This window comes from Streptomyces sp. NPDC028308 (assembly GCF_055565855.1).
The window spans coordinates 161256-390209 of record NZ_JBVHTO010000003.1 but is presented as its reverse complement, the minus strand read 5'-3'; the positions used below and the strand labels follow the sequence as shown (position 1 = coordinate 390209).

Genomic DNA, 228954 nt, shown 5'->3' with positions numbered 1-228954 from the left:
GCGATGTTCCGCGCCGCGTTCCCCGACTGGCACAGCGACACCGGGCTCCTGATCGGCGAGGGCGATCTGGTGGTCGAGCAGTTCACCGCCAGTGGCACGCAGCGGGGCGAGATACTCGGGGTGGCTCCCACCGGGCGGACGCTGAGCCTCCCCGGCATCAACATCTTCCGGCTCCGGGACGGCCGCGTCGTGGAGCGCTGGGGCCGCCTCGACGAACTGGGCCTGCTGCGCGGGCTCGGTCTCGTCCGGGCGCCCTGAGCGGGTGCGCGCGGCCCGCCGGAGCCCCGGCGCCCGTCCGGTGCGCACGGCGGGCACGGGGAGTAGCGTCGTACACATGGTCGCGACTGCGACGGCACGCCGGGCCGAGGTCCTGATCGACCGGTGCCACGCGGGCCTGGACGTCACGAGTCTGCGCACGGAGGCGCTGCGCCGGATCCGGCGTCTGGTGTCCGTGGACGCGGCCTTCTTCGCGACCGTCGACCCCGCGACGCTGCTGTTCACCTCGGCGGTCGCCGAGGAACCCCTGGCCGAGGCGCGGACGCTGTTCCTGGACAACGAGTTCGGCCGGTCCGACGTCAACAAGTTCGCGGCGCTCGCGGGGGCCGCCGACCCGGTCGGCTCGCTGGACCGCGCCACCCTCGGCGAGCGGTCCGCCAGCGCCCGCTACCGCGAGATCATGGCGCCGCTCGGACTCGGCGACGAGCTGCGCGCGGCGCTCATCAGCGGCACCGGCTGCTGGGGCGTGCTGTGCCTGCACCGGGAGGACGCCTCCGCCGGCTTCGACTCCCGTGACCTGGCCCTGGTCCGGCGCCTCGCACCGCACCTGGCGGAGGGCCTGCGCCGGGCCGTGACCGTCGAGTCCACCGCGGCCGGCGCCCCGGCTCCGGCGGCCCCGGGCATCATCGTGCTCGACGCCGGCCTGACCGTCGTGTCCATGAACCCGGAGGCGCACGCCTGGCTGGCGGAGACCGAGGACGCGGGGCGTGCGGGCCCCGGCGGACTGCCGCTGGCCGTGCAGGCGGCGGCCGCCCGGCTGAGCACCCTGGAGGAGGCCGCCCCCGCGCTGCCGGCCTCGGCCACCGTGCGGCTGCGCGGCCGGTCGGGACGGTGGTTCACGCTGCACGCGACCCGCCTGCACGGGCCGAGCGAACCCCAGATCGGCATCGTGATCGAACCGGCCTCCCCCGCCGAGACCGGCTCGCTGCTGCTGAGCGCGTACGGCCTCACCGAGGCGCAGACCCGCGTCGCCGCCCTGGTCGTCCGGGGATGCTCCACCCGCCAGATCGTGCGGGAGCTGCACATCTCCGCCAACACCGTGCAGGAGCACCTGACGGCGGTCTTCGACCGGGTCGGCGTACGCAGTCGCCGTGAACTCGTCGCGACGGTGCTCGCGGACCGCGGCCGCTCCTGACCGGCGGCCGGCATCCGTACGGGGCACCTCTCTCGGACAGGGACTGGTTCCCGCCCGGGGACAGGGACTGGTTCCCGCCCGGGGACAGGGACTGGTTCCCGCCCGGGGACATCACGGGCGGCGGACGCCTCCGGAGCGGCGCAGGCGGCGTACGGCCGCGAGCGGTGCCGTGCCCCGCAGGGGCGGACGCGGCCCGGGTTCCGGTGCCGGGGCCGCCGCCGCGCGCGCGGACTCCGCCTGCCAGAGCCGCATCTCGTGGTCGCGCGGGCCGTGCAGCAGCCCCGGCTCGGTGCCGAACATCCGCACCGGGTGCGAGGCGTCCCAGGCGGGCCAGCCCGGGTCGCCGTCCACCGCGAAGCGCACCCACGCCGCGTGCATCACGTCGGCGAGCTCCTGCGGCGCGCCGGGTCCCGCCAGTTTCGCCGACTCGGGCACGTCGGCGGTGTCGAAGACGAAGCCCAGCTCCAGGGCGTGGCAGGCGCCGAGCCCCGGCACGTTGGACGGCCAGGCGAACTCGTAGACGTAGGCGGGCGCGTGGCCGGTGCGGGCGTCGGCGAGCCGGTGCAGGGGCACCCGCAGCAGGTGGTCGGTGACCAGCTGGCCGACCAGTTCGGCGGTGCCCGCGTCGGGGTGGGCGGCGCGGTAGCCGCGGGGCACCTCGGGTCCGCAGTGGCAGCGGGCCATCGCGCCGGCCAGGGCCACCGGGCCGAGCCGGTCGATGCGTTCGAGCAGTCCGGTGGGCGCGAGCCACAGCCGGTACTCCTCACTGGTCCAGCCGAGCAGCAGGCCGATGTCCGGGGCGGCTCCATCGAGCAGCGCGGCCAGTGGGTCGCGCGGCACCAGGTCGCCGTCGACGACGATGCCGAAGGCCGGTCCGCCGAGGACCGGGCTGGCGCGCCGGCCGACCTCGGCCTGCACCTCGGCCAGCAGGGTCCGGTCGACGGCGGCGAAGGCGGTGGCGGTCGCCGGGATCTTCAGCCGCGCCGCCATCCGGCGCACCAGGCGGCGCACCTTCTCCCGGTCCGTGGCCTCCGGGGGCCCGCTCTGCAGGACCGCCCGCCGGAAGAGGCCGGCGGCGCGCGGACTGGCGAGCAGCGCGCCGATGCTGATGGCGCCCGCGGACTCGCCGAACAGCGTGACCCGGTCCGGATCGCCGCCGAAGCCGGTGACGGCGTCGCGCACCCACTCCAGGGCGGCGAGCTGGTCCCGCAGCCCCAGGTTCGGCGGCGCGTCCGGGAAGAGGCCGTAACCCTCCACTCCCAGGCGGTAGTTGAGGGAGACGAAGACGACGCCGTCGCGGGCGAAGGCGCTGCCGTCGTACACGGGGACGGCGGACGAGCCCCGGGTGAGGGCGCCGCCGTGGATCCACACCATGACCGGGAGCCGGGCCGCCGGGTCGGGGTCCGGGGTCCACACGTTCAGGTTCAGGCAGTCGTCGCCGGGGATCACCGGGTCGGACAGCAGCCGGGCGAACGCCTCGGAGTACGCCGGTTTCGGCGGGGTCGGCCCGAACGCGCCCGCGTCACGCACGCCGTCCCACGGCTCGGGCGGGACGGGGGGACGGAAGCGGTGCGGGCCGAACGGGGGTGCGGCGAAGGGGATGCCGCGGAAGACGGCGGCGCCCTTCTCGTACCGGCCGCGCACGGCTCCGTACGGGGTGGTGACCACCGGGTCCTCGGACTTGCCGGCCGTACGTCCCATACATCCCTCTCCTCACCGTGGTGCGGGGCTGCGGTTTCACCGCATCACATCACCCGGCGCCCCCGCAGCCCGGACGTGCCGGGACCGGACTCCAGCGTGTCCCTCCCCGGTTGCGCGCCGGTGGGGTCCGGGTCGCGAGCGCGGCGGCCGCGAGGAAGCCTCGCCGCTCGTCGGGGCGGACGGCGGGCACGGCCGGTGTGGTTCCCGTCCGGCGCACCCGGTCGCGGGGCCGGTGGAGGACGCCGGGGCATTGAACGGAACGCGCCGAACAGCCGTACGGAGTAGCGGCGGGCGCGGGAGTCCCGGCCGCCGACTGGTCCGCGGTGCCGTCAGCGGCTCTGCACGGAAGGAACACCGGGTTGTCCCGTTTCACGCGTTCACGGCGGTCTCCGCACCCGGACGGGGCGACCGGGCGGGAGCAGCCGCTCACTGACGACACCGCCACCGAGACCGACGCCGCCTCCTCCGACCCGGCCGCGGCCCCGCCGGGCGCCGACCACCGGGACCCCGGTGACCCCCGTGACTCCGAGGAGCCGAGCGCGGGCGGGCGGGACGGCGGTCCTCGGAGTGGCCGGGTCGCCGGGGGCGTCCGGCGGCTCCGGGCGGCACGGGGCGTCGGCCGGGCCGTCGACGTGCTGGCGTTCGTGCTCGTCGCTGGTGCGCTCGTGCTGCCGAACAGGCTCGCCGACCTCCGTCCCGCCGGGTTCGCGCGCCTTCCCGTCGAGGCGATCCTCGGTGCCGCCGTGCTGATCGTCCTGCCGCGCCGGCCGCGGACCGTCGTGGCCGCGGTGGCGGGGCTGGGCCTCGGCGCGCTCACCGTGCTGAACCTCCTCGACCTCGGCTTCGAGGAGTTCCTGGGCCGGGGCTTCAACCTCGTCCTCGACTGGACGCTCCTCGGCGACGCCCACGCGTACCTGAAGGACTCGGCGGGGCCGACGGGCGCGACCGCGGCCCTGGTCGCGGCGGTGGTCCTCGTCCTCGCCGTGCTGGTCCTCACCGCGCACGCGGTGGTGCGGCTCGCCGGGGTCCTGGCCCGGCACGGCTCCGCCGCGACGCGCTCGACGCTGGCCCTCGGCACGGCCTGGGTGCTGTGCACCGCGACCGGTGTCCAGGTCGCGGGCGTGCCCGTCGCCGCCGAGCACACCGCCGCGAGCGTCCAGGACCGGGTGCAGCGGGTGCGGGCGACCCTGCGGGACGAGGCCGCGTTCGCGAAGGTGGCCCGGCAGGACGCCTTCGGCGACACCCCGCCGGACCGGCTGCTGACCGGTCTGCGCGGCAAGGACGTGATGATCACGTTCATCGAGAGCTACGGCCGCAGCGCGATCGAGGACCCGGCCACGGCGCCGGGAGTGGACGCGACGCTCGCCGCCGCGACCGAGCGGCTGGACAGGGCCGGGTATGCCGCGAAGAGCGGGTGGCTCACCTCGGCGACGTACGGCGGCAGCAGCTGGCTGGGCCACTCCACGTTCCTGACGGGCCTGTGGATCGACAGCCAGCAGCGCTACCGCACCGTCACCGCGGGCGACCACCTCACCCTCACCGGCGCCTTCCGGAAGACGGGGGCCTGGCGGACGGTCGGGATCATGCCGGGCGTGCAGAAGGCCTGGCCGGAGGCGAAGTTCTACGGTCTCGACCACGTCTACGACTCACGGGACCTCGGCTACCGGGGCCCGAAGTTCAGCTGGTCGACCATGCCGGACCAGTACACCCTCACCGCCTTCGAGCGCCTCGAACACGGCCGGAAGCACGACAAGCCCCTGATGTCGGAGATCATCCTGACCTCCAGCCACCAGCCCTGGGCCCCCATCCCGAAGACGATCCCCCAGGACCGGGTGGGCGACGGCTCGGTCTACGAGGACATCCAGCGGGCCGGCAGGAAGCCGGCGGACGTCTTCTACGACTCGGCCGAGGTGAAGCGCGAGTACGGCAAATCCGTCCAGTACTCGGTGAACAGCCTCGTCGACCACCTGGCCCGGTACGGCGGCAAGGACACCGTCCTCGTCTTCCTGGGCGACCACCAGCCCATGGCCCGGGTCAGCGGCGCCGACGCGAGCCGGGACGTGCCGTGCACGATCGTCGCCCACGACCCCGAGGTGCTGAAGAAGATCGCCGACTGGGGCTGGACGGACGGACTGCGGCCCGCGCACGACGCCCCGGTCTGGAAGATGAGCTCGTTCCGCGACCGCTTCCTCACCGCGTACGGCTCGACCCCGTCATCCTGAGACGCCGGCCGCCCAGCCGATGCCGCCGAGCAGATGGGCGCGGAAGGCGGGGTCCGCGTAGGCCTGCGAGGCGTGTCCGAGCGCGGTGTAGAAGACCCGGCCCGCGCCCTGCTCCCGGCACCACGCCAGCGGGTGGTCCGCCCCCATCCCGCCGCCCTCGTAGGACGTCTCGTCGGCGCGGACCAGGACGCGCGCCGAACTCCGGGGATTCGCGCGGAAGTCGTACCACTCGTCCGTGAACTCCCAGACGGGCGGCAGGTGTCCGGTCGCCGGATGCCCGTGGTCCTCCACCACGGCCCGGCCCGGCTGGTACGCGGGGTGCCGGTCGAACCACGTGCCGAGCAGCTCGCCGTAGTAGGGCCAGCCGTACTCGGTACAGGCCGCCGCGTGCACGCCCGCGAACCCGCCGCCCGACTCGACGTGGGTCCGCAGCCCCTCGCGCCCCCGGGGAGTCAGCACCTCCCCGCTCGTCGACAGGAAGACGACCGCCGCGTACGCGTCCAGCGGCCCCTCGAAGTCGGCGGGGTCCTCGGTCGCGTCCACGCCGAAGCCGTGCGCACGGCCGAGTTCGCGCATGGCGGCGACGGCGTCCGGGATGGAGTCGTGCCGGTAGTCGGTGGTGCGGGTGTACACGAGAACGCGGAAGGCCATGCCCCGACCCTATTTCCCCGCCCTCGCGAGCGGTCGCCCCGGAAATGATGTGCGTGCGGCGGCCGGCGCTGTCAGGCTGCGCCGATGAACCGTGAACAGTTGTCCGAGATCGCTCACGCCGGTCACCCCATCAAGGCACCCCTGGACGACGGCTCGGTGCGCGAGCTGCTGGAGCACGGGATCGCCCGGCCGGACGCGCGCGTGCTCGACCTCGGCTGCGGTGGCGGCGAGTGGCTGCTGCGCGCCTTGGGCACCGGGCCCCTGCTGCGGGCCGAGGGCGTCGACATCTCGCGGGACGCGCTGGCACGGGCCGAGGAGTCCGCGGACCGTCTCGGCGTCGGGTCGCGCCTGACCCTGCATCACCAGTCGGCCGCCGACTTCACCTCCCCGCACCCCTTCGACCTGGTGCTCAGCGTCGGGGCGACGCACGCCTTCGGAGGCCTGCTGCCCACGCTCGCGGCGGCGCGCCGCCACCTGGCGCCCGGCGGACGCGTGCTGGTCGGTGACGGGTTCTGGGAGAGCGAGCCCTCCCCGGAGGCCGTCGAGATGCTCGGCGAGCTGACCGACCTGGCCACCACCGTGGAGCGGGTGACCGCCGACGGGTGGACGCCCGTCCACGGCCACATCAGCACCCGGGGGGAGCTCGACGCCTACGAGTGGGCGTGCTGGGGGTCGATGGCCGCGTGGGCCCTGGACCGGCCCGATCACCCGGACAGCGCCGAGGTGCTCTCGACGTCCGCCGTACGCCGCTCGGAGTGGCTGACGTCCTACCGGGACAGCTTCGGCTTCGTCTGCCTGGTCCTGCGCCCGACCCCCGCCTGACGGACAGCGACCGGGCCGGCGCCGGCCCGGATCCGCTCCCCCGACCACTCCGGGGGCCAGGTAGCGATCGAACGCCGGCGGTGGCGTACGCGCGCTCCGGCACTCGGCCCGGTGCCGGGAGCGTCGTCGTGCGGCAGGCACCGGGCGCGCGTCCCCGTACGGCCGCGTCGTCGTGCGACCGGGTCGCCCGCCCGTACCCTCGCCCGACGGCGTACCCGCCGAACCCCCTGGGCCCGGCCGCGCGTTCCTCGCCCGACGGCGTACCAGGTCGGGGCCTCTCAGCCCGAGGTCCCCACCTCGTTGTTCGGGGCCCCGTCGCCCTCGGAGGGCAGGTCGCCCCGCTCGACGGGTTCCGTGGCCGCGCCGGACCGTTCGGGCGGCAGCGCGGCAGCCAGCTCGGCGTCGTCGGGGCGGTGCACGGCCTTCGCGGCGGCCCGCAGGACCCGGCGGTCCACGGCGGCGACGTCCGCGGTCACCTTCACCACGATCCCCTTGCCGGCCAGTGCGTACTCGTGCTGCGCGGGCCCCTTGCGGTACCAGGCGGCTCCGTCGCGCGCGCAGGTGACCGGCTCGTCCGCGACGTCGCCGACCGGCTGCCGCGCGCAGTCGGCGGCGGTCACGGTGCCCCGGTCGACGGACAGGCGGATCTGCGCCCCGGTCTTCTCGGACCAGTAGACGGCGGAGAACCCGTCGTCGCCGTACACACCGACCGACTGCCGGGCGAGCGTGAAGCCGGGGACCTCGGTGACCCGGACGAGTTCGGGTGCGCTGCCCGTCGACCGTACCCGGGCGTCCAGTTCGGCCCGGTCGTAGGCGGCGGACGTCGAGGGCCGCGTGCCGGGTCCCGCCTTCTCGGTGCCGCAGCCGGCGAGCAGGGCGGGCAGCAGCAGCGCGGGCAGCAGCAGGCGCGCGGTTCGGGTCATGCGCCCATCCTGCCGCACAGGTGTTCCCCCGCGGGGCAGGTCACGGAGGCGTCCGATTCCTTCAAGACCGGTCGACGCCCGTCCGCCTACGGTGATCGCATGACTCCACGTTTCGATGTGATCGGCGTCGCCGTCTCCGACATGGCGGCCGCACTCGCCTTCTACCGCCGGCTCGGGCTCGTCTTCCCCGACGGCTCCGAGAGCCTGCCGCACACCGAGGCCGAACTCCCCGGCGGCCTGCGGCTGGCGCTCGACACCGAGGAGACCATCCGCTCCTTCCACGCCGGATGGCGGCCGCCCGCCGGGGGCGGCGGCCGGGTCTCCCTCGCCTTCCTGTGCGACAGCCCGGCGGAGGTCGACTCCCTCTACCAGGAGCTGGTCGACGCGGGCCACCACGGCGAACTGAAGCCCTGGGACGCCTTCTGGGGCATGCGCTACGCCGTCGTCCACGACCCCGACGGCAACGGGGTGGACCTCTTCGCCCACCTCCCCGCCACGGAGTGAGCCCGCGAGACCCCCGCGGGGCGACGACGCACAAGGCCGTACGGGAGCTAAGGGGCGCCGGCCAGCAGCTCGCTCAGCGGCATGCCCGCCAACTCGCGTACGTCCCGAGCCAGATGGGCCTGGTCGGCGAAACCGGACCGGGCCGCCGTCTCCGCGAACGGCACGCCGTCGCGGGCGAGCGCGAGCGCCCGCTGAAGCCGCAGCACCCGGGCCAGCGTCTTGGGCCCGTACCCGAAGGCGGCCAGCGAACGGCGGTGCAACTGGCGGGCGCCGAGACCGAGTCCGTCCGCCGCCGCGGCGACCGAGCGCCCCGCCCGCAGGGCCGCCACGACCTCCCGGACGCGCGGGTCGGGCGGCCCGGCTCCGGCCGCCCGCTCCAGGGCGACCTCTTCCAGCGCGGTCACCGGGTCGGCGGCGGCGTCGATCCGGCCGGTGAGGCGCCGCACCTCGACGGCGGGCCACAGGTCGGCCAACTCCACCCGCCGGTCCCTGAGTTCGTGCGCGGGGACGCCCAGGTAGGCGGGCGCCGTACCGGGGAAGAACCGCACGCCCGCCCAGCGGCCCGCCGCGCCCTCGGGGACGTACGCGCGGGTGTCGGGTCCGGCGACCAGCAGCCGCCCCTCGTTCCACAGCAGGTCCATGCAGCCGTCGGGCAGCACGGGCCGCGCCGCGTCGCCGGTCCCGCCGTGCGACCAGACGACGGCGCCCGCCAGCCGGGACGCCCGCTCCTCGTACACCCGGCCAGGCTACGCCGCCCCGGTCCGGTGCTCCTGGGGACTGACGCCGTAGACCCGCTTGAAGGCGCTGGACAGGGCGAACGCGCTGCCGTACCCGACCTGGCGGGCGATAGCGCCGATCGTCTCCCCGCCGTCGCGCAGCAGGTCGGCGGCTAGGGCGAGACGCCAGCCGGTCAGGTACGTCATCGGGGGCTCGCCGACGAGGTCGCTGAAGCGCCGGGCCAGCGCGGCGCGCGACACCCCGGCCTCGGCGGCGAGCGAGGCCACCGTCCAGGGGTGGGCCGGGTCGTCCTGGACCAGCCGCAGCACCCGGCCCACGACCGGGTCGGCGAGCGCCCGGTACCAGGCGGGTGTCCCGGCGTCCGGGCGGGAGAACCAGGCGCGCAGGGCGGCGATGACGAGCAGGTCGAGGAGCCGGTCGAGGACGACCTCCTGGCCGGGTTCGTCGCGCACGATCTCCGCGGCGAGGATCGGGGTCAGGGGGCACTCCCAGACGTCGGAGGTGAGCGACAGCAGCGGCGGCAGGGCGTCCAGCAGCCGTCCGCTGATCTCGCCCCGCATCATGTAGGTGCCGATCAGCAGCACGGTCGAGCCGTCCGCCCGGTCTCCCCAGCTGCGCACCCCGAGATCCCATTGCCCGCGCAGGGAGCGCCCGTCGGGGTAGGTGCAGACGCCGCCCGGCAGGATCACGGCCTGCGGCGGGGTGTCCGGGTCGTCGGCGCAGACGTACGGGTCGGGTCCGCGCGCGATGGCGAGGTCGCCGGCCCGCAGCGCCACCCCTTCTCCCCCGTCCGGCACGACCCTGGCCTCGCCGCGGACCACGAGCACGACCGTGAGCGGGGCGCCGTCCTCGACGCGCACGCACCAGGGCGGGTCGAAGCTCGCCCGGATCATGAAGGCGCCACGCGCGCGTGGACCGTCGAGCAGGCCTGCGAGAGCGTCCATGGCGTCAGCGTAGAGGGCGCGGAAGCCGCCGTGGACGTCCGCTTATGGGGACGAGCCGCTCGGCCATGGTCCCCTTCCCGGTCCGGCGGTTGACTGACGGCATGACGGAGAACAGGGCACGGGCGAAGGACATGACGGTGCTGGTCACCGGGGCCTCGGGGCGTACCGGCCGCCGGGTCGCGGAGGCGGCGCGGGCCGCGGGCCTGGGGGTGCGGGAGGCGTCGCGGGCGCACGGCTTCGACTGGGACGACCGGTCGACGTGGGCCGGGGCGCTACGGGGCGCGGACGCGGCCTATCTCGTCCACCCCTCGGACGTGGGCGCCCCGTCGGCGGCGGAGACGATCGGCGCGTTCGCCCGGGAGGCGGTCGGGCTCGGGGTGCGGCGGCTGGTGCTGCTGTCCTCACGGGGCGAGGAGCGGGCGCTGCCGACCGAGGAGGCGGTGAGGGAGTCGGGGGCCGCGTGGACGATCGTCCGGGCGGCGTGGTTCGCGCAGAACTTCAGCGAGGGGCCGCTCGTGGAGGAGCTGCGGCACGGCGGGCTGGTGTTCCCGGCGGGCGAGGTGCGGGAGCCGTTCGTGGACGTGCGGGACATCGCGGAGGTGGTGGTGACCGCGCTGACGGCGGGCGAGCGGTACGCGGGCCGGGAGATCGCCGTTTCGGGGCCGCGGCTGCTGGGCTTCGGCGAGGCGGTGGCGGAGATCGCGGCGTCGACGGGCGGCGAGCTGACGTACACGCCGGTCACGGCGCGCGCCTACGGTGAGCGGCTCGCGGGGTTCGGGGTGCCGCCGGAGGAGGCCGAGTTCCTCGTCGAGCTGTTCGGGAGTCTGCTGGACGGCCGCAACGCCCAGCTGTCGGACGGGGTCCGGGAGGTGCTGGGCCGCGAGCCGCGGGACTTCGCGGACTTCGCGCGGGAGGCCGCGGCGGCGGGCGTCTGGAAGACCTGACCGCGGCGGGCGCGCTCGCCTCCGGCGGCGGCGCGGCTCCGCACCTCCCGCCGGGGGCTCACTCCTCGGGGGGTGTCTCGTCCTCGTGCTTGTGCGGGTGGTGGTGCGTGTTCCTGACGTGCGCCCGCAGCCGCGAGGTCACGTCCTCCGGGGGCAGGAAGCGGGACCAGCGCTCGGGGAACTCGGAGGGCATGTCCGGGTCGTCCGGGTCCGGGTCGGCGTCGCCGTGGCGGGCCGCGGACGCGCGGGCGACGTACTCCGCGGCCTGGGCCTCGCGCAGGCGCTCGTTGGCGGCGCGGGCGGCGGCCGTGGCTGCTGCGGGCCAGACCCGGTCGATGGCGGCGTTGACGGCGGCGCCCACGAGCACCGCGAAGGCGGACACGCCGATCCACAGCAGAACGGCGACGGGCGCGGCGAGCGAACCGTAGATCGTGGGGCCCTCGACCGTGTTCGTCAGATAGATGCGGAGCAGGAAACTGCCCAGCACCCACATGGCGAGGGCCACCAGGGCGCCCGGCACGTCCTCGATCCAGGGCGAGCGGACCGGCACGGACACGTGGTAGAGCGTCGTCAGGAAGACGATGGACAGCACGATGACGACGGGCCAGTACAGGATCTGCACGACGGTCGTCGACCAGGGCACGATCTGCACCACGGCATCGGGGCCCGCGACCATCAGCGGCAGCGCGATCGAGCCGATCAGCAGCGCCACGATGAACAGCAGGAACGACATCACGCGGGTTGCCACGATGCCGCGGGTGCCGTCGAGGCCGTACATGACGGTGATGGTGTCGATGAAGACGTTCACCGCGCGGGAGCCCGACCACAGGGCGAACAGGAAGCCGAGGGAGATGACGTCGGGCCGGCCGCCCTTCATCACGTCGTCGAGGATCGGCTGGGCGATCTGGGTGACACCCTTGTCGGAGAGGACTGTGCGGGACGCCTCCAACAGGTTGTTCTCCAGGCCGGCGATGCTGTCGGCGCCGGTCCAGTCGTCCACGTAGCCGAGCAGTCCGATCATGCTCAGCAGCAGCGGCGGCACGGACAGCAGCGTGAAGAACGCCGCCTCCGCCGCCAGTCCCAGGATCCGGTACTCCATGCACGAGTTGACGGTGTCCTTGAGCAGCAGCCAGGCGGTCCTGCGCTTCGACACGTTCCGGTACAGCGCCTTGGCGCGGTGAAGACGGCCGGAGGGTGGCCGTTCAGGTGTTTCTTTTGCCTGGTGCACGTCCTTACCGTATCCGTATGGCAGCCACCACCCACACCGTGACCAACCAGGCTCCGCCCCTGGTCGGATATGACGTCTTTGCCGCCGACCGGGCCCTCGTGGAGGGGGTCGAACGGCACCTCGATCCGAGCCTCCTCGACGAGGCGCGGGAGGAGCTCTCGGGCCTCGGGCGCTCGTCCGGTTCCGCGCAGGTACTGGAGTGGGGTGCGCTGGCCAACGAGCATCCGCCCAAGCTGCGCACCCACGACCGCTACGGCAACCGCGTCGACGAGGTCGAGTTCCATCCGTCCTGGCACCGGCTCCTCGGCAAGGGCGTGTCGGCCGGTCTGACCGCGGCCTGGTCCCGTCCCGGCGGGCACGTCCGGCGCGCGGCCGGGTTCATGATCTGGACGCAGGTCGAGGCGGGCAACGGCTGCCCGCTGTCGATGACCCACGCCGCGGTGCCCGCGCTGCGCACGGACCCGGCGCTCGCCGCCGAATGGGAGCCGCGGCTGACGTCCACCGTCTACGACCAGGGGCTGCGCCCCGCCGACCAGAAGGCCGGCGTCCTCTTCGGGATGGGGATGACGGAGAAGCAGGGCGGCAGCGACGTCCGCGCCAACACGACGGCCGCCCGGCCGCTCGCCGAGGACGGGACGTACGAGCTGACCGGCCACAAGTGGTTCTGCTCGGCGCCGATGTCCGACGGCTTCCTGGTGCTGGCCCAGGCCCCCGGCGGTCTGACCTGCTTCCTCGTCCCGCGCGTGCTCCAGGACGGCACGCGCAACGTGTTCCGCATCCAGCGGCTCAAGGACAAGCTGGGCAACCGGTCGAACGCGTCGAGCGAGGTCGAGTTCGACGGGACCTGGGCGCGCCGGGTCGGGGACGAGGGCCGCGGGGTGCGCACGATCATCGAGATGGTCGCCGCCACCCGGCTGGACTGCGTGCTGGGCTCGGCGTCGCTGATGCGGCAGGCCGTGGCGCAGGCCGTGCACCACTCGGCCCACCGCGAGGCGTTCGGCGGCGCCCTGATCGACAAGCCGCTGATGCGCAACGTCCTGGCGGACCTGGCACTGGAGTCCGAGGCGGCGACCACGCTGGCGCTGCGGCTGGCCGCGGCCTACGACGACGGCGGCGAGCAGGAGCGGGCGTTCCTGCGGCTCGCGGTGCCGGCCGCGAAGTACTGGGTGACCAAGCGGTGTACGCCGGTTGCGGTCGAGGCGCTGGAGTGCCTGGGCGGGAACGGCTACGTCGAGGAGTCCGGGATGCCCCGGCTGCTGCGCGAGTCGCCGCTGAACTCGATCTGGGAGGGCGCGGGCAACGTGCAGGCGCTGGACGTGCTGCGCGCCCTCCAGCGGGAGCCCGGCGCGCTGGACGCCTTCCTGCGCGAGGTGGGGCAGGCCCGAGGCGCCGACCACCGGCTGGACGGCGCGATCAAGAACCTGCTGACGGAGCTCGCCGATCTGGAGGGGGTCGAGGCCCGCGCCCGCCGGGTCGTGGAGCGCATCGCCCTGGTGCTCCAGGGATCGCTGCTGGTCAGGTACGCGCCGCCGGAGGTCGCCGACGCGTTCTGCGCCTCGCGGCTGGGCGGCGACTGGGGTTCGGCGTTCGGCACGCTGCCGCACAGCCTGGACCTGGCCTCGGTGGTGGAGCGGGCGCGGCCGGTGAGCTGACCGCCCGTCCGTACGCCGGGGGCGGCTCCCCCGGGGTGCGGTACGAGGGGCGGGGGTGGTGCTGCGCCGACACGGCACCACCCCCGCTCCGCGGGCCCCGTTGGAGGAGCACGGCGCCGCACGGGCGGCGCCGCTCAAGTTTCGGACACGGTACGACGGTTCGCCAGAGTTGCAGGGGGTTGCAACCGGGGGTTGCTTGTGGGCGGATCGTGTCCCTCCGGGGCGGCTGGGCTGCACTATGAGAGCGGCAGCCGGCGCGGCTCCGCCCCTGGTCGAAAAGGGGTTCGGAAGCCGGCTGCCGCAAGGCTCATGCAGGAGGATCCGGTGGCGCACTCGACGATGGACATGACACGGCTCGCCGCCCGGGACGCAGCGCGGGCGGCACGTGTGCTCAGCGAGGTGCACAGTGCCGCTCTGTCGGGGCAACGCGCGCGGGTGGCGCCCCGACGGGTCATCGAGGAGTCCTGGGAGCGGATGCTGCGCAGCGGCGTCGATCCCGACCACGACTTCCGGGCCGGGCTGCTCAGCAGGGAGGAGATCGAGCACCGGCGGCAGAACTCGCCGCTGCGGCACGTGCTGCCGGTCCTGCGCGAGGGTCTGCTCTCGGTCGCGGACACGGCGCACCACATCATGGTCGTCGCGGACGCGGAGGGCCGGGTGCTGTGGCGGGAGGGCAGTCCGTCGGTGCTGCGCAAGGCGGACGGGCACGGCTTCGAGGTGGGCGCCGACTGGCGCGAGGACGTCGTCGGTACGAACGGCGTGGGCACCCCGCTGGTCACCCGTGCCCCCGTACAGGTGTTCTCCGCCGAGCACTTCGTGCGTACCCATCACTCGTGGACGTGCACCGGCGCCCCGATCACCGATCCGCGCGACGGCCGCCTGGTCGGCGCGGTGGACGTGAGCGGGCCGCTGGAGACGATGCATCCGGCCACGCTCGCGCTGGTCGACGCGGTGGCCAAGCTGGCCCAGGCGCGGCTGCGGGAGCTGCACCAGAGCTCGCTGGAGCGGCTGCGCGCGGTGGCGGCGCCGATGCTGGCGCGGCTCGACGGACGTGCCGTGGTGGTGGACCGGGACGGCTGGACGGCGGCGGTGACCGGAATGCCGTACACGAGCCGGGTGGCGCTGCCCGCCTCGCTCGGCGGGGACGGCCCCCGCCGGCTGCCGGCGCTCGGCCTGTGCGCGATGGAGTCCCTGCCGGGCGGCTGGCTGATCCGGGTCGAGGACGAGCCGGTGCCGCGCGAGGCCACCCGGATCGTGCTCGACCTCGCGCACCCGCGCCGCCGGAGGGTGACGGTGTCGGGTGACGCGGGCTCCTGGACGCACGAGCTGAGCCCTCGTCACGCGGAGCTGCTGTACCTCCTGGCGCTGCACCCGGCCGGCCGCAGCGCCGCCGGGCTGGCCGACGACATGTTCGGCGACCCGGCCCGCACGGTGACGGTACGTGCCGAGATGTCCCGCGTCAGGAGGTATCTCGGGGCGTTCCTGGAACACCAGCCGTATCGTTTTTGCGACGTCTCCGGGGTCGAACTCCTCCTCCCCGAGGACCCGCTCGACCTGCTGCCCCACTCGACCGCTCCGGCGATCGTCGAGGCGCGTACGGCCCGGCAGCGCTGAGAGTCCGGGCGGGTACGGCGGCCGCAGGACGCGCGGCCGCCGTGCCTTCGCGCTCAGACCCCCGGGATCTCCCGGGCCTGGAAGGCGGCCCGCACCGCGGCCGCGGCCGAGCTGCCGTACATCTTCCGCGCCGTGGCGACCGTGGTCAGCGCCGCGTCGTGGAAGCTGGTGTCCGGGGCGAACCCGAACTGCGCGTTCACGATGATCCGGTCGGCCGTCCGGGCGCCGAGGGCCTTGCGGATGTCGAGGAGGGCCCGGGACCAGATCTCCCCGTCCGCGTGGACCTCGCCCACCTTGTCGCCGTACACCTTGTCGCCGTCGATCCGGCGCAGGCAGTGCGGCGCCGCGGAGGTGTACGAGACCGAGTCCCAGTCGGCGACGCAGGCGAGGTCGGCCCGGCGGGGCCAGCCGTACCGGGCGTCCGCGTGCTCGCCGACGGCCACCGCGAGGTAGTCGCCGAAGGCCTCGCCGATGGAGCCGGCCTCCTCCGACGCGCCGAAGCCGGGGACCTGGGCGTTGTGCACGGCGTGACCGTACTCGTGCACGATCACCTCGCCGTCCTCCGCGTCGTCGACGCCGCCCTTGCCGAAGCGGATCTCGGCCTTCTTGTCGGTGAAGAAGGAGTTGTCGGCGCCCCATTGGTTGATGCGGACCGGCTGGGCGCGGTCGTTGGCTCCGGGGAACTCGCTGCCGAAGCCGAGGCTCTGCAGGTACTCCTGGGCCTCGTTGACCCAGAAGTACGCCATCACCTGTTCGAACTGGTCGTCCTTGCGGGTGTACGAGCCGACGTCGGCGATCCTCGCCGAAGTGCCGGTGTCCGAGCGGACGTAGGCCCACCGGCCGGACAGGCCGCCGGACGCGTCGAGGTTGCGCAGCGCGGCCCGGGCGTACGCGGAGGATGGCACCGCGGACGCCGAGTCCTTGGCGTCGGCGAGCGTCTGGTCACCGGACGACTGGACCGGGTTGACCATGAAGACACGGGCCTCGGGATCGGCCGACGCCGAGGCCGGGGCCGAGGCGAGGGCCGTGACGCTGGTGAGGGCCAGCGCGGCCGTGGTGGCGGCGAGCAGGCCGCGGGGTGTGCGGCGGGAGAGCCGGCGATTCATGCACATCCTCCGGGTCAGGAGTGGGTGCGGGGGGTGGCGTCGCGCTGCGGATCTTCTCGTATTCCCCCGTCTTTGACCAGGCTCGGTGCTCTCTGCCGTAGCATCCCTCTCACGGGCCACCCCGCACGCCCCTCGCTCAATGTCTGGACCATGAGGGGCAGTTGGCCTTCCCGGGAGGATGCATGAAGCAGCGCGGCAGGCACCGTCGAAAGAGAAGGGGCCAGGCGCTGCGCGCCACCCTGGCCGGGACCGCGCTCGCCCTGACCGCCGCGGCCACACTGATCAGCACCTCGCAGGCCACCGGCGGCGACGATCCGGGCGCGCTCACCCCGCTCACCTCGTCCGCCGAGATAGGCAAGCTCCAGCTGCACGAGAACCTGGTCTCCGAGAAGACTCTGGACACCCTCACCGCGAACATGGGCGGCAACGTCGGCGTCCACGGCGTGCTGCAGAGCGCCAACCACCCGATGCGCGACAGGGATCAGTGCGCCGGCACCGAGACCGGCGCCCTGCCCGTGGAGCTCGAGGCCTCCCGCGCGTACTGCTGGGACAGCGGGGACGCCACGACCCAGAAGTGGCTGCCGCAGTCGGTGACCACCTCCGGTGACGCGGACGACGACGGCAGGTGGGGCGAGGACCGCGTCATTCTGGCCGGCTGGACGCACAACGACCACAAGGCGGGCGAGCTGCCCGAGGACACCGGGCTGGCCCGGATCGCCTTCATCGACGCGAACGACCCGGACGACCTCAAGTACCGCTGGGTGCTGCTGGTCGCTCCGCTGAGCGGCGGCGCGGACTTCGGAGCCGTCCGCTCCCACCTCGGCGGCATGGTCTGGTACCAGGACAAGCTGATCGTCACCGCGAAGAACGGCGCCGAGCACGACAACGCCCTGTTCGTCTTCGACATGCGCCGCATCCTCCGGGCGAGCGTCGACAGCAGCGCGATCGGCAAGGTGAGCGGCGGCTACTCGGCCAAGGGCTACCAGTACGTGCTGCCGGCCATCGGCTCGTACAACCTGACGGGCGGCGCCTGCACCGCGAGCCACGACGACGCGGTCCCCTGTCTCGCCTCCGTCTCGCTGGACCGCACCTCCACCCCGGACAGCCTGGTCGCCAACGAGTGGTTCAGCTCCGGCGGCACCCAGCCGGCCCGCCTGTGGCGCTACCACTACAGCACCGCGAGCGACCGCACCGGCCTGCTGGGCACCGGCGCGGGCGGCCTGGTGGACGCCGACGAGGCCTACGAGACCAAGGCGGTCGGGGTGCAGGGCGCGCTCTCCCACCGGGCGGACGGCGCGAGCACACCGGACTGGTACCTGGGTCAGGCGCCGGGCAGCCGCGGTACCCACGGCACCCTGTGGCGGCAGAACACGAGCGGGGCCGCCGCGGCCCGCTGCACCGCCGACCAGTCGCACGCCTGCTGGGGCCAGCACACGGAGTCGCTGTCCTACTGGACGGAGACCGGTGAGCTGTGGACGCTCACCGAGTGGGCGGCGAACAAGGACAACGCCTGGGAGCCGACCGCCATCCCGGAACGCGTGCTGTACGCCGTCCCCCTGTCGTCGGTGAACGGCTCCCTGGACTAGCGGACGGGGTCGTCCGTCGTCGCTGAACGGCTCCCTGGACCAGCGGCCGGGCTCGCCGGTGAGCGGCTCTCTCGACCGGGGGACGGCGGGCCTCGTACTGGGTGGCGGGTGCCGTCCGGGGTCCCGTGCCGGCTTTTGGAGGCGGGGGGCGCTCCATGGTTCCCTGGCCGGCATGAGCAACGTCACCGTGACCACCTGGTCCCTGGAGCAGACGGCCCCCGCCGACCTGCTGCCCGCGGCCGCGCCCGGCGCCGACGTGAGCATCGTCCGCTCCGAGGTGCCCTCACCCGAGTTCAGCCGCTTCCTGTACGCCTCCGTCGGCGGGGACATCCGCTGGACCGACCGGCTCGGCTGGACGTACGCGCGGTGGCGGGAGTTCCTGGACCGGCCGGGCGTGGAGACCTGGGTCGCCTACGACCGCGGGACGCCCGCCGGATACGTGGAGCTGGACCCGCAGGACGACGGGGTCGTGGAGATCGCCTACTTCGGGCTGATCCCCGCCTTCCGGGGCCGCCGGATCGGCGGCCACCTGCTCTCGTACGGAACCGCCCGTGCCTGGGACCTGGCGCGGCGCTGGCCGGGGCGCGCCGAGACCAAGCGGGTCTGGCTGCACACCTGCAGCAAGGACGGCGAGCACGCCATGGACAACTATCTGAAGCGCGGCTTCACGCTCTTCGACACCAAGGTGGAGGAGGAGCCGGAGGTGCCCGCGCCCGGACCCTGGCCCGGGGCGCGGGTGGAGTGACCTGCCGGAACCCGGGGCCACGGCCTCCCGTCGCGGGGGCGCGGAGGCCCCGGATGTGATCGACGACACCCTTGTCTCGCGATTCGGGACAAGGGTGTCCACATGACGGACGATGGTGGACTCCCCCGAGACCCCCGTGACACGCTTCCGTCATGTCTGGAACTGGGATTGCCTTGGTGAGTCGGCGACACGTCGATCTCTGCCGCATGTCCAGCGCCATCTGTCCGGCGAGCTGATCAGTCCAGCGCTGCCGAGATCTCCCCTTGTGTGACCTTTGCGCAATGACGCGCCCATACTTCGGTATGTGCCCATATGTGCAGGTCAGAGCCGCTCTCCTGCCTGTCCCGTAGTCCCGAAGGACGTATCAGTCATGGCCGCCACCCCGCAGAATCCCGCCGCGCCCCGCCGCAAGGTGAGCCGTCACCGCGGCGAGGGTCAGTGGGCCGTGGGTCACCTCACCCCGCTCAACGGCAACGAACAGTTCAAGAAGGACGACGACGGTCTCAATGTGCGGACACGCATTGAGACGATCTACTCCAAGCGCGGCTTCGACTCGATCGACCCCAACGACCTGCGCGGGCGCATGCGCTGGTGGGGGCTCTACACCCAGCGCAAGCCCGGGATCGACGGCGGCAAGACCGCGATCCTGGAGCCCGAGGAGCTGGACGACAAGTACTTCATGCTGCGCGTGCGCATCGACGGCGGCCGGCTGACCACCGCTCAGCTCCGCGTGATCGGCGAGATCTCGCAGGAGTTCGCGCGCGGCACCGCCGACATCACCGACCGGCAGAACATCCAGCTCCACTGGGTCCGCATCGAGGACGTGCCCGAGATCTGGAACCGCCTGGAGGCCGTCGGCCTGTCGACCACCGAGGCCTGCGGTGACACGCCCCGCACGATCCTCGGCTCGCCGGTCGCCGGCATCGCGGAGGACGAGATCATCGACGGCACCCCGGCCGTCGAGGAGATCCACCGCCGCTTCATCGGCGACAAGGCGTTCTCCAACCTGCCGCGCAAGTTCAAGACCGCGATCTCCGGCTCGCCGCTGCTGGACGTGGCCCACGAGATCAACGACGTCGCCTTCGTCGGGGTGGAACACCCCGAGCACGGACCCGGCTTCGACCTCTGGGTCGGCGGCGGCCTCTCCACCAACCCGAAGATCGGCCAGCGCCTCGGCGCCTGGGTCCCGCTGGACGAGGTCGCGGACGCCTGGGAGGGCGTCATCTCGATCTTCCGCGACTACGGCTACCGGCGGCTGCGCAACCGCGCCCGGCTGAAGTTCCTGCTCGCCGACTGGGGCGTCGAGAAGTTCCGCCAAGTCCTTGAGGACGAGTACCTGAAGCGCAAGCTCGTCGACGGCCCGGCGCCCGCCGAGCCGGTCGCCCGCTGGCGCGACCACATCGGCGTGCACCGGCAGCGGGACGGCCGCCACTACGTCGGCTTCGCGCCGAGGGTCGGCCGCGTGGACGGCGCCACCCTCACGAAGATCGCCGAGCTGGCCGAGGCCCACGGCTCGGGCCGCCTGCGCACCACCGTCGAGCAGAAGATGATCGTGCTCGACGTCGAGCAGGACCAGCTCGACTCGCTCACGGCGGGCCTCGAGGCCCTCGACCTCACCGTCCGGCCCTCCGCCTTCCGGCGCGGCACGATGGCCTGCACCGGCATCGAGTACTGCAAGCTCGCCATCGTCGAGACCAAGGCACGCGGCGCCGCCCTGATCGACGAACTGGAGCGCCGCATCCCCGAGTTCGACGAGCCGATCACCATCAACCTCAACGGCTGCCCGAACGCCTGCGCCCGCATCCAGGTCGCGGACATCGGTCTCAAGGGCCAGCTGGTCCTCGACGAGCACGGCGAGCAGGTCGAGGGCTACCAGGTGCACCTCGGCGGCGCGCTCGGACTGGAGGCCGGCTTCGGCCGCAAGGTCCGCGGCCTGAAGGTCACCTCGGACGAACTGCCCGACTACGTCGAGCGGGTACTCAAGCGCTTCCAGGCGGAGCGCGAGGACGGCGAGCGGTTCGCCACCTGGGCGGCCCGCGCCTCCGAGGAGGCCCTGTCGTGAACCGGACCGGAGACCACCGGAAGGACGGCGCATGAGCGAGCGTGCGGCGCCCTTCTACTGCCCCTACTGCGGTGACGAGGACCTGCGGCCCGGCGAGCAAGGCCACGGGGCGTGGGAATGCGGGGCCTGCAATCGAGCCTTCCAGCTGAAGTTCCTCGGGCTGCTGTCCCGGGGCTTCCAGCACAACGACGTTGGAGGGGACGGGATATGACGACGCTTCAGGACGATCGCACGGCCGAGGACCTCAAGAGCCTCGCCGAGCGGGCGGGACGCGACCTGGAGGACGCGTCCGCGCTGGACATCCTCCGGTGGGCCGCGGACACCTTCGGCACGAAGTTCTGCGTGACCTCCTCCATGGAGGACGCCGTGGTAGCGCACCTCGCCTCCCGCGCCCGCCCCGGGGTCGACGTCGTGTTCCTCGACACCGGCTACCACTTCCCCGAGACCATCGGCACCCGGGACGCGGTCGAGGCCGTGATGGACGTCAACGTCATCACGCTCACCCCGCGGCAGACGGTCGCCGAACAGGACGCCGAGTACGGCCCGAAGCTGCACGACCGCGACCCGGACCTGTGCTGCAAGCTGCGCAAGGTGCAGCCGCTTGAGCAGGGCCTGGCGGCGTACGACGCGTGGGCGACCGGACTGCGCCGCGACGAGTCCCCGACCCGCGCGGACACCCCGGTCGTCGGCTGGGACGAGAAGCGCCGCAAGGTCAAGGTCTCGCCGATCGCCCGCTGGACACAGGACGACGTGGACGCCTACGTCGCCGAGCACGGAGTCCTCACCAACCCCCTGCTGACGGACGGCTACCCGTCCGTGGGCTGCGCGCCCTGCACCCGCCGGGTGCTGGAGGGCGAGGACGCGCGCGCCGGCCGCTGGGCGGGCCGCAACAAGACCGAGTGCGGGCTGCACGGATGACCACGACCACGCCCGACTCCCGGGAAACGCAGGAGAAGCAAGTGACGACCGGAGCCACCGTCTGGCTCACGGGTCTGCCGAGTGCCGGCAAGACCACCATCGCGAACGAGCTGGCCGTGCGTCTTCGCACGGAGGGACACCGCGTCGAGGTCCTCGACGGCGACGAGATCCGCGAGTTCCTCTCGTCGGGCCTCGGCTTCTCGCGCGAGGACCGCGACACGAACGTGCGGCGCATCGGCTTCCTGGCCGACCTGCTCGCCCGCAACGGCGTCAAGGCGCTGGTGCCGGTGATCGCGCCGTTCGCCGACAGCCGCGAGGCGGTCCGCGAGCGCCACCGGGCGAGCGGCGCCCCGTACCTGGAGGTGCACGTGGCGACCCCGGTCGAGGTGTGCTCCGTACGCGACGTGAAGGGGCTGTACGCCAAGCAGGCGGCGGGCGAGATATCCGGGCTCACCGGGGTCGACGACCCCTACGAGGAGCCCGCCTCGCCCGACCTGCGCATCGAGTCCCACACCCAGACCGTGCAGGAGTCCGCGGCGGCGCTGTACTCGCTGCTCACCGAAAGGGGTCTCGCATGACGACCGCAGCCACTGTCTCCGAGGAGACGGACAGCCCGTACGCGCTGTCGCACCTGGACGCGCTGGAGTCCGAGGCCGTCCACATCTTCCGCGAGGTGGCGGGTGAGTTCGAGCGGCCGGTGATCCTCTTCTCCGGCGGCAAGGACTCCATCGTCATGCTGCACCTGGCCCTGAAGGCCTTCGCCCCCGCGCCCGTGCCGTTCTCCCTCCTGCACGTGGACACCGGCCACAACTTCCCCGAGGTGCTGGACTACCGCGACCGCACCGTGGCCCGCCACGGCCTGCGCCTGCACGTCGCCTCCGTGCAGGACTACATCGACGCGGGCAAGCTCCGTGAGCGGCCCGACGGCACCCGCAACCCGCTGCAGACCGTCCCGCTCACCGAGAAGATCCAGGCCGAGCGCTTCGACGCCGTCTTCGGCGGCGGACGCCGCGACGAGGAGAAGGCCCGCGCCAAGGAGCGCGTCTTCTCCCTGCGCGACGAGTTCTCCCAGTGGGACCCGAGGCGCCAGCGCCCCGAACTGTGGCAGCTCTACAACGGCCGCCACGCGCCCGGCGAGCACGTCCGCGTCTTCCCCCTCAGCAACTGGACCGAGCTCGACGTCTGGCAGTACATCGCCCGCGAGGGCATCGAACTGCCCGGCATCTACTTCGCCCACGAGCGCGAGGTGTTCCAGCGGGCCGGCATGTGGCTGACCCCCGGCGAGTGGGGCGGGCCCAAGGAAGGCGAGACGGTCGAGAAGCGCCTCGTGCGCTACCGCACCGTCGGCGACATGTCCTGCACCGGTGCCGTCGACTCCGACGCCACCGACCTGGACGCCGTCATCGCCGAGATCGCCGCCTCCCGGCTCACCGAACGCGGCGCCACCCGAGCCGACGACAAGATGTCCGAGGCCGCCATGGAAGACCGCAAGCGCGAGGGGTACTTCTAGAGATGTCCAGCACCACCGAGCCCGCCCAGCCGCTGTCGGTCGAGCAGTTGTCGGCGACGACCCTGCTGCGCTTCGCCACCGCCGGTTCCGTCGACGACGGCAAGTCCACCCTGGTCGGGCGCCTGCTGCACGACTCCAAGTCGGTCCTCACCGACCAGCTCGAAGCCGTCGAGCGGGTCTCCGCGAGCCGCGGCCAGGACACCCCCGACCTCGCCCTGCTCACCGACGGCCTGCGCGCCGAGCGCGAGCAGGGCATCACGATCGACGTCGCCTACCGTTACTTCGCCACGGCCCGCCGCCGCTTCATCCTCGCGGACACCCCGGGCCACGTGCAGTACACCCGCAACATGGTCACCGGCGCCTCCACCGCCGACCTCGCCGTAGTCCTCGTCGACGCCCGCAACGGCGTCATCGAGCAGACCCGCCGGCACGCCGCCGTCGCCGCGCTGCTGCGCGTGCCCCACGTGGTCCTCGCCGTGAACAAGATGGACCTGGTCGCGTACCGGGAGTCCGTCTTCGCCGCGATCGCCGAGGAGTTCACGGCATACGCGTCCGAGCTGGGCGTCCCCGAGATCACCGCGATCCCGATCTCGGCGCTCGCCGGGGACAACGTGGTGGAACCGTCGGCGAACATGGACTGGTACGGCGGCCCCACGGTCCTGGAGCACCTGGAGACCGTGCCGGTCAGCCACGACCTGGCGCACTGCCACGCCCGGCTGCCCGTGCAGTACGTGATCCGGCCGCAGACCGCCGAGCACCCCGACTACCGGGGCTACGCGGGGCAGATCGCGGCCGGCACCTTCCGCGTCGGCGAGAGCGTGACCGTGCTGCCGTCGGGCCGCACGACGCGGCTCGCCGGGATCGACGTGCTGGGCACGCCGGTCGACGTCGCCTGGACCCCGCAGTCGGTGACCCTCCTGCTGGAGGACGACATCGACATCTCGCGCGGCGACCTGATCGTGCCGAGCAAGGACGCGCCGCCGACCACCCAGGACGTCGAGGCGACCGTCTGCCACGTCGCCGACGAACCGCTCACCGTCGGCCACCGCGTGCTGCTCAAGCACGGCACCCGCACGGTCAAGGCGATCGTCAAGGACATCCCGTCGCGGCTGACGCTGGACGACCTCTCGCTGCACCCGCACCCGGGCCGGCTGGTCGCCAACGACATCGGCCGCGTCAAGATCCGTACCGCTGAGCCGCTGCCGCTGGACTCGTACGCCGACTCGCGCCGCACCGGTTCCTTCATCCTGATCGACCCCGCCGACGGCACCACCCTCACCGCGGGCATGGTCGGCGAGTCCTTCGCCGCGCCCGAGCCGGTCAGGGACGAGACGGACGACGACGGGTGGGACTTCTGACATGACGTCCACCGATTTCTTCTCCACGTTCGCGAAGGAGGGCGGCCGCGTCGGCAGCGGCGCCCTCGGCAGCGGGCAGGGCGGGGTCGCGCGATGTGCGCGATGACGTACGCGCACTGCCTGCGCGCCCCGTCCCCCCACCTGCCGTCCCAGCTGAGACGAAGACCTGCCGACCTCCCGGCCACGACCTGAGAACGTGACCGCCGGGCCAACGAGAGGAACACCTCCCGTGCCTGCCAACCGCTCCACCGTCCTGCGACGCACCTTCGCGGCCGTCGCCGCCCTTCCGCTCCTGACCCTGGCCGCCTGCGGTTACGGCTCGGACTCCGACGACAAGGACACCGCGAAGGTCGCCGCCGGCGCCGAGAAGATCGAGGGTCTCGACACCGTCAAGATCGGCTACTTCGGCAACCTGACCCACGCCACCGCGCTGGTGGGCCGTCAGCAGGGCCTCTTCCAGAAGGAACTGGGCGCCACGAAGGCCGAGTACGCCACCTTCAACGCGGGCCCGTCCGAGATCGAGGCGCTGAACTCCGGCTCGATCGACATCGGCTGGATCGGCCCCTCCCCGGCGATCAACGGCTACAGCAAGTCCGACGGCAAGAGCCTGCGCATCATCGGCGGTTCGGCCTCCGGCGGCGTGAAGCTCGTGGTGAACCCGAAGAAGATCAAGTCCCTGAAGGACGTCAAGGGCAAGAAGATCGCCACCCCGCAGCTGGGCAACACCCAGGACGTGGCGTTCCTCAACTGGATCGCGGAGCAGGGCTGGAAGGTCGACGCGGAGAGCGGCAAGGGCGACGTCTCCGTGATCCGCACGGACAACAAGATCACCCCGGACGCCTACAAGTCCGGCTCCATCGACGGCGCCTGGGTGCCGGAGCCGACGGCGTCCAAGCTGGTCGCCGAGGGCGGCAAGGTGCTGCTCGACGAGGCCGACCTGTGGCCCGACAAGAAGTTCGTGATCACGAACATCATCGTGTCGCAGAAGTTCCTCAAGGCGCACCCGAAGGTGGTCGAGGCCGTCCTGACGGGCGCGGTGAAGACCAACAAGTGGATCGGCGCCAACCCGGACGAGGCGAAGAAGGCGGCGAACGCCCGGCTCAAGGAGGACTCCGGCAAGGAGCTCCCGGCCGACGTCCTCGACCCGGCGTGGAAGTCCATCCAGATCACCAACGACCCGCTGGCGGCCACCCTCGACACCGAGGCGGCCCACGCGGTCAAGGCCGGTCTGCTGGAGGCGCCCGACCTCAAGGGCATCTACGACCTCACGCTGCTGAACAAGGTCCTGAAGGCGGAGGGCGAGAGCACCGTCGACGACGCCGGTCTCGGCGTCAAGTAGATCCGCATCCGACACTGATCAGTTCCCAGGAGGTGACGACCATGGCAACCGCTCTCGTCAAGGCCGCCGACGCCGGTACGTCGGTGGAGCAGGCCGTGCGGATCGAGCACGTCTCGAAGTCCTTCGCAGGACCCGCCGGACAGCAGCTCGTCCTCGACGACATCTCGCTCGATGTCGCACCGGGCGAGTTCGTCACCCTCCTGGGGGCCTCGGGCTGCGGCAAGTCCACTCTGCTCAACCTGGTGGCGGGGCTCGACGCCCCGTCCGCCGGCAGCATCACGACGGCGGGGCGGCCCGCCCTGATGTTCCAGGAGCACGCGCTGTTCCCCTGGCTGACCGCCGGCAAGAACATCGAACTCGCCCTGAAACTCAGGGGGATCGCGAAGGCCGACCGCCGCGGCAGGGCGGAGGAGCTGCTGGAGCTCGTCCGGCTGAAGGGCGCGTACGGCAAGCGGGTGCACGAGCTGTCCGGCGGCATGCGGCAGCGTGTCGCGCTGGCCCGCGCGCTCGCCCAGGACAGCCCGCTGCTGCTGATGGACGAGCCGTTCGCCGCGCTCGACGCCATCACGCGGGACGTGCTGCACGACGAACTGACCCGCATCTGGAGCGAGACGAACGTCTCCGTGCTGTTCGTGACGCACAACGTGCGCGAGGCCGTCCGGCTCGCCGAGCGGGTCGTCCTGCTGTCCTCCCGCCCGGGGCGCGTCGCGCACGAATGGACGGTCGGCATTCCGCAGCCGCGCCGCATCGAGGACTCCGCCGTGGCGGAGCTGTCCGTCGAGATCACCGAACAACTGCGTGGGGAGATCCGCCGCCATGGCCAGCACTGAGACCAAGGCCGGCCCGGACGCCGGGAACCACGGCGACCTCGCCGGACTGGAAGCGGGCCTCGACGCACTGGAGACGGTCCAGACCGGGCGTACGCCCCTGCGGCAGACCCTCGTGCAGAAGGTGCTGCCGCCGCTCATCGCCATCGCGCTGGTGCTGGTGGTGTGGCAGGCGCTCATCTCGTTCAAGGTCGTCGACGACCCGACCAAGCTGCCCTCGCCCGGCGACGTGTGGGCCGAGGTCGAGGACGCCTGGCTCGAGGGCAAGCTGCTCGGCTACATCTGGACGAGCGTCTCGCGGGGCCTGCTCGGCTTCCTGATGGCGCTGGCCATCGGCACTCCGCTGGGCCTGCTGGTGGCGCGCGTGCGGTTCGTGCGCGCGGCCATCGGCCCGGTCCTGTCGGGCCTGCAGTCGCTGCCGTCGGTGGCGTGGGTGCCGCCCGCGGTGATCTGGCTGGGGCTGGAGCCGTCGATGATGTACGCGGTGATCCTGCTCGGCGCCGTCCCCTCCATCGCCAACGGCCTGGTGTCGGGCGTCGACCAGGTGCCCCCGCTGTACCTGCGGGCGGGACGGACCCTGGGCGCCAAGGGACTGCTGCACACCTGGCACATCGTCATGCCGGCGGCGCTGCCCGGCTACCTGGCGGGCCTGAAGCAGGGCTGGGCGTTCTCCTGGCGCTCGCTGATGGCCGCGGAGATCATCGCCTCCTCGCCCGAACTGGGCGTGGGTCTCGGCCAGTTGCTGGAGAACGGCCGCACGGTCAGCTCCATGTCCATGGTCTTCCTCGCCATCCTCCTCATCCTGATCGTCGGTATCGCCATCGACCTGCTGATCTTCAGTCCGCTGGAGCGGTGGGTGCTGCGCAGCCGCGGTCTCCTCGTGAAGAGCTGATCCACCATGCCCGTAGCCGCCCGCCCCGTCCTGCTGGTCGTCGCCCACGGCAGCCGTGATCCACGGCATGCCGCGACGGTGCACGCCCTGGTGCGGCGGCTGCGGGCGGCGCGGCCCGGGCTGCGGGTGGAGACGGGCTTCCTCGACTTCACCCTCCCGTCCGTCCACGGGGTGCTGGAGTCCCTGGCGGCGGAGGGCGTGCGGGACGTGGTGGCGCTGCCGCTGCTGCTGACCCGCGCCTTCCACGCCAAGGCGGACATCCCGGCGGTGCTGCGGGACGCGCCGGCCCGGCTGCGCATCCGCCAGGCCGAGGTGCTCGGCCCGTCGCCGCTGCTGACGCGGGCGCTCGAACGGCGGCTGTACGAGGCGGGCCTCGGGCCCGCCGACAAGTCCTCGACCGGGGTCGTCCTGGCCTCGGCGGGGTCGACGGACCCGGAGGCGATCGCAGTGATCGCTGACATCGCGCGGGAGTGGCGGCGCACCGGTTGGTGCGCCGTGCGGCCTGCGTTCGCCTCCGCGTCCCTTCCGCGCACGCAGGACGCCGTGCGCGAACTGCGGGCGCTCGGGTGCGCCCGGGTGGCGGTGGCGCCGTACGTCCTCGCCCCCGGCTTCCTGCCCGACCGGATCGCGCGGGGCGCCGCCGAGGCGGACGTCCTGGCCGAGGTGCTCGGCACGGCGCCGGAGGTGGTACGGGTCCTGCTGGACCGGTACGACGAGGCACGGCGCCCGGCCCTGGCGGCGCTCGGCGCGTAGCCCCGCGACGGCGCGCGCCGCGGGGTTGCGGGCCGTACGGCGCGGACCCGGGCTCGCGCCCCTCCCCCACGCAGGCGCACTCGCCGGATGCCGCGGGCTCACAGTCGGGTCACGCCGGCGGTCTCAGCCGTCGGTCACGCCCTGTCGCGGGTCCCGCCCGCTCGCGGCCAGCGCGCGGTCGAAGACGGGTGCGCCGTCGGGCACGGCGACCGGGTCGGCGAAGCCGTCGTAGCGGCGGTAGAGCTCGCCGTGCTTCTCGACCACGTCCAGGACGAGTCGGGCCGCGCCCTCCGAGACGTGGAACTCCTGGCCCGTGGAGACGGCCACGTCCCAGCCGTGGACCGCCATCTCCTTCACGATCATCTGCGCCACGTCGGCGGCCGGCATCGACGCCGAACCGAGGTCGACCTCCCCCTCCCACACCGCGGGGTCGTCCCAGGCGGCCACGGCGCGGTCGAGTTGCCCGGCGTACGCCTCGGCCCAGCCGGGGTCCGCCGTGAAGTCGCGGCCGGTCAGCTCGTCGGGCAGCGGCGTGCGCAACGCCCGGTGCTCCAGCCCGTGCGAGGTGTAGAGCACCCAGTGGTTCACCAGGGTGCGGACGTCCCAGCCGGCGCAGTGGGTGGGCCGGTCGAGCGGTGCCGTCGCGGCGCCGCGGGCCACCCGGGCGGCCTCGGTGGCGCACTCCCCCATGTACGGATGCGTGTTCTTGTATGCGTCGGTCATGCGCCCCACGCTAGGAGCCGCGCCCGTGCCGCTTCTTGAAGAAACGCGACAGCCTCAGACGCCGTACGGGGACGGCTCGCCGCCCGCGGCAAGGACCGCCTGCTCGGCCAGGCGCACGAGTTCCGGCACCGGCATCGACCCCGGCTCCCTGCGTTCGCGCGCGAAGGTGTTCGCGAGCCGCTGGAGCAGGTCGTTCAGCGGGGTCGGCACCCCGTGCAGCCGGCCCAGGAGGGCGATCTCGCCGTTCAGGTAGTCCGCCTCGACGGTGCCGGTGCCACGGCTGAGGGACTGCCAGGAGGAGCCGCCGCCACGCGGTGCGTCGGCGAGGGGCCGCAGGCTGATCTTGTCGGCGCGTGCAGCGCGCTGTTCCTCGTCCCCCGTGTACGCGATGCCCGCCGCCGCGAGGACCGCCTCCCCCTCGGCGCGCACCCGGCCCCGGAGTTCCTGGGCCGCCTCGCCGGTGATCTCCCCGGTCAGCGCCTCGACGGCGTTGGCGAGGTTGGCGAGCAGCTTGGCGTACTGCCAGCGCGTCACGTCCGGCACGACCGGCACCTCGAACCGGCTCCGCTCCAGGTCGGCGGCGATCCGGTGGGCGGTGTCGTCCGTGCCGTGCGGGTAGCGGCCGAGGTGCAGGATGCCGGTGAGCGGGGCGCCGGCTGCGGAGACGGCGCCCGGCTCCAGGAAGGTGGCGGGCAGCCAGACGCAGACGCCGTACACCCGTCGGAACGTGCGCAGCGCCTGCCGCTGGCCCTCGACGCCGTTCTGGGCGCACACCAGCGGCAGCCGTTCGGCGGCCGTCCCGCCGCCCGCCACGGGTGCCGGGCCCCACGCGCGGAGGGCCGCCGGTCCGTCCTGCGTCTTGACAGCGAGGACCAGCACGTCGTCCGCGCGCAACTCGCCGAGGGTGCCGGGGCCGTCGGCCACCGGCAGCCGGTGGACGTGGGTCCCGTCCGGCGTGGTGAGCCGCAGTCCGTCCGCGCGCAGTGCCTCGTGATGGGCGCCCCGCGCGACCAGCACCACGTCGTGTCCCGCTCCGGCCAGCCGCCCGCCGACGGCTCCGCCGACCGCTCCCGCCCCGATGATGATGTAGCGCATGGGACGAGCCTCGCACGGGGGTGAGCGTCCGCCGCGCCGACCGCGGCAGGAAGCGGTCACGGACCGGGGCTCGACCTCGCCCCTGGGGCAGGCCCGATGGTCCCGGCATGGACCCCTACCTGACGCAGAGCGTCTACAGCGATCCCGGCGACCTCGACCTCTCAGCGCTGCCTCGCGATGCCGCCCAACTTGCGCTCTCGGTACGCAATGTGATGATCCATCGGGGAGAGGGTGAGCTCTTCGGTCATGCCGTCGACGGATCGCGGCTGCGCGAGGACGCGGAGTCCCGGCGGGTGGCGACCATGCTGCGTCTCCTGCGGGAGCGCTCGGACCTGCCGCTCACCGAACGGCGGGAGCCCGCCGAGCGGTTCGTCGGGACCTGCCGCAACTTCTCGCTGCTGCTGTGTTCGCTGCTCCGGGCGACCGGGACCCCGGCCCGGGCCCGCTGCGGCTTCGCCGACTACTTCACCGCCGGCTGGTACGAGGACCACTGGGTCACCGAGTACCGCCTGCCGGACGGCGGTTGGCGTCTGGTGGACGCGCAGATCGCGTACGGCCCCTACGACGTGTCCTTCGATCCGCTGGACGTACCGCGGGACCGGTTCGTCGTGGCCGGGCGGGCCTGGCGGGAGTGCCGGGCCGGACGGGCGGATCCCCGCTCCTTCGGCCTCAGCTGGGCCGAGGGCCTGAGGGGCCTGTGGTTCGTCCGCGGCAACGTGCTCCGCGACCTGGCGGCGCTGAACGGCGTCGAGGTGCTGCCGTGGGACTGCTGGGGCCCGGAGATCCTCGACGACGCGGCCCTCACGGAGAGCGAACTCTCGTCGGTGGACACCGTCGCCGCCGCCGAGACCGACGAGGAGGCGCGACGGCTGTACCGGGACCCGCGCCTCGCCGTCCCGGACGAGGTCGTCTCGTACACCGCCTACAACGGGGTACGGAAGGTCCGGCTGCCAGGCCCCTGACGGCACGCTCACAGGGGCCGCGGGGCGGTCAGGCCCGGGTGAGCTCCTCCAGCTTGACGACGGTGTTCCAGTTCCGGGTGGTGGCCGTCAGGCCCTTCAGCAGGCGGGGCTTCGACAGGGCGTCCGCGAGCTTCGAGCGGCCGAGGCCGTCGGGCGCGTACAGGTACAGGGCCCGGTCGCCGAGGCGGAACTCCTCGGGCAGGAAGGCCCCCGGATCGACGGCGGCGAAACGCTCGGCGCCCACGGGCTCGGAGAAGTACGTGACGTGCAGCTGCTTGCCCTCCAGTTCGGCGGCGGGGAACGGGCAGGCCTCGCGCACCGCCGCGAGGTAGGCGTGGTCGCGTACCAGCACGCCGACGGGGAACCCGAAGTGCTCCTCGACGGCCCCCTCCAGCTCGGTGGCGAGGGACCGCTCGTCGCCGTGGTCGCTGCCGAACACGGCGTTGCCGCTCTGCAGGTAGGTGGCGACCTCGGTGTACCCGAGCCGCTGCATCAGGGTGCGCAGCTCGGCCATCGGCACCTTCTTGCTGCCGCCCACGTTGATCCCGCGCAGCAGCGCCGCATACATCGTCATCCGCACACCTTAGAGCGGTGGCCGGTGCGCACGGGGGTGACGCGGCGGCCGGCTACGGGGGCCGCCGGCGGGCGGTCCCGGGCTCGCGCGGAGGCGCACCCTGATCCACATCCCCGACAACTTCCTTTACGTGTAAGGGGCTTACATCATCCCCAGTGCGGAGGGGCCGGGGGTCATGGGGAGGACCCGGGCCCGGGGCGGGTCACCGGGAAGCACGACGAGACTCGCTTATCCGGCCCATACCTTCGTAGTGCGAGGTGGCGGCAGGGGGTTGTCACCGCGGACGAGGGGGCTAGCCCGTCATGGGGAACGGAGACACGAGAGTGCGGGGCATCGCCGCCAGAGCGGGCGGCTGGAGCGCCCGGCACCGATGGGCGGCCGTCGGGATCTGGGTGCTGTTCGTGGTCCTGGCCATGGGGCTCGGCTCGGCCGCGGGCCGCGTCGACGTCAAGGACAGCGAGCAGCTCAAGGGTGAGACCAGCACCGCCGCGCACATCATCGAGGACGCGGGCATCGAGGAGCCGGCCGGCGAGAGCGTCCTGGTCCAGGCGAAGGACGCGGGCACCAAGGCGACCGACGCCGGATTCCGCAGCGCCGTCGCCGCCGTCGTCGAGGCGGTCGAGGGGACGGGCCGGGTCTCCGACGTGACCTCGCCGTACGAGACCAAGACCCTCTCCAAGGACGGCCGCAGCGCGCTCGTGCAGTTCGACGTGCGGGGCGACTCGGACACCGCGGGCGAGCGCATCGAGCCGGTGCTGAAGGCCGTCGAGGGTGTGCAGAAGGAGCACTCGGAGCTGCGGATCGAGGAGATCGGCGGCGCCAGCATGATGAAGACGTTCGACGACGCGTTCGGCGACGACTTCAAGAAGGCCGAGCTGTCCGCCGTGCCCGTGGCGCTCGGCATCCTGCTCATCGCGTTCGGCGCGCTGGTGGCCGCGCTGCTGCCGGTGGCGCTCGCGGTGACCGCGATCATGGCGACCATGGGCCTGATGGGCATCGTCAGCCATGTGATGCCGATGAGCGACACCGCCAACTCCGTGATGCTGCTCGTGGGACTCGCGGTCGGCGTCGACTACTGCCTGTTCTACCTGCGGCGTGAACGCGAGGAGCGCGAGGCGGGCCGGGACGCGCAGACCGCGCTGCGGATCGCCGCCGCGACCAGCGGCCGAGCGATCATCGTCTCCGGTGTCACGGTGTGCGTCGCCATGGCCGGCATGCTCTTCACGGGGTTGGCCGAGTTCGAGGCGATGGGCCTGGCCTCGCTGATGGTCGTGGCGGTCGCCATGGTCGGTTCCGTGACGGTGCTGCCCGCGCTGCTCTCGCTCCTCGGCGAGCGGGTGGAGAAGGGCCGTCTGCCGTTCCTGCACCGGGACAAGCGGCGCCGGAAGAACCAGCAGGCGCCGGCGCGTCCGGGCCGGGGCGAGAGCCGCTTCTGGAGTGCCGTGCTGCGGGTCGTGCTCGCCAAGCCGGGCATCTCACTCGTCGTCGCGGCGGGCGCGCTGCTGGCGATCGCCGCACCGGCGCTCGGTATGAAGACCGAACAGCTCACGCTGGACAAGGAGTTCGGGGACTCGCTGCCCATCGTGGCGACCTACAACCGGGTCAACGAGGCGTTCCCCGGCGGCACGGAGCCCGCCGAGGTGATCGTCAAGGCGCGGGACATCAACTCCCCCGAGGTCAAGTCCGCGCTGGCCGACTTCCGTAGCAAGGCGATCAGTTCGGGCGCCACCCGCGGCCCGGTCGACATCAAGGTGCACGACGCGCAGAACGTCGCCTTCGTGTACGTCCCGCTGGTCGGCGGTTCCGACCAGGAGAAGGCGGGCCGGAGCCTGGACCTGCTGCGCGACGAGGTGCGGCCCGCCACGCTGGGCAAGGTGGACGGGGTCGAGGCGCCGATCACCGGACAGGTCGCCGGTTCGCGGGACTTCAACGACCAGCTGGTCGGCTCGGTGGTCCCGGTCTTCGCGTTCGTCGTGGTGTTCGCCTTCCTGCTGATGCTCCTGTCGTTCCGCTCGCTGACCGTCGCCATCACCTCGATCGTCCTCAACCTGCTGTCGGTGGGCGCCGCCTACGGCATCCTGGTCGGGGTCTTCCAGCACGGCTGGGGCGCCTCGCTGGTCGGCGCGGAGGGCGTGGGCGCCATCATCACCTGGCTGCCGCTGTTCCTCTTCGTGATCCTGTTCGGGCTCTCCATGGACTACCACGTGTTCGTGGTCTCGCGGATCCGGGAGGCGCGGCTGCGGGGGCTGGAGACCAAGGAGGCCATCCGGCACGGTGTGGTCACCACCGCCGGTGTCGTCACCAGCGCCGCCGTCATCATGGTCGCCGTCTTCGCGATCTTCGGCACGCTGTCCATGCAGTCGATGAAGCAGATGGGCGTGGGCCTGGCGGCCGCCGTCCTGATCGACGCGACGATCATCCGCGGGGTGCTGCTCCCGGCGGTGATGGCGCTGCTCGGGGAGCGCAACTGGTACTTCCCGAAGTGGCTGCACCGGCTGCCCGACCTCACGCACGACGAGGCTCCGGAGCAGGTCTCCGGGCCGCCGCAGCCGCCGGCCGTCGAGGGCGAGCGGGTCGGCGTCTGACCGCTCACGAGAGGGACGTACGTGGCCGGGGCGCACGCGCCCCGGCCACGTCGTCGTACGGTCAGGCGGCCGCCGCGACGTCCTCGCGCTCGAAGGAGTCGATGGTGCGGGTGAAGTCGCGGGTCGACAGCAACAGCTTGTAGATGATGGCGAGTTCGAAGACCAGGAGCAGGGCCCCGGAGACGATCGTCGCCTCGATCACTGAGTCGAAGAGCGGTCCGAGGATGAACACGCCCATCTGGAACTCGATGCCGCTGATCAGGTGGGTGCGGATGCGGTGGCGCAGCAGGAAGGACCGGGCGCGCAGGTACGACGGGAAGCGGTGCCGGAACTCCTGGTGCAGGTCGATGACCCGGGCCGGCGGCTGCGCGGCCGAACCGCCCGAACCGTCCCCGGCGGTCTCCTCGTCCCCGGCCTCACGCGCCGTCGCCGCAGCGTTCACGGGGAGCGGACCGCCCACGGGAGCCGGACCGTCCGCGGCGGCCGTGTCGGCACCGGTCGCACCACCGGCGGACGCCGACGCCGCGCGGAGGTCCTGCTCGATGTCCGCCTCGGGGTTGTCGCGCAGCAGGTCCTCCATGAAGGCCAGCTCCGCCTGGTTCTCCGCGCGACGCGCCGCCCGCAGGCGGGCCTTGATCTGCTTGCGCATCGAGTGCCGGATCTTGAAGATCTCCAGCGAGTTGATGTAACGCAGTGTGTCCAGGCCGACGACCGCGAGGGCCAGCCAGATGTACACGGTCTCGCCGGTGCGCTGGTACTGGCCCGCCATCAGCGCCACCGCGCACACCATCACGCGGATGCGGTCGAAGACGAAGTCGAGCCAGGCCCCGAAGACCGAGCCCTGGCCGGTGAGCCGGGCGACCTTGCCGTCCATGCAGTCGAGGATGAAGCTCAGGTGGTAGAGAAAGGCACCGGCCACGAGCCAGCGCCAGTCGCCGAGGGCGAAGAACACGGACGACGCGAGGCCCAGCAGGAAGGCGCCCCAGGTGATCTGGTTGGGCGTGATCCGGGTGCGCAGCGCGACCTGTCTCACCAGGGGTGTGGCGACCGGGTCGACGAGCAGCACGGTCCACCACGCGTCGCGCTTCTTCTCCGTGATGCGTCGGACCTCGGGCAGGGGCGGTATGTCTCGTCGTGGGGATCGCATGGGTCAACTTCCTGGCGTTCGACTGGAATTCATCTCACGCTAGGTAGCCGTTGTCCCAAGGAACAAGATCCGGCCCGTGCAACCTTCCCAGGGGGGTAACGGTCTCCCTTTCCGGACAAGTCCGTGGCTTCTCCAGGCAGTGCCCGCGTTATCCGAGCGTTACCGAATGACCTGTCCGTTACCCAACGTGCGCCAGGACTTCACCGTTGCCGTGCAACCGTGACGCATGGGGTGGACGAGGTACCTGGACGGTGACGTTCCGGCCCATACGGGGTGCTTATACGGGACGAACCGGTGCGCCCGATCCGCACTGCCGCTCCGAAAAATTCTGCCGCTCAGGGCCGGCCGTGACGTCTCGCGGGGCCTGTGCGGCCCGCATCCCGGGCTCGACGACTGAGGTCACCGCTGGTAGCGCGCGAGCACCAGGTTCCCGTCCGTCTCCAGCCGCTCGCGCAGCTCCGCCAGAGTGATCGCCCCGCTGTAGTACTCCTGGAAGGCGGGGGTGGCCACCTTGTCCTTCCACTCGGGATAGCCCCGGACGGACTGGGCGGGCGCGGAACGCAGGTGCGCCGCCAGCGCGGTGCCCGTCGCCCAGTCGTGCTTCCCGGTGTGCAGGGCCGGGTCCCGGAGCGCCTCGGTGCCGGTGGGGAGCATCCAGTCGCCGAGCGCGAGCCTGACCATGTTCGCGGGCCGGAGCAGGTAGGCGACGAACTCGGCGGCGGCCTTCTTGTGCGGGCTGTCCTCGGCCACGGACAGGGTCTGCGGGCTGACGCCCTGGGTGAGGCCGTCGGCGCCCGCGGGGGCGGGCAGCACCTGCCAGTCGAAGCCCTTCGGTGCCTGCTGGACGAGCTGCTGCCGGTAGGAGAAGCCGAGCGGCACCATCGCGTACCGGCCGCCGAAGAACCCGGGCAGCGTGTCGGAACCGCCCATGCCGAGCGTCGTGCCCGAGGCGCTGCCGTCCGTGTTCACCCCGTCGTGGACGATCCGCGGCACCACCGCGTCGGCCGCCTCGAACCGCACCTCCACCCGGCCGTCCGCATCCCGGTGGAACAGCCGCCCGCCGGCCGACAGCGAGAGGTTGAGGGTCGCCGAGACCGGCTCCTTCAGCGGCCAGGCGACACCGTACCGGCCCTTGCCGGTCAGCCGTTTCGCGACGGACCTGAACTCTTCCCAGCTCCAGGGGTCGTCCGGGGTCGGCACCCGCACCCCCGACTCGCGCAGGAGAGCGGAGTTGGCGACCAGCACGCGCGGCTCCTGGAGGAAGGGCACCCCGTAGATTCCGCCGCCGAACGTCACCGACCCCCAACTGCGCCGCGGGATGTCGGACTTGAGGCGCTCGGGGAGGAGGTCCCGCAGATCGGCGAGGTAGCCGCCGTACGCGAAGTCCGCGAGGTCGTCGGAGGCGTCGTGGATGACGTCCGGCGCCTCACCGCCCTCGAAGGAGGTGAGGAGCTGGTCGTGGACGCTGTCCCAACTGCCCTGGACGTACTCGACCTTGACGTCCCGGTGGGTGGCGTTCCACTCCTTGACCAGTTCCTTGTTGGCCGTGACGGACTCCTCCTGCCAGGCCAGGGACTGGAAGCGCAGGACGACCGGTCCCCCGCCGTCAGTCCCGCCGTCGCCCGAGCAGCCGGCCAGCAGCAGCACGGACACCGCGAGGAACAGAACCCACCGACTGTGCCGCATCAGCTCTTCACCGCCCCGGCGAGCATGCCGCCCGTGATCCGTTTCTGGATGATCGCGAAGATGACCAGGGACGGCAGCGTCGCGAGGAACGCCGCCGCCGCCAGCGGGCCGAGGTCCGCGACCCCCTCGGCCCCGATGAAGTGCGTGAGGACCACCGGCAGCGTCTGCTTCTCCGGGGTCTTGAGCAGCACGAGCGCGAAGAAGAACTCGTTCCACGCGCTGATGAACGCGAACAGCGCCGTCGCCACGATGCCGGGCGCCAGCAGCGGCGCCGTGATCGACACCAGCGTCCGCGCCCGGCCCGCCCCGTCCACCGCCGCGGCCTCCTCCAGCTCGGCCGGCACCGCGCGTACGTAACCCACCAGCATCCACAGGGCGAACGGCAGTGCCCACACCACGTAGACCATGACCAGTCCGGGCACCGAGTCGATCATCCGCAGGTTCTTCAGCACCAGGAACAGCGGGATGATCACCAGCACGAACGGGAACGCCTGGCTGACGACCACCCACCCGGTGGCCGCCTTGGACAGGGCGGTGCGGTGCCGCGCCATGACGTACGCCATCGGGGTCGCGATCACCACGGCGATCAGGGCCGCCGCGAGCGCCGCGACCAGGGAGTTGAGGGCCGCGTGCAGCAGCGGCTGCTCGTCGAACGCCTGCCGGAAGTTGGCGAGGGTCGGGTCCTTCGGGATCCACGTCGGGTGCAGACTGCCCAGCTCGCGCGGCGGTTTGAAGGCCGTGGAGACCAGCCAGAGGAACGGGAAGGCGAGGAAGACGAGGTACGCCAGCAGCGCGGCGTACTGCCCGGCCCGGCCCGCTCTGCCGGTCCGCAGGCCCGACGCGCCCCTGCCGTCACGCGGCGCGCTCACCGGTCGTCACCTCCCCGCAGCCGGCCCGCCAGGTGGAACGCGAGAATCACCGAGATCACCGCGACCATCACGCATCCCATCGCCGCCGCATACCCGAACTGCCCGTACCGGAACGCCTCTTCGTACGCGAACAGCATCGGCAGCCGCGTACGCCCGCCCGGCCCTCCGTTGGTGAGCACGTAGACCAGGGCGAAGGAGTTGAAGTTCCAAATAAAATTGAGCGCGGTGATGGCGAGGGCCACCGGTCTGAGGGCCGGCCAGGTGACCGTCAGGAAGCGCCGCCAGGCGCCCGCGCCGTCCATCGCCGCCGCCTCGTGCAGTTCGCGCGGGGTGTTCTGCAGCCCGGCGAGCAGGGCGACGGTGGTCTGCGGCATTCCGGCCCAGACGCCGACGACGATCACCGCGGGCAGCGCCGTGCCGAGGCCCGAGAGCCAGTCCCGGCCCTCGCCGAGGCCCAGGTCGCGCAGGGTCTCGTTGAGGATGCCCGCGTCCGGGTTGTAGACCAGCCGCCACATGATGCCGACGACCACCTCCGGCATCGCCCACGGGACGATCGCCAGCGCCCGGGCCAGCCAGCGCAGCCGCAGCTCCTGGTTCAGCAGCAGCGCCAGTCCGAGGGCCAGCAGGAACTGCGGAACGGTCACGCCGACCGCCCACAGCAGGCCGATCCGGAACGAGTCCCAGAACAGCGTGTCGTGCAGCAGATCCCGGAAGTTCAGCGCGCCGATCCACCGCGTGGGCGCCGTCCGGCCCGACTGGGAGTCGGTGAACGCCAGCGCGACGCCGTAGAGCAGGGGTCCGACGCTCAGCACGAGGATCGGGATCAGCGCGGGCAGCACCAGGAACCAGGCGCCGAGACCGGAGGGCCGGGGAGTCCCGGCGCTCTCGCCCGCACGCTTGCCTGACCGCCTCGTCGCGGTCGCCTGTGTCACGGATTCGGCTCCTTCGGGCGGCTCGTACGGATCTCGGTCTCGTCGTCGCGGCGCCGTCCGTTCCAGGGACAGGGCCTCGTCATGGTCCTGACACCCTGACGTGGCGTCAAGGCCGGGCGTCAGCCCTTGTGACCGCTGCGACCAGTACCGATGCGACACTGACGGACGGATGGCCGGAACTCGCCGCCGGACAGGGATCCACGGCGGGCGCGAGCCGGGAACAGGGCGTGGCCGGGACGCCGTACACGCGGGAACACGGAGGCGGACGATGGACGAGGCACGGGCGCGGGACGTGCTGGCCGCGGCGGGTGTGCTGCCCGGGGCCGCGGGGGACGCACGGCTTCTCGCACTGGGCGAGAACGCGGTGTTCGCCGCCGGTGACCTGGTGGTCAAGGTGGGGCGCGACACGGAACTCCTCGGCCGGGCACGGCGGGAGCTGGACATCGCGGCCTGGCTCGCCGAGGTGGACGTCCCGGCGGTGCGCGCGGCCTCGCCGGAGGCGCTGCTGGTGGACGGCTGCCCGGTGACCGTCTGGCACCGGCTCCCCGATCCCGTACGTCCCGCGGAGCCCGCGGACCTGGCCGCGCTGCTGCGCACGGTGCACGCGCTGCCCGCCCCGCCCTTCGTGCTGCCGCCCCGGGAACTGCTGGGCGGGGTGGAGCGCTGGCTGCGGCTGGCCGGCGACGCGATCGACCCCGCGGACGCGGCGTACCTGCGCGAACGCCGCGACGGTTTCGCGGCGGCGGCCGCCGCCCTCACCCCGCACCTGCCGCGGGGCCCGATCCACGGCGACGCCCTGCCGCGCAACGTCCACGTCGGACCGGACGGCCCCGTCCTCGTCGACCTGGAGACCTTCTCCGCCGACCTGCGCGAGCACGACCTGGTGGTGATGGCACTCTCCCGTGACCGCTACGGGCTGCCCGCCGAGGCGTACGACTCCTTCACGCGGACGTACGGCTGGGACGTACGGGCGTGGGACGGCTGCGCTGTGCTGCGCGGGGCGCGGGAGACGGCCAGCTGCGCGTGGGTGGCCCAGCACGCGCCGGTCGATCCGAAGGCGCTGGCCGAGTTCGAGCGGCGGGTGGCGTCCCTGCGGGACGGCGACGAGACCGTGCGCTGGTATCCCTTCTGACGCCCGGCCGCGGGGGCCCGGCGCTCAGGTCCGCCCCTGGATCGTCCCGGCGGCCCGGTGCAGTTCGGCGAGGACGGTGCGCACGGCGCGGCGCGCGGTGCGTTCGGGCCGGTGGAGGGCGTCGATGTGCCGCCGGGCGCGGACGCCGCTCAGCGGCTTGAGCACCAGCGCGGCGTGCGCGCGGGTGGTCCAGCGCGGCATCAGGGCGAGCCCGCCTCCGGCGGCCACAGCCTCGGCGACCACGGCGAACTCGTTGATGCGGTGGGCGAGATGGAGACGGCGGCCCGCCGCGGTGGCGATGGCGTCGATGGTCGCCATGAGCGGGAAACCGTCGTGCACGGTGATCCACGGCTGGTCGGCGACATCGCGCGGGGTAAGCCTGCGCTTGGCTGCGAGCGGGTGGTCGGCGGGCATGGCGACGTCGAGCGGTTCCCGCAGCAGGGTGGTCGCGGTCACCGTCCCCGGCCACTCGGGGGCGTGTTCGAGGCGGTGGGCGAGTACGAGGTCGTACTCCCTGGTCAGCGGCGGGAAGTCGTCCTGGGGCACGTCCTCATCGGCGAGTGAGAGACGGGGCCCGCCGGGCGCCGCCAGTCCGCGCAGCAGCAGCGGGAAGAACGCCGAGCCCGCGCTGTGGAAGGCCGCGACCGACACCTCGCCGTCCGGCCGGTCCACGAACTCCGCGACGGTGTGCCGCGCCCGCTCCAGCGCGGTCTCCACCTCGATGGCGGCCCCGGCCAGGACCTGGCCCGCGTCCGTGAGCACCAGCCGGCGCCCCTGGCGCTCGGTGAGCGGGACGGGGATCGCCCGCTGGAGCAGCCGCAGTTGCTGGGAGATCGCCGACGGCGTCACCAGCAGGGCCTCGGCCACCGCGGTCACGCTGCCCAGTTCGCCGAGTTCCCGCAGGATCCGCAGCTGCCGTTCGTCCATGTCCTCAGTGTAGGGAAACTGAAAGGTCCCTTAAGAGGTTGGCCCTGGGCTTCATGGAGCGGGCCGGGCAGGGTGGGCGCGTGCCTGATGCCCGCCGTACCGATGCGGTACTCCTGCTGGTCGCGCTCGTCTGGGGTTCGAGTTATCTCTCCGCCCAGACGGCCACGGCCGTCCTGCCCGTCCTCGTGGTGCTGTTCGCCCGATACGCGCTGTCCGCGCTCGCCTGTCTCGGCCTGGTCGCCGTCGACCGCCGGTCCGGGGGGTGGACCCGCGACGAGCTCCGCGTCGGCGTGCCGCTGGGGATCACCCAGGCCGCCGTCCTGGTCGTGGAGACGTACGGTGTCGCGCACACGAGCGCCGCCAACGCGGGGCTGATCATCAGCCTCACGATCGTGCTCACCCCGCTGCTGGACCGCGCCGGTCGGCGCGGCGGACTGCCGCCGTCCTTCTACGCCGCCGCCGGGGTCTGCCTGGTGGCCGTCGCCCTCCTCATGTCCGGCAACGGCTTCCACGCTCCGCGCCTCGGTGACCTGCTGATGCTCGCCGCCGCGCTGGTGCGGGCGGTGCACGTCGCCCTGGTCGGACGGCTGACCGCGCACCGGGCGATCCGGCCGCTTCGGCTGACCACCGTGCAGACCCTCGTCGGCACGGCGGTGTTCCTGGTGCCCGCCGCGAGCGGTCTGCCGGACCTCGCCCGGGTGGGCGCCGGGGGCTGGGCGCAGCTGCTGTATCTCGCCCTGTTCTGCAGTGTGTTCGCCTTCCTGGCGCAGACGTGGGCCGTGCAGCGGACCTCGGCGAGCCGGGCCAGCCTGCTGCTGGGCACCGAGCCGGTCTGGGCCGCCGCGGTGGGCATCGGCCTCGCCGGTGAGCACTTCACCCCGCTGACCGGTCTGGGCGCGGCCCTGCTCATCGCGGGCACGTACTGGGGTCAGGCGGTGGAACGCGCCCACCGGGCCCACCCGGAGCCCAAGGACCACGACACACCGCGCACGTCCCCGCTGTCGGTACGGGAGACAACGGCCGGCGGCCCACCCGTCACGTCGTCCGCGCCGGGGTGACGGGGGCGGGGGGAGTGAACGCCCGCCAGACGCCGGGCCGGGTGCGGTGGATGCCCGTCAGGAAGACGGGCCGTGTGGATGCCCGCCGGGATGACGGGCCGCGCGCAATGGACGCCCGCGGAGTGACGAGCCGAGCGCGGTGGACGCCCGGTCAGACCCGTTCGTCCGCGAGGTCCCGTAGTGGCCACATGCCGTCGACCACGGCCGCCGTGTCGCCCTTGCGCCGCAGGAAGCTCTGGAAGTCCGCCGCCCACTCGGCGTACCACTCGATCTGCCGGCGGTGCAGCTCCGCCGGGCCGAGGGACGCGACCTTGGGGTGGCGGACGGCTATCGCGGAGGCGAGGCGGGCCGCGGCGAGGGCGTCCGCCAGCGCGTCGTGGGCGGAGCCGAGCGCGATGCCGTACTCCGTGCACACCGCCTCCAGATTCCGCTTGCCGCGGCGGTAGCGGTCCACGGAGCGGTCGATGGTGTACGGGTCGATGACCGGAGCCGGGTCGGTGCCCAGCCGGTCGCGCAGGGACGGCAGTCCGTGGCGCCGCAGCTCGGCGGAGAGCAGCGTCAGATCGAAGGTGGCGTTGTACGCGACGACGGGCACGCCCGTCTGCCAGTAGCCGACGAGGACGGAGGCGATGGAGTCGGCGACCTGGTCGGCGGGGCGGCCCTCGGCGGCCGCCCGTTCATTGCTGATCCCGTGCACGGCCACGGCGTCCGCCGGGATCTCGACGCCCGGGTCGGCCAGCCACTCGCGGCGTCCGACCGGCTCGCCGCCCCTGACCTCGATCACCGCCCCGGTGACGATGCGCGCCTCGCGCGGGTCCGTCCCGGTCGTCTCCAGGTCGAAGCCGATCAGCAGCTCCCGGTGCCAGCCCATGGGCGGCCCCCCTTCTTCATGGTGCGTTCCCCCAGTGGTCCCCACGATCGCATGGGCCACTGACAACGCGAGGACCGCGTTCCGCTTGTCCGGTCCGCCGGCCCGCCGGGCGCCGGCGCGAAGGCCGCTCACGGACCGGACCACCGACGGCCGGAGACCCGTTGTCAGGACACCGGACGCGAGTCCGACCAGGCGACTTCGAACTCCTCGCGATACGTGGGGAAAAGACCCTCTTCGGTGGTGTCGTCCGGTTTGACCACCCGGCCTCCGCCGCGCAGCACCAGGACCGGCGCCTCCATGCCGCGGGTCCGGCGCAGATACGACTGCACGACGGCGACACCGTCCGATCCGTCGCCGTCGACGAGGTACGCGGTGAAGCGGGGGGTCTCGTCGAAGACCTGGATCTCGAAGGCTCCCGGGTCGCGCAGCCGCGAGCGGACCCGTCGCATGTGCAGGATGTTGGTCTCGACGGTGCGGCTCAGCTCGCCCCGCTTGATGCCGAGTTCACGCTCACGGCGCTTGACCGCGCTGGAGGCGGGGTTGAGGAACAGCAGCCGCACCCGGCAGCCCGACTCGGCCAGCCGCACGAGGCGCCGCCCGGAGAAGTTCTGCACCAGCAGGTTCAGGCCGATGCCGATGGCGTCGAGGCGCCGGGCGCCGCCGAAGAGGTCCTCGGCGGGGAACTGCCGCAGCAGCCTGACCCGGTCGGAGTGCACGCCGACCACGTCCGCGTACCGGTCGCCGACCAGGTGCTCCACCGCGTCGACGGGGAGGCGGCGCGCCGACGGCACGTCGCCGCCGGCGCCGAGGATCTCCAGGAGCCGGGCCGAGGCGCGCTCGGCCTGGGCCAGCACGGCCTCCGAGAGCGCCCGGTTGCGCGAGACCACGTTCCGGGTGACTTCCAGCTCGTCCAGGGCCAGTTCGACGTCCCGGCGCTCGTCGAAGTACGGCTCGAAGCACGGCCAGTGCTGCACCATCAGCTCGCGCAGCTGCGGCAGCGTGAGGAAGCTGAGGACGTTGTCGTCGGCGGGGTCGAGCAGATAGCCCTTGCGGCGGCTCACCTCGCGTACGGCGACGGCGCGCTGCACCCATTCCTGGCCGGCCGGCCCGGCCGCGGCGACCACCCACTCGTCGCCGTGGACGGGTTCGTAGATCGGCCGCAGTACGGCGGCCACGACCGCGCGCAGCCGCTGCTCGACCAGATTCAGCCAGATGTAGGCCCGGCCGGCCCGCTGGGCGCGCGTACGCACCTCGCGCCAGGCGTCGGCGCCCCAGTCCAGTTCCGGGCCGATGGAGCCCATCTCCATCGGCCGTGCCAGGGACACCGCGCCGGGCGGGACATCTGTGGAGTTCCCCTCGTGACCCTCGTCACCAGGAGGCAACTCCAGCCCTCCCGAGCCCACCCGTGCACCGCCTTCCGCTCCCCCGAGCTCTCCCCTAGTCAACGATCAAGGAAGGGTACTCCGGGACCGGTCGGCGGTGCAGCCCGATGGACAGGTCGCTTCTCAACTGCCTTCGCGGGGACGCCCGTTCTGGTCGGCGAGGTCCGCGGGAGTGAGCGGATTCATAGCGGTGACGTCACGCGGGGCGATGGAGAAGCCCTGCCAGTGGACCGGCATGGGCTGCTGGTCCTCGTCCCGGGCGACGTGGTGGAAGCCGACGTTCATCCACACGACGGGGTGGGTGAGCGTCTGTCCGTTGACCCACTTGTCGACGGACTTGCCGCCGCCGGTACCGCAGTTGCGCAGGTTGTCGCTGGCGAACTGCTCGCACTTCTTGTACTCGGTGAAGTAGACGTCGCTCTTGGTGTACGGGCGGCCCAGGTACTTGGTGCTCGCGCCGGGGACGATCTCGTACGAACGCGCGTGATTGTCCTTGTTCTTGCCCGAGTTGCTGACGACCCGCCACCAGCGCATGTTCTTGGCGTTGCCCGCGAGTTCCTTGGTGATTTTGGTGCGGGTGGTCTTGTTGGTCGGGCCCTCGTTGCCCCGCGACGGCGGGCTCACCACGGAGTCGTACTGCTCGATCTTGCTCTTGGGGGAGCCGTCCAGACCGAAGTTGAGCCGCCAGAAGACGTTGTGGCTGTGGCTCGTGGCGTACGAGGTGGCGTTCTTGCCGATCGGCCAGCCGCGGCCGTCACCGGCGTCGTAGTCACCCGGGGAGAGGCTGCCGGTTGCGCCGACGTTCATGTGGAGGGTGCCGTCGTCCTGGAAACGCCACTCGGTGATGTACTCGTACCAGCCGACCTGGTTCACCGTGTAGACGAGCAGATCCTTGCCCTGGGTCTGCCAGACCTTGCTCGGGGTGTCGCCCTGCATGCGGTAGGCGTGTCCCCGTGAACGGGTCGTGGTGCACAGGCCGTTGACGTCGGCGTGCTCCGGGTCCCAGGCGTCGGGGACCTTGACGGACTTGATGGTGCCGCCGGGGCACTCGCCGGGCGCCATGTTCATCAGGCCCTGGCCGAAGCCTGCGCCCGTGAGGTCGCTGTACTCGGCCTGCCCGTCGTCGTAGGGCACGTGGATCTGGGCGAGCTTGGCGCTGGTGAGGACCTTGATCGGCTGGGCCTCGCCCTTGGGCTGGTAGGAGATGTTCTCCAGGACCAGGCCGGCCTCGCTCTCGTAGTGCCAGCACATCCGCCAGGTGGTGCCGGTGGCGAGCTGCTGTTCGATCTTGTAGGCCTCGCTGCAGTCGGCGGCCGCGGGAGCGGCCTTGGGCTGGGCGACGGCCGGCCCCCCGGCCGTCGTCACACCGACGGCGAGCAGGCCCGCCGTGAGGCCCACCGCCGCCCGGCTGCGGGCACGGCTGATTCTGTTGACGCGCATGAAGAAGTGACTCCCTTGCGAAAGAGCACGAAAGACGGGAAGAGCCGCCGAGGCGACCGGACGGTGGTCGGCCGTCGGCCTGGCCGGGCGGCTCGGCGGCGGTCGGCCGCCCGGCTCAGCCGAGCTTGCCGACCTTGCGGGTGCTCAGGTCGATCACCAGGTCACGGCTGTCGATCCAGGGCCCGTTCCTGACCTTCGGGAAGAGCCGCACGCAGCGGTGCTCGCCGCAGTCGGCGAGCACGGCGGGCTGCGCCCCCGGTGCCGCGCGGTAGACCATGCTGTTGAGCAGCAGCTGGTCGGGCGAGGTGAGTTCCTTGCCGGTGGCGTCCTTGTAGTCGGCCTTCAGTCCCGCGCCGAGCGGGTCGGCGATGAGCAGCCGGGCCGCCTCGGCCATCTCGTCGCGGGCGATCGGCGGCTGGACACCGTGCTGCGTGCCCGTCTGCTCGACCTTCCCGGTGTCGAGGTTGACGGTCCTGGTGACGAGCGTGTCGTCCTTGTAGTCGTAGAACGTCACGTCGGCGCGGCGGGGCGCCCCCGGGTCGTCCAGCTCCTCGACCTCGGGCTCGGCGAGGTTCACACCGATGCGCTGCGGGCCGCGCTTCCCCTCGACGTTCTCGCCGGAGGAGAGCAGCTGACGGTTCAGCGCGATCTGTTCGACGCGCCGCATCTCGTCGTCGGTGAGCGGGTCGCGCCCCTTGCCCTTGTCGCCCTCCGCCGGTGCCTGCTCGACGGTGCCGGGCTGCGCCGCCCCCTGCGCCGCCGCCCCGCCCTGCTGGGCGGACGTGCCCGTCCCCTTGGTGCCGTCCGCGTCGTCGGCCCCCGCCGAGCCCGGCAGGGTGACCGCGACCATCGCCGCCGTACCGGCCACCGCGACGGCCGCACCCGCCACCACCTTGCCCAGATGGCGGCGCACTATCTTGCGCACATTTTCCCCCTACTCCCCCTGCGTCGCTGAGAGTTCATCGAGCCCCACTGTTGGGCATAGTGCGTATGCCCTGGTCACCCGGTAAGAGGGAGGTAAGTCCTAGGAGGTTCCATCACTTTCGGGGAGACTCGGCCGCGAGTCGCCCTCAGGGGCACAGCACTACTGGAAGAGTCGTATCCATGCAGGTCTGGCCTGGAGAGGCGTATCCACTCGGCGCGACGTACGACGGCGCCGGCACCAATTTCGCGGTCTTCTCGGAGGCCGCCGACCGGATCGAGCTGTGTCTGCTGCACGACGACGGCTCGGAGACAGCGGTGGAGCTGCGGGAGACCGACGCGTTCGTGCGGCACGCGTACCTGCCCGGCATCATGCCGGGACAGCGCTACGGCTTCCGCGTGCACGGCCCGTACGCGCCGGGGCGCGGGCTGCGCTGCAACTCCGCGAAGCTGCTGCTCGACCCGTACGCGAAGGCGATCAGCGGCGACATCAAGTGGGGCGAGGAGGTCTACGGCTATCACTTCGGGGCGCCCGACAAGAGGAACGATCTCGACTCGGCGCCGCACACGATGGCGTCCGTCGTCGTGAACCCCTACTTCGACTGGGGGGACGACCGCCGCCCCCGTACGGAGTACCACCACACGGTGCTCTACGAGGCCCACGTGAAGGGCCTCACGATGAAGCACCCGGCGCTGCCCGACGAACTGCGCGGCACCTACGCGGCGCTGGCCCACCCGGCCATCATCGAACACCTGACCGGGCTGGGGGTGACGGCTCTCGAACTGATGCCCGTGCACCAGTTCGTGAACGACCACCGGCTGGTGGAGATGGGCCTCAACAACTACTGGGGCTACAACACCATCGGCTTCTTCGCCCCGCACAACGCGTACGCGTCCTGGGGCGACCGCGGACAGCAGGTCCTGGAGTTCAAGTCGGCCGTCCGGGCCCTGCACGAGGCGGGCATCGAGGTCATCCTCGACGTGGTCTACAACCACACGGCCGAGGGCAACCACCTGGGCCCCACGCTGTCCTTCAAGGGGCTCGACAACCCGTCGTACTACCGGCTCACCGACGACCCGCGCTACTACATGGACACCACGGGGACGGGCAACTCGCTACTCATGCGCTCCCCGCACGTCCTGCAGCTGATCATGGACTCGCTGCGGTACTGGGTGACCGACATGCACGTCGACGGCTTCCGCTTCGACCTGGCGGCGACACTGGCCCGGCAGTTCCACGAGGTGGACCGGCTGTCGTCGTTCTTCGACCTGGTGCAGCAGGACCCGGTCGTCTCCCAGGTGAAGCTGATCGCCGAGCCGTGGGACGTCGGCGAGGGCGGCTACCAGGTGGGCAACTTCCCGCCGCTGTGGACCGAGTGGAACGGCAAGTACCGGGACACGGTGCGGGACATGTGGCGGGGGGAGCCGCGCACCCTCGCGGAGTTCGCCTCCCGGCTGACGGGCTCCTCGGACCTCTACCAGGACGACGGCCGCCGGCCCCTGGCCTCGATCAACTTCGTCACCTGTCACGACGGCTTCACGCTGCACGACCTCGTCTCGTACAACGAGAAGCACAACGACGCCAACGGAGAGGAGAACCGCGACGGCGAGAGCCACAACCGGTCCTGGAACTGCGGGGCCGAGGGCGAGACCGACGACCCGGCCGTCCTGGAACTGCGGGCCCGGCAGATGCGCAACTTCCTGGCGACGCTGATGCTCTCCCAGGGTGTGCCGATGCTCAGCCACGGCGACGAGTTCGCGCGCACCCAGCACGGCAACAACAACGGCTACTGCCAGGACAGCGAGCTGTCCTGGGTGCCGTGGCCGGAGGACGGCAGTCCGCTGCTGGACTTCACGCGCGCGATGGTGTGGCTGCGGCGCGACCACCCGGTCTTCCGGCGGCGCCGCTTCTTCCACGGGCGGCCGGTGGAGGGCACGCACGACGACCTGTCGGACATCGCGTGGTTCACCCCCTCGGGCAAGGAGATGACCCAGCGCGACTGGGACTCGGCGCACGCGCGGGCGCTCACCGTGTTCCTCAACGGGCACGCGATCTCGGAACCGGGCCCGCGCGGGGAGCGGATCTCCGACGACTCGTTCCTGCTGATGTTCAACGCCTCGCCCAAGACGCTGGAGTTCGTGGTCCCGGTCGATCACGGACGGCAGTGGGAGGTGATCGTCGACACGGCACGCGCCGACGGGGTGCCACCGGGAACCGGCGAGAAGGTCCAGGCCGGCGACCGGCTGACCCTGGTCGACCGGAGCATGGCGGTGCTGCAGCGGCCCGCGTGACGCGGAGCCGGTGAGCGAGGGGCACACGCGCGTGGAGGGCGTCCCGCGAAGGACGCCGCCCACGCGTGGCGTGCCCCTTCGTCACGCCGGACGCGGGCGCGGGGCACCTCCGGACGGGGTGACGCGCTGCCCCGGTCGCCGGAAATCGGCCACCCGCGCGCGTGCGTCCGCACGAGCCGATGACACGAAGGGCGGCGGGGCGGGTACGTAGCTCTGCATGACATCTGAGCGTCCTGACCCCGTGACGGTGCCCAAGGCACCCACCGCAACGTATCGGCTCCAGTTGCAACCGGAGTTCCCTTTCGCGGCGGCCGAGGCGGCCGTGCCGTACGTGGCCTCGCTCGGCGTCTCCCACCTGCACCTGTCCCCCGTCCTGGAGGCCGTCCCCGGCTCGCTGCACGGCTACGACGTGACGGACCACGGGCGCGTGCGGGCCGAACTGGGCGGCGAGGAGGGCCTGCGCTCGCTGTCCCGCACCGCGCGCGAGCACGGCCTGGGGCTGGTGGTCGACATCGTGCCGAACCACATGGCGATGTCCCCGCGCCACAACCGCCCCCTGTGGGAGGTTCTGCGGGAGGGGCCCGAGTCGCCCTACGCGCGCTGGTTCGACATCGACTGGCAGGCCCAGGACGGTCAGCTGCTGCTCCCGGTGCTCGGACACCCGTTCGGCGCGGAGGTCGGCCGGCTCAAGGTCGACGGCGACGTGCTGCGCTACTACGACCACGTGTTCCCCCTGCGCGAGGGCACCGAGGACCTGCCGCTGCCGCAGCTCCTCGACGCGCAGTGGTACCGCCCGGTGTGGTGGCGGCTGGCCCGGACCGAGCTCAACTACCGGCGGTTCTTCAGCATCTCGGAGCTCATCGGGGTGCGGGTCGAGGACCCGGAGGTGTTCACGGCGACCCACGAGACCGTCCTGCGGCTGCTCGGCGAGGGCGTCGTCGACGGACTGCGCGTCGACCACCCCGACGGCCTCGCGGACCCGGACACCTACCTGCGCCGCCTGCACGAGGCGACCGGCGGGCGCTGGACGGTGGTCGAGAAGATCCTGGCCGACGGCGAACCGCTGCCGGCGTCCTGGCCCGTCGCCGGCACGACGGGATACGACGCCCTGCGGCACGTGGACGGCCTCTTCGAGGACCCGGCGGGCGCGGACGAACTCCTGGGCCGCTACCGCCGTTTCGCGGCCCCCGAGGCCGACGAGGGCGGCGACTGGGCGGCCACCGTGCGGCGCGCCGCCCACGAGGTCGTCACCCACGAGCTGGCCACCGAGGTCGAGCGCCTCGTGCGCGCGGCGAGCCGTCTGTGCGCGAGCTCCCCCCTGCCGGAGCTGCGCGACCGCACCCCCTGGGCGCTGCGCACCGCGCTGCGGGAACTCCTCGTCCGCATGGAGGTCTACCGGCCGTACGCCTCCGGGGACGCCTCCTCCGTCGTCACCGAGGAGGCCGCGGCCGAGGCACGGCGGGCCTTCACGGTGCCCGAGGAGGCCGAGGCCGTGGACGTCGTACGCGACCTGGTGCTCGGGCGGGCCGGCGACGGGCCGGGACACGCGGAGTTCCGGGCGAGGTTCGCCCAGACCTCGTCCGCGTTGCGCGCCAAGTCCATGGAGGACACCGCGTTCTACCGCTACGTGCCGCTCCTCTCGGCGAACGAGGTCGGCGGGAACCCGGGCAGCCCGTCGGTGTCCCCGGAGCGGTTCCACGCCTACTGCGCGCGCGTGCAGCGCGACTGGCCCACCACGGGCACCGTGCTGTCGACGCACGACACGAAGCGCAGCGCCGACGTGCGCGCGGCCGTCTCGGTGCTCACCGAGTGCCCCGAGCGGTGGGACGCCGTCCTGGCCGAGGCGACCGCCCTCCGCGTGTCCGGCGTGCCCGACCCGGCGCTGGCCTGGGCCGCCTGGCAGACGGTCTTCGGGCTCGGCCCGGCCGACGAGGAGCGGGTCCAGGGGGCGCTGGCCAAGCACGTCAGGGAGGCCGGGCTGCGGACCACGTGGACCGAACAGGACCCCGCGTACGAGGAGGCGGTGGCGGCGTTCGTCGAGGAGGGCCCCTGCGGCGCCCCCGGACGGCTCGTGCACGACTTCCGGGACACCGTCGAGCCGCATGTGCGGGCGAACGTCCTGGGGGCGGCCCTGGTCCAGCTGACGATGCCGGGCGTGCCGGACGTCTACCAGGGCACGGAAGGCGAGTACCGGGCCCTGGTCGACCCGGACAACCGCCGTCCGTTCGCGCCGCAGGAACGCCCCTCGGCCAAGGCCGCGCTGACCACGGCCGCCCTGCGGCTGCGGCGGCGGCGCCCCGACGTCTTCGGCGAGGCGGCGACGTACACGCCCCTGGAGGCCGTGGGCCCGGCCGCGGACCACTGTGTCGCGTTCGCGCGCTCCGGAGAGGTGCTCACGGCGGTGACGCGGCTGTCGCTGCGGCTGGCGGAGGCGGGCGGCTGGCGGGACACCCGGCTGGAGCTGCCGCCGGGCCGGTGGGCCGACGTGCTGACCCCCGGGCGGGAGTTCTCGGGGCACGCGCGCGTGGCGGAGCTGTTCGCGGAGCTGCCGGTGACGTTGCTGGAGCGGGTGCCGGAGACCGGCGGCGGCGCGGTCAGCTGAACCGCACCAGAAGGGACCGCGGAGAACGGCCGAGCAGACCCGTCGGGACGGGGCGGAAGCCCGGCGCCCAGCGCAGGTGCGGCAGCGCGTCCAGCAGGGCGCGCAGGCCGTGCTCCGCCGTTCGGCAGGCCAGTCGGGCGCCCGGGCACCCCACGTCGTCCCCGGGCCGCTCCTGGGTCGCCTCCCCGATGCCGTACGCCTGCTCCCCCGGGTCGGCCCGGAAGGCGTCGTAGCGGTCGGGGTCGGTGAAGCGGGCCGGGTCCCGTCCCGCCGCTCCCGGCAGGCAGGCCACGGTGGCGCCCGCGGGTACGACGCCGATCCGCTCGGTGGCCCGGCGCAGGACGACGTGCAGCGGCGGATCGCGGCGCAGGGACTCCGCCCAGGCTCCCGGCACGAGCTCGGGACGCGCCCGGATCAGCTCCAACTGGTCCGGGTGGTCGAGCAGGTTGGCGAGGAACGAGGCGAGGGCGTGCCCGGTCCGCACGGCCGTGTCCAGCAGGGTGCCCGCGAGGGCCGTCACGGTCTCGTCGGGCAGCGGGCCCCCGTCGACCCGGGCGGTGCACAGCACCGAGAGCAGGTCGGCGCGCGGGTGGGTGCGACGGCGGACCACGTGAGGGCGCAGCAGCGCGTCCCAGTGCCCCGCGCCCGTCCGGCCCCGCTCCCGCACCAGCCGGGTGTCCCCGCGGGGCAGGCCGAGGACGACGACGGCCGCGGCGGCGGCGGGCAGCCAGTGGCAGAACTCGCCCACCAGATCGGCCTCTTGGCGTCCGGAGAGCCGGCGGGCCAGCACATGGGCGACCCGCTCGATCCCGGCGGTGAACGCGTCCTCCCGCAGGGCCGAGTGCAGGAGGGTCCGCGCGCCCCCGGCCCGGGGCGGCGCCGGCTCCGGCGAGGCGAGCAGCCTCGGGTCGGCGAGGGCGGCGCGCACATCGGCGTACCGGCTGATCAGCCAGGCCCCGACCGGCTCGTCGTACACGACCGGGAAGCCCTCGCGCAGCGCGCGGTACAGCGGGAAGGGGTCGCGTGCGGTCCCGGGAGCGCCCAGACTCGGCGGCACAGGCCGCGGCGGCCGGGCCGGCGTGCCCGGCCCGCCCGGCGAAGGGGCCAGGGCCGTGGTGCCGCCGGGAAGCCCGTGAGGACACAGCACCACCGGCCTCCCGCCGCTGGGTGCGCGCGGCGGACTCGCGCGCAACTGCACCCAGCGGACCACCGGCGCTCCGACCCCGCAGTCCCGGTACACCCGGACGGGTGAACTCCCCGGGCGGCGAGCGTGGACGGCCGGCGGGGTCCTGGCCGGCGACGGGCGGGGTGAGGCGCGGGTTTGGGGCGAGGGACGTGCCGGTGGACCCTGTCGCCGGGAACCTGGCGGGCGTCGGCGGGCGTTGATGGCTCGCACGGCGGACTTCGTCGGCGGGCACGGGCGGCCCGTCCGGCCTCCGCCGGCCGGGATCGGTGACACGCACGGCGGTCTCCCTCGGCGGGTGCCGCCGGCTCGCACGGGAGCCGGTCTCGGCTCGCGGGGTGCCGCCGGCTCGCACAGGAGCCGGTCTCGGCTCGCGGGGTGCCGCCGGCTCGCACAGGAGCCGGCCTCGGCTCGCGGGGTGCCGCCGGCCCGCACAGGAGCCGGCCTCGGCTCGCGGGGTGCCGCCGGCCCGCACGGGAGCCGGCCTCGGCTCGCGGGGTGCCGCCGGCCCGCACGGGAGCCGGCCTCGGCTCGCGGGGTGCCGCTGGCCCGCACGGGAGCCGGCCTCGGCTCGCGGGGTGCCGCTGGCCCGCACGGGAGCCGGCCTCGGTTCGCGGGGTGCCGGTGGTCCACGGGTCCCGACCTGGGCGTGAGTGGTGGTGCCGGGTGCCCGCCGGGTCGCCTCAGCGACCGGCTCCCGCGTCCGTACGCTCCCGGGGCCCGGGGCGGCCCGGCGGCGCACGGTGGTGAACAGGGCCGCCTCGTGCGCGCCCGTGGCCGCCCTCGCGGGACCCATGTACGTAGCGGGGGCGTCCGACCCCGCTGGGGGCCGGGCGGGGTCCGGCAGGCCCGTGCCGGTCCGTGCGCGCCGCCCTCGGGCCTCCGACCGCCCTCCGAGGGCGGGACGGCAGGCGGGGGCCGTCGCCCCGAGGGCCGTGAATGCCTCCGGGCGCCCCTCGGAGCCGCCCGGCGTTTCCTTGACAGTTCACCGAGTCCGTGGAGTACTGCGGAATGCGATGGCCGGGCGGACACGTCGGGGGTGAGTCCACTGCCGGAGCTGCGCTACCTCAGTGTGTCCGAACTCTTCTCGTCCGCACGGGCGCTGGCCGATCACCGGCCGGGACTGTGCACGCTCAGAAAGGTCGGCACCTCCCGCGCGGGCCGGGCCATGCACCTGCTGTCCGTCGGCCACGCCTCCCGCGCCGTCCTGGTCGTCGCCGGGGCCCACGCCAACGAGCAGACCGGCGGTTCGACCCTGCTCGCCCTGGCCGAACGCTTGCTCTACGAAAGGGAGTTGAGGGCCGACACCTCCTGGCACTTCCTGCTCTGCGCGGACCCGGACGGCGCGAGCCTGCACGTGACGCCGGCGCCGCGCACGCTGTTCGACTACCACCTCGGCTTCTTCCGCCCGGCCGGTCCCGAGCAGCCCGAGTGGTCGCCGTCGGTGCTGCCGCCGGACCGGCTGCCGCCCGAGACACGGACCCTCCTCGGTGTCATCGACGAGGTGCGGCCCTACCTCCAGGTGACCCTGCACGGGACCGATCTCGGGGGCAGCTGGGTGCAGTTGACGAAGGACGTCCCCGGGCTGGCCGAACCGTTCGCCAAGTCCGCGGCCGAGTTGCACATCCCGGTGGAGACGGGCCCCTCGGACGCCGCCGGCTGGCCGGCCTCGGGCCCCGGGGTGCACGTGATGCCGGGACCGGACTCGCCCACTGCGTACCCGAGCATGCCGGACGACGCCCGGCACAGCACCTGGTACCACGCCCACCGGTACGGCGGCCTGACGGCGGTCGTGGAGGTGCCGATGTGGGCCGGCGACCTGGTCGACGATCCGGCGCCCCACCCCGCCCCCGCGGCGGCCCTGCGGCACCTGGCCCGGCGGCTGGTGCGGGACGCGCTCCAGGTGGAACGCGTTCTCGCGGACGCCCTGCCGAGGCTGCCGGGTCCCGAGGGGCCAATGCTGCGGGCCGCCCGGTGGGCCCTGGACCTCGTACCGGGTCTCGCGGGTGACTGGGCCGCGGCACCGCCGCCGGGAGCCACGGTGGCGTACGTGGGCAGCGTCGACGCGTTCGGGCGCCGGCTGCCGTTGCGGGCGGCGGCGATGCTGCTGCGGGTCCTGCGGGAGACCGACGACCGTGCGGCCCCTCATCTCGAACGGCTCGTCGCCGCCTGGAGCGAGGCCTTCACCGAGCACTTCCGCGCCCGCTGGGTCCCGCTGGAACACCAGGTCGAGCACCAGACCCGCACGGTCGTCGCGGCGGCCCGCCACGCCCGCGACCGGGCGGCGTGAACCCGGCCCGGCGGCACAGGCGGCACGAACGAGGGCGTACGGGGGTGGTGCCGCCTCGTGGGCGACGGGCGGCACCCCCGTCCGACCGCCGGCCCGTCAACTTCGTTGAGGCGTCCGGGCATCCGGGCATCGGGCGTCAATCCGTCAGGGCGAACACCGTCCTCGTCTCGGCGGCCATCACGCAGGAGTTCGAGAAGGTGCGGCTGTACTCGGTGGGCTGCCCGGCCCACTCGCCGCGCGCGGTCACGGTCACCGGCGCGTAGACCATGGGGCAGATCGCGTCGGCCCTCGGCCGGATGCGGGCGATGTCACCCCGCACCGCCCGGAGCTCGTCGCAGGCCTGCGCCGCCCGTACGTGTCCGCGCGGCGGATCGCACAGCAGGAGCGTGCCGCGGGTGGCCCCGGTGGCGGCCTCGCCCGTGGTCACGGTGAGGTAGAGCCAGTCCCCGGGGACCGCCGTCGCGCGGGCCGGTGCGGGACCCAGCGCGAGGAGCGCGATCGCCGCCAGCAGACCACCACGTACCGCTCGAGAGGTTTTCGTCATTCCCGGTGCATCGGCACGGCGGCCTGACTTCCCCAGCCGGGCTCACCCGAACGGGAGGGGCCGGGTTCGCTCCGCCGGGCCAGTCCGGACGCGGCGAGGACCACGCGCGCCTGGAACTCCACCTGCCGTGCGACCGGCACCCAGCGGGCTCCGTAGCCGTCGTGGTAGTCGGCGCACCACACGTCGATGAGCCGGTCCAGCTCCGGCAGCACACCGGCCGCGGCGGCGCCGGCGCCGGTCGCCAGCTGGTGCAGCAGTCCCGCCGTGCGCAGCGCGACCCGGCGCCCGGAGATGCCGAGAGCGGCCAGGCGGGCGGTGTCGAGGGGCGGCAGCGGACGTGACCCGCCGTCGTCGGTGTCGGGGTCCCAGGAGTCGGCGAGACCGGGGCCCACCAGTAAATAGTCGTCGACCGGCGCGAGGAGGTGGGCCGCGTCCGGGACGGCGGACAGCGCGGGCCGCAACCGCCGGAGCATCGCCTCCAGCAGCTCCGTGTCGCGGCGCAGGGACCGGCTCACCGCCCGGAGGACCGCGTCGGCGTCCCGGGGCGGCCGGGCGTCCTCCACGGCCGCCACCCCCCACATGGGCGCCTCGACCACGGCCGTCACCGTGCCGTACGCGTGCGGGTGGAACCACGTCGACTCCACCGCCGCCTCCGTGATGGCGGCGGCCAGGTCGCCCCGGCGCGGCGGCGGGATGCGGTACACGGCGGGGCCGAGCGTGGGCCAGTACAGGGTGTCGTACGGACCCAGCTCGCGCGGGATGCCCAGTCGCGCCGCGGTGTGCGCGACGCGCTGGGCGAGGCCCGGCAGCTCGCGGGTCAGCTCGACGAATCCGCCGCCGACGTCGACGCCGTGCAGGGACGCCTGGAAGAAGGGCCGCAGCTCGTCCTGGAGGTCGAGGAGGGTGCGGGTCTCGGGCAGGGCCGCGTCCGCCGCGCCGTCGGGCAGCCACTCGGGCTGCTCCAGGAAGCCCGGGCGAAAGAAGTTCCGGAAGTAGCGGCCCAGGGTGTACGGGCCCGGCAGCCAGCGTTCATTGCGGCGCGCGCCGTCGGGGTCGAGGCAGAGCAGCAGGTTCCAGGTGACGTCCGCGTCCTCGCACAGCCTCGGGTCGGCGAGGACGCGCTCCGCGAGCCTGAGGACGGTGGCGCCACCCACGGGCTCGTTGGCGTGCGGGCCGGCGACGATCAGGGTGTGGCGTACGCCGTGTCCCACGGACAGCAGCCACATCGGGGTGCCCGCCCGTGACGTCCCCGCGCGGCGCAGCCGGGCGTCCCGCGGGTGGCGGGCGACGAGGGCCGCCGCGCGGGCGCTCAGCTCGTCCACGGTCGGATAGCGGAGGAGTGGCGGCAGGGCGCACCTCCACTGGACGGTGCCGTCGTTTCACCCGATGTGCGGGGAAGAGGACAGTCAGCCACGGCTCATGGGGTACGTCAACACCCCGGAGGTGACGGGGAGTTGGGTGACCTCACTGCGTAAAACCCAGGCCAGAGCTTTGCGGGGCGGGGTCAGCTCTTGGGCACGGGGACGCAGGGGTGGGCCGCGCGCCGGGTGGTGCTCACTCCGACGCGAGCCGGAACGACATCCTCCCGAAGCCGACCTGATCGCCGTCGCGGACCACGGCGGCGCCGATGACCCGGCGTCCGTTCACCGTGGTGCCGTTGGTCGAACCGAGGTCGCGCAGCACCCACATCCCGCCCTGGCGGCTCAGTTCGGCGTGCACACGGGAGACCGTCTCGTGGTTGAGCCGCAGTCCGCTGGCGGGGTCCCGCCCTATGCGCAGCGGATAGCCGTTGCCCGCGTGGGGCAGCTGGAGCTTGGGAAGCCGCTCGGCCCGCCACGCCCTGCGCAGCCGGAGGGGGAAGCCGGACACCGCCTCGACGGTGCCGAACACCAGCCGCGACCAGCGGCTTTCGGTGGACAGGTCGGCGGTGAGCACGGCGAGGTCCTCGGAACGCCGGGCGGCGAGCGCCAGTTCCATGCGCCGGATGAACGTGTCGTGCGAGAGCCGCCCCAGCGCGACACCGTCACGGAGCACCTGCAACGCCCTGTCGCGCTCGGCGTCCGAAGGCCGCGCGGGGTACGTATGGAACTCGAAAGACGACGTCACGCTCGTGATTGTCGGACAGCGGGAGCGGGGTGTCCAGAAAACAGGGGAAAGGAACGCGGCGGCCGGCGGAAGGTCCGGAGCGGCAAAAGGGTCGATCCAAAAGCGAATTGATCTCGCGTGACGCACCATGGACGGACTACGTCACGCTGAGCAGACGAGGGAGAACCGTCCGTGCAGTTCGAGGTGTGGGCACCACAGGCCGACCGGGTCACGCTCCAGTGCGGCGACTCCACGCGCGCGTTGGCGCGCGATCCCGACCGCCCCGGCTGGTGGACGGGAGAGGCCGAAGCGCAGGACGGCACGCGGTACGGCTTCGCCGTGGACGACGGGCCCGTACGGCCCGATCCGCGCTCCCGGCGCCAGCCGGACGGCCCGGACGGGCTGAGCGCGGTCGTCGACCAGGGGCGCTACGTATGGCGCCGGGACTGGGCGGGACGCGGTCTGCCGGGTGCGGTGCTGTACGAGCTGCACGTGGGCACCTACACGCGCGAAGGCACCCTGGACGCGGCCGCCGACCGGCTCGGGCACCTGGCGGAACTGGGGATCACGCACGTCGAGCTGATGCCGCTGTGCCCCTTCCCCGGCCGGCACGGATGGGGGTACGAGGGCGTCTCACTGTGGGCCGTGCACGAGCCGTACGGCGGGCCAGAGGCACTGAAACGGTTCGTCGACCGCGCCCACGAGCTGGGCCTCGGCGTCGTCCTCGACGTCGTGCACAACCACCTGGGCCCCTCCGGGAACTACCTCCCGGCGTTCGGGCCGTACTTCACCGACACCCACCAGACGCCCTGGGGCTCCGCGGTGAACCTGGACGCGCCCGGCTCGGACGAGGTTCGCGCCTTCCTCGTCGACAGCGCGCTGGCCTGGCTGCGGGACTACCGTCTCGACGGGCTGCGCCTGGACGCGGTGCACGCCCTGGTGGACACGCGCGCGCTCCACTTCCTGGAGGAACTGTCGACGGCCGTGGACGACCTCGCCGCCGACCTCGGCCGCCCGCTGTTCCTCATCGCGGAGTCCGACCTGAACGACCCGCGGCTCATCCGCGCCCGCAAGGAGGGCGGCCTCGGACTGCACGCGCAGTGGAACGACGACTTCCACCACGCCCTGCACACCACCCTGACCGGCGAGGGCCAGGGCTACTACGCCGACTTCGCGCGGGCCCCGCTCGCGGCGCTCGCGAAGACGCTCACGTCCGGCTACTTCCACGACGGCACCTACTCCAGCTTCCGGGGGCGCCGTCATGGCCGCCCGCTGGACCGCACGCAGGTGTCGGCGCACCGGCTGCTGGGCTACTCCCAGACCCACGACCAGATCGGCAACCGCGCCCTGGGAGACCGGCTCTCCGCCGCCCTCTCCCCCGGCCTCCTCGCCTGCGGGGCCGCGCTGACGCTGACCGGGCCCCTCACCCCGATGCTGTTCATGGGCGAGGAGTGGGCGGCCGGCACCCCCTGGCAGTTCTTCACCGACCACACGGACCCCGAGCTCGCGGACGCCGTACGCCGGGGCAGGCGCCGCGAGTTCGCCGCCCACGGCTGGGCCGAGGAGGAGGTGCCCGACCCCCAGGACCCGGCGACCCGGGAACGCTCGTGCCTCGACTGGTCCGAACTGGAGCCGGGCCCCGACAACGCCGTCCACACGCGCGTGCTTGCCTGGTACCGGGAGCTGATCGCCCTGCGGCACCGCCAGGCCGACCTCACCGACCCCGACCTCGCGGCGGTCAAGGTGGCCTACGACGAACAGGCCCGCTGGCTCGCCCTCGGCCGCGGTGACGTACGGGTGGCCGTGAACCTCGGCAAGGATCCGGCGGTGATCCCCCTGGGTCTGCGCCGCGCCCGCGTACTGGCCGCCTGGGAGCCGGTCACGACCCCGGGCCCGGACGGCCTGCTGAACCTGCCGGGCGAGTCGTGCGTGGTGCTCACGCAGGCGTGAGGGCCGGCGGGGCCGGCGGAGGCGGTGGGAGCACCGGTGGGGGCGCCGGTGGAGACGGTGGGGCCGGTCGGACCGGTTCGACCGGCCCGACCGGCCAGCCCGGTTGGACCCGTCAGCACGTAAGGCTGGTGAGCCCGCCCTCCCCGCCCGCCGCCCCACCCGAGCCCGACACCGAGCCCCCCCCTACTCCGCCCCCTCCCCCAGATCCGTGACCCGCTCCAGCAGGATCGGCTCCCACGCCCGGTGCAGCCGCGTACGCGACAGCGACGGCGACTCGCCGGAGACCGCGTCGGCGGCGCCGCCCCGGAGCCGGGCGGCGAGGCGGATCACGGCGTCGCAGCGGGCCAGCCAGAGGCCGCGCAGGCACGGGCGCGCCCCGTACCCGGCGAGCGTCGCGGCTCGTACGGCGGCCGGGGCGCCGACGGCTACGGCGAGTCCGGCGATGTCCTCGGCGGGGTCGCCGGTCACGGCCCCGCTCCAGCCGAGGACGCCGCGCACGCGCCCGTCGGCGCTGACCACGAGGTGCTCGCCGCCGAGCGCGTGATGGACGAGGACCGCGGCGCCCGGCTGGGCGGCCAGTTGGACCGCGGCGGACCCGGTGAGCCGGCTGAGCGCGGCGGGGTCGAACTCGTCGACGGCCGCGAGCTGCCCGGCGGCCTCCTCTGCGGCGGTGCGGAGTGCCTCCATTGAGCGCGGCGTCTCCCGGGGGACGCCGAGTGTCTCGGCCTGCCGCACCGGGACGTCGCGCAGTCCGGTCAGCAGTCCCGCGAGGTCGGTCTCGCCGACCGCCGAGACGGTGTGCCCCTCGGCGCTCCCGCCGGGAAGCCTCGCGTCGAGCGTGCAGGTCAGACCGGGTGCCCACTCCCCCTGGGCGACGCTCACCGGAACCGGGACGGGAAGGTGCGGCCGTACGAGGTCGCGCAGGCGCAGTTCGCGGCGCTGCCGTGTGGACGCGTCACGGTCGGGGGCGAGCCGCAGCACATGCCGGGTGCCGACCCACCAGGTGTGTCCCTCCCCGCCCTCGGCGACGGGCCGGACGTCCGGTACGGCTCCGGCGGGCCCCCCGCGCGCCGCCGCACCACCCCCCGCTCCGCCGTCGGTGAGCAGGGAGCGGACCACAGAGCGGACGGTTTCCGTGGTCGGTGTCGATGCCTGGGTCATGGACGCGCCATTGCCGTTCGGGACGTGGACGTGGTGGGGCCTGCCGGGATCCGGTCAGCCGACGATCATCAGTTCGCGGTCGGTGGTGTTGAGACGGCGTCCGCCGTCCTCGGTCACCGTCACGATGTCCTCGATGCGTACCCCGAACCGGCCCGGCAGGTAGATGCCGGGCTCCACGGAGAAGCACATCCCGGGGACGAGGGGCTGTTCCTCGCCTTCGATCATGTAGGGCGGTTCGTGGGTGGTGACGCCGATGCCGTGGCCGGTGCGGTGGATGAAGCGGTCGCCGTATCCGGCGTCGGTGATGACCGCGCGGGCGGCCCGGTCGACGTCCTGGCAGGCGGCTCCCGGCCTGACCGCCCGTACGCCCTCCTCCTGGGCGGCGCGCACGATGTCGTGCACCTTGCGCTCCTCCTCGCCGGGCTCGCCGACGTGCACGGTGCGGGAGGTGTCCGAGCCGTAGCCGTGCTTGAGACCGCCGAAGTCGAGGACGACCATGTCGCCGTGTTCGATGACGCGGTCGCCTGCCTCGTGGTGCGGGTTGGCGCCGTTCGGGCCCGAGCCGACGACGGTGAAGTCGACCTGCGAGTGCCCGTGCTGCCGCAGCAGGTCGGCGAGATCCGCGGCGACGTCCGTCTCCCTGCGCCCGGCGAAGGGGACCTTGAGGATCTCCTCGTACGTGGCGTCCGCGGCCGCGCCTGCGGCGGCCAGCCGTTCGATCTCCGCGGCGTCCTTGACCCCGCGCAGCATCGGCAGGGCTTCGGTGAGGGAGGCGTAGCGGGTCTCCGGCAGGCGTTGCTGGAGGCCGAGCAGGTGCATGGCCCAGGCGTTGTCGCTGACGCCGAAACGGCCGGTGCGGTCGAGGAGGGCGACCGCCGCCTCGTACGGGTCGGTGCCGTCGGTCCAGTCGCGGAGCGTCAGGGCGGGGGCAGCCGCGGCGGCCGCCGCGTCCGGTGCCTCCAGGGTCGGCACGACCAGGACGGGGTCCTCTCCGGGCCTGAGGACGAGCAGGGTGAGCCGTTCGGTCTCGACGGGCCGGTACCCGGTGAGCCAGACCAGGTCGGGTCCGGGTGCGATCAGTACGCCGTCGAGTCCGGCGTCGGCGGCGGTGCTCGCCGCCCTGCGCATCCTCGCCGCGTAGTCGTCCGCGGTGAAGGGCGCGGGTGTGCCGGTCATCCTTTGTCTCCGTTCGTCCGGAGTTCCCCCAGGGGCCTACGGGCAGCATCCTGCCCCTCCGTCGCGGCGGGCGCGAGCCGATCGGGCGCGCGGGATCCGTGTCCGCGGTGCGCGGTCCCCCGGGTGGCGACACCCGAGGTCACCGTGCGCCCCCGCAGACCGCCACCCGCGGCACGCTCAAGGTGACTGCGGAACCGACGCGCGCACTTGCCGCCGCCCGCACGCCGCACCGACGCTCCCGCCACCCGCCACTCGCCCTTGGACGCGCCCCCCCCGGCCCCCGCCCTCACGTCACGACCCCCGGCCTCGCCGTGAGCCGCTGCTGACCCCCGCCCGCGCGCCGCACGGTCAGGGTGACGGCGGAGCCGGGGCGCGCGTCGGCCACCGCCCGCGCGAGGGCGTCGGCCGAGGCGACCCGGGTCGCCCCGAGCGCCGTGAGCACGTCGCCGCGCACGAGGCCCGCGGAGTATCCGGGACCGGGCACATGGACGCCGACGACGAGCGCGCCCGCGCCACCGGGTGCGTCGACGGCCTCGACACCGAGAGTGGCCCGCGCCGGCTTCTCGGCGGGAGGCGGACTCCCTCTGCCCGCGGGCGATTCCCCGGTCGACATGGACCCCACGGACGGGTCCCGCCCGGTGGACTTGCCCGGCCCGCCCGGGTGTTCATCCGAAGCCGAGGGACCTGCCGACGGACCTCCGGACGGTCCGGACGCTCCCGGCGCACCCGCACCGGCACCGGCCTGCTTCTGCAGCGCGGCCAGTTTGCTCATGCCGATCACCGTGGCGCCCACGGTGCCGAGGCCCACGCCCGACAGCACCAGGGCCGTCCCGACGAACAGGCCGAAGAACAGGGTCATGAGCCGCCTGCCACGGCGCCGGGCGGCGTGCGGGCGGTGGGGCGCACGGCCGCACGGCTTCCCCGCCCCCTCCGTCGGGGGGTCGTCACCCGGCTCCCGGCCCGGCATCGGCTTCGGACGCAACGCAGTCTGTTCCATGGCTCGCCTCCGGCAGATGCTCTACCCAAGGCCTCGGCGCGCGACGATTCACCAACGAGTGACGTTCGAGAAGTTTGTCCGCCATGGCCGCCGCGGCTCCCCGCAGCGACGCCCCGTGCACGAGTTCCGTGCGGTGCACGACGCGCGGGTCCAGGAGTGGCACGGCCACCGCGTCCGGGACGCCGGCTGTCGCGGTCCGGGGCAGCAGGGCCAGTCCGTGCCCGGCCGCGGCGAGGGCGACGAGGCAGCGGACGTCGGTGCCCTCGTAGCGCAGGGACGGGCGGAAGCCTTCCCCGCCGTGTGCCGCGCGGAGCTGGGACAGCGGCAGGGCCGCACCGGGGGCGTCCAGCCAGCGGGCGTCGACGAGATCGCCGAGGCGCAGCGCGTCCCGGGCGGCGAGCGGATGCGTCCGCGGCAGCAGTACGCAGACGGGTTCCTCCGCGACGCCGTGGGTCGTCAGCGGGGCGACGTCGGGCAGCCGGAGGGGGTCGCTCGGCGCGGCCAGACCGTCGACCAGACCCAGGTCGGCGCCGCCCGTCGCGACCGCCGTGGGGATCTCGTCCCGGCTCAGGACCCGCAGGGTCACGCCCGCCGGAGGCAGCGCCGCGAGCACCCGGGGGACGAATGCGGTGGGCGAGACCGCGAGCGTCAGGCCGGGTTCGGGAGCCCCCGCCATACGTACGACGTCGGCCCGGGCGGCGTCCAGGCGCAGCAGGAGCGGCTCCGCGTGTTCGAGGAGCCGCTCCCCCACGGCGGTCACGGCGACCGGGCGCCGGGTGAGCAGCGGAGCCCCGAGGTCCTGCTCCAGGGCGGCGATGTGCTGGGACACCGCGGACTGGGTGTAGCCCAACTCCCGCGCGGCCGCCGAGAAGGAGGCGAGTCGGGCCACGGCGACGTACGTACGCAGGAGATGCGGGTCCATGACCCCCAGCATCCCGTACGACATCAGTGACGCTTATCGAGGGTGCGCGGATCATCGTTGGACGTGAACCGGGCGTCCCGCCCAGGATGAACGGCATGACGAACCCCGCAGCCAGCCACCCGCACCCGCCCGCGTCGTCCACTCGGCAGGTCCCCTCCGCTCCGCTCGCCCCGCCCACTTCACCCGCTCCGACCGCCGGGTCGCCCTCGGCCGCTCCGACCGCTCCGACCGCCCGGATCGCGCTCGTGGGCGACCGCTCCCGGAACGTCGTCTCGCACACCCGCCTGCCGCTGCTCCTGGACGCCCTGGCCGACCGCGACCGGCTGGTCCTGGACGCCTACTGGATCTCGTCCGAGGACGCCGAACTGCCGGGAGCCGTCAGCGGTTTCGACGCGGTGTGGGTGGTGCCCGGCAGCCCCTACCGCAGTGAGGCGGGGGTCCTCGCCGCGGTCCGGACCGCCCGCGAGGAGGGCATTCCGTTCCTCGGCACGTGCGGCGGGTTCCAGCACGCTCTGCTGGAGTTCGCCCGCGACGTCTGTGGGCTCACCCGGGTCGCCCACGCCGAGAACGACCCCGGTGCCGACGACTTCCTCATCGAGCCGCTCGCCTGCTCGCTGGTGGGCCACGAGGCGGCCGTCACCGTGGAGGCGGGATCACTCGCGCACTCCCTGATCGGTTCGGGGAGGACGGTGGAGCGGTACTTCTGCGCGTACGGCCCCTCCCGCCACCTCGACACCCTGCGCGCGCACGGCCTGCGGTTCAGCGGGCACGACGAGGACGGGAACGTACGGGTGGCCGAACTTCCCGGCCATCCCTTCTTCCTGGCCACCCTCTTCCAGCCGGAACTCGCGGGCGACGGCTCGCAGCCGCACCCGATCGTCCGGGCACTGGCGCGAGCCGCCGTGACGCACGCGGCGACGGTCACCCGGGCCGGTCGGTCCGCCTGACCGGCCGAGCACACCCCGGCGCCCCCGGCGAGGCGCCCGGGAACCCCGACCCTCCCGTGGCTCAAACGGAGATCGGCACCGCGGGCGCCCCCCAGGTGAACGGCAGGGCGGGCACTTGGTCGGGGACGAAGCCGTGGGCGCGGCGGGCCAGGTCCGCGGCGCCGTAGCGGCGGCAGTCCTGGTGCCACTTCAGGATGCCCGCCAGCCAGTTCTCCAGGTCCGTCACGTAGCCGCGCATGATGTCGCGGGCTTCCTCGGAGAGCTTGAAGTCGTCGTACAGGATGGGCAGTTCGTGGGCGGCGACGTGCTGGAACTGCTCCATGCGCTGGGTCATCAGGTCGTGGACGACGCCGAGTGCGGTCGGGTAGTCGCAGCCGAAGAAGTTCTGCACGACGAGGATGCCGTTGTGCACCTCGCCCTCGTACTCGATCTCCTTCTGGTACGAGAAGACGTCGTTGAGCAGCATCGCGTAGTCCATCGCCGCGTTCTCCAGCGAGCGGACCGGGCCGCTGCGGTAGACCTCCGGGGGGACCTGCGGGCCGTGGCCGAGCCGGCACAGGTTCATGGTCAGCTCGGAGCCGAAGGTGGCGCGGCGCATCTCCAGGTAGTCGACCGGGTCCGGGATGCGGTTCTGGATCTGGTTGGCCAGCTCCCACAGCCAGCTCTCCGTCATCACGTCGACGGCGGACTTCAGGGTGCGCCGCGCCTCCGGGGTCATCCCGGCCGTCGTCCGCGTCCACAGGTCGACGAGTCCGCGCTCCATGCCGTTGGTGGGGACGAGGGGCTCCTCGCCGTCCACGGGCATGCAGGCGGAGAGGCGCGCGGTGCACACCCTGGCCGTCGCGAGGTCGCGGCGGTGGCCGAAGACGAGGGGGTAGTAGTCGTCGCCGTAGGTGCCCCAGGCGAGCCACTGGGAGGCCAGGTCGAGGCCCTCCTCGGTGGCGTCCGGATGGATGCCGGCGGCACACAACGGCAGGTCGTACGCGGCGAGTTTGTCCTCGTCCCAGACGCCCTCGCGCAGGATGCCCGTCGCGTGCGCCCAGTCGGCGATACGGCGGCGCGCCCCGTCGAGGTGGGGGCTGAGCCGCACCTGGAAGGGCATGTGGAAGTCGGGCAGTTGCGACGGGCCGACCTTCTGGTAGGGGACGTGGGTGAACGAGCGCAGCCGCTCCGCCCCGGCGCCGGACAGCAGGGCGCCGACGTCGGCGGCGGAGGTGCCGGGGCCGGAGGCGCCGTAGGGGTCGGTCGCGAGGGCGCCCTCGTTCATGTACCGGCTGGAGCGCAGGTGCCACTCGTGGCCGCCCGACTGCCAGTCCTGGAGTCCGCGTGTGTACGCGGCGACGGCGGCGACCTCGTCCGGGGCGAGCCCCTGTTCCACGGCGACCGCGGGCACCTCGGTGAGCGCCGTGTGCTCGAACTGGTGCAGCCGTGAGGTGAGCACGTCGTTGACGATCTCGGCGGCCTCCTGCGTCGTGCAGCCGAAGAAGGTCTCCAGGACGAGGACGCCGTTGCTGAGCTCGCCCTCCTCCTCGACCTCCCGCTGGTAGGAGAAGAGGTCGTTGCGCAGGTGCACACCGTCGGAGAACGTCTCCATGAGGACCCGCAGCGGCCGCGACCCGGCGACGCGGGCGGGTACTTCGGCGGTCGCGTACTCCACGAGGCCCGCCGACCAGGGGGCGCCGCCCACCTTGCGGCGCATCTCGATGTACTCGACGGGGTTGGCGACGCGGCCCTCGTTGATGTTCGACAGTTCCCAGAGCGACTCGTTCAGAAGATGCTCCGTGGAGACGGCGAACCGCCTGCGCCAGTCCAGGGACATCGACGGGACCGTGCGCGCCCACAGGTCGGCGAGGCCCGCCTCCACCGGGTTCTCCGGCTCCGGTACGGGGGTGGCGAGGTCGAGGGGCATGAACAGCGGCAGCCGGTCCAGGTACGCCTTGCCGCCCTCGCGGTCCTGACTGCGTTTGAAGGTCTCCAGGAAGTGGTCGTCGAAGAAGAAGACCCACACGTACCAGTCGGTGATGAGCGAGAGCGCGGGCCCGTCGCAGTCGGGGTGGGTGTAGGCGCACAACAGCCCGTAGTCGTGCGCGTCCAGGTCGGACTGCTCCCAGATGCCGGAGCCCTCCAGCATGCCCATGCCGCGCGCCCACTCGGTCGTGTGGGCGCGGGCCTCGTCGACGTGCGGATTGAGCCGCGCGGCGTACGGCATGTAGAAGTGCGGGAGTTCGAACGGCTGCGTCATGGCCGGGCCCTACCCACGCCCTCGCTGGGGCATCCCCGGGCCCGGACATGATCACACCATCGCGTGAATCGGAGCCGAACAGGCCCGCGCCGGGAACTCCGGAGGCTCCCCCGCCCGCCAGCCGCAACGCCGGGTCCCCGCATGCCCTGAGCGCTCGGCGTACGGCCGGACTCCGGGCAGGGGGCACGCGCCGCCGGTCCGCGTGCGCTCGCGTGCGCGCCCTTGTCCGGCAGCGGCGCGCGGGCCACCGTATGGCCATGACCTCCTTCGTGCTGCCCCATGAACTGCACGGCGACGGCGCCCACAAGGTGTTCGCGGTGCACGGCTGGTTCGCCGACCGGAGCGCGTACGCGCCGGTGCTCGCGGACCTCGACCGCACGGCGTTCCAGTACGCGCTGGTGGACCTGCGCGGCTACGGCGCGGCCCGGGACGCGGCGGGCGCGTACACGACCGCCGAGGCAGCCGCGGACCTGGTGGACCTCGCCGACCGCCTCGGCTGGGAGCGGTTCTCCGTCGTCGGGCACTCGATGGGCGGCAGCGTCGCGCAGCGGCTGCTGGCCCTGGCGCCGTGGCGGCTGCGCCGGATCGTCGGGGTCTCGCCGGTGCCTGCCTCGGGGCTGCCGCTGCCCGGGGAGCAGTGGGACCTGTTCGCGGACGCGGCGCACAGCGCGGACAACCGGCGCGCCATCATCGACTTCACGACCGGGAGCCGGCGCCCCGCGGCCTGGCTCGACCGGATGGTGGCACGTTCGTTCGCGGTGAGCGACGCGAAAGCGTTCCGTGCGTGGCTGGACTCGTGGGCCGGGGAGGACTTCCACGCCGAGGTCCAGGGCGCGACGGTGCCGGCGCTGGCCGTGACGGGCGCGCTGGACCCCGCCCTGTCGGCGGCGCTGATGGCGCAGACCTGGATGGGCTGGTATCCGCACGGCTCGCACCACGAACTGGCCTCGGCAGGGCACTACGCGATGGACGAGTCACCGCTCGACCTGCTCGCCGTGGCCGAGGGGTTCCTGCGCGAGGACGGCGCGGGCACGGGCGGCGACACGGGCACGGCCCGGGTGGAGGGGAGCGGGACCGGGGTCGTGTCCGGCGCCGCGACCCGGCCGCCGGAAGGAGGCGTGCCCCGTCCCGCCAGCGAGGGCGGGCACCGTCTCGCGGCCGAGGGCGAGTCCGTGTGAGCGTGCGGGAGGCGCCGCAGGTCCCCGACGTCTTCGATCCGCGGCGGTACGGCGTCGGGGTCCCCCACGCCGCCTACCGCGTCCTGCGCGATCACCACCCGGTCGCCCGGCAGGCCGAGCCCGAGGTGCTGGGGTGGCCCGCCGGGCCGGGGTTCTGGGCGGTGACCCGGCACGCGGACGTCGTCCGGGTGCTGAAGGACGCTGCGGTCTTCTCCTCGTGTCTCGGGGCGACCCAGATCCGCGACCCGGACCCGGCCGACCTGCCGTTCATCCGCCGCATGATGCTCAACCAGGACCCGCCGGAGCACGGCAGGCTCCGGCGACTGGTCAGCCGTGCGTTCACGCCGCGCCGCACGGACCGCTTCGAGGCGTCGGCACGCGAGCGGGCGCGCACACTGCTCGCGGGCGCGCTCGAGACGGCCCGCGCGGGTGACGGCACCTGCGACGTGGTCGCCGCGGTCACCGACGACTACGCCCTGCTGAACCTCGCGGACCTGCTCGGCGTACCCGCGGGCGACCGGGGGCTGTTGCTGCACTGGACGCGGCGGGTCATCGGTTACCAGGACCCGGAGGAGGCGGGCGAACAGCTGCTCGACGCACGGGGCAGACCGGTGAACCCGCGTTCCCCCGGCGCGCTGCGGGACATGTTCGCGTACGCCCGGGACCTGGCCGCCCACAAGCGGCGCAATCCGGCCGACGACGTCATGTCCACCCTCGCCGCCGACCCCGAACTCACCGTCCCCGAGCTGGAGATGTTCTTCTTCCTGCTCACGGTCGCGGGCAACGACACCGTGCGCAGCGCCGCGCCCGGGGGCCTCGGAGCGCTCGCGGAACACCCCCGGGTGTACGAGGGCCTGCGCGCCGGTCGACACGAACTCCGGCTCACCATGGAGGAGTTGCTGCGCATGCATCCTCCGGTCCTCAGTTTCCGGCGTACCGCGGTCTCCGACGTGACGCTGGCCGGGCAGCGTGTCCTCGCGGGCGACAAGGTGGTCGTCTTCCACGCCTCCGCCAATCACGACGAGCGGGTCTTCACCGAACCGCACCGCCTGGACCCGGGCCGGGACCCGAACCCGCACGTCTCGTTCGGGGACGGTCCACACGTCTGTCTCGGCGCCCACTTCGCACGGCTTCAGCTGCGCGTGCTGTACGAGGAGACGCTGCGGGCGGTGCCCGAGCTCCGGGTCGCCGGGCCGCCCGTCCGGCTCGTGTCCAACTTCATCAACGGGGTCAAGTCCCTGCCGTTGCGGTTGATGTGAGCACCCGCGCCCGACCCCGGAACCGGCTGGGCCGACGGGGTCCGGTCAGGGCCTGGCCTGGATCAACGCGTGCGTGCCGCTCGTCCGCCAGCGCTGCCCCTCGGCGGCGACGAGATCGGACTCGGCCGACGCGTCGAGGCCGACGACGACGTCGGACTTCAGGGTGCGCAGGGCGGCGACCGGGCCGGGGAAGTACGCCGTGGCCGCGGCGAAGGAGGTGGTGGGCGGCCACAGCCGGTCACCCACCAGGCGGCGGTAGTTGAGGTCGCCCTTGAGGATGGTCAGGTCGGCCCGCGCGAACTCGTCGGCGAGGTCGTCGGGCATGTCGGCGTACGGCAGCGGGGCGCAGGAGAAGGGGTGGGCGCGGATCACGAGGCGCCCGTCGGTCAGCGCGGACCACAGGCGCCGTCCCGACTCGGCGGCGGCCCCACGTGCCCCGGTCAGCCGGCGCAGGGCGTCGAGCAGGTCGGCGGTCGTGGCGTCGGAGACGTAGTACGGGTACGGCTTCAGGTGCAGCACGGCCCGGTCCGCGCGGCCGTGGCGCAGCAGGTGGTCGACGAGGAGCAGGTCGGGGATCAGCTCCCGGCCCGCGTTGTCCGCGACGACGCACACGGTGCCCCCGGCCGGCAGCGACCGGAGCAACGCGCTGTCGTCGGCGACGAGTTGGCTGTCGCCGGACGGGTCACCCGCGTCGGAGAGACGGAAGCCCAGGTCTGCGCGGTTGCCCCAGAGCGAGCCGTGCAGGAGGGACTGCGCCTGGTCCTCGGCCGACAGGGAGGACAGCTCGTCGAGCGCGGCGAGTTCGGCGTCGGCCTCGGGGGTGTCGAGTTCGGCGAGCTTGAAGGGGCGGAAGGGGTCGACGCCTTGCCACGCTCCGGGACCGAAGTAGCCCACGGCGTCGAGGAGTCGGCGGTAGAAGTAGCTCTCCGCCCAGAGGAAGGGGACGTCGAACCAGGAGCGGCCGGCGTGGGCTCGCAAGCCCCAGTCGTCCCACTGGGCCCGGTCCGCGGCGCCCGGCGCGAGCGGTTCCACGACGCCCTCGGTGGCGCTCCGGAGCAGTGCGTCGAGTGCCCGCCGCTCCTCCGGCCCGTGGGGGAAGGCCTCCCGCACCTTGCGGATGAGGGCGGGGTGCCGCTCGGCCAGCACGCTGTGCGGGAAGGAGCGCGGGTCGCTGCTGACGATCACGGGGGCGTCGGACATGGTGGTGCGTTCCTCCGGGCCGGGGCGGGGGCGGGGCCTCGGGAGGCACAGTAGCGTTCCGGGCCGGGCGCCCCGGGGCGCCCGGCCGGGCATCCGCATCGGATCCGGGGTGCGGTTCCGGGACCGGGGCAGGGCCGGCCGGCCGGCGCCCGTTCGCGCCGGCCGGCCTCCCGTCCGTGAGGGCAGCGGTCAGAAGGTCAGCTTCCAGCTGTTGAGCGTGCCGGTGTCCTGCGCGGCGACGTCCTGCACGCGCAGCTTCCACGTGCCGTTGGCGCCCTCGCTCGACGCGTCGACGGTGTACGTGGTGTTCACGTTGTCGGCGGAGTCCGAGCCGCTGGAGGACTTCAGGCGGTACGCCGAGCCGTCCGGGGCGATCAGGTCGACGACGAGGTCGCCGCGGTAGGTGTGGGTGATGTCGACCCCGACCTTGAGAGTGGACGGCGCGTTGCCGCTGCGGCCGCTGACGGTGATCGGCGACTCGACGGCGGAGCCCGCGTCCGGGACGGCGAGGGGCGAGGTGCTGGTGAAGGTGGTGCCGGTCGAACCGCCGGTGCCGCTCACCGCCTGCACGGTCCTGGTCGCGTCGGCGAGACCGGCGCCGCAGCCGCCCGAGCAGGTGCCGGGCAGGGCACGGGCGTTGGCCTTGAGCGCGGACTCGATCTGGGCCGGCGTGAGCGAGGGGTTCGCCGACTTCATGAGCGCGACCAGGCCCGCGATGTGGGGCGTGGCCATGCTGGTGCCCTGGTAGTAGGCGTACGACTCGGTGCCGGGTGTCTTCGTGCCGGAGTTCAGCGTGGACAGGATGCCGCCCGCGGTCCCGGTGCTGGTCTGGCCGCCGGGCGCCGAGATGTCCACGAGCGTGCCGTAGTTGGAGTACGAGGCGCGGGAGCCGGTCCGGTTGGTCGCGGCGACGTTGACGACGTTGCCGCAACTCGACGGGGAGAAGCCGGAGGTGTTGGAGTTCTCGTTGCCGGCGGCCACGACCACGGTCGTCCCGCGGTTCACGGCGGCGGTGATGGCGCTCTGGGTGGCGGAGGTGCAGGCGCCCGCGCCGCCGAGGCTCATGTTGACGACCTTGGCGACGTTGGTGTTGGCGGGGACGCCGGCGACGGTGCCGCCGGACGCCCAGGTGATGGCGTCGATGATGTCGGAGTCGTAGCCGCCGCACTTGCCGAGGACCCGCAGCGGCGAGATCTTCGCCCCGTACGCGATGCCGGCGACGCCCTTGCCGTTGCCCGTGACCGCCGCGATGGTGCCGGCCACGTGGGTGCCGTGCCAGGAGGAGTTGCCGGCCCCCGTGCCCGCTCCGCACGCGTCGGTGGCGTACCAGTCGCCCGGGTCGGCCGGGTCGGCGTCGCGTCCGTCGCCGTCGACCGAGACCGCGGGGTCGGAGATGAAGTCGTACCCGGCGACGATGTTGGCGGCGAGGTCGGAGTGCGTGACGTAGCCGGTGTCGATGACGGCGACGGTCACGCCGCTGCCGGTCGAGGTGGACCAGGCACCGGGGACGTTCATGCCCGCGGTGGCCTCGAAGAGGTCCCACTGCTTGCCGTACTCGGTGTCGTTCGGGTCGGCCTGCGGGGTGTTGAGCCGGTCCGGGACGACGTAGGCGACCTGCGGGTCGGCGCGGTATTCGGCCATGACGTCGGCGACGTCGGCGCGGCCGAGCCGTTCGCCGAGGTCGACGAGGGCGGCGCCGGTGCCGAGGCGGCGGCGGAAGTCGAGGTCCTCCCCGGCCTCCTTGCCCTTCGCCTCGGCGTCGGCGGAGGCGGCCTTGTCGGATCTCGCCTCGGCGGCGCCGGACTTGTAGCCGACGATCAGGCGCTCGGCGGGGGTGGCCGCGGCGTCTTTGGCGGGGGTGGCGGTCTCCGCCCGGGCGGCGGGGGTCTGGGCGACGGCGGCCGAGGTGGCCGTCGCGGCCAGCAGTGCGGCGGACACCGCGGCGACGGATATCAGCTTCCGTCCGGCGGTGCGGGAGGGGGACGTACGCAAGGGCTTGCCTTTCGTGGCCGGCTCCGGGCAGCGCGGAGCAGCGGTCGATTCGCTTCGTCCTCGAAGCGGCGGGGGGTGAATCGAGACGTGCGCGGCGGCCGGCCGTACGCGAGCGGGCCCACGTGGGGGTTACCTGTGGGTCGGCTGTGCCCGAACGATAGGGAAACGGCTGGTGAGGCGGATACAGGGGAAACCCTCGATCTGGCCGGAAAAGACCCTCGCGGGCGGGCCGCTTCGGCCCCGATCACCGGAAGGCCCCGCTTTGCCCCCGCTCTCGTGTCCGGGCGTCAACCCCGTTGGCCGGAACCCGACTTGGCGCCCGTCCGCGCGCGGGCCGCCGCCTCGATGAACACGCGGCGCGGATCGCGCGTACTGCACGGGGAACGGCCCCCTTCGCGACAGCCCGAGGAGCCCCACCGGATGACCGCACATCGCACCGCCGCCGCGGCCGCCGTCGCCGTGGCGCTCCCCCTCCTGCTGACGCCCCTCGCCGCGGGTCCGGCGCGGGCCCACGGCGCGCCGACCGATCCGGTCAGCCGGGTCGTGGCCTGCTCGCCCGAGGGCGGGAGCCGGGCCGGGTCCGCGGCCTGCCGGGCGGCGATCGCGGCGAACGGCGCCCCGTTCACCGCCTGGGACAACCTGCGGGTCGCCGGCGTCAACGGCAGGGACCGCCAGGTGATCCCCGACGGGCGGCTGTGCAGCGGCGGTCTGCCCGCCTACCGGGGCCTCGACCTCGCGCGCGCCGACTGGCCCGCCACCCGTCTCACGGCGGGCGCCCCGCTGACCCTCGCCTACAGCTCGACGATCCCGCACACGGGCACGTTCCGGCTGTACCTGACGAAGCCGGGGTACGACCCGGCGAAGCCCCTGACCTGGTCCGACCTGCCCACGCGGCCGTTCGCGACGGCCACCGACCCGTCCCTGGTCAAGGGCGCCTACCGCATCGCGGCGAAGCTCCCCGCCGACCGGTCGGGCCGCCACGTGCTGTTCACCGTCTGGCAGAACTCCAGCACCGCGGACACGTACTACTCGTGCTCGGACGTGGTGTTCGCGCGGGCGGCGAACGGCGCCGCGAAGGACACGGGGGCGGCAGGCGCGGGCGCCTCGGCGGAGCCGACCAGGGCCGCGAAGCCCGCTCCCGCGAAGACGCCCGAACCCTCGAAGGCGCCGCCCACGACCGAGGCGGCCCCGGCACCCGCCGAGGCCACGACGCCCGCCGGGGACGCCGCGGCCGACCGCTCCGAGCCCGTCGCGGACAGCACCGCCGGCGGTCCGGCGACCCTGCCGCTGGTCGCCGGCGGCGCCGGGGTGCTCCTGCTCACCGCGGGCGTCGCGCTGAGCAGGCGGCGCCGCCGGGGCCGGGTCAGTTGACGAACACCAGCGGGCTGCCCGCCTGGCCGGCGTCCCGGACGGGCGCGTAGCGGGCGGTGAAGAACCCGCCGACGAAGCACAGGGGAGAGCCGGAGTACTTCGTGAACTGCCGGCCGCTGCCGTCCGGGCTGACGTCCCCGCCCCGCGCGAGGACGTCCGCGTCGGCATTCGGCCAGGCCCGCTGAAGCGCCGGTGCGGCCCGGGCACGGCCGCGTACCGTGCCCAGGCGTAACGGCGTTCGAGTGCCTGGAGGCTGCGATGGGACACCCGCTCCCTTTACCGATCGACGCGACCGGCCGTGACATCCACGGCGAGGCGGCACAGGTCCTCGCCAGAGGCGCGGCGGCCCGCGTCGAACTGCCCGGCGGCGTACCGGCGTGGGCCGTCGGCAGCCCCGCGCTGCTGCGCAGGCTGCTGACCGACCCGCGGGTCTCCAAGGACCCGCGACAGCACTGGCCACTGTGGATCGACGGCGCGATCTCGCCGGAATGGCCGCTGTTCACGTGGGTCGCGGTGCGGAACATGTTCACCGCGTACGGCGGCGACCACCGGCGGCTGCGGCTCCTCGTGTCCAAGGCGTTCACGGCCCGTCGTACGGCGGCGCTGCGGCCCCGTATCGAGCAGCTCACCGGCGACCTCCTCGACCGGCTCCACGCGGCCGGGCGCGGGGGCGAACCCGTCGATCTGCGGGAGGAGTTCTGCTACCCGCTGCCGATCCAGGTGATCAGCGAGCTGTTCGGGCTCCCGGAGAAGCGGAGCGCGGACCTGCGGGAACTGGTCGACAGCATCTTCCACACCTCCGCGGAACCGGAGGAGGTCACCGGCAACTACGCCCGGCTCTACGCCGTCATGGCCGAACTCGTCGCCGACAAGCGGGAGTTCCCGGGCGACGACCTGACCTCCGGTCTCATCGCGGCGCGCGACGACGAGGACGGCGGCAGACTCAGCGAACAGGAACTGCTCGACACCCTGGTCCTGATGATCAGCGCGGGGCACGAGACCACGGTCAACCTCATCGACAACGCCGTCCACGCCCTGCTGACCCATCCCGAGCAGCTCGCGCACGTCCGCGCCGGCCGCGCCTCCTGGGACGACGTCGTCGAGGAGACCCTGCGCGCGGAGGCACCGGTCGCCAACCTGCCCCTGCGCTACGCCGTGGAGGACCTCGACCTCGGTGAACTCGGGGGCCCGCAGGGCACGGTGATCGGCAAGGGCGAGGCCATCCTCGCCGCCTACGCCGCCGCGGGGCGCAGTCCCGAGCAGTACGGTCCCGACGCCGGCCGCTTCGACGTGACCCGCCTCGACAAGGAGCACCTCGCCTTCGGGCACGGCGTGCACCACTGCCTCGGAGCGCCGCTGGGCCGCCTGGAGGCCAGGATCGCGCTCCCGGCCCTCTTCGAGCGCTTCCCCGACCTCGAACTCGCCGTCTCCCCGGACGAGTTGCTCCCGGTGGACTCGTTCATCTCCAACGGCCACCGCTCCCTTCCCGTACGGCTGTCCGGGCGGACGCGCTAGGCATCACCGGCGGGCACGGAGTGCGTCCAGGACCTCCTGGAGCACCTGTGGGTCGGGCGGCCGGGCGGCGGGGACGGGCGCCCGGGTGACGAGGTGGCCGCCGTCCACGAGGTCGGCGACCAGCACCTTCGTGACGCTGACCGGCAGTTCCAGCTCCCCGGCCGCCTCCGCGACCGACAGCGGCCCCGCCCGGAGCAGCCCGACTAGTTCGCGTTCCTCCGGGCTCAGGGGAACTCGCGGGGGATCGTCGACGCCGACCAGCAGCGTGTCCGCGTCGAGGGTGTTGCGGGTGGGCCGGGCCCGCCCCCCGGTGACGACGTACACCCGCACCAGCCGGTCCCCCGGCGGCCGCGGGGCCGTCATACCGCACCACCGGAGCCGGACACCGAGTCGGGCGGAGGCTCGGCCGTCGGCTCGCCGGCGGACTCCGTCGCCGACTCCGGCCCCGCGGACGCGCTGACCCCGGTCGCGGTGGCCCCGGACACGTCCGCCCCGGTCGCGGTGGCCGTCTCGGCCCGGCCTCGGCGGAGTCCGCTCGCGAAGGCGTTCATCCGCAGGGCGTTCCGCTCGGCGGCGCGCACGGCGTCGTCGTCGGCGTCGGCGGCGTCCGCCCGTTCCCCTTCCCGAGCCGATCCCGCCTCCCCGGCAGCCCGGGCACCTCTGTCCCGCCCTGCCTCCCCGGCTTTCCCCGCCCCCGACGCGCTCCGGCCGTCCTCCACCTCGCCGTCACCCCCGGTGCTCTCGACGCCCGACGTGTTCTGAATCCCCACCGTGCTCCCGGTGTCCGCAGCCCCCTCCGCCAGCCCGTTCCCCGCGCCTCCGGGGCCCCTGCCGGTTCCGACCCCCGGCACCGACCCGACGTCCGCAACCCTCGCTCCCCTCCCGCTTCCCTCCCCCTGATCTCCCCGCCGCGTACGCCGCCGCCGTCTCGGCAGGCCCCCCGCCGCGCCGCCTTCCGTCCCCGCCGCACCGGCGTCGCCCGTCCCGGTCGCCGGGGGTTCGAGGAGGGCCGGCGGCAGGAGGACGACGGCGCGCAGGCCGCCGTAGGGGGAGCGGGTGTCCACGGAGACCGCGAGACCGTGCCGGGCGGCGAGCGTGCCGACGACGGCGAAACCGAAGCGGGGCGGATCGCCGAGGCGGGTGAGGTCCACGGGACGGAACCCGGCGAGCAGTTCGGCGGCGTACTGCGCCGCCTCGTCGTCCAGGCCGGACCCGGCGTCGTCGATGACGACGCAGGCTCCGCCGGGGACGGCACGGACTCCGGCCTCGACCGTCGTGCCGGGCGGCGAGTGGCGGGCGGCGTTGTCCAGCAGTTCGGCGACGGCGAGGACCAGCGGGTCCACGACCGGTCCGGTCACCGTCACGTCCGACGCCCCGCCGACGCGTATCCGGCGGTAGTCGCGGATGCGGGAGGCCGCGCCGCGCACGACGTCGGTGAGCGCGGCGGGGTCCCGCCGCCGCTCGGGCGCGGACCCGCCGAGCACGGCCAGGGCACCGGCGCGGCGGGCGAGGCGGGCGTTGGCGTGGTCGATGCCGAGCAGGTCGCCGAGGACGTCCGGGTCGTCGTACCGGTGCTGCATCGCGGCGATGGCGGCCTGCTGCTCGTCGGCGAGGTCGAGGAGTGCGCGCGCCGCCTCCCCGAGGACGGCACGGGCGCCGCCGTCCGCGCGCGCCCCGGCCTGTCCGAGCGCGGCGGTGAACCGCTCCAGCACGCTGTCGAGGCAGGCCGCGAGACCGGTGCCGGCGAGGCGCGCGTCGAGGGGCCCGGTGTCCACGAAGGGGCGGGCGGGGCCGGGAGGCGGGGTCGGACCGGAAGGTGCGGTCCCGTCGGCCGGGGCGGGCCGGGGACGTCCCCGGGCCTCCGACAGGGCCTCGGGCCCCGGCAGGCGCACCGCGACCAGGTGCCGTACCTCTTCCTCCCAGGCCCGCAGGCGCTCCGCGAGCCGGGCGGCGCGGTCGCGGTGGTGGGCGGCGGCCCGGCGCAGGCGTACGAGGAGGAAGGTCAGGGTCAGGAGCCCGGCGGCCAGGAGCCCGCACGCCGCGTCGGGTGTCCAAGCGGGCATGGGTCCCCCTCCGCGCCGCCGTGAGGTGCCGTGACCGTGCTCGGTGCGGCACCCTCACCTACGTAAGGGAGCGCCGGGCTGCTCACCGCGGGCGGGGCGGGTGTCAGGGGGCCGCGCGCGAGGTCACCGTGAAGCGTGCCCCGTCGGGGTCGCTGAGGAGGGCCTCGTCCACGTCCTGTCCGCGGGCGAGGACGCTGCCCCCGTGGGCGAGGGCGGCCCTGGCGCAGGCCTCCACGTCGGTGACGGCGAAGTGGATCTGCCAGTGCGGTCGCAGGGCGGGGTCGGGCGCGGCGCCGAGCGCTCCGGAGTAGATCCGGGCCACCACGAGTTCCCCGCTGGTCAGGACGACCTCGTCCCCGTCGTAGTGGACCTCGCAGCCGCCGGGGCCGGCGGACGCCCACTGAAGGACCTCGCCGTAGAACATCGCGGCGTCGAAGGCGTCGCGGGTGTGCAGGCGCACGAAGGCGGGGGCGGCCTGGCGCCAGTGCTCCCAGCCGGCCACCAGCGCGCCCTCCCAGACGCCGAAGACGGCTCCGTCCCGGTCGGCGAGGAGGGCGGCCCGGCCGGGCGGGAAGGCGATGGGGCCCACGGCGGTCGTCCCGCCGCGTTCCTGGCTGCGGGACACGGCGGCGTCCGCGTCGGTCACCGCGAAGTACGGCGTCCAGGAGACCGCCATCTGCCACGCGGTGGCGACCTCGGCGGCGCCGGCCACCGGCACTCCGGCCGCCCGTGCGACGCGGAACTGGTCGCCGAGCCCGCCCTGGCTCCACTCCCAGCCGAGCACGGCGCTGTAGAAGGCCTCGGCGGCCCGGAGGTCACGTGCGCTCAGGCTGACCCAGCAGGGCGCACCGAACACCGAGTGACTGGAGAGCACCTCGCCGTGCAGAGTTCTGTCGCTGTTCATCCCCGTACCGTCCCGGTCGCGCCGCCCGCCGTGTGCGGGCCGGGTCCGGATCCGCTCCGGACACGGTGCCCGCCCGGCGGCCGGACGGCCTCTGCCGCGTCTGCTCCGCGCTGGTCGGGATCCAGCATCTCCCGGCGCGGCGCCGAACGCACCGTAGGTCACCCAGGCGGGTCCCCGGTGCTCGACGTCACGGCCCTGAGCTGGGGTTCTTCCGGCCGTGACGCCGTGTGGGCACGACCCGGGTCACGCCTCGTCGGGAGTCAGCCGCAGCGAGATCGAGTTGATGCAGTAGCGCTGGTCGGTGGGCGTCGGGTAGCCCTCGCCCTCGAAGACGTGACCGAGGTGTGATCCGCAGCGGGCACACCTGACCTCGGTGCGGAGCATCCCGTGCGAGCGGTCCTCGATCAGTTCGACCGCATCGGTGTCCTTCGGGTCGAAGAAGCTCGGCCAGCCGCAGTGCGACTCGAACTTCTCACCGGAGGTGAAGAGTTCGGCGCCGCAGGCGCGACAGGAGTAGACGCCCTTGGTCTTGGTGTCGGTGTACTCACCGGTGAACGCGGGCTCGGTGCCCGCCTTGCGCAGGACGGTGTACTCGGCAGGAGTCAGCTCCGCGCGCCACTGCTCGTCCGGCTTTTCGATGTCGTAGGACATGAAGCTCAACCCCTCAAAAACGCTGTGCCTACCTGGACAGGCGCGCCAGGATCTCGGGGCCGAGATCCGTGACGTCCCCCGCGCCCATGGTGAGAACGAGATCACCGGGCTTCGCCATTCCCGCGACCACGGAGGGCACCTCCGCCTTGTCGTGGACCGGGGTCACGTCGGCGCCGGCGGCGCGGGCCGCCTCGATGATCAGCGTGCTGGTGACGCCCGGGATCGGGTCCTCGCGGGCCGGGTAGATGTCGAGGACCACGGAGGCGTCGGCGAGGGCCAGCGCGTCGCCCATCTCCTTGCCGAGCTCCTGGGTGCGGGAGAAGAGGTGCGGCTGGAAGACGACGAGGATGCGGGAGTCGCCGGCCGCCGCGCGCATGGCCTCCAGGTCCGCCGTCATCTCGGTCGGGTGGTGCGCGTAGGAGTCGATGACCTGGACGCCGCCCTCCTCGCCCTTGAGCTGGAGGCGGCGCTTGACGCCGGTGTAGGAGGCGAGGGCCGGGGCGAGCTCTGCGGCCGGGATGCCGAGGGCCACGCCCGCCGCGAGGGCCGCGACCGCGTTGTGCGCGTAGTGCCGGCCGGGCACGGAGACGGCGAAGGTGAGGGTCTCGCCGTCCAGCTCGACGGTGACCTCGCTCCTGAGCCCCTGGGCGACGACCGAGACGACCCGCACGTCCGCGTCGGCGGCCTCGCCGTACGTGACCACGCGCACGTCACGCGTCCGCACGCGGCGGGTCAGCTCGCGGGCGCCCTCGTGGTCCGAGGAGATCACCAGGGTGCCGCCCTCGGTGACGCGCTCCACGAACGTCTCGAAGGACGCGTAGATCTCGTCCATCGAGGCGTAGTTGGCGTGGTGGTCGAGTTCCACGTTGAGGACGATCGCCACTTCGGGGGCGTACTTGTGGAAGCTGCGGTCCGACTCGTCGGCCTCGGCGACGAAGATGTCGCCCTCGCCGTGCAGGGCGTTGGAACCGGGGGCGTCCAGGTCACCGCCGATGGCGTAGGAGGGGGCCAGCCCGAGCGAGGACAGCGACACCGCAAGCATGGAGGTGGTCGTCGTCTTGCCGTGGGTGCCCGCCACCGCGATCGGGCGCAGGCCGTCCATCAGCCGGGCCAGGGCGTCCGAGCGGTGGACCACCGGGATGCCGAGTTCCGCCGCGCGGGCCAGCTCCGGGTTGTCCGCGCGGATCGCCGAGGAGACGACGACGCAGGTGGCGTCGGGGGCGAGATGGCCGGCCGCGTGCCCGATGTGCACCGTCGCGCCGAGGGCGCGCAGGGCCTCGGCGGTCGCGGAGTCCTTGGCGTCGCTGCCGGCCACCGCGGCCCCGCGCTGGGCGAGGATCTTCGCGATGCCCGACATCCCGGCTCCGCCGATCCCGATGAAGTGCGGTCGGTCCATGGCGGTAGGAAGGCCGGGTGCCATGCGTGTTCTCCCCAAGCGGTGCGGTGTGACGACGAGCGACAGGACGGCAGCGGGGGCGGAAGCCCCGGCGGCTGCGCGGGCCCAGCCTATGCCTTGCTGTGCGAGAACAGTTTCAGCACCGGGACACCCACCTTGTGCCGGGCCCGGGAGGCCCAGTCGCGGTGGAAGAACTCCTCCACGTAGTGCGGGTCCGTGAGCACGATGACCTCGTCGGCGTCGATCTCGTCGACCAGTCCCTTGAGCGCGTCCAGGGGATGGTCCTCGATGAGACGGCCCGCCGCCTCGCTGCCGGCCGCGCGCAGGGCGACCAGGGAGATGTCGAGCGCCTGCTGTCCCTGCCCGGCCGCGTCCGCGCCCTCGGGCGTCTCGTCCTCGCGGACCGCCTCGTCCAGCTCGCCCAGGGCGACGTCGTCGATGGCCCGCAGCAGCCGGTCGGCCTGGTCGCCGCGGGGCTGGAGCAGGACGTGGAAGGAAACCGCCTCGTCGCCGTGCAGGGTGGTGACGAACTCCACGTCGGCGGACGTCAGGGCCTTCTCGATCATCAATACGCTTGTGAACACGACAGGCGCCCTTCTCCTCCGAGGGCCGTCTTGGCCCTGTCTCCTGCGGGGCCGCACGGCCCCTTCTGCTGCGTCTCGCGCACGGGTCGTCCCACGACCCTGCGGAAACCATCCTGCCCCGTAACCGCACGGGTACCGCGGAGATCCAGTGTGCCCGGCGGAAGCCAACCGGAACGACACATTCCGTCACCCTGTGTGCTGCCGACGGTATCGGCTGAACAGGAACCCGGCCTCCTCCAGCAGCGACGCGAGTTCGAAGCGCCTGGGGACCTCCACCGGCGGGCCCGAGGCGATCCGCTGCGCGCCGCCCGCCGTCAGCATCGGGGAGAGGGTGAGGCACAGCTCGTCCAGGACCCCGGCGGCGATCAGCTGCCCCAGCAGGCGGGGCCCGCCCTCGGTCAGCAGCCGGTTCATCCCGCGCTCGGCTAGGGCGGCCACGGCGCGCACCGGATCGACGCCCGCGCCGTCCCCGGCGATCACCACCTCCGCGCCGGCCTTCCCGGCGGCGGTGATCCGGTCGGCGGGCGCAGCGGCCCCCGTCAGCACGAGCGTGGGCACCAGCGGCGAGGCGAAGAGCGGCAGCGAGAAGTCCAGGTCGAGACGGGCGCTCACCACCGCGATGGCCGGCGCGGGCCCCTGTCCGGCCGCCTCCCGCAGCGCGGCGAAGTCCTCCCGCGCGCGTGCCGGGCGGTACCCCTCCTGGCGTACCGTCTCGGCCCCCACCACGATCACGTCCGCGAGGGCGCGCAGCGTGCCGAAGATCCGCATGTCGGCGGCGCAGGAGATGGGCTGCGAGCGTCCCTCGTGCTGGGCGGCGCCGTCGAGCGTGGACACCATGTTGGCGCGCAGCCACGGCCCGCGGACGTCGGGGTAGGCGTACGCCCGCGCCAGCTCCCCGAGACTCCAGTCCCGGTCCGTCACGTCCGCCCCGGGGGCCCCGCCCGAGGCCTGGGCTGCTGTTTCTTCGGTCACAGGGAACAGGCGTCGCATGTCGTGCAGTGTGGCACGGCCCTTAGAGTGGGGAACCGTGTCGTCCTCCCCCGCCGCCCATGGCCTCAGCCCGATAGCCGAAGCGGCTCCGCAGTCCCTGTGCGCCCGCGAGCCGCACGTCCCCGCGGACCGGCTCGTGGCCGAGATGGTGCCGCCGCCCCGCTTCGACTCGGTCCGCTTCGATACGTACATCCCGGACCCGAACCAGCCGAGCCAGACCGAGGCTGTGCGCGTCCTCGGCGACTTCGCCGCCGGTCTCGGCGCGGCGCACGGCGCCGCCTCGGGCCGGCGCAGGCTGTTCGGCCTCGGCCGGGCGCCGAAGGCCCCCACCGGGCCACGCGGTGTCTACCTGGACGGCGGGTACGGCGTCGGCAAGACCCACCTGCTGGCCTCCCTGTGGCACGCGACCCCGGCCGAGCCCGCCCTCAAGGCGTTCGGCACCTTCGTCGAGCTGACGAACCTGGTCGGCGCGCTCGGTTTCCAGAAGACCGTGCAGACGCTCTCCGGCCACCGGCTGCTGTGCATCGACGAGTTCGAGCTGGACGACCCGGGCGACACCGTCCTGGTCTCCACGCTGCTGGGCAAGCTGGTCGACGCGGGTGTGGCGCTCGCCGCCACCTCGAACACGCTGCCGGGCAAGCTCGGTGAGGGCCGGTTCGCCGCCGCCGACTTCCTGCGGGAGATCCAGGGCCTGTCCGCGCACTTCCGTCCGCTGCGCATCGACGGCGAGGACTACCGCCACCGCGGGCTGCCCGAGGCGCCCGCGCCGTTCTCCGACGAGCAGGTCACGAAGACCGCGTACGCCACCGAGGGGGCGTCCCTCGACGACTTCCCGCACCTGCTGGAGCACCTCGCACGCGTCCACCCGAGCCGGTACGGCGCGCTGACCGACGGCCTCGCGGCCGTCTGCCTCACCGATGTGCGGCCGGTGCCGGACCAGTCGACGGCGCTGCGGCTCGTCGTGCTGGCCGACCGGCTCTACGACCGCGAGGTGCCGGTCCTCGCCTCCGGAATGCCCTTCGACCGGCTCTTCAGCGAGGAGATGCTGAACGGCGGCTACCGCAAGAAGTACTTCCGCGCGATCTCCCGGCTCACCGCCCTCGCCCGGGACGCCGGACCCCTGGTGCGGGACGGGAATTCGGACGCCGACCGAACGTAAAACGTCTTTTGTAGGCAGTATCCCGCCACCTGCCCCCACCGCCCGTTTCAGGCCCTCTTCAGGGTGCAACGTTAAGTTAACCCAGCAAACAACTTGCCGCGCTAGCGTGCCGGTTGACGTGCGGGAGGCGGTGCGGGAGGGGGGCGCATGACACGAGGTACGACGGTCCGGGCGCTGCTGTCCGCCCTCGCCGCCGTTCTGCTGGTGCTCCAGCTCCTCGCGTCCGCCGAGGCGTTCGCTTCCGTACACACGAGCGAGGTCGTCTCGTGCGGGGAGACCGAGGAGCCGCAGAAGGCGGCGCCGCCGGCCGCCGCGCGCGACCGGGGCCGCGCCGAGGACCGGACTCCCGGGGTGCCCCCACGCACCGCGCCGGACCGCCGCACGTTCCCGTGCCCGCCGCCGGTACGCACCGGCCCGCACGCGCACGCGCCGAGATCCTCGGCCGCGCCCTCCCCCGCGACACTCCAGGTCTTCCGCTGCTGACAGGGGCCGTGACCCCCCACACCACGTTCTGTCAGCCGACGCGCCGTCGAGGCGCGCCAGGAGGAACCGACATGCAGCCCCTCATCGATCACGCCCGTGCGCACGGACAGCGCCCGCAGGACTTCGCCCGGCTGGCCGCGGGCCAGTCCCCGCAGGCCCTGTTCATCACCTGTTCGGACTCCCGGGTCGTCCCGGCACTGATCACCGGCGCCCGTCCGGGCGAGCTCTTCGAGCTGCGCACCGCGGGCAACATCGTCCCCCCGTACACCTCCGCCCGCCCCACCGGCGAGGCGGCCACCATCGAGTACGCCGTGAACGTGCTCGGCGTCACCGACGTCGTCGTCTGCGGTCACTCGCACTGCGGCGCGGTCGGCGCGCTGGTGCGCGGCGACGACCTGACCGCCGTGCCCGCCGTGCGCGACTGGCTGGCGCACGCGAGCGAGCGCCCCAGGGGCGCTGCCGGGGACCCCGCCGTGGCCGAGGCGGTGCAGAGCCACGTCCTGACCCAGCTGCTGCGGCTGCGCTCGTACCCGTGCGTGGCCGACAGGCTGACGGACGGTCGGCTGCGCCTGCACGCCTGGTTCTACGAGGTGCACACCGGCGTCGTACGGGAGCACCGCCCGGACACCGACACCTTCGAGGCGCTGTGAGCGCCGCGACGGAGCCGGCGCGGTCGCGTCCGGCGCGCTTCCCTCATCTGCGGCAGGACTTCGCCGCCTCGGTCGTCGTCTTCCTCGTCGCCCTCCCGCTGTGCGTGGGCGTCGCCGTCGCCTCCGGGGTGCCGGCCGAACTCGGCCTGGTCACCGGCATCGTGGGCGGTGTCGTCACCGGCACGATGCGCGGCAGCAGCCTCCAGGTTTCGGGGCCGGCGGCCGGGCTGACGGTGCTGGTCTTCGAGGCGGTGCGGGAGTTCGGGCTGCCGGCCCTCGGTGTGATCGTGCTGGCCACGGGCCTGCTGCAACTCCTCATGGGCGTCCTGAGGCTGGGCCGCTACTTCCGGGCCATCTCGGTGGCCGTCGTCGAGGGCATGCTCGCCGGCATCGGTCTCGTGCTGATCGCGGGCCAGCTGTACTCGGCGGCGGGACTGACCGCGCCCGCCTCGGGGCTGGACAAGATCACCGGTCTGCCGGGGGCGCTCGCCGGGGCCGCGGGGAATCCCGAGGCGCTGGCGTCGCTCGCCCTCGGCGCGGGCACCGTCGCCGTCCTCGTGCTGTGGAAGCGGCTGCCGAAGCGGGTACGGGCGGTGCCGGGTCCGCTCGGCGCGGTCGTGCTGGCCACCCTCACCGCGCTGGTGTTCTCCCTGCCGGTCGCCACGGTCGAGGTGCGGGGGCTGCTGGGCTCGCTGCAGCCCCCGCCCCTGGAGGCCTACGGCGAGCTGGCGAGCGTGGGCCTGCTCGGCACGGTCCTCGCCTTCGTGCTGATCGCCTCGGCGGAGAGCCTGTTCAGCGCGGCGGCCGTGGACCGGCTGCACGACGGTCCGCGGACCCAGTACGACAGGGAACTGGTGGCGCAGGGCGCGGGCAACACCGTCTGCGGGCTGCTCGGCGCGCTGCCGATGACCGCGGTGATCGTCCGCAGCGCGGCGAACGTGCAGGCGGGGGCGCGGACCAAGGCGTCCCGGGTGCTGCACGGCGTCTGGCTGCTGCTGTTCGCCGCGCTGCTGCCCGCGGCGCTCGGGATCATCCCGCTGCCCGCCCTCGCGGGCATCCTGGTGTACGCGGGCTGGAACCTGATCCCGCTGCGGGCGATCGCGGAGCTGTGGCGGGAGCACCGCGGCGAGGCGCTGATCCTCGTCGTCACCGCCGTGTCCATCGTCGCCGTCAGCATGTTCGAGGGCGTCCTGATCGGCCTCGCGCTGGCCGTCGTGAAGACGGCCTGGGAGGCCTCGCACGTGCGGCTGGAGGTCATAGACAAGGGCGCCGGACCCGTCCAGGCCCACCTCTCGGGCAACGCGACCTTCCTTCGGCTGCCGAAGATACTCGACAGTCTGGAGGCGCTGCCCCAGGACCGCCCGGTCGAGGTGAACCTGTCCGGGCTGCACCATCTCGACCACGCCTGCCGGGTCGCGCTGGAGAACTGGGCGTCCCGGCACAGCACGACCGGCACCGAGCCCGTGAAGGTCACCCCGGTGCCCTGACCGGCCCCTCGCGCACTGCCCCGGCCGGGTCCGCCCTCGCGGCGGACCCGGCCCTTCGTTGCGCGGCCCCGGTACCGCCGACCCGGCGGCGTAAAGTGGACTTTCCAGGCATGTCGGGCGGATCGAAGGGGGTCGTCGTGCTAGAGGAACTTCTCGTCGCCGGTGCGGCGGTCGGCGGCGCCACGCTCGTGTACCTCTCGGCGGCGGCGCGGATCGTCAAGCAGTACGAGCGCGGGGTCGTCTTCCGCCTGGGCCGGCTGACCGGCGGGGTACGCGGGCCCGGCTTCACCGCGGTGATCCCCGTGATCGACCGGATACGCAAGGTGAACATGCAGATCGTGACGATGCCGGTGCCCGCGCAGGACGGCATCACCCGGGACAACGTCACGGTCCGGGTGGACGCCGTCATCTACTTCAAGGTCGTCGACGCCGCCGACGCGGTCGTCCAGGTCGAGGACTACCGCTTCGCGGTCTCCCAGATGGCTCAGACCTCCCTGCGCTCCATCATCGGCAAGAGCGACCTGGACGACCTGCTGTCCAACCGCGAAAAGCTCAACCAGGGACTGGAGCTGATGATCGACAGCCCCTCCATCGGCTGGGGCGTGCAGATCGACCGCGTCGAGATCAAGGACGTCTCACTGCCCGAGACCATGAAACGCTCCATGGCCCGCCAGGCCGAGGCCGACCGCGAACGCCGCGCCCGCATCATCAACGCCGACGCCGAACTCCAGGCGTCCAAGAAACTCGCGGAAGCCGCCGGTGTCATGTCCGAGCAGCCCGCCGCCCTCCAACTGCGCCTCCTGCAGACCGTGGTGGCCGTCGCCGCCGAGAAGAACTCCACCCTCGTCCTGCCCTTCCCCGTCGAACTCCTGCGCTTCCTCGAACGCGCCCAGAACCAGTACCCGGCACCCCAGGACCCCGCCGCGCAGCCCCCGCCGGCCACGAGGCCTCCGGTGACCGACGAGTGACACGTGCTACGCGCGTGGTTCCGGTAGCCCGTACCGCGTGATACCACAGCGGGGTCACAGTCCTGTCCGCCAGCAGGAGGGTTGCCCCATGTCCGAGACCGCTCGATCAGCGACACGACGTCAGGTCCTCGCCCGCACCGGCGCGTTGGGCGCCTCGATCGCGTTCGCAGGAAACCTCTCCGAACTGTTCGCGGGCACCGCCGCCGCGCAGGACCTCGGCCACCACGGCTACGGCCCCCTCGTCCCCGACCCGGACGGACTGCTCGATCTGCCGGAAGGTTTCCGCTACCGGGTGCTGTCCCGCGAGGGCGACCCGCTGCGCTCCGGCGAGGGCCCGGTACCCAGCAACCACGACGGCATGTCGGCGTTCCCCGGACGCCACGGCCGGGTCCACCTCGTCCGCAACCACGAGAACCGCGTCACCGCGAAGATCCCGGTCCCCACCATCGAGGGCCTCACCTACGACCCGGCGGGCAAGGGCGGGTGTACGGCGCTGACGGTGGACAGGCACGGCGAGGTCCTCTCCGAGCGCGTCGCCATCGCCGGTACCGCCGTCAACTGCGCGGGTGGGCCCACCCCTTGGGGGACCTGGCTCACCTGCGAGGAGACCGAGGACAGGGCCGGCACCAACGGCTACACCAAGGACCACGGCTTCATCTTCGAGGTCGACCCGGTGGACCCGCGCCGCACCGGCGCCGTGCCGCTCACCGCGATGGGCCGCTTCCAGCACGAGGCGATCGCCGTCGACCCCCGGCGGGGCATCGTCTACGAGACCGAGGACGCGTTCCTCAAGCCCTTCGGCCTCTTCTACCGCTTCCTGCCCAACAAGCCCGAGGGCGGCCGGGGTTCGCTGCGCGCCGGCGGCAGACTCCAGGCGATGCGCGTGCCCGGCGTACCCGACCTGTCCGCCATCCAGGAGACGGGCGCCACCTTCGACGGCGTCGAATGGGTGGACGTGCCGGACCCGCTGGCCGTTCAGACCCCCGTCCGGCTCCAGGACTTCGGCCCGAAGGGCATCACGCACGCCCAGAAGCTGGAGGGCTGCTACTGGGGCGGGAAGTCCGTGTACTTCGTCTCCTCCTTCGCCCACAGCGCGGAGGGCTCGGCGGCGGACCACTACGGGCAGATCTGGCGCTACGACCCGTCGTCGCGCCGCCTCACCCTCGTGATCGTCTTCGGCCCGGACACCGACGTCCAGCTCCCGGGCGAGTCCCCGGACAACATCTGCCTCGCCCCGAGCGGCGGCCTCATGGTCTGCGAGGACGGCAACGGCGCGCAGCACGTCTTCGGCGTGACCCGGCGCGGCGAGGTCTACGCGATGGCCCGCGGCGCCCAGAACATCGGCACGCCCGAGGCCCCGGAGTGGGGCGAGTTCGCGGGCGTCACCTTCTCGCCGGACGGCCGGACGATGTACGTCAACTGCTACACCCCGGGCACGACGTTCGCGGTCACCGGGCCGTGGCGCCGCTGACCCCGGCGGGCTGACGGCCGACTCACGCCGGTGGGGCCCCGGGGCGGGTGCCCCGGGGCTCCGCCGTGCCGTCACCCGGGGGCGCCCCGGGCTCTGGCGGTCCGCCGAGTCGAACCGCGAGTAGCGGGCACCCGGGCCCCGGCGGAAGATCGAGGAACACGGCGGTTGAAGGGGTGCGTGGTGGCGAAGACCAGGACCGGGGCCGGGACCGACACCGGGAAGAAGGCGGGGTCCGGAAAGAAAGCGGAGTCCGGGAAGAAGGCCGGGTCCGGGAAGGACCACAAGGGCGGCAAGAAGCGGGACGCGGCCGAGGCGACGCCGCTGCGCGAACTGCTGCGCGTCCCCGCCGGGGCCCGGGTCGACCTCTCCTCGTACGACACGAAGGGCGGCGCCGGCGGTCCTTCGGACAAGGCCGCGGGCCTGGAGGACATGGCCCGCATGGGAGAACGGCTCGCCGACCTCCAGGAACGCCTGTACGCCTCGGCGACGGCGGGTGACCGGCGCCGGGTCCTGCTGGTGCTCCAGGGCATGGACACCAGCGGCAAGGGAGGCACGGTCAAGCACGTCATCGGGCTGTTCAACCCCTCCGGCTGCCGTATCCGGGCGTTCAAGGCCCCGACCCCGCAGGAGCGCAAGCACTCCTTCCTCTGGCGGATCAGGAAGGCGCTCCCGCAGCCCGGCGAGATCGGCATCTTCGACCGCTCGCACTACGAGGACGTCCTGATCGGCCGCGTCCGCGAACTGGCTCCGCGGACCGAGATCGAGAGCCGCTACGGCCAGATCGACGACTTCGAGAAATCCCTCGCGGACGACGGCGTGACCATCGTCAAGTGCTTCCTGCACATCTCGTACGAGCAGCAGCGCCGGCGGCTGCTGGCCCGTCTCGACAACCCGGACAAGCACTGGAAGTTCAGCCCCGCCGACATCGACGAGCGCGGTCTGTGGCCCGCGTACCAGGAGGCGTACGAGACCGCCCTCGAACGCTGCTCGTCCGTTCCCTGGCACGTGATCCCCGCCGACCGCAAGTGGTACCGCAACTGGGCGGTCAGCAAGCTCCTCCTCGAACACCTGGAGGCCCTGGACCCGCAGTACCCGAAGGCCGACTTCGACGTGGCGGAGTGCCGCGAGCGGCTCCTGGGGCAGACACCGGGCGCCTGACGGCGGGACCGGACGGACAGCCGGGCGGGTGACTTCCCCGCCCGGTCCGCACGGCACGTACCGTAACGGACAGATAGTCACATTTACGTAGTTATTGTCGTCCGGTGATCATTCCTGTACGACGCATCGCCGCCGTCTGCGCGCTGGGCGCCGCCCTCGCCGCCTGCGGATCGGCCGCGGGCCCGCGGACCGCCGAGCCGCCGGCGCGGTCCGCCCGCCCGTCGGCGGCCGGTCCCGCGCTCCCCCCGACCCTCGCCCCGGGCCCCGCCGGACTCACGCCCGTCTTCGAGAACGGCCCCCGCACGCGGGACCGGACCGTCGCGCTCACCTTCGACGCCGACATGACCGCGGACCAGGGGGCGCGCGCCGCCTCCGGTGAGCGCTTCGACAACCCCGGGCTGATCACCGCGCTGCAAGAGCTGAAGGTGCCGTCCACGGTGTTCATGACGGGGCGGTGGGCCGACGAGTACCCGGGCGAGGCCAGGTCCATCGGACGGGACCCGCTCTTCGAGGTCGCCAACCACTCCTACAGCCACCACGCCTTCACCGGCGACTGCTACGGCCTGCCGACGGTGCCGGAGGACCGGATGCGGTCGGACGTGGAGCGGGCCTTCGCCGCGTTCCGCCGGGCCGGCGTGCCGGACCCCAAGCCGTACTTCCGGTTCCCCGGCGGGTGCTACGACCGGCGGGCCCTGCGTGCCCTGAGCGGGGCCGGTGTCACCGCCGTGCAGTGGGACGTCGTGAGCGGGGACGCGTTCGCGACGGACGCCGACGCGGTGGCCCGGCAGGTGCTCGACGGGGTGCGGCCCGGTTCCGTCGTCGTCATGCACTGCACCCGCAGCGCCGCCCCGACGACCGAGCGGGCGGTCCGGACGATCGTGCCCGAGCTGCGGAAGAAGGGGTTCAGGTTCGTCCGGGTGTCCGAACTGATCGGCGCGGCGACGGGCGCGCACCACTCCTAGGTCCGGCCCCCGCCAGCAGGTGCCGGGACCGTTCTACGCTGGAGGGATGAGCGACTACTGCGGCACCGGAGCGGACTCGGAGACGGCACCCGGCGCGGCCCCGGCCGAGGCGGCGGGCGGACCGCCGTTCGCCGAGTGCGTGCAGTGCCGGAAGCCGACCGAGTACCCGGAGTCGTACCGCGGGATCACGCTGTGCCCGGTCTGCGAGTGGCAGGAAGCACAGCGCGCCGCCTGTTCCGGCTGACGGCAGAGGAGCCGGTCGGAGCGGGCCGCCGTGAGGTGCGCGCACCGGACCGTGGCCGCGTACGGAGCCGGGACGGCGTGACCCCGTCCGGCGCGGACGCCCTCGCACCGGCGTTCCGGAGCCCCCGTCCCTCGTGCCGGGGGCAGTGGCCGGACGCCCCCAGGTGGCGGTGCGGGTCGCGCGAACGGCGTCCGCTCCCCCGGGCCCGACCGCCCACCGAGGTGCCGATCTTGCGCCTGGCAGACTGGAGGGCGTGACCAGTGACCCGCGCCCAGCCGAACCCACCCCCGCCGGCGACAGCCCCTTCCGCTCCGAGCGCACCGCGCGCGACGAGGCGCCGCAGTTCGTGCTGCCCCTGGTCGTCCGCATCGAGAAGACCGCGCCCCCGGCCCGCACCGACGCGCTGGAGACCGCGGCGCGCGCCGTGCTCACGATCCTCGGCGACGAGCGGTCGCTCGGCGACGGGGAGTGGGCGCAGCTCATGCGGGACTGGCAGGACGCCCGGATCCGCAAGGTGGTGCGGCGGGCGCGCGGCGCCGAGTGGCGGCGAGCCGAAACCCTGCCCGGCATCACGGTGACCGGCAAGTCCGCCGAGGTCCGCGTCTTCCCGCCGGTGCCGCTGGACGGCTGGCCCAGGGACCTGGCCCGCCTCCAGGTCTCCGGCACCGACCTCGACGACCCGGAACCGCCGTCAGGCGCCGACCCGACGGCGCCCGTGCTGTGGCTGAGCCCCGACCTGGACATGTCGGCCGGCAAGGCGATGGCGCAGGCGGGGCACGGGGCCCAGCTGGCCTGGTGGGAGCTGTCGGACGAGGAGCGGGCGGCCTGGCGGGACAGCGGGTTCGCGCTCTCGGTCCGCACGGCCGCGCCCGCCGACTGGAGCCGGCTCACCGCGTCCGGGCTGCCGCTGGTGCGCGACGCGGGCTTCACGGAGATCGCGCCGGGGTCGTGCACCGTGGTCGCCGACCACCCCGCGCTGCGCCGCTGACACACCGGCCCGAACGATCGGCCGAGTCGACTGAACAGCACGGCCGTCCCGTACGTACCTCCTGACACTGGCCAAGCACAGGTTCCCAACGACCAGTTGGCATGTTCCCGGGAGGTTCATTTGCGGCGTATCAACGGTACGGCCCTCGTCATCGCGGCCCTCGTCGCCACCGTCGGCGCGCTCGCGTTCCCCGTGTGGTCGTACGCCGACCGCTCCGGCACGGGTCCGGCGAATCTCGCCGCCGGGACGGTGAACACCCAGTGGGGCCCCCTCTCCGCCTCCGACCGCGACCTGATCGTGCGCGTACGCCTCGCCGGGCTGTGGGAGCTCCCGGCCGGGCAGCAGGCGATCGAGCGGGCCCCCACGAAGGCGATCAAGGAGGCGGGCGACCACCTCATCGTCGGCCACACCGACCTCGACAAGCGGGTGCGGATCATCGCGGCCCAGCTCGGCGTCGAACTGCCGAACCAGCCGAACGAACAGCAGCAGGGCTGGCTCGACGAGCTGACGGCCGCTCAGGGCAAGGACTACGAGCGCAAGTTCGCGAACCTCCTGCGGTCCGCGCACGGCAAGATCTTCCCGGCCATCGGAGCGGTACGGAACAGCACCCGCAACACGCTGGTGCGGCAGCTCGCCTCGGACGCCAACCAGACCGTGCTCGATCACATCACGGTGCTGGAGAAGACCGGCGAGGTCGACTTCGACGCCATCGCCAACGACACGGCGGCCGGGGCGACCGCCAGCCCGACGGGGCCGCCCCCGCCCACCGTCGGGTCGTCCCCGGCCTCGGCGCCGCCCGCGGTGCCGTCCGGTGACGTCGACGTGTCGTCGAGCCCGTCGCCCGCGGCGCCCGGCGAGGTCAACACGAGCCGCCCCGACCCCACCGGCGACCCCGCCGGCGAAGTGCGATGACCGCGCTGATGCCCGCCGGGGGGCCCTCGGAACCTCAAATGTTGCTCTGAAGGTCCCCCCGGACGGGTTGGGCCCCGGTTCCCGGGGCCATCACCCCGTCACGCCGGAACAACCGGCCGGTGGTGGGGAACCGGCGCAGTCGACGGCACACGGGGTCCGGCCGGACGGGACGTGAACGCACAGGGGGGCAGGGACATGGAGCAGCTGGGGACGGGAATCGGCTGGCGTCCGGAGATCGCGGACGCCGTGGAGCGCATGCCCGGCATCGACTGGGTCGAGGCCGTGGCGGAGAACGTGTGCCCCGGGCACCTCCCCGAGTCGCTGCTCCGGCTGCGCGAGCGCGGTGTCACGGTCGTGCCGCACGGGGTCTCGCTGGGGCTCGGCGGCGCGGACCGGCCCGACGAGTCCCGCCTCACCGCCCTCGCCGAGCGGGCGCTGGCGCTGGGCGCGCCGCTCGTCACCGAGCACATCGCCTTCGTCCGCGCGGGCGGCCCGCTGACCGCGTCCCCGCTGCTGGAGGCCGGGCACCTGCTCCCCGTCCCGCGCACCCGGGACGCGCTGGACGTGCTGTGCGAGAACATCCGGATCGCCCAGGCCGTACTGCCCGTCCCGCTCGCCGTCGAGAACATCGCGGCGCTGGTCTCCTGGCCCGGCGAGGAGATGACCGAGGGGCAGTTCCTGTACGACCTCGTGGACCGCACCGGCGTACGGCTGCTCATCGACGTCGCGAACCTCCACACCAACCACGTCAACCGGGGCGAGGACCCCGCGAAGGCGCTGGACGAACTGCCGGTGGAGGCCATCGCCTACGTCCACGTCGCGGGCGGGTTCGAGCGCGACGGCGTGTGGCACGACAGCCACGCCCACCCCGTCCCCCGGCCCGTGCTCGACATCCTCGCCGACCTGGCCTCCCGGGTGTCGCCGCCCGGGGTGCTGCTGGAGCGGGACGAGAACTTCCCCGCCCCCGAGGAGCTGGAGCGGGAACTGACCGCGATCCGCGACACGCTGCGGACGGCGGCCCTCGTCGCATCGGGCGCCGGGGCGACCCGCGTCGCGGTCGGCGCCGGGGCGACCCGGACTCCCGCACCCCTCGGACCCACGGCCCCAACCCGGCCGACCTCGCCGACCTTGCCCCTGCCGTCCCCCGAGCCCGCCGTCGTGCCCGAGCGCGTCTCGACGGCTGGGCCCGTCTCCGCGCCGGAGCCGGTCTCCGTGGCCGAGCGCACCGCCGTGGCCGAGCCGGTCTCCGCACCCGAGCCGGTCTCCACGTCCGTAACCGAGCCGGTCGCCGTGCCCGTCACGGTCGGCGCGAGCGGGGTCGGCGGGCCGGCGCGGCAGCGGCTCGCGCTCGCCCAGGCCGCGCTGCTCTCCGCGCTCGTCGCGGGCACGCCGGTCCCGGAGGGCTTCGACCGGGTCCGCCTCGGCGTGCAGGCCCGGGCGCTCGCGGCCAAGCGCGCGGACGTGGTCGCCAAGGTGGCCCCGGAACTGCCCGGGATCCTCGGAGCGGCGTACCGGCCCGCCTTCCTCGCCTACGCGCAGCGGCACCCCATGACGGGCGGCTACCGGCAGGACGCCCTGGAGTACGCCGAGCACCTGCTGCTCGCCGGGCGCCCCGAGGACGCGGAGACCCGGCGCCGGCTGCGCGACTGGTGGCTGGACCGGTCCGGGCCCGCCCCGCGCTCCGCGCGCCCGGCGGCCCGTATCGCGCGGGCCACCCGCCGGGTCCTGCTGCGCCGCTGAGCCGGTCCCGGGCGCCGAGCGATGTGCCCGGGTTAACACCACCGGCGGCGCTCACGTGGCCCGTCGACGACTTGTGCCGGATTGCGGTGTTCTGCTGATGGACATATCCACCGCATCCGGCGTCCGCGCACCCCCGCTGAACCCGTTTTCCCTGTACGGCAGTTGGCGTATGGACCGCAGTAATATGCCAATCCGCACCCGAAGCGCACTAGCGTGCGGTGCCGCAACAGGAGGCACCATGCGATCCATCAACCGAAAAGGACTGGTCAGTGGAACCGGGCTCGTCATCGCGGGCCTGACGGCGACACTCGTCGCGCTGCTCTTCCCGATCTGGTCCTACGCGGACCGCTCCGGCACCGGGCTGGACACCCTGAACGCACAGACCGTGTCGACGCGGTTCGGGCCGCTGTCCGGGCTGGACCGGGAGTTCATCACCAAGGTCCGGCTGGCCGGCCTCTGGGAGCTGCCCGCCGGCCAGCAGGCGCAGGAGCGCGGCACCACCCAGGCCGTACGGACCGCCGGCGAACACCTCATCGAGGGCCACACCTTCCTCGACGCCCGCGTGCGCAACGTCGCCGCGCGGCTCGGACTCGAACTGCCCAACCAGCCCAACCCGCAGCAGCGCGAGTGGCTGGCGACGCTGGACGCGGCCCACGGGGCGGACTGGGACCGGGAGTTCGCGAACATCCTCCGCAAGGCCCACGGCAAGGTGTTCTCGGTGGTCGCGCAGGTCCGCGCGAGCACCCGCAACAGCCTCGTGCGCGACCTGGCCGACGACGCGAACACCACCGTGCTCGACCACATCAAGGTCCTCGAAGCCACCGGTTACGTCGACTTCGACGCCCTCGCCGAGGACGCGGCCACCGCCGCCCCGCCGCCGCTCACCAACTCCCCCGCCCCGCCCGGCCCCACGGCCTCCCCCAGCCCGCCGGTCCCGGTGACGCCCTCCCCGGGCTACCCGCTGCCGCCGGCCGCCTCCAGTCCCCGGTCACCGGAGGACTCCGAGGACGGCACACCGTCCACATCGTGAATACGGTGTGGCGCTCCCGGCCCGTGTCGCATAGAAATCCGCCATGTTCTGGGTCCTCCTCCTGCTCCTCGCCTGGGTCGCGACCGGCTCGGCCTGTGCCCGCCTGTGTCTGGCCGCCGTGCGCGCCGCCGCCGTGGACGAGCAGGCGGGCCGCGGACACGATCTGACGCTGTACGAGGCCGCGTTCCTGTCCGGCGGCCCCGCGCGGGTCGCCGATCTCACCCTGGTGTCGATGGCGCGCCGGCGCCGGCTGCTGCTCGCGCACACCGGCTGGGTGACCGTGGTGGACCCCGACGGGCGTGACGACATGGAGCGTTCGGTGCTGGGCGCGATAGGTCCGCGGGGGCAGTCGGAGATAGCGCCGGTGCGCAGGACCGCGGCGACGGCCGAGGCGGTGCGCCGGCTCGCCGACCACCTCGTCGCGGCCGGGCTCGCCGTGCCGGACGGGGCGCGCACGACGGTCGCCGGCGCGGTCCGCCAGGTCCGGGCCGCCGCCGCGGCCGTCCTCGCGCTGGGTGCCGTCGCCCTGCTGCTGCCCGGCCAGGACCCGGGCGACCGGGGGCTGGTCGCCCTGTGGTTCGCGTTCCCCCTCGTGCTGGCCCTGAGCTGCCTGGCCATCGCCCGCATCGAGGTCCACCCGTACACCCGCTGGGCCTCCCCGGCCGGTCAGCGGCTGCTGGGCGGCCTGTCCCGGCACTCCTCCGCCACGGGCGACGACCGTACGTACCTCACCGCCGTGGCCGTCCGGGGCGTCCGCGCGATCGGCGAACCGGAGCTGCGCGCGGCCTTCGCCCACCGGGAGCGCCCCCGCTAGGCGTGTCCCCGAGGGGGCGCATCGGGGGCATCGGGGCCGACACCGGCCGGGCGGTGCTTTACTTCGCCGTCCGCCGACCGAAACATCCCTTCTGTCGCTGCCGCGCACCGAAGGGATACGCGATGAGAGCCACCGCCCTCTGTTCCGCCGCCGGGTCCGTGCTCCTGACCGCCCTCGCCTCCGCACCCGCCGGCGGCCTGCCCGCGGACGCCGGGTACCGCCCGGCCCTCGCGGACTCCGCCGAGACCCGCGGCACCGCGCTGGCCGCCCGCCGCGCCGCAGCCGCCGGCATCCGCTTCGGCTCGTGCTCAGGCGACCAGGAGATGCCCGGCGCCCTGCGGTGCGGCACGGTCACGGTGCCGCTGGACTACGCGCACCCCGACGGCAAGCAGATCAGACTGACCGTCAGCCGCGCCGAGGCCACCGCCAGGGACCCGCGCGACCCGAAGCGCCCGGTGCCGCGGCAGGGGGCGCTCGTCTTCAACCCCGGTGGTCCCGGCGCCTCGGGCATGTACTTCCCGCTGGCCGGTCTGCTCCCCGAGTGGAAGCGGATCGGGGCGGCCTACGACCTCGTCGGCTACGCCCCGCGCGGAGTCGGCCGTTCCGCGCCGCTCTCCTGCCGGGACCCCCGGAAGCTCTCCCGGGGCCCCTCGCAGGCACCGACGTTCCCCTCCGAGTCGTACAAGAAGGAGCGCGTCGCGGAGGCGAAGGCGTACGCGCGCGGCTGCGCCCGCAAGGGGGGCGCCGGGCTGCGCCACTACACGTCGCTGAACAACGCCCGTGACCTGGACGTGCTGCGCGCCGCGCTCGGCGAGAAGAAGCTGACCTTCATGGGGGCCTCGTACGGCACCTACTTCGGGGCGCTCTACGCGACCCTGTTCCCGTCGCACGTGCGCCGCATGGTCTTCGACTCGGCGGTGAACCCCGATCCCGAGCAGATCTGGTACCGCACGAACCTCGACCAGTCGGCCGCCTTCGAGAGCCGCTGGGCGGACTTCCGCGCCTGGATCGCCCGGCACGACGAGGTGTACGGCCTCGGCCGCACCGCCCAGGAGGTCCTGCACAGCTACGAGAAGGCCCTCGCGCGCCTCGCCGCCGCACCGGCGGGCGGCAAGGTCGGCCCCGGGCAGCTCCAGGGGGCGTTCCTCCAGGCCGGGTACTACGACGACTACTGGCCGCAGCGCGCCCTGGCCCTGTCCGCCTACCTGAAGGGCGATCCGAAGCCGCTGGTCCAGCAGGCGGGACCGTATCCGGAGGCGGCCCGCGAGCAGGAGAACGCCCGCGCGGTCTACACCGCCGTCGAGTGCAACGACGCCCCCTGGCCGACCGACTGGCGCGTCTGGGACCGCGACAACACGGACCTCGCCCGCGTGGCGCCCTTCGAGACCTGGGACAACGTGTGGGCGAACCTGCCGTGCGCGTACTGGAGCGGACCCCGGCAGCGGCCGCTCGACGTGCGCACGCTCCCCGGTGAACTGCCGCCCACGCTGATCCTGGCGGCCGAACTCGACGCGGCCACGCCGTACGAGGGCGCCCGGGAGCTGCGCCGGCGGCTGTCCGGCTCGGCCCTGGTGACCGAGCGGGGCGCGGGCACGCACGGCATCGCGGGCGGGCCCAACCGGTGCGTCAACGGCCACCTGGACGCGTATCTGCTGGAGGGCCGGCTCCCGCTGTACGGCGCCGACTGCGCCCCCCGTGCGGAGCCGAGGCCGGTGGCGCCGGGCGACCGCGCGAAGGCGGCCCCCGGCGTCCCGTGGCGTGCCGGTCAGGCCAGGCCGGCGACCAGTTCGGCGACGTCCTTGCGGCGGCCGGTGTAGAACGGGACCTCTTCGCGGACGTGCATCCGGGCCTCGGAGGCACGCAGGTGACGCATGAGGTCGACGATGCGGTAGAGCTCGTCGGCCTCGAAGGCGAGGATCCACTCGTAGTCGCCCAGGGAGAACGAGGCGACGGTGTTGGCGCGCACGTCCGGGTAGCCGCGCGCCATCTTGCCGTGGTCGGCGAGCATGCGGCGCCGGTCCTCGTCGGGCAGCAGGTACCAGTCGTAGGAGCGCACGAACGGGTAGACGCTGATGTAGTTCCGGGGCGTCTCGTCGGCGAGGAACGCCGGGATGTGCGAGCGGTTGAACTCGGCGGGGCGGTGCAGCGCCATGTTCGACCACACCGGCTCCAGGGCGCGGCCCAGGCGGGTGCGGCGGAAGAGGTTGTACGCCTCCTGGAGCTGGTCGCTGGTCTCGGCGTGCCACCAGATCATCAGGTCCGCGTCGGCGCGCAGCCCGGACACGTCGTACGTGCCGCGGACGGTCACGTCCTTCGCGGCGAGCTGGTCGAACAGCTCCTGGACCTCTTCGGCGTAGCCCGCGCGGTCGTCGGGGAGGACGTCACGGAGCTTGAAGACGGACCACAGCGTGTAGCGGATGACCTCGTTGAGGTCCTTGGCCAGCTTGCCCTTGTTCGGGATCTTGGCGGGGGCGTCGTCACTCATGGGGCTATTCTCCCGCGCCGCCGTGCAGACTCTGCACCGGGTTCGCGCTCAGCGCGTCCAGCCCGCCGCGGTCGCCGCCGAGCGCGTCGACGGCGGCGTGCGCGCTCGCGATGCAGGCGGGGATGCCCACTCCGTCGTACGCGGCGCCGCAGACGGCGAGGCCGGGGAGTGCGGCGACGTGCTCGCGGACGCGGGCCACGCGCGCGTGGTGTCCGACGGGGTACTGCGGCAGGCCGTCGTACCAGCGCGTGACGCGGGTGGCGACGGGCGCGGCGGACAGACCGGTGGCCTCCCGCAGGTCGTGCCGGGAGACGTCGACGAGGTCCTCGTCGTCCCGGTCGAGCACCTCGGTCTCCCCGTACCGGCCGACGGAGGTCCGCACGACGAGCAGTTCGGGGTTCTCCTCGTCGATCCAGGCCCACTTGCGGGAGGCGAAGGTGGACGCCTTGATGGTGCGCCCGTCGACGGGCGGCACCAGGAAACCGCTGCCCTCGGGCAGTGCGGCGTCCCGGCGGCGGTAGGCGAGGGTGATGAGCGCCATGGAGGCGTACTCGACGGCGGCCAGCTCGGCCGCGGCGGCGGGCGCCTCGGTGCGCAGCAGGGCGGCTGCCGCCGGCGCGGGCAGGGCGAGCACGACGGCGTCGGCGTGCAGGACCCGGTCGCCGGCGACGATCCGCCAGCGGGCTCCCGGCCGTTCCAGCGGGCCGGTGCGGCGCAGCTCCGTCACCGGTGCGCCGGTGACGATGTCACCGCCCCGGGCGCGGACCGACTCGGCGACCGAGAGCGGCAGTTGCCCCACCCCGCCGGTGACGCCCATGAACACCGGCCCGGTCTGCGGGCCGCGGGCGGCCTTGTCCTGGATGTCCCGGACGGCCTCGGTCAGCGAGTCGTGGGCACGGGCGGCCCGGAAGAGCTGCGGGACCGCGGAGCGCATCGAGATGCGGTAGGCGTCGCCCGCGTACACCCCGCCGAGGAGCGGTTCCACGAGGCGGTCCACGACCTCCCGGCCGAGCCGTTCGGCGACGTACGCGCCCACCGCCACGTCGTCGCCGATCTCCGTGCGCGGCAGCTCGGCGTCGCGTTCGATGCGGCGCAGTCCCTCGTCCGACAGCAGTCCGGCGAGGGCGGAGGCGGTGCCGGGGACGCCCATGACGTGGCCCTTGGGCATGGGCCGCAGGGCGCCGCGGGTCCAGATCGAGGCCGTGGCGGTGGCGGGCGGTGCGAGCCGGTCCGCGAGGCCCACCTCGCGGGCCAGCGCGACCGCCTCGGGGCGCCGGGCGAGCATGGACTCGGCGCCGAGGTCGACCCGGGCGCCCGCGATCTCGCCGGGCAGCAGCTTCCCGCCCAGCCGCTCGGAGGCCTCCAGGACGGTCACCTCCACGCCGGCGGCCAGCAGCCGGTGGGCCGCCGCCAGTCCCGCGATGCCGCCGCCGACGACGACGGCCCGGCCCGAGCCCGTACGAGTGTCCTGTGCACGCATGCCCCCACCCTCTCAGACCCCGCGGACGGTCCCCGCGCGAGCCCGGTGTCCCCCGCGAGTCCTTTCCGTGACCGCATCGGAACCGGATCCGGCCAACGTCCCGGCCCGCCCGGGCGTCGAAGGAGCGTCAGTCGTCACGACGCCCCCGGGGGGATGCCCACATGCAGACACGACGCTCGGTACGACCTGTCCAGGCTCTGGCGGGAGTCCTCCTCGCCGCCGCTCTCGCGCTGACGGGCTGCGGCGGCGCCGACTCCGCCGACGGCGGCTCCGACGCGGGCGGCAAGGCGTTCGACTCGGGTGCCCGGGAGCAGGACGCGAAAGCCGCGGACGGCGGCGGGAGCGGCAGGGGCAGCGCCGGCGCGCAGTCCAGGCCGACCGCCGCGCCGAAGGCCGCCGCGAGCCACATCATCCGCACGGCCTCGCTGACCGTGCAGGTCAAGGACGTCCCCGACGCCCTGGCCGACGCCCGCACCACCGCGGAGGACGCGGGCGGCTTCGTCGGCAGCGAGACGACGAGGCGGGACGAACGCGGCCACGAGCGGACCCGGGTCGTCCTGCGCGTGCCCGTCGAGCGGTACGAGGAGGTGCTCGACGACCTGGAGGGGTCGGGCAAGCTCCTCGCCCGCACCGGGAAGGCGCAGGACGTCACGGAGCAGGTCGTCGACGTGGAGAGCCGCGTCAAGTCGCAGCGTGCCAGCGTCGCCCGGATCCGCGAGCTGATGGACAAGGCCACCAAGCTCGCCGACGTGGTCACCCTGGAGGGCGAGCTGAGCAGCCGTCAGGCCGACCTGGAGTCCCTGCTCGCCCAGCAGGCCTCCCTGAAGGACCGCACGAGCCTGGCCACGATCACCCTGTCCCTGACGCAGACCCCGGTGAAGAAGGCCGGCACGGAGGACGAGGACCCGGGCTTCCTGGACGCGCTGGCGGGCGGCTGGCACGCGTTCGTCACCACGCTCCGCTGGATCGCGGTCGCCTTCGGCGCGGTGCTCCCGTTCCTCGCGGGCGCGGCGCTGCTCGTCCTGCTGTGGGCGCGCCTGGTGCGGCCCCGGCTGTCGCGCCGGACGGCGCCGGCCCCCTCGGGCGGTGCGCTGCCCGTCGCCCCGCCCGTCCGTCCGCAGGCCGGGGGCCGCGCGGAGGCACGCGGGGAGGGGGCCCGGGAGCAGGACTGAAATGCCGTGTCCCCGTAGCGTGTTCACATGAGCATGAGCCCTGTGAGCGGTACCGGCGGGAAGAAAGAGCGACTGGTCGTGATCGGCGGCGACGCGGCGGGCATGTCCGCCGCGTCGCAGGCACGCCGGCTGCGGAGCGCGGACGAGCTGGAGATCGTGGCGTTCGAGCGGGGCCACTTCACCTCCTACTCGGCGTGCGGGATCCCGTACTGGGTGGGCGGTCAGGTCGCGGGCCCGGACGAGCTGATCGCGCGTTCCCCGCAGGAGCACCGCGAGCGCGCCATCGACCTCCGGATGCGGACGGAGGTCGTGGAGATCGACGTCCCGGGCGCCCGGGTCCGCTCCCGGCACGTCGACTCCGGCGCCGAGGAGTGGACCGGGTACGACAAGCTCGTGATCGCGACCGGGGCGCGCCCCGTCCGCCCCGACCTGCCCGGCGTGGACGCGCCCGGGGTGCACGGTGTGCAGACCCTGGACGACGGCCAGGCCCTCCTGGACACGCTGGCCGGCACCGAGGGGCGGCACGCGGTGGTCGTCGGCGCCGGCTACATCGGCGTGGAGATGGCCGAGGCGCTCATCAACCGCGGCTACGAGGTGACGGTCGTCAACCGCGGCAGGGAGCCGATGTCCACGCTCGATCCGGACATGGGCCGCCTGGTGCACACGGCCATGGAGGGCATGGGCATCACCATGGTGAACGACGCCGAGGTGACGAAGATCCTCACCGGTGACGACGGCCGGGTCCGCGCGGTCGCCACCCAGGACGCCGAGTACCCCGCGGACGTCGTGGTGCTCGGCATCGGCGTACGCCCCGAGACCGCGCTGGCGCAGGCGGCCGGGCTGCCCGTCGGTGAGCACGGGGGGCTGCTCACGGACCTGGCGATGCGGGTCCGCGGGCACGAGGACATCTGGGCGGGCGGCGACTGCGTCGAGGTGCTGGACCTGGTCTCCGGACGCGAGCGGCACATCGCGCTGGGCACGCACGCGAACAAGCACGGGCAGGTCATCGGCAGCAACGTGGGCGGCGGGTACGCCACCTTCCCGGGGGTCGTCGGCACGGCGGTGAGCAAGGTCTGCGAACTGGAGATCGCCCGCACCGGGCTGCGGGAGAAGGACGCGCACCGCGTCGGGCTGCGGTTCGAGTCGGTCACCGTGGAGTCGACGAGCCGCGCGGGCTACTACCCGGGCGCGGCGCCGATGACGGTGAAGATGCTCGCCGAGCACCGCACGGGACGGCTGCTGGGCGTGCAGATCGTGGGCCGCGAGGGCGCGGGCAAGCGGGTCGACATCGCCGCGGTGGCGCTCACCGCGGGCATGACGGTGGAACAGATGACGGCACTGGACCTCGGGTACGCGCCGCCGTTCTCCCCGGTCTGGGACCCGGTCCTGGTGGCGGCCCGCAAGGCGGTGGCGGCGGTGCGCGACGGCGCCCGCTGAGCGGGGTACCGGCGGCGCGGCGGCGTCCGCCGCGCCGGACCCGCCGCGTCAGGCGGACTCGTGCTGCCCGGTCCCGTTGATCCGCTCGATGGCCTGCCGGGCCTGTTCAGCGGGCGGGCGCCCCGGCAGCGAGGAGACGGAGCCCGATACAGGCACCGTCGAGGCCGGCGCGGTGGCCGGTTTCGCGTGGGCGGCCGGGCGGGCCGAGCGCAGCCGGTGGCTGACGGCCTCGTCGAGGGTGACCGGGCGCTGCATGCGCGCGGCGAGCCGGCCGGCCTCCTGGCCGAGCGCGGCGAGGTCCTCCCAGGGCAGGTGCAGCACCAGGGCGATCTCGGCCTCGCCGTCGGGCAGGGCGTGCATCGGAGGAGTAACTCGCTCGTTCATCGCCTGTGTCCTCACGTCTTCCTCGCCGCGGCTTCCTCGCGCCACGGGCGGTCGAGGAGTCATACGCGGGCGCGGACGGGCCCGTTCACCGATTCGGCCCACGGATCGAGGGCAGTAATCCGGTGTGGTCATCCCCGTCCATGACGTGAATCCGGCGCGCCGTACGCCGTACGTGACGTACGCGCTGATCGCGGCCGGCGTCCTCGTGTTCCTCTTCACGCCGGGCATCGCCGGTTCGGTGGCGGGCCAGAGCGAACTGGCGCAGCTGTGCCACCTCCAGGCGTTCCTCGACCAGTACGCCGTGGTGCCGCGGGAGCTCGTCCACCACCGGATGCCGGACCTCGTGCCGACCGGCGCGATCGGCGTGGGCCCGCAGGGGCCGGGTTGCCTGGTGGGCCCGCCGGACTACGACAAGTCGCCGGCGCTGTCGGTCCTGTCGGCGATGTTCCTGCACAGCAGCTGGCTGCACCTGCTCGGCAACATGCTCTTCCTGCTGATCTTCGGCAACAACATCGAGGACCGGCTGGGGCACGTGCGGTTCGCACTGTTCTACGTCGCCTGCGGCTACGCGGCGGCGTACGGCTTCGCGCTGCTGAACGACGACTCGGGGGACCCGCTGATCGGCGCCTCCGGGGCGATCGCCGGGGTCCTCGGCGCGTATCTGGTGCTCTATCCGAAGGCCAGGGTCTGGGTGCTCGTCCCGTTCCTGGTGTTCCTGCCGCTGCGGCTGCCCGCGTGGATCGTGCTGGGCTTCTGGTTCGTGCTCCAGGCGGTGTACTCGTCCGGCGGCGGGGTCTCCGACGCGGGGACGGTGGCGTACGCGGCCCACGTGGTCGGCTTCCTGGCGGGCATGCTGCTGGCCTGGCCGCTGCGTCCGGGCACCCCGCCCCCGCCGGAGCCGCGCAGCCTGCTGTGGGGCAGGCAGGCGCGGCACGCGTGAGGATCCGTCAGCGGGCGGTGTGCGTGTGGACGTGCTCGACGAGGCGGGTCAGCGCGTCCGGGTCCGTGGTCGGCAGGACACCGTGGCCCAGGTTGAAGATGTGGCCCTCCAGACCGGCGGCGGCGTCGAGCACCTCGCGGGTCTTGGTCCGCACGGCGTCGGTCGTGGAGAACAGGACGGCCGGGTCGAGGTTGCCCTGGAGCGCCTTGCCGGGGCCGACGCGGCGGGCGGCCTCGTCCAGCGGGACGCGCCAGTCGACGCCGACGACGTCCGCTCCGGCCTCGCCCATCAGGCCCAGCAGCTCGCCGGTGCCGACACCGAAGTGGATGCGCGGGACGCCGTATCCGGCGACGGAGTCGAACACCTTCGCCGAGGCGGGCATCACCGAGCGGCGGTAGTCGGCCGGGGCCAGCGCGCCGACCCAGGAGTCGAAGAGCTGGACGGCGCTCGCGCCGGCCTCGATCTGCACCTTCAGGAACGCGGAGGTGATCTCGGCGAGACGGTCGAGCAGGTCGGCCCACAGCTGCGGGTCGCCGTACATGAGCGCCTTGGTGTGCTCGTGGTTCTTGGACGGGCCGCCCTCGACGAGGTAGCTCGCGAGAGTGAAGGGCGCGCCCGCGAAACCGATGAGCGGGGTCTCGCCCAGCTCGGCCGTGAGCAGCTTGATCGCCTCGGTGACGTAGGAGACGTCCTCGGGGGTCAGGTCGCGCAGCTGCGCGAGGTCGGCGCGGGTACGGATCGGGTTCTCGACGACCGGGCCGACGCCCGGCTTGATGTCGAGGTCGATGCCGATGGCCTTGAGCGGGACGACGATGTCGCTGAAGTAGATCGCCGCGTCCACGCCGTGCCGGCGGACCGGCTGGAGGGTGATCTCGGCGACCAGCTCGGGCCGCATGCAGGACTCCAGCATGGGGATGCCCTCGCGCACCTTCAGGTACTCGGGGAGTGAGCGCCCGGCCTGCCGCATGAACCACACCGGCGTGTGGGGCACGGGCTCGCGCCTGCACGCCTTGAGGAAGGCGGACTCGTACGTGGCTGTCGGCTGCTGGCCCGTCGGGCGGCGATCGTTGGCACTCACGACGGAAAGTCTCGCACGGTCCGCGGGCGGTCCCGTCCCGGGCACGGGCGCCCGCGCCGGGGCGCGTTCGTACGGCGTGATCCGGACAGTGGCGCCGTCCACGGGTGTCCTTCCCTGCGCGGAGGCCCCGTTCCCCTTAATCTTCCCCGCATGGCTGCGGCTCAGGGACGACTGTCGGACGGCGCTGGCGGGATGGACGACTCGAAGGAGGGGGAACGGGATGCGGGGGACGCGGCTCCGCTGCCCTTCCGGGCCGCCGTCGAGGCGCTGAGAGCCGCGCGGCCGCGGCCGGAGATCGAGATCGACCCGACGCGCCCGCCGCAGCGCCTGGCTCCCTACGCGTACGCGCTGGAGGCCGCGGTCGTCCAGGACGACGAGGACCTGGCCGACGGCCGGCTCGTCCTGCTGCACGACCCGGCGGGGCACGACGCCTGGCAGGGCTCCTTCCGTCTGGTGACGCTGGTCCGGGCGGAGCTGGAACCGGAGATGGCGGCCGACCCGCTGCTGCCCGAGGTCTGCTGGTCCTGGCTGACCGGCGCGCTGCAGGCCCGCGGCCTGTCGTACGGCGAGCCGAGCGGCACCGTCACGCGCGCGAGTTCGCACTACTTCGGCGGCCTCGCGGAGCGCCCCTCCGCCTCCCAGATCGAGATCCGCGCGTCGTGGACGCCGCGGGAGGGCCTCGGCGGCGTCCCGGACACCTCCGCCCATCTCGCCGCGTGGTGCGATCTGCTGTGCCAGGTCGCGGGGCTGCCGCCGGCGGGCCCGGGTGACGCGTCGGTGGTGACCCTCCCGCAGCGCCGGGGCCCACAGTCCCGCTGAGCCCCGTACCGACGACCTCTCCCTCACGAGCGCACCGGCCTTGCGGCCGGTGCGCTTTCGCATGTGCCGGCCGGCCCTCTCCCGTCCGTGCGACCCGCGTCGCCCCCCGGTCAGGACCCTCGGCTGATCGTCCCTTTGTCGATACGACCACTTTCGGACGCGTAATGACGCGGATCGACTCGGTTCGATCTTCGGATGATCGATCGCGTGTCCGAATTGCACGGATTGTTACTCACTAAATCGTGATCATTCTCTAAAGGCGCACGGGTTTGATGCCGAAGACGTCTGTGACCTTCCAAGCACGGTTCATCCCGGCTTCATCCCCCCAGCCGGTCCCCCCGTCCCCGCACCCCAGGAGGCCTGGTGTCCGTTCTCCTTGAGCAGCCCGCAAGCCTGGTCGCCTACCGCCCGAACAAGCCGACCGCCATGGTGGTCGTGGCAGACCCACGGGTCCGTTCCACCGTCACACGCCACCTGTGGGCGCTCGGAGTACGCGACGTCATCGAGGCGTCGTCCGTCGCGGAGGCCCGTCCCCGAATCGGCAACCCGCGCGACATCTGTGTCGCCGAAGTCCACCTGCCCGACGGCAGCGGGCTCACCCTGCTGTCCGAGACCAGAGCCGCGGGCTGGCCCAACGGCCTCGCCCTCTCCGCCGCCGACGACATCGGTGCCGTGCGCAACGCCCTCGCGGGCGGCGTCAAGGGCTACGTCGTCACCGGTACGCGGACGAACCTGGGACTGCCCAACCGCCCCGGCGCCGCCCCCCTCGGCGGCGCGGCCCGTATGCACCGCCGTCCCCCGGGTGCCCCGAGCCACCCGGGCGGCTACCGCGAACTGTCCGGCCGCGAGGTCGAGGTGCTCCGCCTCGTCGCGGAGGGCCAGTCGAACAAGGCCATCGGCGTCTCGATGGGCCTGTCCGCGCTGACCGTCAAGAGCCACCTCGCCCGCATCGCCCGCAAGCTCGGCACGGGCGACCGCGCCGGCATGGTCGCGGTGGCGCTGCGGACCGGCATCATCCACTGACCCCCCGAGGGGTCCTCCCCGAACGTGAACCGGAACTTTCACCCCCCTGTCCGGTTTACGACCCCCAGACGCCCGCCGACGGAACGTTCCGTCGGCGGGCGTCGTCCATACACAGATACTCTTGACAGGTGACCGACGCCCAAGAGACCGCAGCAGACAGCTCACTGCGAACCACCGGAGGCGCCCCTCCGGACGACGTCGAACTGGCGCCGATCCCTTTGCTCGAGCCCCGCGAGGGCATTCCGCCCGTGATCGCCGACGACGCCTCGCTCGCCGAGATGATCGCCGCCTTCGCCGCCGGGACCGGCCCCGTGGCCGTCGACGCCGAACGCGCGTCCGGGTACCGATACGGCCAGCGCGCGTATCTGGTGCAGCTGCGCCGCGAGGGGGCCGGCACCGCGCTGATCGACCCCGTGGCCTGTCCCGACCTCTCGGGACTCGGCGAGGCGATCTCCGGTGTCGAGTGGGTGCTGCACGCCGCCACCCAGGACCTGCCGTGCCTGCGGGAAATAGGCATGATCCCCGCCAGCCTGTTCGACACCGAGCTGGCCGGCCGCCTGGCCGGGTTCCCCCGGGTCGGGCTCGGCGCGATGGTCGAGAGCGTCCTGGGCTACGTCCTGGAGAAGGGCCACTCCGCCGTCGACTGGTCGACACGCCCGCTGCCCGAACCGTGGCTGCGCTACGCCGCGCTCGACGTCGAGCTGCTCGTCGACCTGCGGGACGCGCTGGAGAAGGAACTGGACCGGCAGGGCAAGCTCGACTGGGCCCGCCAGGAGTTCGACGCGATCGCGCAGGCCGACCCGGCGCCGCCGCGCAAGGACCCCTGGCGCCGTACGTCGGGCATGCACAAGGTGCGCAGGCGCCGGCAGATGGCCGTGGTGCGGGAGCTGTGGCAGGCCCGGGACCAGGTCGCGCAGCGCCGGGACATCTCGCCCGGCAAGGTGCTCGGGGACGCGGCGATCGTCGAGGCGGCGCTGTCCCTGCCCGCCAACGTGCACGCCCTCGCCGCGCTGAACGGCTTCGGGCACCGCATGGGCCGCCGTCAGCTGGAGCAGTGGCAGAGCGCCGTGGACCGCGCGCGGGCGCTGCCGGACTCCGAGCTGCCGCAGCCCGGGCAGCCGGTCACCGGTCCCCCGCCGCCGCGCGCCTGGGCCGACAAGGACCCGGAGGCCGCGGCACGGCTGTCCGCCGCGCGGGCCGCGGTCTCGGCGCTCGCCGAGCGGCTGAACATGCCGCAGGAGAACCTGATCGCGCCCGACACCGTGCGCCGGGTCTGCTGGGAGCCGCCGGCCGCGCCCGACGCCGACTCGGTCGCCGCCGCGCTCGCCGCTCACGGGGCGCGCGCCTGGCAGGTCGAGCAGGTCACGCCGGTCCTGGTGGCCGCGCTGCGGTCCGGGACGGCCAAGGCCTGACGGTCCGCCCGACGGCGCCGGTCGGGCAGCCGTCGCGGACGAACGCCGTGCGGTGAGCGGCGGTGAGCGGTCAGGACGATCGGGGCCGGGAGGGGACGAGTGTCCCGGCCGGGGTCGTCCGACGGCACCCGCCCGCGGCCGTCCGCGCCCTCCGGCGGCCCCGGCACGGCGGAACGGCGACGTCGAGTTCACGCCAAGATCCCGGGCGGCCGTCCGCTGCACCCCTGGCGGCGGTAGCGGCGTCCCGGGGTGCGGTGCGGGACTGCCCACCGCTCCCCCGGGCCCTCGCGGGACGCCTCGGCGCCGCGCTCCGTGTGTGACCTTCGCCGCTCCCGGCCGGGGGACTGGGCAGCATGGTTACCCGCAAGTAGCATGAAGGGGTGAGCGCGCGCTCAGGCGTATGCGCCGCGCAGCAGTGCCATCCCGCATCTGGAGGAGAGCCATCGTGCCTCGTACCGTCAGGGACGTCGTCTTCGTCGACGGCGTCCGCACCCCGTTCGGCAAGGCGGGCCCGAAGGGCATCTACCACGAGACCCGCGCCGACGACCTCGTCGTGAAGGCCATCCGGGAGCTGCTGCGCCGCAACCCCGGCCTGGACCCCAAGCAGATCGACGAGGTCGCCATCGCCGCGACCACGCAGATCGGTGACCAGGGCCTGACGCTGGGCCGCACGGCCGGCATCCTCGCCGGGCTCCCCCAGTCGGTCCCCGGCTACTCCATCGACCGCATGTGCGCGGGCGCGCTGACCGCCGTCACGACCACCGCGGGCTCCATCGCCTTCGGCGCGTACGACGCCGTCATCGCCGGTGGTGTCGAGCACATGGGCCGCCACCCGATGGGCGAGGGCGTGGACCCGAACCCGCGCTTCGTGTCGGACAAGCTGGTCGACGAGTCGGCCCTGTTCATGGGCATGACCGCGGAGAACCTGCACGACCGGTACCCGCACATCACCAAGCAGCGCGCCGACGAGTACGCCGTGCGCTCGCAGGAGAAGGCCGCCAAGGCGTACGCCAACGGCAAGATCCAGGCCGACCTGGTGCCGATCTCGGTGCGGAACACCAACGCGGAGGTCGGTGAGACGGGCTGGGGCCTGGTCACCGCCGACGAGCCGATGCGCCCGGGTACGACGCTGGAGAACCTGGCCGGCCTCAAGACGCCGTTCCGCGTCCACGGCCGGGTCACCGCGGGCAACGCCGCCGGTCTGAACGACGGCGCCACCGCGTCGATCATCGCGTCCGAGGACTTCGCGCGCGAGCACGGCCTGCCGGTCAAGATGCGCCTGGTCTCCTACGCCTTCGCGGGCGTCGAGCCCGAGGTGATGGGCTACGGCCCGATCCCGGCCACCGAGAAGGCCCTCGCCAAGGCCGGCCTGTCGATCGAGGACATCAACCTCTTCGAGGTCAACGAGGCGTTCGCCGTCCAGGTCCTCGCCTTCCTGGACCACTACGGCATCGCGGACGACGACGCGCGCGTCAACCAGTACGGCGGCGCCATCGCGTTCGGCCACCCGCTCGCCTCCTCCGGCGTCCGTCTGATGACGCAGCTGGCCCGCCAGTTCGAGGAGCAGCCGGAGGTCCGTTACGGCCTCACCACCATGTGCGTCGGCTTCGGCATGGGCGCCACGGTGATCTGGGAGAACCCGCACCACAAGGACGCCGGAGGCGACAAGTGACCACCGCTGAACTCCTGAAGGGCGCAGCCGAGCTGTTCCCTGACGAGGTCGTGACCTCGGCGCACGTACGCCACCTCGACCTGCCGTTCAACGGCGGGCGCTTCGCGCTCGTCACGCTGGACAACGGCTTCGACCACACCAAGCCGACCACCTTCGGCCCGCAGTCGCTGGCGAACCTCGACGCCGCGATCGACCAGGTCGAGCGGGAGGCCGCGGCGGGCGAGATCGTCGGCGTCGGCCTCACCGGCAAGCCGTTCATCTTCGCGGTCGGCGCCGACCTCAAGGGTGTCGAGCTGCTGAAGAACCACGACGACGCGCTCGCCATCGGCAAGGGCGGCCACGAGGTCTTCAAGCGCCTGTCCGGCCTCGCGGTCCCCACCTTCGCGTACTACAACGGCGCGGCGATGGGCGGCGGCGTCGAGGTCGGCCTGCACTGCAAGTACCGCACGGTCTCCGCGTCCATCGCGGCCTTCTCGCTCCCCGAGGTCTTCCTCGGCCTGGTCCCCGGCTGGGGCGGCTGCGCCCTGCTGCCGAACCTGATCGGCGCCGACAAGGCCGTCTCGGTGATCATCGAGAACTCGCTCAACCAGAACAAGCAGCTCAAGGGCCACCAGGTCTACGAACTGGGCATCGCCGACGCCCTGTTCGAGGGTGCCGACTTCCTGGAGCAGTCCCTGCTGTGGACGGCGTCCGTCCTCAAGGGCGAGATCGTCGTCGAGCGCCCCGAGGTCGACCGCGGCGAGGCCTGGGACCAGGCCGTCGCCAAGGGCCGCTTCGTCGCGGACTCCAAGGTGCACGGCGCCGCCCCGGCCGCCTACCGCGCCCTGGACATCATCGCCGCCGCCAAGAACGGCGACCTCCAGCAGGGCTTCGACGCCGAGGACACGGCGCTCGCCGACCTGATCATGGGCGGCGAACTGCGCGCCGGCATCTACGCGTTCAACCTGGTGCAGAAGCGCGGCAAGCGTCCTGCGGGTGCCCCGGACAAGTCGCTCGCGCGTCCGGTCACCAAGGTCGGTGTCGTCGGCGCCGGTCTGATGGCCTCCCAGCTCGCGCTGCTGTTCCTGCGCCGCCTGGAGGTCCCGGTCGTCCTCACGGACATCGACCAGGAGCGCGTCGACAAGGGTGTGGGCTACGTCCACGCCGAGATCGAGAAGCTGCTCGGCAAGGGCCGCATCAACCAGGACAAGGCCAACCGCCTCAAGGCCCTGGTCACCGGTGTGCTGGACAAGGCCGAGGGCTTCTCCGACGCCGACTTCGTCATCGAGGCCGTCTTCGAGGAGATCGGCGTCAAGCAGCAGGTGTTCGCGGAGGTCGAGGCGGTCGCCCCGGCGCACGCGATCCTCGCCACCAACACCTCCTCGCTCTCCGTCTCGGAGATGGCGTCGAAGCTGAAGAACCCCGAGCGGGTGGTGGGCTTCCACTTCTTCAACCCGGTCGCGATCCTGCCGCTGCTGGAAATCGTGCGCGGCGAGCAGACCGACGACGCCTCGCTGGCCACGGCCTTCGCCGTCGCCAAGAAGCTGAAGAAGACCGCGGTCCTGGTGAAGGACGCCCCGGCGTTCGTCGTGAACCGCATCCTCACCCGCTTCATGGGCGAGATCCAGAACGTCATCGACGAGGGCACCCCCGTCGAGGTCGCGGAGAAGGCGGTGGAGCCCCTGGGCCTGCCGATGTCTCCCCTGGTCCTGCTGGAGCTGGTCGGCCCCGCGATCGGCCTGCACGTCTCGGAGACCCTCAACCGGGCCTTCCCGGACCGCTTCACGGTCTCCCCGAACCTCGCGGCCGTCGTCAAGGCGGGCAAGCGCGGCTTCTACGTCTACGACTCCGGGAAGCCGGAGCTGGACCCGGAGGTCGCCGCGCTGCTGAAGCAGGGCGACGTCGTCCTGACCGAGGAGCAGGTCCGGGACCGCGTGCTCGACGCCGTCGCCCAGGAGATCGGGCTCATGCTCGACGAGGGTGTCGTCGCCGAGGCGCAGGACATCGACCTCTGCCTGATCACCGGCGCCGGCTGGCCCTTCCACCTGGGCGGCATCACGCCGTACCTGGACCGTGAGGGCGTCTCGGAGCGGGTGAACGGCAAGAAGTTCCTGGCGCCGGGCGTGGCGAGCGTTCCCGCGTAACCGCCGCCCGAGTCACCCGTTGCCCGGCACGCCGACTGGTGTGCCGGGCAACGGCGTTCACGGGGCCGGACCCGAACTCCCCGGCCCGGTCACGGCGTTCACACCGCCCGCCATGCCTCCAGGGCGAGGCCCGGTTCGTCCTTGCGGCGGGTGACGAGGAGTTCGCCGGACGGGGCGAGGCTCGCCGCGACCACGCGGTCCTCCTCGTCCCTGGTCAGCGACACCACGGCGCCGTCGGGCAGCCGGGGGCCCGAGGGCGCCCACCAGGCGCCCGCGGCCTCCTCCTCGGTCGGATAGGCGGCGAAGGCGACCCGGCCGTCGGCCGCGATCTGGGCGAGCAACGTGCAGTCGTGGCCGTCCAGTTCGGTGCGGACGGCCGCGACGGGGCCCGGTCCCGCGGCGGCGAGCAGCGCGACGGGATCGGTGCCCGGGCGCCAGACGCACAGCGCGTCCGACTCGTCCGTGTAGAAGAGCGAGGTGGACTCGGCGGAGGTCGCGAGCGCGCGGAGCGTGCCGGGCCGTACGGGGGCCTCCACGGTCTCGTGCAGGACCGGCTGGGCGCCGGGCTCCTCCTGCCGCCAGTGCAGCAGCACGCCCGGGGCGCAGGCGTACAGCTCGACCCGGCCCGACTCCCCCGTCACGGCGGCGAGGCCGGTGTGGACGTCCTGTCCCTTGAGGTCGCGGAAGGGTCCCCAGCCGCCCTTCTCCTTCTGGCCGAGCATGCTCACCCCGCCGCTCCCGTTGCGCACGAAGACGTGGGCCCGGCCCTGCGCGTCGACGGCGACGGCCGGGATGCCGGTGCGGTCGCCGGTCCTGTCCGGGTGTCCGAGCGGGACCCAGTCCAGGGCCGCGAGACGGGCGCGGAAGTGCGTGGAGTGGACGAGGCCCGACTCCTTGGGGACCGTCGGCCGCCAGGACACCAGATGGGCGTAGCCGTCCGCCCCCTGGCCGACGGCGAGCACGGGATGCAGGCGCTGGTCGCCGCCGACGACCCGCGCCGGGTCCCAGGGGCCCCCGGGCCCGCGCTCGGCACGGCACAGGACAGCGGCGTCGGACAGCAGGTACACGCTCAGCCTGCCGTCGCGCCCGCGCAGGAACCAGCCCCCGTTCACCACCGTCGACACAGGCTCACTCTAATTCGGCGGTCCCGGCGGGCGTGGACGGGGCCTCCCGGGCGGCGGGCACTCTGGCAGGGTGGCCCCATGACGACCGTGACGACCCTGCTCATCGTGGACGGCGCGAACGTGGTGGGTTCCGTGCCCGACGGCTGGTGGCGCGACCGCCGGGGTGCCGCCGTACGCCTGCGGGACCGGCTCGCCGGCCTCGCGGAGCACGGGCTGCCCGGCCGGCCCGGCCCTGTGGAGATCGTCCTGGTGCTGGAGGGCGCGGCCCGCGGCGTGGAGTCCGTCCCGGGGGTGCGCGTCGAGGACGCCCCGGGCAGCGGCGACGACCGGATCGTGGAACTGGCGTCGGCGTCACCGGACCGCGCCCGTCTCGTCGTCACCGCCGATCGCGCACTGCGGGACCGGGTGACCGCGGTCGGCGCGGAGGTCGTGGGTCCGCGCGCGGTGAACGGTCAGTCCTGACCCCGGGCGGGTACGTAGAGCACCGCCCCGGCGACCTCGCCGACGGCCACGTACCGCTCGGCCAGCAGCCGCCGCAGTGAGGGCACCCGCTCGGGGCGGTACGGCCGGCCGCGCGAGTCGTCGACGATCAGCGCCGGCGGGCGGGCGGCCATCTCCTCGCGGAACACCGGCCAGGTGCCCTCCACGCCGTACCTCTCGCCCACCCGGGGGCCGTCGCGCCCGCCGCTGTAGTTGGTGAGCAGACCGGCCGTCAGATAGCGGCTGGCGGGCTCGCGGTGGGCGAGCCAGTAGACCTCCGGGTGTATGCCCCACACCAGGACGCGGTCGCCCGGTGCCGTCCGGCGGGCCACCGTGTCGGCGAGGCGCTGCGCGTGTGTGAGGTCGGACCGGGGGGCGAGAGCGCCCCAGGAGAGGAAGAGCGCGCAGCAGCAGGCCGACGTCAGCACCGCCGTCACCAGGCGCTCCCGCGGCAGGATCTGGAGCGCCGCCGTCGCCAGCAGCGCGATCGGCGGGAGGAGTTGCAGGTAGTAGTGGCCGAAGAAGTGGAACCCCGCGGACACCGCCACGACGGAGGTGCCCAGCCACAGCCACAGGTCCGCGGGTCCCGTACGGGTGAGGCGCAGCGCGCGGACGACGGGCGGGATCAGCCCCGCGCAGGCCACGGCGAGGATCGCGGTGTTGACCGCCGCCCGGGTCAGCACGTGCGGTCCCGACCCGGTGAAGCTCGCGTAGGAGCCCGAGCCGGTGACCGTCCAGAACAGGAAGCCGGCCGGGCCGGTGAGCAGCGCGGCGCCCAGCACCGGCAGGGTGGCGCCGGCCGCCGTGCGCAGTGCGGCGGCCCGTCCCGCGCCGTCCCGGTACAGCAGCCACAGCACCGGCACGAGTACCGCGCCGCCCGTCTGCTTCACCAGGAACGCGCAGGCGACGGCGGCTCCCGCCGCGCCCCAGCGGCGCCGGTCGGCGCACCACATCGCGGCCGCCGTGCACGGCAGTATGAACACCTCGAAGGTCGCGGCCTGCGCGTCCTCGGGGTTGAGCCCGACGGAGGCCAGCAGGTACAGCGTCCCCGCCGTGCGGCCGGCTCCGGCGCCCCATCTGCGCCGTGCCAGGGAGGCCAGGAGCAGCGCGGTCAGCAGCTGGGCGACGACGGCGAGGACCCGTACGGGGGTCAGCGATCCGGAGCCGAAGACGGCGAAGGCGCCCTGGTAGAGCCAGGGCAGCAGCGGCGGCTTGCGGTCCACGACCGTCTCGTAGAGGTCTCCGCCGTCCGCGAGGAGCCGCGCCTGGACGGCGAGGAATCCCTCGTCCGGGTTCCACAGCGGCCGCAGGAAGGAGGGCACGCGGGTCGCGCAGGCCAGCAGCGCCAGCGCGGGCACCAGCCGCCCCCAGTAGGCGCGGCGCCCGAGCCGCCGGGAGCCGGGCAGGGAGCGTGCGGGGGCGAGGGGGCCGGCGAGCATACGGTGCACGCTATCCGGCCCCGCAGTCCCGCCTGAGCGGGACATACGGGGCCGGATCGGAAATCGGTCGGGTCACTCGGTGGTGCGGCCGGGCGGGGGCACGGAGCCGGCCGCCGCGGCCTGCTGGCTCCTGCCGAGGCGGCTGTGGGAGCGCCCGTACAGGAAGTACACGAGGAACCCGATCGCCATCCAGATGCCGAACCGCAGCCAGGTCTCGGCGGGCAGGTTCAGCATCAGCCACAGGGAGGCGAGCACCGACACGATCGGCAGCACCGGCACCAGCGGGGTGCGGAAGGAGCGGGGCAGTTCGGGACGCGTACGGCGCAGGATGATCACGCCGATCGCGACGACGACGAAGGCGAACAGCGTGCCGATGTTCACCAACTCCGCCAGCTCGCTCAGGCTGGTGAAGCCGGCCAGGATCGCGATGACCACGCCGAGCAGGATGGTCGGCCGGTGCGGGGTCTTGAAGCGCGGGTGGACCCGCGAGAAGAAGCGGGGCAGCAGCCCGTCGCGGCTCATCGCGAAGAACACCCGGGTCTGGCCGAGCAGCAGGATCATGCAGACGGTGGTGAGGCCGACGGCGGCGCCGAAGCTGATGAAGCCGGCGAACCAGGGGTGCCCGGTGGCCTTGAAGGCGTCGGCGAGCGGGGCGTCCACGGACAGCTGCTTGTAGTTCTGCATGCCGGTGACGACGATCGACACCGCGACGTACAGGGCGGTGCAGATGATGAGGGAGCCGATGATGCCGCGGGGCATGTCGCGCTGCGGGTTGCGGGTCTCCTCGGCGGCGGTGGCCACGACGTCGAAGCCGATGAAGGCGAAGAAGACGACGGAGGCGGCGGTGAAGATGCCCATCACACCGAAGTTGGAGGGCGCCCAGCCGAACATCAGCTGGATCAGCGGGGAGTCGAGCCCGCTGCCCGCGTCCACGGGCTTCGCCTTCGGGATGAAGGGGTCGTAGTTCTTCCCCTCGATGAAGAACGCGCCCGCGATGATCACGACCATGACGACCGTCACCTTGATGGCGACGACGACGGCGGTGACCCGCGCGGAAAGCTTCGTGCCGATCACGAGGATGGCGGTGAGCACCAGGACGAGGGCGGCGGCCAGGATGTCGAAGCCGAAGCCGTCGGCCCCCTCACGGCCGCTGAGCGCGTCGGGCAGATGCCATCCGGCGTTGTCGAGCAGCGAGGCGATGTAGCCGGACCAGCCGACCGCGACCACCGCCGTGCCGAGCGCGAACTCCAGGACCAGGTCCCAGCCGATGATCCAGGCGGGCAGTTCGCCCAGGGAGGCGTACGAGAAGGTGTACGCCGATCCGGCCACCGGGACGGTGGACGCGAACTCGGCGTAGCAGAGCGCGGCCAGCGCGCAGACGACACCGGCGACGACGAAGGCCAGGGCCACGGCCGGACCCGCGTTGTTCTTGGCGACCGTGCCGGTGAGGACGAAGATGCCGGTGCCGATGATGACACCGACGCCGAACACGGTGAGATCCAGAGCGGACAGCGACTTCTTGAGTGCGTGCTCCGGCTCCTCAGTGTCCAAGATCGACTGTTCGACCTTCTTCGTTCTGAAGAGGGTGCTGCTCACGGGTGTACCTCCCACGCTCGTCGTCCTCGACATGATCCGAGGGGGTTTGAGCTCCGCATGCCCCGGCACGGGCCGGTTCACGCGAACGGGCCGGTCCCACCACCCGTACAGGGAGGCGGAACCGGCCCAATGGCGCAGCGGAGGGTCAGTCGCGCGCGGACTCCACGGCGTGCGCGGAGGCGCGCTCGAAGCGGCCGTCCAGCTTGGCGACGAGCCCGGTGACCTGGCGGGCGATGTCCGGGGCGGTCAGGCCGATCTCCGTCATGACCTCCTTGCGGGAGGCGTGGTCGAGGAAGCGCGGCGGGATGCCGAAGTCGCGCAGCGGCACGTCGACACCGGCGTCCCGCAGGGCCTGCGCGATCGTCGAGCCGACGCCGCCGACGCGGGAGTTGTCCTCGACGGTGACGACCACGCGGTGCTGCTCGGCGAGCGGGGCCATGGCCTCGTCGACGGGCTTGACCCAGCGCGGGTCGACGACGGTCGTGGAGATGCCCTGCTTGTCGAGGAGGGCGGCGATCTCCAGGCACATCGGGGCGAGGGCGCCGACGGAGACGAGCAGCACGTCGGGGGCGTCGGTGCCGGGGGCGCGGAGCACGTCCATGCCGCCGACGCGGCCCACGGCGGGCACCGCGGGACCGACGGCTCCCTTGGAGAAGCGGACGACGGTCGGGGCGTCGTCGACGTCCACGGCCTCGCGGAGCTGGGCGCGGACCTGGTCGGCGTCGCGCGGGGCGGCCAGCCGCAGGCCCGGGACGACCTGGAGGATCGACATGTCCCACATGCCGTTGTGGGAGGCGCCGTCGGTGCCGGTGACGCCGGCGCGGTCGAGCACGAAGGTGACGCCGCAGCGGTGCAGGGCCACGTCCATCAGCACCTGGTCGAAGGCGCGGTTGAGGAAGGTGGCGTAGACGGCGAAGACGGGGTGCAGTCCGCCGGTGGCGAGGCCGGCCGCGGAGACGGCGCCGTGCTGCTCGGCGATGCCGACGTCGTACACCCGCTTCGGGAAGGCCTTGGCGAACTTGTCGAGGCCGACCGGCTGGAGCATCGCGGCGGTGATGGCGACGACGTCCTCGCGCTCCTGGCCGAGCCTGACCATCTCCTCGCCGAAGACCGAGGTCCAGTCCGCGCCGGAGGAGGCCACCGGCAGGCCCGTGTCCGGGTGGATCTTGCCGACGGCGTGGAAGCGGTCGGCCTCGTCCTGGAGGGCGGGCTGGTAGCCGCGGCCCTTCTCGGTGAGGCAGTGCACGATGACCGGGCCGCCGAAGCGCTTGGCGCGGGCGAGCGCCGACTCCAGGGCCTCGATGTCGTGTCCGTCGATCGGGCCGACGTACTTCAGGCCCAGGTCCTCGAACATGCCCTGCGGGGCGATGAAGTCCTTGAGCCCCTTCTTGGCGCCGTGCAGGGTCTCGTACAGGGGGCGGCCGACGACCGGGGTGCGCTCCAGGAGGTCCTTGCCGCGGGCCAGGAAGCGCTCGTAGCCGTCCGTGGTGCGCAGGGTCGCGAGGTGGTTGGCGAGGCCGCCGATGGTGGGCGCGTAGGAGCGCTCGTTGTCGTTGACGACGATGACCAGCGGGCGGTCCTTGGCGGCGGCGATGTTGTTCAGCGCCTCCCAGGCCATGCCGCCGGTGAGGGCTCCGTCGCCGATGACGGCCACGACGTGGTCGTCCCGCTCCAGCACCTCGTTGGCCTTGGCGAGGCCGTCGGCCCAGCCGAGGACCGTGGAGGCGTGCGAGTTCTCGATGACGTCGTGCTCGGACTCGGCCTGCGAGGGGTAGCCGGAGAGGCCGCCCTTCATCTTCAGGCGGGAGAAGTCCTGACGGCCGGTGAGCAGCTTGTGGACGTAGGACTGGTGGCCCGTGTCCCACAGGACCCTGTCCTTCGGCGACTCGAAGACGCGGTGCAGGGCGATGGTCAGCTCGACGACACCGAGGTTCGGGCCGAGGTGGCCGCCGGTCTTGGAGACCTCCTCGACCAGGAAGGTCCTGATCTCCTCGGCCAGCTGCGTCAGCTCTTCCAGGCTGAGCCGGTCCAGATCGCGCGGTCCCCTGATGCGGGTCAGCAGCGGCACCCGTGCCTCCTTGCAATAGAGCTGTTCGAGCTTTGCCGGGTCTGTCGAGTCTAATGTTCCGCCTTTGCCGACGGTGCCCGGGCCATGCGTTGTACGTCACGCGAACGGACGTAAATCTTCTCGTACGAGCATTCCACCGCGGGACGCAGGGGTACGGGGACAGGGAAGTGCCCGGCACCGCCATTGGTGCCGGGCACTTCGATCCGGGGCCGGAAGGGCCGGGAGCCGCTAGGCGCGGCCCGCCGTCTTCTGGGTCTTGCGGGTGACGGCGTCGATGACGACGGTCGCCAGCAGCACGCCACCGGTGATCATGTACTGCACCGGAGAGGCGATGCCCTCCAGGGCGAGGCCGTACTGGATCGAGACGATCACGAGGACACCGAGCAGCGCGTTCCAGGTGCGGCCGCGGCCGCCGAAGAGGCTGGTGCCACCGATGACGGCCGCCGCGATGGCGTTCATCAGCAGGTCACCGGCGCCGGCGCCCTGGTTGGCGGAGGCGATCTTCGAGGCGATGAACAGACCGCCGATCGCGGCGAAGGTGCCGGAGATCGCGAAGACCGAGATCCGGACCATCTCCACGTTGATACCGGCACGCCGGGAGGCCTCGACGCTGCCGCCGAGCGCGAAGATCTTCCGGCCGTAGGAGGTACGGCGCAGGACGAAGTCCGTGAACAGCAGCACCGCGATGAAGATCACCACGGCCAGGGGCAGGCCCTTGTACTGGTTGTAGAGGATCGCCACGGCGAACGCGAGGATCCCGAGCAGCGCGGTGCGCACGATGATCTCGCTGAGCGGCTGGGACGGCACGCCCGCGGCCTCGCTACGGCGGTTGCCGAAGAACGAGGTGAGGAAGTACACCGCGGTCACGACGATGGCGAGGACGTAGGCGGCGGCCACATCGGTGAAGTAGTAGCTGGTCAGCTTGGCGACGACGCCCTCGCTGTCCAGGTTGATGGTGCCGTTGCTGCCGAGGATCTGGAGCATGAAGCCGTTCCAGAACAGCAGACCCGCCAGGGTGACGGCGAAGGCCGGCACACCGATCCGTGCGAAGACGAAGCCGTGGATGGTGCCCGCGACGGTGCCGGTGAGGATGGCCAGCACGAAGGCCAGCCACTCGTTCATGCCGTGGGTGACGTTGAGCACCGCGAAGGCGGCGCCCGCGACACCGGAGACCGAGCCGACCGACAGGTCGATCTCGCCGAGCAGCAGCACGAAGACGATGCCGACCGCGATCATGCCCGTGCCGACCATGGCGACGGAGATGTCGGACAGGTTGCCCGCGGTGAGGAAGTTCGAGTTCAGGCTCGCGAAGATCGCCCAGATGATGATCAGGCCGATGACGACCGGGATGGAACCCAGGTCGCCGGACTTCATCTTGCGCTTGAACTCGGACACGTAGCCCGCGAGGCCCTGCTCGCGGACGAGGAGCCGGGGGTCGACCACGGTGACGGCCTTGGCGGCCGCCTCGGGGTTCGCCACCAGGTGCTCTTCAGGGGTCTCAGAGGTCTTGTCGATGCTCACTTCTGAGCCTCCCCATTGCGCGCCGCACGACGGGTCACGGCGTTGTCCGTGGCGCCCGTGATGGCGGAGATGATCTCTTCCTGGGAGGTCGACTTGACCTCGAAGACGCCGTTGTTGCGCCCGAGGCGCAGGACGGCGACCTTGTCGGCCACGGCCTTCACGTCCGCCATGTTGTGGCTGATGAGGAGGACGGCGTGGCCACGCTCGCGCAGGCGCTCGACCAGGTCGAGGACCTGCGCGGTCTGCTCGACGCCGAGAGCCGCGGTGGGCTCGTCGAGGATGACGAGCTTGGGCTCGCCGAGCATCGAACGGGCGATCGCCACGGTCTGGCGCTGACCGCCGGAGAGCGAGGCGATCGGGATGCGGACGCTGGGGATGCGGATGGACAGCGTGTCCAGCAGCTCGCGGGAGCGGCGCTCCATCTCGACCTCGTCCAGGACGCCGCGCTTCTTCAGCTCACGGCCCAGGTAGAGGTTGCCGACCACGTCGATGTTGTCGCACAGCGCGAGGTCCTGGTAGACGGTCGCCACGCCCAGGTTCTGGGCGTCGTGCGGCTTGTTGATCGAGACGGACTTGCCGTCCCACTCGATGACGCCCTCATCGATGGGATGCACGCCGGCGATCGTCTTCACCAGCGTGGACTTTCCGGCGCCGTTGTCGCCCACCAGGGCGACCACTTCACCGGCGTGGACCTCAAGCTCTACATCGGTGAGCGCCTGGACGGCACCGAATCGCTTGGAGACCCCGCGCAACGCCAGAACAGGCGTAGCGGACACGTGAACCATCTCCTTCGCCGCCTGACCCGGCGGGAGGTTGTGCAGAAGTTTGGAGGGGGGTGTTCCGTCCGGCGCCCCGCCCTAGCTTGCGGGGCTGTTGGATGCGGGGCGCCGGAGGAGCTTCAGTACGCGGGTCCCGTACGGGAACCGGAACAGGGTTCCCGTACCCGAACGGCGACTACCGGCTGACTACTCGAGGCCGACCTTCTTGCAGGCCGCCGCGTAGGCGGGGGTGCAGATGTCCTGGACCGTGTAGACGCCGTCCTTGACGACGGTGTCCTTGATGTTGTCCTGGGTCAGCGAGGTGACCGGGACGAGCACCGACGGGACCTGCTTGGTGGTGGGGCTGTCGACCTTGTCCTTGGCGACCGAGTCGAGCGACTTGCCCTGGGCGAGCGCGACGGCCATCTCCGCGGCGGCGTCGGCCTCCGGGGCGTACGGCTTGTAGACGCTCATGTACTGCGTACCGGCGACGATGCGCTGCACACCCGCGAGCTCGGCGTCCTGGCCGGTGACCGGGACCTTGATGCCGGCGGCCTTGAGGGCGGTGATGATACCGCCGGCCATGCCGTCGTTGGCGGAGTAGACGCCGATGATGTTCTTCTTGCCGAGAGCCGAGATGGCGCCCTCCATGTTGGAGTTGGCGTTCTCCGGCTTCCACTCCTTGGTGTCGTACTCCTTGCCGACGTTCACCTTGCCGTCGAGGACGGAGTGGGCGCCCTTCTTGAAGAGCGCGGCGTTCGGGTCGGTGACCGAACCGTTCATCATGACGATCTTGCCGTCCTTGGCCTTGTCGCCAAGGGCCTTGAGGAGGGCCTCGCCCTGCGTCTTGCCGACCTCTTCGTTGTCGAAGGAGGTGTAGGCCTTGATCGGGCCCTCGGCGAGGCGGTCGTAGGCGACGACCGGGATGCCGGCCTCGTCGGCCTTCTTCACCGAGCTCGCGATGGCCTTGGAGTCGACCGCGTCCACGATGAGGACGTCCACCTTGTTGGTGATCATCGTGTCGACCTGCTGGTTCTGCGTGCTGGCGTCCTGCTTGGCGTTGGCGTAGATGACCTCGCCCTTGTTGTTCGTGAGCTCCTTGACCTTCTTCTCGATCAAGGGCTTGTCGAACTTCTCGTACCGCGCGGTCTGGTTCTCCGGGAGGAGCAGACCGACCTTGATCGCGTCGCCCTTCTTGGCGGAGCTAGAGCTGTCACTTCCACCGTCGGCCTTGTCCGCACTGCCACAAGCGGCCAGCGAAACGGCCATCGCACCAGCGGCGACGGCAACGGCGGCACGACGCATACGCGTGTTCACTTCAGAAACCTCCCTGACGAGGCCGCGACGTTGCGGCCGAGGTGGCTGGAAGTCAACTCGGCCGCACGTGCGACGTCAAGAAGTAAATCCTTAACGAGATGGCAACGGTGCCATCCGTTCTCTAAGTGAAGGCAGGAGTGACGGCCGTCAGAGACCCGTCCAAAAGGGTCGAATCACCCATCTCGCTGAGTGCGAGAGCGAGTGCCCCGAGGACCTCCGCACGGCCTCCAAGAGCCCCTGGCAACACCGAGAGTTGACGCGCGGCGCTGGGGATCGCATACCGGCCGACAGACTCCCTTATGGGCCCGAGAACCAGCTCCCCGGCCTCGGCGAGATCGCCGCCGAGGACCACCCGGCTCGGGTTCAGCAAATTGCAGAGGTTCGCGACTCCACTCCCGATGTGGCGGCCTACGTCGGCGATCACCCGACGGCAGCCCGGATCACCGTCCCGCGCCAGCCTGACGACGCCCTCCATGGTCAGATTCGTGCCGTGGCTGGACTGGAGGAGCGGCAGCACGTAGCGCGCCGCCGCGAAGGTCTCCAGGCAGCCGCGGTTACCGCAACGGCAGACCGGGCCGGACTCATCAAGAGTAATATGCCCGATTTCTCCCGCTGTGCCACCCGGGCCACGATAGATCTTGCCGCTGATCACCAATCCGGCGCCCACACCGCTCGCGACCTTGATGTAGGCCAGGTCCCGCACACCGCGGCCGCTGCCCCACACGAGCTCGCCCAGAGCTCCCAGGTTGGCGTCGTTGTCCACGTGCACCGGCACGCCGAGCCGCCCCCGCAGCTCCTCGGCGGGCCTGGTGCCGGACCAGCCGGGCAGGATCGAGGTGGACCCCAGCGTGCCGGACTCGACGTCGATCGGGCCGGGCACGCCGAGCCCCACGCCGGCGATCTTCGACCGGTCGACTCCTGTCGCCGCGATCAGGCGGCTGACCAGCTCCTCGGCCCGGTCGAAACCCTGCGCGGCGGAGGCGTCGACGTCGAGCGGTTCGGACTCCTCGGCCAGTACCTGATGGGCGAGATTCCCGACCGCGACGCGCAAATGCGTATGCCCGAAGTCCACGCCGATGACGATGCCGGCGTCGCCGCTGAGCGAGACGCTGCGGGCCCTGCGACCCCCCGCCGACGTGGGCGTGACCTCGACCGTCCCGCCGTCCTTGAGCTCACGCACGATGTTGGAGACCGTCGCTGCGGACAGGCCCGTCGTCCTCGCGATCTCCGCCTGCGTGAGCGACCCGGCAAGGCGCACCGCACGGACGACGCGCTCCAGATTTGCTCGGTGCAGCGACGACTGCGACCCCGGAGTCTCCATCGACTCATCCACTCCTGCCCTCAGCCGGGCGGCGCCGATGCCGCCCGTGTGACCCGGGCCACATCAATGGGACCCGGGTCACTTACAAGTTGTGAACTCCAAGCTCCGCTGAACGGGTTACCGCAGTCAAGTCCTTGACGGAAATCGGGACGGGGCGATCACCGTTCCGTCTCCGTCACCGGCCGGACACACGTACGCCACCCCCGCGTCGGGAGGTGGCGTAGGCGCGTGCGCGGTCCGGACCGGTCGGATGCCCGGGGCTACTTGAGCGTGGCCGAGGTGAGGCCGGCCTGGACCTGGCGCTGGAAGGACAGGTAGACGACCAGCATCGGGATCATCGCGATCGTCACGCCGGCGAAGAGGACCGGCAGGTCGGTCGCGTACCCCTGCTGCTGCTGGAGCTGGATGAGCCCCTGGGTGAGGACGTACCGTTCCGGATCCCCGCCGCTCTGCGGCTGCATGAGGACCGACGGCAGGATGTACTGGTTCCACTGGCCGAGCACGTTGAAGATGCCTACGCTCAGCAGTCCCGGCTTGGCCATCGGCAGCATCACCTGGAAGAACGCCCGGGTGTGCGAGGCGCCGTCCAGCACCGCCGCCTCGAAGACCGCGTGCGGCAGCGTGCGGAAGAAGGCGTGCATGAAGAAGACGGTGAACGGCATCGAGTAGGCGATGTAGACCAGGATCAGACCCTGGTACGTGTTCAGCATCTCCAGCCGCTTCACCATGAAGAAGAGCGGCACGAGCGCGAGGAACACGGGGAACATCGCCCCGCCGACGAAGAAGTAGTAGATGAGCCGGTTGCCCGGGAACTCGTAGCGGGCCAGCACGTAGGCCGCCATCGAGCCCAGCAGCATGGTCAGCGGGACCGAGAAGACGAGCACGACGACCGTGTTCGTGAAGTAGTCGCCGATGCCCTTGTCCCAGGCCCTGCCGAAGACGTCGAGCTGCCAGTTGGTCGGCCAGCTGAGCGCCGAACCGCCGATCTGCGCGTCGGTCTTGAAGGACCCGAGCACCAGCCAGATCAGGGGCAGGATGATCAGCACGGCCCACAGGGCGAGGAATCCGTGCGAGAAGACGTTGAGGGTGAGTCCCTCGCTGCGCCGGTCTCCGGGGCGCGGCGGGGCCTTCTTGACCGACCGCTGGCCGGGGACGCCGGAGCCGACCGCGGTCGGCTCCTTGATGGGTGCGCTCATGTTCTCTCTCCCGCTCAGAACTCGATGCGCTCGCGGCGGGTGGCGCGCAGCGTGACCACGGACAGGATCAGGGTGAGGAGGAGCATGATGACGCCCATCGCGCAGGCGTAGCCGCTCTTCCCGTAGTACAGGAAGTTGCGCATCATCACGTTGGACATCACTTCGCTGTGGTGGTCGGGACCGCCGCCGTAACCCGTTCCCTGGGTCATGGTGGAGACCAGGACGAACATGTCCATCGCGATGATGCCGAGGTAGACCCAGGCCGTCTGCACGGTGTCCCACAGCAGCGGCAGGGTGACCCGGAAGAAGGTCTGGGCGCGCTTGGCGCCGTCGAGCAGCGCCGCCTCGTAGATGTCCCTCGGGATGGACTGCATCGCGGCCGAGAACAGCACCAGATAGAAGCCGACGCCGTGCCAGACGACCACCGCGACCAGGCACCAGAGCACCATGTTGGGCTCGTTCATCCACTCGACGGGACTGTCCGCGTCGACCAGTCCGAGTTTGATGAGGACGCCGTTGAGCAGACCGCCGCCGTCACTGCGGTAGACCGCTCCGAAGAGCACCGCGAGGATCGCCAGCGAAAGCACCTGCGGGAAGAAATAGACGATCTTGTAGAAACCCGAGCCCGTCACGCCCTGCACTCCGCCGGCACCGCCCCGCCCGCCCGCGTTCACCATGAAGGCGAAGAAGAGGGCGAGCAGGATGGTGACGACCGGGATGAACAGCAGGAACAGGATGTTGTGCCAGATCGCTCCGAGGAAGACGTCGTCCTGGAACAAGGTCTTGTAATTGTCCAGACCGACGAAACTGAACGTCTGCGACTGGCCCTTCCAGTCGGTGAAGGAGTAGCCGATGGTCTGTACGTACGGCCAGATCACGAAGATCAGATACAGAGCCAATGGTGCGAGGAGAAACCCCGCGACGAACCGGTACTGCCCTTTTCGCATGGCATCCTGCCCCTGGTGTTCCGGGTGAGCGTGATCAGTCGCGGTGGTTCTTCTTGGACTCCGGGTCCTTGGCCGCCTTGTCGACCGCCTGCTGGGCCCGCTTCAGCCATTCCTTGGGCTGAATTCGCTTGGACATCAGCTCGTTGGACGCGTTCTCGATGGCGGTGCCCATCTCGCTGTACCAGTTGATGTACAGGTAATTGAAGGTGTTGTCACCCGCCGCCTTCGAGGCCTCGACGGTGGACTGCGTACCGGGGCGCAGCTGAACGCCGTCGGCCACGCCGTCCTTGAGGATGGTGAGGGAGTTCGCCTTCTGGGCGAAGACCGTCGACCACTCCTTGGACAGCATGGACCGCATGAACTCCTTGGCGCCCGGCAGGTTTCCGGCCTTCTTCGGGATGATGAAGGGCTCGCCCGAGCCGGCCCGGATCGCCTCGAAGGGCAGCGCGCTGTCCGGCAGGACGGGCATCGGCAGGAACTTCATGTCGAAGTCCTCCGGCGTCTGCTTGAGCTGCTCGTTCTCCAGCCAGGAGCCGGAGGTGATGAAGGCGGCCTTGTACTGGTTCCAGCGGGTCTGCGACTCGGTGTGGGTGAGGCCGTTGGTGCCCGGCATCAGGTAGCCCTTTTCGACGATCTCGTAGATCGCCTCGACGGCCGCCTGGGCCGCGTCGCTGCCGACGAACGCCTTGGGGTCCAGGTTGTCGATCGCCTTCATGGCGTCCAGACCGCCCTTCTTGGCGATCAGGTCCATGATGGCGACGTTGATGTAGTACGGGTACTTGCCCTGGTGGGCGAGACCGCCGATGCCCTGCGACTTGGCGTCCTTGCAGATGGCGAGGAAGTCGTCCCAGGTCTTCGGAGGCTCCCAGCCCTTCTCCTTGAAGAGCTTGCCGGAGTACCACAGGCCCCACACCGTGTAGATGTAGTTGAGGGACACCACCTTGCCGCCCTGCAGGCCCGGGTCGAGCGTGCCGGGGATGAGGGTGTCGCGGACCTTCTTGGACGGGTCGTCGATGGACGGCGCGTCGAGCACCTCGGCGAGGTCGAGGAGCTGGTCGTTCTTGTAGAGCACGTCCAGCTTGATCTGCTGGGCGCCGGAGTCGTCGACGATGTCCGGCGGGGTGTTGTTGTTGAAGCGCGGCTGGAGCTTGCCGGTGATCTCCTGGGTGCCGGTGTGGGCGCTCTTGGTGCCCCATTTCTTGTCGAACGCGGCTTCCCACGCCTTCGCGTACTCGTCGCCGTAACCGCCCTTGAAGACGACGACGTCGAGCTTGCTGCCCTTTTCCACACCAAAGGGGTTCTTCTTGCTGGTCTTGCCCTTGTTCTCGTCGCCGGAGCCCTCGTCGCCCCCGCCGCTGGCACACGCGGACAGGAAGCCCATCGTGGGGACGGTGATCAAGCCGAGCGCGGCGGACCGCTTGATCAGATCGCGGCGGCCGACACCCTCGGTGTTGCTGTTCTCGGCGGAAGTGGATCCCATGCTCAAGTCCTCGCCTTCTCCAGGACTCAGGCGGTGAACCGGATCCTCCCCGGCACCGCGGTGTGGTGAAGCTGGGGTCGTGCGTGGGGGATTCAGCGGGACGGCACGGCATTGCGCGCGCTGGGCGCGGTCCGTGACATCACGATTCCCCCCGGGTCCTGCCTGTCCCCCACCATCGGAGACGGCGGAGCAGACGCCGACAGGTATAGTCCACTTCCCGCCAGGGGAGCAAGATCGAATGCAGGTTTGCCCGTGGGTCTTTTCCGAGTTGAGACCTCACGGAAATATGGGGCGCTCCGGCACTCCCTCCGAGAGAAATCCTTGACATCCGGCCCGAATGCCGCATCCAACACCCTTGACATCCCTGGCAACTTGACTCCCTACTGGTCCTTGCGCAGCGATTTTGACAACGTTGTCCGAAGCGCAGGGAGGGTACTCACGCATGCAGAGAGCTCGGCTCAGACGGGGTTCTTCGGCGGTCGTCGCGACGGCCGCCTTCGCTCTGGTGGTGGCCTCACAGGGCGCCGCCTTCGCGCGGCCGGCCGAAAAGGCGGCAGCGGACCAGGAGTTCGCCTCCTCCTTCGAAACAGGTGATCCCGCACCGGACTGGCTGAATACGGTCGATACCGCTGCGGACGGTACGAAAAACGCCTCGGGGGTGGACGGCGGCTACAGCAGCGGCATCCCGGGCAACGTCTCCGACCACGTCACGGACCTGCGCGCCAGCGGCGAGAACGCGGGCAGCGGCGAGGTGAAGGAGAACCTCGTCGACGGTGAGTCGAGCACCAAGTGGCTCACCTTCGCGTCCACCGGCTGGGTCGAGTTCGACCTGGACGCCCCCGTCAAGCTCGTCACGTACGCGCTGACGTCCGCCAACGACCACGACGAACGCGACCCCAAGGACTGGACGCTCCAGGGCTCGACGGACGGCAAGGACTGGAAGGACCTCGACAGCCGCTCGGGCGAGACGTTCTCGGCGCGGTTCCAGACCAAGTCCTACGACCTCGCGGCACCGGCCGAGTACCAGCACTTCCGGTGGCAGGTCACGAAGAACAACGGCGCCTCGGACGCAACGCAGCTCTCCGACCTCCAGTTCTCCGTCGGCGGCAGTGACGACCCGGCGCCCAAGGACATGCTCTCGCTGGTCGACCGGGGTCCCAGCGGCTCCCCGACCGCCAAGGCGGGCGCCGGCTTCACGGGCAAGCGGGCCCTGCGCTACGCGGGCACGCACAAGCCCGAGGGCCGCGCCTACTCGTACAACAAGGTCTTCGACGTGAACGTCGCGGTGGGCCGCGACACCGAGCTGTCGTACCGGATCTTCCCGTCGATGGCGGACGGCGACCGGGACTACGACGCCACGAACGTGTCGGTGGACCTGGTCTTCACCGACGGCACCCGGCTGAGCGGCCTGAACGCCACGGACCAGCACGGCTTCGCGCTCACCCCGCAAGGTCAGGGCGCCTCGAAGGTCCTGTACGTCAACCAGTGGAACGACGTACGCTCACGGATCGGGTCCGTCGCGGCGGGCCGCACCGTGGACCGGATACTCGTCGCCTACGACTCCCCCAAGGGACCGGCGAAGTTCCGCGGCTGGGTCGACGACATCGCCGTGAAGGCCGTCGCGCCCGCGAAGCCCAAGGCGCATCTGTCGGACTACGCGCTGACCACCCGCGGCACCAACTCCAGCGGCGGCTTCTCGCGCGGCAACAACTTCCCCGCGACGGCCGTGCCGCACGGCTTCAACTTCTGGACGCCGGTCACCAACGCGGGTTCGCTGAGCTGGCTCTACGACTACGCCCGCTCGAACAACGCGGACAACCTGCCCACCATCCAGGCGTTCAGCGCCAGCCACGAGCCGAGCCCGTGGATGGGCGACCGGCAGACCTTCCAGGTGATGCCGTCGGCCGCGTCCGGCGCCCCCGACACCGGCCGGGCCGCCCGCGCGCTCGCCTTCCGGCACGAGAACGAGACGGCCCGCCCGTACTACTACGGCGTCACGTTCGAGAACGGTCTGAAGGCGGAGATGGCGCCGACCGACCACGCCGCCTCGCTGCGCTTCACCTACCCCGGTGACGACGCGAGCGTCGTCTTCGACAACGTCACCGACCAGGCCGGGCTCACGCTCGACAAGGAGAGCGGGACGTTCACCGGCTACTCGGACGTGAAGTCCGGGCTGTCCACCGGCGCCACCCGGCTGTTCGTGTACGGCGTCTTCGACGCGCCGGTGACGGAGGGCACGTCGTCGGGCGTCAAGGGCTACCTGAAGTTCAAGCCGGGCGCCGACCACTCGGTCACCCTGCGGCTGGCGACCTCGCTCATCAGCATCGACCAGGCCAAGGACAACCTGCGTCAGGAGATCCCGGAGGGCACGTCGTTCCAGGACGTGAGGACGCGGGCCCAGCAGCAGTGGGACCGCATCCTCGGCAAGGTCGAGGTGCAGGGCGCGACGCCCGACCAGCTGACCACGCTGTACTCCAGCCTGTACCGGCTGTACCTGTACCCCAACTCCGGCTTCGAGAAGGTCGGTTCGAAGTACCAGTACGCCTCGCCGTTCTCGGCGATGCCGAACCCGGACACCCCGACGCACACCGGCGCGAAGATCGTCGACGGCAAGGTGTACGTCAACAACGGTTTCTGGGACACCTACCGGACCACCTGGCCGGCGTATTCGCTGCTGACCCCCGGCCAGGCGGGCGAGATGGTCGACGGCTTCGTCCAGCAGTACAAGGACGGCGGCTGGACATCGCGCTGGTCCTCGCCCGGTTACGCGGACCTGATGACCGGCACGTCCTCCGACGTGGCGTTCGCGGACGCGTACGTGAAGGGTGTCGACTTCGACGCGGAGTCGGCGTACAAGGCGGCCGTGAAGAACGCCACCGTCGTCCCGCCGTCCTCCGGCGTCGGCCGCAAGGGCATGTCGACCTCGCCCTTCCTCGGCTACACGAGCACCGACACCCACGAGGGCCTGTCGTGGGCGCTGGAGGGCTACCTCAACGACTACGGCATCGCGAAGATGGGCCAGGCCCTCTACAAGAAGACGGGCAAGAAGCAGTACAAGGAGGAGTCCGCGTACTTCCTCAACCGGGCCCAGGACTACGTCAACCTCTTCGACTCCAAGGCCGGGTTCTTCCAGGGCCGCGACGCGAAGGGCGACTGGCGGGTCGAGTCCTCCAAGTACGACCCGCGCGTGTGGGGTTACGACTACACGGAGACGAACGGCTGGGGCTACGCGTTCACCGCGCCCCAGGACAGCCGGGGTCTCGCGAACCTGTACGGCGGGCGCGGCGGCCTGGCGGACAAGCTCGACACCTACTTCGCGACGCCGGAGACGGCCTCGCCGGAGTTCGTCGGCTCGTACGGCGGGGTCATCCACGAGATGACGGAGGCCCGTGACGTCCGGATGGGCATGTACGGGCACTCCAACCAGGTGGCGCACCACGTCAACTACATGTACGACGCGGCGGGCCAGCCCTGGAAGACGCAGAAGAACGTCCGCGAGGTGCTGTCCCGCCTCTACACCGGCAGCGAGATCGGCCAGGGCTACCACGGCGACGAGGACAACGGCGAGCAGTCGGCCTGGTACCTCTTCTCCTCCCTCGGCTTCTACCCGCTGGTGATGGGAAGCGGCGAGTACGCCGTCGGCTCCCCGCTGTTCACCAAGGCCACCGTGCACCTGGAGAACGGCCGGGACCTGGTGGTCAAGGCGCCGAGGAACAGCGCGAAGAACGTGTACGTGCAGGGTCTGAAGGTCAACGGCAAGACCTGGAAGTCGACCTCCCTGCCGCACTCGCTGATCGCCAAGGGCGGGGTCCTGGAGTTCGACATGGGCTCGAAGCCGTCCGCCTGGGGCACCGGCAAGAAGGACGCGCCGGTGTCCGTCACGCAGGACGACAAGGTGCCCTCGCCGCGGGCGGACACGCTCAAGGGTGACGGCGCGCTCTTCGACAACACCTCGGCGACGAACGCGAGCGTGACGTCGGTGGAGCTGCCGGTCGCCGCGCGCACCAAGGGAGTTCAGTACACGCTGACCTCCGCGGACCACACGAAGGCACCGACCGGCTGGACCCTCCAGGGCTCCTCCGACGGTACCGAGTGGACGACGCTCGACAAACGCTCCGGCCAGTCCTTCACGTGGGACCGGCAGACCCGGGCGTTCTCGGTGGCGACTCCGCGCTCGTACGCGCACTACCGCCTGGTCCTGACCGGCGAGGCGACGCTGGCGGAGGTGGAGCTGCTGTCCTGAGACACGTCCCGCACGGGGGCGGGGCGGGCGCGGAGATCTCCTCCGTGCCCGCCCCGCGTCATGTGGTGGGTACCCCGGGCGCCCGGGGCCGCGGTCCGGTCCTGCCCCGGCGGGGCGCGGGACCGGACCGCGGTGGTTCAGCCGACGGCGACCGTGAAGACGTGCAGGTCGCCGTTGTCCGGCAGCTTCACGCTCCGGATCGTCCGGCCGGCCGGGGCCTCGAAGGGCCTGGTGGCGAAGACGTACGTCGCCACCGGGTCCTTGTCGGCGCCCGCGACGTTGCGGTACAGCGTCTTGGCGACGATCTCGTTGCCGTACTGGACGGTGCCGCCCCCGCCGCCGACGGTCCAGTCGGTGAAGGCGAGGTCGACGGTGTCCGTGCCGCCGTCGGTGTAGGTGACGGTCGCCTTGGCCTGCTGGTTCCCGTTGACCGCGCTGCCCACGAAGCTCAACTTGGCGGCCGGATCAGCCAGTTCGAGGGTCTGGCCGGACGCCGTGGCGTTGTCGGGGCGGCCCGCCGGGGAGTCGGGCCAGGTGAAGGCGAGGCCGCCGGACACCGTGCCCCGCCCGCCCGGCGTGAGGCCGGCCGCGGCCAGCGCCTGGCGGGAGTAGCTCCAGCCGCCGCCGTCGTAGTCCGCCTCGTCGTGGTCGCCCTCGTCGTCCGAGACGCCCGTGTTGTCGTAGGCGGCGAGGAGGGAGCCGGGCGCCGCCACCGTCAGGGCCACCGGCTGCCGGTACGAGGAGCCACCGGACGTCACCGTGACCTGGACGTCGTAGAAGCCCTGCCGGGCGCTGTCCGCCGCCTTCAGGGTGATGCGCTGTGCCCCGTCGCTCACGGTCCCCTCGGCGGGTGTCGCCGTGACGCCGTCCGGCACGTCCACGTGGAAGCGGACCTCCGGACCCGCGCCGCCGCTCAGGGCCAGCGCCTTGATGTCGAGCTCGGTGCTGCCGCCCGGTGCGAGCTTCGCCGTGGTAGGGCCCACGCCGATCTGGTACGGCTGCTCGCCGGTGCGGAAGGACGGCGGGGCGTCCTCCGGGGCGCTGCCCCACTCCTTGTCCGGGGTGCCGCCCAGCGTGTAGTCGAGGGTGCCGCCCGAGCGGACGAAGGAGGCGGGGACCCAAGGACGTTCGCTGGAGCGGCCGTTCACCTTCAGGGAGTGCACGTACGGGGCTTCGGAGGCCGCGCCGGCCGCGCGGATGGTGATGTCCGCGCCGCCGGGGCGGGAGATCTCGGCGCGCGGGAACAGCGGTGAGGCGAGGACGAGTTCGGCCCGCGAGGGGACCTGCGGATACATGCCGAGCGCGGAGAAGACGTACCAGGAGGACATCTCCCCCAGGTCGTCGTTGCCGGGGATGCCGCCCGGCTGGGTCGACCAGAGCTGCCGCATGGCCGCGCGGACGGTCTCCTGCGTCTTGTACGGGGCGCCCGCGTACGCGTACAGGTAGGGGACGTTGATCGAGGGCTCGTTGTCCAGCTCGGACTTGTCACCGCCGCTGCCCGTGAGGGCCCAGTCGCCGTCGGCGTCGTGGAAGAAGGTGTCGAGGCGTTCGAGGGCCTCGGCCCGGCCGCCCATCGCCGCGAAGAGTCCGGCGGGGTTGTGCTGCACCATCCAGGTGTACTGGGCGGCCGTCCCCTCGACGAAGCCGTTGCCGGTCGCCGGGGTGAAGCCGGTGACCCAGCTGCCGTCGGCCTTGCGGTTGGCGATGTAGCCGCCGCTCGGGTCGGCGGCGAGGTTGAAGTTGTTCTGCCACCACTGGGCGCGGCCGGCGAAGGTCCTGGCCGTCTTCTTCTCCCCCGCCGCGGCGGCCAGTTGGGAGATCGCGAAGTCCGCGCCCGACATCTCCAGGGTCTCGGCCGCGCCGCCCCAGGCATTGGAGACGGACGGCATGTAGTGGTGCTCCAGGTACTTGTCGAGGGACGGCCGCTGCCCCACGGAGAGCACCGGTTTACCGGCGGACGAGAGGTCCTGCTCCGTCGGCACGGTCGCCGCCTTCACCAGCGAGTCCAGTGCCCCGCGCAGGTCGAAGCGGGTGCCCCCGAAGGCGCGGATGCCGGCGAGCGCGGCCGGTGAGGGGTCGCCGTTCATGACGTGCGTCCCGCTCGCGCCGTGCAGCCAGCGGTCCCAGATCCCGCCGTTCTGCCGGGCCAGCCGCAGCAGTGACTGCGCGATGTCGGAACCGACGCCGGGGTCGAGGAGGGTCAGCAGCTGGACCTGGGAACGGTAGACGTCCCAGCCGGAGAAGGTCCCGTACTGGGCCCGGTGGCCGCGTTCGACGGTGTGCACCTCGCCGTCGGCGCCCCGGTATCTGCGGTCGGCGTCGCTGATGACGTTCGGGTGCAGGAGGGCGTGGTAGAGCGCGGTGTAGAAGGTGGTGCGGTCGGCGTCGGCGCCGCCGCCGATCCTGATCGCGCCGAGGCGTTCCCGCCAGGCGCGCCGGGCGGCCTCCCGCACGGAGTCGAAGGAGCGGGCGGGCGGGTTCTCCGCCGCGAGGTTCGCCGCCGCGCCGGCCCGGCTGACGTACGAGATGCCGACCTTGACGTGCACGGGTTCCGAGCCGGGCGCGAACTCGACGTAGCCGCCCGCCCCCTTGCCCGCGACGGGCCGTCCGCCGTCGCCGAAGCCGCCCGTGCCGCCGCTCGCCTCGGTGGCGCCCGGGTTGAGCCGGTCGTCGTGCCAGGTGCCGGTCTCCTTGAAGTCCCGGTCGAAGCGGGCGGTGAAGTACAGGGTGTAGTAGCTGCGCCGGCCCTCCGGGTCGAGGTAGCCGCAGAAGTTCCCGGACGTGACGGACCCGGAGACCGTGCGGGTCGCGGGGTCGATGCGCACGTCCGAATCGGTCGAACCCACCTCGGAGTTGGCGGTGCGGATGAGGAGCGAGGCGGGCTTGTCCGAGGGGAAGGTGAAGCGGCCCGAGCCGGTGCGCGCGGTCGCGGTGAGGTCGGCGGTGACCCCGGAGGCGAGGGCGGCCTTGTAGTGCCCGGGCTCGGCCGTCTCGTCGGAGTGCTTGAAGTCGGCGGCGTACACCGCGTCCTTGGTGTCGCTCGCCGGGGAGGAGGTCACCTTGCCCGCGTACGGGAAGAACGGGATGTCGCCGCTGCCGCCCGCGCAACCGGTGCCGGACATGTGGGTCAGGCTGAAGCCCCTGATGCGCGTGGCGTCGTACTGGTAACCACCGGGTGCGGCGGTGCGGGTGGCGTCGCCGCGGGTGTTCTCCGGGCTCCAGGAGAGCATGCCGAAGGGGACGACGGCGCCGGGGAAGACGTTGCCGCCGTTCCTGGTGCCGATGAGGGGGTCGACGTACGCGGTCGGGTCGCGGACGAGGTCGGGCGGGCCGGCCGCGGGCGCGGCCAGGGCCGGAGTGGCACCGCCGGCCGCCAGGACGACGGCGAGCAGCACGGATGACGGACGGAAACGCATGACGCGGCCCCTCCTCCTTCGGACGGGTCGCGCACCACGGGTCGCACAAGCCGCAGGGACAGTAACGTGCGCCACGGGTACCACGGAAGACCGCGTCCGCCGCCTGTGGCACGCGGCGGAGCGCCCCGTTCCGGCCCGGCGCCCACCCCTTCGGCGCAGGGTCGTGGTCGATCTGCGGCACAACTGGCTTGACATCGTTGTCCGTTGAGGCGATAGAGTCATGTGCAGACCATCAGACAACGTTGTCGCACACCGCGGCCGTCACAAGCCACGCACCACCCCGGGCCGGCACTCCCCCCTTCGGCCGGACCGGGCTCGCGGACCGGGTGAGTCCCAAGGCCCCACCCGGTCCGCCCCGAGCCGTGGACCGCCGCCGGGCGGCACGGACGGGCGAGGTGGGAACGGCCCTTCCGGGGCGGGTTCCGGTCCGCCGTCATGGGAGCGCTCCCACCCCACTCGCAAGTTAGCGCGCACGGGCACCTCTGTAAACGGCTGTCACACGACGGCGCCAATCCGGCCCGCACACCCGGCACACCCGAGGCACGAGGACCGCGTGCGCCGGCCCGCGGCAGGCTCCCTGCCGACGGCGAGGGGCGCACGCCGGCCCGTACAGGCCCCCTGCCGACGGTGAGGACCGCGCGCCGGGCGCCCGGAGCACGGCGAGGGCCGCACCCCCGTCGTGCGGGGATGCGGCCCTCAACTGCCGTGCGGGGCCCGGTGAGAGGCCTCCTGGTCCGGCTACTTGCGGATCAGGCTGCGCAGCACGTACTGCATGATGCCGCCGTTGCGGTAGTAGTCCGCCTCGCCGGGGGTGTCGATGCGGACGACCGCGTCGAACTCCACGCCGGTGTCGGTGGTGACCTTCACCGTGCGCGGCGTGGTGCCGTTGTTGAGCTCCTCGACGCCGGTGAAGGAGAAGGTCTCCTCGCCGGTCAGGCCGAGGGACTCGGCGTTCCGGCCCTCCGGGAACTGGAGCGGCAGGACGCCCATGCCGATGAGGTTCGAGCGGTGGATGCGCTCGTAGGACTCGGCGATGACGGCCTTGACGCCGAGGAGCGCGGTGCCCTTGGCGGCCCAGTCGCGGGACGAGCCGGAGCCGTACTCCTTGCCCGCGAGCACGACGAGCGGGATGCCCTGCTCGATGTAGTTGCGCGAGGCGTCGTAGATGAACGACACCGGGGCGTCGTCCTTCGTGAAGTCGCGGGTGTAGCCGCCCTCGGTGCCCGGCGCGATCTGGTTGCGCAGGCGGATGTTGGCGAACGTGCCGCGGATCATGACCTCGTGGTTGCCGCGGCGCGAGCCGTAGCTGTTGAAGTCACGACGCTCCACACCGTGCTCGGTGAGGTACTGGCCGGCCGGGGTGTCGGCCTTGATGGCGCCGGCCGGGGAGATGTGGTCGGTGGTGACCGAGTCGCCCAGCTTGGCGAGGACGCGCGCGCCCTGGATGTCGGAGACCGGGGTGGTCTCCATCGTCATGCCCTCGAAGTACGGGGGCTTGCGCACGTAGGTGGACTGCGGGTCCCACTCGAAGGTGTTGCCGGTCGGGATCGGCAGCGCCTGCCACTGGGCGTCGCCCGCGAAGACGTCCTGGTAGGACTTGCTGAACATGTCCTCACCGATGGCGTTCGCCACGACGTCGTTGACCTCGGCCTCGGTCGGCCAGATGTCCTCGAGGAAGACCGGCTTGCCGTCCTGATCGGTGCCGAGGGCGTCCTTGGTGACGTCCACCTTCATGGACCCGGCGAGGGCGTACGCGACGACCAGCGGCGGGGACGCGAGGTAGTTCATCTTGACGTCGGGGTTGATCCGGCCCTCGAAGTTCCGGTTGCCGGAGAGGACCGAGGTGACCGCGAGGTCGTGGTCGTTGACCGCCTGGGAGACCTCCTCCGGCAGCGGGCCGGAGTTGCCGATGCAGGTGGTGCAGCCGTAGCCGACGAGGTTGAAGCCGACCTTGTCGAGGTAGGGGGTGAGCCCCGCCTTGTCGAAGTAGTCGGTGACGACCTTGGAGCCCGGGGCGAGGGTGGTCTTGACCCACGGCTTGCGGGTCAGGCCCTTCTCGACCGCCTTCTTGGCCACCAGCGCGGCGGCGACCATGACGTACGGGTTCGAGGTGTTGGTGCAGGAGGTGATCGCGGCGACCGTGACGGCGCCGTGGTCGAGCTCGTAGGTCGAGCCGTCGGGGGCGGTCACCGTGACCGGGTTCGACGGGCCGGAGCCGGCGACGACGGCCGAGTGCTGCGGGGCACCGGAGCCGTTGTCGTCATGGCCGTAGGCCGGGGCGTCGCTGGCCGGGAAGGACTCGTCGCTCGCCTCGTCCACCGGGGAGGACACGCCGTGCGGCTTCTCCTGCGCGGGGACGCCGGACTTGCGGTCCTCGCCACCGGTGATGCCGGCCTCGACGTAGTTGAGGACGTCGGCCTTGAACTGCTCGGCGGCGTTCGCGAGGACGATGCGGTCCTGCGGGCGCTTCGGGCCGGCGATCGAGGGCACGACGGTGGCGAGGTCGAGCTCCAGCTTCTCGGAGAAGTCGGGCTCGGCGGCCGGGTCGAGCCAGAGGCCCTGCTCCTTGGCGTACGCCTCGACGAGCGCGACCTGCTGCGCGTCGCGGCCGGTCAGGCGCAGGTACTTCAGCGTCTCGTCGTCGATCGGGAAGATCGCGGCGGTGGAGCCGAACTCCGGCGACATGTTGCCGATGGTCGCGCGGTTGGCGAGCGAGGTGGCGGCGACGCCCTCGCCGTAGAACTCGACGAACTTGCCGACGACACCGTGCTTGCGCAGCATCTCGGTGATGGTCAGCACGAGGTCGGTGGCGGTGGTGCCGGGCTTGAGCTCACCGGTGAGCTTGAAGCCGACGACGCGCGGGATGAGCATCGAGACGGGCTGGCCGAGCATCGCGGCCTCGGCCTCGATGCCGCCGACGCCCCAGCCGAGCACACCGAGGCCGTTGACCATCGTGGTGTGCGAGTCGGTGCCGACGAGCGTGTCGGGGTACGCCTGGCCGTTGCGGACCATGACGGTGCGGGCCAGGTGCTCGATGTTGACCTGGTGGACGATGCCGGTGCCCGGGGGGACGACCTTGAAGTCGTCGAACGCGGTCTGGCCCCAGCGCAGGAACTGGTAGCGCTCCTTGTTGCGGCCGTACTCCAGCTCGACGTTCTGCGCGAAGGCCTCGTGCGTGCCGAACTTGTCGGCGATGACGGAGTGGTCGATGACCAGCTCGGCCGGGGAGAGCGGGTTGACCTTCGCCGGGTCGCCGCCGAGCTCCTTGACGGCCTCGCGCATGGTGGCGAGGTCCACGACGCAGGGCACGCCGGTGAAGTCCTGCATGATCACGCGAGCCGGCGTGAACTGGATCTCCTGCGACGGCTGCGCCTGGGAGTCCCAGCCGCCGATCGCCCGGATGTGGTCGGCGGTGATGTTCGCGCCGTCCTCGGTGCGGAGGAGGTTCTCCAGCAGCACCTTCAGGCTGTACGGCAGGCGGGCCGAGCCCTCCACCTTGTCCAGCCGGAAGATCTCGTACGACTCGTCGCCCACCTGCAGCGTGCTGCGGGCGTCGAAGCTGTTCGCCGACACGACAGTCTCCTTCATATATGTGCGCGTACCCACCGCAATCCTGCCGCCATGACGACTGGCCGATCCGCTAAGGTAAGGCTAAGTTAGGTAACCCTTACCGGGCTGGCGGCTGCGGGGCGCCTCGGCAGATATCTCGATGTCGAGATAACTGTAGTACATGACCCCTGCGCGCAACCAAGCGCGTACCCCTGTCATGCCCTCTCATCGTCGTACGCGGCGCACGGGTGCACCAGCGCTACAGCGACGGCGCGCGGGCTTCAGCCCGCCGTCGTCGGCGCAGCGCAGCTCCCTCGCCGTCGCCAGGGAGAAGGAGTGGGCGACGGTCGCGGAGGCGCGCTGGACCTTCCGGGGGTCACCCTCGGGCTCGTGGAACACGTCCGGGTTCTCGACGGCGACGGTGATGTGGCCGATCCCGGAGGGGGACTCGCCCCCGGCGCGGCAAGGGACCCCGCGTGCGGTGGTGCGGGTCGTCATCATCAGAGTCTCCCCAAGTCCTACGTGGTCGGCGCCCGGCCGGGCCCTCAGTGCGCGGAGGCCCCGGGCAGGCTCCCGGAGTTGGCGGGTGCGGGGGCCAACTCGGCTCCGCCGGGCGGTTTTTCGCGTCGAATTATCGTGGGAGGCGCGGGTAGCCGTAGGCCATGGCTATCACTTTCCGCAAGAGCTTCCGCATCCTCCCCGGCGTCCGTCTGAACATCAACCGGCACTCCTGGTCCATCACCACGGGTGGCGCGAACGGACCCCGGCACACGCACAGCAGCACCGGTCGGCGCACGACGTCGATGGACCTGCCGGGTCCGTTCGGCTGGCGGCGTACCCGGACCGCCAAGCGACGGTAGGGCCGGGCCGACGGCACGTCACCCCTGCCGAGGGGCCCGCGGCTGAGAGCGTGTCACCTGAAGGGACCCCCCGGAAGGCGCCATCTCATATCTGAGATAACCTCGGCCTCATGGCAGACGACTACCTCGTACGCATCGGCAAGCTCATCCGTGACGCCCGGCAGCACCGGGGCTGGACACAGTCACAGCTCGCCGAGGCACTCGGCACCAGCCAGAGCGCCGTCAACCGCATCGAGCGCGGCAATCAAAACATCAGCCTTGAGATGATCGCCCGAATCGGTGAGGCGCTGGACAGCGAGATCGTCTCGCTGGGCTACGCGGGTCCCATGCATCTGCGGGTGGTCGGCGGCCGTCGCCTGTCCGGCTCCATCGACGTCAAGACCAGCAAGAACGCCTGCGTGGCGCTGCTGTGCGCCACGCTGCTCAACAAGGGCCGCACCGTGCTGCGCCGGGTCGCCCGCATCGAGGAGGTGTACCGCCTTCTGGAGGTGCTGGGCTCCATCGGCGTACGCACCCGCTGGATCAACGACGGCGTCGACCTGGAGATCGTGCCGCCGGCCGACCTCGACATGAGCACCATCGACGCGGACGCGGCCCGCCGCACCCGCTCGATCATCATGTTCCTGGGCCCGCTGCTGCACCGCGTGGACAACTTCAAGCTGCCGTACGCGGGCGGCTGCGACCTCGGCACGCGCACGATCGAGCCGCACATGATCGCGCTGCGCCGGTTCGGGCTGGACATCGCGGCCACCGAAGGGCTCTACCACGCGCAGGTCGACCGGTCGGTCTCCCCCGACCGGCCGATCGTGCTGACCGAGCGCGGCGACACGGTGACGGAGAACGCGCTGCTGGCCGCGGCCCGCCACGACGGCGTGACCGTGATCCGCAACGCCTCCTCGAACTACATGGTCCAGGACCTGTGCTTCTTCCTGGAGGCCCTGGGCGTACGGGTCGAGGGCATCGGCACCACCACGCTCACCGTGCACGGCGTGCCGAACATCGACGTCGACGTGGACTACTCGCCCTCCGAGGACCCGGTCGAGGCGATGAGCCTGCTCGCCGCCGCCGTGGTCACGGAGTCGGAGCTGAAGGTGTGCCGGGTCCCGATCGAGTTCCTGGAGATCGAGCTCGCGGTCCTGGAGGAGATGGGCCTCGACCACGACCGCACGGCCGAGTACTTCGCCGACAACGGGCGTACGCGCCTGGTGGACCTCACCGTCCGGCCCTCCAAGCTGGAGGCGCCGATCGACAAGATCCACCCGATGCCGTTCCCGGGTCTGAACATCGACAACGTCCCCTTCTTCGCGGCCATCGCGGCCTCCGCGCAGGGCAAGACGCTCATCCACGACTGGGTGTACGACAACCGCGCGATCTACCTCACGGACCTCAACCGCCTCGGCGGCAGGCTCCAGTTGCTCGACCCGCACCGCGTCCTGGTCGAGGGCCCGACCCGCTGGCGGGCCGCCGAGATGATGTGCCCGCCCGCGCTGCGGCCGGCCGTGGTCGTGCTGCTGGCGATGATGGCGGCCGAGGGCACGTCCGTCCTGCGCAACGTCTACGTCATCAACCGCGGTTACGAGGACCTGGCGGAGCGGCTGAACACGATCGGCGCGCAGATCGAGATCTTCCGGGACATCTGAGCGCTCGGGCGCAGGCGCTGCCGTACGTGCCTTGTCCGACCCACAGACACGTGGGTCGGACAAGGCACGTACGGCAGCTACGAGGCCTGCGGCATGGCACGTTCCAAACAGGTCTGGCGCCCTCCGCCGAAGCGAACCCAGAGTCCGCTCGGTCATGAGTGATCGACCAGCGTCCTGTCGCGATTCAGTCGTCGGGACACAGTCCGCACGGCACGCATCCGCCATGGAGTGGCAGTCCTCAGCAGAACACCGATCGACAGCGACAAGGCGGCTGTGCACCATCCGACGGGATCCCCGGCAGGGGAGGCTGTCCAGTCCCACCAGGCGCCGTCGCTCAGCCAGATGAGAGGAAAGGCCGAGGCGACCGGCAACGCCCAGGCCAGGTTCCAGCCGAAAAGCCTTCCGGAGGCTTGGGCGAGACCGAACCAGATCAACATGGAGCGAACGAAGGAAACCCCGGTCGACGCTCCTGAGGCCAACCCCTGAATCGCGAATGAGCACAGGCTCGCCAGGACGGTGAGGGCCAGCAAGTGGCATGCGAGCAGACGGAAATAGCGCGGCCCGGCGCCATCCTCATATTGATCCATGCTGCTGGTCGCGGCCGCCGCCAGGAAGACTCCCGACAACAAGGGCAGGTCACGCCTGAACGGGATGCCGGTGGTGACTCCGTCGTCCACCGAGGGAAGAGGTATCTCGAAGTCACCCAGGTAGGCGGAAAGCACAGCTACCAGGACGACACCGGCCATGACTGGCCAGAAACGGTGCAGGCGCGCGAAGCGGACGAGCATGGTGACCTGCATCAGGGACTACAACCACTCTTGCGTAGCACGGTGAACTGGTCAGCGACCCATTCCCGTTGCGCGGATTCCGGCATGCGGACAGCAGCGGCGGCGTCTGCCTGGGCCCGGGAGACCCCACTCATGGAAAGGCCCGCATCGGCGGCCTCCGGGTCTTCCGCCATCGCCCTGTATTCGAGCCACAGGGTGACCCGGTCCTTTGCAAGCTGCCAGGTGTCACGGTGATCGACCGGCGGGCGGCACTTCGGAAACGAGGTATAGAAAACGCCGTTCGACATGGCGATGGCCGCTGTGCGTACATGCCCTTCCGCCACATCGAATCCGTTGTCGCCCATCGCTGTGGGTACCAGCCCGTACTCGTTCATGCGGCGTGGCATCCTGATCCAATCCTGAGGAATACGCGCCACATGGCTGGCCATGCCTGACAGATCGTCGAGGTACTTGCGATGCTCGGGCCATACACACACGCTGGAAGAGCCCTTGGCGACGTCCCTGCAGAGCGGCTGCACTGCCGTGACGGGCCGGTTGATCCGCACCTCACCGGCCGCCGGGATGGCGACCAGCGCGAAGGCAGCGCCCGCCGCCGGAACGATGACGGAGAGACGTTGCACGAGGGATGGGGACCAGCGCGGCAACCGGCCAGTGGTCCGGTGCGGCGGAGGAAGGGTCACCGACAGAACCGCGAGTGCGGCAGCGAACACGAAGTGCCATGCGATGGGTTTGCTGCGCAGCATCTGGTCCGGCGCACCGGTGAGCACGAACAACCCGAAGTGCTGACCGAACCCCATCATCACGACGAACCCGCCCAGGGCGCAGATCACCGGTGTGAACGCGGGGGACGGCCACCATCTGCCGGCCGCATGACCGACCGCAGCGAACATGATCAGCGTGGCGGCCCCCATGAGTAGGTAGGAGGGCCACAGGAATCCAGGACCGGCGTCGGGCAACGACACGGCAGCGGCGACCAGGCAGCCGACCGCATACGCGATGAAGCCGAGGGTGAGCGTGGCTCCCAACCGCGCCCCTTCGACTCGCCAGCCGGGACGTGCGGCCGCCAACAGAGTCTCCGGCATCTCCGTGCGCGAAGTCCGGCCTGCCTGCCAGGCGGCAACTGCCGCCAGCACAGGGCCGAGGAACAGGGTTACCACTTGTGCGGCCGCGCTGGCCTCGGGCCACACCCCGATCCAGTACCGCGTGCGCCCGAAAAGCACGACCACGTCGACACCGATGAGGAGCGGCAGGGCTGTGAGAACGGGCGAGCGCCGCAGTTCCATACGGAAGATGCTCAACATGCTGCGTCCGCTTCGCTGACTGCGTTGTCCAATTTGGTCATGTAACCGCGTTCGAGAGGGCTGTCCCCAGGTGCGGCAGGGTCCGCTTCGACCGCCAACTGCGACGGTGTGCCACGGTAGATCACCCTGCCCTCCCGCAGTACGAAGACGGTGTCACAGGCGGCGCTGACGTCCTCGACCAGATGCGTACTGAGGACGACGGCCGCGCCCTGGCTGGACAGGCTGCGGATCAAACTGCGGAATTCCAGACGTTGCGCGGGATCGAGACCGACCGTCGGCTCGTCGAGCAGAATGAGTTTCGGCCCGCCCACGATGGCCCCGGCGATGCCCGCCCTGCGCAGCATTCCCCCGGACAGGGACTTCATCTTGTGACGAGTCCTGTCAGTGAGACCGACGGCGCTCAGGGCGAGATCGGTGGCGCGGCCTGCCTTCTTGTCCGGGACCTCGCGCAACCACGCGCAGTAGCGCACGAAATCACCCAAGGAAAACCCGGGATAGTAGCCGAAATCCTGCGGAAGGTAACCGATCTCACGCCGGGCGGCACGTGCCTTCTTTTCTCCGGTGACCGCATCACCGAAGAGCTCGAGAGACCCCGAGAGGGGAGGCACCACGGCACTGAGAGTGCGGAACAAGGTCGTCTTTCCTGCACCGTTCGGTCCCAACAAGCCTGTGATTCCGGGCGTGATGGTCAGATCGAGCTCGTCGATGACCAGTTTGCCTCGATACCCCTGAGAGAGGGCGGTCAACGTTGCGATAGCCCTGTCAGGCATCAAGTTCTCCAAACGCCTTGTGGGGCGAGATCACTCCCGCCCCACAAGCTGAGACAGACGACGGTTAGACAGTGACTCGCGTCTTGTTGATCTTGAACGTGCACTCGTAGGAGCTTATCTTTCCCACGTAGCCGTACCTGGCGTCGGCGAACCTCTGCTCGTCCAGCTCGTTGTTGCAGTCGTACGTCACCAGGTACGAGTTGGCCGGAGCGTATGCGTGGTCGCAGTAGGCGTGGCCAGAGGTGCTGTACCAATACCCACGGCATCCGTAGGTCCAGTGGCTTTCGGCCGAGGCGTTCGCCGACGGACCCGACATCGAAAGTGCCGCCGAGGCCAGAGCTACGACCAGTGCCGCCTTGCCCACACTCGTCCGCACCTTCTGCTTGATGGTCCCCGTGTTCATTCTTCCCCCTACGGTCGAAACGTGTCCGTCTCACATGCAAAGACGGACGGCGACTCAGACTCTAAACACCCCCGGAACCGGGCAACAAGATCGTTTCCGGACGGGGAGCATGACGACCTGGCTCGATACGGCACTGTTTTCGCCTCCACCGGGCAGACCGAAGCTCGGCGGTTCCGGATCCGGCCGATTCCCAGCGGCCCGGTTGCGGTCTCGCCGGGACCGAGCGGAGACGATGCCGTGCTCCTCTCTTGAGTCGAGCAAAGGCCCCGGCTCAGGGCGGCTCACGCAGTCGGTGGGGGCCGGAGTCCCCCTCACGGCGTCCGCAGGACTCCGTCCCGGGCGCCGACGTACTCCGCGAGGTGTTCGCCCGTGAGGGTCGAGCGGGCGGCGACGAGGTCGGCCGGGGTGCCTTCGAAGACGACGCGGCCGCCGTCGTGCCCGGCGCCCGGGCCGAGGTCGATGATCCAGTCCGCGTGGGCCATCACCGCCTGGTGGTGCTCGATGACGACGACCGACTTGCCGGAGTCGACCAACCGGTCGAGCAGGCCGAGGAGTTGTTCCACGTCGGCGAGGTGCAGGCCGCTGGTCGGCTCGTCGAGGACGTACACACCGCCCTTCTCCGACATGTGGGTGGCCAGCTTGAGGCGCTGGCGTTCGCCGCCGGACAGGGTGGTGAGCGGCTGGCCCAGGCTGAGGTAGCCGAGCCCGACGTCGGCCAGCCGGGTCAGGACGGCGTGCGCGGCCAGAGTGCGCGCCGCTCCCTCGCGGAAGAACGCCTCGGCCTCGGCCACCGGCATCGCGAACACCTCGCTGATGTCCCGGCCGCCCAAGCGGTGTTCGAGCACCGACGCCTGGAACCGCTTCCCCTCGCACTCCTCGCAGGTCGTGGCGACCTCGGCCATGATCGCCAGGTCCGTGTACACGACGCCGGCACCCCGGCAAGTGGGGCAGGCGCCATCGGAGTTGGCGCTGAACAGCGCCGGCTTCACGCCGTTGGCCTTCGCGAACGCCTTGCGGATCGGGTCGAGCAGTCCGGTGTACGTCGCCGGGTTGCTGCGCCGGGATCCCTTGATGGCGCTCTGGTCGACGGTCACCACGCCGTCCCGTCCGGCGACCGAGCCGTGGATCAGCGAGCTCTTGCCCGAGCCTGCGACCCCCGTGATCACGGTGAGCACGCCGAGCGGGATGTCCACGTCGACATCGCGCAGGTTGTGCTCGCCGGCGCCCCGCACCTGGAGCGCGCCGGACGGCTCGCGCACCGCGTCCTTGAGGACCACGCGGTCGTCCAGGTGCCGTCCGGTGAGCGTGCCGGAGGTCCGCAACTCCCCCACGGTGCCCTCGAAGACCACCCGCCCGCCGTCCGTGCCGGCCCCGGGCCCGAGGTCGACGACGTGGTCGGCGATCGCGATCGTCTCCGGCTTGTGCTCCACGACCAGCACCGTGTTGCCCTTGTCGCGCAGCCGCAGCAGCAGGTCGTTCATCCGCCGGATGTCGTGCGGGTGCAGACCGATGGTGGGCTCGTCGAACACGTACGTGACGTCGGTCAGCGCCGAACCGAGGTGGCGGACCATCTTCACGCGCTGCGCCTCACCGCCCGACAGCGTTCCCACCGGCCGGTCCAGCGAGAGGTAGCCGAGCCCGATCCCGACGAACGAGTCCAGCGACCCGGCGAGCACCTGCACGAGCGTCCGGACCGAGGGCTCCGCGAGGCCGCGGACCCAGTCGGCCAGGTCGCCGATCTGCATCGCGCACGCGTCGGCGATGTTGGTCTTCCCGATCCGCGACGAGCGGGCCGTCCCACTCAGCCGGGTGCCCTCGCACTCCGGGCAGACGGAGAACGTCACCGCCCGGTCCACGAAGGCCCGGACATGCGGACGCAGCGCGTCGCGGTCCTTGGTGAGGAACGCCTTCCGCACCCGTGCGACCAGGCCCTCGTACGTCGTGGTGAGCCCGCCCACCAGGACCTTGACCGGCTCCCGGTGCAGGAAGACCTCCAGTTCGTCGCGGGTGTAGTCGCGGACCGGCCTGTGCGGGTCGAGGAGGCCGGACTCGGTGAACGACCGCACCACCCAACTGCCGGGTTTCCAGCCGGGCACGGTGATCGCGCCGTCCGCGAGCGACCTGGACGCGTCGTAGAGCCGGGCCGGGTCGATGTCGGAGACGGCGCCCAAGCCCTCACAGCGCGGGCACATGCCGCCGACGACGCTGAACCCCTTCTCGACGCTCCTGCCGTTCACCACCAGCGTGCCCGTGGCGTCGGCGGAGGCGATGTTGAAGGCGAACGCCTTCTGCGAGCCGATGTGCGGCACTGCGAGGCGGCTGAACAGGATCCGCAGCAGGGCGCCCGCGTCGGTGGCGGTGCCGACCGTGGAGCGGGGACTCGTGCCCAGCGGCTTCTGGTCGACGACGATCGCGGCCGTCAACCCTTCGAGGACGTCGACCTCGGGCCGCGCCGCCGAGGGCATGAAGCCCTGCACGAAGGCGCTGTAGGTCTCGTTGATCAACCGCTGCGACTCGGCGGCGATCGTGTCGAACACCAGGGAGCTCTTGCCCGAGCCGGACACCCCGGTGAACACGGTCAGTTGATGCTTGGGGACGGCGAGGTCGACGTTCCGGAGGTTGTTCTCCCGCGCACCGTGCACGCGGAGGTGGTCATGACGGCCGGCGCGGCGCGGGGCCGGGAGCTGTGTGGTCATGAGGTTCGATCGTATCCCTGCAAGACCGGTTGAGACTTGGGCGGCTAACACGCAGGTCGGCCCCGCTAAAGTCTCAAACCATGGTGCAGCTGCGTCCTTCCGACCTCGCCCGCGAGCACGGCCTCTCGACCCAGGCGGTCCGCAACTACGAGCGGGACGGCTTCATCCCGCCGGCGGCGCGCACCCCGGCCGGCTACCGCTCCTACACCGAGGCGCACGCGGCGGCCCTGCGCGCCTTTCTGGCGCTCGTCTCGGCGCACGGTCACGCCGTGGGCGGGCAGGTCATGCGGGCGCTCCACGCGGGCGACGTCGACGCCGCGCTCACGGCGGTCGACCGCGGCCACGCCCAACTGCTGCGTGACCGGGAGACGCTGGACGCCGTCGGGCGGGCCGTCGAGCACCTGACCGGCGACGGGGCCGCCGTCCCGTACGCGCCCTCGGGGGCGGCGCGGCTGAGCGTCGGCGAGCTGGCCCACCGTCTCGGCGTCACCGCCGCGACCCTGCGCAACTGGGAAGCCGCAGGCATCCTCTGCCCCGGGCGCGAGCCGGTCACCGGGCACCGGGTGTACGGGGCCGACGACATCCGTGACGCGGAACTCGCCCACCTCCTGCGGCGCGGGGGCCATCCGCTGGACCACATCTCCGCCGTGGTCCGGCAGATCCGTACGGCAGGCGGTACGCAGGCGCTGTCGGCCGCTCTCGACGACTGGCGGCGCAGGCTCACGGCACGCGGGGTCGCGATGCTCGGCGCGGCGGCCCTCCTCGCCCCGTACGTGACCCACCTCGGCCTCGCCCCGGCGCCGCCGATCGCCCGGCCCGTCGGCGCCTCGGATCTGTGACGGACGCTGGGCTCGTAGGGCTGGCGGGCTCGGCGGGTTCGCGGGGCTCGACGGGCCCCGCGAACTCCGCAGGTTAGGCCGGCTCGGCAGGTCGGCACGCTCAGTGTGTCCGCCTGTCCGCCTGTCAGCGGTCAGCAGGCCGACGGGTTCAGCGCGTCGGCGGGACGGCAGGCTCGTATGCCTCCGCAGGCTTGCGTCTCCGCGAGCGGCGGGGCTGTGCCCCCGGTCCTCCGGTCTCACGCCGGGCCGCCCTCGTATCCGGATCGGAGCCGTGTTCGGGCGCGCCCGGATCCGGGCGGTGCTGTCCGGATCCGGGCGGGGTGTCCGCGGTCTCATGCCTGGGCGAGCATGACCTGCCGCTGGCTGGTCGCGTGGAAGTGCGGCAGCGGGAGGCCGAGGAACCCGGGCCGCAGCTCCATGAGCGTGGCCTCCACGTGGGCCTCGCCCGCCGCGAACGCCGTCGTGTCCAGGCGGGCCGTGTTCGCCCAGCGATGTTCGGCGCCGTCGCAGACCGCGCGGGTACCGCCGATGCCGTGCCGGACGTTGCCGTCGCCCTGCACCAGGGAGGAGCTGACGAAGACCGGGCCGGTCGCCCCGGAGCAGCGGTAGGTGCCGGAGAGGGTGATCGTGCCGTCCACGGCGAGCTTGCCGGCGGTGTCGACGGTGACCGACTCGGCCGCGGCGACGGGGGCCGCCGGGGTGGCGGGGGCGGCCGGGACGAGGGGTTCGTCGAGGGCGTGCGCGGCGGCGGGGGCGGTCAGCAGGAGCAGCGCGGCACCGGTGGCCGCGCCGACGGCCTGACGGAAGGACATGGAGTACCTCCTGGAGTGGGGGGCCCGCAAAGGGGTCTCTCAGGGGTGTTCCACGGGCACCGGGCCGCCGCGGCCCTCCGCGCCGACCGTCACCCCTTCGGCGGCGCGTCCGCCACGGCCCGCTCGCGCGGGCGCCGGGCCCCGTCTCCGGTACCGGAACCGCCCCGGGCGTCTTGGCGGCGTACCCGTGTTGTCCGCGTGTTGTCACGCTTCACGGCCGGGTGTTCCAATGAGTTCGCCGCAGGAGGATGGTCTGTTCATGCGAGACGGTGGCGGTGCCACCGGCCGTAGATCGCATCAGACGTGGAGGTGCGCCATGTGTTCCCACCAGTCTTCGGACCGTCCCGGCCGCGAGGCCGCGCACATCGTCGCCGCCCACCCCGAGCAGGGGTGGAGCCTCAGGTGCGACGGTGCGATCGTCTTCGACGACACCGGCGAGCTGCTGCCCGACGGCAGCGTCGTCGCCCCGTGCCGGGTCTCGGTGGACCTGCTGGCCGTCGCCGCCTGACCTCGCCCCGGGCAGGGCGCCCGGGGACCCGGAACGGCGGCAGCCGCTAGGGAAGCACCGCGAAGCCGTCCAGTTCGACGAGCGCCTGTTCGTCCCAGAAGCGTACGGCGCCGATGACGGCCATCGCGGGATAGTCGCGGCCCGCCAGCTCCCGCCAGACGCGGCCCAGTTCGGCGGCCCGCGCGCGGTAGTCCGCGACGTCGGTCGCGTAGACGGTGACGCGGGCCAGGTCGGCGGGGGTGCCGCCCGCCGCCCGGAGGGCGGCCAGCAGGTTGCCGAGCGCCGTCCGGAACTGCTCCGGCAGCGTCTCGCCCACCACCCGGCCGTCGGCGTCCAGCGAGGTCTGGCCCGCGAGGAAGACCACCCGGGTGCCGGTGGCGACGACCGCGTGGGAGAAGCCGGTGGGCGGCGACAGGTCCGGCGGGTTGACGCGTTCGGTGGTCACCGGGCGCCGCCTTCCCCGGTCCCGCCGCGGTGCGCGGTGCCGGGCCGCTTCCGATACAACTCCTTGGCGATGACCGCGCGTTGGACCTCGCTCGCGCCCTCGTAGATGCGGGGCGCGCGGACCTCGCGGTAGAGGTGTTCCAGCAGATGGCCGCGGCGCAGAGCGCGGGCGCCGTGCAGCTGGACGGCCGCGTCGACGACGTACTGTGCGGTCTCGGTGGCCAGCAGCTTCGCCATCGCGGACCGCCGGGGCACGTCCGGGTCCCCCGCGTCGTACGCCGCCGCGGCCGCGTAGACCATGAGGCGGGCGGCCTCCGTGCGCAGGGACATCTCGGCGACCTGGTGGGCCACGGTCTGCAGGTCCCGCAGCGGTCCGCCGAACGCCTCGCGCCCGGCGGTGTGGGCGAGGGTCGCGTCCAGGGCCGCCTGCGCCATGCCGACCGCGAAGGCGCCCACGCTCGGCCGGAAGAGGTTGAGGGTGCTCATGGCCACCCGGAACCCCTCGTCCGTCTCGCCGAGGACGTCGTCGGCCGTGACCGGCACGGCGTCGAAGCCGAGGGCGCCGACGGGGTGCGGGGAGAGGAGGTCCAGCGGGGTGCCGGTGAGTCCGGGGCGGTCGGCCGGGACGAGGAACGCGGTCACGCCGCGGGCGCCCGCGTCCCGGGTGGTGCGGGCGAAGACGGTGTAGAAGTCGGCCTCGGGGGCGTTGGAGATCCAGCACTTCTCGCCGGTGAGCCGCCACCGTCCGGGGCCGTCCCGGTCGGCGCGCAGGGCCAGCGCCGCCGCGTCCGATCCCGCGCCCGGCTCGCTCAGCGCGAACGCGGCGACGGCGGTGCCCTCGCGCACGCCCGGCAGCCAGCGCTCCCGCTGGGCGGGTGTGCCGTGGGCGTGCACCGGGTGGGCGCCCAGGCCCTGGAGGGCGAGGGCCGTCTCGGCCTCGGTGCAGGTCTGTGCCAGGGACTCGCGCATCAGGCACAGGTCGAGCGCGCCCGAGGTGAAGAGCCGGGTGAGCAGGCCGAGCCGACCCAACTCCGCGACGAGCGGCCGGTTGACGTGGCCGGGGTCGGCCTTCTCCGCGAGGGGCCGCAGCCGTTGTTCGGCGAGGGTGCGCAACTCGGCGCACCAGGCGGTCTGTTCCGGGTCGAGCGCGAATGCGGTCACTGCCGGTCCTCTCCCGTGGGCCGCGCGGTTCGCGGGCGGCCGGACGCGTCGTGCGGGACCCGAGGGCGGCCGGGTCCGGCCCACGTCGTCCGGGCACGGCGGACCGGCGCGGTGCCGCCCGTGGCCGCTTCTCGCGACCGTATCGCGGACCGTTGACTGTCGTCACCAACACGATACGCTCCTCGTGCCAGCCCACCACGACAAGGGGGCGAACGGCCATGGATCCCAGACACCCCGGGGACGCCGGGACCACGACGCACGCCGAGGGCGCGTCCGGCGCCGCACGCGGACCGTCGGTCTCGGCCCACGTGGACACCTTCGCGCGCGACCACCTCCCGCCCCCGGACCAGTGGCCCGAGCTCCGGTTCGAGCTGCCCGAACTGCGGTATCCCGGCCGGCTGAACTGCGCCGTCGAGCTGCTGGACCGCACGGTGACGCGGTTCGGCGCGGAGCGGCCCGCGTTCCGCACGGACTCCGGACCGGCGTGGACGTACGGGCAGTTGCTCGACCGCGTCGACCGGATCGCCCACGTCCTCACCGGCGAGCTGGGGGTCGTGCCGGGCAACCGGGTGCTGCTGCGCGGACCCACCACGCCGTGGCTGGCCGCCTGCTGGCTGGCGGTGCTGAAGGCGGGCGCGGTGGCCGTCACGGTGCTGGCGCAGCAGCGGCCGCACGAACTGCGCACGATGTGCGGGATCGCCCGGGTGACCCACGCGCTGTGCGACGCGCGGTGCGTGGACGACCTGGTCGGGGCCGGGGTCGCCGGGCTGCGCGTGACGACGTACGGCGGGGACGCGCCCGACGACCTGCTGCCGCTGATCGCCGGCGCGCCGGACGGGCCGTACCCGGCGGCCGACACCGCCGCCGACGACGTCGCGCTCATCGCCTTCACCTCAGGCACCACCGGACGGCCCAAGGGCTGCATGCACTTCCACCGGGATGTGCTGGCGATCGCGGACACCTTCTCCGCGCACGTGCTGAGGCCACGCCCGGACGACGTCTTCGCCGGCAGTCCCCCGCTGGGCTTCACCTTCGGGCTCGGCGGGCTCGTCATCTTCCCGCTGCGGGCCGGCGCGAGTTCCCTGCTCCTCGAACAGGCGGGCCCCCGGCAGCTGTTGCCGGCGATCGCCCGGCACCGGGTGTCGGTGCTCTTCACCGCTCCGACCGCGTACCGGGCGATGCTCGACGGCGTCGACGGCCACGACGTCGGGTCGCTGCGCCGGTGCGTCTCGGCGGGCGAGAACCTGCCCGCCGCCACCTGGCACGCCTGGCACACGCGGACCGGCCTGCGGATCATCAACGGCATCGGCGCCACCGAGCTGCTGCACATCTTCATCTCCGCGGCCGACGAGCGGATCCGGCCCGGCACGACGGGGCTGCCGGTGCCGGGCTGGGAGGCACGCGTGGTCGACGGCTCGGGCGAGTCCGTGCCCGACGGCGAACCCGGGCTGCTCGCCGTGCGCGGGCCGGTCGGCTGCCGTTACCTCGCCGACGCGCGGCAGCGGGAGTACGTACGCGGCGGCTGGAACCTCACCGGCGACACCTACGTACGCGACCCGGACGGCAGCTTCCGCTACGTGGCCCGCGCCGACGACATGATCATCTCGGCCGGGTACAACATCGCGGGCCCCGAGGTCGAGGAGGCGCTGCTGCGCCATCCGGACGTGGTCGAGACGGCCGTGGTGGGGCACCCCGACGAGGAGCGCGGCCAGGTCGCGGTGGCGTACGCGGTGCTACGGCCGGACGCGCCCCGGGACGCCGAGGCGCTGCGCGCGTTCCTCAAGTCCGAGCTGGCGCCGTACAAGTGCCCGCGCCGGATCGTCTTCCTGGACGCGCTGCCGCGCACGGCGACGGGGAAACTGCAACGGTTCCGGCTGCGCGCGGCGGCCGGTGACACCCCCGCGGACGGCACCGGCGTCCCCCGGGCCGGCCGGCCGGAATGATCTACGCTTTAGAGTGATCAACGTGTCCGAGCAACACGCCCCCCGGTCCCTCATCGTCACGTTCTACGGCGCCTACGGCCGCTTCGCGCCCGGCCCGGTGCCGGTCGCCGAACTGATCCGGCTCCTCGCCGCGGTCGGCGTCGACGCGCCCTCCGTACGGTCCTCGGTCTCGCGGCTCAAGCGGCGCGGGCTGCTCCTGCCGGAGCGCACGGCGGGCGGCGCGGCCGGGTACGCGCTGTCGCCCGCCGCGCGGCAGCTGCTGGAGGACGGCGACCGGCGCGTGTACGCGGCGGCGGCCCCGCAGGACGAGGGCTGGGTGCTCGCGGTGTTCTCCGTACCGGAGTCGGAACGGCAGAAGCGTCACGTGCTGCGCTCCCGGCTGGCCGGGCTCGGCTTCGGCGCGGCGGCCCCGGGCGTGTGGATCGCCCCCGCGCGGCTGTACGAGGAGACCCGGCACGCCCTGGCGCGGCTGCGGCTCGATCCGTACGTGGACCTCTTCCGGGGCGAGCACCTGGGCTTCGCGGCGACCACGGAGGCGGTCGCACGCTGGTGGGACCTCACCGCCATCGCCAAGCAGCACGAGGCGTTCCTCGACGCCCACGCGCCCGTGCTGCACGCCTGGGAGCGGCGCGCGGACACCCCGCCGGAGGAGGCGTACCGCGACTACCTCCTCGCCCTGGACTCCTGGCGTCATCTGCCGTACGCCGATCCCGGGCTGCCGGCCGAGCTGCTGCCCGGTGACTGGCCGGGGGCCCGGTCGGCGGCCGTCTTCCGGGACCTGCACGAGCGGCTGCGGGACGCCGGGGCGGAGTTCGCGGGCATCTCACCGGCGGAACGGGCCGGTTGACGGGACACGGCCGCGGTCACGTGCGGCACCTGGGCGGGCGGGGCGCGTCGGTGAGACAAGCGGGCGCGGACTGAGGGCGACCCGCACGACGGCCGCGCCTCGACGACGGTGACGACCACGTCTTCACGGCCGGCCCGGCGGCCGGCGACTCCCTGCGCGGCCGCACGCCCAACAGCCGGGACGACCCGCCCGCCCGGGGGCCGTCAATCACCCAGCCGCAGACGGGGTTTGGGGGCGTCCGTGCGTCCGGTCTGCGGGCGCCTGCTGCCCGCCCGGTACGGCTCGGGCCAGACGACGCCGGGGCCCGCGTACCCCTGCTCGGCCGCCGCGTGCAGCGTCCAGTGCGGGTCGTAGAGGTGCGGGCGGGCCAGCGCGCACAGGTCCGTGCGGCCCGCCAGGATCAGGGAGTTGACGTCGTCCCAGGAGGAGATCGCGCCGACGGCGATGACGGGGATACCGGTCTCGTTGCGGATCCGGTCGGCGAAGGGCGTCTGGTACGAGCGGCCGTACCGGGGGTGTTCGTCGGCGACGACCTGGCCGGTGGAGACGTCGATCGCGTCGGCGCCGTGGGCGGCGAAGGCCCGGGCGATCCCGACCGCCTCGTCGGCCGTGGTGCCTCCCTCGGCCCAGTCGGTGGCGGAGATCCGCACCGTCATGGGCCGCTCCTGCGGCCATACGGCGCGTACGGCGTCGAACACCTCCAGCGGGAACCGCAGCCTTCCGGCGAGGGAACCGCCGTACGCGTCGGTCCTGCGGTTGGTCAGCGGCGACAGGAAGCCGGACAGCAGATAGCCGTGGGCGCAGTGCAGTTCGAGCAGGTCGAAGCCGCAGCGGGCGGCGCGCCTTGCGGCGGCAGCGAACTGTTCGCGGATGTCGGTCAGTTGGGAGCGGACGAGTTCACGCGGTGTCTGGCTGTCCGGGCGGTACGGGATCGGCGAGGCCGCCACGACGGGCCAGTTGCCCGCGTCCAGCGGTTCGTCGATGCCCTCCCACATCAGCTTCGTCGACCCCTTGCGGCCCGAGTGGCCGAGCTGGAGGCCGATGGCCGTGCCCGGTGCGGCGCGGTGCACGAAGTCGGTGATCCGGCGCCACGACTCGGCCTGTCCGGGGGTGTAGAGGCCGGCGCAGCCGGGTGTGATGCGGCCCTCGGGGCTGACGCACACCATCTCGGTCATGACCAGCCCGGCGCCGCCCAGCGCCCGCGCCCCGAGGTGGACGAGGTGGAAGTCGCCGGGCAGACCGTCGGTCGCCGAGTACAGGTCCATGGGGGACACCACGACGCGGTTGCGCAGCCGCAGGTCGCGCAGCCGGAAGGGCGTGAACATGGGGGGCGTGTCGGGCGGGCAGCCGAACTCGCGCTCCACGCAGGCCACGAAGCGGGCGTCCCGCAGCCGCAGGTTGTCGTGCGTGACGCGGCGGCTGCGGGTGAGCAGGTTGAAGGCGAACTGCCTTGGCGGCTGCGCGAGATGGAGCCCCATGTCCTCGAACCACTCCAGACTGGCTCGCGCGGCGCGCTGCGTGGACGCGACCACCGGGCGCCGCTCCGCCTCGTAGGCGGCCAGCGCCTCCCCGAAGGACGGCTGCTCCTCCAGGCAGGCGGCGAGCGCCAAGGCGTCCTCGACCGCGAGCTTCGTACCGGAGCCGATGGAGAAGTGGGCGGTGTGCGCGGCGTCGCCGAGGAGGACGAGATTCCCGTGCGACCAGCGGTCGTTGACGACGGTGCGGAAGTTCGTCCAGGCGGAGCGGTGGGACCGCAGCGGCCGGCCGCCGAGGGCGTCCGCGAAGATCTTGGCGCACCGCTCCACCGACCCCGCCTCGTCCAGCTCCGCGAACCCGGCCGCGCGCCAGACCTCTTCGCGCATCTCGACGATGACGGTGGAGGCGTCGGCCGCGTACGGGTAGCCGTGCAGTTGCATCACGCCGTGCTCGGTCTCGGCGATCTCGAAGCGGAACGCCTCGAAGGCGAAGTCCGCGGCGAGCCAGATGTAGCGGCAGCGGTGTTCCTCGACGGAGGGGCCGAACGCCTCGGCGTACGCCCGCCGCGTGAGGCTGTGCACCCCGTCGGCGGCGACGACGAGGTCGTGGGTGGCCGCCAGCTCGGCCGCGGGCGGGGCCTCGGTGCGGAAGCGCAGCTCCACGCCGAGGCCGCGGCAGCGTTCGTGCAGGATCTCCAGGAGCCGGCGCCTGCCGAGCGCCGCGAAGCCGTGGCCGCCGGAGGTGTGGCGTACCCCGCGGTGCACGATGTCGATGTCGTCCCAGCGCACGAACTCGGACCGCAGGGCCTCGTGGACGACCGGGTCGGCGTGCTCGATGCCGCCGAGCGTCTCGTCGGAGAGCACGACGCCGAAGCCGAAGGTGTCGTCGGGCGCGTTGCGCTCCCAGACGGTGATCTCGCGCTCGGGGCGGAGCCGCTTGAGCAGTGCGGCGGCGTAGAGCCCGCCGGGTCCGCCCCCGACGACGGCGACCCGGGGCCCGCGTCCACCGGCCGCCCCGGGCCCGTCCGCGGCGGGCGGCTCCCCCTGCCCGCGCGGCACGGTCACCGCCCCCGCCACTTCGGCGGCCGTTTCTCCGTGAACGCGGCGTGGAACTCCGCGTAGTCCTCGCCGTTCATGAGCAGGGCCTGGGTGGCGGCGTCCAGCTCCACCGAGGCGGCGAGCGGCATGTCCAGCTCGGCGGTGAGCAGCGCCTTGGTCTGGGCGTACGCGAGGGCCGGGCCCTCGGCCAGGCGGTGGGCGAGCGCCCGGGCGTGCTCGTCGGCGCGGCCCTCCTCGGCGAGTTCGCTGATCAGGCCGATGCGCTCGGCCTCGGGCGCCCGCACCGGTTCCCCGAGCATCAGCAGCCGGGTGGCGTGCCCGAGGCCGACCACCCGGGGCAGGAGGTAGGCGGCGCCCATGTCGCCGCCGGACAGTCCGACGCGCGTGAAGAGGAAGGCGAAGCGGGCGGTGGGGTCGGCGACCCGGAAGTCGGCGGCGAGCGCGAGCACGGCTCCGGCGCCCGCGGCGACTCCGTGCACCGCCGCGATCACCGGGAACGGGCACTCCCGCAGGGCGCGTACGACCTGCCCGGTCATCCGGTTGAAGTCCAGCAGCTGTGCGGTGTCCATCGCCAGGGTGGCGCCGATGATCTCGTCGACGTCCCCGCCGGAGCAGAACCCGCGGCCCTCCCCGGCCAGCACGAGGGCCCGCACGGACCTCTCGCGGGACAGCTCGGCGAGCAGGTCGCGCAGGTCGGCGTAGGCGCCGAAGGTGAGCGCGTTCAACTTGTCCGGGCGGGCCAGGGTGACCGTGGCGACCCCGTCGGCGATCCGGCATCTCACGTGCCGCCAGTCGGAGGTGCGGTCGGCGGAGCCGGTGAAGGGACTCATGGTGTGCGGCCTCCTCGGGCGGGGGCGGCGGTCGGCGGCGCCGGGCCGAGGGGACCCGCGACCGCACCCGGCTGCCTCACGAAGCTATCACCGCTCCGTGACTGTCGTCACGAGTGCGCGATAACCCGATTCTCGGGCGGGCCCCGGAGGTCGACCCCGCTGTGGAGGCACGTCCCGGCAGGGGGCGACGTCGGCTGGGGGCCGAGAGGGCAGGGCCGGCACCTCGCCGGGAGGGCGCCGCCCGCGACCCGAGCGTCCGCCGCCTTCCCTGGCCGGGTGCGACAGCCACGGCTGCGCACCCGGGCCGGACAGGGCCGCTCGGCGGCCCGGGGCCCCGCCGCGGCGGGGCCCCGCGCGGCCGTCACCGAGTCACGGATCATCGATAGGCGCGTAACGGTGGGCGCGACCGTGCGCGGCGGGCCGTTCGCCTGGGTACGCCCCGGTACGCGGGACGAACGTCCCCGCCACCGCCCGCCGCCCGACTCCGTTCGGGAAAGCCGTACCATTCCTATGTTGAAAGCAGGACAGCCTGCTGATGAACGGACCCGCCTTGCACGAGCCGCCCTCCGCCCCCGCCTCCTGGCGCATCGCGCTGCCGCACACGGCTGCGGCGGTGCCCGTCGCGCGTGCGCTGGTGCGGACGGCGCTGGCCGAGCTGAAGCACGCCGCCGACAGCGACACCGCCGAGCTGCTGACGGCGGAGCTGGTCGCCAACGCGGTGGAGCACACCGCGGGGAACGGTCCGATAGAGCTGGTGGTGGAGCTGCTGCCGTCGGGCTGTCAGGTCGAGGTCCACGACCCGGACCCGGCGCCGCCCGGCGATCTCACGATCCCGCAGCAGCTCGGTCCGCCCGACCCCTGGCAGGAGCACGGGCGCGGCCTCCTCCTCATCCGCACCCTCAGCTCCTCCTGCGGTCACCGCCCCACCGAGTCCGGCAAGGCGGTCTGGTTCAGGCTTCCTGTCGTACCGTCTCAGCGCCGGTACGCGCACTAGGGTCCCCGGCCGCAGGGGCCAGCCGTGAGTGGCGGCGCCCGTACCCCGCGTACACCAGGAACCCGGCCACCAGGAACGCCCCGAACTGCAGCCATGCCTCCCAGCCGGTCTCGTACATCAGGTAGAGGCAGAAGCCGACGCCGAGCAGCGGCATCACGGGGTAGAGCGGGACGCGGAAGGCGCGGGCGAGGCCCGGTTCGCGGCGCCGCAGGGCGATCAGCACGACGTTGACGACGGCCATCACGGCCAGGGTGCCGATGGTGGTGAGGTCCACGACGGCGTCGAGCGGCGCCAAGGCCGCCGGGACCGCGAAGACCACCGCGACGATGAGCGTCCCGGAGACCGGGGTCGACGTCTTCGGGGAGACGCGCTCGAAGACGCGCGGGACGAGTCCGTCTCGGGCCATGGACATGAGGACGCGGGTCTGGCCGTACATCACCGCGAGGACGACCGAGGCGATGGCGACGACCGCGCCGAAGGCGACGATGCCGCCGCCGACGGTGGAGCCGGTGACCCCGTTGACGACGTAGGACAGCGCGGCGGCCCGGCCGCCGACGCGGTCCGCGCCGACGGCGCCGATCGCGGCGAGCGCCACGGCGCAGTACAGCAGCGTGACCAGGCCGATGCAGACCAGGATCGCGATCGGGATGTCACGGCGCGGGTTCCTGGCCTCCTCACCGGCGGTGGTGATCGCGTCGAAGCCGATGTAGGAGAAGAAGGCGGCCGTGGTGCCGGCGCCGATGCCGCCGAGGCCGGCCGGCGAGAACGGGCTGAGGTTGCCGTCCTTGAAGGCGGTGAAACCGATGGCGCAGAAGGCCACGAGCACCGCGAGCTTCAGGACCGCCATGGCGGCGGTCGCGCGGGCGCTCTCGCGCACCCCGCGGACGAGCAGGACCGAGGCCAGCGCGATCACGACGACCGCCGGGAGGTTCACGACGCCGCCGTCGGCGGGACCCGCGGACACCGCGTCGGGCAGCTCCACGCCCGTCAGGCTCCGGAGCAGTTCGTTGACGTACTGGCTCCAGCCGACCGCCACGGCCGACACGGAGACGCCGTACTCCAGCAGCAGGCACCAGCCGACGAGGAAGGCCGTGCCCTCGCCGAGGCCCGCGTAGGCGAAGGAGTACGAGGATCCGGAGACCGGGATCGCGCCGCCCAGCTCCGCGAAGGAGAACGCGGTGAAGACGCAGGTGAGCGCGGCGAGGACGAACGAGACGACCACCGCGGGACCGGCCTGCCCGACGGAGTCGGAGAGACCGACGAAGATCCCGGTGCCGACGATCGCGCCGACGCCGAAGCAGACGAGCTGGAAGAGGCCCATGGTGCGCTTGAGGCCATGGCCTTCGAGGTCCGCGCCGGATTCGGCGACCAGGAGCTCGGTGGACTTGATGCGGGGAGCGCGCCTGCTGCGGGCGGCGCGCTCGGTGCGTGGAGCGGGCATGCGGGTGGTGCTCATTTCGATGGTGCGGGGGCGCGACGGGGTCGGTCGCATGACGGGCGGCGGAAGGGATGATTCCGGGGCCCGCCGAGGATCGTACGGGGAGACGCGGCGGCAGCGTTACACGGCAGAGGCGCGACGGAGGCCGAACGGGGCGTCCGGCGCGGGCGGCCGGACGCCGGTGGCCTGTACCTGCGAACGGACGGGGTGTCCGGCGCGGGCGGGCCGGACCGGATGCCCTGCGCCCGCGGGTCGGGTGGGCTCCGGCGCGTGCTGCTCTGGTGCGGGCGGGTCCGGTCCGCGTCAGGCGAGGGTGGCGACGAGGATCGCCTTGATGGTGTGCAGCCGGTTCTCCGCCTCGTCGAAGACGACCGAGTGCGCCGACTCGAAGACCTCGTCGGTCACCTCCAGCGAGTCGAGCCCGTGCGTCGCGTGGATCTCGCGGCCGACCTTGGTGCCCAGGTCGTGGAAGGCCGGCAGGCAGTGCAGGAACCTGACGTCCGGGTTGCCGGTGGCGCGGAGCACGTCCATCGTCACGGCGTACGGGGACAGCGCGCGGATGCGCTCGTCCCACACGTCCTTGGGCTCCCCCATCGAGACCCAGACGTCGGTGGCCACGAAGTCGGCGCCGCGGACCCCCTCGGCGACCTCCTCGGTGAGCGTGACGCGGCCGCCGCTGTGCTCGGCGAGCTTGTGGGCCCGGTCGACGATCTCCTGCGCCGGCCAGTACGCGCGTGGGGCGACGATCCGTACGTCCATGCCGAGCAGCGCGCCGGTCACCAGGTAGGAGTTGCCCATGTTGAAGCGGGCGTCGCCGAGGTACGCGAAGGCGATCCGGTCGAGGGGCTTGTCGCTGTGCTCGGTCATGGTGAGCACGTCGGCGAGCATCTGGGTGGGGTGCCAGTCGTCGGTCAGGCCGTTGTAGACCGGCACTCCGGCGTACGCGGCGAGCTCCTCGACGCCGGCCTGGCTGTCACCGCGGTACTGGATCGCGTCGAACATCCGGCCGAGCACCCGGGCGGTGTCCTTCACGGACTCCTTGTGGCCTATCTGCGAGCCGGACGGGTCGAGATAGGTGGTCGAGGCGCCCTGGTCGGCGGCGGCGACCTCGAACGCGCAGCGGGTGCGGGTCGAGGTCTTCTCGAAGATCAGCGCGATGTTGCGCCCCTGGAGGTGGCGCGTCTCCGTGCCCGCCTTCTTGGCCGCCTTGAGCTCCGCGGCCAGCTCGATCAGGCCACGGAACTCCTCCGCGGTGAAGTCCAGCTCCTTGAGGAAATGGCGGCCGGCGAGGGCGGTCGGGACTGTCGCCATGGGGGCGCTCCAGGGTTACGAAGACGGGGACTTCTGGAATTCTATACGACCCTCGACATTTCTATACGGAGCCGGGGTGCGTCCCGACCCCAGGGACCGGCCGCCCCTCGCCCCCTCCCCCGCTACACGGCGTCCCGCTCGACGGGGCAGCTCATGCAGCGGGGGCCACCCCTGCCCCGGCCGAGTTCGCTGCCGGGGATCTCTATCACCTCGATGCCCTGCTTGCGCAGATGCGTGTTGGTCGTCGAGTTCCGCTCGTACGCGATCACGACGCCCGGCTCGACCGCGAGGACGTTGCAGCCGTCGTCCCACTGCTCGCGCTCGGCCGAGTGCACGTCCTGGGTGGCGGTGAGCACCCGGATCGCGCTGAGCCCGAGGGCGGCGGCGATCGCGCGGTGCATGTGCTCCGGCGGATGGTCGGTGACCTTGAGCTCCTTGTCGCCGGCGCCCGGTTCGATGGTGTAGCTGCGGAGCATGCCGAGTCCGGCGTACTGCGTGAAGATGTCGCCGTCCACCATCGTCATCACGGTGTCGAGGTGCATGAACGCCCGGCGCTTCGGCATGTCGAGCGCCACGATGGTGCGGGCCGAGCCGGCCGCGAACAGCTTGTGCGCGAGCATCTCGACGGCCTGGGGCGTGGTCCGCTCGCTCATCCCGATGAGGACCGCCCCGTTGCCGATCACCAGCACGTCGCCGCCCTCGATGGTGGACGGGTAGTCCGCCTGCCCCTCCGACCAGAGGCGGAAGGACTCGTCGCGGAAGAGCGGGTGGTGGCGGTAGATCGCCTCGAAGTGCACGGTCTCCCGCTGGCGGGCGGGCCAGCGCATGGCGTTGATGGACACCCCGTCGTAGATCCAGGCGGAGGTGTCCCGGGTGAAGAGGTGATTGGGGAGCGGGCCGAGCAGGAAGTCGTCCAGGTCCATGACGTGGAAGCGCACGGAGGTCGGTTCGGCGTGCGCCTCCAGGAACTCGCGCTTGGTCATCCCGCCGACCAGCGCGGCGGCCAGGTCCGGGGCGGACATGCCCTCGAAGGCGTCCCGCAGGTGGTCGGTGGCGAGGGGGCCGTACTCCTTCTCCTCGAACACCCGGTCCAGGACGAGCGAACGGGCCGCCGGGATCTCCAGGGTCTCGGTGAGCAGGTCGCCGAAGAGGTGGACGGCGACGCCTCGGTCCCGCAGGACGTCCGCGAACCCGTCGTGCTCCGCTCGCGCCCGGCGCACCCACAGCACGTCGTCGAAGAGCAGCGCGTCCTTGTTGCTGGGGGTGAGCCTTTTGAGCTCCAGATCCGGCCGGTGCAGGATGACGCGGCGCAGCCGCCCGGCCTCGGAGTCGACGTGAAATCCCATGACTCCATCCTGACCACCCGGACGCGTTTCACCCGCACATCCGCGCGAACCCGTCCCAGTTGATTTCGTCCCCTTGACGATAAGAGCCCCACTGTTTATCGTCGTACTGACGACAACGGGCGGGTGTACGGACCCCGTCCGGCGACGAGGGGGTTGTACCGATGGCCGACATCACCCGGCGCCTGGGCTGGCGCCACCTGCGCGGGGCGCCGACCACGCATGTGCGGCACCACCGGTCGGGACGGCTTGTGCACGACGGGCCGGGGCTGAGCTTCTGGTACCGCGCGCTGAGCGCCGCCCTCTCCGAGGTCCCGGTCGACGACCGCGAGCTGGCGATGACCTTCCACGCCCGTACGTCCGACTTCCAGGACGTGGCCGTCCAGGCGACCGTCACCTACCGGATCAGCGACCCCGCGCTCGCAGCCGCCCGCCTCGACTTCTCCATCGATCCCGACACGGGCGTCTGGCGGGGCGCGCCCCTCGAACAGCTCGGGACGCTGCTCACGGAGACGGCCCAGCAGCACGCGCTGGACGTGCTGGCGCGTACGCCGCTGGCGTCGGCCCTGGTGGACGGGGTGGCCGCCGTGCGCGAGCGGGTCGCGGGCGCGCTCGCCGCGGAGCCGCGGCTGCCGGCGACCGGCATCGAGGTGGTCGCCGTGCGGGTCGTGGCCCTGCGCCCCGAACCCGAGGTGGAGCGGGCGCTGCGGACACCGGCGCGGGAGCAGATCCAGCAGGACGCGGACAAGGCGACGTACGAGCGGCGTGCCGTGGCCGTCGAGCGGGAGCGGGCGATCGCCGAGAACGAACTGGCCAGCCAGATCGAACTCGCCCGCCGCGAGGAGCAGTTGGTCGACCAGCGCGGGACGAACGCGCGGCGCGAGGCCGAGGAGCACGCCGCGGCGGACGCGGTACGGGCCACGGCGGAGGCGGCACGGACGGTGCGCCTGGCCGAGGCGGAGGCGGCACGGACCGTCCGGCTGGCCGGGGCGGAGGCGCAGGCCGCGCGGGAGGTCGGCGAGGCGCGGGCCGAGGCGCAGGCCGCGTGGCTGCGGGTGCACGGGGACGCGGACGTCGCGACGCTGCACGCCCTGACGGCCACCCGGCTGGCCGAGAACCTGCCCCGGATCGACAGCGTCACGGTGTCGCCGGACGTGCTGACGGGGCTGCTGGCCAGGCTGGGCGGCACACCGGGGGAACCGGCGTGAGCCTCGCACCCCGTGCCGTGCTCGTGCACCGCACCACGGAGTACGAGGAGTTGGTGGCCCGGCACGGTACGCACGGCCAGGCCGCCTTCTTCCTCGCGTCACGGGGCCGCGACATCGCGGAGGTCGCCGACCGGCACCGGCGTACTCGCGAGGCGCTCGCCGAGGTCGCCGCCGCTGTTCCGCTGACGTGGCGCCAGGCACGCCTGGAGAGGCAGGACTTGGACCGCTTCCTGTTCGGCCCCGAGGACGTCGTGGTCGTCGTCGGCCAGGACGGGCTGGTGGCCAACGTCGCCAAGTACCTGACGGGGCAGCCCGTGATCGGCATCGACACCGATCCGGGACGCAACCCGGCGGTGCTGGTGCGCCACCGGCCCCGGGACGCGGCCGCGTTGCTCGCCTCCGTGCCGGCCCGCGCCGGGCGGAGCGACGACCTCACGATGGTCGAGGCGGTGGCCGACGACACGCAGCGGCTGGTCGCGCTCAATGAGATCTACCTCGGAGCCGCGGGCCATCAGACGGCCCGCTACCGGCTGGGGCTCGACGGCGACAGGGGTGCCGTCGAGCCCCAGGCCTCCTCCGGGGTCCTGGTCGGCACGGGGACGGGGGCGACCGGGTGGCTGCGGTCCGTGTGGCAGGAGCGCGGCGCCGGTCTCCCGCTGCCGGGACCCACGGAGGAACGGTTGCTGTGGTTCGTCCGCGAGGCCTGGCCGTCCCCGGCCACCGGCACGTCGCTCGTCTCCGGCACCCTCATCGACGCGTCCCGCCTCCACGTCACCGTCGAGTCGGACCGCCTCATAGCCTTCGGCGACGGAATGGAGAACGACGCCCTGCAACTGACGTGGGGCCAGACGGTCCGGGTGGGCGTGGCGGATACCCGGCTACGCCTGGTGAGTTAGGGGAAGGGAAGCCCTCCAGCGCAGGGGCGGCAGGACCTTCCTCTCCGGTGGAGAGGGCGGGCGGAAAGAGACAGCCCTCAGGTGGGGAATCAGCCCCTCCGGCGTTTGAGGAGCGGGGTCTGGGGCGGAGCCCCATGGCGGGAGGGGAGCGCCGCCCACCCCGAAAAGCCGCAGCCGCAGGGCCCAGCGAAGAAACGCCGCCCCTCCAGCACAGGGACAGCGAGACTTCCCTCCAGTGGGGTGGCGAAAGGGAACGGCTCCCTCCAGCTCAGGGGACAGAAGAAATCAGCCCCTCCGGCGTTTGAGGAGCGGGGTCTGGGGCGGAGCCCCATGGCGGGGCCGGGACCGGGGGTCAGATCCTGAGCGGGGGTCGAAGCCGGGCGACGTGAGCGGGGCCGGGGCCGGCAAGCGACCCGGGTCCCGTGGGCCCGTTGACACCGGCGGTGACGGAACACCGGCCCGGGACAGGGCAACACCCCCGCCCCGGGCCCCCGGATCACGTTCCCGTCAGAGACGGGGATCCACCGGTTCCGACTCCAACGCCAGCACCGCGAACACGGCCTCGTGCACCCGCCACAACGGCTCGCCCTCGGCCAGCCGGTCCAGCGCCTCAAGACCCAGCGCGTACTCCCGGATCGCCAGCGACCGCTTGTGGTTCAGGAACCGCCCGCGCAGCCGCGCGAGGTTCTCGGGCCGCGTGTACTCGGCGCCGTAGATGATCCGCAGGTACTCGCGTCCCCGGCACTTGATGCCGGGCTGCACCAGCCGCCCCTGCGGGGACCGCACCACGGCCTGGAGGGGTTTGACGACCATGCCCTCGCCGCCGCGCCCGGTCATCTCCAGCCACCAGTCGACGCCGGCCCGCACGGACTCCGCGTCGCCCGTGTCCACGTACAGCCGGCGGGTGGTCTGGAGCAGGCCGCTCCCGTCGTGCTCCACGAGGCGGTCGATGAGCGCGAGCTGCTCGTCGTGCGGCAGGGCGGCGAGGCTGCGGCCCTGGACGGCGAGGATCTGGAAGGGGGCGAGACGCACGCCCTCCAGACCGTCCGTGGTCCAGCAGTACCGCCGGTAGGCGTCCGTGAACGCCGCCGCGTCGGCCGCCCGTTCACGCTGCCCGGTGAGCAGGTCGTGGACGTCGACACCACGCGCCGCCGCCCCTTCGAGCGCGGCGAGCGCCCCCGGGAACGCCGCCCCGGACGCGGCTCCGACGGCCGCGTACTGCGTGCGCAGCAGCCCGGACGCCTTCAGCGACCACGGCATCAACTCGGCGTCCAGCAGCAGCCAGTCGGTCTCCAGGTCCTTCCACAGTCCGGCCTCGTCGGCGGCGGTCCGCAGCCGGCCGAGGATCTCCTCGGTCACCGCGGCGTCGTCGAAGAAGGGCCGCCCGGTGCGCGTGTAGAGGGCGCCCGTGGGACCCTCGCCGCCGTCCGGGCGCGGGGCCCCGCCCACACCGAACCGCTCGCGGGCGGTCGCCGCGTCCCGGCAGACCAGCGCGACCGCCCGGGAGCCCATGTGCTTCTCCTCGCACACGACCCGCGCGACCCCGTCCTCGTGGTACTGCGCGAACGCCTCGGCGGGGTGCTCCAGGTAGCCGTCGACGCGCGAGGTCGCGGTCGGCGCCATGGTGGGCGGCAGGTACGGGAGCAGCCGCGGGTCGACGGCGAAGCGGCTCATCACCTCGAGGGCCGCGGCGGCGTTCTCCTCGCGCACGGACACCCGTCCGGCGTGCCGGGTCTCCACGACCCGCCGTCCGTGCACGTCCGCGAGGTCGAGCGGCCGGCCCTCGTGCCCGCCGGGCGCCTCGGAGGCAAGCGGCTTCGTGGGCTCGTACCAGACCCGCTCGGCGGGTACGTCGACCAGTTCGCGCTCCGGCCAGCGCAGCGCGGTGAGCCTGCCGCCGAACACGGCTCCGGTGTCGAGGCAGATGGTGTTGTTGAGCCAGGTGGCCGAGGGGACGGGGGTGTGGCCGTACACCACTGCCGCGCTGCCGCGGTAGTCCTCCGCCCACGGGTAGCGCACGGGCAGGCCGAACTCGTCGGTCTCGCCCGTCGTCTCGCCGTACAGGGCGTGCGACCGCACGCGTCCCGACGTACGCCCGTGGTACTTCTCGGGCAGCCCGGCGTGGCAGACGACGAGGCGGCCACCGTCGAGGACGTAGTGGCTGACGAGTCCGTCGATGAACTCCCGCACCTGCCGCTTGAACTCCTCGCTCTCCCCCTCCATCTGCTCGATGGTCTCGGCGAGGCCGTGCGTGTGCTGGACCTTGCGGCCCTTGAGGTGGCGTCCGTACTTGTTCTCGTGGTTGCCCGGCACGCACAGCGCGTCGCCGGACGCGACCATGGACATCACGCGCCGCAGCACGCCCGGGGAGTCGGGGCCGCGGTCGACGAGGTCGCCGACGAAGACGGCCGTACGGCCTTCCGGGTGCGAGCCGTCGACGTAACCGAGCTTGGTGAGCAGCGTATCCAGTTCGGACGCGCAGCCGTGGATGTCGCCGATGATGTCGAACGGCCCGGTGAGATGGGTCAGGTCGTTGTACCGCTTCTCGGTGCGGACCTCGGCGTTCTCGATCTCCTCGACGCCGCGCAGGACGTGCACCTTGCGGAACCCCTCGCGCTCCAAGTGGCGCAGGGAGCGGCGGAGTTCACGGGTGTGCCGCTGGATGACGCGGCGCGGCATGCCGGCCCGGTCGCTGCGGGCCGCGTTGCGTTCGGCGCAGACGTCCTCGGGCACGTCGAGGACGATGGCGATGGGCAGCACGTCGTGCTCCTTCGCCAGGTCGATCAGCTGCCGGCGGCTCTCCTGCTGCACGCTGGTCGCGTCGACGACGGTGCGCCGGCCGCTCGCGAGGCGCTTGCCCGCGATGTAGTGGAGCACGTCGAAGGCGTCGCGGCTGGCGCTCTGGTCGTTCTCGTCGTCGGCGACGAGGCCGCGGCAGAAGTCGCTGGATATCACCTCGGTGGGCTTGAAGTGCCTGCGCGCGAAGGTGGACTTGCCGGAGCCGGACGCGCCGATCAGCACCACGAGGGAGAGGTCGGTGACGGGCAGGGTGCGTCCCGTGCTGGTCTCGTTCGTCATGCGGCCTTCTCCTCCTTCGGGACCGGGGTCTTCGCCGGCTTGTCGTGCGGGGTCCCGCTCAGGGTGAACACGGCCATCTGGGTCGGGGGGCCGACCTCCGGGTCGTCGGGGCCGACGGGCGCGAACTCCACTTCGTAGGCGTGCCGTTCGGCCACCGCCCGGGCCCAGGCGCGGAACTCCTCGCGGGTCCACTCGAAGCGGTGGTCGCCGTGCCGGGAGTGACCGGCCGGGAGGGTCTCCCAGCGGACGTTGTACTCGACGTTCGGCGTCGTCACCAGGACGGTCCGCGGGCGCGCGGAGCCGAAGACGGCGTACTCCAGGGCGGGCAGCCGGGGCAGGTCGAGGTGCTCGATCACCTCGCTCAGCACCGCGGCGTCGTAGCCCTTGAGCCGCTTGTCGGTGTACGCGAGCGAGCCCTGTACGAGCTTGACGCGTGCGGCCTGCCGCTCCCCGAGGCGGTCCAGCTTGAGGCGGCGCGCGGCGACGGTGAGCGCACGCATCGACACATCGACGCCGACGATCTCGGTGTACCGGGGGTCTTTGAGCAGGGCCTGCACCAACTGCCCCTGCCCGCAGCCGAGATCGAGGACGCGCCCGGCACCGGAGTCCCGCAGCGCGGCGAGGATGGCGTCGCGCCGCCGCACGGCGAGCGGCACGGCCTCGTCACCAGCGGGCGTCACGGCCTCGTCCCCGGCGGACGTCACGGCCTCGCCGGCGTCGCCGGTCACGGCCTCGGCGGCAGCCGTCCCGCCGTCGGTGCCCGGCTCCCCGGTCTCGGGGTCGCCCTGGTCCTCCACCGCGTTGTCGATCTCCTCGACGGCGCTGTCGTCGGCCTCGGCGAGCCGCACGAGCTCCAGCCGCTCCCGGGCCTCGCGGGTCAGGGACCAGCGGCGGGAGAGGTACCGGCTGGTGATCAGGTGCTGTTCGGGGTGGTCGGGGAGCCAGCCGTCGCCGGCCCGCAGCAGCTTGTCGACCTCGTCGGGGGCCACCCAGTAGTGCTTGGCGTCGTCGAGCACCGGGAGCAGGACGTAGAGGTGGCGCAGCGCCTCGGCGAGCGTCGGCCCCTCCTCGGATTCCAGCACGAGGCGTACGTAGCGGGAGTCGCCCCACTCGGGGAACTCGGTGTCCAGCGGCACGGCGTCCACGGTCACCGTCCAGCCGAGCGGCTCGAACAGCTGGCGCACGAGGTCGGCGCCGCCGCGGGCGGGCAGCGCGGGCACCTCGATCCGCAGGGGCAACGGCCGCTCCGGCAGGTCCGGCCTGGCGTTGCACTGGCCCTTCATCGCGCTGCTGAAGACGGTGCTGAGGGCGACGGCGAGCAGCGAGGAGGCCGCGTACGGGCGGTCGTTGACGTACTGCGCGAGCGCCGCGTCAGGTGCGCCGCCGCGTCCCTTGCCCTTGCCCCGGCGGACCAGCGCCACCGTGTCCACCTCCAGCAGCAGCGCGGCCGTGCACCGCTGGACGGACGCCTCGGGGTAGAGGACGTGCGCCCTGCCGTAGGAGGTGGAGAACGCCTGCGCCTTGTCGGGATGCTTGTGCAGCAGGTAGCCGAGGTCGGTCGCGGGGCGCTCTGGGGTGCCGGTGGTACTGATCGTCAGGAACACGGTAAGCAGGCCTCGATAGGTTTTCTGTACCGCGGTCCGCCCGTACGGACCGCGGCCGCGCACTCGGTGTGCGCACGCGCGGGCCCCGTCGAACCGCAGCGAGGGAAGAGCGCGCCGTCGGTCACGGCCCGGCGCGCCCGCTCAACTTACAGGGACCCCCCGCGGTACCCTCGGGGATTTTTCGTCACGCCTGTGCCGTCGTGTCGCGGAGGTGTCGTCAGCGGGTCACCGAGGGGCCGGCGCACGTTGGGCCTCGGGGGCGCTGCCCTGTGCCCAGTCAGCGCCCCCGAGGCAACGACAGCCCTACGACAGCTGCGACTGCACCTGCGCCGAGATGAGTTCGAGGTGGTCCAGGTCGTCGAGGTCGAGGATCTGGAGGTAGACACGCCGGGCACCGATCTCCGCGTACCGCCCGATCTTGTCGACCACCTCGTCGGGGGAACCCGCGAGACCGTTGGCCTTGAGCTCGTCGACGTCACGGCCGATCGCGGCGGCACGACGGGCCACCTCCTGGTCGTCCTTGCCTACGCAGGCCACCAGCGCGTTGGAGTACACCAGGTCGTCGGCCTTGCGGCCGGCCCGCTCCGCGGCGGCCCGCACCCGGCCGAACTGCCGCTCACTGTCCTCGACGGAGGCGAACGGGATGTTGAACTCGTCGGCGTACTGCGCGGCGAGCCGCGGAGTGCGGGTCGCGCCGTGACCGCCGATCAGGACGGGAATCTTCGCCTGCGCCGGCTTGGGGAGCGCGGGCGAGTCCGTGAGGTCGTAGTACGTGCCGTGGTGGTCGAAGGTCTCGCCGACCTCGGTCGCCCACAGACCGGTGACGATCGCGAGCTGCTCCTCCAGGCGTGCGAACTTCTCCTTCGGGAACGGGATGCCGTACGCCTTGTGCTCCTCCTCGAACCAGCCCGCGCCCAGGCCCAGTTCGACGCGGCCGCCCGACATCTGGTCCACCTGCGCGACCTGGATGGCGAGCACACCCGGCAGCCGGAAGGTACCCGCCGTCATCAGCGTGCCGAGCCGGATGCGCCGGGTCTCACGGGCGAGTCCGGCCAGGGTGATCCAGGCGTCGGTGGGCCCCGGGAGGCCGTCCGCCGCGCCCATGCGGAGGTAGTGGTCGGAGCGGAAAAAGGCATCGAAGCCGAGGTCTTCGGTGGCCTTGGCGACAGTGAGAAGGGTGTCGTAGGTGGCGCCCTGCTGGGGCTCGGTGAAGATGCGAAGATCCATACCTCCATCCTGCACGCTCGGATGCGCGTCAACGCCACCGGTCCCGCCGGTCACCCCCTTCCACGGTCGGGTGAAAACCCGTCAGCTCCGGGCACGGCGCCGATCCGCGCCAGTGACCCCGTCCACCGGTGATCGTTGCCTCGGACGGAGCCGGACCGCCCGGCGCCCGTTGCCGGCGGCCGCCGGTGCGTCACCCGCGCCGGCCCCGTCTTCAGGGGCCAAGGGCCGAGGAGGCCGTCATGTCCCAGGAAGCCGTGCCGGAGCAGGCGGTGCCCGATCCGTCGAAGGGGCTCCTGCAGCAGATGGAGGAACTGATGGCGGCACTCAACGCGGACCTGTCGCGGCTCGACGCCCACCTCCAGTCCACGGGTACGCGGCCGGAGAGCCCGGACTCGTCCGGGGCTTGAGGTCACTCCGGGGGTGCTGTGGGAGCGGGGCGCGCCTCACCCCGCCGCACGGTCCCGCTCCACCACCTCCTCCTCCCGGACCGCGAGGCGCCGCAGCATCTCCAGCACCCTGTCGCGGGACTCGTCGGCCGCGTCGATCGCCTCCATGCACTGCCAGTAGGTCCCCTCGTCGTCGGCCGCGCAGGCGATGCCGACGAGCGCGATGCCGACCTCGCCGAGCAGGCCCCCGAGGTCGAGGAGGGTCTGCCGGGCGTCACCCAGGTCCGTGAGCTGGGCGGCCCGCAGGTCGCCCACTCCGAGCGACGGCGCGTCCAGTACGCCGCAGCCTCTTCCCGCCAACTCCGTGAGCCCCAGCGCCTCGCCGCGTAATTCGGGAGGCCCGGAGACGGCCAGACGACTGCCGATCGCCTGTGCCAGGGCCTGCGCCTGCCACACCTCCCTCATGATCTCCGGCATTTCGCTGCTTCCCGCCAGGGCACGCCTGCTCGTCACGATGAGCCGCACCGCGTCCATGCGCTGCCCCCGTCTGTCCGACGCGCTTTCACACGTCCGCCCGAACTCCGCTGTCCACTACCCAGAGTGAGGGCGCGGGGGACGAAAAGCCAGAGGAAGCCCGAAATCTGTGGACAGAGAATCGACTGTGGACAACTCAACCACTACTGAGAGTGACAGAAGGAGGGCGTGCGGGGCGGGGCGGGCGTCGGTCAGGGGCTGTCCGGAGCCGGGAATCGGCGTTCGTTGCGGTCGATCTTGGCGTCCAGCGCGGCGAGCGGATCCACGTCGAGCACCGCGCACAGCTGGAGGAGATACGCGAGCACGTCCGCGACTTCGTCGGTCACCCGGTGCGCGGTGTCCGGGTCGTCCATCACGCGGGCCGACTCCTCCGGCGTCAACCACTGGAAGATCTCCAGCAGTTCGGACGCCTCCACGCTGAGCGCGGCGGCCAGGTTCTTGGGGGTGTGGTAGGGCTGCCAGTTGCGTACGGCCGCGAACTCGCCCAGTCGGCGCTGCAACCGCGCCACGTCCAGTTCCGTCACACCCCCAGGTCTACCACCGTCACTCCCTCCACCTCCGCCGCCCACGACGCGTCGCTCACGGCCCCGACCAGCCGGATGTGCCCCCGCTCGCACATCCGCGCCGCGAGCCGCAGCAGCTCCCCCGCCTGCCGGGCGTCCATGCAGCGGTCGAAGCCGTCGGCCAGTACGGTCAGCGTCTGGAGCGCCGCGGGGACCTCACCGGCGGGGTCCACCTCCAGCACTCCGGGCCCGGTGAGCAGTACCAGGGCCAGCGCGAGATACCTCAACTCACCGTCCCCCAGCAGCCCCACGTCCGTACGACGGCCGTCGCCCCGGTCGAGCAACCCGCGGACGGTGCCGTCACGCAGGGGTTCGGCGAGCAGGTCGGCGATGGGGCCCGCGCAGCCTGCGCGGACCGCCTGGACGAGCAGCCCGTGCCGGCGGGAGCACTCGGTCCGGGTGCGCCAGAGCACGTCGGCGAGGTTGTCGCAGCCGGGCAGCAGGCGCCCGCCGCCGACCGGCACGGGTGCGCGCATGTACGGCGGGCGCGGGTCACAGGGGAAGACGGAGCGCAGCGCGATCACCATCTGCTCGGCGGCGGCGAGCACTTGGCGCTGCCCGTCGGTCTTGCCCGCGACGCGCAGGGGCAGCAGGGCGGTGCCGAGGCGGTCGTCGGGGAGTGGGCCCCGGGTCACGGGGGACGAGCCCGCCGTGTGCCAGGCGGCCTGGACGACCGGGCGGCTGGGGTCCCGCAGCGCCGTCTCCAGCAGGACGAGTCCGCCCGCGGTCAACCGTTCGCCCACGATGCGCAGTTCGGGTTCGGCCTGTACGGCGAGGTCGAGCCGGACCGGCCCTTCGGGGCCGTCGGCCGTACAGCCGATACGGAAGCCGCGCCGACGTTGGGCGTCCGGGCGGGCCCCCTCGGGTACACAGGCGGCCGAGTCGGGGAACACCTCGCACAGCTCGGCCCCGCCACCGAGCCGCGCCAGCGCCTCGTACGCCCGTAACGCACTGGACTTGCCGCTGCCGCTGGGGCCCGCGAAGAGGGTCAGCCGTCCCAGCGTGAAGTCGGCGGCGCGGTGCCCGGCGAAGGCGGAGAGCCGCAGGTGGGTGACGCTCGGCCGTTCCGGCCGGGCCGGCTGAGGACTCGGCGCGGCGGAACCCGCCTCGGCGGCACCTGCCGGTACGGCCTGGCGCGGCTCACACTGCTCGTGGGACTCGCGCGGTTCACGCGCGTCACGCGGCTGATCCAACTGACGCAGCTCGCGCGACCGATCCGACTCACGTTCGTCGAGACCCGCGGACCCAACCCCCAGCGGCCCCGTCCGGCCGGCCACCCCGTTTCCCCGTACGGGCATCCCCGCACCCGCCGGTCGCGCCCCTGCCCCCGCCGCTCGCGGTTCGGGGACCCGCTCCTGCGCGGCCGGCTCGACCGGCACCTCCCGCCCGGTCGGCTTCGGGGCGCCGAACCGGCCCGGACGCCCCGCGGCATCCACGCGGTACCCGACGGGAGAAAGGGACTCACCGGGTCCATCGGGCTCAACGCACTGAACCGGCCGAACCGGTCGGCCAGATGAAGTGGACGGAACGGATGGAACAACCCGAAGGGACTGAACCGAACGAACGGGCTGAACAGGCTGAAGGGGAGGCAAAGGCGGCACGGTCATATCCGGACGGTAGGACTCCGCCGGGAGGCGAACCGTTCCACCCGGGCGACCTTCCTTCGTTCGAGGGATCACGCCCGTTGATCACGCGGCCCCGGCTACCGTCCGGCCGCCCCTCGGCAGGTCACCCGCGAGTGCCCGACCGCGCCGGGAACGTCCACGTCACAGCCCCGGAACCCCGACCCCCTCCATCAACCCCTGCACCTCGGTGCCCGGCGGTGTCAGCAGGAACACGTTGCGGTCGACCCGGTGCATCCCGCTCGCCAGGCCGAAGACGACGCCCGTGCTGAAGTCCAGCACCCGCTTGGCGACATCGGTCTCGGCGCCCGTCAGGTCGAGCAGGACGGGGATGCCCGCCATGAGTGTCTCTGCGACCTCGCGGGCGTCCGCGAACACATTGACCCGCAGCACGACGAAGCGCCGCCTGGTCTCGGTCGCGGCCTCGGGTATCGCCCGGTGGCCGACGGCGGAAGGCCAGGCGTCCCGGCCGCGCAACGGAACGACCTGGGCGAGCCCTTCCCACTGTTCATCGGTGACGTCGTGGCTGTTCACTGGCCATCCCCGCCCTGGCTCGCCATGGTTGTCTGCACCGGGCAATTCTTACGCATGGTCACCCGTTCGGCCGAACAGCGACACGGTACGCGACGGTTCTCCTTGCCGGAGAAGGGCTCTGAACGGCCGGGAGACAGCGGACCGGGCCGCCGAACTGCCGTAACTGCCGGTAACCACCGGGCGGTCGGACCTACGGGCGGTCGGGCTACCGAGCCGTCGAGCCGTCGGTCTCTCGGACTGTCGAGCCGTCGGGCTCGGACTGTCGGGGCTGTCGTGCCGGATTCAGGCGAGGCCCGTGCCGCAGTGTTCCAGCAGCGCGGCGGTCGGGGCGTCGACGAGCCGGTAGCGCACGACGCGGCCCTGCCTCTCGCCGACGACGACCTCCGCCGTACGCAGCAGCCGCAACGCCTGCGACACGGCCGGGTCGTTCATGCCCGTGGCGACGGCGAGGTCGGAGACGGCCAGGGGCCCGGCCCGGTGCAGCGCCAGCAGGAGAGCGAGCCGGCCGGGGTCGGCGAGCAGCGAGAAGCGGTCGGCCCACGCGCGTACCGCCGTGGGTTCGCCGATGGCGGCCACGGCGTCGCAGACCCGGTGGCCGTCGATGGTGCGCCGGCCGGCACGGTCGGCGGGGACGAGATGCATGGCGGCATTCTTCCAGGAGGCGCCGTGTGATCTTGGATACCTGCGCAACTGTGCAGGCTTGCAGCCGTTCACGGGCGGCACCTAAGGTTGGCGCGTCGTGGTGTTCGGGAAGACCGGTGACAGCCTTTCAGGGGCTCAGTCCGGAGCGGCCCTCGCCACTGTGATCGGGGAGTTCTCGTCCCGTGCCGCCCCAGGGCGGCGCCACTGGCCGGACGGCCGGGAAGGCAGGGGCGGGCGCGTCGACCCTCCACCACGCTCGGCTTCGGCTCGCGCGGGAGGTACCCGCAAGCCAGGAGACCGGCCACGGCATCTCACGAAGTGATCCACGAGGTGCTGGAGCGTGACCGCATGACCCTGCCCACCGGGCCCACGGGCCCCACCGTCTTCCAGTGGCGGCGCGAGGACACCGTCCGGACCGCCGGTCTGCTGGCGGTGATCGCCGCACTGCACGTCGTCGCGTTCGGTGTGCTGTTCCTGCTGGTCGTTCCGGCGCACTACGAGGTCGGCTCCAAGGCCTTCGGCATCGGGCTCGGCGTCACGGCGTACACCCTGGGCATGCGGCACGCCTTCGACGCCGACCACATAGCGGCCATCGACAACACCACGCGCAAGCTGATGGCGGACGGCAAGAGGCCGGTGTCCGTGGGGTTCTGGTTCGCGCTCGGTCACTCCAGCGTGGTGGTCGTCCTGGCCGCGCTGATCGCGGGCGGCACCCAGCTCGCCGGACGCATCATGAACGAGGGCTCGCGCACGCACCAGGTGCTGGGCGTCATGGGTACGACCGTCTCCGGCATGTTCCTGTACCTCATCGCGGCGCTCAACCTCGTTGCCCTGATGGGCATTCTGCGGGTCTTCCGGGCGATGCGGGAGGGGACGTACGACGAGCGGCAGCTCGAAGAGCACCTGGATTCACGGGGGTTCATGAACCGGATCCTCGGCCGTTTCACCAAGTCCATCAGCCGTCCCGGGCAGATGTTCCCGCTGGGCTTCCTGTTCGGCCTCGGCTTCGACACCGCGACCGAGGTGACGCTGATGGTGATGGCGGGCAGCGGGGCGGCGGCCGGGCTGCCCTGGTACGCGATCCTGTGCCTGCCGCTGCTGTTCGCGGCGGGCATGAGCCTCTTCGACACGCTGGACGGCACGTTCATGAACTTCGCCTACCAGTGGGCCTTCTCGAACCCCGTGCGCAAGGTGTTCTACAACCTCACCATCACGGGGCTGTCGATCGCGGTCGCGTTCCTGATCGGCACCATCGAGCTGGTCGGCGTCCTGCACGACAAGCTCGACCTGCGGGACGCGGTCACCGGCTGGATCGCGGACCTAGACCTCGACAACGTGGGCTTCATCATCGTCGGCCTCTTCGTGATCGTCTGGGCCGCCGCGCTCGCGTACTGGCGCCTTGCCAGGGTCGAGCAGCGCTGGGCGGTCCGCCCGGCCGACGGCGGCTGAGACGGGGCCGCGAGCCTCAGCGCCGGAGCGCCGGGGGGCCGGCGACAGTGGCGGGCGCCGGAGCGCAGGGGGCCGGGCGAGCGTGGCGGGCGCCGGAGCCCTATTGGCACGGGGCCGACTCCGCACCCGGAACACGCATGACACTCAGTCCCCTCCCCACCAGGCACTGAGTGTCACCTCGATACCGCCGATGCTAGTTTCGCCGCATGAGCGAGACATCCCCCGGGGGTCCGTCGGCCGGCGCGGGGGCGCCGAAGCCGCCGATGCGCGACGCCCTGGTCGCGGCCGCGTTCCGGCTGTTCCTGGAGCGGGGGTACGAGCAGACGACGGTCGACGACATCGTCGCGCTGGCCGGGGTGGGCCGACGGTCGTTCTTCCGGTACTTCCCGTCGAAGGAGGACGTGGTCTTCCCGGACCACGAACGCTGTCTCGCGGAGATGACCGAGTTCCTGGAGTCCGGCCCGCCGCAGGACGACCCCGTCGCGCGCGTCTGCGACGCGGCCCGGCTCGTCCTGCGGATGTACGCGGAGAACCCGACGTTCTCCGTGCAGCGTTACCGGCTGACCAAGCGGGTGCCCGGGCTGCGGGCGTACGAGCTCTCCGTGGTGTGGCGCTACGAGCGTGCCCTAGCCGACCACCTGCGGACCCGTCTCACCGACCGGCGTGACGGCACCCTGCACGCCGACGTGATCGCCGCCGCCGTGGTCGCGGCCCACAACAACGCCCTGCGTTCCTGGCTGCGCGCGGACGGCGAGGGGGACGCCGACGCCTTCGTGGACCGGGCCCTGGACTACGTGCGGCGGACGTTCGGCACGGAGGGCCCGGTGGCGCGTACGGAGGAGGGCGAGGACGTGGTGGTCCTGGTGGCCCGGCGCGGGGTCCCCATGTGGCGGGTCGTCAAGGAGATCGAGTCCGTCTGGACCGATTGAGGGTACGCAGTGCCTTTACGACTGGCACTGAGTGCCATACTCTGTGGCGCGTGCACGGCGATCCGAGCACATCAGATTCCGGCCGAGCGCAGGGAGATGACATCGTGTTCCACCCGGGAATCGGGATCGCGGCGGACGTGCTGGACGCCGACGTCCCTGAGAGCAACGCCACCGTCCCCGTCGAGAGCGGCGCCCCCGCCTGGGCCGGCAAGTCGAGCGAGGAACGCCTCGCCTTCCAGCGCTGTCGCTGGTGCGGGACCACCATGTTCCACCGGCTGCTGTGTCCGGTCTGCGCGTCGAGCGACCTGCGCACCGAACGCAGCCAGGGCACCGGCATCGTGCGCCGCACGACCGTGGTCCGCCGCAACACCCCGGCCGCGCGCAACGTCTCCCTGATCGAGATGGCGGAGGGTTTCACCGTCCGCGGCCGCGTGAAGGGGCCGTTCATCGCCATCCACCCGGGCGGCCGCGTCCGGCTCACCGTCGCCGAGGACCCGGTCCGCGGCGAGCCGGTCTTCGAACTCTGCGACGACCCGTACGGCCTGCGCCCCTGACGGCCCTCACCCCGGGCCGACGGGGGCCTTGTCACGCTCACCGGCGAAGACAATAGGCTCCTACGGCGTCCGTGCACCCCGCCCCCGTCACAGGAACGGGGCGGGCCCGGGACAGTACCGGGCCGGATCACTGCGTATGACGCGGCTCCACGGGATCCAGCACCGCCCGAGCAGGAAGCCCGCCGTCTTTTTCGCAGCGCAACTCCTCGGCCATGGCGAGCGAGACGGAGTGGGCCACGGTGGCGTAGGCCTCCTTCAATGCCCTGGTGTCACCTTCGGGCTCCTGCGGCATCCCCCAGCGCTGGACGCCGATGAGGACGTGACCCGACCTCGACGCGTCGGACAACCTGGGGCTCCGGCATGCGAATTGGACGTACGCCATGTCCGCCGCGGCCAGGGCGTCCTCTCCCATCTTCAGCACGGTGAACTTCGGGGCCGGCGGTTCGTCCGTCGGAGGGCCGTCGACCAGCTTCCACGTGATCCTGAGCACGAAGTCCGGCGTGCCGATGGGCAGATGGACGCGGCACACGTCTTTGGTCACGGTGGGGACCGGGAACTCCTCGACAAGGTCCGCTGCGGCCTGTGCGACGGTGTACTCCTTCGCCGACGCCTCGAACCGCGACGACCCCGTGATCACCTTCAGCGCCCGAGACGCCTCGGCGGACACAGCCTTGCCACCGCACAGCCGTGTCCCCCCAACCACCTTGTAGTCCTTCGGAGTTTTCGGAGTTCCCTCCGCATCTCCGTCCCCTCCACAACCGGAGGCGCCGAGAAGCAACGAGCCGGCCACGACCGTGACGAGGAGTCTCCCGCGTACCGACCTACGACTGATCACTGTCCGTATCCTTCCGTACTCTCGGCCGTCCACGGACTCAGCCGGTCTCCGGGTCGTTGCCCTGCTGGTTCTCCCGGTCGTTGCCGAGCCCGTAACCGATCACCGTCGACTCACGCAGATCCTGCCCGACCGTGTTTCTGGCGTCGTCCAGGCCGTGACGTCGCAGGAAGTCCTCCATCGGCGCCTCCGCCATGCTCTCCCCCGCGGAGTAGATCTTCGTCTTCTCCGCGCGGGTGAGTTCCTCCGTCTTCTCCTTGTGCTCATCGACCGAGTTGTCGGAGATGTCACCGACCATCTGCCCGATGACCTGTTCGGCAGCACCACTGGCGGTATCGGTCGCCAGCGGGATGAGCACCGCGGCCGTGCCCACGGCCGCGGTCGCGGGCAGGAAGGCGACGCCCGCCGCGATGCCCGCCGTGGCCCCGAACTCGACCCAGCCCGACCGCTTGGCGACCGCCTTCTCGTAGTCCTCGTGGGTCTTGAGGTTCGTCGCCTCCACCTGGTCGGCACGGGACTGGTCGAGCATGCCCTGCACCTCGGCGCCCACACGCACGGTCGCCCTGGCCCTGGCAGCGACCTCGTCGTCGATCTTTCCGTCCGGGCCCACTGTCCCCTCCAGCACGCTGCGGGTGTAGACCTGCTCCGCGGTCGAGACCGTCGCGTAGGCGTCCGGGTGCTGGCCGAGGGTGCTGAGGAAGCCCCGGACGACGCTCCGCCCGTTCCTGTCCACCGTGTCAGCGAAGTCGAGGTGCCCGTCCGGGTTCTTGCCCGGCGCGAACACGCTGTCCGGATCGTTCTTGGCCAACGCCCAGTTGACGTCGTCGATGTAGCCGGCGCCCATGACGCCCAGGCTGTCGGCCATCGCCTCCTGGTGCTCCTTGAGGAGACCCGGGTCCGCGGCGTACTTCTCCATGACCTGCTGCATGACCGCGGCGTTGTCCTCGTCCCGGACCACGCCGGCGTCCGGGTGCCCCGCGGGGTAGCCGAGAGTCGCTGCCTCCAAGGCGTGGCCGAGGGCATCGGGCATCTGATCGAGCGCCGCCTTGAGCTCCTTCTCGCCGGAGGAGTTGGCGTCGCCGAAGGACTCCCACTCCTCGTTGCCGAAGAAGTCGAGGTAGTTGTCGATCGCCTCGCCGTCCTTGTTCTTTCCCAGGTCGGCCGTGGCACCGTGATCGACCGTGCCGTCCTCGTTGTACGCGGTCGGCGGGTCGGCGAAGAACCTCTTCGCCGCTTCCGGACTGTTGCCGAGCGCTTCCAGCATGGCGGTGGCCGGGTCGTAGCCGGCCCCGTTCACACCGGAGGGGTTGAACGGGTTCTTGAACGAACTGTTCACCACCTTGTTCTGGGCGAACATGTACGGGTCCTTCGCGTGCAGCTGCGCCACGTGTTCGGCGATCGGGTTGAGGAACCTCGCGTCGTAGTTCCCGTACCGCATGATCCCGCCGAGCAGCTGGTATCCGAACGGCCCGCCGTAGTCGTGCTTGGCCAGCGGAATGTGCTCCGTGCCCAACTTGCGGAGCTGCGGACCCCACTTGTCGGTGAATTCCTTGTCGTGGGAGGCGGTGGCCAGGTTGAGGCCGAGGTTTCTCTGGAGCTCCTGGACGTCCTTGAGGCGCTCCGGGTCGGCCTTGCCGCCGTACCCGTAGATGTCCGTGGAGAGCTGGCCGAAGAATGCGAGCGACTTCTCGGGGCCGAGCTTCTCGTAGAAGTCCTTGGAGAACTCCCGCGACGAACTGTTGTCCTTGAGCAACTCGTTGAGCTGCTCGAGTTCGGTGTGGGTGATGTCCCGGCCCTTGGCCGCCAGAGAGGCGGCGCGGGCGGCCTCCTCCTGGTCCAGCTTCGTGTACGTCGGCGCGCTGAAGTCCTTGCGGTCGGTGACGTTGGCCTGGAGGGCGTTCTTGAAGGAGAGGTCGGTGTCGTTGCAGTTGTCGACGATGAGGTCGATCCTCCTCTGCCACGACGCGATGTTCTCCCTCTCCTCTTTCAGATACGTGGCGTAGTCGGGGTCGTGCCGTGCCGTGTGGTTCTCGGACAACGGGTTCCGCGCGGTGACCTTGCCCTTGCCGTCCACGTGGACGCCCGCAGCGGGGCCCTCGTGGTCCCGGATGCCGACCAGCTCGTCCTTGGCCTTCTTGATGGCCGCGTGGCCCTCTTCCAGGATCAGCTTCACGCCCTTGGCCTCGGCCGCGGCGTCCGCGAACTCCTTGGCCGTCTTGCCGATGAACGCCCTGGTGACCCCGGCGTTGACGCCTTCCCAGGCCGCCTTGTCCGCCTTCGCCTTCATCCCGTCGGCGGCCTCGGTGGCGAGCTTGTCCAGCTTCCCCGCCATCTCCGACCAGTCGTCGACGGCAGCCTTGAGCTTCGCCACCGGGGCGTCGATGATGTCCTCGTACTTCAGCATGACGTGCGCTCCCCCGAGCCCTACTTCAAGTATTCCGTGAGCACGGAGATCCGCGTGAGGTCCCCCTCGATCTTCGCGTCGTCCTTCGCGTGCTGGGCCTTGCTGTAATCCAGGTGGTTCGAGATCTGCGCGCAGGCGTCCAGCAGCGTCTTCAGGTGGGTCTGCCAGAAGTCGTGCACTTTCAGCACGGCCGCACCGCTCGCGAAGTTCCCGCTGGTCAGCGCCGTCGCCGCATCGAACGTGGAGGAACGCGCGATGTCGCCCTCTTTCGTCAGCCGGCCCAGCAGGGCGTAGGCGTCGCTGCCGATCGCGCCGAGATCGTCCCGGTTGACCACCAGGTCACCCTCGCCACCACCTCCGCCGCCGTCGGCCGGAATGCTGTTCGTCTGCATCGCGGTGGTCCGCTCGCCCGCCGTCGCGTGCGGTTCGGGCCGTTCTTGCGCGAAGGTCATGAATTCCCCCAAGTCCGTCCGGGTGGGCCACGTCACCGGAGTCGCTGCCCCCGCCTCGATCGCCTGTCTCTTCTACCATCACCTGGCCACGCACGGACGGTGGTTGAGACCCCGAAGCCCGGACGGCCCTCAGGAAACGGCCTCGATCGCGGCACCGGCGCACTCCGCCGTGCCGCTCACGGACCCCGGTACCGCGCGGCACGCACGATCACCGTGCTTGCCGCGCACTCGGCCGACCTGGTCCCGCCCGGGCCTCTCCCGCGTAACGGGGCGCGCGCCCGCTCCTCCTGGGAAGACCGTCGGACGTTGGTCACTTGGCCAGGAAGGCGAGGAGAGCCTCGGTGACTTCCTGGGCGTGGGTCCACAGCAGGCCGTGGGGAGCGCCCTCGATGACGACGTAGTCGGCCTGCGGGAGCGCCTGGCTGAAGAGGGCGCCGGTGGCCTCGATGGGCAGGATGCGGTCGGCGGTGCCGTGCAGGATCAGCGCCGGGACGTCGATCTTGGGCAGGTCGGCGCGGAAGTCGGTGGACCAGGTCGCGACGCAGGCCAGGGAGGCGTACGCGGAGGCTCCGGCGGCGACGTTCCAGCTGTTGCGGACGGCCTCCTCGCTGATGCGGGTGCCGAGGTTCTCGTCGAGGTTGTAGAAGTCCTCGTAGAACGCGGTGAAGTAGGCGTAGCGATCGGCTGTGACGGCCCCCTCGATGCCCTTGAAGACGGCGCCGTCGACACCGCCGGGGTTGTCGTCGGTCTTGAGCAGGAAGGGTTCCAGGGAGGCGAGGAAGGCGGCCTTGGCTATGCGGGCGGAGCCGTAGGTGCCCAGGTAACGGCCGACCTCACCGGTTCCCATGGAGAAGCCGACCAGGACGACGTCGTGGAGGTCGAGGGTTTCGAGGACCGTGTTCAGGTCGGCGGCGAAGGTGTCGTAGTCGTAGCCGGTGGTGGGCTGGCTGGAGCGGCCGAAACCGCGACGGTCGTACGTGATCACGCGGTAGCCGGCCGACAGCAGGGCGGCGGACTGCTTCTCCCAGGAGTGGCCGTCGAGCGGGTAGCCGTGGATCAGCACGACCGGCTGCCCGGTGCCGTGGTCCTCGTAGTACAGCTCGATGCCGGTCGAGTTCTCCTGGCCGACGGTGATGAACGCCATGGTGCTATTGCCTTTCGGTGGGAAGTGCGGTGGATGTGAACTCCCGTGTGCGGGGAGTGCGTTGGGTGGTGAAGTGCCCGGGTAGGTTCGTACGCTTCGGAGTTCTCCGAGGCCGCGGTGGGGCGGTCCCGTCGTTCAGCGGACCGTGCGGGCCGCGCGCTCCACGATGCGGGCCACGGCGTCGGGGCGGGACACCGACACCGCGTGCGACGCGTCGATGACCGTGGTGCGGGCTCCGGCGCGGGCCGACATGTAACGCTGGGCGGCCACAGGGATGTTGAGGTCCTCCGTGGTCACCAGGGACCAGGAGGGGATCGTCTTCCAGGCGGCCTTCGTCGACTTCTCCTCCAGCGCGGCGGCGGCGATCGGACGCTGTCCGGCCGCCATGAGCCTGGCCTTGTCCGCAGGCACGTCCGCGGCGAACTGGCCGCGGAACTTGTCCGCCTTGATGTAGACGTCGGCGCCCTGACCGCCGTCGGGCAACGTGTAGTTGACGGACTCGATCGCCTCGCCGAGGGTGCTGCCCGGGAACTCGTTCGTCAGCCCGAGCGAGCTCTCGCCGACGTCGGGCAGGAACGCGGCGATGTAGACCAGCGCCTTCACCTTGCCCTCCAGTCCCGCGGCGGCCTGGCTGATGACGGTACCGCCGTAGGAATGGCCGACCAGGACCACGGGCCCGTCGATGTGGTCGACGACGCTGCGCAGGTAGGCGGCATCGGTCGCCGGACCGCGCAACGGGTTGGCGGCGGCCACCACGGGGTAGCCCGCACGCTGCAACCGCGTGACGACGCCGTCCCAGCTCGCGGCGTCGGCGAACGCCCCGTGCTCCAGCACGATCGTCGGCCGTTCCGGGTGGAGGGGCGCCGCACCGGCCGTACCGGGCAGGGTGACGGCGGCCACGGACAGTCCTACGGCGGTTGTGACACCGAGCAGGGCGGATCTGCGGCTGAGAAGAGTGGTGCGCATGCGTGAACGTCCTTTTTTCCTTGGCCGTCGGCCCTGACCGGGCCCGGCGAAACGGGGCGGTGCGTTCGAGGGACGAAGCACCGATTTCCTTTGTCGGCAACTGAGTTGGCGCGAGTTCTGTCCGCGCCGAGTGGTCGGCGCGGTCCGGAGGAGGTGGGCGACGCGTCGCGGCGGCGAGGAGAGCGACTGCCCGGCCACGACACACCTGGGCCTGGAGCACCACCGCCCCCGACTGCCGGGGTGAAGTGCCCTGCGTCTTGTCCTACGACGGCAGGACCGGCTCGGTTCACCCCGGAAGCGGCGCTGTTCCCTGCTCAGTCCGCGTTCGGCCGGTGCTCAGTCCTCGGCAGGTGCTCGGTCCGTGGAGTCCAGGACTTCGTAGACCTGCCGCATGTAGTCATGGGTGCGCTCCGAGCCGAGGATTCCGTCGCCCAGCCGGTTCATCGTGTACGAGAACGTGACGCGCCGGTCGAGGTCCATCATGACGATCGATCCGCCCCGGCCGACCCAGAAGCAGATCCTCCCGGTGGGCATGTGCGGCATCGTCCGCGCGTCGGCGAGCGCGAAGCCGAGGCCCCAGCGCACGGGAACGCCCAGGAACAGGTCGACTCCGTCGGCCTGCACGTCGAGGGCCTGGTCCACCGTGTCCGCGGAGAGGAGCCGGCGGCCGTTCACCTGGCCGCGCCGTGAGATCACGGAGAGGGCGCGGGCCATACCCCGTGCGTTGCCGTGTCCGTTGACGGCTCCGAGTTCGGCACGGCGCCACTGCGGGGTGTCGACGTGCTCGTCCCGGGCGGGGCTGCCGAGCAGCGTCCTGGTGAAGATCCCCTCGGGATCCAGGCCTGCGGGTATCCCGGAGACCTGCGACGGTGCCACCAGTTCGGCGATACGTGGCCAGTCGGCCTTCCGCGCGCCGATCTGGACGTCGGCCTGGGCCGGCTGGGCGATCTCGGTGTCGACGAACTCGGTCAGGGTCCGGCCACTGACCCGCCGGACGAGCTCTCCTATCAGCTGCCCCTGCGTCTGCACGTGATAGCCCGAGGCACTGCCCGGCTCCCACCAGGGCGCCTGCGCGGCCAGCCGGGCGCTCGCGGTCGGCCAGTCGTAGAGGTCGTCGATGGCGAAGGGCTGCTGCCAGCCGGAGAGCCCCGAGGTGTGGGCCAGGACATGGCGTACCTCGATGTCCTGCTTGCCCTGGGCGGCGAATTCGGGCCAGTAGTGCGCGACCGGGCGGTGAAGATCCAGTGCGCCCCGGTCGACGAGGACGAGGGCCGCCAGACTGCTGAGGGTCTTGGTGGTCGACCACAGGCTGACCAAGGTGTCCTGGCGCCACGGGACGGTCCGAGCCGCGTCGGTGTGCCCTCCCCACAGATCGACCTCCATGACTCCGTCGACGTCGACGGCGATCGACGCCCCCAGCTCCTCGCCGGACTCCAGGTGCGCTGCCAGCGCCGCTCGGACCGGTTCGAACCGGGCGGTGCTCGTTCCTTCGACGGTGACCATGACTTTTCCCCACTCGTGACGACGACCGTTCGGTCACACAACGGCGTGGACCGCACGCCGGTTCACCCCGCGTCGCAGCTGGACGGCCCCCGGCCGAGCTGCACCGTGCCGCCTACGGCGTCATCGCCCGGATGGGCTCTTGCTAATGTCTTGTCCGGTATGCGGGCAGCGGACGACGGGGTCCTCGCCGCTCCGGACACCGTGGGGCGCGCACACGTCCGCGGACCACGGTCATGGGTGTGCCCCTGATGGTGGCGCGGTCGAGCGGGATTCCGGGTGGATGCGATGACAGCTGTGGGGCAGGGGCTCGACTTCGGCCTGCTGGGTCCGCTGGTGGTACGGCGAGCGGGCACGGTGCTCGATCCGGGTCGGCGCAGGCAGCGACTGCTGCTGATCCGCCTGCTGCTCGCGGACGGCCGTGCGGTCGCGCCCCAGACCTTGTGCGAGGAACTCTGGCCGCAGCAGCCCGGCCGGACCCCGGGCGGCGCTATGAACTCCCTGCACGCGCACGTCAGCAAGCTGCGCGCGGTCCTGGAACCCCAGCACCTGCGCCGCGAGGGCACCTTCGACGTACTGGTCACCGAGCCTCTGGGCTACGCGCTGCGCGTGCCGCCCGAGAGCCGTGACACCGTACGTTTCGAGCGATCCGTCGCCCAGGCCCGCCTGTTCATGGACCAGGACCGGCCCGAAGACGTCGTCCAAGAGGCCGGGAAGGCCCTGGAGTTGTGGCGTGGCACCGCGTTCGCCGACGCGGCGCACCACCTGTTCGCCGCCCATGAGACGGCACGCCTGGAAGAACTGCGGCAGACCGCACGCGAGATCCGCGCCACCGCCCTGCTCATACAGGGAAGGATCACCGAAGCCCTGGACGCGGCACAGGAGTTGACCGCCGAGCATCCCCTGCGGGAAACCGGCTGGGCTCTGCTGCTGCGTGCCCTGTACCTCGCCGGCCGGCACCCCGAGGCGCTTCAGCGCTACACGGAACTGCGTCGGCACCTCGCCGACGAACTCGGCCTCGAACCGGGCCCGCCCCTGCGCGCCCTGCACCAGGGCATCCTCCACCACGACCTGCCTCCCCTCCACTCGGCCGGTGGGCTGAACGGATCCGTGACCGGCGGGGGTACCGGGCACGGCCGCGATCCGATCGGGCCCGCCATGTCCGGAGGGCCGGAGGAGGCCGGGACAGCCGCGTCCACCTTCCCGGCCGCCGAGGAAGGGGCCGACGCGGACGGCTGGTCCGACGCGCGTCGGACCGACGAAACGGCTGACGCGGCCGACCGGTCCGGCGCGCGTCGCGACCCGGCCGCGAAGAGCGGAACCAAGCCGTCGTCCCTGGTACGTCCGGCTCAACTGCCTGGCGCCCTGCCGGTGTTCGCGGGACGGGACGCCGAAGGTGCGTGGCTGTCGGCCGTGAGCGGTGCGCCCGACCGGCCCGGACCGACGGCTGCGTCCGTCGTCGTCATCAGCGGTGCTCCCGGTGTCGGCAAGACCACCTTCGCCGTCCACCACGCCCACCGCATCGCCTCGGCCTTCCCCGACGGACAGCTTTTCGCCAACCTCTGCGGCTTCCACCCCCACGCACCCGCCGTCGATCCCGGCACCGTTCTGCACGGCTTCCTCACCGCCCTCGGCGTCCCCGCGCAGCGCATCCCGGAGGACACCCCGGGCCGCGGCACGCTCTTCCGCAGCCTCCTCGCCGACCGGCGGATCCTCCTGGTCCTGGACAACGCACGCGACGAGCAGCAAGTGCGCCCCCTGCTCCCCGCGGGCGCGGGCTGCCTCACCCTGATCACGAGCCGCAACCAGCTTCCCGGCTTGATCGCCACCGACGGCGCCAAACCCCTCACCCTGCCGCTGCCCTCGGAGGCCGAGGCCCACCAAGCCCTCGAACGCCGCCTGGGACGCGAGCGGTTGGCCGCAGAGCCCGCCGCCACCACCGAGATCATCCGCCTGTGCGGACGACTCCCCCTGGCCATGGCCGTGGTCGCCGCCCGCGCCGAACTCGACCCGTCCTTCCCCCTGCACGCCATGGTCGACGACCTGCAGCAGACCCACGGCGACCTCGACGCGTTCACCGGCTTCGACACCACCACCGACGTACGCACCGTCTTCTCCTGGTCCTACCGCTCCCTGGACGAGCACGCGGCCCGGCTCTTCCGCCTCCTCGCCCTGCACCCAGGCCCCCACATCACGGCTCCCGCCGCCGCCGGGCTCGTCGGCCTCCCCCTCGCGCGGACCCGCCGCGCACTCGCCGCCCTGATCAGTTCCTGCCTCCTTGAGCAGCCACTGCCGGGCCGCTACAGCCTGCACGACCTCCTCCGCTGCTACGCCGGCGAACTCGCCCAGCTCCACGACACCGCCCAGGAACGCCACCACGCCACCCTGCGGGTCCTGGACCACTACCTGTTCACCGCCTACGAGGCCAACCAACTGCTCAAGCAGGACACGACGGTTGAGCTCGATCTCGGGGAGCCGGGCCCGGGCGTCACCCCGGAGAGGTTCACCGACGCCAAGCAGGCGACCGGGTGGTTCATCGCCGAGCACCGGGTACTGCACGGCTTGCTCCACTCCGCCGTGAGCCAGGGGCTCGACCACCACACCACCGGGCTGGCCTGGTCGTTCAAGGAACATCTCCAACGCCAGGAGTTCTGGCCCGAAGCCATCGCCGCGCTGACCCCCGCCCTCGAAGTGGCCCGGCGCCAGGGCGACCGGCTCGAAGAGGGGCTCTGCCTGCGCCATCTCGGCAGCATCCACGGCTATCTCGGCCACCAGGACGAGGCCCTGCGGCACCTGCGGCACGCCACCACGATCTTCGAGCAGCTCGACGCGACCGGCGAACAGGCGCGCGCCCACTACGTCATGGCGTGCGCGCTGTTCCTGTTCGGCCGGATCCCGGAGGCCGTGGCGTTCTCCGAGCGGGGACTGGAGCTGTCCCGGAAGACCGGTGAGGAGTTGTGGCTGGCCGAATGCCTCCTCGAACTCGCGTGGTTCCACGCCAACTTGGGGCAGCTGGAGAAAAGCCTTCGGCTCAGCGAGGAGGGCATCGCCCTGTTGCAGCGGCTGGACGCGCCGTGGCAGCTGGCACAGGGATGGGACATCGTGGGCCACATCCTCCGCGAACTCGGCCGCCACGAGGAATCGGTGGCCACCTACCAGCGGGCGACGCGGGCGTTCGAGGAACTGGGCGACCACAGGAACGCCATCGGCACACTCATGCGGCTCGGGGACACGCGGCTGGCCCAGGGCGACCGCGAAGGCGCACGGGCGGACTGGGTCAAGGCGCTCGAAAACGCCGACGAACGGGCCATGCGCCACAGCGCCCAGCAGGTCCGCGACCGGCTCACCGCCCTGGACATGGACGCGGACCCCACGCCCGCGGTGCCGGAGAGGGCGGCCGGAAGCCATCGCCTCCCGGTTCCGCACGAGGGAACTGCGAGCTAGGACTCCGACCGAGGCCGTCCAGGTCACGTACGTTCCTTTCGTTCCGGCGCCACGTCGGTGGTCGGCCCGTGCGCCGAGAACCCCGCAGGTGCGTCCCTGTGTTGTCAACGCCCGCAACAAGGCAGCGGTTCACCCCGTGTCGCACCGACAGCGGCCCAGGCACAGGCGGTCGACAGGAGTCGCCGCGGGAGACGACAAGAAGACGACAAGGTTCGGCCAAGGGGCCCCCGCGAGTGTTGAGCCACTCGACCGCGCATGCGGGCGAGCAGGCCATAGGACACTTGACAGGAACGGGCACCACCCATGAACGGGATCATGGAAGCGGGGACCACCACTCTCGCTCCGCCTCGGGCGCACACCCAGCACGTCGCATCGGACGCCGCCGACAGCGATGCCTTCATACGGGATGTCTACGACCGGTACGGGCCGCTGCTCGTCCGGTACGCCACACGGCTGCTGGACGGCGACTGGCACAAGGCGGAGGACATCCTCCAGGAGACCGCGGCCCGCGCCTGGAAGCACGGCCGGTTCCTGGGCACCCGCGGCGACCACATCCGGCCGTGGCTGTTCACCGTGGCGAGGAACCTCGTCATCGACCACCACCGGGCCCGGCGGAACCGGCCGTTGGAACTCATGCCGGTCGAGGACCTGGACGCGTCGTGGGACAGCACGGAGGCCACGATCACCTCCCATGCGGTGCTGAAGGCCCTGCGCGAACTGAACGAGCAGCAGCGGACCGTCATCCGCCTCATGTACTCCCTGGAATGCAGCGTGGCCCAGGCGGCCGAACACCTCGGTGTCCCGCCCGGCACCGTGAAGAGCCGCGCCTTCTACGCCGTGCGGGCACTGCGCAGGGCGCTGGAGAAGCAGGGTGTATTCGCGGGATAGCCACGACAGGGCGGCGCACCGGCGTGACGCGACCGCGACCGCTCTCAGCTCATTCGGGCGTGCCCGGTTCGCCGAGTCGGCGGATCGCGGCGGCGGTCTCGACACCGTCGTCGTGCAGCACCTGGCGCATACGGGAGACATCGACGTAGGCGGCGTCGAGAGGGTGGGTGAACAGACGTGAGAGCGCGGTGGCGTACTTGGCCATGGAGCTCTTGCCCGGGATGAAGATCGCCAGCTCGTCCCGGGCCTCGAAGGTCTGCACCTCGGCATCGCCCGGCAGGGACGCCTGCGCTCCCCCGTCCGCCGTGACGGGGAGCTTCACCAGCCAGTGCGGCCCCTCACCGGCGAGGGCCCGGCTCTTCTGCTCCGGGGTCTCGGCGGCCAAGGTCCGCCACGGCCGCCCCGACACCACGGCTCCGCACGCCTCGACCGCCTTGACCAGGCCCTCAACGGTTTCGGCGACAGCGACGTCGGCCGCGTCCCAGTCGAACCCGTCTCCCCCGTCCGACGGGCCCGGCACGGGCCTGGACACCACGGTCATCTGCTCCACCCGGCGCAGGCTCACCTCGGGAGGCGAGGTGAAGAACTCCCGCGCGTCGTCGATCGCCTCGTCCTGAGCCTCCCGCTGCCGCCGTACCTCTCCCGCGTGCTGCCGCAGCAGGTCGAGGGCCGCCTCCGGCTCGTCGAGAGCACGACGTACGAGCTTCACGCTCATCCCCGTGCCGCGCAGGACGGTGATCAGCATGGCCTGTTCGACCTGCTGGAACGTGTACGAGCGGTAGCCGGTCCGCTCATCGACGTCGGCCGGGACGAGCAGCCCCTCGGAGTGGTAGTACCGCAGCGTCTGCGGCGGCAGAGTGCACATCTCGCTGAAATCACCGATCGACAACATGGCTTCATCTTCAGCGTTATGGCAACTACAAGGTCAAGCACCGAGGACCGCCCGACACGGCTCTCAACGCCCCCGCTCAGGCGCCCTTCCCCACCGGCTCCGTGATGCGTCCTCGGAAAGCGGCGAGCTTGAACACGCTACGGAAACCCCAGGTCCCGGGCGGGTCACGGTGATCTCCGTCGACTTCCGTACGTGTCCCGGCCCGATCACCTCAAGGGGCGGCGCCGGCACCGCCCCGCGCCGCACCGCCCCGATCCCCGCGGCCAGGCCCCTGAGACCCCGGCCGGCGGTCCGCCGCGGTCACCCGCCTCCGTCGGTCCCGGCGGCGTGCGGTGGCACGGTGGTGTGGGTCCCGTCCGGGGCGACCATCACCGCGTGCCCCACGCAGCCCAGCATGGGCAGGTCGGAGGGATGGTCGCCGTAGGCCCAGCAGTCGGCCGGGTCGATGTCGGGGTGGCGGGCGAGGAGCCGGCGCACCAGGGTGCGCTTGCCCTCGCCGATGGCCGGTGGGCCGATCAGTTCACCGGTGAGCAGCGGTCCGCAGCGTTCGAGTCTCGCGCCGAGGACGAACTGCGCCCCGACCGCCTCGGCGATGACGGCGAGCAGCGGCGGGAAGGTGCCGGAGACCAGGGCGACGGACGCGCCCTCGGCCCGGTGCCGGCGCAGCGCGGCCAGTGTGGTGGGGAGATAGAAGCCGTCGGCCCGGCTGTGCTCCTGGTACCACCGGCGGGCCGCGGCCTCCGCCTCCGCGGCCGCGCAGCCCCGGAAGGCCCGGTGGAAACGGCGGTTGGCCTCTGCGCGGGGCAGACCGGCCAGTGTGCCGAGCAGTTCGGCGGCCCGGCGCACTCCGTCCGCGCCGTGCGTCCGCGCGAAGTGGTCGCGGAGGAAGTCCGGGCCGCTCTTGCGGCCGATCAGCGTCTCGTCCACGTCGAAGAACACCAGCCGGCGGGGGCCCTCGGGGCGTGTCCGCGCGGCGGGCCGGGAGGGCGTGGGGCGGGGAGGCGGCGTCGCGGGCAGCGGGGACCGGTCGCGCGCGCTGCGGGTGTCAGTGGACACCGGCGACCACCTCCGCGGGCGCGGAGTGCGCCATGAACCGGGGCGCGGCCGCCGAGCAGGCCGCCGGCAGTTCGGCCGCCTGCCCGGGACGGTCTTCGAAGTCGGCGAACACCGAGTCGGCGTAGAAAGCCGCCGCGGTGTCCCGGCGCACGGCCTGGTGCGCGGCCAGCACGTGGACGTCGCGCCAGGTGCGCTCGAGCGGCCCGGAGCCGCCGCATGCGTGGGTTCCGGCCGCGCGGAACAGCCGCTCGACGGCGGTGACCAGGTGCTGTGCGGCGGCCGCCGCGACCCGGCGGTTGCGGGCCACGTCCCGCTCGGCGCGGGTGCCCGAGTCGGCCCGTAGCGCCGCGTCCCCGAGCAGCAGTTCGGCGGCCTCGATGTCGTCGGCCGACTGTGCCAGCGTCAGCTGGAGCGTGGCGCGCTCCAAGGGTCGGACGGCTCCCCTGCGCGCGGCCCACGCGGTCCACTCCCGCAGGGCGTGGCGGGCCGCCCCGAGGGCGGGCGCGCACAGCAGCAGTCCCGTCCCCAGGTGTGCCGGGGCGGTGTGACAGCGGGACCGTCCGGGCCCGGGAGAGCCCGCCAGCACGTCCGACAGCGAGCAGGTGCGGTGGTCGGGGACCACCACCGGGCCGTCGAGGACCGCGGTGTGGCTGCCGGTGCCGCGCATTCCGGTGCTGCGCCACGTCTCCCGTACCTGGATCTCGGCGGCAGGGACGGCGAAGAGCCGGCACCGGCCGCCGGGTAACCCCGGTTCCGGGGCCGCGAGCAGCAGCCAGTCCGCGTCCGCGACCCCGCTGACGCACTCCCAGGTGCCGCTGAGCAGCCAACCTCCGGAGCAGCGGGCGGCCGAGCCGGAGGGCCGCAGTCCGGCGGCGATCCGCACATCGGGCGATCGGCCCCACAGGTCGAGCTGCCCCTCGAGGGGCAGGTGGGCGGCGTATCTGCCGTGGGTCGCCCACAAGGCGGCGCACCACGCGGCGGACGCGCATCCCTCGCCGATCGCCGCCACCTCGGCGAGGAGGTCGCTGAAGGTTCCCTCGGTGCCGTGCCAGACTCCGGGCACGAAGTGACGGGCGAAGCCGGCGCGGGTCAGCAGCGCGACGGTCTCCGGTGACAGCCTGCCGGTGGCGTCCGCCGCCGACGCGTGTGCCGCGGCGGAGGCCACGGCGCCCGTCAGCTGCCCGCGCGCCCGCGGCGCGCCACCCTGTGCCCCCTGGCCTGTGCAGATTTGACGCCGGTTCACCTATCGCTCTCCTTTACTCCACGACTAGAATTCGTTCGGGAACGAATCTTTCTCGGCCGGTCCTTCACCACCAGGCCGGGGTGAAGGAGGTGATCAGCGTGGTCAAGCAGGCGCGTGCCCTTCGGACGCACGATCGCGTCCTCGACGCCGCAGCGTACGAGTTCGCACGCTACGGCTACGTGAACGCGAACCTGCAGCGCATCGCCGACCGGATCGGGTTGACCAAGGGGGCCCTGTACGGGCACTTCTCCAGCAAGGAGAAGCTGGCCGCCGCGCTGACGGAACATCTGTCCCGGAGCGTGCGGACGCTGCTGGACGGGGCCAGGACCTCGCCCGAGCCGGCCACGAGCCGGCTGGAGGCCCTGGTGCTCGGACTCGGCAGACTCTTCGAGACCGACCGCAGGGCGCAGGCGGCCCTACGGCTGGAGGTGGAGGCGGCTCGGGCAGCCGACACGGTGGCTCCTCTCCTGAGCGACACCCATGGCATCGCGCTCGAACTCGTGGGCGAGGTGCAGCGGGGACGGCGCTGGGACGGGGCACCGCCGGCCGACGCCCTGGCCGATCTCATCGTCGCGGCGTTCTGCACCGCGCTGTGGACCGGCGCCTGCGCGGGCCCGGACCGGCCCGGGCCCAGCGTCACCGCGATGTGGGGCGTGCTGACGCGCGCGATGGGGACACGCGCGTCGGCCTGAGCCCCGACGGCCGTACGGCCCCGGGTCCGGGCCGGTGGGCCGCCGCTACCAGGAGGCCGGGACGGCCGCCGCCGGGCGGGTGCCCACGCAGGCCCAGGCGGTCCGCGCGCGGGCCAGTACGGTGTCACCCTGGACCGCCGAGACGGACAGCTGAAACGTTTCCTGCGGCCGGGCGCCCGACGCGCACTCGTCGACCACCAGCCGGGTGGGCCGGTCGAACTCGCCGAAGGCCAGGCACTGCACCGTGGTCCGGGCCAGCGCGAACGACAGGTCGGCGAACGGGCCGTCGCACGCCTCGTGCACCTTGAGGTGGCCGAGCTGGCGGAAGCCCTCCAGCATCACCATCATCGGAATGTGGTCGGTGGGGTGATCGAAGAGCACCGCGTGGTCGCGGTCCACGCGCAACCGCCACTCGTCGGGCCTCTCGCCCTCTTCCAGGACGCAGTCCCGCCAGCGCAGCCGCCCCACCCGGTGCGGGGGCGTGCGCGGCGCGCCGGAGGCGGCCGTCCACGCCGGTGAGGTGGCCGGCGCGTCCGTGGCGCCGCCGCCCAGCCGGCGCAGCAGGCGGTAGCGCCGTTCGTCCACCATCAGCATGCTGATGCTGCCCCAGCCGCACTCGCGGCCGCCGACGACGAGCCGGAAGTCCATCCGGGCCCCGCTCCTGCCCCGCGCGTCGTCGCCGTCCCAGGTCCACTCGCCCACCAGGAGCACCGAGAGCGGTACGCCCTCGACCCGCAGGGCGGCGGGGTCGGTGATCTCGAAGTCGAGGTCGCGGCCGATGAAGCGCCGGCCGAGCGGTACACCGCGGTGCCGGTGGGCGACGTAGACCATCCCCTGACGCAAGGTCTCCGCGAACAGCAGGGGATCACTCAGACCGTTCTCGTCCGGGTGGTAGAGCGCGTGATCGCGCGGCCACTGGGCGGCGACGACGAACTCGCGGTCACCGGCACGGGCACCGTCGGTGACGAACACCTCCGCGACGGAGCTGCGGTGCACCAGCTCACGCGTCACGGGGCGTGCAAAGGTCAAGTAATCACAGGCGCGGGCCATTGCTGACGCCTGAGGGATGCTGGGATGATTGAGCACGAGTGACATCTGGGATTCGCCTCCCCCGTACTGGAAGAACCAGGACCATGCGAACTAACAGACGTGCGGCGCCGTTCGGCACAAAATTAATATACCTTCGGGAAGGTATCTTGCAAGGCTCGGGCAAAGCACGGCGGATAATCGGTCATCCCTGCTCGTCAGAGGGTCGAAACCCGCGAAGCGTCCGCACGTCCCCGGCCCGATCTGCCCACGAACGGGCCACCGAAAGCAGCGGACGGCACGGCACGAATGGACGTCATGAGCGAACACAGCGACGCGACACAGACCTCGCACATCTCCGGCGGCACCTCGGTCGACGACACCTCGCACCTCAAGCAGGAGCGCGCCATCCGCACCCGGCGCACCATCCTCGACGCGGCCGCGGCGGTCTTCGCCCGGTACGGCTACCCGTCCGTCACCATCAAGGACATCGCCGACGGCGCGGAGATGACCAAGGGCGCGGTGTACTTCCACTTCTCCAACAAGGAGGCCCTCGCGGTCGCCGTGACGGAGGAGTTCTACCGCAGGCTCAATGAGATCGTCACTCCCGCGCTCCAGGGCGACCACTCCTCGCCCTCGACGGTGGTGGACGTGCTGCTGCGCACCGCGGGCGGGTTCCGCGACGACGTCTACGTCAAGGCGGGGGCGCGCCTGCAGATCGAACGTCCTTTCATCAAGGCGGAGATGCCGGTCCCGTACGTCGGTTTCACGTCACTGATCGTCGAACTCCTCGAGGAGTGCCGGGCCGCCGGCCGGCTGCCGGAGCGCGCGGTGCCCGAGGCCCTGGCCAGGGTCCTGGTCTCCGCCCTGTTCGGCGCCCAGCACATCTCCTGGGTGCAGAACGACCGGGCCGACATCGTGGAGCGGGTCGAGGAGATCCTCGACGCCTTCGCCCTGCTGACGGTGCCGGCGCGGTAGGACCGTGGGGCCGGGAAGGCGCGTCGGGAGCGGGTGAAACGCTCAGGTCGCCGCCCCCGCCACGCCGTCCGGCGACGGGCCGGAGGGTTCAGTCCAGGAAGGCGGCCTCTATCCAGCGGCGCAGGGCGCCCGGACGCATGCGGTGCAGCCGGTCCACACTGTCGGACACCTCGTGGGGGCCGCCGACCGACAGGAATTTCTCCCGCACCAGGTCCGCGTGCCGGACCCGGGTCTCCGGGCCCGCCGCACCGACCGGAATCAGCCGGGTGCGCGACACCGTACGGCCGTCGGTCAGCCGGACGGTGACCCGGGCACCGGTGGCCTTCGCAGCGCGGGAGAAGTCCCGGTCGTCGGCGCTCAGCGGGCCCAGCAGGTCGACCAGCTCGTCCCCACCGAAGGCACGCAGCCACGGCACGGCACGCTCCCCCGCCTCACGTACCGCCTCGCCGAACGGGGCGTCGGACAGGAACAGTTCGCGCGTCATCTCGGTGTCGTGCTCCAGGCGCACCCGCCGGGCCAGCGCCCAGCGGGCCGGGTCGTCCAGGTGCGGGGAGGAGAAGTCGTCCACGGTGAACTCGCCGGTGAGCAGGGTGGTCGCGACGGGGTAGGGCACGTCGAGGACCAGGGCGCCGAGCGGGGAGCCCGGACCGTTGACGTACCGGGCGGCGCGCTCACCGGCGAAGAGGGTGTACAGGGACGCCTCGACGACCACCTCGGCCACGTCCTCGGGCCGCAGGCCGCCCAGTTCCCGGTGGATCTCGGCGGCGCAGTCCACGGCCGCGTCGATGCCCGGCCCGCCGGGGTGCATCTTGAAGGAAAGCGTGTCGGTGTGCCAGCGCCGGCCCAGTCCCTTGGCCACCGCCTGCGGCAGCGGCACGGTGGCGAACCGGGCGAGGAAGCCGTCCTCGTGCTCGACGATGTCGGGAGCGCCGCGCAGCCCCGCGTACGCCGCGTCGCAGGCGTCCATGGCGGTGCGCACCGGGGTGAAGGTGTTGAACAGACGGGCGTCGCTGGCCAGGAAGGCGCGCATCAGGGGCCAGTTCGGCATGGCGAAGGCCAGCCCGAAGGCGTTTTCGAAGAGCGCGGCCGGGGCCCTGTCGCAGTGCAGCCGGCCGGCGACCGCGCCCGCCAGGTGCGTGTGCACGGCGCTCTGGCCGCGCAGCGGGCCGAGGGTGGCCGAGGCGGTGATGCGGGCCGCGCACTCGTTGGCCGCGACGACGGCGGTCAGCAGGGACAGCCCGTCGAGCCGGCGGGTGTAGGCGAAGGCGAGCGGTACCGCGACGGTGGAGTTCGACAGGTGCCCGGCGTAGGCGGTGTCGTCGAGATTGAGCCAGGACCCGAGGGCGGCGAAGACGCCCGCGGCGGTGCGCGGGTCGCGCTGCATGGGGTGGCCGAAGGCCGCCACCAGCCGCCGTCCCAGCGGGTGCTGGAGCCCGGCCCTGATGGATGCGGCCTGCGAGAGCACCTGACTGGCGGCGAGCTTCAGCACCCGGCACGGGATGTGCTCGGGGCGCAGCGTCGCCGCCCAATGGGACAGTTCACGCAGCGGGGTGTCGGTGGGCCGGCGAGGACGCCTGGGCGCCGTGCTCCCCCAGTCGTCGCACAGCGCCCTGGCCACGCTCTCACCGAGTACTGCCGTCATGGCGCGAGGCACCTCTCTTGGCGTACGCCGGCCGGGGCGTGCCGTGGCCGGCGGTTGGTCGCTCCGGGCGGGTGGCCGCGGCGGCGGGAGCACCGTCGGCCGGTGCACCCGCCGCCGCGGGAGGGGTTCAGGCGGCCGGGACCTTGTCCAGGAAGCCGTAGACGGCCTTGATGCGGCCCGCCTCGTCGGCGACCAGGACGTCGAAACCGATCGCGATCGGCTCGGTGCCGGGCTCGGTGACGAGGCCCCACTGGAACCGGGCCTGGTCGTGGTGGGCGTCGACCGTGCCGTGCAGTTCGAAGGTCAGGCCCTTGAACTGCTCGCGGGCGCCCGCCACCACCGCGCCGAAGCCCTCGTGGCCCTCGACGGCGGCGAGCGGGTCGATGTACGGGGCGTCGGCGGTGAACAGCTCGGCGATGGCCGCCGCGCGCTTGTCGGCGTCCGCCTCGTTCCAGATGGCCAGGTAGCGGTCGACGGTGGTGGTCAGGTCGCTCATGCGTGTTCTCCTCGTTTCCGTTGGTGCGGGTGACCCGGCGTGCCGTCGCCAGGGGCGCGGTACGACGGGGGTTCTGGAGGTCTCAGGGGGTCTCGGGGCGGTCCGGTGCCGGCGCCCACACGGGGAGGGCGCCGGGGAGGACCTCGAAGGTGGCCGTGGAGCCCATGCCGTGCTGGTACTCGCCGTCGTGCTCCAGCGGCAGCCGGCGGCCGTCGGTGCGCTCCACGGTGATGGTCCGGCCGCGCGCGTACCGCGTGGCGGGGTGGCCGATGTGGGCGGCGGTCAGGGTCAGCCGCGGCACGTCGGCCGCGGCGATCCCGTCGCCGATGACGCAGACGTCGAGCAGGCCGTCGTCGAGCAGCGAGTCGGGCAGGACGTTGAACCGGCCGCCGCGGTAGGGGCCGCCGCCGACGTTCGCGAGGACGGTCGGGCCCTCGTGCACGACCCGCCCGTCGACGGTGACCCGGCCCGGGTACGGCGCGTAGCCCGCGGCGGTGTCGGCGAAGGCGCGCGCGTACCGCTCGCGGCCGGTCAGCGGCAGGTCGCTGGCGGTGATCAGGGCGTCGGCGATCACACCGGAGCAGGCGCCCAGGTAGACGTACTGACGGGTTTCGGCGAGACGGGCCAGGTCCAGGCGGCGCGGGCGGGCGCTGCCACCGATGCCGGAGTCGGTGAGGATCGCCTTGAGGGACTCCGTCCAGGGGCGGTCGCCCCACAGCATCTTGTAGCCGGAGTTGCCGGTGCCGCCGGGCACGACCGCGAGCGTGGCGTGCCCGGAGGCGGGCACCAGGCCCTGGACGACCTCCCGGACGGTGCCGTCGCCGCCGATGACGACGACCAGGTCGGGGGCGCCGGTGTGCCGTTCGAGGGCCTGGCGCACCGCGACGGTGGCGTCACCCGGTCCGGTGGTCGGGTGCACCTCGGTGCGCTCCAGGTACGAGTCGCACAACTGGCGTACCTGTTCCACCAGTTCCGGGCTGTGGCTGCCGGAGGCCGGGTTGGCCAGGACCAGTGCCCGGGTCGGGACCGGGGCTGCTGTATCTGCCATGCGGGCGTACTCCTTCGTGGGACGGCGCCGGCGGGTCCGGGGCCGGGGCCGCGCCTGCGGCTCCGGACCCACGACATCGACTCTGCCGCCGACCGCTGTCACGGCGCTGACGTGCGGCTGACGCCGACGAGGCGCACGGGCACAGGGGGGCGGGGCTGGGACACTCCGGGCATGGGGACGCGGGGCCCGGGGCACGCCCGGCCCGCCGCGGACGCCCGCGGTGCGCCGGACCGGGCGCCGCGGGCACACTCGGCGGGGCGGGGCGGGGCGCCGCGCCCGGAGCCCCGCTCCGGCGCCCGGGCCCGTGGGCGTGTGAGACACGCGTGCGAGGTGGCCGTGGTGGGAGCGAGAGCGCGGGGCGCGGGCCGGGCGGAATGCCTGGCCGCCGCCCGGCCGGGGCCGGGCGGCGGCGACACGGGAGGCCCCGCCCTCGCGGTCACTGCTTGGCGAAGGCCAGCAGGTCCGCGTTCAGACGGTCGGCGTGGGTGGCGAACAGGCCGTGGGCCGCGCCCTCGTAGGTCAGCAGGGTGCTGCCGGGAACGAGCTCCGCGGTACGGGGACCGCACAGCGGATACGGCGCCCCGAGGTCGGCGGTTCCGTGGACGACCAGGGTGGGCACCCGCACGGCCGCCGCCTCCGCTCGCTGGTCGGTGGTGAACAACGTGCGGTAGATCTCCGTGGCGGCCCGAGGCGAGGTGTCCATGGCCAGGTCCGTCAGCCACTCGGCCAGTCGGGGCGAGAGCGGCGTGCTCGCCGGATCCGCCTCGGGGCCGGCGAAGAACGGCCAGGTCAGTGATCTCAGCCAGGCGGCCCGGTCGGTCCGGATGGCCTTCTCGATCTCGTGGAACAGCGACATCTCCAGGCCGTCCGGGTTGTCCGGGGCGCGCAGCAGGAACGGCGTGGTCGAGGCGACCAGCGCCAGCTTCCCCACCCGCTCGGCGCCGTACCGGGACAGGTAGCGCACGGCCTCACCGCCGCCCGCCGCGTAGCCGACCAGCAGGACGTCCCGCAGGTCGAGGTGGTCGAGCAGGTCGGCGAGGTCCGAGGCGAGGGTGTCGTAGTCGTAGCCGCTCCAGGGGACGTCCGAGCGCCCGGTGCCGCGCCGGTCGTAGGTGACGCAGCGCAGCCCCTGACCGGCCAGGAACGGCGCCTGGAACTCCCACATCCGCGAGTCCGCCATGGCGGCGCTGAGCAGCACCACGGGACGTCCTTCGCCCCAGTCGGTGCAGTGGAGCCGGGTCCCGTCCCGGGTGGTGACGTACGGCATGACGCCTTCCTTCCTTGGGTGGTGGGGACCTCAGCGCCGTGCGGTGCGGCCCGGGGCCGCCAGCACCAGGGCGGAGGCCAGGAGCCCCAGGGCGATGAGCGGAACGAGCGTGACGGCGAACGCGTGCGGGTAGGCGCCCGCCGAGCCGCCGCCGTCGGCCAGGGTGGGGAAGAAGACCGCGCCGGCGATCGCCACTCCGACGGCCGCGCCGCCCTCCTGGGCGGTGTTCAGCAGCCCGGAGGCGGAGGCCGCGTGCTCGGGCGCGGCCGCTCCCAGCACCAGGTTGGTCAGCGGGCCGGTCGTCAGGCCCATGCCGAGCCCGGCGACGAGGAGGGCGGGCAGCAGCCACAGCACGTGTCCCGTCGTGTCGAGGCGGTCGGCGGTCAGGGCGGCCGCCGCGTAGCCGATCGCGAGGGTCAGCGGGCCGACGGCCACCCTGCGGGCGGTGACCGAGGCGGCCTTGCGCGACGACACCACCGAGGCGCCGAAGTAGCCCGCGCCCAGGGCCAGGAAGACGGACCCGGACTCCAGGGGCGACAGGCCCCGGCCCAGCTGCAGGTAGAGGGCCAGCACGAAGAAGAAGGAGCCCATCGCGAGGAAGTAGACCACCGTCGCGGCCAGCCCCACCGAGAACACCCGGCCCTTGAACAGGGCGGGTTCGATCAGCGGGCCCCGGTCGGCCGCCGCCCGCCGGCGCAGGTGCCAGACGGTCACCGCCAGCAGGACGGCCGCACCGGCCAGCGCCTCCCACACCCACAGCGGCCAGCCGCTCTCCTGGCCCTTCAGCAGTGCGAAGACGATGATGCCCAGGGACGCCGTGACGAGCAGGGCGCCCACGAGGTCCAGCCGGGTGCCGCCCTCACCGCGCGACTCCGGGATCGTGCGGCCGACGAAGGCCAGGGAGACCAGGCACAGCGGGACGTTGATCAGGAAGATGGTCCGCCAGCTCAGTCCCGCGACGTCGACCGTGATCAGGGCACCGCCGATGAACTGGCCGAAGACGCCGGCGATTCCGATGACCAGGCCGTAGGCGTTGAAGGCGCGGTCGCGGGCGGCGCCGGTGTACACCGTGCCGATGATGCCGAGCACCTGCGGCACCATCAGCGCGGCGGCGGCGCCTTGGGCGATGCGGGCGACGATGAGGACGGTCGCCGTGGGTGCCAGGCTGCACGCGGCCGAGGCCAGCATGAACAGCACCATGCCGAGCGTGAACATCCGCCGGCGGCCGAAGAGGTCGCCGAGCCTGCCGCCGGTGATCAGTCCCGCGGTGAAGGCGACGCCGTAGCCCACGACGAACATCTGGGCCTGGGCGGCGCCGGCGCCCAGGTCGGCCTTGATGGCGGGGACCGCCACGTTGGCGATGAAGAAGTCCAGCACCGTGATGAACGTGCCCACGAGCACCACCAGGAGGGCACCGGCCGAGGGGGCGGCGGCCGGTGCGCCGTCGGGGGGCGTCTGCGCACGCCCGTCGGCGACGACTTCCGTGCTTGTCTCAGAAGTCATGACGACTCCGTTTCTCGATCATTTCGGGTGGTTGGCCGGTGGTGCCGGTACCGTGGCCGGTCACCAGGTCACGGGAAGGTGTGTCACCCCGTGGAAGACGGTGCCGCGGCGGAAGACCGTGCGCGGGTCGGCCGCCAGCCGCAGGTTCGGGAAGCGCCGCAGCAGGGAGCGCAGCGACAGCTCCATCTCCAGCCGCGCCAGCGGGGCCCCCTGGCAGTAGTGGGGCCCGAAGCCCCACTGCAGGTGGCCGCTGGTGTCGCGGTGCGGGTCGATCCGGTGCGGGCAGGTGAAGACCGACTCGTCGTGGTTGCCGGCGGGCACGGAGATGACGACGGCGTCGCCCTTGGAGACGGCCACACCGCCGAGTTCGAGGTCCTCCACCGCCAGCCGGACCATCGCGTCCTGGGAGATCGACCAGTAGCGCATCGACTCCTCGATGAAGTTCGGTATGAGCGCGCCGTCGTCGGCGGTCACCCGCGCCCGCAGGTCGTCGTCGCGCAGCAGCGCCAGGATGTTCAGGGCGATCTGGTTGGTGGTGGTCTCGTGTCCGGCCACCAGGACCAGCCGGGCGATGCCGACCAGCTCGTCCAGGGTGATGTCGCCCTTCGCGTGGTGGTTGACGGCGAGGCGGCTGATCAGGTCGTCGCCGGGGCTCTCCAGCTTGCGCAGCGCCAGTTTGGCGAGGTACTCGGACATCTCCTCGAAGGCGGCCAGGGAGACCGCCGGGTCCTCCTGGGAGATGGTGACGCGGGTCTTCTCCACGAAGAACGCGGAGTCCGCCTCCGGGACGCCCAGCAGCCGTGCGATGACGAGGGTCGGCAGCGCGCGGGAGAACACCGCGTGCAGGTCGGCCGGTTGGGGCAGTGCCTCCAGTTCGTCCAGCAGCTCGTCCACCAGCCGCTGGACCGGTTCGCGCAGCCGCTTCACCCGGCGCGCGGTGAACTCGGTCTGGATCATGCGGCGGAGCCGGGCGTGTTCGGGGTCGTCAAGGCGCAGGAAGGAACTCGGGTTCCCGCCGGGCGGGACCTGGATGCGCACCGGTGCGCCGGGCAGCCGTTCGTCGGCGCTGAGACGGGGATCGCCCAGCGCCTGCCGTACGTCGGCGTACCGGGTCACCAGCCAGGCCAGGCGGGACTCGGCGGCTCCCGCCGGGAGGCGCACCACGCAGGGGGGCGCGTTGCGCAGTTCCGCCAGGATGGGCGGCGGGTCTCCGTCCTCGGTGCGGGCGAAGGGCCAGTCCAGGACATCGGTGTGGTCCGCGAGGGACACGTCGGCCTCCAGGGGCGAGGGGCGGGCAGGTGGATGACGGGCACCGGCTCTCTCCGTGGTCGGACTCGGACGCGCTGACGCCGACGGGGCGGTGGGGACATGGGTGGTGTCCCGTCCGACGCCGCGGACGGTCGTGCGCCACTGTCGCGCAGTCCGCTGACACGGCGCTGACACGAGTGCCGACGGGGCTGTGGAACCCCCGGGGAACTCGTGTGGGGCCGGTGCTGGGGCGTGGTGCGGACCGGGAAGGCGCCGGAGTGGGGCTCCTTCCCGGTGCCGCGCCGATGCTGTGGCCGGGACGGCCGGCCGGTCGACCTCGCCGGTCGCGGGCGCTGGTGCCGGTGCGGGCGACGTCCGCCGAGAAGGGGCGTCGCGAGGAGGCGAACGACGCCTGCCGCGGCGCTAGCGCGCGGGGTGGGCGGCGATCCGCTGCAGGCGGTGCGCGAAGTGGGCGGTGACGGCCTGGGCGTGCGTGTCGATGTAGAAGTGGCCGCCGGAGTACTCGTTGTGGCCGAGGTAGGTGGGGGTGCGTCCGGTCCAGTGGGTCATGGCGTCCGGCGCCTCCTGCAGGGGGTCGGAGCGCCCGCCGTAGGAGGCGAGCGGGCAGGCGACCCCGGCGCCGTCGTCGACGTACTGGGCGGCGACCCTGAGGTCGGCGCGGAGCGCGGGGACCACGAGGGCGAGCATCTCGGGGTTGTCGTAGATCTCGGCCGGGAAGGAGCCCAGCTTCTTGATCCACTCGACGAGCTCGGACTCGGGCATCCGGCTCTGCTCCTCGGTGGGCTGGAAGAAGCCCACGGGCGACCAGCCGGACATGCCGACCATGACGGGCGCCGGGCCGCCCTCCTCCTCCATGCGGATGGCCAGCCGGAACGCGAGCTGGGCGCCGAGGCAGTGCCCGAAGAACGCGAACGGCCGGTCGTCCAGGTCGTCGAGCACGGCCTCGTGCAGGGCTTCGAGCAGCGGCCAGAACTCCTCGTACGTCGGTTCCTCCCGGCGGTTGTGACGGCCCGGCAGGGTCACCGCCTGCGCGGCGATGTCGGGCGGCAGCAGGCTCTCCCAGTCCCGGTAGATGATGGCGCCGCTGCCCGCGTGCGGGAGCAGGAACAACCGGATCGAGGCGTCGGGCGAGGGCTCCACCGGGTGGAACCACTGGCCCGCACGGGACATCTGGCTGCCGGCGGTGACGGTGGCGCCGGTGTCCGTTGCGCTGGTGGTACTGGTCACGACTGTGTACTCCCCACGGTGGTGGACGGGCCGAGGGCGCGTACCGCGGGCAGCAGCACCTCGGCGATCTCCTTCAACTGCGGTTCCGGGTCGAGCGATCCGATCCTCAGGACCAGGTGGCGGGCGCCGGCCCGGACGTAGTCGCCGAGCCATTCGGCGCACTTCTCGGCGCTGCCCCAGGCGTAGGCCTGGATGGTGCGCATCTGGTCGAGGGAACGGCCGTAGTAGTGGCTGATGTAGTGCTCCAGTTCCGCCTCGGCCGCCCGCTCGTCCCGGTTCACCGTGATCGTCGCGTAGAGGGCGGGGGTGACGGCGCCGGCGGGGCGGCCCGCCTCCTCGGCGAGCTCGGCGATCCGGCGGCGGGCCCGGCCGTAGGCGTCCGAGTCGGGCAGGAACGGCAGCCAGCCGTCGTAGCGGGTGGCGGCGCGGGCGAGCACCTTGGGGGTGTCGCTGCCCGCCAGCCACAGCGGCGGGCCGCCGGCGGTGGCCGGGGAGGGCAGCCGGTCGAGGTTGTCGGCCTGCCAGTATTTACCCTGGAAGTCGGCCGGTTCGCCCTCCTGTCCGGCGCGCCAGGCCGTGCGCCACAGGGCGGTGATCTCGTCGAGGCGTCCGACGCGGCCGTGGAAGCCGGCGCCGACCGAGGCGAACTCCGCCTCCGTCTCGGGCATGGGAAAGCCGGAGCCGAGCCCGAGGACCAGCCGGCCCGCGGCGACGTGGCTGAGGCTCGCGACCATGTTGGCGCCGATCAACGGGTGGCGCAGGGCCGGGGTCAGGGCGGCGGTGCCGACGGTGATCCGCTCGGTGGCGGCGGCAGCGGCGGCCAGGACGACGAGCGGGTCCAGGCGGGGGCGGGCGGTGAGCGAGTCGCCCGCCCAGAGGGAGTCGAATCCCAGGGCCTCGGCCTGCCGGGCGAAGCCCAGCAGCGGGGCCGCCGCGTAGGTGCCGTTGATGGCCTGTTCCCGGGTGGGCAGCAGTACGCCGACGTGCAGGGGCCCGTTCATGGGCGACGACCTTTCTGTCCGTGATTGCTGACGCGTAGTCATACGACCGTGCCTGCCAGCGGGTCCCGGGCCGGTACCGTCAGCCGCTCCCGCACCGCGCGGCGGAGGATCTTGCCGGAGGGGTTGCGGGGCAGGGAATCGGTGAAGTGGTAGGCGCTGGGGATCTTGTAGTCGGCGAGCCGGCCGCGCAGGGAGAGCAGCAGTTCGCGCGGGTGCGCCTCGGCGCCGGGGCGCAGGACGACCACCGCGTGCACGCTCTCGCCCCAGTGCTCGTCGGGCAGGCCGACGACGGCGGCGTCGGCCACGGCCGGGTGGGCGACGAGCGCCTTCTCGACCTCGGCCGGGTAGATGTTCTGCCCGGCGACGATGATCGTGTCGTTGATGCGGTCGCACAGGTGGAGGTAGCCGTCCTCGTCGAGGTAGCCGGCGTCCCCCATGTGCAGCCACTCCCCCACCAGGGTGCGCGCGGTGGCCTCGGGCAGGTTCCAGTAGCCGAGCATCCGGGACGGCGCGCGCACGCAGATCTGGCCGATCTCCCCGGGCGGGAGGGGGTCGCCGTCGGGGCCGATCACCTTGACCTCGTTGCCGGGGCACGGCCTGCCGACCGAATCCAGCACCGGGCTGCCCGGGTGGTGCGCCTCGGGCGGCAGGCACACCGCCACACTGCCGGTCTCGGTACTGGCGTAGATCTGCGCGAACTCGCAGCCGTAGGTCTCCAGGCACTGCTTGAGCAGGGTCTCGGACATGGGCGCCGCGCCGTAGGCGATCTTGCGCAGGGAGGTGAACGCCTCCGGTCCCGCGCCGCGTTCGGCGGCCATCATCTGGAGCATGGCGGGGGCCGCGAAGGTGGTGGTGACCTTGTGGGTGCGGATCAGCCGGACCGCTTCCTGCGGGTCGAACTGCGGCATGATCACGCTGGTGCCGCCGGCGTTGAAGGTGTGCAGGAACCAGCCGATGCCCGCGACGCCGAAACCCGGCAGCGAGATGAGGCTGACATCGTCGGGCAGCCAGTCGATCCAGGAGACGCCGTGCTCGCGCATCGCGTGCGGCAGGGTGAAGAAGCTGCGGTGGGCGAGGACGGCGCCCTTGGGCAGTCCGGTGGTGCCGCTGGTGTAGATCTGCACCACGGCGTCGTCGGGGCCGGTGCCCGGCACCGGCTCGGAGTCGGGCTGGTCGGCGGCCCAGGCGGGCAGGCCCGCGCCGCGGGCCGGTTCGCCGTCGGCGTCCGTGCCGTCGACGCGGATCACCCGCCGCAGACCGGGCAGTTGGTTGCGCACCGCGGCGACGGTGTCCCAGAACTCGTCGTCGACGAAGATCAGGGTGGCGCCGGAGTCGCGCAGGATGTGGTCCACCTCGGTCGGGGTGAGCCGCCAGTTGACCGGCACCAGGACCGTGCCCGCCTTGGCGCAGGCGAGCATGACCACGTAGTAGTTCTCCGACTCGCGGCCCAGGTAGGCGACCCGGTCGCCGCGCCGCGCGCCACCGGCGCGCAGGGCGTGCGCGGCACGGCTGCTGTCGCGGTGCAGCTTGCCGTAGGTGGTGACGCGGCCCTCGCAGATGATGGCCGGGTGGTCCGGCCGGCTGCCGGCGTGGGCCCGTGAGGAGTGGGTGAGCGTCCAGCGCTCGCTCGGTATGCCGCTGGGTGTGTCAGTCATGATCCGTCCTTGGGCGTGTCAGGCGGCCGGAGCCGGCTCGAGCTGCCCGCAGAGGAACTGGGCCAGCTGCCGCACGGTCGGGTGGTCGTGGGTGAGCGAGGCCGACAGGGGCAGCCGGAACGCCTGCTCCAGGGCGGCCTTGACCTGCTGGGCCATCAGCGAGTCCAGGCCCAGGGAGACGAACTCGGTGTTCGGGTTCAGTTCGTCGCCCTCCTCCAGGTGCAGGACGGCGGCGACCTTCTCGCGGACGACCCCGGTCACGGCGGCGGTCCGCTCGGCCGGTGGGAGGGCGGCGAGCGCGGTGAGGTCGAGGCCTGAGTCGTCGTCGGAGGCGTTGCGGGCGAGGCGGTCGTAGAACAGGTCGCCGGTGACGCTGCCCGCGACGTAGCGGTCCCAGTCGAACTCGCCGACCACCCGCTGGGTGCGGGGGCGCCCCCAGAGCCTGGCCAGGGTGTCCAGGGCGCGGGTCGGGGAGAAGAAGCGCACGCCGCTGCGCTCGATCTCCTGGCTGAGGTGCTCCTCCAGGCGGGCCGACATGCCGACCCGTGCCCAGGCGCCCCAGTTCACCGACAGGCCGGGCACGCCCCGCCGGCCGCGCCACTCGGCGAGGGCGTCGAGGGCGGCGCTGGCCGCGGCGTAGTGGCCCTGAGTGGCGCCGCCGAGGACCGAGGCGATCGAGGAGTAGGTGACGAAGAAGTCCAGCTCCGGGAAGGAGGACTGGGCGGCCTCGTGCAACAGCCAGCCGCCGTACGCCTTGGCCTCCAGCTGGGCGTCGATGGCCTCCCAGGTCAGCTCGGCGATGAGCTTCTTGTCGTAGGCGCCCGCGGCGTGCACGATCCCGCCCACCGGGTGCGGGCCGGCCGCGAGGTGCCGTACCAGCTGCCGCACGTCCTCGGCGCGGCCGATGTCCGCCCGGACCAGGTCGAGTTCGGCGTCCTCGGCAAGGTCGGCGAGGACGGGGACGGCCTCCTCGGTGGGCCGTCCGCTGCGGCTGACCAGCGTCAGGTGGCGGGCGCCGAGGGTGATCAGCTTCCGGGCGGTGACCAGCCCGAGGCCGCCCAGACCGCCGGTGACGAGGTAGGTGCGGTCCGGGCGCAGGGCGGCCGGGACCTCCTCGGCGGGGGCGGCGGACTCCGCCTCGGAGGCGTCCGGGAGGGTCACCCAGGACTGTCCCGAGGGGTCCGACAGGGCCGTCCGCAGCGCCTCGCCGGTCTCGTCGAGGCGGAAGTGCCGGGCGCCGTCGTCCTCTTCGGCGGGCCGGGCGTGCACCACGGCCGCCGCGGGGACGGTGAGTGTGGAGCGGAACGTGCCGTCGTGGCGTACGAGGACGTCGTCGCCCGGCGCGAACCCGGTGCCCTCGGCCGCGGCCAGGACCGTGCCGGTGGCCGCGGTGCCGAGCAGCGGCGGGGGCTCCTCCTCCGCGCCGAGCAGTTCCTCGCGCTCCGCGCGGCCCGTGTCCAGGGCGGTGCGGGCGTCGTCGGCGGTCAGGCCGACCGACCGGACGCGGATCTGGACCTCGTCGGCCCCCGGGGGCACGTCCGTGGCGGCGACCAGCGCGAGGTCGGACAGGTCGCCCGAGTCGGGGGCGCGCAGTTCGAAGCCGCCGGACCAGGCGAGCGGCGCGTCGCCGGAGAGGAGCCGGCGGACGTAGCGGCGGCCCGGACGGTGGGCGACCTGGTACTCGCCGGGCGGTTCGGCGTGCCACTCCTCCAGCAGCGGGCTCAGGCCGCTGCCGGGGGCGACGTCGACCAGGGTGGCCCGGTACTGGGGGTACTCGGTGAGCAGCACCCGGCCGAAGCCCCAGAGCGTGGCGGCGGCCAGGTGTCCGCCGTCGCCGGCCGGGTCGCCGGGCAGCCACTGGGCTCCCTCGGTCACCAGCCACAGGCGGGGCGGCCGGGGGGTGCCCGTGGCGTCCAGCGCGGAGATCAGGGCGAGCAGCTCGCGGTAGTTCTCCTCGCACTCGGCGCGCAGCCGGTCGGCGGACATGGCCTGCGGGAGCTGCCGCCAGACGCGGCAGACGTCGGTGACGGTGGGGTCCTCCAGGGCCGCCTTGAGTTCGGTGAGGTCGGCGCCCCGGGTGACCTTCAGGCCGGGCCGTCCGGCGAGGTCGGCGGCGCGGGCGGGCGACGGATCGAGCAGGACGACGTGTCGGGCGGGGGCGGTGGTCCGCGGTGCGGGCAGGGCGCGGCGGACCCACTCGGGGCGGTGCAGGAACCGGCGGCGGCCGGTGCTGCCCTCGGGGCGGGCCAGCCGGACGCCGAGCAGTTCGGCGACCGGCTCGCCGTTCTCCAGGAGCAGCACGTCGGCGGTGCGGCGGTCCTGGTCGCCGTGCACCCGGGCGAGGACGCGCAGCTCCTCGCCGCGGGGCTTGCGGAAGTGGCGGACCGAGGCGACGGCGTGGGGCACGAACACCGGGCCCTCGGGGTCGAGGACGACGCACGCCTGGACGGCGGCCTCCACGAGCTCCGCCGGCACGTGTTCGACCGCGGAGGCGTTCCGGCCGGTCAGCTCCCCGACGACGAGGCCGTCGGCGTGCCGGGCGGCGCGCAGCAGCAGCCGCATCCGGGGGCCGTGCGGGCGGCCGACGGAGGCGAGGTCGGTGTAGATGTCCTCGTCGTCGATCTGCGTTCCGGCGGGGGCGAGGCCCGCGTCCAGTTCGGCCAGTTCGGAGACGGGGACCACCGGTTCGGGCTCGGCGGCGATGACCGCCGTGGCGTGCACGTCCTCCTCCCCGCCGACGACCGTGAACACCGCCACCTCGGCGCCCCCGCCCGGCAGCGGCCGCCAGCGGGTGGTCAGGGTGGTCCTGGTCTCGGCGGGAACGTCGAGCGGCGCGAGCAGCCGGAGGTCGCGCACGGCGGACCGGGTGTGGCCCCGGACCGCGTCCTGGACCGCGAACAGCAGGTCGACGTAGGCGCCGGCGGGCAGGGTGGTGCGTCCGCCGTCGGCGAGGTCGGCGAGCGGGCCGAGGTCCTCGGCGGTGAACTCCGCGGTGAACTCCCGTACCCCCGAGGCGAAGCGCTCCTCGGTGCCGAGCAGCGGGTGGCGGGCGGTGCCGCCCGCGGCGGCGCGGCGGGGTCCGGCGGCCGGCAGCCAGTAGCGCTTGCGCTGGAAGGCGTAGGTGGGCAGGTCCGCCTTGGCCGGCACGGTGTGCCCGGCGTGGTAGCCGGGCCAGGAGACGGTGAGTCCGGCGGCGTAGTACTCGGCGAGTGCGGTCAGGGTGGTGGTGGCCGTCCGGTCCCGGCGGCGCAGGCTGGCCAGCCACAGGTGGTCCTCGGCGGCGACGCCGCGCCGGGCGAGCGCGGTCAGCGCGGCCTGCGGGCCGATCTCGATCATGGCGTGCCGGCCGCGCCGGGCCACCGCGCGGATGCCGTCCAGGAAGCGCACGGGTTCGCCGATGTGCCGCACCCAGTAGTCGGGGGTGGCGATGTCGCGGAACCGGGCGAGCCGTCCGGTCACGTTGGAGATCAGGCTGATGGCCGGTTCGTGGAACTCGATGCCGTCGAGTGCGGCGCGGAAGTCGTCGTAGACCTCGGCCATCTGCGGGGAGTGGAAGGCGTGCGAGACCGCGAGCCGGTCGACGCGCACGCCGCGCTCCTTGAGGATGCCGCAGACCTCGTCCAGGGCGGGGAGGGCGCCGGAGACGACGCACTGGTCGGGGGCGTTGACCGCGGCCAGGGCGAGGTCGGGGCGGCTCTCCAGGAGCGGCTCGACGTCCTCGGCGGGGGCGGCGACCGCGGCCATGCCGCCCTCGGCGCGCACCGCCTGCATCAGCCGGGCCCGCGCGGCGACCAGCCGCACGGCGTCGGGGAGGCCGAACAGGCCGGCGACCGCGGCGGCGACGACCTCGCCGATGCTGTGCCCGACGAGCACGTTGGGGCGCACGCCCCAGGCCATCCACTGCCGGGCGAGGGCGTATTCGAGGGTGAACAGGGCGGGCTGGGTGTACTCGGTGCGGTCGATCGCCTTGGGGTCTTCTGCGGTGCCGAGCAGCAGGTCGCGCACGGAGCGGTCCAGGTGCTCCGCGAACAGCCGGTCGCACGCGTCGACGTGGGAGCGGAACTCCGGGAGGGCCTCGTAGAGGGCGGCGCCCATGCCGGCGTACTGGGAGCCCTGGCCGGTGAACATGAAGGCCGTCTTGCGGATGCCGCTGGGGCCCTCGTGGTCCTGGCCGGCCGCCTGGTCCAGGAGCCGGGCCAGGGCGGCGCGGTCGGCGACCGGGGCGGCGACGCGGTAGGGGTGGTGGGTGCGGGCGACGTTGGCGGTGTGGCAGAGGGCGTCGAGAGGGAGGTCGGGCCGCTCGTCGAGCAGCCGCCGGTGGTTCGCGGCCTGCTCGCGCAGGGCGGCGGAACTCTTGGCGGAGAGGGTGAACAGCGGGGCGGCGGGCGTGCCGGAGGGCTGCGGCGCGGGGCTCGCCTCCGGTGCCTGCTCCAGGACCACCGCGCCGATGGTGCCGGCGAAGCCGAAGCTGTTCACGACCGCGCGGCGCACCTCGGCCCGCCACGGCTCGCAGGCGGTCGGCACGCGCAGCGGGTAGAGGTCCCAGGGGATGCGCCCGGACGGGGTGGTGAGGTTCAGGTGCGGGTAGATGGTGCCGGAGCGCAGCTGCAGCACCGTCTTGATGACGCCGACGATGCCGGAGGCCGGCTCCATGTGGCCCAGGTTGGTCTTCACCGACGCGGTGAGCACGGGGTTGTCGGCGGTGTGCGACTCGGCGAACACGTCCCCGATGGCGCCGAACTCGATCGGGTCGCCGAGCGGGGTGCCGGTGCCGTGCGCCTCCACGTACTGGATGTCCTCGGGGGTGAGGCGGGCGGTGGCCAGCGCGGCGCGGATCACCTTCTCCTGCGCGGGGCCGTTGGGCACGGTCAGTCCGGCGCTGTCGCCGTCCTGGCCGACGGCGGTGCCGCGCACCAGGGCGAGCACCCGGTCGCCGTCACGCTCGGCGTCGGAGAGCAGCTTGAGGACCAGGACGCCGCAGCCCTCGGCGCGCGCGTAGCCGTCGGCCGACTCGTCGAAGGTCTTGCACTGCCCGTCCGGGGCGAGCATCTGCGCGTTGGAGAACATCACCGGGATGCGCGGGTGGTGCAGGGCGTTGACGCCGCCGCACAGCGCGATGTCGGTCTCGCCGGAGCGCAGGGCCTGCACCGCCAGGTGCAGTGCGACCAGGGAGGACGAGCAGGCGGTGTCGACGCTCATGCTGGGTCCGCGCCACCCCAGGAAGTACGACAGCCGGCCGGACAGCGGGAACATCGTGATGCCGGAGGCCAGGTGGCCGTCCATCTCCTCGTACGGCAGGGACTCCAGCTCCAGCGCGTAGTCGATGGAGCTGGCGCCGACGTAGACACCGCCGTTGCCGCGGCGCAGCGGGGCCGGGTCGATGTTGGCGTGCTCCAGGGCCTGCCAGGCGGTCTCCAGCAGCAGGCGCTGCTGGGGGTCCATGTACCGGGCCTCCTTCGGGGAGATGTTGAAGAAGGCGGCGTCGAAGAGGTCCACGCGGTCGAGGAAGCCCCCCGCGGTGGTGTGGATCTTCCCCTTGTCCTCGGGGGTCTCGGGGGTGAACGCGGCCACGTCCCACCGGTCCTGCGGGATCGGGCCGATCCCGCTGCGCCCCTCCCGCAGGAAGGCGTCGAACTCGTCGGGCGAGGTGCTGCCGCCGGGGAATCGCAGACCGATTCCGACGATCGCGACCGGCTCGGGCGGCTGCTGGGATTCCGCACGCGGCATGGAGGGGCTCCTTAGCTTTCCTGAGAAAAACTGTCCTGGACGGCCTGGGTCAAGTGGTCCACCAGATGGGCGACCGTCGGCTCGTTGAAGAGCACGCTGACATTGATGGAGAGATCAAGGAGCCGCTCCAGGCTCTGCCGTATCTCGGTCAGCCGCAGTGAGGTGAGTCCGAGATCGAAATAGCTGATGTCGAGCGGGAGATCCTCGGATTCGTCCATGAGGAGAACCGCCTTGAATTTCTTCAGGACGATCGACTCGATTCCTTCGGCGAGTTCGGCGCGCGGCAGATCACGCAGGCGCTGAACGGTGCTGTCGACGGGTGGCATGCAGTCATGCAAGCAACGCAGGCTGACGCCCCACTGACGGACGGCCGGGCCGGCTTGGCTGAATCAGCTCCCTGTCAGCGCCGGGTCAGATTCCACTGCCACGCTCGCACTGCTTCGAAAAATCCGCTCGCCACAGGTGAAAGGCTGAAGATGCTTCGCGAAGCCGCGCAGGAGGAGAGTGCCGAGGCACCTTCCGATATCAAGAGCTACGACCTATACATCGCGGGCAAGGACGTCGCGGGTGACGGGTGGGTGTACACCGTCAGCGGCCGGTCCCTGCTGGAAGACGTGTTCACCAGCGTGAGCCTGAAGCGCGCCCTGGAGCAGGACCCGGAGTCGGAGGCGGCCAGGCACCCGTACGTCGTCGGGCGCTGCGCGGTCGCGGACGACGCGTCCATCGACCTGGCCACGCAGGCCGCGGCCGCCGCCGCATCCGACTGGGCGGCCGTGCCGCTGGAGCGGCGGATGCGCCTGGGCACCCGGTTCCGCGAGGAACTCATCAAGCACCAGGACGAGTTCCTGCGCATGCTGGTCGCCGAATCCCACCCGGTCAAGCTGGCCCGCTGGGAGCTGAGCTGCCTGCTTCAGATCTACTCCCCGGGCTCCCTGCGCTGGTACACCAAGCAGATGCGGGTGGAGAAGGAGTACGCCGGCCGCACGCTGGTGCTGCACCGCCAGCCCGACGGTGTGGTGGCCTTCAACCCGCCGCAGAACGCGCCCCTGCCGAGCGCCGCCCTGTGCGTGCTGGCGCTGATGGCCGGCAACGCGGTGGTGGTGCGGGCACCGCGCAGCATCGCGCTGAGCACCATGTGGCTCCTGCGGGACGTGGTGGCGCCGCTGCTGGAGGAGATGGACGCGCCGGCCGGGGTGCTCAACGCGGTGTGCAGCAACCCCAAGCAGACCATGGACCGCTGGATCGCGGACCCGCTGATCGACGACATCTTCTACATCGGCGGCAGCCAGGAGGGCCTGCGCTTCGAGCAGCAGTGCGTGGCGCACGGCAAGAAGCCGATCCTCGAACTGGCGGGCAACGACGGCATCGTCGTGTGGAAGGACGCCGACGTCAAGTGGGCGGCCGAGGCCATCACCGAGGCCTTCTACGGCTCCGGCCAGATCTGCATGGTGCCCAACTACGTGCTGGTGCACCCGGACGTCGCGGACAGCCTGATCGCCGAGGTCAAGGAGCAGGTCAAGGGCATCCGGCCGGGCCTGCCCGAGGAGGAGGACGTGCTGCTGTCGCCGGTGCGGCGCAGCGAGCGGTTCTTCCGGCTGCTGCGGCAGGCGCTGGACAACGGCGCCGAGCTGGTCACCGGCGGCCACCGCACCGAAGTGGACGGCACGCCCTCGGAGACGGGGGTCTTCCTCCAGCCGACGGTGGTGCGCGTGGACGGCCTGGACCGGGCGCGCACCTACGACGTGGTGCGCGAGGAGACGTTCTTCCCGCTGGTGCCGATCGTGGTCCCCGAGCGGGAGGACGACGACACCCTCCTGGAGGCGTTCCTGCGCTTCGTCAACAGCAACGACTACGGACTGCGCAACTCCCTGTGGTCGCGTTCCGACCACGTCATCGAGACCTTCGTGCGGCGGGTCGTCAACGGCGGCCTGCTGAAGGTCAACGACTCCCACATCGGCTTCCTGCCCTACCTGCCCAGCCACGGCGGCACCGGCCGCACCGGCGGCGCCTTCGGCGAGGCCAACTACCCGATGCTCAAGACCTCCCACGTGCAGGGCGTCAGCATCGCCCGCGGCGTCAGCCCGTACGACGCGGTGTTCGGCGCCTGACCGCCATCCACCCCTGAACCCCGCCGTTACCGCTGGAGGCTTCCGTTGCGTTCCCTCGACCTCGCCCGCTCCGTCTGCGAGCGCTTCCACCCCGGTCTGCTCAAGGAGCTGGACCAGATCCCGTACACCGACCGAGAACGGCCGGGCAGCCCCGTGATCGACCTGTTCCGCATCCACGGCGGGGTCGGTCTGCTGATCCCCGAGGAGTACGGGGGCCACGGCGCCGACGCCCTGGACGCGCTGCGGGTCCAGCTGGCCCTGGGCGCCGTGTCCCCGTCGCTGGTGGCGGCCGTTTCGATGCACCACTTCACCATCGCCATGCTGTACTCGCTGGCCGTGAAGGAGGGCCGGCTGACCGACGAGCAGACGGCCCTGCTGCGCCGGATCGTGCCCGACCAGCAGGTGATGGCGTCCGGCTGGGCCGAGGGCCGGACGGCGCAGAACATCCTCAAGCCGGCCGTGACCGCCCGCCCGGTGCGCGACGGATTCCTGCTCACCGGCGCCAAGAAGCCGTGCAGCCTGTCCCGTTCGATGAGCCTGCTCACGGCGAGCGTCGCCATCCACGGCGACGACGGCGAGCCGGAGCTGGCGCTCGCCCTGGTGCCGGCCGACGCGTCCGGCCTGACCGTGCACCCGTACTGGGGTAACGACCTGCTGGCGGGCGCGGAGAGCGAAGAGGTGCGGCTGGAGGACGTGTTCGTGCCCGCCGGCATGGTCGTGCGGGCCGGCGCCGACGACCCGCACCGCCTCGACGACCTCCAGTCGGCCGGGTTCGTCTGGTTCGAGCTGCTGATCTCCGCCGGGTACGCGGGCGGTGCGCTGGCGCTGGTGGAGCAGGTGCTGGAGCGCGAGCGCGGCAGTGCGGCCGAGCGGGCCTCCCTCGCCGTGGACATGGAGGCGGCGGTCGCGCTGCTGGAGAACGTCGCGCGGGCGACAGGCCCGGAGCCCGGTGACGAGGAGTCGGTGGCCCGCGTACTGGTGGCCCGGTACGCCGTGCAGAACGCCCTGCCCGACATCGCCTCCCGCGCCCTGGAGCTGCTGGGCGGCATGGACTTCATCAGCGGCTCCGGTCCGGCACAGGCCGCGGCGGCGCTGCGGGCCCTCGCCTTCCACCCGCCGTCGCGCGCCGCCGCCGCCGAGCCGCTGCTGCGCTGGTTCGACGGCGGCGAGCTGGTCCTCGCCTAGGGCCTGTCCGCACGACCCCACGATCCCTTGGAGTGAGCCACACGTGACCGTCATACAGGAATCCCCGGCGGCTTCGTCCGCCGACGCCGAGGCAGAGGTCCTCGGCCTGTACCGCGCGCATCTGAGCAAGGGCCGGGCCACGCTGGCCGAGCTGTTCGGCAGCCACATGGAGGTGGCGTCCGAGGGCGCCTGGCTCACCACCAGCGACGGTGAGCGCTTCCTCAACGCCGGTGGCTACGGCGTATTCCTCATGGGCGCCCGCCACCCGATCGTGATGGAGGAGGTGGAGCGCCAGCTGCGCACGCACCCCACCGCGACCCGCATCCTGCTGGAGCCCACCGTGGCCCGCGCGGCCGAGGCACTGGTCTCGGTGCTGCCGCCCGGCCTGGACAGGGTGCACTTCGCGCTGTCGGGGGCCGAGGCGGTGGAGACCGGCCTGAAGCTGGCCCGCGCGGGCGGCTTCAAGCGCACGGTCTCCATGCGCGGCGGCTACCACGGCAAGACCCTCGGTGCGCTGTCGGCCACCGCCAAGGAGGTCTACCAGCGGCCGTTTCGCCCGCTGGTGCCCGACTTCCTGCACCTGCCCTTCGGTGACGCCGACGCCCTGGAGGCGGAACTCGCCGCCCACCCGGGCGAGGTGTGCGTCATCCTCGAACCGGTCCAGGGCGAGGGCGGCGTGATCATCCCGCCGAAGGGCTACCTCAAGCGCGTCGAGGCGCTGGTGCGCGAGTACGACGGCTTCCTGATCCTCGACGAGGTGCAGTCCGGCTTCGGCCGGCTCGGCGAGTGGTGGGGCGCCGACATCGAGGGCGTCCTCCCGGACGTCCTGCTCGCCGGCAAGGCGCTCGGCGGCGGGGTGATGCCGGTCTCGGCGGCCGTCGCCACCCGCAAGGCCTTCCGTCCCTTCGACAAGGACCCCTACGTCCACACCGCCACGTTCTCCGGCCAGCCGGTGCTGATGGCCGCGGTCCAGGGCGCCATCCGGGCCGTGAAGGAGGAGCGCCTGGTCACCAGGGCGCTGGACCTCGGCGCCCGGCTGCTGCCGGCGATCACCGAGATCGCGCGCCGCAACATCCCCGACCTCGTGGTGGACGTGCGCGGCCGGGGCCTGCTGATCGGCGTCGAGCTCGTCGAGGCCGGGCTGGCCGGCGAGCTGCTGATCGAACTGTTCAACCACGGCGTGGTCGCCAACCATTCGATGAACGGCAGCTCGGTGGTGCGGTTCACCCCGCCCGCCGTGCTCGGCGACACCGACGTGGACTTCCTCCTCAACTCCTTCGACCTGGCCACCCGCGACCTCGTACGGGGCGCGGCCAAGATGCCGGAAGGCGGTAACTGATCGTGAGGCACGTCGAACTCGATGCCCTGATACCCGGGGAGCAGGCCGAGTCGGTCCTGCACGCCGTACGGCGCTGGGAGCGGTACCCGGACCTGGCGCCCCATGTCAACGCGACCACGGTGCACGCCGCCTACCCCGACCCCGCCGCCTCCTCCAGCTGGGAGCTGCACTTCCGCAGCGGCCTGCTGCGCTGGACCGAGGACGACACCGTGCTGCCGGAGCAGGGCGAGATCCGCTTCGAGCAGTCCGACGGGGACTTCGACTCCTTCTCGGGGACCTGGTCGGTGACTCAGGACGGCGACGACGTCGCGGTCCGCTTCGACGCCGACTTCGACTTCGGCATCCCGAGTCTGGAGGGCATCCTCGACCCGATCGCCGAGCGGGTCATCAAGGAGACCGTGGCCTGGGCGCTGACCGGTCTCTTCCCCGCCGTGCGCATCGGCGGCGGCATCGAACTCACCCCGTCCGCCGCGCTCGGCGCCTAGCGCATCAGGGAGCTGCTGACCATGGACCAGGCAAACCCGTTCGAGACACCGCGCACGTACTCGCTGCACCGCGCCGAGTACCTGGTGGGCTTCGCCGTCACCACCGGCCTGATGATCGCCCACTTCGGCGAGATCCGCTGGCTGCCGGCCATCGCCCTCTTCCTCTACATCGACCTGATCGGCTACATACCGGGCGCGATCGCGTTCCGGCGCAGTGGCGGCCGGCCGATCCACAAGGCGTACTACGTCCTGTACAACGTGATGCACAGCCTCATCACCCAGGCCGCCGTGGCCGCGCTGTGGTGCTGGCTGGTGAAGCCGGAGTGGGCGCTGCTGGTGCTGCCCTTCCACCTCTTCGGCGACCGCGGGCTGTTCGGCAACTTCATGAAGTCCTTCGCGCTGCCCTTCGAGCCGGTCCGCCAGCCCGGCTACCTGAGGCTCCTGGACGACCTGGGCCTGCCGCACCCCAAGCCGGTCGGGCATGTGACGGACCCGGTGCCGGTCGGGCACGTCCCGGTCCGCAAGCCGGTGCCTGCGCCGCGGGCGGACGCCGCCGCGGCGCAGGAGGCCCCCGCTCAGGCCGCCGCGGCCGGAGAGTCCGCGGCCCGGCAGGCGGAGGCGCTGCGATGAGCACCGCGACCGCGACCGGCCCGCGCACACGCCGGCCCGTCCGCCAGGACCCGGCCGAACGGCGCCGGGCGCTCTACCACCTGGCGTCCCCCGTGTCGGTGCTGACCACCGGGCCGGAGAGCCGGATGCACGGCACCACCGCGAGCACCGTCACCCTGGTCTCGCGCGAGCCGCTCCTCGTCGGCGTCGTGCTGCGGGCCGGGTCGTCCTTCGCGCGGCGGGCCGCCGCCGAGGGCCGGTTCGCGATCAACGTGCTGGGGGGTGACCAGGCGGAGGTGGCCCGCCGGTTCGCCGACAGCGGGCGCCCCGACGGCAGCGCCCAGTTCGCGGGCCTGCCCTGGACGGCGGACCCGTACGCGCAGGCCCCGCTCATCGCGGGCGCGCTCGCCTACTACACCTGCCGCTTCCACTCCGCCCACGCCGCGGGCGACAGCGAGCTGCTGCTCGGCCATGTCGTGCGCGCCAGGGCGGACGAAGGGCTCCCCCTGCTGAGCTACGCCGGCCACCTGCACGCCGGCACCCTGCATCCGGTGAAGGAGGCCGCCGCGTCATGACGCAGTCCAAGGTATTCGTGGCCCCCGAGGCGGACTGGGACAAGGCGCCCGGTCTGCTGGACGGGGCGAAGGAACTCACCCTCGGCCCCGAGGAGTGCGACCTCGCCTACTGGATCACCTCGGTGGCCCAGGGCACGCTGCGCGACCGCGGCGTGACCGGCCACCACGACGACGCGATCGTCCCGGACTTCCTGAAGGAGCCGGGCCCGCTGCGCGAGGCTCTGGTGCTGGAGTTCGGTCTGCGTGGGCTGTCCGAGGAGCTGGCCACCCGGCTGCTCGGCCACTACGTGTCGATCGCTCCCGGCATCCCCGAGATGGAGTTCTACGCCACCCAGCTGCTCGACGAGGCACGGCACGCCCGGGTGTTCCGCAACCACCTGGTGGAGCTCGGCATCCCGGCCGACACGCTCCTGAAGAGCATCGACGAGATGGCCCGGGACTACCGCGCCCGGGTGCTGGACCCGGTGGTCGACTTCACCCTCGACATCGTCCGGGACCAGGCCGACTTCCCCGGCGGTGTCGCCGTGTTCGCCATCGTCATCGAGGGCGTGCTGGCGCCGGCCGCCGAGCTGAGCGAACGCAAGTGGACTCCCCTGTCCCCGGCCACCGGCGAGATCTCCCGCGGCACCGCGATCGACGAGATCCGCCATCTGACGGTGGCCAGCACCATCCTGCGCGACCACGTGGCCGCGCACCCCGAGTACCGTCCGCGCCTGCTGGAGATCCTGCGGGCCGGCGTGCGGCTGTGGGACGAGATCCCCGACCGGGAGTTCGTGATCCACCGCGAGGAGCTGTTCCAGGAGGGCATGCTCCGGCACGCCGACCGGATCGGCGACTACGAGATCTGGCCCGGCGTGCGGATGCTCGACACCACTCCCGAGCAGCGCTACGACATGGCCGAGCGGTGGACCGACGAGATGGCCGAGGCTCGGATGGCCTACATGGGTCTGCCCCTGGAGGTCCTCAGCAGTCCGGGACCGGGCGCGTGAGCACCGGACGGGCCGCCGTGGTCTGCGGGATCGGGTCGTACGTCCCGCCCGACGTGGTCACCAACGAGGACCTGGCCCGGCGGCTGGACACCTCGGACGACTGGATCCGCTCGCGCACCGGGATCGCCCGGCGCCGTGTGGTCGCCCCGGGCACGGCGACCAGCGACCTGGCGGTCGAGGCGGGCCTGCGGGCCTTGAAGTCGGCGGGAGACGAACGGGCGGGCGCGGTGGTGCTGGCCACCACCACCCCGGACCAGCCGTGCCCGGCCACCGCGCCGCAGGTCGCGGCGCGGCTCGGACTCGGCGAGGTGCCCGCCTTCGACGTGGCCGCCGTCTGCTCCGGCTTCCTGTACGGCCTGGCCAGCTCGGCGGGCCTGATCGCCGCCGGAGTGACGGACCGGGTGCTGCTGATCGCCGCGGACGCGTTCACGACGATCATCAACCCCGAGGACCGCACCACGGCGGTGATCTTCGCGGACGGCGCGGGCGCGGTGCTGCTGCGGGCCGGCTCCCCCGAGGAGCCGGGCGCGGTCGGCCCGCTCGTGCTGGGCAGCGACGGCGGGCTGAGCCATCTGATCGAGGTGCCGGCCGGAGGGTCGCGGCAGCGGTCGTCCGGCCGGGAGCCCGCTCCGGAGGACCGCTTCTTCCAGATGGTGGGCCGCGACACCTACCGACACGCGGTGGAGCGGATGACCGCCACCTCCACCGAGGCGGCCGAGCGGGCCGGCTGGCAGCCGTGCGACGTCGACCGGTTCGCCGCGCACCAGGCCAACGCCCGCATCATGGATGCGGTCTCGGAGCGGCTCGGCATCCCCGGCGAACGGCGGCTGAGCAACATCGCGCAGGTCGGCAACACCGGCGCCGCCTCCCTGCCGCTGCTGCTGGCCGAGAGCGCGGCGGACGGACGGCTCACCGCCGGGCACCGGCTGCTGCTGACCGCGTTCGGCGGCGGGCTGTCATGGGGCGCGACCACGCTGGTCTGGCCCGAGGTGCAGACCATCTGACGTTCCGTCACACACGGGGGCCCGGGCCGGCCCCTCCCACAAGCGCTGTCCGACACAGCGGAGAACGGGCGCTTGCGCCTTCGAGAGAACTGTCGAAAGGAACCGACATGCTGGAGCAGCTCAAGGAAATCCTGTCCAACAAGCTCAAGGTGTCTCCCGAGGCCATCACCCCGGAGGCCACCCGCGAGGACATCGAGCTGGACTCGCTGGCCGTGGTGGAGCTGTCGCTGCTGCTGAAGTCCGAGCTGGGCCTGGACGTCAGCGACGACGACCTGCTCGAGGCGGAGACCGTGGCCGACATGGTCCGGCTGATGGAGGAGCGGAGTGCGAAGGTCTGATGGCCGGCATGGACATCGCCGTCACCGGGCTCGGCCTGGTCACCCCGGGTGGTATCGGGGTCGGGCCGAGCTGGGCGGCGGTCTGCGACGGCAGGCCGGCCGCCGCCCTCGATCCGCTGCTGACGGATAACCCCGTACGTATCTCCTGCCGGGTGCCCGACTTCGACCCCGAGCTCCTGCTGAGCGCACGGCGGGCCCACCGCCTGGACCGGTTCGTCCAGTTCGCGCTGGTCGCCGCGCACGAGGCGGTGGCCGACGCGGGCCTGGATCCGCAGAGCTGGGACGGGGCGCGGGTGGGTGTGGTGCTGGGCTGCGCAGACGGCGGCCCGGGAACCGTCGAGGAACAGCACCACGTGCTGCGCGAGCAGGGCGCCGACCGGGTCTCGCCGCTGCTGCTGCCCATGCAGCTGCCGAACATGCTGGCCGGGCAGACGGCCATCGAGTTCGGGGCGACCGGGCCCAACCTGGTGGTGGCCACCGCCTGCGCCTCGGGCGCGACCGCCATCGGCACGGCCCGGGACCTGCTCGCCCTCGGCCGCTGCGACATCGTCCTCGCGGGCGGCAGCGAGGCCATGGTCACCCCACTGGTCATGGCCGGCTTCGCCCAGATGGGGGCGCTGTCGAGACGGCACGACGACCCGGCCTCCGCGTCCCGGCCGTTCGACGCCGACCGGGACGGCTTCGTCGCCGGGGAGGGCGCCGGCATCCTCGTCATGGAACGGGTGGCGGACGCCCGCGCCCGCGGCGCCCATGTGCACGGCCGGATCATCGGCTACGGCGCCACCGCCGACGCCCACCACATGACGTCGCCGCACCCCGACGGCGCGGGCATCGAGGCCGCCGTCCGAGCCGCGCTGGCCGACGCGGGCGCGGACCCGGACGACGTCCAGCACGTCAACGCCCACGGCACGTCGACACCGCTGAACGACCTGGCGGAAGCCCGCATGATCGGCCGGACGCTGCGCGGGGACCCGCTGGTCACATCCACGAAGGGAGTCACCGGACACCTGCTCGGCGCGGCCGGGGCGGTCGAGGCCGCCTTCACCGTGCTGAGCGTCGAGCACGAACTCGTGCCCCCCACCGCCAACCTCGTCATGCCCGACTCCAGGATCGACATCAAACTCGCGCAGGCCGCCACCTACATGCCCATCGATCTCGCCCTGAGCAACTCCCTGGGCTTCGGCGGCCAGAACACGGCACTGGCCATCGCCCCGGCCTGAACGGCGCGGCCACGCACCGGCAGCCGCCCGCGGAGCACCTCCGCCGGGCGGCTGTTCCCGTGCGGCACCCGGCCGCACGGCGCCACCCCGCCCGCCCGCGGGCCACCCCATCCCGCCCCACGTCAGGAGTCCACCGTGCACGATCCCCAAGAACTGCTGAAGGACGGGCCGCAGGCCGTACGGCGGCTGGCCCGCCGCCGCCACGACCTCGACCCGGCCGCGCTGGCCGACGCCCTGCGCGAGCGCAACGGCGCGCAGGCGGAGGTGACCCGGCTGCGCACCGAGCTGAACCGCACGTCCAGGGCCCGCCGCTCCGGCCCACCGACCGAGGAGGAGAAGGCGTCCGCCCGGGCGCTGCGGGCCGAGGTGCAGCGGGCCGAGGCCGCCGCCCGCACGGCCGCGGCACACCTGACCGAGCTGGTGCTCTCCGTCCCCAACATCCCCCTGGACGCGGTCCCGGACGGCGACTCGGAGAAGGAGGCCGTGGAGATACGCCGGGGCGGTCCCGCTCCGCGTCCGGCGGACGGCGCCCGCCACCACGCCGACATCGGGGAGTCCCTCGGCATCCTCGACGGCCCAGCCGCGGCCCGGCTGTCCGGTGCCCGCTTCGCCGTCGTCCGCGGGGCCGGAGCACGACTGGAGCGGGCCCTGCGCGACTTCCTCCTCGACCTGCACACCCGCGAGCACGGCTACACCGAGCAGTCGGTGCCGTTCCTGGTCGACCGCGACACCATGACCGGGACCGGGCAGCTGCCCAAGTTCGAGGACGACCTGTTCCGCACCCAGGTCGGTGGGCGGGAACTGTTCCTGATCCCCACCGCAGAGGTCCCGCTGACCAACCTGGTGGCCGGCCGGCTCCTGGACTCCCGCTCGCTGCCGCTGGCCTTCACCGCCTGCACGCCGTGCTTCCGTGCGGAGGCCGGGGCGTACGGCCGGGACACCCGCGGCATCCTGCGGCTGCACCAGTTCGAGAAGGTGGAGCTGGTGCGCGTCTGCGCCCCCGAGGACGCCCCGAAGCAGCTCGAACTCATGGTGAGTCACGCGGAGGAGTGCCTGAAGCGCCTGGAACTGGCGCACCGCGTGGTGCTGCTGCCGGCCGGCGACCTCGGGTTCTCCGCCCGGATGACCTACGACGTCGAGGTGTGGCTGCCGGGCAGCGGCTCCTACCGGGAGATCTCGTCGGTCTCCGACTGCGGCACCTTCCAGGCGCGTCGCGCGGACATCCGCGTCAAGCGGCCCGACGGGAGCAGGACTCCGGCGGTCACGCTGAACGGCTCTGCGCTGCCGATCGGCCGCACGGTCGCCGCGCTGCTGGAGCAGGGCGTGCGGGAGGACGGCTCGGTGGTACTGCCCGAGGCCCTCGTCCCGTACACCGGCTTCCGCCGGATCCTGCCGGGCGGGGACACCGCGTAGGCGCCGGGGGCGCCACCGCGGAAGGGGCGGGAGCCGGGTCCGCGACCCGCTCCCGCCCCTTTCGCCGCGCCCGTCCCGGGGCTCAGACGCCCATCATGTGCACCCCTCCGTCGACGTGCACGATCTCCCCCGTGGTGCGCGGGAAGAAGTCCGAGAGCAGGGCGACGACCCCGCGGGCCGCCGGGTCCGGGTCGGTGGGGTCCCAGCCCGCCGGGGCCCGGTGCTCCCAGACCCCGGCGAGGTCGGCGAACCCGGGGATGGACTTGGCCGCCATGGAGCGCAGCGGTCCCGCCGCGACGAGGTTGCAGCGGACGCCGCGGCCGCCCAGGTCCCGGGCGAGGTAGCGGCTGGTCGATTCCAGGGCGGCCTTCGCGACGCCCATCCAGTCGTAGCGCGGCCAGGCGACCGCGGCGTCGAAGGTCAGCCCGACCACCGAGCCACCGCGCCGCTCCATCAGCGGCAGGCAGGCCGTGGTCAGCGACTTCAGGGAGTACGCCGACACGTGCACGGCGGTCGACACGTCGTTCCAGTCGCCGTCCAGGAAGGAGAAGGCGCCCCGCGGCCCGTAGGCGATGGAGTGCACCAGTCCGTCCAGGGTGTCGGTGTGCTCGCGGATCCGGTCGCCGAGGCCGTCCAGTTGCCGCTGGTCGGTGACGTCGAGTTCGAGCACCGGGGCCGGCTTCGGCAGCCGTCCGGCGACGCGCTCGATCAGGGAGAGGCGCCCGAAGCCGGTGAGGATGACCTCGGCACCCTCCTCCTGGGCGATGCGGGCCGTGTGGAAGGCGATGGACGCGTCCGTGACGACCCCGGTCACCAGGATCCGCTTGCCGGCAAGAAGTCCGCTCATGCCCGGGTCACCGCCTCGGGCAGGGCCCGCACCAGCGGGGAGTCGTGGCCGAGGGCGCCGAGTGCGGCGGCGCCGCCGGGCGAGCCCAAGGCGGCGAAGAAGTCGGCGTTGGAGGCGGTGTGGTCGCCCCACTCGGCGGGCACGTCGTCCTCGAAGCAGATCGCCTCGACGGGGCAGACGGGTTCGCAGGCGCCGCAGTCGACGCATTCGTCGGGGTGGATGTACAGGGCCCGGCGGCCCTCGTAGATGCAGTCCACGGGGCATTCGTCGACGCAGGAGCGGTCCTTGACGTCGACACAGGGCAGGGCGATGACGTAGGCCATCGTCAGCTCCTCTTCGTCACGGGGGTGGTCGGGTGGCCGGGGACGCCGTCGACCGGGGCCCCGGTGGTGCGCTCGCCCAGCAGCAGGACGGTCGCCGCCAGGGCCGCCATCGCCGCGGCGATGACCCCGAACAGGGCACCGGGGCCGTGCGCGTCCAGGACCGGCAGCAGGACGAACGGCAGTGCGGCAGCGCTGAGTTTGGACAGCGAGTAGGCGGCGCCGGACGCGGTGGCGCGGATCGCGGTCGGATACTGCTCGGAGAGATAGACGTGCGAGACGCTGGAGAAGACGTTGCTGCACAGGGTGTAGACGAAGCCGAACGCCACGATGAGCGCGGGGGATCCGGCGTAGGCGAAACCGAGGCCGGCGACCATCATCGCCGCCGCGGAGGCGGCGACCAGCGTCCGGCGCTCGAACCGGTCGACGATCGGCAGGGCCAGCGCGGAACCGACCGGGTAGCCCAGGAAGGACAGCGCGGTGAAGCCGATGCCCGCGACGAGGCCGTAGCCCTTGGCCGCCACGATCTGGGGCGCCAGCGTGCCGAAACCGTAGTAGCCGACCACGGACAGCACGCAGAAGATCCACAGCACCACCGTGCGGCGCCGCATGCCGCGGCCGAACACGTCGCGCACACGGTGGCGCACCGCGGCCGGTTCCACCGGTCCGGCGGTGTCCACGGCCACCGGGCGCACCGTCGCGGGACGGTCCGGGTGGGCCTGCTTCTCCATCTCGGCCACCAGCAGCTCGGCCTCCTCCGTGCGGCCCTGGGCGGCCAGCCACCTCGGCGACTCGATCAGCCGGCGGCGCAGCACCCACACCACGGCGGAGCCCAGCGCCCCGATCACGAACAGCCAGCGCCAGCCGGCGATGCCCAGTGGGGACAGGGGCACCAGCCACAGCGCGGCGAAGCCGACGGCGGGCACCCCGCAGAAAGCGACGGTGTAGGCCCAGGCGATGTACCGGCCGCGCCGCTTGGCGGGCAGCACGTCGGCCAGATAGCAGTCGGACAGCACCTGTTCGGCACCGATGCCGATGCCGGCCATGAAGCGGGTGACGATCAGCCAGGCGGCGTTCGGCGAGAAGGCGCCCAGCAGGGAGAAGCCCGAGTAGATGGCGAGGTTGATCAGGAAGGCCCGGCGCCGGCCGAACCGGTCGGCGATCCGGCCGAGCACCAGCGAGCCGATGAACTGGCCGATGAACACCGAGGCCAGGACGAGTTTGAGCTCGGTCGCCCCGAAGGCGAAGTCGCTCTGGAGCACTTTGGCGATGGTGCCCGAGAGGTTGTTCTCGAACGTGTCGAAGAGCAGACCGATGCCGATGACCATGGTGAGTCTTCGGTGCATCGGGGTGATCGGCATGCGGTCCAGGCGGACCCCGATCGCGGCGGGAGCGGTGACACCGCCCGCCACCGTGGTGGTCTGGGACATGGGGAGGCTCTCCTTGGACTCCTGGTTCTCAGGGACTCCGGTGAGGGAACCGCCCGGGCCGACGGCGGGCCCGGGCGTGCGGCCCGGGGGCCGGGGCTGTGGACAAGTGGGGGTGCGGGGGCGGTGCGGGACCGGAGCGTGGGGGGGGGTCCCGGACCGGCGGTGACCGAGGGCGCGGGCCGGTCAGGCCGCCTGGGTCGCCCGGCGCCTGATCTCCTCCTCCACGGTCCCGGCCCGCACCGGCTCACTGACCTCGTGCAGGAAGGAGGCGACCTCCCGGTAGGACGCCCAGAAGCCGACCTCGTGGTACGGCACCCCGCGCTCGGCGCAGTAGGCGCGGGTCAGTTCCCGGGCGCGCGCCAGGTGCTTCTGCGGCATGGCCGGGAACAGATGGTGCTCGACCTGGTAGTTGAGGCCGCCGTAGAGGAAGTCGACCACCGGGTTCGGGCGGATGTTGCGGGAGGTGAGGACCTGGCGCTCCAGCCAGTCCAGGGTCTCCTCCTCGCCGTCGCGGACGTCCATGCCCTTGTGGTTCGGGGCGAAGATCATGCCGAAGTAGACGCCCAGGGCGGCGTGCTGCACGAGGATGAACGCGACGGCGAGGACCGGCGAGAGCACCGTGAAGACCAGGGCGCAGTAGACCGCGGCGCGCAGCACGATCAGGAACGACTCCAGCACGGGCCGCTTGGTCTTGCCCTGCGCGATGGACACCACGGCCGTCCGGAGCATCTTGAAGCCCTCCAGGACGAGCAGCACGAAGAACAGCACGCTCTGGTGGCGCACGACGAACTTCTGCGTGCCCCGCCGGCTGGGGTACTGCTTGACGTCGAAGATGACGGTGCGCCGGCCGATGTCCGGGTCCTTGTCGAGGTGGTTGGGGTTGCTGTGGTGCCGGTTGTGGTGGTTGACCCACCAGCCGTAGCTGACCCCGTTGACGAGGTTGGCGTGGATGTAGCCGACGGCGGAGGCGGCCTTCTTGCTGCGGAACATGGCCTTGTGTCCGGCGTCGTGCCACATGAACGCCGACTGGCCGCCGCACAGCCCCATCCACAGGGCCGTCAGGAGCTGCCACCAGGAGTCGCCCAGGGCGAAGAACGCGGCGAATCCGATCAGCAGCAGGGTGGTGTTGAGCGCGAGACGGCCCACGTAGTAGCGCGGGTCGAGGTCGAGGAGACCTTCCGCTTTGACGCGTTTGAGTAGCTCGGCGAACGTCGCCGAGGCGCCGGTGCGCGGGCCGGCCGCGGAGGCGGCGGCTACCCCGGCTTCTTGTGTGTGCGGACGCTGCATGCGTTGCTCTCCTTGGGAGAAGTGCCCGGTTCGGGCGGCGGCGCCGCTGCCCCGCGGACCTGCGGGCGCCGCGAGTCGGCCGTGCTCCCGCGGGCGGTCGGGAACGCGCGGCGTGCCCGCCCGGCGGTCCGGGAACGCCGGAGCACACTGCGGTACTCCGCCAAAGGACCACCGGACGAACACGTGTCCAGCGTGCTGCCCCGCGCTGATGTGCCACTGATGCCGGTCTGATCGGCGGGGGCCGTCAGGCGGCGGACTCGGCGCGCAACCGTTCGTCGAGCGCCAGGACGGCGGCGTCCGCGTCGCGCGCCACGTCCTCGTCGTCGGGCGCGCCGATGACGGCCATCAGCCGCTCGACCACGGTGTGCTGGAGGACTTCGGTGCTGGTGTCGGGTCCGTTGTCACTCATCGCTGGTTCTCCTGTTCCGGAAGACGGGTGGTGCGTGAGGGCGGTGCGGGGAGGGTGACCCGCGACGCCGCGCCCCGCCGCGGGCACGGTCGGACGGAGCTCCCCACTGCGGGCCTGCTGGATGACGGATCGTCAGAACGCCTTGCAGGCGCGGAAGACGTGGGCGAAGGACGCCAGAGAGGCCTGCGGGCCGTCGAAGGCGACGTACTCCGGGATGACCACGTCCGGAGCCCACTTCTGCTTGTACGACAGCTGGGTCTGCGCCGGGTACAGCGCGGCCCCCTCGGCCCACAGGGCGTGCATCAGCCACTGGAACGCCGGGCTGTGGCCGTCGATCTCGTGGTCGGCGTCGAGCCCGGTGAACGGGGTGAAGCCGAAGTGCAGCCACTCGACGCCCTCCGACCGGAACACCTCGACGGCGGTCGCGTTGATGGCCTCCATCAGTCCCGGGGAGCCGTCCGGGACGCGCCGGCTCAGATCGTGCATCCAGCCGGCCCGGCCGCCGTACACCGGCGAGTAGGAGATGTACGCCACGGGGTTGCCGTCGATGGTGCCGGTGAACAGCCGGCGGTGTGCCTGGGCCGGTCCGCCGATCTGGCCGACCAGGAACTCCAGTTGCTGGGCACCGCCCTTGGAGCCGAGCCAGGCCCGGTCGATGGCGGCGATCGCGTCCTGCCAGTCGTCGGCGGAGACCTCCTGGACGACCAGGCCGTTGCGGCGGGCCCGGGAGATCTTGTTGCGCAGTTGCATGAAGCGGGTGCCGCGCAGCGTGAAGTCCCGCAGGCCGACGGCCCAGGAGGCGCCGACCTGGTTGACGGTGAAGCCGCGGCGGGCGTAGTGCTCGGCGTCGGCGCGCTGGAGCTGGATGCCGACCAGGGTGCGGCCCTCCTCGCGGACGTGCCGGCGGAAGGCCTCAAGGAGGGGGTCGTAGTCGTCGGGGGCGGCGAAGGGGCCGCCGAACTGGACGGCGAACCGGCCCGTGCGGCGGTACACGACGACGCCGTCGGCACCGGGCAGTGTGAAGACGTCGTTTCCGCTGTTGAGGGCCAGGAACGCACTGGGGTTCTCGCTTGACGTATGGGTGCGTATCGCCTTGAGAACGGGGTTCTCCATGGCGGTCACGGTCATTGTTTTCCCCTTTCGGGAGCGTTTTCCGTCGTCCCGAGTAGAGCATCGAGGGCAGGCGCGGGAAAAGACCGGAAGGGAATTCTTCGACCGAGTCAGAGAGACGTCAGCGCTTTGTCAGACCTCCCTGCCAATGTTGTTCTCGTGAACGGCACGGGAGACCGGAAGCCGGCACAAGGAGAGGTGCCCGGAGCGGCTCATCGGGGACCAGAGAGCGATCTCACGGTCGGGCCCAAAAAGCCCACGCAGGTTCGAATCCTGCCCTCTCCGCGAAAACGGCCACGCACCAACGGCCGCACAAGGAGAGGTGCCCGGAGCGGCTCAACGGGGACCAGAGAGCAATCTCACGGTCGGGCCCAAAAAGCCCACGCAGGTTCGAATCCTGCCCTCTCCGCGAAAACGGCCACGCACCAACGGCCGCACAAGGAGAGGTGCCC

Annotated in this window: 189 protein-coding genes, 3 pseudogenes and 1 riboswitch (1 of these 193 cut by a window edge); of the genes and pseudogenes, 89 read left to right on the top strand and 103 right to left on the bottom strand. The window is 72.5% G+C overall.

Translation table 11 applies throughout. From position 1 onward, the window contains the following. A protein-coding gene (locus tag ACZ4VA_RS09325) for an ester cyclase (protein ID WP_356166934.1) crosses the window boundary here: on the top strand, positions 1 to 258 show its 3' portion. 165 nt of this gene lie to the left of the window's left edge; the window shows 258 of its 423 coding nt (coding positions 166–423); its start codon lies beyond the left edge, outside the window; it ends in the stop codon at positions 256 to 258. Positions 259 to 334: 76 nt separating this feature from the next. Beyond that, a complete protein-coding gene (locus tag ACZ4VA_RS09320) occupies positions 335 to 1411 on the top strand; it encodes a helix-turn-helix transcriptional regulator (protein WP_356166937.1) in 1077 nt (358 codons plus the stop codon). A 111-nt stretch (positions 1412 to 1522) separates the two neighbouring features. Here the strand turns inward: ACZ4VA_RS09320 and ACZ4VA_RS09315 are convergent, their stop codons facing one another. Next, the gene (locus tag ACZ4VA_RS09315; RefSeq protein WP_356166939.1) at positions 1523 to 3112 is read right to left on the bottom strand and encodes a carboxylesterase/lipase family protein; all 1590 of its coding nucleotides are present in this window, start codon (positions 3110 to 3112) and stop codon (positions 1523 to 1525) included. A 359-nt stretch (positions 3113 to 3471) separates the two neighbouring features. Between ACZ4VA_RS09315 and ACZ4VA_RS09310 the strand changes: the two genes are divergently transcribed. Beyond that, a complete protein-coding gene (locus tag ACZ4VA_RS09310) occupies positions 3472 to 5334 on the top strand; it encodes an alkaline phosphatase family protein (protein WP_468080594.1) in 1863 nt (620 codons plus the stop codon). Here the strand turns inward: ACZ4VA_RS09310 and ACZ4VA_RS09305 are convergent. Further along, positions 5326 to 5985: a ThuA domain-containing protein gene (locus ACZ4VA_RS09305; RefSeq protein WP_355786421.1), complete on the bottom strand. Its 660-nt coding sequence runs from the start codon at positions 5983 to 5985 to the stop codon at positions 5326 to 5328. The genes ACZ4VA_RS09310 and ACZ4VA_RS09305 overlap by 9 nt on opposite strands. 84 nt (positions 5986 to 6069) lie before the next feature. On the opposite strand from ACZ4VA_RS09305, the gene ACZ4VA_RS09300 reads away from it, so the two are divergent. Beyond that, positions 6070 to 6807 (top strand): SAM-dependent methyltransferase, encoded by a 738-nt coding sequence (locus tag ACZ4VA_RS09300; protein ID WP_355786423.1) that lies wholly within the window; start codon positions 6070 to 6072, stop codon positions 6805 to 6807. A 278-nt stretch (positions 6808 to 7085) separates the two neighbouring features. On the opposite strand, the gene ACZ4VA_RS09295 is transcribed toward ACZ4VA_RS09300, so the two are convergent. Further along, positions 7086 to 7730 (bottom strand): hypothetical protein, encoded by a 645-nt coding sequence (locus ACZ4VA_RS09295; protein ID WP_356166949.1) that lies wholly within the window; start codon positions 7728 to 7730, stop codon positions 7086 to 7088. Positions 7731 to 7829: 99 nt separating this feature from the next. Here ACZ4VA_RS09295 and ACZ4VA_RS09290 point away from each other — a divergent pair, with 99 nt between their 5' ends. Next, complete coding sequence (locus ACZ4VA_RS09290; protein WP_355786428.1) at positions 7830 to 8234, top strand: VOC family protein; 405 nt, start codon at positions 7830 to 7832, stop codon at positions 8232 to 8234. 47 nt (positions 8235 to 8281) lie between these two features. Here the strand turns inward: ACZ4VA_RS09290 and ACZ4VA_RS09285 are convergent, their stop codons facing one another. After that, positions 8282 to 8971: a helix-turn-helix transcriptional regulator gene (locus ACZ4VA_RS09285; RefSeq protein ID WP_356166952.1), complete on the bottom strand. Its 690-nt coding sequence runs from the start codon at positions 8969 to 8971 to the stop codon at positions 8282 to 8284. A gap of 9 nt (positions 8972 to 8980) precedes the next feature. Further along, the gene (locus tag ACZ4VA_RS09280) at positions 8981 to 9916 is read right to left on the bottom strand and encodes an AraC family transcriptional regulator (protein WP_468080590.1); all 936 of its coding nucleotides are present in this window, start codon (positions 9914 to 9916) and stop codon (positions 8981 to 8983) included. A 101-nt stretch (positions 9917 to 10017) separates the two neighbouring features. Here ACZ4VA_RS09280 and ACZ4VA_RS09275 point away from each other — a divergent pair, with 101 nt between their 5' ends. Continuing rightward, entirely contained in the window at positions 10018 to 10860 is an 843-nt protein-coding gene (locus tag ACZ4VA_RS09275) for a Rossmann-fold NAD(P)-binding domain-containing protein (protein WP_356166958.1), read from the top strand. 58 nt (positions 10861 to 10918) lie between these two features. Here ACZ4VA_RS09275 and ACZ4VA_RS09270 read toward each other — a convergent pair whose 3' ends face one another. Further along, on the bottom strand, positions 10919 to 12088 hold the full coding sequence (locus ACZ4VA_RS09270; RefSeq protein WP_356166961.1) for a YihY/virulence factor BrkB family protein: 1170 nt from the start codon (positions 12086 to 12088) through the stop codon (positions 10919 to 10921). Between the two features lie 17 nt (positions 12089 to 12105). On the opposite strand from ACZ4VA_RS09270, the gene ACZ4VA_RS09265 reads away from it, so the two are divergent. Both ACZ4VA_RS09265 and ACZ4VA_RS09260 read left to right on the top strand, forming a co-directional pair. Beyond that, complete coding sequence (locus ACZ4VA_RS09265) at positions 12106 to 13740, top strand: acyl-CoA dehydrogenase family protein (RefSeq protein ID WP_356166963.1); 1635 nt, start codon at positions 12106 to 12108, stop codon at positions 13738 to 13740. A 339-nt stretch (positions 13741 to 14079) separates the two neighbouring features. Further along, positions 14080 to 15354, top strand: coding sequence for a GAF domain-containing protein (locus ACZ4VA_RS09260; RefSeq protein WP_468080738.1), 1275 nt, complete (start codon positions 14080 to 14082; stop codon positions 15352 to 15354). A gap of 53 nt (positions 15355 to 15407) precedes the next feature. On the opposite strand, the gene ACZ4VA_RS09255 is transcribed toward ACZ4VA_RS09260, so the two are convergent. After that, the gene (locus tag ACZ4VA_RS09255; protein WP_356166966.1) at positions 15408 to 16460 is read right to left on the bottom strand and encodes a M4 family metallopeptidase; all 1053 of its coding nucleotides are present in this window, start codon (positions 16458 to 16460) and stop codon (positions 15408 to 15410) included. Positions 16461 to 16642: 182 nt separating this feature from the next. Here ACZ4VA_RS09255 and ACZ4VA_RS09250 point away from each other — a divergent pair, with 182 nt between their 5' ends. From ACZ4VA_RS09250 to ACZ4VA_RS09190, 13 genes are all read left to right on the top strand, one after another. After that, positions 16643 to 18046 carry a hypothetical protein gene (locus tag ACZ4VA_RS09250; protein WP_468080586.1) on the top strand — a complete coding sequence of 468 codons (1404 nt, stop codon included), beginning with the start codon at positions 16643 to 16645 and terminating at the stop codon, positions 18044 to 18046. A gap of 172 nt (positions 18047 to 18218) precedes the next feature. Continuing rightward, on the top strand, positions 18219 to 18791 hold the full coding sequence (locus tag ACZ4VA_RS09245; protein WP_355780411.1) for a GNAT family N-acetyltransferase: 573 nt from the start codon (positions 18219 to 18221) through the stop codon (positions 18789 to 18791). 152 nt (positions 18792 to 18943) lie between these two features. Next, positions 18944 to 19027 (top strand): putative leader peptide, encoded by an 84-nt coding sequence (locus ACZ4VA_RS09240; protein ID WP_316944184.1) that lies wholly within the window; start codon positions 18944 to 18946, stop codon positions 19025 to 19027. A 134-nt stretch (positions 19028 to 19161) separates the two neighbouring features. Beyond that, positions 19162 to 20853: a nitrite/sulfite reductase gene (locus ACZ4VA_RS09235; protein WP_468080584.1), complete on the top strand. Its 1692-nt coding sequence runs from the start codon at positions 19162 to 19164 to the stop codon at positions 20851 to 20853. Positions 20854 to 20884: 31 nt separating this feature from the next. Continuing rightward, entirely contained in the window at positions 20885 to 21064 is a 180-nt protein-coding gene (locus tag ACZ4VA_RS09230; RefSeq protein ID WP_355780405.1) for a hypothetical protein, read from the top strand. After that, complete coding sequence (locus ACZ4VA_RS09225; protein ID WP_355780402.1) at positions 21061 to 21771, top strand: phosphoadenylyl-sulfate reductase; 711 nt, start codon at positions 21061 to 21063, stop codon at positions 21769 to 21771. Before ACZ4VA_RS09230 ends, ACZ4VA_RS09225 begins: the two co-directional genes overlap by 4 nt. After that, a complete protein-coding gene (gene cysC, locus ACZ4VA_RS09220) occupies positions 21768 to 22349 on the top strand; it encodes an adenylyl-sulfate kinase (RefSeq protein ID WP_355780399.1) in 582 nt (193 codons plus the stop codon). The genes ACZ4VA_RS09225 and cysC overlap by 4 nt, the downstream gene beginning before the upstream one ends. Then, positions 22346 to 23281 (top strand): sulfate adenylyltransferase subunit CysD, encoded by a 936-nt coding sequence (gene cysD / locus ACZ4VA_RS09215; protein ID WP_355780396.1) that lies wholly within the window; start codon positions 22346 to 22348, stop codon positions 23279 to 23281. The genes cysC and cysD overlap by 4 nt, the downstream gene beginning before the upstream one ends. 2 nt (positions 23282 to 23283) lie before the next feature. Further along, positions 23284 to 24639: a sulfate adenylyltransferase subunit 1 gene (locus tag ACZ4VA_RS09210; RefSeq protein ID WP_389390333.1), complete on the top strand. Its 1356-nt coding sequence runs from the start codon at positions 23284 to 23286 to the stop codon at positions 24637 to 24639. A gap of 229 nt (positions 24640 to 24868) precedes the next feature. After that, a complete protein-coding gene (locus ACZ4VA_RS09205; RefSeq protein ID WP_355780390.1) occupies positions 24869 to 25978 on the top strand; it encodes an aliphatic sulfonate ABC transporter substrate-binding protein in 1110 nt (369 codons plus the stop codon). Positions 25979 to 26019: 41 nt separating this feature from the next. Then, entirely contained in the window at positions 26020 to 26808 is a 789-nt protein-coding gene (locus ACZ4VA_RS09200) for an ABC transporter ATP-binding protein (protein WP_355780387.1), read from the top strand. Then, the gene (locus ACZ4VA_RS09195; protein ID WP_355780384.1) at positions 26795 to 27697 is read left to right on the top strand and encodes an ABC transporter permease; all 903 of its coding nucleotides are present in this window, start codon (positions 26795 to 26797) and stop codon (positions 27695 to 27697) included. The genes ACZ4VA_RS09200 and ACZ4VA_RS09195 overlap by 14 nt, the downstream gene beginning before the upstream one ends. Positions 27698 to 27703: 6 nt before the next feature. Beyond that, positions 27704 to 28450, top strand: coding sequence for a sirohydrochlorin chelatase (locus ACZ4VA_RS09190; RefSeq protein WP_356166983.1), 747 nt, complete (start codon positions 27704 to 27706; stop codon positions 28448 to 28450). Between the two features lie 123 nt (positions 28451 to 28573). On the opposite strand, the gene ACZ4VA_RS09185 is transcribed toward ACZ4VA_RS09190, so the two are convergent. Both ACZ4VA_RS09185 and ACZ4VA_RS09180 read right to left on the bottom strand, forming a co-directional pair. Further along, positions 28574 to 29173: a TIGR03086 family metal-binding protein gene (locus ACZ4VA_RS09185; RefSeq protein ID WP_468080578.1), complete on the bottom strand. Its 600-nt coding sequence runs from the start codon at positions 29171 to 29173 to the stop codon at positions 28574 to 28576. 54 nt (positions 29174 to 29227) lie between these two features. Then, entirely contained in the window at positions 29228 to 30268 is a 1041-nt protein-coding gene (locus tag ACZ4VA_RS09180) for a ketopantoate reductase family protein (RefSeq protein ID WP_356175886.1), read from the bottom strand. A gap of 107 nt (positions 30269 to 30375) precedes the next feature. Here ACZ4VA_RS09180 and ACZ4VA_RS09175 point away from each other — a divergent pair, with 107 nt between their 5' ends. Continuing rightward, on the top strand, positions 30376 to 31230 hold the full coding sequence (locus tag ACZ4VA_RS09175) for a transglutaminase-like domain-containing protein (RefSeq protein WP_468080575.1): 855 nt from the start codon (positions 30376 to 30378) through the stop codon (positions 31228 to 31230). A 28-nt stretch (positions 31231 to 31258) separates the two neighbouring features. On the opposite strand, the gene ACZ4VA_RS09170 is transcribed toward ACZ4VA_RS09175, so the two are convergent. After that, on the bottom strand, positions 31259 to 31804 hold the full coding sequence (locus tag ACZ4VA_RS09170) for a DUF1697 domain-containing protein (RefSeq protein ID WP_355794780.1): 546 nt from the start codon (positions 31802 to 31804) through the stop codon (positions 31259 to 31261). 302 nt (positions 31805 to 32106) lie between these two features. Between ACZ4VA_RS09170 and ACZ4VA_RS09165 the strand changes: the two genes are divergently transcribed. Continuing rightward, complete coding sequence (locus tag ACZ4VA_RS09165; protein WP_356175892.1) at positions 32107 to 34389, top strand: MMPL family transporter; 2283 nt, start codon at positions 32107 to 32109, stop codon at positions 34387 to 34389. 61 nt (positions 34390 to 34450) lie between these two features. On the opposite strand, the gene ACZ4VA_RS09160 is transcribed toward ACZ4VA_RS09165, so the two are convergent. The 4 genes from ACZ4VA_RS09160 to ACZ4VA_RS09145 form a co-directional block, all read right to left on the bottom strand. Continuing rightward, positions 34451 to 35536: a CDP-alcohol phosphatidyltransferase family protein gene (locus ACZ4VA_RS09160; RefSeq protein WP_468080572.1), complete on the bottom strand. Its 1086-nt coding sequence runs from the start codon at positions 35534 to 35536 to the stop codon at positions 34451 to 34453. Between the two features lie 399 nt (positions 35537 to 35935). Then, the gene (locus tag ACZ4VA_RS09155; protein ID WP_468080570.1) at positions 35936 to 37222 is read right to left on the bottom strand and encodes an ABC transporter substrate-binding protein; all 1287 of its coding nucleotides are present in this window, start codon (positions 37220 to 37222) and stop codon (positions 35936 to 35938) included. Next, the gene (locus ACZ4VA_RS09150) at positions 37222 to 38055 is read right to left on the bottom strand and encodes a carbohydrate ABC transporter permease (protein ID WP_355790013.1); all 834 of its coding nucleotides are present in this window, start codon (positions 38053 to 38055) and stop codon (positions 37222 to 37224) included. The genes ACZ4VA_RS09155 and ACZ4VA_RS09150 overlap by 1 nt, the downstream gene beginning before the upstream one ends. 32 nt (positions 38056 to 38087) lie before the next feature. Beyond that, positions 38088 to 39023: a carbohydrate ABC transporter permease gene (locus ACZ4VA_RS09145; RefSeq protein ID WP_468080568.1), complete on the bottom strand. Its 936-nt coding sequence runs from the start codon at positions 39021 to 39023 to the stop codon at positions 38088 to 38090. A gap of 268 nt (positions 39024 to 39291) precedes the next feature. Between ACZ4VA_RS09145 and ACZ4VA_RS09140 the strand changes: the two genes are divergently transcribed. Next, a complete protein-coding gene (locus ACZ4VA_RS09140; RefSeq protein WP_388903141.1) occupies positions 39292 to 40155 on the top strand; it encodes a phosphotransferase enzyme family protein in 864 nt (287 codons plus the stop codon). A gap of 24 nt (positions 40156 to 40179) precedes the next feature. Here the strand turns inward: ACZ4VA_RS09140 and ACZ4VA_RS09135 are convergent, their stop codons facing one another. Then, positions 40180 to 41082: a LysR family transcriptional regulator gene (locus tag ACZ4VA_RS09135; protein ID WP_356175903.1), complete on the bottom strand. Its 903-nt coding sequence runs from the start codon at positions 41080 to 41082 to the stop codon at positions 40180 to 40182. Between the two features lie 80 nt (positions 41083 to 41162). Here ACZ4VA_RS09135 and ACZ4VA_RS09130 point away from each other — a divergent pair, with 80 nt between their 5' ends. Beyond that, positions 41163 to 42140 (top strand): DMT family transporter, encoded by a 978-nt coding sequence (locus tag ACZ4VA_RS09130; protein ID WP_468080566.1) that lies wholly within the window; start codon positions 41163 to 41165, stop codon positions 42138 to 42140. A 151-nt stretch (positions 42141 to 42291) separates the two neighbouring features. On the opposite strand, the gene ACZ4VA_RS09125 is transcribed toward ACZ4VA_RS09130, so the two are convergent. The 4 genes from ACZ4VA_RS09125 to ACZ4VA_RS09110 form a co-directional block, all read right to left on the bottom strand. Beyond that, complete coding sequence (locus ACZ4VA_RS09125; protein ID WP_468080564.1) at positions 42292 to 43011, bottom strand: exonuclease domain-containing protein; 720 nt, start codon at positions 43009 to 43011, stop codon at positions 42292 to 42294. A gap of 164 nt (positions 43012 to 43175) precedes the next feature. After that, complete coding sequence (locus ACZ4VA_RS09120; protein WP_356175906.1) at positions 43176 to 44414, bottom strand: SAV2148 family HEPN domain-containing protein; 1239 nt, start codon at positions 44412 to 44414, stop codon at positions 43176 to 43178. A gap of 102 nt (positions 44415 to 44516) precedes the next feature. Further along, positions 44517 to 45833 carry a copper amine oxidase gene (locus ACZ4VA_RS09115; protein WP_356175909.1) on the bottom strand — a complete coding sequence of 439 codons (1317 nt, stop codon included), beginning with the start codon at positions 45831 to 45833 and terminating at the stop codon, positions 44517 to 44519. 115 nt (positions 45834 to 45948) lie between these two features. Further along, complete coding sequence (locus ACZ4VA_RS09110; RefSeq protein ID WP_356175911.1) at positions 45949 to 46758, bottom strand: Tat pathway signal sequence domain protein; 810 nt, start codon at positions 46756 to 46758, stop codon at positions 45949 to 45951. Positions 46759 to 46937: 179 nt separating this feature from the next. Here ACZ4VA_RS09110 and glgX point away from each other — a divergent pair, with 179 nt between their 5' ends. Both glgX and treY read left to right on the top strand, forming a co-directional pair. Beyond that, a complete protein-coding gene (glgX, locus tag ACZ4VA_RS09105; RefSeq protein ID WP_356175914.1) occupies positions 46938 to 49046 on the top strand; it encodes a glycogen debranching protein GlgX in 2109 nt (702 codons plus the stop codon). 217 nt (positions 49047 to 49263) lie between these two features. Further along, the gene (gene treY, locus ACZ4VA_RS09100; RefSeq protein ID WP_468080561.1) at positions 49264 to 51648 is read left to right on the top strand and encodes a malto-oligosyltrehalose synthase; all 2385 of its coding nucleotides are present in this window, start codon (positions 49264 to 49266) and stop codon (positions 51646 to 51648) included. On the opposite strand, the gene ACZ4VA_RS09095 is transcribed toward treY, so the two are convergent. Beyond that, positions 51641 to 52705: a cytochrome P450 gene (locus ACZ4VA_RS09095; RefSeq protein WP_468080559.1), complete on the bottom strand. Its 1065-nt coding sequence runs from the start codon at positions 52703 to 52705 to the stop codon at positions 51641 to 51643. The two genes, treY and ACZ4VA_RS09095, sit on opposite strands and share 8 nt — an antisense overlap. A gap of 1165 nt (positions 52706 to 53870) precedes the next feature. Between ACZ4VA_RS09095 and ACZ4VA_RS09090 the strand changes: the two genes are divergently transcribed. Next, on the top strand, positions 53871 to 55121 hold the full coding sequence (locus ACZ4VA_RS09090) for a M14 family zinc carboxypeptidase (RefSeq protein WP_356175709.1): 1251 nt from the start codon (positions 53871 to 53873) through the stop codon (positions 55119 to 55121). A 136-nt stretch (positions 55122 to 55257) separates the two neighbouring features. On the opposite strand, the gene ACZ4VA_RS09085 is transcribed toward ACZ4VA_RS09090, so the two are convergent. From ACZ4VA_RS09085 to ACZ4VA_RS09075, 3 genes are all read right to left on the bottom strand, one after another. Beyond that, a complete protein-coding gene (locus ACZ4VA_RS09085) occupies positions 55258 to 55665 on the bottom strand; it encodes an SSI family serine proteinase inhibitor (RefSeq protein WP_389390323.1) in 408 nt (135 codons plus the stop codon). Beyond that, positions 55662 to 56987, bottom strand: coding sequence for a M14 family zinc carboxypeptidase (locus ACZ4VA_RS09080; RefSeq protein ID WP_468080556.1), 1326 nt, complete (start codon positions 56985 to 56987; stop codon positions 55662 to 55664). The genes ACZ4VA_RS09085 and ACZ4VA_RS09080 overlap by 4 nt, the downstream gene beginning before the upstream one ends. Positions 56988 to 57219: 232 nt before the next feature. After that, complete coding sequence (locus ACZ4VA_RS09075) at positions 57220 to 57771, bottom strand: DUF1707 and FHA domain-containing protein (RefSeq protein WP_355791809.1); 552 nt, start codon at positions 57769 to 57771, stop codon at positions 57220 to 57222. 171 nt (positions 57772 to 57942) lie between these two features. On the opposite strand from ACZ4VA_RS09075, the gene treZ reads away from it, so the two are divergent. Continuing rightward, entirely contained in the window at positions 57943 to 59700 is a 1758-nt protein-coding gene (gene treZ, locus ACZ4VA_RS09070) for a malto-oligosyltrehalose trehalohydrolase (protein ID WP_468080554.1), read from the top strand. Positions 59701 to 59883: 183 nt separating this feature from the next. Here the strand turns inward: treZ and ACZ4VA_RS09065 are convergent, their stop codons facing one another. From ACZ4VA_RS09065 to ACZ4VA_RS09050, 4 genes are all read right to left on the bottom strand, one after another. Next, positions 59884 to 60861, bottom strand: coding sequence for an aminoglycoside phosphotransferase family protein (locus ACZ4VA_RS09065; protein ID WP_468080552.1), 978 nt, complete (start codon positions 60859 to 60861; stop codon positions 59884 to 59886). A gap of 54 nt (positions 60862 to 60915) precedes the next feature. After that, positions 60916 to 62037, bottom strand: a complete 1122-nt coding sequence (locus ACZ4VA_RS09060; protein WP_356175696.1) for an aminopeptidase P family protein — start codon at positions 62035 to 62037, stop codon at positions 60916 to 60918. 286 nt (positions 62038 to 62323) lie between these two features. Continuing rightward, positions 62324 to 63034 (bottom strand): PDZ domain-containing protein, encoded by a 711-nt coding sequence (locus ACZ4VA_RS09055; protein ID WP_389390318.1) that lies wholly within the window; start codon positions 63032 to 63034, stop codon positions 62324 to 62326. Further along, positions 62982 to 63956, bottom strand: coding sequence for a LysR family transcriptional regulator (locus ACZ4VA_RS09050; RefSeq protein ID WP_468080549.1), 975 nt, complete (start codon positions 63954 to 63956; stop codon positions 62982 to 62984). Before ACZ4VA_RS09050 ends, ACZ4VA_RS09055 begins: the two co-directional genes overlap by 53 nt. 95 nt (positions 63957 to 64051) lie before the next feature. Between ACZ4VA_RS09050 and ACZ4VA_RS09045 the strand changes: the two genes are divergently transcribed. Further along, complete coding sequence (locus ACZ4VA_RS09045; protein WP_356175690.1) at positions 64052 to 64903, top strand: CTP synthase C-terminal region-related (seleno)protein; 852 nt, start codon at positions 64052 to 64054, stop codon at positions 64901 to 64903. 61 nt (positions 64904 to 64964) lie between these two features. Here ACZ4VA_RS09045 and cyc2 read toward each other — a convergent pair whose 3' ends face one another. Beyond that, positions 64965 to 67145 carry a germacradienol/geosmin synthase Cyc2 gene (gene cyc2, locus ACZ4VA_RS09040; RefSeq protein WP_356175687.1) on the bottom strand — a complete coding sequence of 727 codons (2181 nt, stop codon included), beginning with the start codon at positions 67143 to 67145 and terminating at the stop codon, positions 64965 to 64967. A 257-nt stretch (positions 67146 to 67402) separates the two neighbouring features. Here cyc2 and ACZ4VA_RS09035 point away from each other — a divergent pair. Continuing rightward, positions 67403 to 68173: pseudogene (locus ACZ4VA_RS09035) on the top strand (alpha/beta fold hydrolase); the annotation flags it as partial. Between the two features lie 146 nt (positions 68174 to 68319). After that, positions 68320 to 69582, top strand: a complete 1263-nt coding sequence (locus ACZ4VA_RS09030; RefSeq protein WP_468080546.1) for a cytochrome P450 — start codon at positions 68320 to 68322, stop codon at positions 69580 to 69582. 45 nt (positions 69583 to 69627) lie between these two features. Here the strand turns inward: ACZ4VA_RS09030 and ACZ4VA_RS09025 are convergent, their stop codons facing one another. Together ACZ4VA_RS09025 and ACZ4VA_RS09020 are read right to left on the bottom strand one after the other, a co-directional pair. Continuing rightward, on the bottom strand, positions 69628 to 70782 hold the full coding sequence (locus ACZ4VA_RS09025) for a damage-control phosphatase ARMT1 family protein (protein WP_468080544.1): 1155 nt from the start codon (positions 70780 to 70782) through the stop codon (positions 69628 to 69630). A 189-nt stretch (positions 70783 to 70971) separates the two neighbouring features. Next, a complete protein-coding gene (locus ACZ4VA_RS09020; protein ID WP_468080542.1) occupies positions 70972 to 72774 on the bottom strand; it encodes a S8 family serine peptidase in 1803 nt (600 codons plus the stop codon). Positions 72775 to 73194: 420 nt separating this feature from the next. Here ACZ4VA_RS09020 and ACZ4VA_RS09015 point away from each other — a divergent pair, with 420 nt between their 5' ends. Next, on the top strand, positions 73195 to 74145 hold the full coding sequence (locus ACZ4VA_RS09015) for a lytic polysaccharide monooxygenase (RefSeq protein WP_468080540.1): 951 nt from the start codon (positions 73195 to 73197) through the stop codon (positions 74143 to 74145). Positions 74146 to 74403: 258 nt separating this feature from the next. Then, positions 74404 to 75660, top strand: a complete 1257-nt coding sequence (locus ACZ4VA_RS09010) for a cytochrome P450 family protein (RefSeq protein ID WP_356175673.1) — start codon at positions 74404 to 74406, stop codon at positions 75658 to 75660. 3 nt (positions 75661 to 75663) lie between these two features. Here the strand turns inward: ACZ4VA_RS09010 and ACZ4VA_RS09005 are convergent, their stop codons facing one another. The 7 genes from ACZ4VA_RS09005 to ACZ4VA_RS08975 form a co-directional block, all read right to left on the bottom strand. Continuing rightward, entirely contained in the window at positions 75664 to 76023 is a 360-nt protein-coding gene (locus tag ACZ4VA_RS09005) for a DUF742 domain-containing protein (protein WP_355794847.1), read from the bottom strand. Then, positions 76020 to 77723: an ATP-binding protein gene (locus ACZ4VA_RS09000; RefSeq protein ID WP_468080537.1), complete on the bottom strand. Its 1704-nt coding sequence runs from the start codon at positions 77721 to 77723 to the stop codon at positions 76020 to 76022. Before ACZ4VA_RS09000 ends, ACZ4VA_RS09005 begins: the two co-directional genes overlap by 4 nt. Positions 77724 to 77826: 103 nt before the next feature. Then, positions 77827 to 78627: a VOC family protein gene (locus tag ACZ4VA_RS08995; protein WP_468080535.1), complete on the bottom strand. Its 801-nt coding sequence runs from the start codon at positions 78625 to 78627 to the stop codon at positions 77827 to 77829. Positions 78628 to 78870: 243 nt separating this feature from the next. Then, positions 78871 to 79278, bottom strand: a complete 408-nt coding sequence (msrB, locus tag ACZ4VA_RS08990) for a peptide-methionine (R)-S-oxide reductase MsrB (protein ID WP_355787674.1) — start codon at positions 79276 to 79278, stop codon at positions 78871 to 78873. Positions 79279 to 79306: 28 nt separating this feature from the next. Continuing rightward, complete coding sequence (gene murC, locus ACZ4VA_RS08985) at positions 79307 to 80698, bottom strand: UDP-N-acetylmuramate--L-alanine ligase (RefSeq protein WP_356237777.1); 1392 nt, start codon at positions 80696 to 80698, stop codon at positions 79307 to 79309. Positions 80699 to 80784: 86 nt separating this feature from the next. Then, positions 80785 to 81258 (bottom strand): indole-3-glycerol phosphate synthase, encoded by a 474-nt coding sequence (locus tag ACZ4VA_RS08980; protein ID WP_355787668.1) that lies wholly within the window; start codon positions 81256 to 81258, stop codon positions 80785 to 80787. Between the two features lie 186 nt (positions 81259 to 81444). Further along, positions 81445 to 82248, bottom strand: coding sequence for a pyrimidine reductase family protein (locus tag ACZ4VA_RS08975; RefSeq protein WP_468080532.1), 804 nt, complete (start codon positions 82246 to 82248; stop codon positions 81445 to 81447). 37 nt (positions 82249 to 82285) lie between these two features. Here ACZ4VA_RS08975 and zapE point away from each other — a divergent pair, with 37 nt between their 5' ends. The 15 genes from zapE (at position 82286) to ACZ4VA_RS08900 (ending at position 98131) form a co-directional block, all read left to right on the top strand. Beyond that, entirely contained in the window at positions 82286 to 83407 is a 1122-nt protein-coding gene (gene zapE, locus ACZ4VA_RS08970; protein WP_356175664.1) for a cell division protein ZapE, read from the top strand. Positions 83408 to 83554: 147 nt separating this feature from the next. Next, positions 83555 to 83890 carry a hypothetical protein gene (locus tag ACZ4VA_RS08965; RefSeq protein ID WP_468080530.1) on the top strand — a complete coding sequence of 112 codons (336 nt, stop codon included), beginning with the start codon at positions 83555 to 83557 and terminating at the stop codon, positions 83888 to 83890. Positions 83891 to 83961: 71 nt separating this feature from the next. Continuing rightward, the gene (locus ACZ4VA_RS08960) at positions 83962 to 84540 is read left to right on the top strand and encodes a carbonic anhydrase (protein WP_356175658.1); all 579 of its coding nucleotides are present in this window, start codon (positions 83962 to 83964) and stop codon (positions 84538 to 84540) included. After that, positions 84537 to 86027, top strand: a complete 1491-nt coding sequence (locus ACZ4VA_RS08955; protein WP_468080528.1) for a SulP family inorganic anion transporter — start codon at positions 84537 to 84539, stop codon at positions 86025 to 86027. Before ACZ4VA_RS08960 ends, ACZ4VA_RS08955 begins: the two co-directional genes overlap by 4 nt. A 137-nt stretch (positions 86028 to 86164) precedes the next feature. Next, positions 86165 to 86995 (top strand): slipin family protein, encoded by an 831-nt coding sequence (locus ACZ4VA_RS08950; RefSeq protein ID WP_355794071.1) that lies wholly within the window; start codon positions 86165 to 86167, stop codon positions 86993 to 86995. Positions 86996 to 87083: 88 nt separating this feature from the next. Then, positions 87084 to 88466: a PhoX family protein gene (locus ACZ4VA_RS08945; protein WP_356174503.1), complete on the top strand. Its 1383-nt coding sequence runs from the start codon at positions 87084 to 87086 to the stop codon at positions 88464 to 88466. A 321-nt stretch (positions 88467 to 88787) separates the two neighbouring features. Continuing rightward, the gene (locus ACZ4VA_RS08940) at positions 88788 to 89624 is read left to right on the top strand and encodes a PPK2 family polyphosphate kinase (RefSeq protein WP_355795686.1); all 837 of its coding nucleotides are present in this window, start codon (positions 88788 to 88790) and stop codon (positions 89622 to 89624) included. A gap of 104 nt (positions 89625 to 89728) precedes the next feature. Then, positions 89729 to 90586, top strand: a complete 858-nt coding sequence (locus tag ACZ4VA_RS08935) for a polysaccharide deacetylase family protein (protein ID WP_356174501.1) — start codon at positions 89729 to 89731, stop codon at positions 90584 to 90586. 46 nt (positions 90587 to 90632) lie between these two features. Beyond that, a complete protein-coding gene (locus ACZ4VA_RS08930) occupies positions 90633 to 90830 on the top strand; it encodes a hypothetical protein (RefSeq protein ID WP_356174498.1) in 198 nt (65 codons plus the stop codon). 253 nt (positions 90831 to 91083) lie between these two features. Further along, entirely contained in the window at positions 91084 to 91818 is a 735-nt protein-coding gene (locus ACZ4VA_RS08925; protein WP_468080525.1) for an aminoacyl-tRNA hydrolase, read from the top strand. Positions 91819 to 91938: 120 nt separating this feature from the next. Continuing rightward, a complete protein-coding gene (locus ACZ4VA_RS08920; RefSeq protein WP_355785826.1) occupies positions 91939 to 92730 on the top strand; it encodes a DUF4142 domain-containing protein in 792 nt (263 codons plus the stop codon). Between the two features lie 195 nt (positions 92731 to 92925). Continuing rightward, positions 92926 to 94470, top strand: a complete 1545-nt coding sequence (locus ACZ4VA_RS08915) for an MbnB/TglH/ChrH family RiPP precursor modification enzyme (protein WP_468080523.1) — start codon at positions 92926 to 92928, stop codon at positions 94468 to 94470. A 238-nt stretch (positions 94471 to 94708) separates the two neighbouring features. Beyond that, a complete protein-coding gene (locus tag ACZ4VA_RS08910; protein ID WP_389390308.1) occupies positions 94709 to 95500 on the top strand; it encodes a DUF4142 domain-containing protein in 792 nt (263 codons plus the stop codon). Between the two features lie 43 nt (positions 95501 to 95543). Next, entirely contained in the window at positions 95544 to 96314 is a 771-nt protein-coding gene (locus tag ACZ4VA_RS08905) for a TIGR04222 domain-containing membrane protein (protein ID WP_468080521.1), read from the top strand. Between the two features lie 122 nt (positions 96315 to 96436). After that, positions 96437 to 98131 carry an alpha/beta hydrolase gene (locus ACZ4VA_RS08900; protein WP_468080519.1) on the top strand — a complete coding sequence of 565 codons (1695 nt, stop codon included), beginning with the start codon at positions 96437 to 96439 and terminating at the stop codon, positions 98129 to 98131. Here the strand turns inward: ACZ4VA_RS08900 and hemQ are convergent. Then, positions 98080 to 98799 (bottom strand): hydrogen peroxide-dependent heme synthase, encoded by a 720-nt coding sequence (hemQ, locus tag ACZ4VA_RS08895; protein WP_355794162.1) that lies wholly within the window; start codon positions 98797 to 98799, stop codon positions 98080 to 98082. The two genes, ACZ4VA_RS08900 and hemQ, sit on opposite strands and share 52 nt — an antisense overlap. Before the next feature lie 4 nt (positions 98800 to 98803). Continuing rightward, positions 98804 to 100279, bottom strand: a complete 1476-nt coding sequence (gene hemG / locus ACZ4VA_RS08890) for a protoporphyrinogen oxidase (RefSeq protein ID WP_468080516.1) — start codon at positions 100277 to 100279, stop codon at positions 98804 to 98806. 161 nt (positions 100280 to 100440) lie between these two features. Between hemG and ACZ4VA_RS08885 the strand changes: the two genes are divergently transcribed. Both ACZ4VA_RS08885 and ACZ4VA_RS08880 read left to right on the top strand, forming a co-directional pair. Continuing rightward, positions 100441 to 101451 carry a DUF4349 domain-containing protein gene (locus tag ACZ4VA_RS08885; RefSeq protein ID WP_355792950.1) on the top strand — a complete coding sequence of 337 codons (1011 nt, stop codon included), beginning with the start codon at positions 100441 to 100443 and terminating at the stop codon, positions 101449 to 101451. A 27-nt stretch (positions 101452 to 101478) separates the two neighbouring features. Then, a complete protein-coding gene (locus ACZ4VA_RS08880) occupies positions 101479 to 102888 on the top strand; it encodes an FAD-dependent oxidoreductase (RefSeq protein ID WP_355792948.1) in 1410 nt (469 codons plus the stop codon). A 48-nt stretch (positions 102889 to 102936) separates the two neighbouring features. Here the strand turns inward: ACZ4VA_RS08880 and ACZ4VA_RS08875 are convergent, their stop codons facing one another. Then, positions 102937 to 103272 (bottom strand): hypothetical protein, encoded by a 336-nt coding sequence (locus ACZ4VA_RS08875; protein WP_355786585.1) that lies wholly within the window; start codon positions 103270 to 103272, stop codon positions 102937 to 102939. 124 nt (positions 103273 to 103396) lie between these two features. Between ACZ4VA_RS08875 and ACZ4VA_RS08870 the strand changes: the two genes are divergently transcribed. After that, positions 103397 to 104212: a rhomboid family intramembrane serine protease gene (locus tag ACZ4VA_RS08870; protein ID WP_355786587.1), complete on the top strand. Its 816-nt coding sequence runs from the start codon at positions 103397 to 103399 to the stop codon at positions 104210 to 104212. 7 nt (positions 104213 to 104219) lie between these two features. Here the strand turns inward: ACZ4VA_RS08870 and hemE are convergent, their stop codons facing one another. Beyond that, positions 104220 to 105290 (bottom strand): uroporphyrinogen decarboxylase, encoded by a 1071-nt coding sequence (hemE, locus tag ACZ4VA_RS08865; RefSeq protein ID WP_355786589.1) that lies wholly within the window; start codon positions 105288 to 105290, stop codon positions 104220 to 104222. Positions 105291 to 105482: 192 nt separating this feature from the next. Here hemE and ACZ4VA_RS08860 point away from each other — a divergent pair, with 192 nt between their 5' ends. The 5 genes from ACZ4VA_RS08860 to ACZ4VA_RS08840 all read left to right on the top strand — a co-directional run bounded on the left by ACZ4VA_RS08860 (position 105483) and on the right by ACZ4VA_RS08840 (position 112339). Continuing rightward, positions 105483 to 106109 carry a DUF3000 domain-containing protein gene (locus tag ACZ4VA_RS08860; RefSeq protein ID WP_388903399.1) on the top strand — a complete coding sequence of 209 codons (627 nt, stop codon included), beginning with the start codon at positions 105483 to 105485 and terminating at the stop codon, positions 106107 to 106109. 363 nt (positions 106110 to 106472) lie between these two features. Then, positions 106473 to 107132 carry a helix-turn-helix transcriptional regulator gene (locus tag ACZ4VA_RS08855; protein WP_356174473.1) on the top strand — a complete coding sequence of 220 codons (660 nt, stop codon included), beginning with the start codon at positions 106473 to 106475 and terminating at the stop codon, positions 107130 to 107132. A 128-nt stretch (positions 107133 to 107260) separates the two neighbouring features. Further along, on the top strand, positions 107261 to 108544 hold the full coding sequence (locus ACZ4VA_RS08850; protein ID WP_356174470.1) for a ribonuclease D: 1284 nt from the start codon (positions 107261 to 107263) through the stop codon (positions 108542 to 108544). A gap of 445 nt (positions 108545 to 108989) precedes the next feature. Beyond that, positions 108990 to 110216: a thiolase family protein gene (locus tag ACZ4VA_RS08845; protein WP_355783915.1), complete on the top strand. Its 1227-nt coding sequence runs from the start codon at positions 108990 to 108992 to the stop codon at positions 110214 to 110216. Then, entirely contained in the window at positions 110213 to 112339 is a 2127-nt protein-coding gene (locus ACZ4VA_RS08840) for a 3-hydroxyacyl-CoA dehydrogenase NAD-binding domain-containing protein (protein ID WP_356174467.1), read from the top strand. The genes ACZ4VA_RS08845 and ACZ4VA_RS08840 overlap by 4 nt, the downstream gene beginning before the upstream one ends. A gap of 98 nt (positions 112340 to 112437) precedes the next feature. Here ACZ4VA_RS08840 and ACZ4VA_RS08835 read toward each other — a convergent pair whose 3' ends face one another. Beyond that, positions 112438 to 113451, bottom strand: a complete 1014-nt coding sequence (locus ACZ4VA_RS08835) for a PLL family lectin (RefSeq protein WP_468080734.1) — start codon at positions 113449 to 113451, stop codon at positions 112438 to 112440. A gap of 90 nt (positions 113452 to 113541) precedes the next feature. Between ACZ4VA_RS08835 and ACZ4VA_RS08830 the strand changes: the two genes are divergently transcribed. Continuing rightward, a complete protein-coding gene (locus ACZ4VA_RS08830; RefSeq protein ID WP_355783910.1) occupies positions 113542 to 113925 on the top strand; it encodes a PIN domain-containing protein in 384 nt (127 codons plus the stop codon). On the opposite strand, the gene ACZ4VA_RS08825 is transcribed toward ACZ4VA_RS08830, so the two are convergent. From ACZ4VA_RS08825 to ngcE, 10 genes are all read right to left on the bottom strand, one after another. Beyond that, complete coding sequence (locus ACZ4VA_RS08825) at positions 113916 to 115382, bottom strand: ArnT family glycosyltransferase (protein WP_355783908.1); 1467 nt, start codon at positions 115380 to 115382, stop codon at positions 113916 to 113918. The genes ACZ4VA_RS08830 and ACZ4VA_RS08825 overlap by 10 nt on opposite strands. Positions 115383 to 115454: 72 nt before the next feature. Continuing rightward, positions 115455 to 116978, bottom strand: coding sequence for an amino acid permease (locus tag ACZ4VA_RS08820; RefSeq protein WP_355783905.1), 1524 nt, complete (start codon positions 116976 to 116978; stop codon positions 115455 to 115457). A 145-nt stretch (positions 116979 to 117123) separates the two neighbouring features. Continuing rightward, a complete protein-coding gene (dxs, locus tag ACZ4VA_RS08815; RefSeq protein WP_356174464.1) occupies positions 117124 to 119046 on the bottom strand; it encodes a 1-deoxy-D-xylulose-5-phosphate synthase in 1923 nt (640 codons plus the stop codon). A 228-nt stretch (positions 119047 to 119274) separates the two neighbouring features. Beyond that, positions 119275 to 120567 (bottom strand): sugar ABC transporter permease, encoded by a 1293-nt coding sequence (locus tag ACZ4VA_RS08810; protein ID WP_468080509.1) that lies wholly within the window; start codon positions 120565 to 120567, stop codon positions 119275 to 119277. Next, positions 120564 to 121352 carry an ATP-binding cassette domain-containing protein gene (locus tag ACZ4VA_RS08805; protein WP_355781767.1) on the bottom strand — a complete coding sequence of 263 codons (789 nt, stop codon included), beginning with the start codon at positions 121350 to 121352 and terminating at the stop codon, positions 120564 to 120566. Before ACZ4VA_RS08805 ends, ACZ4VA_RS08810 begins: the two co-directional genes overlap by 4 nt. Before the next feature lie 180 nt (positions 121353 to 121532). After that, positions 121533 to 122630: an ABC transporter substrate-binding protein gene (locus ACZ4VA_RS08800; protein WP_355781785.1), complete on the bottom strand. Its 1098-nt coding sequence runs from the start codon at positions 122628 to 122630 to the stop codon at positions 121533 to 121535. Positions 122631 to 122763: 133 nt separating this feature from the next. Continuing rightward, a complete protein-coding gene (locus tag ACZ4VA_RS08795) occupies positions 122764 to 123963 on the bottom strand; it encodes an ROK family transcriptional regulator (protein WP_355781770.1) in 1200 nt (399 codons plus the stop codon). 260 nt (positions 123964 to 124223) lie between these two features. Beyond that, entirely contained in the window at positions 124224 to 125159 is a 936-nt protein-coding gene (locus ACZ4VA_RS08790; protein WP_355781773.1) for a carbohydrate ABC transporter permease, read from the bottom strand. Between the two features lie 14 nt (positions 125160 to 125173). Beyond that, positions 125174 to 126106, bottom strand: a complete 933-nt coding sequence (locus ACZ4VA_RS08785; RefSeq protein ID WP_355781775.1) for a carbohydrate ABC transporter permease — start codon at positions 126104 to 126106, stop codon at positions 125174 to 125176. A gap of 34 nt (positions 126107 to 126140) precedes the next feature. After that, positions 126141 to 127586: an N-acetylglucosamine/diacetylchitobiose ABC transporter substrate-binding protein gene (gene ngcE / locus ACZ4VA_RS08780; protein ID WP_355781779.1), complete on the bottom strand. Its 1446-nt coding sequence runs from the start codon at positions 127584 to 127586 to the stop codon at positions 126141 to 126143. 442 nt (positions 127587 to 128028) lie between these two features. On the opposite strand from ngcE, the gene ACZ4VA_RS08775 reads away from it, so the two are divergent. Beyond that, on the top strand, positions 128029 to 131829 hold the full coding sequence (locus ACZ4VA_RS08775) for a GH92 family glycosyl hydrolase (RefSeq protein ID WP_356174457.1): 3801 nt from the start codon (positions 128029 to 128031) through the stop codon (positions 131827 to 131829). A 137-nt stretch (positions 131830 to 131966) separates the two neighbouring features. On the opposite strand, the gene ACZ4VA_RS08770 is transcribed toward ACZ4VA_RS08775, so the two are convergent. The 3 genes from ACZ4VA_RS08770 to ACZ4VA_RS08760 all read right to left on the bottom strand — a co-directional run bounded on the left by ACZ4VA_RS08770 (position 131967) and on the right by ACZ4VA_RS08760 (position 139295). Next, positions 131967 to 135245, bottom strand: coding sequence for a GH92 family glycosyl hydrolase (locus ACZ4VA_RS08770; protein ID WP_468080504.1), 3279 nt, complete (start codon positions 135243 to 135245; stop codon positions 131967 to 131969). 738 nt (positions 135246 to 135983) lie between these two features. After that, the gene (locus tag ACZ4VA_RS08765) at positions 135984 to 138833 is read right to left on the bottom strand and encodes an aconitate hydratase (RefSeq protein WP_388903206.1); all 2850 of its coding nucleotides are present in this window, start codon (positions 138831 to 138833) and stop codon (positions 135984 to 135986) included. A 186-nt stretch (positions 138834 to 139019) separates the two neighbouring features. Further along, complete coding sequence (locus ACZ4VA_RS08760; RefSeq protein WP_452924557.1) at positions 139020 to 139295, bottom strand: hypothetical protein; 276 nt, start codon at positions 139293 to 139295, stop codon at positions 139020 to 139022. Positions 139296 to 139456: 161 nt separating this feature from the next. Between ACZ4VA_RS08760 and ACZ4VA_RS08755 the strand changes: the two genes are divergently transcribed. Then, a complete protein-coding gene (locus ACZ4VA_RS08755) occupies positions 139457 to 139654 on the top strand; it encodes a DUF4236 domain-containing protein (RefSeq protein ID WP_355784868.1) in 198 nt (65 codons plus the stop codon). A 110-nt stretch (positions 139655 to 139764) separates the two neighbouring features. Next, entirely contained in the window at positions 139765 to 141294 is a 1530-nt protein-coding gene (locus ACZ4VA_RS08750) for a helix-turn-helix domain-containing protein (RefSeq protein ID WP_355784870.1), read from the top strand. A 152-nt stretch (positions 141295 to 141446) separates the two neighbouring features. On the opposite strand, the gene ACZ4VA_RS08745 is transcribed toward ACZ4VA_RS08750, so the two are convergent. The 5 genes from ACZ4VA_RS08745 to ACZ4VA_RS08725 all read right to left on the bottom strand — a co-directional run bounded on the left by ACZ4VA_RS08745 (position 141447) and on the right by ACZ4VA_RS08725 (position 147252). Next, complete coding sequence (locus ACZ4VA_RS08745) at positions 141447 to 142094, bottom strand: hypothetical protein (RefSeq protein ID WP_468080501.1); 648 nt, start codon at positions 142092 to 142094, stop codon at positions 141447 to 141449. Beyond that, positions 142094 to 143383 carry a DUF7224 domain-containing protein gene (locus tag ACZ4VA_RS08740; protein ID WP_468080499.1) on the bottom strand — a complete coding sequence of 430 codons (1290 nt, stop codon included), beginning with the start codon at positions 143381 to 143383 and terminating at the stop codon, positions 142094 to 142096. The genes ACZ4VA_RS08745 and ACZ4VA_RS08740 overlap by 1 nt, the downstream gene beginning before the upstream one ends. Next, the gene (locus ACZ4VA_RS08735; RefSeq protein ID WP_468080497.1) at positions 143377 to 144153 is read right to left on the bottom strand and encodes an ATP-binding cassette domain-containing protein; all 777 of its coding nucleotides are present in this window, start codon (positions 144151 to 144153) and stop codon (positions 143377 to 143379) included. Before ACZ4VA_RS08735 ends, ACZ4VA_RS08740 begins: the two co-directional genes overlap by 7 nt. Positions 144154 to 144217: 64 nt before the next feature. Then, entirely contained in the window at positions 144218 to 144556 is a 339-nt protein-coding gene (locus tag ACZ4VA_RS08730; RefSeq protein ID WP_468080495.1) for a hypothetical protein, read from the bottom strand. Between the two features lie 311 nt (positions 144557 to 144867). Then, a complete protein-coding gene (locus ACZ4VA_RS08725; protein WP_468080493.1) occupies positions 144868 to 147252 on the bottom strand; it encodes an ATP-binding cassette domain-containing protein in 2385 nt (794 codons plus the stop codon). 80 nt (positions 147253 to 147332) lie between these two features. Between ACZ4VA_RS08725 and ACZ4VA_RS08720 the strand changes: the two genes are divergently transcribed. Further along, positions 147333 to 148091, top strand: a complete 759-nt coding sequence (locus ACZ4VA_RS08720) for a TioE family transcriptional regulator (protein WP_356172997.1) — start codon at positions 147333 to 147335, stop codon at positions 148089 to 148091. A 332-nt stretch (positions 148092 to 148423) separates the two neighbouring features. On the opposite strand, the gene ACZ4VA_RS08715 is transcribed toward ACZ4VA_RS08720, so the two are convergent. Continuing rightward, positions 148424 to 148903: a DUF6299 family protein gene (locus tag ACZ4VA_RS08715; protein ID WP_355795610.1), complete on the bottom strand. Its 480-nt coding sequence runs from the start codon at positions 148901 to 148903 to the stop codon at positions 148424 to 148426. A 316-nt stretch (positions 148904 to 149219) separates the two neighbouring features. Between ACZ4VA_RS08715 and ACZ4VA_RS08710 the strand changes: the two genes are divergently transcribed. Further along, positions 149220 to 149411 (top strand): DUF5999 family protein, encoded by a 192-nt coding sequence (locus ACZ4VA_RS08710; RefSeq protein ID WP_355794812.1) that lies wholly within the window; start codon positions 149220 to 149222, stop codon positions 149409 to 149411. Between the two features lie 46 nt (positions 149412 to 149457). Here the strand turns inward: ACZ4VA_RS08710 and ACZ4VA_RS08705 are convergent, their stop codons facing one another. Both ACZ4VA_RS08705 and ACZ4VA_RS08700 read right to left on the bottom strand, forming a co-directional pair. Next, positions 149458 to 149856: a RidA family protein gene (locus tag ACZ4VA_RS08705; RefSeq protein WP_468080490.1), complete on the bottom strand. Its 399-nt coding sequence runs from the start codon at positions 149854 to 149856 to the stop codon at positions 149458 to 149460. Next, positions 149853 to 151016, bottom strand: a complete 1164-nt coding sequence (locus ACZ4VA_RS08700; protein ID WP_388903213.1) for an acyl-CoA dehydrogenase family protein — start codon at positions 151014 to 151016, stop codon at positions 149853 to 149855. Before ACZ4VA_RS08700 ends, ACZ4VA_RS08705 begins: the two co-directional genes overlap by 4 nt. Before the next feature lie 218 nt (positions 151017 to 151234). Between ACZ4VA_RS08700 and ACZ4VA_RS08695 the strand changes: the two genes are divergently transcribed. Together ACZ4VA_RS08695 and ACZ4VA_RS08690 are read left to right on the top strand one after the other, a co-directional pair. Beyond that, positions 151235 to 152959, top strand: a complete 1725-nt coding sequence (locus tag ACZ4VA_RS08695; protein ID WP_468080488.1) for an AMP-binding protein — start codon at positions 151235 to 151237, stop codon at positions 152957 to 152959. Between the two features lie 13 nt (positions 152960 to 152972). Further along, on the top strand, positions 152973 to 153806 hold the full coding sequence (locus ACZ4VA_RS08690) for a PaaX family transcriptional regulator (RefSeq protein WP_468080486.1): 834 nt from the start codon (positions 152973 to 152975) through the stop codon (positions 153804 to 153806). Positions 153807 to 154009: 203 nt separating this feature from the next. On the opposite strand, the gene ACZ4VA_RS08685 is transcribed toward ACZ4VA_RS08690, so the two are convergent. Beyond that, on the bottom strand, positions 154010 to 156346 hold the full coding sequence (locus ACZ4VA_RS08685) for a bifunctional salicylyl-CoA 5-hydroxylase/oxidoreductase (RefSeq protein ID WP_468080484.1): 2337 nt from the start codon (positions 156344 to 156346) through the stop codon (positions 154010 to 154012). Beyond that, the gene (locus tag ACZ4VA_RS08680) at positions 156343 to 157170 is read right to left on the bottom strand and encodes an enoyl-CoA hydratase family protein (RefSeq protein WP_355790421.1); all 828 of its coding nucleotides are present in this window, start codon (positions 157168 to 157170) and stop codon (positions 156343 to 156345) included. Before ACZ4VA_RS08680 ends, ACZ4VA_RS08685 begins: the two co-directional genes overlap by 4 nt. Before the next feature lie 535 nt (positions 157171 to 157705). Here ACZ4VA_RS08680 and ACZ4VA_RS08675 point away from each other — a divergent pair. After that, positions 157706 to 158164 carry an ATP-binding protein gene (locus ACZ4VA_RS08675; RefSeq protein ID WP_355795755.1) on the top strand — a complete coding sequence of 153 codons (459 nt, stop codon included), beginning with the start codon at positions 157706 to 157708 and terminating at the stop codon, positions 158162 to 158164. Here the strand turns inward: ACZ4VA_RS08675 and ACZ4VA_RS08670 are convergent. The 3 genes from ACZ4VA_RS08670 to ACZ4VA_RS08660 all read right to left on the bottom strand — a co-directional run bounded on the left by ACZ4VA_RS08670 (position 158121) and on the right by ACZ4VA_RS08660 (position 162259). After that, positions 158121 to 159620 carry an amino acid permease gene (locus ACZ4VA_RS08670; RefSeq protein WP_468080481.1) on the bottom strand — a complete coding sequence of 500 codons (1500 nt, stop codon included), beginning with the start codon at positions 159618 to 159620 and terminating at the stop codon, positions 158121 to 158123. The two genes, ACZ4VA_RS08675 and ACZ4VA_RS08670, sit on opposite strands and share 44 nt — an antisense overlap. Before the next feature lie 285 nt (positions 159621 to 159905). Continuing rightward, entirely contained in the window at positions 159906 to 160913 is a 1008-nt protein-coding gene (argF, locus tag ACZ4VA_RS08665; RefSeq protein WP_468080479.1) for an ornithine carbamoyltransferase, read from the bottom strand. A 122-nt stretch (positions 160914 to 161035) separates the two neighbouring features. After that, positions 161036 to 162259: an arginine deiminase gene (locus tag ACZ4VA_RS08660; protein ID WP_356172980.1), complete on the bottom strand. Its 1224-nt coding sequence runs from the start codon at positions 162257 to 162259 to the stop codon at positions 161036 to 161038. 161 nt (positions 162260 to 162420) lie between these two features. Here ACZ4VA_RS08660 and ACZ4VA_RS08655 point away from each other — a divergent pair, with 161 nt between their 5' ends. Next, positions 162421 to 163464 carry an SPFH domain-containing protein gene (locus ACZ4VA_RS08655; protein WP_356172977.1) on the top strand — a complete coding sequence of 348 codons (1044 nt, stop codon included), beginning with the start codon at positions 162421 to 162423 and terminating at the stop codon, positions 163462 to 163464. Next, positions 163461 to 164360 carry a hypothetical protein gene (locus tag ACZ4VA_RS08650; RefSeq protein ID WP_356172974.1) on the top strand — a complete coding sequence of 300 codons (900 nt, stop codon included), beginning with the start codon at positions 163461 to 163463 and terminating at the stop codon, positions 164358 to 164360. The genes ACZ4VA_RS08655 and ACZ4VA_RS08650 overlap by 4 nt, the downstream gene beginning before the upstream one ends. Before the next feature lie 507 nt (positions 164361 to 164867). Here ACZ4VA_RS08650 and ACZ4VA_RS08645 read toward each other — a convergent pair. The 3 genes from ACZ4VA_RS08645 to ACZ4VA_RS08635 all read right to left on the bottom strand — a co-directional run bounded on the left by ACZ4VA_RS08645 (position 164868) and on the right by ACZ4VA_RS08635 (position 170269). After that, on the bottom strand, positions 164868 to 167438 hold the full coding sequence (locus tag ACZ4VA_RS08645; protein ID WP_468080476.1) for a polynucleotide kinase-phosphatase: 2571 nt from the start codon (positions 167436 to 167438) through the stop codon (positions 164868 to 164870). After that, on the bottom strand, positions 167435 to 169042 hold the full coding sequence (locus tag ACZ4VA_RS08640; RefSeq protein WP_355784416.1) for a 3' terminal RNA ribose 2'-O-methyltransferase Hen1: 1608 nt from the start codon (positions 169040 to 169042) through the stop codon (positions 167435 to 167437). Before ACZ4VA_RS08640 ends, ACZ4VA_RS08645 begins: the two co-directional genes overlap by 4 nt. Positions 169043 to 169345: 303 nt before the next feature. Further along, entirely contained in the window at positions 169346 to 170269 is a 924-nt protein-coding gene (locus ACZ4VA_RS08635) for an LLM class F420-dependent oxidoreductase (protein ID WP_355784419.1), read from the bottom strand. A 239-nt stretch (positions 170270 to 170508) separates the two neighbouring features. On the opposite strand from ACZ4VA_RS08635, the gene ACZ4VA_RS08630 reads away from it, so the two are divergent. Beyond that, positions 170509 to 170676 carry a hypothetical protein gene (locus ACZ4VA_RS08630; protein WP_355784422.1) on the top strand — a complete coding sequence of 56 codons (168 nt, stop codon included), beginning with the start codon at positions 170509 to 170511 and terminating at the stop codon, positions 170674 to 170676. Between the two features lie 36 nt (positions 170677 to 170712). On the opposite strand, the gene ACZ4VA_RS08625 is transcribed toward ACZ4VA_RS08630, so the two are convergent. The 5 genes from ACZ4VA_RS08625 to ACZ4VA_RS08605 all read right to left on the bottom strand — a co-directional run bounded on the left by ACZ4VA_RS08625 (position 170713) and on the right by ACZ4VA_RS08605 (position 174550). Next, entirely contained in the window at positions 170713 to 171189 is a 477-nt protein-coding gene (locus tag ACZ4VA_RS08625) for a DUF6099 family protein (RefSeq protein WP_355784424.1), read from the bottom strand. Positions 171190 to 171380: 191 nt separating this feature from the next. After that, a complete protein-coding gene (locus ACZ4VA_RS08620; protein WP_355784427.1) occupies positions 171381 to 171713 on the bottom strand; it encodes a nucleotide pyrophosphohydrolase in 333 nt (110 codons plus the stop codon). Beyond that, positions 171710 to 172945 (bottom strand): AAA family ATPase, encoded by a 1236-nt coding sequence (locus ACZ4VA_RS08615; RefSeq protein WP_356242002.1) that lies wholly within the window; start codon positions 172943 to 172945, stop codon positions 171710 to 171712. The genes ACZ4VA_RS08620 and ACZ4VA_RS08615 overlap by 4 nt, the downstream gene beginning before the upstream one ends. Before the next feature lie 573 nt (positions 172946 to 173518). Next, positions 173519 to 173908: a cell division protein SepF gene (locus ACZ4VA_RS08610; protein WP_355784432.1), complete on the bottom strand. Its 390-nt coding sequence runs from the start codon at positions 173906 to 173908 to the stop codon at positions 173519 to 173521. 282 nt (positions 173909 to 174190) lie between these two features. Further along, complete coding sequence (locus tag ACZ4VA_RS08605; protein WP_355784434.1) at positions 174191 to 174550, bottom strand: ArsR/SmtB family transcription factor; 360 nt, start codon at positions 174548 to 174550, stop codon at positions 174191 to 174193. 81 nt (positions 174551 to 174631) lie between these two features. Next, a riboswitch (cobalamin riboswitch) is annotated at positions 174632 to 174870 on the top strand. 28 nt (positions 174871 to 174898) lie between these two features. Between ACZ4VA_RS08605 and nicT the strand changes: the two genes are divergently transcribed. From nicT to ACZ4VA_RS08590, 3 genes are all read left to right on the top strand, one after another. Next, positions 174899 to 175999, top strand: a complete 1101-nt coding sequence (gene nicT / locus ACZ4VA_RS08600; RefSeq protein ID WP_389390286.1) for a Nickel transporter NicT — start codon at positions 174899 to 174901, stop codon at positions 175997 to 175999. 263 nt (positions 176000 to 176262) lie between these two features. Then, a complete protein-coding gene (locus ACZ4VA_RS08595; RefSeq protein WP_355793661.1) occupies positions 176263 to 176928 on the top strand; it encodes a TetR family transcriptional regulator in 666 nt (221 codons plus the stop codon). A 104-nt stretch (positions 176929 to 177032) separates the two neighbouring features. After that, positions 177033 to 177482 carry a Zn-ribbon domain-containing OB-fold protein gene (locus tag ACZ4VA_RS08590; protein WP_355793659.1) on the top strand — a complete coding sequence of 150 codons (450 nt, stop codon included), beginning with the start codon at positions 177033 to 177035 and terminating at the stop codon, positions 177480 to 177482. 127 nt (positions 177483 to 177609) lie between these two features. Here the strand turns inward: ACZ4VA_RS08590 and ACZ4VA_RS08585 are convergent, their stop codons facing one another. The 6 genes from ACZ4VA_RS08585 to ACZ4VA_RS08560 form a co-directional block, all read right to left on the bottom strand. Further along, a complete protein-coding gene (locus tag ACZ4VA_RS08585; RefSeq protein ID WP_468080471.1) occupies positions 177610 to 178149 on the bottom strand; it encodes a hypothetical protein in 540 nt (179 codons plus the stop codon). A 205-nt stretch (positions 178150 to 178354) separates the two neighbouring features. Then, positions 178355 to 180718 (bottom strand): hypothetical protein, encoded by a 2364-nt coding sequence (locus ACZ4VA_RS08580; protein WP_468080469.1) that lies wholly within the window; start codon positions 180716 to 180718, stop codon positions 178355 to 178357. A 20-nt stretch (positions 180719 to 180738) separates the two neighbouring features. Beyond that, positions 180739 to 181170, bottom strand: a complete 432-nt coding sequence (locus ACZ4VA_RS08575; protein WP_355781558.1) for a hypothetical protein — start codon at positions 181168 to 181170, stop codon at positions 180739 to 180741. A 310-nt stretch (positions 181171 to 181480) separates the two neighbouring features. Continuing rightward, complete coding sequence (locus ACZ4VA_RS08570; protein WP_355781561.1) at positions 181481 to 182314, bottom strand: alpha/beta fold hydrolase; 834 nt, start codon at positions 182312 to 182314, stop codon at positions 181481 to 181483. Positions 182315 to 182449: 135 nt separating this feature from the next. After that, a complete protein-coding gene (locus ACZ4VA_RS08565; protein WP_355781564.1) occupies positions 182450 to 183280 on the bottom strand; it encodes an alpha/beta fold hydrolase in 831 nt (276 codons plus the stop codon). 336 nt (positions 183281 to 183616) lie between these two features. Then, entirely contained in the window at positions 183617 to 184783 is a 1167-nt protein-coding gene (locus tag ACZ4VA_RS08560) for a serine hydrolase domain-containing protein (RefSeq protein WP_452924039.1), read from the bottom strand. Between the two features lie 285 nt (positions 184784 to 185068). Between ACZ4VA_RS08560 and ACZ4VA_RS08555 the strand changes: the two genes are divergently transcribed. Together ACZ4VA_RS08555 and ACZ4VA_RS08550 are read left to right on the top strand one after the other, a co-directional pair. Next, on the top strand, positions 185069 to 188224 hold the full coding sequence (locus tag ACZ4VA_RS08555) for an AfsR/SARP family transcriptional regulator (RefSeq protein ID WP_468080465.1): 3156 nt from the start codon (positions 185069 to 185071) through the stop codon (positions 188222 to 188224). Between the two features lie 303 nt (positions 188225 to 188527). Next, positions 188528 to 189112 (top strand): sigma-70 family RNA polymerase sigma factor, encoded by a 585-nt coding sequence (locus tag ACZ4VA_RS08550; protein ID WP_356172949.1) that lies wholly within the window; start codon positions 188528 to 188530, stop codon positions 189110 to 189112. A 49-nt stretch (positions 189113 to 189161) separates the two neighbouring features. Here ACZ4VA_RS08550 and ACZ4VA_RS08545 read toward each other — a convergent pair whose 3' ends face one another. The 3 genes from ACZ4VA_RS08545 to ACZ4VA_RS08535 all read right to left on the bottom strand — a co-directional run bounded on the left by ACZ4VA_RS08545 (position 189162) and on the right by ACZ4VA_RS08535 (position 192303). Further along, positions 189162 to 190004: a MerR family transcriptional regulator gene (locus tag ACZ4VA_RS08545; RefSeq protein ID WP_468080463.1), complete on the bottom strand. Its 843-nt coding sequence runs from the start codon at positions 190002 to 190004 to the stop codon at positions 189162 to 189164. A 300-nt stretch (positions 190005 to 190304) separates the two neighbouring features. Then, entirely contained in the window at positions 190305 to 191060 is a 756-nt protein-coding gene (locus ACZ4VA_RS08540; RefSeq protein WP_468080461.1) for an HAD family hydrolase, read from the bottom strand. Then, on the bottom strand, positions 191050 to 192303 hold the full coding sequence (locus ACZ4VA_RS08535) for an acyl-CoA dehydrogenase family protein (protein WP_356172940.1): 1254 nt from the start codon (positions 192301 to 192303) through the stop codon (positions 191050 to 191052). Before ACZ4VA_RS08535 ends, ACZ4VA_RS08540 begins: the two co-directional genes overlap by 11 nt. Positions 192304 to 192383: 80 nt before the next feature. Between ACZ4VA_RS08535 and ACZ4VA_RS08530 the strand changes: the two genes are divergently transcribed. Continuing rightward, positions 192384 to 192995: a TetR/AcrR family transcriptional regulator gene (locus tag ACZ4VA_RS08530; protein WP_356172937.1), complete on the top strand. Its 612-nt coding sequence runs from the start codon at positions 192384 to 192386 to the stop codon at positions 192993 to 192995. A 45-nt stretch (positions 192996 to 193040) separates the two neighbouring features. Here ACZ4VA_RS08530 and ACZ4VA_RS08525 read toward each other — a convergent pair whose 3' ends face one another. Beyond that, positions 193041 to 194006 (bottom strand): ScbA/BarX family gamma-butyrolactone biosynthesis protein, encoded by a 966-nt coding sequence (locus tag ACZ4VA_RS08525; protein ID WP_356172934.1) that lies wholly within the window; start codon positions 194004 to 194006, stop codon positions 193041 to 193043. Between the two features lie 333 nt (positions 194007 to 194339). Here ACZ4VA_RS08525 and ACZ4VA_RS08520 point away from each other — a divergent pair, with 333 nt between their 5' ends. After that, positions 194340 to 194999 (top strand): ScbR family autoregulator-binding transcription factor, encoded by a 660-nt coding sequence (locus ACZ4VA_RS08520; RefSeq protein WP_355793254.1) that lies wholly within the window; start codon positions 194340 to 194342, stop codon positions 194997 to 194999. Positions 195000 to 195087: 88 nt separating this feature from the next. Here ACZ4VA_RS08520 and ACZ4VA_RS08515 read toward each other — a convergent pair whose 3' ends face one another. The 11 genes from ACZ4VA_RS08515 to ACZ4VA_RS08465 all read right to left on the bottom strand — a co-directional run bounded on the left by ACZ4VA_RS08515 (position 195088) and on the right by ACZ4VA_RS08465 (position 212160). Next, the gene (locus ACZ4VA_RS08515) at positions 195088 to 196641 is read right to left on the bottom strand and encodes an MmgE/PrpD family protein (protein ID WP_356172930.1); all 1554 of its coding nucleotides are present in this window, start codon (positions 196639 to 196641) and stop codon (positions 195088 to 195090) included. A 127-nt stretch (positions 196642 to 196768) separates the two neighbouring features. Beyond that, positions 196769 to 197137 (bottom strand): nuclear transport factor 2 family protein, encoded by a 369-nt coding sequence (locus ACZ4VA_RS08510; protein ID WP_355795051.1) that lies wholly within the window; start codon positions 197135 to 197137, stop codon positions 196769 to 196771. An 82-nt stretch (positions 197138 to 197219) separates the two neighbouring features. Continuing rightward, positions 197220 to 198185: a diacylglycerol/lipid kinase family protein gene (locus ACZ4VA_RS08505; RefSeq protein WP_355795052.1), complete on the bottom strand. Its 966-nt coding sequence runs from the start codon at positions 198183 to 198185 to the stop codon at positions 197220 to 197222. Between the two features lie 436 nt (positions 198186 to 198621). Beyond that, entirely contained in the window at positions 198622 to 199452 is an 831-nt protein-coding gene (locus tag ACZ4VA_RS08500; RefSeq protein WP_355784216.1) for an alpha/beta fold hydrolase, read from the bottom strand. A 30-nt stretch (positions 199453 to 199482) separates the two neighbouring features. Continuing rightward, positions 199483 to 200955, bottom strand: a complete 1473-nt coding sequence (locus ACZ4VA_RS08495; RefSeq protein WP_468080455.1) for an MFS transporter — start codon at positions 200953 to 200955, stop codon at positions 199483 to 199485. 60 nt (positions 200956 to 201015) lie between these two features. Further along, positions 201016 to 202224, bottom strand: a complete 1209-nt coding sequence (locus tag ACZ4VA_RS08490; protein ID WP_355784222.1) for a cytochrome P450 — start codon at positions 202222 to 202224, stop codon at positions 201016 to 201018. A 402-nt stretch (positions 202225 to 202626) separates the two neighbouring features. After that, the gene (locus ACZ4VA_RS08485) at positions 202627 to 203394 is read right to left on the bottom strand and encodes a thioesterase II family protein (protein ID WP_355784236.1); all 768 of its coding nucleotides are present in this window, start codon (positions 203392 to 203394) and stop codon (positions 202627 to 202629) included. Between the two features lie 53 nt (positions 203395 to 203447). Beyond that, positions 203448 to 204452 carry an LLM class flavin-dependent oxidoreductase gene (locus tag ACZ4VA_RS08480; RefSeq protein ID WP_355784225.1) on the bottom strand — a complete coding sequence of 335 codons (1005 nt, stop codon included), beginning with the start codon at positions 204450 to 204452 and terminating at the stop codon, positions 203448 to 203450. Between the two features lie 38 nt (positions 204453 to 204490). Beyond that, positions 204491 to 206107 (bottom strand): fatty acid--CoA ligase, encoded by a 1617-nt coding sequence (locus ACZ4VA_RS08475; RefSeq protein ID WP_355784227.1) that lies wholly within the window; start codon positions 206105 to 206107, stop codon positions 204491 to 204493. Positions 206108 to 206125: 18 nt separating this feature from the next. Next, the gene (locus ACZ4VA_RS08470; protein WP_468080452.1) at positions 206126 to 211834 is read right to left on the bottom strand and encodes a type I polyketide synthase; all 5709 of its coding nucleotides are present in this window, start codon (positions 211832 to 211834) and stop codon (positions 206126 to 206128) included. 11 nt (positions 211835 to 211845) lie between these two features. Further along, entirely contained in the window at positions 211846 to 212160 is a 315-nt protein-coding gene (locus ACZ4VA_RS08465) for an acyl carrier protein (RefSeq protein ID WP_468080450.1), read from the bottom strand. Between the two features lie 150 nt (positions 212161 to 212310). Between ACZ4VA_RS08465 and ACZ4VA_RS08460 the strand changes: the two genes are divergently transcribed. The 11 genes from ACZ4VA_RS08460 to serS all read left to right on the top strand — a co-directional run bounded on the left by ACZ4VA_RS08460 (position 212311) and on the right by serS (position 223099). Further along, on the top strand, positions 212311 to 213942 hold the full coding sequence (locus ACZ4VA_RS08460; RefSeq protein WP_355780693.1) for an aldehyde dehydrogenase family protein: 1632 nt from the start codon (positions 212311 to 212313) through the stop codon (positions 213940 to 213942). A gap of 45 nt (positions 213943 to 213987) precedes the next feature. Beyond that, entirely contained in the window at positions 213988 to 215127 is a 1140-nt protein-coding gene (locus ACZ4VA_RS08455) for an acyl-CoA dehydrogenase family protein (RefSeq protein ID WP_355780696.1), read from the top strand. Between the two features lie 43 nt (positions 215128 to 215170). Beyond that, positions 215171 to 216466 carry an aspartate aminotransferase family protein gene (locus ACZ4VA_RS08450; RefSeq protein ID WP_355780699.1) on the top strand — a complete coding sequence of 432 codons (1296 nt, stop codon included), beginning with the start codon at positions 215171 to 215173 and terminating at the stop codon, positions 216464 to 216466. A 2-nt stretch (positions 216467 to 216468) separates the two neighbouring features. Then, positions 216469 to 216951: a type II toxin-antitoxin system RatA family toxin gene (locus ACZ4VA_RS08445; RefSeq protein ID WP_355780702.1), complete on the top strand. Its 483-nt coding sequence runs from the start codon at positions 216469 to 216471 to the stop codon at positions 216949 to 216951. Between the two features lie 21 nt (positions 216952 to 216972). Next, entirely contained in the window at positions 216973 to 217581 is a 609-nt protein-coding gene (locus tag ACZ4VA_RS08440) for a hypothetical protein (protein WP_356172914.1), read from the top strand. Further along, positions 217578 to 218135: a flavin reductase family protein gene (locus tag ACZ4VA_RS08435; RefSeq protein WP_468080446.1), complete on the top strand. Its 558-nt coding sequence runs from the start codon at positions 217578 to 217580 to the stop codon at positions 218133 to 218135. The genes ACZ4VA_RS08440 and ACZ4VA_RS08435 overlap by 4 nt, the downstream gene beginning before the upstream one ends. After that, positions 218132 to 219124: a ferritin family protein gene (locus tag ACZ4VA_RS08430; protein WP_030895211.1), complete on the top strand. Its 993-nt coding sequence runs from the start codon at positions 218132 to 218134 to the stop codon at positions 219122 to 219124. Before ACZ4VA_RS08435 ends, ACZ4VA_RS08430 begins: the two co-directional genes overlap by 4 nt. Beyond that, positions 219121 to 220128 (top strand): beta-ketoacyl-ACP synthase III, encoded by a 1008-nt coding sequence (locus ACZ4VA_RS08425; protein ID WP_468080443.1) that lies wholly within the window; start codon positions 219121 to 219123, stop codon positions 220126 to 220128. Before ACZ4VA_RS08430 ends, ACZ4VA_RS08425 begins: the two co-directional genes overlap by 4 nt. Positions 220129 to 220235: 107 nt before the next feature. Beyond that, entirely contained in the window at positions 220236 to 220466 is a 231-nt protein-coding gene (locus tag ACZ4VA_RS08420) for an acyl carrier protein (RefSeq protein ID WP_018888444.1), read from the top strand. Further along, a complete protein-coding gene (locus ACZ4VA_RS08415; RefSeq protein ID WP_355780713.1) occupies positions 220466 to 221686 on the top strand; it encodes a beta-ketoacyl-[acyl-carrier-protein] synthase family protein in 1221 nt (406 codons plus the stop codon). Before ACZ4VA_RS08420 ends, ACZ4VA_RS08415 begins: the two co-directional genes overlap by 1 nt. Before the next feature lie 135 nt (positions 221687 to 221821). After that, positions 221822 to 223099 (top strand): serine--tRNA ligase, encoded by a 1278-nt coding sequence (gene serS, locus ACZ4VA_RS08410; RefSeq protein WP_388903261.1) that lies wholly within the window; start codon positions 221822 to 221824, stop codon positions 223097 to 223099. A gap of 82 nt (positions 223100 to 223181) precedes the next feature. Here the strand turns inward: serS and fabI are convergent, their stop codons facing one another. From fabI to ACZ4VA_RS08380, 6 genes are all read right to left on the bottom strand, one after another. Continuing rightward, a complete protein-coding gene (gene fabI / locus ACZ4VA_RS08405; protein WP_355782817.1) occupies positions 223182 to 223946 on the bottom strand; it encodes an enoyl-ACP reductase FabI in 765 nt (254 codons plus the stop codon). Next, complete coding sequence (fdxA, locus tag ACZ4VA_RS08400; RefSeq protein ID WP_355782820.1) at positions 223943 to 224269, bottom strand: ferredoxin; 327 nt, start codon at positions 224267 to 224269, stop codon at positions 223943 to 223945. Before fdxA ends, fabI begins: the two co-directional genes overlap by 4 nt. Positions 224270 to 224271: 2 nt before the next feature. Then, the gene (locus ACZ4VA_RS08395) at positions 224272 to 225696 is read right to left on the bottom strand and encodes an MFS transporter (RefSeq protein ID WP_356172899.1); all 1425 of its coding nucleotides are present in this window, start codon (positions 225694 to 225696) and stop codon (positions 224272 to 224274) included. A 183-nt stretch (positions 225697 to 225879) separates the two neighbouring features. Next, on the bottom strand, positions 225880 to 226983 hold the full coding sequence (locus ACZ4VA_RS08390; protein ID WP_355782826.1) for a fatty acid desaturase family protein: 1104 nt from the start codon (positions 226981 to 226983) through the stop codon (positions 225880 to 225882). Positions 226984 to 227227: 244 nt separating this feature from the next. After that, positions 227228 to 227392: a hypothetical protein gene (locus tag ACZ4VA_RS08385; RefSeq protein ID WP_167537461.1), complete on the bottom strand. Its 165-nt coding sequence runs from the start codon at positions 227390 to 227392 to the stop codon at positions 227228 to 227230. Positions 227393 to 227524: 132 nt separating this feature from the next. Further along, complete coding sequence (locus tag ACZ4VA_RS08380; protein ID WP_356242037.1) at positions 227525 to 228520, bottom strand: DUF2156 domain-containing protein; 996 nt, start codon at positions 228518 to 228520, stop codon at positions 227525 to 227527. Between the two features lie 174 nt (positions 228521 to 228694). Between ACZ4VA_RS08380 and ACZ4VA_RS08375 the strand changes: the two are divergent. Together ACZ4VA_RS08375 and ACZ4VA_RS08370 are read left to right on the top strand one after the other, a co-directional pair. Continuing rightward, positions 228695 to 228787 (top strand): annotated as a pseudogene (locus ACZ4VA_RS08375). A 31-nt stretch (positions 228788 to 228818) separates the two neighbouring features. Next, positions 228819 to 228911: pseudogene (locus ACZ4VA_RS08370) on the top strand. Positions 228912 to 228954: the final 43 nt, after the last annotated feature.

Bases quoted from the DNA above. Each gene is read 5' to 3' on its own strand.
- ACZ4VA_RS09055 (WP_389390318.1), bottom strand. From the start codon at position 63,034: ATGGAACAGACTGCGTTGCGTCCGAAGCCGATGCCGGGCCGGGAGCCG.
- ACZ4VA_RS08390 (WP_355782826.1), bottom strand. From the start codon at position 226,983: ATGCAGCGTCCGCACACACAAGAAGCCGGGGTAGCCGCCGCCTCCGCG.
- ACZ4VA_RS08910 (WP_389390308.1), top strand. From the start codon at position 94,709: ATGCGATCCATCAACCGAAAAGGACTGGTCAGTGGAACCGGGCTCGTC.
- ACZ4VA_RS08460 (WP_355780693.1), top strand. From the start codon at position 212,311: ATGCTTCGCGAAGCCGCGCAGGAGGAGAGTGCCGAGGCACCTTCCGAT.
- ACZ4VA_RS09010 (WP_356175673.1), top strand. From the start codon at position 74,404: ATGGGACACCCGCTCCCTTTACCGATCGACGCGACCGGCCGTGACATC.
- ACZ4VA_RS09210 (WP_389390333.1), top strand. From the start codon at position 23,284: ATGTCCAGCACCACCGAGCCCGCCCAGCCGCTGTCGGTCGAGCAGTTG.
- ACZ4VA_RS09295 (WP_356166949.1), bottom strand. From the start codon at position 7,730: ATGACCCGAACCGCGCGCCTGCTGCTGCCCGCGCTGCTGCTGCCCGCC.
- ACZ4VA_RS08770 (WP_468080504.1), bottom strand. From the start codon at position 135,245: ATGCGTTTCCGTCCGTCATCCGTGCTGCTCGCCGTCGTCCTGGCGGCC.
- ACZ4VA_RS09160 (WP_468080572.1), bottom strand. From the start codon at position 35,536: ATGCGATCCCCACGACGAGACATACCGCCCCTGCCCGAGGTCCGACGC.
- ACZ4VA_RS08465 (WP_468080450.1), bottom strand. From the start codon at position 212,160: ATGCCACCCGTCGACAGCACCGTTCAGCGCCTGCGTGATCTGCCGCGC.
- ACZ4VA_RS09165 (WP_356175892.1), top strand. From the start codon at position 32,107: ATGGGGAACGGAGACACGAGAGTGCGGGGCATCGCCGCCAGAGCGGGC.
- ACZ4VA_RS08570 (WP_355781561.1), bottom strand. From the start codon at position 182,314: ATGGCGTTCATCACCGTCGGCCAGGAGAACTCGACCGGCATCGAGCTG.
- ACZ4VA_RS09060 (WP_356175696.1), bottom strand. From the start codon at position 62,037: ATGACCGGCACACCCGCGCCCTTCACCGCGGACGACTACGCGGCGAGG.
- ACZ4VA_RS08825 (WP_355783908.1), bottom strand. From the start codon at position 115,382: ATGCTCGCCGGCCCCCTCGCCCCCGCACGCTCCCTGCCCGGCTCCCGG.
- ACZ4VA_RS08715 (WP_355795610.1), bottom strand. From the start codon at position 148,903: ATGTCCTTCCGTCAGGCCGTCGGCGCGGCCACCGGTGCCGCGCTGCTC.
- ACZ4VA_RS08580 (WP_468080469.1), bottom strand. From the start codon at position 180,718: ATGCTGAAGTACGAGGACATCATCGACGCCCCGGTGGCGAAGCTCAAG.
- ACZ4VA_RS08765 (WP_388903206.1), bottom strand. From the start codon at position 138,833: ATGAAGGAGACTGTCGTGTCGGCGAACAGCTTCGACGCCCGCAGCACG.
- ACZ4VA_RS08945 (WP_356174503.1), top strand. From the start codon at position 87,084: ATGTCCGAGACCGCTCGATCAGCGACACGACGTCAGGTCCTCGCCCGC.
- ACZ4VA_RS08555 (WP_468080465.1), top strand. From the start codon at position 185,069: ATGACAGCTGTGGGGCAGGGGCTCGACTTCGGCCTGCTGGGTCCGCTG.
- ACZ4VA_RS08645 (WP_468080476.1), bottom strand. From the start codon at position 167,438: ATGACGAACGAGACCAGCACGGGACGCACCCTGCCCGTCACCGACCTC.
- ACZ4VA_RS09255 (WP_356166966.1), bottom strand. From the start codon at position 16,460: ATGAATCGCCGGCTCTCCCGCCGCACACCCCGCGGCCTGCTCGCCGCC.
- ACZ4VA_RS09125 (WP_468080564.1), bottom strand. From the start codon at position 43,011: ATGGGCTGGCACCGGGAGCTGCTGATCGGCTTCGACCTGGAGACGACC.
- ACZ4VA_RS08495 (WP_468080455.1), bottom strand. From the start codon at position 200,955: ATGACTTCTGAGACAAGCACGGAAGTCGTCGCCGACGGGCGTGCGCAG.
- ACZ4VA_RS08515 (WP_356172930.1), bottom strand. From the start codon at position 196,641: ATGACGGCAGTACTCGGTGAGAGCGTGGCCAGGGCGCTGTGCGACGAC.
- ACZ4VA_RS09065 (WP_468080552.1), bottom strand. From the start codon at position 60,861: ATGACCCAGGCATCGACACCGACCACGGAAACCGTCCGCTCTGTGGTC.
- argF (WP_468080479.1), bottom strand. From the start codon at position 160,913: ATGGCGACAGTCCCGACCGCCCTCGCCGGCCGCCATTTCCTCAAGGAG.
- ACZ4VA_RS09200 (WP_355780387.1), top strand. From the start codon at position 26,020: ATGGCAACCGCTCTCGTCAAGGCCGCCGACGCCGGTACGTCGGTGGAG.
- ACZ4VA_RS09240 (WP_316944184.1), top strand. From the start codon at position 18,944: ATGTCTGGAACTGGGATTGCCTTGGTGAGTCGGCGACACGTCGATCTC.
- ACZ4VA_RS08680 (WP_355790421.1), bottom strand. From the start codon at position 157,170: ATGAGTCCCTTCACCGGCTCCGCCGACCGCACCTCCGACTGGCGGCAC.
- cysC (WP_355780399.1), top strand. From the start codon at position 21,768: ATGACCACGACCACGCCCGACTCCCGGGAAACGCAGGAGAAGCAAGTG.
- ACZ4VA_RS08470 (WP_468080452.1), bottom strand. From the start codon at position 211,834: ATGCCGCGTGCGGAATCCCAGCAGCCGCCCGAGCCGGTCGCGATCGTC.
- ACZ4VA_RS08440 (WP_356172914.1), top strand. From the start codon at position 216,973: ATGGACCAGGCAAACCCGTTCGAGACACCGCGCACGTACTCGCTGCAC.
- ACZ4VA_RS08550 (WP_356172949.1), top strand. From the start codon at position 188,528: ATGAACGGGATCATGGAAGCGGGGACCACCACTCTCGCTCCGCCTCGG.
- ACZ4VA_RS08480 (WP_355784225.1), bottom strand. From the start codon at position 204,452: ATGAACGGGCCCCTGCACGTCGGCGTACTGCTGCCCACCCGGGAACAG.
- ACZ4VA_RS08420 (WP_018888444.1), top strand. From the start codon at position 220,236: ATGCTGGAGCAGCTCAAGGAAATCCTGTCCAACAAGCTCAAGGTGTCT.
- ACZ4VA_RS09245 (WP_355780411.1), top strand. From the start codon at position 18,219: ATGAGCAACGTCACCGTGACCACCTGGTCCCTGGAGCAGACGGCCCCC.
- ACZ4VA_RS08670 (WP_468080481.1), bottom strand. From the start codon at position 159,620: ATGAGCACCACCCGCATGCCCGCTCCACGCACCGAGCGCGCCGCCCGC.
- ACZ4VA_RS09225 (WP_355780402.1), top strand. From the start codon at position 21,061: ATGACGACGCTTCAGGACGATCGCACGGCCGAGGACCTCAAGAGCCTC.
- ACZ4VA_RS08380 (WP_356242037.1), bottom strand. From the start codon at position 228,520: ATGACCGTGACCGCCATGGAGAACCCCGTTCTCAAGGCGATACGCACC.
- ACZ4VA_RS09085 (WP_389390323.1), bottom strand. From the start codon at position 55,665: ATGACGAAAACCTCTCGAGCGGTACGTGGTGGTCTGCTGGCGGCGATC.
- ACZ4VA_RS08785 (WP_355781775.1), bottom strand. From the start codon at position 126,106: ATGCGAAAAGGGCAGTACCGGTTCGTCGCGGGGTTTCTCCTCGCACCA.
- fdxA (WP_355782820.1), bottom strand. From the start codon at position 224,269: ATGGCCTACGTCATCGCCCTGCCCTGTGTCGACGTCAAGGACCGCTCC.
- ACZ4VA_RS08830 (WP_355783910.1), top strand. From the start codon at position 113,542: ATGACGACCGTGACGACCCTGCTCATCGTGGACGGCGCGAACGTGGTG.
- ACZ4VA_RS09320 (WP_356166937.1), top strand. From the start codon at position 335: ATGGTCGCGACTGCGACGGCACGCCGGGCCGAGGTCCTGATCGACCGG.
- murC (WP_356237777.1), bottom strand. From the start codon at position 80,698: ATGGCACCCGGCCTTCCTACCGCCATGGACCGACCGCACTTCATCGGG.
- hemG (WP_468080516.1), bottom strand. From the start codon at position 100,279: ATGCGTGCACAGGACACTCGTACGGGCTCGGGCCGGGCCGTCGTCGTC.
- ACZ4VA_RS08875 (WP_355786585.1), bottom strand. From the start codon at position 103,272: ATGAACGAGCGAGTTACTCCTCCGATGCACGCCCTGCCCGACGGCGAG.
- ACZ4VA_RS08745 (WP_468080501.1), bottom strand. From the start codon at position 142,094: ATGCAGGTCACCATGCTCGTCCGCTTCGCGCGCCTGCACCGTTTCTGG.
- ngcE (WP_355781779.1), bottom strand. From the start codon at position 127,586: ATGGGATCCACTTCCGCCGAGAACAGCAACACCGAGGGTGTCGGCCGC.
- ACZ4VA_RS08905 (WP_468080521.1), top strand. From the start codon at position 95,544: ATGTTCTGGGTCCTCCTCCTGCTCCTCGCCTGGGTCGCGACCGGCTCG.
- cysD (WP_355780396.1), top strand. From the start codon at position 22,346: ATGACGACCGCAGCCACTGTCTCCGAGGAGACGGACAGCCCGTACGCG.
- ACZ4VA_RS08710 (WP_355794812.1), top strand. From the start codon at position 149,220: ATGTGTTCCCACCAGTCTTCGGACCGTCCCGGCCGCGAGGCCGCGCAC.
- ACZ4VA_RS08860 (WP_388903399.1), top strand. From the start codon at position 105,483: ATGGACGACTCGAAGGAGGGGGAACGGGATGCGGGGGACGCGGCTCCG.
- ACZ4VA_RS08505 (WP_355795052.1), bottom strand. From the start codon at position 198,185: ATGGCAGATACAGCAGCCCCGGTCCCGACCCGGGCACTGGTCCTGGCC.
- ACZ4VA_RS08900 (WP_468080519.1), top strand. From the start codon at position 96,437: ATGAGAGCCACCGCCCTCTGTTCCGCCGCCGGGTCCGTGCTCCTGACC.
- ACZ4VA_RS09175 (WP_468080575.1), top strand. From the start codon at position 30,376: ATGGACCCCTACCTGACGCAGAGCGTCTACAGCGATCCCGGCGACCTC.
- ACZ4VA_RS08800 (WP_355781785.1), bottom strand. From the start codon at position 122,630: ATGCGTCGTGCCGCCGTTGCCGTCGCCGCTGGTGCGATGGCCGTTTCG.
- ACZ4VA_RS08695 (WP_468080488.1), top strand. From the start codon at position 151,235: ATGGATCCCAGACACCCCGGGGACGCCGGGACCACGACGCACGCCGAG.
- ACZ4VA_RS09305 (WP_355786421.1), bottom strand. From the start codon at position 5,985: ATGGCCTTCCGCGTTCTCGTGTACACCCGCACCACCGACTACCGGCAC.
- ACZ4VA_RS08995 (WP_468080535.1), bottom strand. From the start codon at position 78,627: ATGAACAGCGACAGAACTCTGCACGGCGAGGTGCTCTCCAGTCACTCG.
- hemQ (WP_355794162.1), bottom strand. From the start codon at position 98,799: ATGAGTGACGACGCCCCCGCCAAGATCCCGAACAAGGGCAAGCTGGCC.
- ACZ4VA_RS09140 (WP_388903141.1), top strand. From the start codon at position 39,292: ATGGACGAGGCACGGGCGCGGGACGTGCTGGCCGCGGCGGGTGTGCTG.
- cyc2 (WP_356175687.1), bottom strand. From the start codon at position 67,145: ATGACGCAGCCGTTCGAACTCCCGCACTTCTACATGCCGTACGCCGCG.
- ACZ4VA_RS08960 (WP_356175658.1), top strand. From the start codon at position 83,962: ATGCAGCCCCTCATCGATCACGCCCGTGCGCACGGACAGCGCCCGCAG.
- ACZ4VA_RS09115 (WP_356175909.1), bottom strand. From the start codon at position 45,833: ATGCGCGTCAACAGAATCAGCCGTGCCCGCAGCCGGGCGGCGGTGGGC.
- msrB (WP_355787674.1), bottom strand. From the start codon at position 79,278: ATGTCCTACGACATCGAAAAGCCGGACGAGCAGTGGCGCGCGGAGCTG.
- ACZ4VA_RS09280 (WP_468080590.1), bottom strand. From the start codon at position 9,916: ATGGACGCTCTCGCAGGCCTGCTCGACGGTCCACGCGCGCGTGGCGCC.
- ACZ4VA_RS08430 (WP_030895211.1), top strand. From the start codon at position 218,132: ATGACGCAGTCCAAGGTATTCGTGGCCCCCGAGGCGGACTGGGACAAG.
- ACZ4VA_RS09170 (WP_355794780.1), bottom strand. From the start codon at position 31,804: ATGACGATGTATGCGGCGCTGCTGCGCGGGATCAACGTGGGCGGCAGC.
- ACZ4VA_RS09290 (WP_355786428.1), top strand. From the start codon at position 7,830: ATGACTCCACGTTTCGATGTGATCGGCGTCGCCGTCTCCGACATGGCG.
- ACZ4VA_RS08625 (WP_355784424.1), bottom strand. From the start codon at position 171,189: ATGGACGCGGTGCGGCTCATCGTGACGAGCAGGCGTGCCCTGGCGGGA.
- ACZ4VA_RS09015 (WP_468080540.1), top strand. From the start codon at position 73,195: ATGACCGCACATCGCACCGCCGCCGCGGCCGCCGTCGCCGTGGCGCTC.
- ACZ4VA_RS08915 (WP_468080523.1), top strand. From the start codon at position 92,926: ATGGAGCAGCTGGGGACGGGAATCGGCTGGCGTCCGGAGATCGCGGAC.
- ACZ4VA_RS08750 (WP_355784870.1), top strand. From the start codon at position 139,765: ATGGCAGACGACTACCTCGTACGCATCGGCAAGCTCATCCGTGACGCC.
- ACZ4VA_RS09265 (WP_356166963.1), top strand. From the start codon at position 12,106: ATGGCAGCCACCACCCACACCGTGACCAACCAGGCTCCGCCCCTGGTC.
- ACZ4VA_RS08435 (WP_468080446.1), top strand. From the start codon at position 217,578: ATGAGCACCGCGACCGCGACCGGCCCGCGCACACGCCGGCCCGTCCGC.
- ACZ4VA_RS08930 (WP_356174498.1), top strand. From the start codon at position 90,633: ATGAGCGACTACTGCGGCACCGGAGCGGACTCGGAGACGGCACCCGGC.
- ACZ4VA_RS09185 (WP_468080578.1), bottom strand. From the start codon at position 29,173: ATGACCGACGCATACAAGAACACGCATCCGTACATGGGGGAGTGCGCC.
- ACZ4VA_RS08575 (WP_355781558.1), bottom strand. From the start codon at position 181,170: ATGACCTTCGCGCAAGAACGGCCCGAACCGCACGCGACGGCGGGCGAG.
- ACZ4VA_RS09025 (WP_468080544.1), bottom strand. From the start codon at position 70,782: ATGTCCGACGCCCCCGTGATCGTCAGCAGCGACCCGCGCTCCTTCCCG.
- ACZ4VA_RS08560 (WP_452924039.1), bottom strand. From the start codon at position 184,783: ATGGTCACCGTCGAAGGAACGAGCACCGCCCGGTTCGAACCGGTCCGA.
- ACZ4VA_RS08880 (WP_355792948.1), top strand. From the start codon at position 101,479: ATGAGCATGAGCCCTGTGAGCGGTACCGGCGGGAAGAAAGAGCGACTG.
- ACZ4VA_RS08755 (WP_355784868.1), top strand. From the start codon at position 139,457: ATGGCTATCACTTTCCGCAAGAGCTTCCGCATCCTCCCCGGCGTCCGT.
- ACZ4VA_RS08740 (WP_468080499.1), bottom strand. From the start codon at position 143,383: ATGTTGAGCATCTTCCGTATGGAACTGCGGCGCTCGCCCGTTCTCACA.
- ACZ4VA_RS08725 (WP_468080493.1), bottom strand. From the start codon at position 147,252: ATGACCACACAGCTCCCGGCCCCGCGCCGCGCCGGCCGTCATGACCAC.
- ACZ4VA_RS08790 (WP_355781773.1), bottom strand. From the start codon at position 125,159: ATGAGCGCACCCATCAAGGAGCCGACCGCGGTCGGCTCCGGCGTCCCC.
- ACZ4VA_RS09250 (WP_468080586.1), top strand. From the start codon at position 16,643: ATGAAGCAGCGCGGCAGGCACCGTCGAAAGAGAAGGGGCCAGGCGCTG.
- treY (WP_468080561.1), top strand. From the start codon at position 49,264: ATGACATCTGAGCGTCCTGACCCCGTGACGGTGCCCAAGGCACCCACC.
- ACZ4VA_RS08760 (WP_452924557.1), bottom strand. From the start codon at position 139,295: ATGATGACGACCCGCACCACCGCACGCGGGGTCCCTTGCCGCGCCGGG.
- ACZ4VA_RS09050 (WP_468080549.1), bottom strand. From the start codon at position 63,956: ATGGACCCGCATCTCCTGCGTACGTACGTCGCCGTGGCCCGACTCGCC.
- ACZ4VA_RS08805 (WP_355781767.1), bottom strand. From the start codon at position 121,352: ATGGTTCACGTGTCCGCTACGCCTGTTCTGGCGTTGCGCGGGGTCTCC.
- ACZ4VA_RS08795 (WP_355781770.1), bottom strand. From the start codon at position 123,963: ATGGAGACTCCGGGGTCGCAGTCGTCGCTGCACCGAGCAAATCTGGAG.
- glgX (WP_356175914.1), top strand. From the start codon at position 46,938: ATGCAGGTCTGGCCTGGAGAGGCGTATCCACTCGGCGCGACGTACGAC.
- ACZ4VA_RS08730 (WP_468080495.1), bottom strand. From the start codon at position 144,556: ATGAACACGGGGACCATCAAGCAGAAGGTGCGGACGAGTGTGGGCAAG.
- ACZ4VA_RS08660 (WP_356172980.1), bottom strand. From the start codon at position 162,259: ATGGGATTTCACGTCGACTCCGAGGCCGGGCGGCTGCGCCGCGTCATC.
- ACZ4VA_RS09135 (WP_356175903.1), bottom strand. From the start codon at position 41,082: ATGGACGAACGGCAGCTGCGGATCCTGCGGGAACTCGGCGAACTGGGC.
- ACZ4VA_RS08635 (WP_355784419.1), bottom strand. From the start codon at position 170,269: ATGGATCTTCGCATCTTCACCGAGCCCCAGCAGGGCGCCACCTACGAC.
- ACZ4VA_RS09230 (WP_355780405.1), top strand. From the start codon at position 20,885: ATGAGCGAGCGTGCGGCGCCCTTCTACTGCCCCTACTGCGGTGACGAG.
- ACZ4VA_RS08565 (WP_355781564.1), bottom strand. From the start codon at position 183,280: ATGCGCACCACTCTTCTCAGCCGCAGATCCGCCCTGCTCGGTGTCACA.
- ACZ4VA_RS09005 (WP_355794847.1), bottom strand. From the start codon at position 76,023: ATGACGGCCCCGCGGCCGCCGGGGGACCGGCTGGTGCGGGTGTACGTC.
- ACZ4VA_RS09300 (WP_355786423.1), top strand. From the start codon at position 6,070: ATGAACCGTGAACAGTTGTCCGAGATCGCTCACGCCGGTCACCCCATC.
- ACZ4VA_RS09190 (WP_356166983.1), top strand. From the start codon at position 27,704: ATGCCCGTAGCCGCCCGCCCCGTCCTGCTGGTCGTCGCCCACGGCAGC.
- ACZ4VA_RS08510 (WP_355795051.1), bottom strand. From the start codon at position 197,137: ATGAGCGACCTGACCACCACCGTCGACCGCTACCTGGCCATCTGGAAC.
- ACZ4VA_RS08545 (WP_468080463.1), bottom strand. From the start codon at position 190,004: ATGTTGTCGATCGGTGATTTCAGCGAGATGTGCACTCTGCCGCCGCAG.
- ACZ4VA_RS08630 (WP_355784422.1), top strand. From the start codon at position 170,509: ATGTCCCAGGAAGCCGTGCCGGAGCAGGCGGTGCCCGATCCGTCGAAG.
- ACZ4VA_RS09260 (WP_468080738.1), top strand. From the start codon at position 14,080: ATGGACATGACACGGCTCGCCGCCCGGGACGCAGCGCGGGCGGCACGT.
- ACZ4VA_RS08500 (WP_355784216.1), bottom strand. From the start codon at position 199,452: ATGCCGTACGTCACCACCCGGGACGGGACCCGGCTCCACTGCACCGAC.
- ACZ4VA_RS08520 (WP_355793254.1), top strand. From the start codon at position 194,340: ATGAGCGAACACAGCGACGCGACACAGACCTCGCACATCTCCGGCGGC.
- ACZ4VA_RS08885 (WP_355792950.1), top strand. From the start codon at position 100,441: ATGCAGACACGACGCTCGGTACGACCTGTCCAGGCTCTGGCGGGAGTC.
- ACZ4VA_RS08475 (WP_355784227.1), bottom strand. From the start codon at position 206,107: ATGACTGACACACCCAGCGGCATACCGAGCGAGCGCTGGACGCTCACC.
- ACZ4VA_RS09235 (WP_468080584.1), top strand. From the start codon at position 19,162: ATGGCCGCCACCCCGCAGAATCCCGCCGCGCCCCGCCGCAAGGTGAGC.
- ACZ4VA_RS09275 (WP_356166958.1), top strand. From the start codon at position 10,018: ATGACGGAGAACAGGGCACGGGCGAAGGACATGACGGTGCTGGTCACC.
- ACZ4VA_RS09195 (WP_355780384.1), top strand. From the start codon at position 26,795: ATGGCCAGCACTGAGACCAAGGCCGGCCCGGACGCCGGGAACCACGGC.
- ACZ4VA_RS08395 (WP_356172899.1), bottom strand. From the start codon at position 225,696: ATGTCCCAGACCACCACGGTGGCGGGCGGTGTCACCGCTCCCGCCGCG.
- fabI (WP_355782817.1), bottom strand. From the start codon at position 223,946: ATGAGCGGACTTCTTGCCGGCAAGCGGATCCTGGTGACCGGGGTCGTC.
- ACZ4VA_RS08385 (WP_167537461.1), bottom strand. From the start codon at position 227,392: ATGAGTGACAACGGACCCGACACCAGCACCGAAGTCCTCCAGCACACC.
- ACZ4VA_RS08975 (WP_468080532.1), bottom strand. From the start codon at position 82,248: ATGCGACGCCTGTTCCCTGTGACCGAAGAAACAGCAGCCCAGGCCTCG.
- ACZ4VA_RS09000 (WP_468080537.1), bottom strand. From the start codon at position 77,723: ATGCCCGCTTGGACACCCGACGCGGCGTGCGGGCTCCTGGCCGCCGGG.
- nicT (WP_389390286.1), top strand. From the start codon at position 174,899: ATGACCCTGCCCACCGGGCCCACGGGCCCCACCGTCTTCCAGTGGCGG.
- ACZ4VA_RS09045 (WP_356175690.1), top strand. From the start codon at position 64,052: ATGACGAACCCCGCAGCCAGCCACCCGCACCCGCCCGCGTCGTCCACT.
- ACZ4VA_RS09315 (WP_356166939.1), bottom strand. From the start codon at position 3,112: ATGGGACGTACGGCCGGCAAGTCCGAGGACCCGGTGGTCACCACCCCG.
- ACZ4VA_RS08965 (WP_468080530.1), top strand. From the start codon at position 83,555: ATGACACGAGGTACGACGGTCCGGGCGCTGCTGTCCGCCCTCGCCGCC.
- ACZ4VA_RS08655 (WP_356172977.1), top strand. From the start codon at position 162,421: ATGGCCGACATCACCCGGCGCCTGGGCTGGCGCCACCTGCGCGGGGCG.
- ACZ4VA_RS09180 (WP_356175886.1), bottom strand. From the start codon at position 30,268: ATGCGCTACATCATCATCGGGGCGGGAGCGGTCGGCGGAGCCGTCGGC.
- ACZ4VA_RS08675 (WP_355795755.1), top strand. From the start codon at position 157,706: ATGAACGGACCCGCCTTGCACGAGCCGCCCTCCGCCCCCGCCTCCTGG.
- ACZ4VA_RS08775 (WP_356174457.1), top strand. From the start codon at position 128,029: ATGCAGAGAGCTCGGCTCAGACGGGGTTCTTCGGCGGTCGTCGCGACG.
- ACZ4VA_RS08485 (WP_355784236.1), bottom strand. From the start codon at position 203,394: ATGTCCCGTGCGGGCCAGTGGTTCCACCCGGTGGAGCCCTCGCCCGAC.
- ACZ4VA_RS08415 (WP_355780713.1), top strand. From the start codon at position 220,466: ATGGCCGGCATGGACATCGCCGTCACCGGGCTCGGCCTGGTCACCCCG.
- ACZ4VA_RS08595 (WP_355793661.1), top strand. From the start codon at position 176,263: ATGCGCGACGCCCTGGTCGCGGCCGCGTTCCGGCTGTTCCTGGAGCGG.
- ACZ4VA_RS08605 (WP_355784434.1), bottom strand. From the start codon at position 174,550: ATGCATCTCGTCCCCGCCGACCGTGCCGGCCGGCGCACCATCGACGGC.
- ACZ4VA_RS08735 (WP_468080497.1), bottom strand. From the start codon at position 144,153: ATGCCTGACAGGGCTATCGCAACGTTGACCGCCCTCTCTCAGGGGTAT.
- ACZ4VA_RS08720 (WP_356172997.1), top strand. From the start codon at position 147,333: ATGGTGCAGCTGCGTCCTTCCGACCTCGCCCGCGAGCACGGCCTCTCG.
- ACZ4VA_RS09155 (WP_468080570.1), bottom strand. From the start codon at position 37,222: ATGCGGCACAGTCGGTGGGTTCTGTTCCTCGCGGTGTCCGTGCTGCTG.